This is a genomic window from Streptomyces sp. NPDC034043 (genome assembly GCF_055575675.1).
Window position 1 is genome coordinate 1 of record NZ_JBVISF010000006.1, and the last position, 225,303, is coordinate 225,303.

Genomic DNA, 225,303 nt, shown 5'->3' on the forward strand with positions numbered 1-225,303 from the left:
CCGCTACGACAAACGCGCCTACGTTTTCCACGGCACCATCACCACAGCAGCCATCAAACTCTGGCTCCGCGAATGATCCGCCGGACACCACCTAGCCAGCCCCGTGCACCGGACGCCGCCGCCGGGGTGTCGCTCCATCACCGGGCTGGCTTCGCCCGTGTTCGGCACACCAGGACACTGGGACCACGCCCCCGCAGTCGTACCGGCGGCACGCGCACCCCTCCCCCGAGCCGGAGTGCGGCACCCCGTGCCCGAACCACTCCGCCCGGCCGACCCCTCCGCGGCGGCGCCCCGGGAGGCCCGCCGGCCGGGAGAGGGAACAGCGGCGAGCCGAGGGCCCGTGTTCCGGTAGCCGCGCCCGCTGCGGCGCGGGTCGGCCGTCGGCTGATGGCCGACCCGCGCCGCAGGGGTGTGATCAGCGAGCCAGGAAGGCGAGGATGCGCTCGTTGACTTCCTGCGGCTTCTCGGCGAGCAGATGGTGGCCGGCGCCTTCGATCATTGCGCCGTCCGATCCGGGGGGCAGCATGGCGATGATCTCGGCGAGTGTCGCCTCGTCGACCACGGGGTCCTCGGTTCCGTGGAGGTACAGGGTGGGCTGGGAGGGCAGCTTGTTCAGCACGCGGGCCATGTCCCATTGCGGGGTGCCGAATGTTGCGGCCGGGAAGTTCTGCCGGTAGAGGTCCAGGCCGAGGTGGAGCCTTTCCGGCGTGTTGAGTCCTTCCTTCATGGCCTTGCGGTCCTCGGTGGAGTCGTAGCCGGGGACGGTTCCCGTCCAGTGGTCCCAGAGCCAGTCGAGGTAAGCGAGGTCGTCCGCTGCGACGAGTTGATCGGCTATGGCCATCTGGAAGAAGTAGAAGTGGACGTACCGCTCGATCCTGCCGGGATCCGCGCTGTGGCGGTCGTAGAACTCCAGCGGCGGGACGTCGTTGACGACCACCTTGGCCCACCGCTCGGGTGCGGCCGCGGCGGCTCCCCAGGTGGTGAACCCGCCCCAGTCATGCCCGATGAGGACCGCATCGGAGCCGCCGCCGAGCGCCTCGTGCAGGCCGTTGGCGTCGGCGATCAGGTCGGGAAGGCGCATGCTGCCGTCCGGCGGCACCTGGGACGGGGCGAACCCCCGCATGGTGGGTACCACGGCGTGGTATCCCGCCTCGGCCAGCGCGGGCATGAGGTACCGGTACAGGTGAGGCGTGTCGAACCCGTGCAGCATCAGGGCGAGCGGCCCTTCTCCCGCCTCGACGTAGGCCAGGTCCAGGCCGTTGACGGTGATCCGCTTGTGCTCCATTTCCAGCTCCTTGGCATCCAAGAGTCGCTAAAACGAACGTTCTAACTAGTCGGAAGTTAGCACGGGGTCCGCGCGGCCCACAAGCTAGAACGAACGCTCTACCCAGTAGGCTTTGCCGCATGGCGAACACACCACAGCCGGGCACTCGGGAGCGCATCGTCCACGCGGCCTCCCTGCTGATGCAGCGTCAGGGGTACGAGGGGACCGGCATCAAACAGGTCGCACTGGAAGCCAAGGCCACGCTCGGCTCGGTCTACCACTTCTTCCCCGGCGGCAAGCAGGCTCTGGGCGTCGCCGCGGTCCAGCATGCCGACCAGGAGTTCGCGGAGCTGTTGTCGGCCGTGCTGTCCGCGGAGGCCGACCCGGCGAAGGCCATCGCCGCCTGCGCCCGCGAGCTGGCCCGCCTCCTGCGCGAATCCGGCTGGGTGGACGGCTGCCCGATCAGCGCGACAGCGCTGGAAACCACCGGGCGGGCCCCCGACATCGAGCAGGCGGTCGCCCAAGCCTTCCAGCACTGGCGCGACTTGGTGGCGGACACCCTTCGCGCAGCCGGATTCCCGGAGGGCGACGCGCACGACCTCGCCACCACCGTCATCAGCACCCTCGAAGGCGCCGAGCTCACCGCACAGGTCGCCAGGAGCGAGACGCCGCTGACCGTCGCGGGCGAGCACCTGGCCCGGCTCATCAATTCCTACAAGGGGTGAGAGCCGGCCGGCCTCCCGTGCCGGCCTCGCCGCCAGGACCGGGCGGGCGCAGGCCCCCTCGGCAACAACGGCTCCAGCACCGCTCCCACTGCTCGTCCGTGAGATCTCCCGCCCCTGAAAAGGCGGTCCGTGGACTGGTAGGCCTGAGCGGCCAGGCCACGTTGTTGCTTGAGGTTGTCGATGCACGGCTCGACGGTGTGCTGCTGCGCCGCTTCCTTGAAGGCCCCAAGGCCTACCTGCGGGACCTGGTCAGAGTGGATGTCGGAGGTCCCTGGGAAGATCACGGCCATGGAGCTCCTCACCGCCCTTGCCGGGCTCGACGCCCACCCCTGGTCCACTGTCAACCACGCCTATGGCCCCGCCGAGGACCTGGCCGGGTTGTTGCGTGCCTTCGCTGAGGGCGGTGAGGACGCCGAGGAGGCACTGGAGGAGCTGTACGGCTCGATCGTGCACCAGGGCACCGTGTACGCCGCCAGCGTCGATGCCGCCCCGTACCTTGCCCGGATCGCCGCCTGCGGCCGGCAGACCGTCGACGCGCTCCGGCTGCTCGGCTGCCTCGCCGAGAGCGAGGACGAGTACGACGTCGAGCCGGGTGCTGTCCGGGCCGCTGTGACCGCCCAGCTGCCGTTGCTCATACCGCTGCTGGCCGATGAGGAGGCCGCCGTCCGGCAGGCGGCCAGCTGGACGGTCGGCCACACCCGGGACACCGGCACCGCCCTGCCCGCCGTCCGGGCCCGCCTGGCCGCCGAGACCGAGCCCGCCGTCCGGGCCGAACTCCTCACCGCTTACGGCCGCTTGGACTGCGCGGGCGCCGCCGCCGAGGCCCGCGCCCTGCTCGGCACGGACACGCCCGCGCCGCTGCGCCTGGCCGCCGTGTTCGCCGCCCTGGACGCCGGGAAGCCGTGGCACGCCGCGCACCGCGACGCCGTCCTCGGCCTGTTGCCCGCGCGCGAGACGGCCAGGTCCGGCTACGCGGACGAGCACCGGGAGCCGCTGCGCGCCATCGTCGGAATCCTGCTGGGGCGGGACACCGACGCCGACCGCGAGAGTGCCCTCGCGCTGCTCGACGCCGCGCTGCGTGACGAGCGCCCCGAGGTGCGGGCCGAGGCCCTGTGGGCGGCCGACCGCGCCTGCACCCTGTCCCGCAGCGCTCCGCAGCGGCTGATCCCCGCGATCGCTCCGCTCGCCGCCGAATGGGCGGCCGCTCAGCTGCTGGGCAAGATCGGCCCGGCCGCCGCCAAGGCCGCTCCCCTCCTCGCCGAACTCGCCGCGCAGCCGGACGACGAGGCGGCCGACCAGGCCCTCGCCGCGCTCGTTCTGGTAGCGCCGCAGACCGCCGCCCCGCTGCTGGCCCACGCCCTCGGCCGGCGCCCGCGCGCCATGCAGTGCGCCGCCGGGTCCCACGCCCCTACCGATGCGCCCTTCCCGTTCGATGCGGAACTGTTCGCCGCGGTCCGCGCTCGCCTGGCCGCCAAGGCGCTGGAGCGTCCCGAGGGGGGCAAGGACTGCGGCTGCCCGGCGACCGAGGACCACAACGACACCGCCGGGCTCGTCCACCTGCTGCGGCAGTGGGGCCCACAGGCCGCCGCGGCGCTGCCCGAACTGTGCGCCATCCTGCCCCGGTTCCAGTACGCCGCCACCGCAATCACCGCCGTCGCCGCCGGCATCGGGCCGGAGCAGCGCAAGCAGGCCGCCACCGCCCTGCGGGCCGAGGCCCGGCAGCTGTTCGTGGCGCAGGCACTGCACGAGCTGACCGGCGAGACCGGGCCGCTGTTCGCCGCCGCCGAGGCGGCGCTCGCCACCGGTGTGCGCGGCGGCGTCGAGGGTGCACGCGCCTTGGCCGACCTCGGCCCGGCGGCCGCCCGCCTCGCCCCGGCCCTGCGGACGGCGCTCGGCCGCACTGTCGACCGCGACACCACGCCGGAGGTGGACACCGACCTCGCCCTGGCGCTCGCCCTGTGGCGGATCGCCGGTGAGGCGGCCGAGGTCGTCCCGGTGCTGGCATCGGTGTTCGACAGATGCCAGGGCCGGCAGTGGTTCCACTGGACGGCCGCCCGCGCCGCCCGCGAGATCGCCGTGCTCGGCCCGGCCGGGCGCCCGCTGACCGCCCGGCTCCAAGCTCTCCTCGACGACCCGGCCCAAGCACCCTCGGCCGTCCTCGGGCTGCTCGCCGTCGCCGACCCGGCCGGCCTCGACCGCGCTCGGCTCGCCGAGGCGGCGCTGCACTCGGCCGAGACCCGGGCCGACCTCAAGGGCGCCTGCGACGCCCTGCGGGTCCTCGGCGCCGCCGCCCTGACGCTCGAGCAGCACGACCGGCTGACCGTGCTCGCCACCGGAGACCGCCGCCTGGTCGTCTCCGGGTCCGACAACGCGATGATCCGCGAGGACGAACAACTGCGCGCCGCGCTGACATCTGTCCTCAACCAGGTCGGCTGACTAGGCGCCCGCCCTCTCCTTTGCCCGGCTCCGGCTCCGCCTGCGCCCACGCCCACAGCTCCCCGTACACACCATCCCGAATCAGGACACATCAGACCGCACCCAGACCAGCGAGGCTCCTGACAGCAGGCCCCCCTGCGGGCGATCCGCAGGGGGTCCTGCTGGAGAGGGTGGCGGCGTCAGCCGGTGAGGAAGAGCGCGGCCTCGGCCGCGTTGTCGGCGACTCCGACGGGCACCCATTCCCCGGACTCGACGTCGAGCTCCAGGAGGACGCGGGGAGCCTCGGGGGCAAGGTGCGCGGCGCGGCCTCGGGCGGCCGGGTCGAGGGGTTCGACGCGGCGGCGGCCGGTGATCTGCCGGTCGGATGCGCGCCGCTGGTCGCGGCGGGCCGCCCACTGCTCCAGCGGTTCCTCGAGCTCGCCCACGGCCGTCCTCCTCTATCGCCACTGCGCCCCCGGCAGCAGGTTGCCGGGTTCGTCCAGCCATGGTGTCTCACCGTGGGGTGTGACGGTAAGGCCGAATGAGTCGATGCCAGGGCGGCCTTGTTCCTCCCACCAGGTGCAGGCGGCTTCTACGGCGTCCCACAGGCGTCGGGGCCCGTGCTGGTAGACGATGCCGGGCCTGTCCTGCTCCGGCCAGCACACGGCCGCCCACGACCGGTCGCTGCGGGAGTAGAACCAGGCGGCGCGGGTGCCGTCCTCTGCGCGGAAGACGGTGTGAGTGGTGTGGGGGACGGCGAGGCCGATGACGAACTCGGCGTCGGAGTCGGCGAGCTGGTCGGGCTGCACTGCCGTGCCGGTCGAGCCGGGCCACGTGGTGACGTAGTCCTCGTGGGCCGGCCACACGGTCCGGTGCGCCCGGGCTCGCATGAACTCGATCCCCGCCCGGAAGCGGCCGGACGCGGTGCCGTCTCCGTACGCGGTGAGGCGCAGCAGGGCGTCCCGGTTGCTGTAGTGGGTGCCGTAGGGGACCGCGATGACCCCGCCGAGCCGGAGCTGATCCATCCAGGCTCGGGGGATGGAGCGGACGCCGAACGTGCACAGCACCCGGTCGTACAGCCCGCCCCCCGGGTGACCGACGAGGGCGTCACCGGTGAGGACCTCGGCGTACAGGCCGAGCCTGCACAGCCGTTCTCGTGCGGCGGCCGAGACGGCCTGGTCCACGTCGATGGTGACGACGTTCTCGGCGCCGCAGCGGTGGGCGAGGAGGCCGGCTGTTTCCCCCGTGCCGGTGCCCGCGTCCTGGACCCGCATTCCGGTATCGGCGTCCAGGGCGGCGAGGAGTTGGAACACGACGGTTGGCTGTGAGCTGGAAGACGTCGCGACGCGCCCCGGGTCGGTGCCGCGATGGTCGCCGTCGTCCCACTGCGTGACGATCGACAGGACGCTGTCCGCGTACTCGTACCAGGCCGCCGGATCCGTACGCCGGTCCACCGTGACGGCCTGGGCCACTGCCGCCTCGCCGCCGGGGAGAAAGGGCCACATCAAGGGCGGCAGGAACGCGGCCCGGTCCACGGCGGCGAACGTGGGCGCCCAGTCGGAGGTGAGGGCGCCGGATTCCATGAGGCAGCGCCCCAGCTCGGTACGGCTGGGGCGCTGCTGGTGTGCGGTGGTGGTCATCTACTTGCCGTGCTTCCCGCCGCCGGGGGGCGTACTGGTGTCCGGGTTGGACGGCGGCGGCGGGGGCGGGTGGAAATCGGCGCGGACCCGCCGCCGTGGCTCCCTCCACTCCCTCCACTTCCTCCGCTTCCGCTGTTGTTGGCCATCGCGCTTCTCCAATCTCGTCGGTGGTGCGGTGCCGGCCGGGCGGAGTGCCGGGCCGGCGGCCCTGCGCACGGGTGGACCCGTCGCAGGGCAGTCTCAGGGGTTCGCGATCCGTTCGGTACGGCGCTTGACCACGCCGGGGAGCTCGGGCTTCTCGGTCTCCCACCGGGTCGCGAAGTTGCCGGTTCAGACGGGGCGCAGCACCCACTCAGTCACGCCGGTGCGGACGTTTGTGACGATGGCGGCGTGCCTGTCGGCGTCGGTAGCCCGGTCCCGCCGGTCCAGCCGAGCACGGCCTGGCCAGGCGTTCGTGGGTGGCGCGTTCAAGGGAGAGTTCGCCCTCTACGGCACGCCCTCCCCGAACCTGCTGGCCCGCGCCGACCGCGGCTGGGTGGTTGCGCGCCGGGATGGGGCGTGGGGTGTCGCGGTGTGGGGGCATGAAGGGGGCCTCGTTCGCCTGGTGGCCGATGGCGGTTGTGCGGTGCCTTCGACGCTAGGGGCGCGCCCCGGTGGGTCTCAAGGAAGTTGCGTGAAGTTACGGCCGGTCACCCGAGCTCGTCGATCGCGGCCCGGATCAGGGCGCGGGCCGGCGCTCCGAAGACGGCCAACTCCTTGAGCTGACCGAACACCTTGGCGTACACGGCGATCTCGGAGGCGCTGGTGATGGCGATCTCGGCTGACAGCGTCTCGACGAGGACGCGCTCGGTGTCGAAGACCATGAATGTCTCCAGCGGCCAGATGGTGCGCTGTGCGGTGAGGGGGATGATCCCGAAGGCGACGGAGGGCAGGGACATCAGTTCCAGGAGTTTCCCGAGCTGGCCGGCCATGACGGCGGTGTCGCCGATGCGGTAGCGAAGGACGGCCTCTTCGGCCAGGAGTACGAAGCGGTGGTTGCCTTCGTAGATGACGCGGGAGCGGTCCAGTCGCGCGGTCGCGGCGTCGGCGGCGTCGTTGGGGGTGCCCTGGAAGGTGCTGATGGCCGAGAGCAGCACGGTGGCGTAGGGGTGGGTCTGCAGAAGGCCGGGGACGACGTTGGAGCAGTAGACGCGGAAGCAGCGCGTGCGCTGGTAGAGCGGGATGACCGACTCCTGGAACGGCTTGATGCCGCTGCGGTGCAGTCGTTTCCACTCCTGGTACATCTCGTCCGCGGTGCGGGAGGCGGCGATCAGGTCGGGCGCCGAGTCGTCGGCGTCGCAGGCGCGGCACCAGGCGCGGATGTCGTCGTCCGAGGGCAGGGAGCGGCAGTTCTCGATGCGGGAGGCTTTGGATTTGTGCCAGCCGCACCGGTCCGCCACCTCGAACGCCTTCAGCCCGGCGTCCTTGCGCAGCCCCACCAGGCGGCGGGCCAGGGCTGCGCGGGCGGCCTGCGCGGCCGGGGAGACGGGGAGGCGGTCGTCATGAGGTGGCGGCCCTTGGATGCGCGTCGGTCAGATGCGGTAGTCGGCGTGCGGGACGGCCAGCTCCCACACCGCCTGGAAGGCGTCGGCGCACAGCTTGATCGCGGCCGGATCCTCGGTGTGATCCGGTTCGAGGGCTTCGCCGTCGCCGGAGAAGACGTTCCACCGCACGACCCGGTCGTCGATGAGCCAGAAGTCGTTGCCGGGCAGAGCGAGGGCGGAGGCGTGGCGGCGGCCGAGCCACCGGACTTCCTCGCCGGCGCGGACGTTGGCGTCGGTGATGGCGTGCTCGAAGCGGATGTACTCGGTGACCGGCTCGGACACGATGCGGGCCCGGGCCACCTTCACGCCGCGGGCGACGGTCCGCTCCACCAGCGGCAGCCACCCGCTCCAGTACGCCGAGTCATCCGCGGGAACGCTGCCGTCCCTCAGGAACGCGCTGTAGACCTCGCGTTCCTCACCGACGGCATAGACATCGCGCAGTTCCAGGTGCAGAGCGTGCACTTGGGCGGAGTCGAGCAGGGTGTCAAAGCTGGGTGCCGGCGGCTTCTGCGGCATCGCACGCCCTCCTGATCTGCTCCGCCATCCGGGCAGGGATACGGATGACTGCCTCGTCGTAACACGGTCACCAGGCGGCTGCTCGGACTCGGCTGAGGCGCAGGGGACAACGCCGCCCGTACGGCCTCCGGGTCGGCGGCCTCCACCACCGCCCGCGACCACAACCCCGGCCCGCGTCGGCGGGCGGAACCAGCCCCGTACCCGCCGCCCACCGCCACGCCGCCACGCCGCCACCCTCAGCCGGCCCGCACCCGCGTACTCGTCATAGCCCTCACGCACCGCACGCACCAGAGCGCTTCAGTTGGCCCCTGAGCGTGCTGGTTGGCCCGGGCGCACTTGCGGGCCCTCGAACACTGCAGTCCGTGTGCGTGGTTCCCCGGAACGCGGGTGGCGAGGCGGTGGTGGTGTGGGAGGGCTCAGGGCGGTCAGCACGAGTCGTACCAGTGATCGAAGGGGCGCTCCGGGCAGGTACGGCACTCGAAGATGTACACCGAGCCCACACCGTTCACATCAAGCCCGGTGGGGTCCACGGGGACTGCCCGACCGCCATCCTCGTCCCGGTCCTCCAAGGGCAGCCAGATGCGCCACGAGGCTCCGTCGCATTCCCAGCTTGCCACGGTGAGCAGGTGGTCCATGCGGCGGCCGCACCCGTCGCAGTCCACCCACCCGGGCCCTGTGAACCAGGACGGATACCCGCCGATCTTGATGCCCGGTGCCTCGGCGAAGTCGGAGAAGGACAGCAGCGGAAGCGCCTCCTGCCGTGGTATCGCCTCCTGCAGGCGGCGGAAGTCGTCCTGCCACTGGTGGGCCAGGTCTTCCGGCAGATCCCAGCTCGGGTACTCCGTCACCCGCTCCGGGTGGACCACGCACGGCGCCGGAACATGCCGACGGGCCGCCGCCGGATCCGCTGGCGGCGCCGGGAGCACGGCCTGTACCGCGGCGGAGTCGCGCCAGAACACCACCGGCCACGGTGAGGCGGGAAACTCGTGGGTGAACGGGCACCAGAGCACCTGCAAGAGATCCGCGCCCTCAGGAAATGGCACCACGCCGGGCGGCAGGTCCGAGCGGAAGACCTGTACGACCGGCACCATCGGCACCCTTGAGCTGCTCGGCAGGCCGTCGCCGAAGCCGCTGTGCATTTGCGTACATACCGGCCACCCCTCGTGGGCGGGCCACAGCAACGGCCCGCCCACGGAACTCTCGCTATGCGCCGGCACACCCTGCCTCGGGTGCAGACGCGCCGTGTCCCGCGCCCACGCGGCGAGCCCTGGAACCAACCCCACCACGTCCACCGGGCGTGGCGGCGTCCGCCGTCTCGCCACGTCCGCACCGGGCACCGAGTCCTTCAGATGATCATTCATGGACGGAACCCTGCCAGACAGTGGCTGAGTGCTGCAGCTGGCCGGACGGGCCAGCTGCAGCACTCAGTCACACCCTTGACCACCCCCATACCCGCCCCCAGCCGGCCCGGGCCAGCAACCTGGGCACCGAGCCAGGCTGGCCCCTGTGCCCGATGCAACCGCGATATTGCGCCCCGGCCAATCCCTTGTGCGAGACCTGCCGCGAGCAGCGACGGGCGCAGTACGGAAGCTGATCATGAAACCGCCTACCCGCCGGCTGCACCCGCTGCGCTTCCTTGAGCGCGTCCAGGTCCAGGATCTCCAGCGGACCCGCGACTGGATAGCCACGGAGGAGCAGCTGATCGCTGCCGGTGCCGGGGCACGGCCTGCGGCGCCGCCCCCGGAGCGGCTGATCGAGCACGGGATCGGCACTGGCCGGCCGTGCGGGTGCACGTCGGTACCTGCTGGGACACCCGGACCCGCTGCAAGCCGGCGTCGGCCGACGCCGCGCGGCGGGCCCTGGCCGAGGGGATCCCCGCCTGTCTGCACTGTCGCCCGGACACCGCCCTCGGAGTGCTGGAATGACCGGCCACCGGCACGGTGGAAGGATGAGTCCTGGCCTGCGCGTCGTCGTCTGCCCGCCCGACCCCCAGGGCGGCCGCCGCGTACGCGTCGACGGCGAGATCCTCGGCCGCGCCCTCGGCCCCAACGACCTCCTCGAATTCCTGCGGCGGGCCGGCCTCGACTGCGAGGACGTCGACCTGAGGGACGCGCTGCTGATCGAGTGGCGCGGCGGCGGGCCGGCCGTCTGGACCCCGGATACCGCCGAATAGTGCAGGGCCGGAAAGCCACCCGGTCACGTCGAGCAGCATGCCGTCCAGGGATGTCCGGGGCCGGCCGCGGCGAGGTGCTCGCCGACCTGCCGCGCCTGATCCGGGCGCAGAGCGACCGTGCGGCCGACGGCGCGCGGCCGGCCCGTGGTGTCGCGGCGGCCCAGGACAAGGAGCTGCGGGCGCGTGAGGGAGCCGGTGACCGCGCCGATGATCGCCTCGGTGGTGTCGCGTCGTTGATCTTGGTCGACCCGCGGCACAAGCTCTGGATATGGCGGTTGGCCAGGTAGACGACGGACAGATGCCCGACGGACGCCTCCCTCCGCGTCGCTGCCCAAGTAGACCGGCAAGCCGGCCCTGACGAGACGGCCAACCTCCGAGGCGGTCACCACGGGGTGGCACCGCAACGACTCCCCCAAGGTCTCCGTCCATCGGTCAGCAGCCCACCCCGGCGCCGAACGGGCCCCCCAGGGCCGCACGCACCTGCTCCGGGTTGGCAGCCTCCACCATCGTCCGGTGAAGCCGCTGGCCGGGCGAGCTCGGCCAGCCGGCGGCTGCCCAGCGGTGTTCCCCCTACCCTGCCTGCGCCGCAGAGCAGGGCGTCAGGCGGCGAACGGGTTGGTGTGGCCCGGCAACTGCTGCCCCGGGCGCAGGAACCGCTGGCTGCCCTGTTCGTCGCGCACCGCCAGGAACCCGGCTTCCGTCAGCCGCTGTGCGATCTTCCGGCGGCGGATCGCGCCCACCTTGAACGCCAGCGTGAAGAGCAGCGCGACCGCCCCGCCGGAGGCGACCGCTTCGACCAGGGACCTGTCGATGAGCAGGAGGACGGTCAGGACCACGCAGGCGAGGTAGCCCTTAACCTTCTGGCTCCGGTCCGCGACGTACATGGCCATGACGTCGAAGGTGATGAGGTCCTTCAGCACGGCCACGGCACCGACCGCTTCGGGGAGCGGCTTCAGCGAGCCCTGTTCCAGCCCCGGCACGGTCCCGCCGTTGCCCGCCTGCGGATGGGCGGTGATGGTGGCAGCCTCGCGGACGCGCGCGTCGGGCCCCGGGTCCCGGTACATCCGGACCTGGACGAGCGAGTTCTTGAACCCGGTCCTGTACGCCATGCCGTACATGTAGCCGTACTGCTCCGCCACGTGCGCCAGAGCGGCTGCCTTCGGTGTGGAGCCCTGGGGGGCGATCTCGACGATGTCCTGCTGACGGGCGATCTGCTGGAGCACCCCCGCTATATGACCGTCTACGGACATGTTCCCCCCGCCCCTGGAGCCCCGCGCCCGGAGCCGACCGGCGCACAGCCTAGGGCATGCGTCGCCCCCGCGCGCCTCGTACACCGCACCTGCACCCCCTCTCACACCGCTAACGGCGCCGTTCCCGGCGCAGTCCGCCCGCCCCCCCAACGCCCTGACGGCCCCCGCCCCAGGGCGACCAGCTCGTCGGCGTCCGCATCGGCGTGTTGGCCTCGGCGGGCGGGACCCAGGCATGCGCCGAGCGGCCCGAAGGCCCAGCCGGCCGGGAGCGGGGCGCGGCCGGACCGGTACACCTGTAACGGGCCCGGTAGACGGCAGGCCACCGCCCGCGGTGCGCGCCACCCGACTGGTACGCGGCTTCGAGGCCGGGAGCGGGGTACCGGTCAGGGCAGCTGCTTCCCGCAACAGCACTGCGGCCTCGGCAGCGTCCTTCGCCTGCGCACGGAGATCCTGCGCACGGTGCCACGAGGCGGTGGCCTCCACCAACCTCTACCAGCGGGAGCAGCAGCGTGAGGACAACCGCGGCGCCGCCCCCGCGCGCGGCGCGAGGGGCCCGCTCCCAAGCGCGGGCCGATGCGCGCCATCCGGCCCGGGCGCGGCCTTCCAGAGAGCGGGCCGGAGCTGGCTCATCTGAATCGGCGCAAACAACGTGCGCTCGCTGGGAGACGGCGCGGGCGCGACCCTTCCCGGCGTCGCACAGCGGGTCCCGCGCGGGGCGATGGCCACCGCGCACTCGCCCCAGCCGTCTCGGGTCTGCTCCGGCCAGGGAAGCCCAGCACGAGCCATCCGTGCGACGCCAGCAGCTCGTTGCTCACCGTGTACTTCCCCCTCGGTCATGACGTCCGTGTCTCGTGCCGATCCTTCCGTCCGGCGGTGAGGGTGGGCAAGGGGCGCTCTCCGGCCGCCCCGACCACCGCCCCAGCTCTTCCCCCTGGGCCACCACCGAGCGGACCCCGGACTCGTCGGCCGTGTCGCCGGCGAGGGACACCGTTCGAGGTCGGAAGACACAGAGCAAGCTATGGCTGGGCCAGCTTGTGGAAGAGCGCGCCGATCTCCACCCGGTTGGCGACCAGCGGGAGGGTGTCGAAGTACAACTCCCACTCACCGCCCGAGCCGAAGCGCTCCACGATCCCGAACGGGATGTCCTGGCCCTTCGGTCCGGAGACCGTGCCGTGCCACTCCACGTAGGTCGTGGTCCTGCCGAAGGCGACCTGGCCGGCCTTGAAGCGGACGTCCGCCGTGCCGAAGAAACGCTGGAGGTAGGCCCGCTTGCCGGCCTCCGTCGTCAGCGGAGCGTCCAGCCCCGGCCCCGACAGCCGTGCGTTCCCCGTCCGGGCCAGTAGGGCGTCGACGTCCTCCCCGTTCCATGCCGCCAGGCGGTCCGGGATCTCCTCAGCCCGCAAGCGCTCAGGCGCCGGCCCCCGGGAGGGAGCCGGGCCGGGGTCCGCGATCCCGTCGAACAGCCCCTCGGGCGCCAGCTCCGGGACCGTGTCCCGGAACAGGGCGTAGCGGTCGTAGTAGCGGCGGGCCTGGAGGGTCTTGCCGTCGTCTCCCAGGACATTTCGCGCGATCTGCGGGTAGGCCACCTTGTGGCCCTTCAGCCTGACCTCGTTCCACTGGCCGAACATCATGACAGCGCCGTCGGCCACCACGTCCGTGCCCCGGTAGCGCAGGTCGGGTGCCAGCCGCAGGGATCCGGTGATGGAGGTGCCGATCACGGTGTGGCCGCGCTGGGGGGCGCTGCCCGCCTCCCAGAGGGAGGCCTCCTCGTCGAAGATGTCGAGATAGGCCTTCACCCGGGGGTGGCTCAGGTCCCCGATGGCCGGCGGGGCGCCGGTCGGCAGCTCACCGAAGGCGATCTGGCGCCGCATGAACTCGCAGGCGTTCGGGGTGATCCGGCCCTCCAGTCGCTCGACCTTGGCGCGCACCTCCGGGCAGTCGCCCTGGTCGGCGGCCTCCCCACCACCCGGCAGCGCCGCCGCTGAGGTCGCCACCCCCGCGACGACCGCCGCCACCACGACTCCCACCACACCACGCCGACCCGCGAACATTGCGTACCCCGTCTCGTTCCCGCCCGATGCGGCCCGTTACCGCTCGTGTGGGACCAACATGCCCGTCCGCCGGGGCAGGGGTCGATTACTCCTGAGGTAATGGCCAAGGTCAGAGGGGGTGCGAGCCTTCTCCGCAGGCGGGTCAGGCGCAGAGAGCCGCAGCCGGGTACCAGCCGCCCGACACCGGCTGCTACGACGGCCGTGCGCACCAGGAGCAGCGGGATTCCGAGGGGGAGAAAGCAACCGTGCCGTGTACGCGCCGATCCTGGACGCCGGTGTCCCGCTCCTCGTCACCGACCCGCAGACCGCCGAACTCGCCAAGGGCACCGCGAACACCTTCCTCGGCCTGAAGATCAGCTAAGGCCATCGCCGACATGTGCCAGGCTACTGGCGGCGACGTAGCCCAGATCGTGGAGATCCTCGGCATCGACCCGCGGGTCGGGTCCGGCGACATGAGGCCCGGCATGGGCTACGGCGGCGGCTGCCCCGTCCGGGTCAGGGCTCCGCAGGAGCGGGATCAGCCATGGGTGGTGGACGACGGTCTTGCCGGGTTCGTGTACCGGGGCGGTGGGGGTTCCAGGAGGAGCCGCTCGAGCGGTTCGTGCGATGGGCGTTGGAGGAGCAGCTTGCTCCCGCCGAGGTGCTGCCCCGGTATCGGTGGGTGTACCGGGTGGTCGACGGTGAGAAGCGGCGGTTCCGCCGGGATCGGTGGTGGACGTCGCGGAAGTCGATCGCTGACCAGGGCAAGCACGCGGTGATGCGGCGGCGTCAGGACGCCGCGCGGGCGCAGCGTCAGGCCCGGCAGAAGGAGCAGGAGGAGGCTGCGGAGCGGAGCCGCCAGGAGGTGGAGGAGCAGGAGCGGGCACGGAAGGCCGGGGAGGCTGAGCGTCGACGACTGGAGCGAGAAACGGTGGCCGGGCGCGCAGCGCCGTGCGCAGGCGCTCCGCGACTGGTGGTCGGCGCCGCTGCCGGGCCGGCGCGGTACGGCGCCGGATCTTCAGGAGCAGCTGCTGTGCAACGTGCACGGCTGCTCCGGCCGGGCATGGGGAACATCCTGTTTGCAGTCCGCCGACGCATGGGGGTTGGGCTGTGAGGTCCTGGCACCTTCGCCTCAGACGCTCCCAGCCATGGGCTGAGGCTGGCTTGGGCCTGTGCGTGGCCGTGCACCACCACGATATCGGCGACCACCCCGCGCTGGAGGAACACGGCGACACCGAGCCGGTCACGGCGTTCTTGCGCCGACTGGCGGGCCGGGGGTCGGGGGCGCACCGCCAGCGCGCCGCGTCCCGTCTGCCGGGCGGCCTGGCCGCGGTGGTGGACGACCTGACCGGCGCGCCCCCGCAACCGCCGCCGGGAACGGATGCCAACCGGGCCGCGAAACCGTACGTCACCTGACCGGCGGGTGTGCGACGGCGCCGGGCCCCTGCCCGTGTCAGCCTGGGATCCCCACGACACGCCGCCACTGGTGTCCGCACAACCGGCCGGGGCCGAGCTGTGCCCCGTGGCTCAGGAGGACCCCGTGAAGCAAGCCCCGACCCTGCACGACCGCCCGCACACCAACGACGCTGTCACCGACGCCCTGCGCCAGGATGGCTACGCCCGCTACCGCGCCGCGGACCTGGAACCGGACACGGACGCGCGCCGTACGGACCTGGCCGAGATCGAGAGCGCCTTCGCCACTCTTCCGCCCGACCCCTACGCCCCGCACACCAACCGGTTCCGCCGCTACTCCCACGCCGTGTACCTGCCGTGGACCGGGCAGCTGTCCTTCACACCCGGCGCCCCCGACCCCACGTACGGCACGGTGACCGAATACTGGCAGGACGACCACAACCCGGAATTCCCGGACGTACGGCGCCGCCTGCCCGACCTCCCCACCACACTGCACGGCAACGCGCTCCTGCAGCGCCTCATCCACAGCGACCTCCACCACGCCCTGTGGCTGGAAGACCTCCAGCGCACCCCCGTCTACGTCGGCGTCCACCTGCTCAAACTGGCCGTCCACGCCAGCGCCGAAACCGCCGTTTCCTCACCCAACAGCCTCCACCAGGACGGCGGGTCACCGGCCACGTTCACCTTCGCCCACTTCATCGGCTCCACCAACATCCGCGGCGGCGAAAACGTCATCGCCACGCCCGAGTCCGCCGGCCGCCAGCCCGATGACCTCCCTGAGACCGCGGTGCACGCACGCTTCACCCTCAACGAACCCCTCGACGGGTACGCCGTCCACGACCACAGGGTGAGCCACTACGTCGGACCGGTGAGCCTGGGCGACGGCACCGGCCCGGGCGAGCGCCGCATCCTCATCATCGGCCTCGCCCCGTACGGGCCCCGTCTGTAGGGCGGCCAATGCACCCGGCGAGCTGCTACTGCGGGAGACGGACGAACCGCAGGAGAACGCGTCCTCCAGTTGCGTCAGCTCTTCCGCGCTCAGCTCGACGGCATGCTCGTGAGTGGCGAGGGGTTGGGCATTGCGACGGATCGCCGCGCGTATGTGAACCATGGCCTCGATGGCGCTCATGTGAGTCTTGCCCTCGGTGTACCGAACATGGTTCTTGCAGAACCAGACGGCGTTCTCGTCGAGCAGCATTCCGTCCAGGGGCCCGACCAGCTCCATGTAGTCGTGACCCGGCCTGGGGCCGGGTTCCGGGTCATCCGGCTCCGACCCGTACACACGCCGGTCCCACCCCGTAGCATCCATGCACGCAGCCTCCCATCAGAGGCCGGTGACGGGGCGGTGGCTTTTCATGAGAACGGGTTCTGGCTCACTTTCCGTGGAGCTGTCACGGAGCGTCAGATCTTCGGAGCCATGCGATGACGGTTTGGATGGGCACGAAGCCGCGGTGAGGTGAGTTCCAGGGCCCGGTTGTCGCGTCCGGCACTCATGTGGTTGAGCCAGCGTTCGTACCAGTCGAGGAAGTCGGTGGCGGAGGAGACGTTGGGGCCCCGGTAGCCGTCGCTGTTACCGATGAGGACGCGGCCGGTGAGGGGACCGGTCACCGCGATGACGCATACGTCGGTGCAGCCCATCTCGATGATGTGGAGGAAGAGGTCGAGTTCGTGTGCCCCGGAACCTATGCCGTCGAAGCCGCGGGGTGCCCCCGGTTCTCCGCGCGGATTCATGACAAGCAGGGAACAGCGCTCCAGCGGTATGAGGCCGTAGAACGGTGCCGCGCCTGAGCCGCCGATGTGCGTGAGGAACTGCCGATAGGCGTCGGGCAGGACGATGTCGTGCTCGGCCTCGAACGCAGCGACGCGCGCTTCGGCCAGCTTCGGACCGAGGCAGAACTTGTGCTGCTCTTCCCCGAAGGAGTGGCTGCGCAGTGGTTGGAACGGGATCGCGGCCAGCTTGCGACGCAGGCGGGGTATGCGGGGATCCATGGCGCATCTTCTCTCGTCCCCGTCACCCTATGGGTAGCGCTGGTCAGCTGGCCAGGAGAACCCTCTTTCGCAGGAGAGCGAAGCCGGCACGGCCGAACATCTGGCGTTTGAGCATCTTGATCGGGTTGACGTGTCCTTCGACGACTCCGGAGTTCCAGGGCAGGGTGAGCCCAGCGATGACGGCATCGCGGTCACGTTCGATGCCTGCGGCGAGGGTGTGGAGGGCGGGGAGATCGTCACGCCGGACGGCGCCCAGCCACTGCGGCAGCCGTTCGCCCTGGCGCTCGGTGAGCATCTGGGCAAAGGACCGGACGTGAGTGGTGAGGGCGTCGAGTTCGGGGCAGTGGACCAGGACGGCCTTGAGTCGAAGGTGGTCGACCTCTGGGAGGGTCTCGGGGCGCCGGAGAATCCAGCCGGCGACGACGCGGGGTGACGGTGACCGAGCTGTGATCGGGTTGGGAGAGGTCCGCTTCTCCCGGAAGTAGGCGCGAACGCGCTGGTAGCTGCCCTGATAGCCGAGTGGCACGATCTCCTCCCATACCGTCCAGGCGTTGGTGCAGCCCTGGTTCCAGCGGTCATCCAGGTAGGGCTTGAACGCATCCAGCTTGGACGGCCGACCCTGCCACTGCCAGCGGAACAGGTCCTCCGGGGTGGCTGCGTCGGCGAAGAGTTTGACGGTGCGCGAGGTCATGCGGAGCTGGCGGCCGATCGCCCTCCGACCGAGTCCGGCGGTCAGCAGTTCGTGGACGGTCGCGTGGTTGGCTCGAGTTCGGTCGGCGAAGCGATGTCCCCTTGGCCAGGGCGAGCCGGACGGGTCTTCGATTGTCTCCGGCTCGCGGGCAGGCTGGGCTGGATCTGGCGCCAGGACCTGGAGGCATCCGCGATGGTCTGCGACACAACGCTCTGCGGCTTCGCTCAGGTTGTGCCAGAGGTGCCACCTGTCCGCCACCTGCACCGCCTGGGGCGCCCCGGCGGTGGCGCCTTCGGCGAAGAACGGTGCCCGGTCACGGCATACGACCTCTACCCCGGGACGCTTCGCGAGCCACGCGGCCAAGCTGGAGGTTTCCCGGTCGGGCAGCAGGTCCACCGGGCGTCGGCGTTCGACGTCGACCAAAACGGTCCCGTAGTGGCGGCCTTTGCGGGTCGCGTACTCATCGACGCCGACTACGCGCGGGGCGGGAAATCCCGGGTCGGGCAAGGCTTCGACCAGCCGCAGTACCGTGCTGCGGCTGACGGACACGCCGAAGACTCTCGCCATGCGGGCACCGGCCCGACCGGCGAGAGCGAGGCCGACTGCGGCCAGCGTCGATCGCAGGCGCTCGGTCCGCCGGCCGTATCGACGAGTCAGCCCCGTCATCTTCTCGGCGAAGGTCCGGCGCCCGCACGAGGTGACCGGGCAGAGAAACCTGCGGACGCGTAAACAGAGGATGACTCGTCTGCCCCCACTGGGAACATCAGCGGGAAACCGCAGGTAGGAGCTGTGAACGCGCCGAGACCAGCTCCCGCAGCCAGGACAATCGGACCCGACCACCGTGCTTCGGGCCTCAATGCGTACCGCCTCATCGTTCACGTCGACCGACAGCACAGCCACGTTCGAGAGCGACGGGAACAGCAACTTCTCCAGTCGGAGTACCACTTCTTCCACGGGCCGAACCGTCAGCCACACCGCGCTGGGGACGGATCATTTTCAGGCAGCTTCCCAAGGTCCTGCCCGCCAGACGAACGTCACTGAGCGTGGTGGTCACGGAAAGTGAGCCAGAACCCGGGTTTGGGAGGCGCCCGGATCACGGGGTCGGGAGATGTCCACGACCGAAGCCGACGTGGATTCCATGCCCTTCCGGGCAGCTGCCAGTGCAAGGGCCGCGAGAAGGCCGCGCCAGTTGCAGGCGGCATCGACGCGGACAACCGTCGGGTGCACCATGCCTTACGGGCGTCCGCGCCCTCCGCGGGGAAAGCGTCAACACCCTGTGGGGACGGCTACAGGTCAAAAAGGAAGCTCCAGACCGGCTCGCTGGTGGCGGCCTGAATCACGATGTCCTCCAAGGCCATTTCACGGGGTGTCAACTCCCCAGGGCGCACCGGCACATCGACCTTGTCCATCCAGGTCAGCGAACCCACGATGTCGGCAGGTCGCGCAACCCAGCCACCGACGCGCAGGTCGCCGCAGAACCAGAGCAGCCCGCGTCCGTCCGCCATGGCAAGCCAGTGCGACCGCGGCATGAAGCCCCGCAGCGCAGCAGCCACGGTCCGGTCCGGCGCCAGCAGTAGGACCTCGGCAGCAATCATCAGCGAGGACGCGTCACCGCCCACTGCCTCCAGCCGGCACGGCCACACCTGCCACGGGCGACTGCGGACCATCTCCACGGCCTCGCGGCGGCGGGCCGGCAGCCCGGAGGGCCACACCGCGACGCCAACGCAGATCCCCACCGCCACGGCCGCGAACACAGCGATCCCCGGCACTGCACTGAAGAGCGCCCCGCAGACGCCTGCCGACACGAGGCTGGCACACACGGCGTTGGTGCGGCGGAGTTTACGCCAATGCCTGTCTCCCCCAGCGACCTTCTCCATCACACCGGGCATCTGGCCTGCCGGGCCCGGCGAAACCGCATATCCGAACTCCTCGGCCAACACCCGTGCCCCCCACCCGCCAGCCGCCAGCCGCCAGCCGCCAGCCGCCAGAAACCGTCACCCTTATCGTCCCCGCCGCCTTCACGCTCGACAAGGCCGCGATACCCCCACCCACACCGGATGGACAAGAACCGTCACCGCGTCTCAGGCACGGCGCCTGCCCGCCCGTGTGTTGCCCGTGGAGCCGGTCGGGCTCCGGCACAGAGTGTGAGAGCCAACCGGCGCTCGGAGCGGCCAAGTCCTGTGGTGCCGGGACAGCTACTGGACCTGCCGCTCATAGACCGCCGGTCAAGATCACCTTCGAGGACAACGGTGACGTCCACGTGCACACCATCGCACGACCGGAGCCATGGCAGCGGCACTCTCGCCCAAGATGCGCACCAGGACGCTGGGTGGTTTCGCGGCCGCCGATGCCAGCGCTCCCAGAGCCTCGCGCGGCATGGTCAGCCGTTGCGCGAGGGACAGCGCCTCCCCAGCCCGCGGAGACCTGGCGAGCCACTCCAGCGACCCCAGCAGTTCCGCCGCCACAACTCGGCCCGTTGGGTCACCTGGCCATCGCCCTGCTCGCAACGGGCCACGCTATCGAACGACCGGGCCCAGGCGGCGTTCCGCTCCGCCTGCGGCCTCCCCCGGTCGCCGGTCCCGGTCGGTACGGGCAACGTCGACCACCTGCGCGAGCTGGTCGACGCCCTGGTGTACGAGGTCGATGACCAGGTGGCCGGGAGTACCCGGCAGTTCCTCCAGACGCAGGTCGGCTCTTTCGGCGAGGCATCCCTGAAGGAGCACGACGAGGCCTGGCTCCGGGTCCTCGCCCACCTCGGCGAGGTGCTCGCGGCTCAGCGGTGATTGCCGCACCCTTGTCTCCGCGGCGGAGGTGGGCGGACGATGGGTCCGTGGAGCGGCGATTGACGGTTCATCAAATCGGCGTACTGGTGGAGCGGGCTCTGCGGCCCGGGGGCGGGTTCCGGGCCCGCCGCGCCGCGGCCCGACTGTGCACGCCGGAGGCCGTCCGCGAGTCGGGCTCCGACCTCGTCGAGCAGTTGGTCCGGATCCTGCGGTCCGCGCCCGACCCGGACATCGCGGCCCAGGCCGCTGGGACCCTGGCTGACCCCCGGGTCAGCGGCGATCCGGAGCTTCTCGCGTCGACCGTCATGGCCATGAGCAACCGGTCAGGCTCTTGGAGCGGCGCGAACGCCGAACTGGGTATCCGAGTCCTGGACTTCCTCCTCGGCCCACAGGCGGGTACGAGCCGCCTCGAGTCGTTCCTGGGCGCCGCTCAACCCCGTTCCGACTGGAGGACGAGTCCGGAGAGGGTGAGCTTCTGGTTCGTCGAGAAGGCTCTCGAGACCCGGGACGACACGGTGCGAGCGCGCGCCGGAGCTTTCCTGAGCGGGACTGCCGAACCGCACTTGCTGCGTGCGATGGAAAGGGTCGTGCTCTTCGACATCTGCCAGACGTTCCACCTGCCGGCCCTGTACACCCTGCCTTCCGGCTGGGAGTGGCAGCCCCTGTGGAGCGGCGGCGACCTCTCACTCCGGCTCCGCCTGCTCCTGGCCAACCCCCGCCTGCCCCTGCGCCCGCCCCACGGCCCGTCACGATTCGGTCCATTGGAGGCGTGCGCCGGCCCTCTGCTGGCCGTCCTCTCACAGCGTGAGGACCTGATCTCGGACTATCTGGCCGTCCACGGCCCGGAGCCGACGGTGAGCGCCCTGCTGAAGGGGGTCGCGGAGTCCAGCGGCCGGGCCGGCTTCGCAGCCGACTGCCGCAGCGCCCTGTGCGGGCTGCCCGCCGGCCCCGCCCGCGAGGAGCTGTGCCAGCTTGCGGCACGCTGGGGCTCGGACGTGGGGCGGAGCATCGTACGCGAGACCGGCTGGGCCTGGGACGGCGACGAAGCCGCGTTCTGCTGGTTCACCGAGCAGTGGGAGCGATACGACGCGCTCGACCCGGACGGTGCCCGCCTGCGCGCTTTCGCTCTGACCCGGAAGGACGACCACCAGCTGTTTCGCCGCGCCGAGCGGATCGCCGAGGAGAACGGCCGCCCGAACCCGCTTCCGCCACCGCCCCCGTTCCCGAAACCGACTCCGCCGAGCCCCTCCCCATGGCAGGGAGGCTCGTGGCCCACCTCCCCGGGGGCGTCGTATGGCGGCAGCTTCTGACGGTTCGAGGAGGTGATGGCGTCCGCCGCACCCCAGGCTACGCAAACCGGACGTAACCGCCTTGCCAACGGGCGGCGCCTCCACACCCGTGCCCTCTCCCACCCGCGGTTCCGCCACCCCGGTCTCACTTGGCACAGCACGGCGACCGGACACAGCACCCTCCGCCTGCGGTACCGCCTGAACCGCTCCGCGCCACCGCCCAGCAGTAGGTGCATGCATGCGGCTCGACAGCCGATGGCCTTGGGGTCGGCGTCGATGCCCAGGTCGTCGGTGACGCGGGTGCGGCGCCGGCCTTCCATGGAGAGTGCGATGAGCTGGTCGTGGATGTCGGCGATGTCGCGGCAGTAGGTGAGCCCGGGCAGCCCGGACGCCCACGGGTGGGAAATCCGCTTGGTGTCGAGGACGAACACGAGCGAGCCGTGATGGAGCATCTGGCAGGAGATGCACCGCAGGGTCACCGACTTGCAGCCGCCCGTGGAGGCGTTGACCAGGATGTGCGGGGATTCGGCGTCCAGGTCGACGGTGACGATCCGCCCGGCGGAACCGAACCCGATGACGGGCGCGGACGCCTTGGCGGCGGCCACGATCTCGCGGACCTTAGGGTCCTTGAAGGCCGCCTTGGCCGGGGGCTTGCGGGTCTTCTTCACCGTCACGTACGTCTCGCTGCCCTCCAGGTGCCAGGAGAAGGTGACGCCCTCCAGGGCGAGCTTGGTAGTGATGATGTCGACGACCAGGTCCTTCGAGAAGTCGAGGCGGCCCGGCACGTCCACGCGGATCACCGCGTCGTCCTCGGAGAAGTCGCGCGGGATGTGGAGGTAGCGGAGCGGGTCGGTCTGCTCCGGCAGGCGCAGCGGAAGCGCGAGGGCTTCGTGCGGCGGGAGCACCCACTCCCGCATCAGCTCCCGGCGCTTGCGGGTCAGCGCGGGGCAGGCGGCGGTCCCCACGGCCGCGCTCGACGCCGCGGCGATCCCGGTCTGCTCCAGCGCGGTGATCGCGGGATCCGGGTCGGCCCATATCTGCTGGGCGGTGGCGTCCTTGTCGACCCACCCTGCCTGGTAGCCGCCCGCGCCGAGGGCGGCCAGCGTGCTGATGCGGAAGGTCAGGAGCTTCCACCCAGCGCGGTAAGACGAGCGCGAGACGCGGCCTTCGACCTTCGGCAGGACGCGGGTGCCCGATCGCCAGAACGTCGCGTCGGTCCGCTTCACCCCGTCCATCGGTCGGCCGGCCAGGAACCTGCCGATGCCGAACGCTACGGATTCGGCGGTCTCCTCCACCTGCTTGTCGAACTTGGTTCGTGCCATGGCGGTGCCTATTCGGTGTGCGTCCAGGCACCTCACCCCCGGAAGCGGACACCCCTTTCTAGAAGCCCGGGCGTGGATACGGGAGGGTGAGGAGCGGCCCTGAGCTGCAAATCTGTGGATAACTTCTTCGCCCTGGGGGCTCCTGGACGGCTCAGCTGCGCTGCACGTGTGACTGAGCGTCGCAGTTGGCCCGTCCGCCAACTACGACGCTCACGGTCCGGGACGAATGGTGCGGGGCGCGGCCTGGTTCAGGTGTCAAGGCAGCCGACGATGCCCGGCAGGTCAGGGTGCCGCGGTGTCCGGGCAGGCGGTGAGAAGTGTCCGGGCCCGGTTTCGGAGGGCTTCGTCCTGGCGGATGACGCGATCTTCGACTCCCGAGCGGACCACCCGGGCATCGCCGTCGGCGAGAGCGGCAAGTCGGCGCGCTTGGTCGTCGGTCAATGCGTCGAGGCCGAGTGCTTCCAGGGCATCGCAGGCACCTGTCGGATCGGCGTCCGATTCGGCCGACCGCAAGGCGGCCTCGGCGAGCGAGGTACGGTCCAGCGAGGCGGGCTCGGCCACGGCCGTGAGGGCCAGCACCGCGGCCGGTGCCTGTGCCGGATCGTCGAGGGCGGCTTCCAGGCGGGCGCCGAGCGACCGACCCGCGGGGCCGAGGAGGCCCGTCGTACGGGCGGCCAGCGCCACCGACCACCAGGACCAGGGGTTCTGTTCGGCGCGCGCCAACACCGAGTCCAGAACGGCAACTACCCCGTCCGCGTCCCCCGTGACACGCCACAAGGCCTCAGCGAGGGCCGTGTCCGTATCCAACGCGGGCGTGGTGTCGCCGTCCGTGCCGCTGAGCGCCTCGCGCAGGGCAGGCGCAAGCGCCGCTGCCCGGGGACCGAGCGCACCAGCCATCCTGGCGGCCTCCGTGAGCTGGCCGGCGCCACTCCGGAGGTCCTGTTCGAGGCAGTGCAGCAGGGGCGCGATCTCGCCGTCGAGGTCGTGCAGGGCCTTCGCCACGGGGAGGACTCCCTGCTCGGCCGCCACCGCCCGCAACGACGTGACGGCCCGGGCGCGGTCCGCCGGGGCGCAAACGGCGGCGACGGAAGCGATGGCCCGGGCGGCCTGACCGGGAAAACGCTGGAGCGCCGCGCACAGCTCGGGCAACGCCGGCGCTGCCTCGGCGCCCCACCCCGCCAGCAGGTTCGTCAACTGCCAGGGTTCGTTGCCGCTCAGGGCGTTGGGCCGGGCAAGGCGGTCCCGGACCGCGTCGAGGAGTTCGCCGCTGTATGGGAAGGCGAAGTCCTCCGGTCTCTGGAACCCGGCGGCGGCAGCGAGGGCCCGCGGGCGCCGCCCGAGGCCAGCGGCCAGGAGCGGGGCCGCCTGCGCGGGGGCAACCAGTACGAGCGCGGCCAGGGCCCGGTCCGCATGGTCGTCATCGTGGTCCGGATTCCGTCCGGCGAGGGGGGCGAGGATGTCCGCGGCCGGTGCGGCGACGCTGCCCAGCCGGCCCAGGAGGGACGACATGGCGACCACCGACTCCTCGTCGACGGCCGCCGCTCGCAGGTTCCACACCAGTCGCCGCGAGGCACTGCGGGAGAGCATGCAGGCGCGGTCGGCCGCCCAGAGGCCTTCGGCCCGCACCTCCGCCCGACCGTCGTGCAGGGCTGCGTCGACCAGTGCGAACGCCACCTTGCGCTCCATGCGGCCGCCCCGGCCCAGGAGTGCCTCCACGACGGCGGCCAGCGGCTCGCCGCGTTCGAGATCGAGATCAGAGCGCAGAGGGTCGGCTGGCAGAAGGGACAGCATCGTCGTGTGCATGGGTTCGGTCCACGGAACGCCTGCGTCGAGGGAGGCGAAGACAGCGGCCATGCGCACCTCGGCCGGCTGGGACGGGTCCAAGACGGCGGCAGCGGCCGCGGCTCCGCCCTGCGGGTCGAGCCGTGCGATCCCGGCCAGGACCTCCGCGCGCGCGGAGGGTTCGTGTTCCTCGTCCCAGCGCGCGCGGAGGGCGGGGAGCGCAATCGCGGTCGCGCGGGTGTGGGACACCGCCCAGGCCGCGGTCCGGCGGACCTCCGGCTCCGGGGAGGCCAAAAGGGGCAGTAGCAACGGGAGCCGGTCCGCCACGGCCGCCCGGACCGCGCCCGGTGCCACGCCGTACTCGTCCTCGCTCTCTGCCATGCCGCCGAGCAGCGCCAAGACGTCTGCCGTGCGGTGGCCGGCCGCCGCGATCCCGGCCATGAACGGCACCGTCTCCGCGCTGGCGGCGTAGACCGTCCCCTGGTGGAGAACGCGTTCGTACAGCTCGGACAGCGCCTCATCCGCCGCATCCACATCGGCGCCGGTCAGAGCCCGCAGTAGATCGGGAATGTCCTCCGCGCCGCCGTACGCGTGAGAGAGGGAAGACCAGGGCCGGGCATCCAGGCCGTCGAGCAGGTGTACGAGATCCATACGGAGCATCGTGCCAGCCACTTCTGACATGCCTCGGCCACCCAGGGCTGTCTGCTCCTGGACGGCCGTACCCGCAACCGGGCCGCCACGGTCCACGCTAGGGCCGCCGGCTGGCCACCGAGCGGGCGGTGCCGGTGCAGACGACGGCGGCGCTCGATGCGCTCGCGCGGCCCGGCACGGCGGCGTGCACCGGGTGCGACACCGCCGAGACCCTGCTGCCAATCCTGCGCCACGGCCAGGACGACGTCCCCGACGCCGGCGACTAGCCAAGACCGCAGGTCAGACGGTCGGGGCCCGGTGTAGTCATACGCCCGTAGCCGCGGCCGTCACCATGCCAGTCAGGAACAGAACCGAGTCGGCCAGGGCGCCGGGGCCGGCCCGGTGCTTGATCGTCGGCGTTCGGTAGTGGCCGTTGCAGTGGGCGCTCGGGGTGCCGGCCTCCAACCGGCCCTCGTCGCGGTGAAGTCCCTCTCGATCACGGGGTCGGCGCCGTCGCCCGTCATAGCTGCTGTCGTCGATGTCCTGCGTGCTGCTCGCGCACTTGTGGGCCGGCGCGGCCGTGGCGGTGGGCACAACCGGTGCCGCTACCGCCGCCACAGCCAGCGCGGCCGCCGCCGCCGTCTTCTCGTCGAGCCCGAAGACCTCCGCGAGGGGGAGTGGGTCAGGCCCCGGCGTTAAGGCGGACGGGGTTCAGAATTGCCCTGAGCCCCTTGGGGGTGGGTCAGCCGAGGCGGAAGTGCTGGTTGGTTCCTTCCACGCATTCCCACTGGACGAGTGCCGCGCTGTTGTCGTTACTCGCGCCGGCCACGGACAGGCACTTGCCGCTGTGCCGGGCCTCGATCGAGAAGTAGCCGCTGTCCTTCTGGACGAGCCGCCACTCCTGGTTGAGGCCGCCCACGCAGCTCCACTGGACGACCGTGGCGTTGTTCTGGATGCTGACGCCGCTGACCGAGAGGCACTTGCCGCTGTTCACGGCGGCCAGCGTGTAGTACCCGGCGCTGGTGGGCACGAGCTTCCACTGCTGGTTCGGGGCGTCCTGGCAGCCCCACTGGACCGCGGCCGCACCGTTGTCATTGCTTACGCCCGCGACCGACACACACTTCTGGCTGTGGCGGGCCACCAGCTGGGCGGTGAACGTGGCGGCAGACGCAGACGGAGCCTGCACGCAGGTGATCAGGCCCGCGGTCGCCAGGGCGGCCGCGGTCGTAAGCAGGCGGGTGGACTTCATGGTGCCTCCAGGAACAGAACGAACGGACACCACCATTGACGGGCAAATCGCCACGCAGCGTAGATGGTTGCGGATCAAGACACCCAAAGGAATGAGAGATACGTAAAAGTGATAAATCGTTCCGATCTTGGCATGCCGCACGCAGGACCGATCCTCCACGGCACCACGACGGCAACAGCACCACGCGCCCGGGACGGTAGCCCTCGGCCTGCGGCAGGGTCCGGCCATGGCCTCCGAGACGCGCCCCGAACGTACGGAACCGCCGCGACCCTCCGGGTCCTCGTACTCGTGGTACTCGTAGGCGTCCCGGGGTCCCTCCCGCGCCCGCCCCCCGCGCCGCGCGTCCCGGGGCCCGGGCCGTCACCGGCCTCGTCCCACGTTCTTGGCCGGAGCGGCCTGCTGCCGGTGGGCGGGGACGGCGGCCTCGGCCGGGGCTGGCTGGCCAGAGGTCGCGGTGGCGGGCGCGGTGGTGGACCGCGAGCGGGCAGCTGTCGGGGAGACCCGGCCCGGGACACGGGCGCGGCCGGGGCGGAGGGCGGTGTCGTCAGGGAGTTCAAGCTCGCGTGCACGAGCCGCCCGACCGTGGTGGAGCCCAAGGCCTCCTTCCAGGTGGTGTCGGCCTGGAGGCGGGCCAGGTGCGCACCAAGGAGTGCGGGGCCGCCCTGGGCGCGGATTTGCTCCATGCGGGCCGCGAGCAGGGGCCAGGGGCGGGAGCCGGCCAGGAGGCCGACCTGCGTCTCGGGTGGCACGTCCTGACGAGTCCGATGATCGTGGCGTGTGCGAGCGGCTTGACGCTGAGCTGTTCCAGCACCTTCGCGCGGTCGCCGAGGCCGGTCATGACGGTGTTACCGAGGGCGGGTTTATGGGAGTGTCGCGGCGTCCAGTACGCGCTGCCGTGCCACCCGCTGGGCCCGGGTTACTGGTTGTGGGGACGACGGCCAGGCTGGGCGCGTTGTCGGGGCCGGGGAGTTCGACGATCCGGTGGTCGAGGCTGCCTGTGATCATCACCGCGAGCAGTGCCAGGTACTCGCGCTGCAGGTCCGGGCTGAAACCTTCCTCCCCCGGCATCGCCACCAGCGCCTGGTGGCCTTGGGCGAGAAGCCCGCAGGTGTCCTGCACCGCCCGGACCACCGCCTCGAACCGCGCCGGGGAGAGCCGGGCGCGCGCCATCTCCAGGTATAAGTCCAGTACATCGGCTCCGCCGGCCTCTTCGGGGCCGCCCGCATCACGTTCGATCACGAGCACCAGCCTTCCCGACCCCCCGCCACCCACACCCCGCTCTTCCGCACAGCGAGAAGGCCCGGGGGTGCATGACGGTCCCGAGCGGACAGCACATACCAAAGCTCGGTACCCGGTTCGAAGAGCGGTACAACGCCGGCATCTTGGGGAGAGGACCCCGAGGTCGTGACCGTCGGGGATGCCGTTGATCTGGTGACGGCGGGGGTTGCCAAGCGGAACTGAGTACCGAAGCGCTGAAGGGGTCGTTCGCCCGCAGGGTGGACGACCCCTTCGCTGTGCCCCAGTACGTGCGTGCGGTGACCGACGGCGGACGCCCTCGTAGCGGACGGCATCAACGTGGCACAGCAGTTGCTGACTGATCCGTTTTACTTGTGGAACTCGCGACGGGCGGATAGTAATCGATCCACCGTAACCACCATGTTCGACGCCCGATGCCGAGTCGGACCGACCGGTGTCGTGGGTGGCGGAGTGCTCCATCTGTCGCCGCGCCCAGTGCTGTGGTCGCACGGCATCGACGTTGAGCAGGTCGGTGGTCATGTGGCTTGCTGAACCGCAGTTGCCGGCCAGGCCGTCCCGTCCCTCATTGCCGCTGTTGTGGTTGCCTTCGAACTCTTGCATCGCCGCAGGGGCTGGGAGTCAGGGCGGCGAGGGCGGCCAACGTGGCGGCACGACATACGGCAAGGGCGGGAACGGTGGCATCAAGGCCGGTGGCGAGAACAGGTACAGCGGAAGCAGGTGGACCGCGGGCGCCGGACAGCGGCACGCGAGGGAACCCTGACGGCGACAGCACGGCCGTGATCTCCTGTTGAGTACACCAGCGGACAGATGCATCCCGGCGGTGGTCGGCATGATGGCCGCCACTGGTCAGAGCATGCGGTTGGAACGAGGCCTCGGTTGCAGGCAGAGGGTTGCGTGTCGTCGGCGGCCCGCCGGCCCGCACGAACGGCGAGCAGTAGCCGGTGGCCCCAGCCTGCTCGGCGGCGGCTCGCCCCGGCCGGGAACGCAGCGGTTGACGGCCGCCTGGGCAAGCAGGCGATCCCCTGCCCAGGCGACGTCTCTGCCTCGATTGCCTCGGCCTGGCCCAGGACTGCGGCAGGCTCCTGGACAACTGCTCAATACGCTTCGGCGCGAGCACCTTGTAGGCGTCCGCGAAGGCAGGGCGGCCCGCCACGTCGGCGGCCGAAGCGGGCGGGCGGCCCGAACGCGAGGGAGGTGAGGGAGGCGAGATAGGGGCCGGCATCATGAGCGCGCCTCCGGCAGAAAGGGGCAGAGCGCACAGGCTCGACACGGTGGTGACGGTGCCTGCCGCGCTCCAGCGCGGACAGGTGCGGCCTCGAGGACGGCGACGATGACCGGGGGCGCGGCGGGGACCATCGCGGTGACCCACTGCCCGGTGTCGAGCTGGACCAAGGCGCGGCGGGGGGCGGCGGCGGGGCGAGGACGACAGGGTGCGCCTTGTGCTCGGCGAGGGCCTGCGGCCGGTAGATGACGGGGGCGGTGGGGGCCAGGGCGCAGGGCGGGGTCTGGTGCATGCTCGTGCGCTCCTCATGAGGCGGGGCGGCGGGGGCTGGCGGGAGGTCAGCCCCCGCCTGGTCGGGTTCAGATCCAGGGGGCGGCGTCGTAGGCGCCGCGGGTGTAGCGGCGGGCCTCGTCGGCCGTGGCGGAGTCCTCGAGGACGGTGGCCCCGGCCGGGGCCAGGTGCGGGTGCGCCCGGCCGGAAGCAGGCACCGGCTGCCGGACAGCGTGATGGGCTGGCAGCAGCGGGGACCGGGGCGGCGGGTGCTTTGGCGGCGACCTTGGTGGTGGTGGCGGCGACGGCCTGGTCGACGCCCGCTCCGGCCGTGTGCGCCTCGAGGTATCCGGCTCCCCACCCTGCGGGCCCGCTCGTGGACGACAACCTCCCTCGTAGTCGGCGCCGCGCGGTGTGGGGCCGGGCGAAGACGAACTCGTCGGCCCACCGCCGTCAGCTCCCCGCGCCGACCGGCTCGTGGCCGTGGAGCCCGCCCCGGCGGCCTCCACCTGCACTTCACCGGCATGCGCGAACCCCTCCGCCTCGCTCTGCCCGCCCCGGCCCGGAGAGTGTCAGGCGTCCGGTCACGCTGACCAGCTGCTGTCCGCCATGCGTACGCCGCCGACCACCCCGCCGCCGCCCTCATCACCTATCAGGACGGCGACGAGACCTTCGCGGGCGCCTTCACCGCCCGCACCCTCACCGGCCAGAAGACCGTCGTGGGGCGCCCGCGGCGGAAGCCAGCGCCCACCCCGGCCGAACTCAGCGCCCGACCCCCTCGCCCCTGAAGTGTTCGACAGCGGAGTTCAGATGCCGGGCTATGCGAAGTCGGAGTAGGCAAGGTGGACCGCACAGACCCGGCACTGGAAGAGGTACGCGGTCGGCTGACCGTCCTTGTCCAGATCGGTGAGGTACTGCTCGACCTGCTCCGGCCGCCAGCCCAGGCCACTGACCTCCGAACGGAGGGACTCGACCGCATCCGGGCGGGTCTGAAGTTCTCGGGCCCCTGCGCGGCCGACGAAGGCGGCACCGTCGCCGCAGTGCAGGAGCCACCGCTCGTCCTGCCACCCGGTGAAGCCCGGCGTGCATTCCGCGATGACCCGCAGCACCTCCATCGGCGCGTCGTCCCCTGCGGCGCCTGCGCTGAAGTGAGCCTCGTACCTCGCTGCCGCATCTCCGCCCGCGATGCACCACGGGCAGATGCGACCAGCAGGTGCCTCGACCGCGTAGACAGGTCCCACGTACAGGTAGCCGCGGTCCTGCCCGCAGCACGCGCACGCCGCATCGGCGGCCACCACCGACCCGGTGGCCAAAGGATCGGGATGGTGCGGGAACCTTGGAAGCGGCTCAGTCACAAGCACCGACCGTAACAACCATCCCGAGCCCAACACCGGTCAGGTCGCCAGGACAAGAGGTTGCTGAGCTGCCCCGCCCGGAGTGAGACCGGCTGCATCTAGGGGGCGCCCCGCACACGCACCGGCCCACGTCACCGGACCGGCCGGGTTCGGCCGGGACGTACTCCGAGCGCCCCGCCGGCCCGAACCACCCGTGCTCCGACATCAGCAGCGCCCCGTCTACAACCTCCTGCGGGGGCCAGCCGGTTACGTCGAGCCGAAGCCTGACCCCAGGCCGGGTCATGGCTACGTGAGCACGGAGCCAGCGGGGTCAGGCGGTGCGCAGCAGGGCCTTGCGGGTGCTGCGGGTGTCGCGCAGGTAGAGCAGGGCCACGCAGGCGGTGATCCACGCGGTCAGCACGGCGAGGCCGGACCACAGGCCGTCAGCGTGGAAGTAGGACATCCCCTGGAGAGCGCGAACCCCCGCGCCGACGGGCAGCACGCCGGACAGCGGATGCAGCCAGTCGGGCAGGTAGAAGGGGGGCATGACGCCGCCGCTGGTGGCGTTGCCGAAGATCAGCAGGATCACCGAGGCGATGGCGGCGCCCGCGGATCCGGTCCATTTCACGATCGCCATGGTCGCGCCTCCCGCTGCCATGGCCATCAGGGCGGTCACCGCGGCCGTGCCCGCGAAGGAGGCGGGGAGGGCTCCGAAACCGGTGTCGCCGGCGAGGAGGGCGACGATGATGCCGCCGAGGGCGCCGAAGAGGGTCAGGCTGGCGATGCGCTGGCGAAAGCGCAGGGCGGGCGCGGCCTGGTAGGTCATCATGCCGAAGAGGTAGCCGGCCAGGACGAGGCCGAAGGCGGCGTAGAAGACCGACAGGCCTCGGGTGTCGCCGGCGGACACCGGCAGGATGTCCTCGCCGGCCGGGGGCGGGCCGTGCTGCGCCGCGGCTTGGGCGAAGGCGGCGGTCAGGGTGCCGGTCACGGAGGGGCCGTTGGCGCCGGCGTAGAGCAGCTTGCCGCTGCCCTGTCCGTGGGCGGGGAGGTGGGCGGCGTAGACCTCGCGGTGCTCGACCGCCTCGCGGGCCGCGGCTTCGTCGCCGTAGGGCCGGATCTCGAAGCCGCCGGGCAGGACCCGTTCCAGGTCGGCTTCCAGGCGGTGCGCCTCGGCGGCGGTGCCGACGGCTGCGACGGGGAGGTCATGCGGGCGGGGAGCGTGGAAGGCGGCGAGGTAGACGCTCACGAAGATCGTCCCGATGGCGAGCACCACGGCGACGGGCAGCAGGACGCCCTTCAGGCCGGAGTTGGGGTGAGGTTCGGGGGCGGGGTCGGGTATGTCCCCGTGGGTGGCCGACAGGGCGTCGGCGAGATGGAGGGAGGTGGGGGCTGGCATGAAGAGAACCGTCCACAAGTTGTAAGGTGCCTGATAACCGAAGCAGTAAAACATAAGTTGCCTTACAAGTGGGGTCCCTGTGAGCGAGCAGCCCATCCACACCGGCTATCTGGCCTGGCACTTCGCCCAGGCCATGGCCACCCGTCTGGAGAGAGAACTGCGCGCTCTCGACCTGAACCTCGCGCAGTACAACGCCCTCCAGCGGGCCGAGCGCCAGCCGGGGATCTCCAGCGCCGACGCCGCCCGTCACGCCGGCATCACCGCCCAGTCGATGGGCTCTGCCGTGGCCAGCCTCACCGACCGCGGGCTGCTCACGCGCTCGCCCCACCCCACCAACCGCCGCATCCTGTGCCTGCACAGCACTCCCGACGGCTCCCGCCTCCTGGAGCAGGCACGAGACGTGGTCCGCCGGGTCAATGAAGAGGCACTGGCGGTTTTGGAGCCCCAGGAGCGGGCCTCGGTGCATCACCTCCTGCACCGTCTGGTCACCCATCTCAACCCCGGCGCCCTGCCCCCCACCGCTGGTCCCACGGCAACCCCCGACCCGTGAGACCAGCCGCCGTACCTGCCGGCGGCATCGGCGCGGGGCGACTGATGGGCAGCCCCGGCGCACGCGCGGGGGGGCGGCCCTGTTCTCGTCATACCTCAGAGCTACGCAACCGAGCAGCTCTGCAGGGTGACGCCGACCACGGCCCCCCATCCCTAACGTCGGTTGAGACTCCCTCCCGACCGCTCAGACCATGGACGCCACTCCCGGCCTGTCCGCCACGGAGCTCATGGCCGCCTACTACGGTCAGCGCGCCAGTGCGGGCCTGATCGTCACCGAGGGCACCCAGCCGTCGGCGGTCGGTCAGTGCTACCCGGACACCCCCGGCATCCACTCCAACGAGCTGATCGAGGCGCGGAAGAAGGTCACCGGCGCGGTCCACGAGCGCGGCGGGGTGATCTTCCTACAGCCGATGCACACCGGGCGGGTCGGCCACCCGAGCCTGATGGGCCTGACACCGGTCGGACCCTCTGCGGTCAAGGCCGCCGGCCAGGTCTACACCCACCAGGGCCCGCAGAATTCGTCACTCCTCGCGAGCTGACCGAGGCGGAGATCGCCCGGACCATCGCCGACTACGCCACCGCCGCGCGCAACGCGGTCGCGGCCGGCTTCGACGGCGTGGAACTGCACGGCGCCAACGGCTCACTGACCTCACTCGCCGGCCTGGGCCGGGAGCAGGAGGCCGCCACGCTTGCCGCAGCCGGCCGCCAACTCGAAGCCTACCGCGTGGGGTTCGTCCCGGGCCGGTTCGGCTTCGACGCCGACGAGTACACCCTCCACCAGGCCGAGTCCGCCATCGCCCTCGGCCACCACAACCGCGCCCGCTCTGCTGCCGAAACGTCCATCGCCTCCGCTGCCGTGGCCACCCCCGGCTGGGCCGCGGCCACCCTGGTGCTCGCACAGGCCGAGGCACCCACCCAGCCCCGCCGATGCCGCTCAGCGGGCCCTGGACGTCCTCGCCCGTATCCCCGCAGCTCGGCTGCGTTCGACATCGCGCGCCCGCCTCGCCCGCCTCGACCAGGTCCTGGCCGGCGTTTCGGCAACAGGAGTCGGCGACCTCCACGAACGTGTCCGCGTCCTGGTTCCCTTAATCGACGACCATGGCCACGCCAGCACCTGATGGCCAAGCCCTCACTACCGCTCCGGTGTCACCGGGACGACCTGCGGCCCGCCGAGGACGGGAAAGTCCCCCCAGAACTGCGTTTCGTCCCGAAGCACACCTGCGTCACGCCTGATGGCGGCCCCAACGGCCCAGCGGGCGAGCTCGCTGGGGGCGGCCGCCTCCGTTAGGCCGAGCGCGGCCGCGGCCTGTGGGGGGAGGGCGTCCTCCTTGGCACAGCGGGCCGCCCAGTACCCGACTTCGCTGGCGGTGGTCTCCAACCGGCGGGCCGCCCGTACCGCGGCAAGCGGCGCGGTTTCGGCGAGCTTGCCCATCTCGGCTTCCACCTGCTCCAGGAGGCGGGTGAGCGTCTCCGGCAGTGGGATGGTGGCCTTCTCGACGGCCGCTGTGGTAGGCCCGCAAGGTGTAGCGGCGGCCATCACGGAGAGTGCAAGTGCCGGTTTTCGCTCCGATGTAAACGAGCTCTGATCTCGCATAGCTGCAACCCCGCCAGGCGGGGGCAGCGTGACCACTACTCTGACGGCAGATCTGGACCGGAAGGGGGGCTGCCGTGCCCGAGCAGAGCGTCCACGGTGACCAGGACGGCGAGAGGATCTCCTTCGCCGAGAAGGCCAAGGGCCTTCTGCTGGGTGCCGGCACTGTGGCTGTCGCTGTCGGCCTGCTCATCGTGCGTGCCAGGAAGCAGTACGCCGCCGAGGTTGGAGAGCCCGACGAGTCACTCGGCGCCAGGGTTCCGACATCTGCGGAGCTTGAGTTCGACGCCATCGTGCGCGCCGTCGCAGCAGACGCCTGGAGGGTCAGGAGCGTCGTCACGAACGGCTTTCGCGTGTACGCACGGTTCGAATCGGGCGGGGGAGGGACGTGGAAGGCCTCCTTCCATTTTGATCCTGCGACAGGCGACTACCGCTACTCCGCCCCCTATCCGGACGCGAAGGCTCCTCTGTTCTTCGGTGACGAGGTCCGTCGCCGAATGAGAGAAGCAGGGGCCGGATGACAGCCGGCCCCGGCCGAATGCGTCACTGCCTCTGGAGTAAAGCGGGCAGCAGGTACTCGTGACCGGGCCGACTCTCCACAGACATCAAGGGCTTGCGCCTGATGGTCAGCCCGTTCAGCTCGCTGCCCAGCCGAGGCAGCCGGCGGTGCAGGGCCCGCTGCGCGGCGTGGAAGCGGGCCCCTCCTGTGCGGTGTAGGGACGGCGGCGCGCTGTTGCCAGGGCCCAGGAGGCCCAGTGGTCCTACTCAGCGCGGCGGTGGTCGCCGTCGATCACCCGAGCAGTCGCGACGGCCGGGTCGGCCACGATGTCGGCCCCGACGGCCATGGTCGATAGACAACCGGTCGCTCGGCCCGGGCCCGAGTACGGCAGCCGGACGCTCCGGTTCGACGCCTGATCATCGTCACGCCCCGATATGAGCCGCCGCGCGCGGCGGGCGACTGGTCCGGAGCGGGGCACCCGGACCGTTCAGGTGCGTGCCGGCCTGCGTACTGACAGGAGCAGGCCATTCTCCCCGTTGCGGGTGATGAAGACGCCCGCTCCGTCGTCGGTGTGCAGGAGGGGAACCTCCGTTCCCGCTTCCAGGGCCTTCGCGTCGCCGGTGGGGGCGTTCAGGTCCAACTGGGTGAGCACGGTTGAGCCGGCCGCCGCGGTGTCTTGTACTGCCCCGTACGCGGTGCTGTTGTCTCGGATCGACGCCACCGCGATGGTCTTGCGGTTGCCGTCGCCCTGCAGGCAGATGCTGCGCTTGTTCTTGAGGTCGAAGACGACGGCACCGGCTGCGAGGTACTGGCCGCTGGGAGAGGAGACCATCGGGTATTCGCGGTCGGGGTCGTCGACGGAGGCGCCCTTCTGCCCGCAGACCATGTGGGCCTGGGGCTTTCCGGTGTTCAGGTCATGGACGGACCATAGAGGGGTGTCGCCGGCGGACTTGGCGTACCAGTTGATGAGAGCGTGTCCGGCTGCTGCGCCGTAGACGCTGCCGTTCCACTGCCCGAGGAAGCCGATCTGTGCCTCGACGCCCTCGGGTGTGAGGGTCTCGCTGAAGTAGCGGCCGGGGATGCCGAATCCTCCTCCCCCCATGGCGACCAGCGGGCCGTTCTCGGTGGCGGCGGCGACGCGGCTTCTGTCGCACGAGAACACGCGCGCACATTGCTGCATCAGCCGGTCGGCGTCCTGGTGGACGGCTACCTCGCCGTTGGTTACGTTGACCGTCGCGGCCCGCTTCGGCAGGGCCCCATCCTCTCCCCAGGCAACCAGCAGGCGACTGCCTGTTGCGTGGACCCGAATCTTTCCAGGATCGGCGGACACGGGAACGTCGATTTCCCGCAGGGGCTTGACCGACTCCCCCTTCGCGTCTGCGGGGAAGATCGCGAGGCGGACGATCTCAGCGCCGTCGTGCAGCTGGTCCTTGCCGCGCAGGCCGTGGGCGTACGCCACCACGTATCCGCGGCCGTCGACTTCCGCGCCCGTCATGTCCGGGATCTCGGCCGGGCCACTCGAGGTCTTCTGGGCTCCGGCTACCGGGGTCGGTGCCGCCCAGGGGGCTGACCGCCAGGCCAGCTTGCCGCTGCTTGCACGCGCGGAGATCGTGTAGCCGTTGGAGGCTGCTTGCATGAACGCGACAGTCTGAGACCGTGGCACGACCGTCACCGGCAGCGTCCTTACGGACTGCGGCACCCATGAGAGAACTTCGTCCCATCCGCTCGCGGCGTCGTACGGCGACGGCACACTCAGCTTGGTGAGCGGAGTGGCGGTCGCGGCGCGGCCGGGCCATCCGAGAGGCTTGTTTTCCGCGTTGTCGGTACCACTGGAGCATCCTGTGGCTACTCACGCCAGCAGGGTCACTGCGGTCATTGTGTGCCGTGCGCATCTTCTTGTCCTTCGCGGGGCGCCTAGTGATGTTCGACTGGACGGTAGCAAGCCGTTACGCAGCGTCATCCGAGTGTCAGAGAGGATCAGCCGACGATGCGCCGGACTACCAGGATCGGGCCGAGTTCCTCTTGCTTGGTGACGCTGACGGGGCGTCCGGTGCGGGGTGCGTGCACGACGTATCCGTAGCCGATCGCCATGGCCACGTGCTCGGGTGCTGATCCGCGTGCGAACAGAAGGTCGCCGGGGGCGATCCCGGCGGACGGTACTGCGTGTCCGTCGTAGATCTGGGTGTAGGTGGTGCACGTGATTTCCACGCCCGCGACTCCGTAGGAGCGCTGGGTCAGGGAGGAGCAGTCGCACCGCTCGGAGGGGTTGGGGCCGTGGGGGTTGGGGCAGCTGCCGCCCCACTGGTACATGGTGCCGAGCTGGCCAGGGCGCGGGGAGCAGGGTAACCGGCACTTGGACTGCAGCCACTGACAGTCCGGGCAGGCAAGAGCGCATTCAGAAGCCAGTCAGGGACTGAAGGGACCGAGTTTCGACATGCAGTAGCTCGCTTCGCGCGGCTGGGACCGTCTTGGTCAGGCGACGGTACGCGTGGCGGCGCCCGCCGCTCCGCGCTGGGAACGCTCGGTCTTCATCCCAATGTGCCCGGGCTCCACCGTGCGCGGGTCTACCGCCTCGCCCGGGGCGCCGACCCGAGGCGCAGGCCGTTGAGACTTTCCCGCCTCCTGGGGTTCTGCGGGATCCGGCCTACGAGCAGAAATCCGACGGGCACCGCATGCTGGTGTTCACCCCCACCGGACCTGGCGGGCGTGTGCTGCTGCAGACCCGCCGCGGCGCCTTGGTACAGGATCGCTTCCCCGACCTTGTCGCAGCCGCCGAGCAGCTCCCGCATGGACTGGTCCTCGACGGTGAAGCCCTCGTGCGGAACCCGGAGGCCGGCGCCCTGTCCTTCGAGGGGCTGCAACGCCGAGCCGCCGTCCGCGCCCGCTCCGCCCCCGCTCTGGCCGCCCGCAAGCCGTCGTCCGGCCGGGCATCGAATTTGGTCACGAGGCTGTCGTCTGGCTGACACCGGTGCAATGTTGCCATCAGCGGTGATCGTCGATCTGACGGCCACCGCCCTGGCTCCCCCAGGTCTCCTGGGCGCGGGCCGCGCCGTCCCTCCCGGCCTCCCCGCGCGTATCTTCCTCCACGGTGTTCCGCCGGTGTGAGACGACGGGGCCCAGGCAGAACCCGGGCAGGCGTCGGCCCTCCGGTGGGGGTGCGCCAAACGGGCGACACAACGGGGACCGACCGCGCATCACGGTGTTGAACCTGTATGCCGTCCTCGCGTTCTCGCCGCTGGCAGCCGCGGCCGCCCGCCGTCACTCGCGCCCATGCCCCGCTGACTGGCGAGTTCGCCGCCGACCCGGCGTTGTGCCATCAGGCGTTACAGACCGCCGTCGACTTCGGCATCTTGGCCATCGACGCAATCGCCGACCTACTCCCCCACGAGGAATCCCTCGCCTTGGTCAAGCGCTTGGGCTTCTGCGATGGCGGCCGCCTCGCCCTGGACGACGACCTCACCCGCAGCGCACTGAGCACCGTTGCGGCCGCCAACGTGGCCGCCTGCCAGGGCCTGGTGCTCGTCGCGGTCGCCTACGCCCACCGCACCTTCGGGTGCGCCGGCCTCAGCACCTTGGTCCACGAGCTCACCGAAGGCCGCCGGGCCACGTTCGAGCCTCCAGCGCTGACCGCTCTCCTGGACCGCGTCCGAGCGGCCCACCAGGCGGAGCACGGCCACGCCGGCCACAGCCGGATTCCTGACGCGGTGATGTGGCCGAAGACTGCGGCCTGCTCCATGCCCGAGCTCATCCCCCACCCTTGAACCAGCCGCACGGCAAAGGCAAGCGCGGCCGTTCCCGCTGGAAACGGGCCCGGCGATCACCGAGCCACGTCCGGCCAGGCGGGTTTCCCACCGCAGAGACGTCCGCGCCGTGAGCGAGGAGTTGTGTAGGCATGAGCAGCTGTACGTGCGACTTCGGCGTCATGGTGGGACCGGCGGTGATGGCCGCCGGCTTCCTTCGCCTCATTCAGGCCCGGGCCGACGGGAAAAGGCGCCGTGGCGACAACGGGACCATCCGCGAGGTGCTGGACACCCTGGCCAGCCAGCCGGCCGGAGGGCGGCCGGCCGGTCCTGTTCGAGTTCGCTCACTGGGCCGACGAACTGAATGTTCGTGTCACGCGACTGAGGGAGGTGGCGGGGTGGCTCGTCGAGCACGAGTTTCTGGCAATGGAGGGAGACGTGGACGGCATCGCCCGCTTGTGGGTGAACCCCTCCGTAGCCCTCGCACCCTGGGCGGACCTCCGTCCCCTCGCGTCCCGATACCGCTTTCCCTACATCACAACGGCGGAAGGGGGGATGACCGCCGAACAGCCAGTGATCGTCCGCCCGTACGACGCGGCCGGGTGGGACGAGTTCTACCAGTCGCACCTGCACATGATCGAGGACCCCTGCTGCTTCTCCTCCGCAGGCTGCCCGACCCACGACCGGTAGCCCTTCGGCAGGGAGCCGTCCAGGACCGGCGGCCGCGCTCTGTCAGGACACAGTGTCCGCTGCCTTGGCTCACATGGGGGTCAGCTGTGCCGTGGGCGGCGTGGGCCAGACCAGCTTGCCTTGGCCGCGTTCCGTTCCATGCGGAACTGCGCGGGCAGTACGGCGCTCTCGATAATGTCGAGTGCCAGTGCGTTGACGGACACGTAGGTGTCGTCCACCCGCTCCACGAAACCGCGGGTGATGAGCCGGTCGACCGCCTCACACCATTCGTCGGCGGGGATGAAGTCCAGAGGCAACAGACAGAGCGCCACCGCGAAGTCGTCGACCGTCCGGGCCTCAGCCTGAGAAGGGCCAATCGCAGCAGGGCCGCGGTCTCGTACGGGTACGGCGCCAAGTCGGCCATGACGTCCTCGTGCCAGGCCGCCACGAGCGTGTCGGACCGCCCAGGCTGCAGCTCCATGTAGACACCGTTGGCTTTGTACACGTCGAAGAGCAGCGTTTCGACAGCAGTTCGGGAACCACCCTCGCCATCAGCACTGGGCCGTTGTTCATGACGACGGGAGGCACCGCCCACCGCCGGCAAGTCGTACCGACGGTCTGGGCGTCCCCGAGGCCGGGGCCGGGCTTCGGGGAGCATTGGTACAGCGGTGCTCCGGGACAACGGCGGCCTCGGCGGTGGGCGGGTCTTCTGGGCCGCCGACCTGTGACCCGCACGCCGTCGGTCGAGGTGTCCGGGCGACACGGCGGCTTCGGACATATATCCCCGTATCCGGTACCGCCGCATGCTAGAGATAGGGAGCAAATTGTCACGAAGTAGGAGGTATAGGACTATGCGGACAACTCTTCTCCGTGTGACCGCCGCGCTGGGTGCCGCGGCAGTGCTGGCCATCTGCGGCGCCGGCGCGGCCAGCGCCGACGGCGTGGGCAACGCAGGCATCGGCAACGCAGGCGTCGGCAATGCAGGCGCTTTCAACGACGGCATCGGCAACGCGGGCCTCGCCAACGGGGGTCTGGGCAACGCGGGCATCGCCAACACGGGCATCGGCAGCCACGGCATCGGCAATTCAGGCATCGGCAGCTCCGGCATCGGCAACTGAGACGGGTCCACGGCCCCCGCACGTCCGGGTCGCCCGACGCGCCCGGCTGACGCTGGGCCGGTCCACCACCCGGGCTGCCTGCTCCACCAGCGGCCAGCCCGGGTGCGTGCGTCCAGTAGCTGGCTGTGAGGATGGCGAAACACACGCAGGATCGGCTTCACCTCGTTGCACGAGAACCTGGATGCCATCACCTGCGGCGGGACGGATCGGCGGCCGCCCAAGGGCTGCCACCGAGGAAGAAACGGACAGCGATGTTCCCCGCTTCGGGAGGCGTCAGAGCCCCCGTGGATCCGAACGGTGCTGCTCAACGTCGTGGCTGTGCTTCGGCCCCGCCAGGGATTCATAACACGTTGGACTGTCTGCCACGGAGTTGCGACGATGCCCTCGGTTTCTCCAGCGGAGGGCATTTGTTCGTTTTCGTGTGTGCGGGATGCGGCGCCGAGCTGACCAACCCGCTGTCCGGGGTCGCCCTGCCGGCCCACCCTCATCAGAAGTACGGGAACGTTCGCCGTGGACCCGGAGCCCTGGGGGCCGCCGTGGCGGAGATGGGAGGAGATCCATCCGGACGAGGCGGTGGCCCGCGGCATCTACTCGCCGGTCTACGCCCTCTCCGACGGCGCCCGCGGCTCGATCGTCATCACCCCCGGCGACGCCCGCGGCACCCTGCTGGTCCCGGAGCGGGTCGGCGGCTATTGTTGCGGCCTCGACAGAGCAGACGGTCCCAACATGGCATGCGAGGAGTGCGGCCTGCCCGTGGCGAGCCGGGGCGACGAGTGCGCGCTCCGCGACGACCCGCCCGCCCCCCGGTACTTGTTCCGCGCCGATCCGGGCGTGTTTCAGCACACTCTGGTCCGGCTGCCAGCCGTCCGCAGTCCGTGGTGGCGTGAGATCCCCGAGAACCTCACCAGCACATGCGCGCCGGCCTCTTCTAGCGGACTGACCAAAGGTGCCGAGACCGCCTCAGGCTGTGATGCGGCACGACTTCGCCACCACAAGGTAGACAGAATCGGAACCGGCCACAGTGGCACACCAGGTGCATCACACCGGTCTTCAGCCTGTCGGGCTCAGCTCTTCGCGGCCTTCGCGGAGTTCCGCCATCAAACGCGCGGCGTCGGTCAGGAGCGTGCCCTGCAAGGTCACGACAGCCGGCTGGGATTCTGGGGTGGTGGTCAGAGTCTGTTGCTGGGCGCGGTCGAGCTCAGCGGCTGCGTCATCGAGCGCCGCATCGAGCTTGTCCGGTTCGGTGCGCCCCGTATGGCCGATGTGCTCCATGGCGGTGGCCATCGTGCGGAGCAGGGACGCGTAGCTGGAGCGGAAGGGGGTGGGTACGGCATCCAATTGCCCGCTGTCGACAGCGTGGCCGAGGGTGCGGGTGACGGAGCGGAGGTGGCCCAGGCACCTTTGGGCCGCTGTGACGGCTTCGCGGGCCCGGGGAAGGGCTTGTGCGGCGCCGTCAAAACTCCGGCGGGGATTGAGGCGGCTGTTCTCCTTCTCCGTGTCAATGGAGCGCTCGATGCGGTCCGCGTCCGCGGATGACTGCCGCAGCTCCCACCGCCACTGCTTCACCTGATCGGCGTCCGGGCCACGCGCCCCGAAGGCGTCGGCCAGGTCAGCGATGCGGCGCTGGATTCCGGTGTAGAGCTCGGCGACCGCTTCCTGCCGGTGACGGACATGCCGCGCCGGGGCGAGCAGGACATGGGTGAAGAGGCCGCACAGCGCGCCGATGGCGACGGAGACGGCCAGATAGCCGATGTAGTCAATCCTGCCGTGCCCGGAGGAGAAGGCGAAGATGCCGACGATCGCAATCTGAATCCCGTGCTCACCCAGACGCCTGACCCGCCCGAGCGCCAGGGCAACGAGAGTAAGCAGTCCGAAACTCCAGCTGTGAAGCCCTGCGGTGGCTGCCAGCGTGGCCGCGAGTACAGCTCCGGCCGTCATCGCCAGCAGGTATTGGACGCAGTCGCGCAGGGAGCGGTACAGCGTCGTCTGGAGTACAACCAGAGCGGCGAACGGGGCGAAGGTCACCACCGCTGGCGTAAGGAAGTGGTGGGCCAGCATCCATGCCGCCATGGCCGCGACCCCGCTCTTTGCGATCAACAGCAGGTCATCACGTTCGTTTCCCGCAGACCGCCCTGCACGCCGCAGATACCTGAGTGTCTCCAGAGCCTGCACCCCCACGTCTCTCAACGTCTTGCGCCACCGTGGCACATGAACCACCTCCAAGGAGCCGCATGCCCCCGTCGGCAGGTTGTATATCTGGTGTGCGGTACGCCGCCGCGTCGCCGGAGACCAGCTGATTGAGGCAAACCGGAGCTGGACCGAGGGGGTGCGTGACGCTTGGGGTACGTGATCCACGGTCCTGCGGATCCCTCCCGGCTTCGAGGCAGCTTTGCGTGATCGCTGCCGTGGTCCTGGTCAGCGCCATCCGCCATGGCGGCAGCGTGCCCCACGCCGGGAGGCGCGCCAGCCAGCAGTGCTCCTGCGGGGAGCCCTCCTCGCTCCGTCGAGCTCGCTTCGTTGCTCTCGGTCCTTCTTCGTCTGCTGAACCATGGCCCTCCGCCCGATGCAATACGACGTAACGGAAAAGTCGTGCTGTCCGAGAACGCCTCCGCCACCGGGCACGAGAGTCGGGTCGAAGCGAACGCCCCACACAGAATCGGCACGCCGCACCGGCCTGCCCGGGTAGGGGTAAGGCGGGGCGCGCTCCAGTGCGTTATCGCTCCGACAGAAGCAGACTTCCTCGGGTTTCGGGGGAGACGGCGTGGGGCGGGAAGGCGCGGCTTCATGCGCACCGGCCGCTTTCCGCCTCGACGTGAGCAGAGACCCCCGCGGTGCCCGTCGCGCCACCGCCGGCGGCTGCCGGCCCGTCGATCGGAGACCTCATCGGCGAGATCGGCCAGGGGCTGTCCCAGCTGGTCCGCGATGAGATCGAGCTGGCGAAGGCCGAGATCAAGCAGGATTCAGCGAAGGCCGGCAAGGCGGTCGGCATGCTGGGCGGAGCGGGTTGCGCCGGGCATGTGCTGCTGCTGTTCGCCAGCCTCACCGTCGTCTTCGCCCTGGCCAACGTCATGGACCCTGCGTGGGCCGCCCTGATCGTCACAGCCCTGTGGGCGGTGGTCGGGGCTGTGCTGTACGTGACGGGACGCAAGCGCCTGCGGGCCGTCAACCTCAAGCCGGAGCGGCCCTGAGCAGCGGCCCCCGCACAGTCGGCGGTCCGAGGCTTCGGGCCGCGGTTGCGTGGGGTGGAGCAGGGGAGTCAGGCCCGGAGCAGACGGCCGATTTCCTGAGGGTCCAGTCCGGTGAGCTGCGCGATGCGGGGCGCGGGGATTCCGGCGGTCAGGGCGCGGTGTACCAACGCCTCCCAGTCCTGCGTGGTGTCGCGGAACTCCAGGAGTTCGGTCTCCATGTCCCTGATGGACTGGGGCGCGCACTCCTGCTGGACGCGCAGCGACTCCTCCTCGCTGAGCGGTACGGGCAGCCGCTCGGCCCCCTCGGGGATGAACGCCTCCGCGTCGGCGGGCACGATCCTCACCTTCTCCGACGAGGCGGAGGCTTCGTGGGCCTGTAGCCAGCCGTGGACCGCGGGGGTTTGGGCGCACTCCAGGTCGCCGACGGCGGCCAGGGCCGCGCCGAGGCGGGGGTGGCGATCGGGGAGCAGGAACAGGTAAGCGTCGTCGGCCATCGTGTCGTTCACCTTCTTCGGTCGGTCATGAACGGGGCATTGATGCTAGTGCCCCGAAGTTGCCTGGGCTTGCCGTTGGCGCCGGGTGTTCATATGACCTCGATACCGATCAGGCAGGTGTCGTCGTCGGTGTCGGATTTGCTGTGTGTGAGCAGCGCGTCAAGCCGCTGGTCCAGTGTGCTGCGGTGGACCCGGGCATGGTTCAGCAGCTGGGTCAGCGAGGCCTGTACCGACTCGTCCCTGCGTTCGACTAGCCCGTCGGTGTACATCAGCAGAGTGTCGCCGGTTTCCATCTGCACCTCGGCCTCTTCGTAGGAAGCCTCGGAAAGGGCACCGAGAAGGATCCCTCCGACGGGAGGCAGAACCACAGCTTTCCGTCCTCGAACCAGCACCGGCGGGAGGTGTCCCGCCCGTGCCCAGAGCAGTGTCTGCTTCTCGGGGTCATACAGCCCGCAGACCGCGGTAGCGGTGACGTCCTCGGTCAGGTGGTGGGCCACGATGTTCAGCCACGACAGCAACTGCGCGGGCCCGGCGCCGGTGACGGCCAGACCGCGCATGGCGTTGCGGAGCACCACCATGCTGGTGGCGGCCCCGATGCCGTGGCCCGCCACGTCGCCGACGCATAGCATGACCTGTTTGGACGGCAGGACGACCGCGTCGTACCAGTCGCCGCCGACCATCGATCCGGCCTCGGCCGGCCGGTACCGCACGGCGACGCGCAGGCCCGGACTGTCCAGGGGGGCCTGTGTCGGCGGCATGATGGCGTGTTGCAGCTGCAGGGTCAGCCGGTCGCGTTCGACCGCCTGCCTCTCGGTGTGCGCCAGTTGGTCGCGGGTCGCGGCCAGTGCGACCTCGGTCCAGTGCTGGGCCGAGATGTCCTGATAGGCGCCGCGGACGGCCAGCAGCCGGTGCTGGGCGTCGAGGACGGGTTCGGCGATCACGCGCATGTGCCGGGTCACGCCGTCGGAGCGCTGGAGCCGGAAGGCGGCGGAGGACGGCCGGTGGTGATGCAGGACCGTCCGCAGAAATCGGCCGATGGCCACGATGTCGTCGGGGTGGGCGAAGTCGGGCAGGGCTTCCAGCGCCACCGGTCCGGCGACCTGGGGGCGGCCGTACAGGTCGAACAGCTGGTCGTTCCAGGTGATCTCGCCGGTGGCGATCTGTTCCTCGAACCCGCCGATCCGCCCGAGCCGCTGTGCGTGCTGGAGGAGGTGGGCCAGGCGTGCGGTCTCGTCCTCGATCCGCCAGATCATCAGGACGCTGCTGCCGTGGCGGCTGACGCTGATGTCGGCGACGGCGGCCAGCTGCACCTGGCCGACCAGGGCGGTCAGTGCCATGCGCTCGGCACGGAACGGCTGGCCGGTGGCGTAGACCTGGGCGATGTCCTCGAACAGCTCGCTCCCGCCGACCGCCATGGGGTAGGCCTCCAGAAGCAGCGCTCCGGCGACGGCGCTGCGGGGCCGGCCAGCGGGGTCGACGAAACGGCCGTTGACGTGGTGGACACGGAAGTCGGCGAGGCGGCCATCGGCTTCGATGTGCGGGGTGAGAACGAGCGCGGGATCGTGCAGGCCCTCGACGAGGTCCACCAGTTCCGAGAGGTCCGGCCCGGCGGTCCACGGCGGAGTCGGCGGCCCGGGGGCCGGAGCGGGGCGCCCGTCGAGGGTGTGCGCGCACAGCTCGGCCAGGGCCTCTACCTGGCGTATCACCCGCGGGGGTTGCGGTTCCATGGTGTCCGGCCAGCAGACTTCCAGGATCACCTGGATGAGGCCGCCCGTACCGGCGGGGACGGCCAGCCGGCCGCCGCGCAGGTGACCGGTCTGGCCGATGGACGGCAGGCCGGCCGTGGCGAGGGAGGGGATCCAGACGGGTTGCCGTTCGCTCAGGGCTTGCCGGGCGAGGGTGGACACACCTGGCGGTACGTAACGCCAGCGGGCGGCTTCGTCGTCGGTGAACCCGGCGTGCCCGGCCAGCGTCAGCGAGGCGTCGAATCCTGCCGTCCACACGGCCACACCACCGGCACCCAGCGGGGCCAGCGCGTGCTCCAGGAGGGACTCGGCGACCGCCTGGGTGTCCCGGGCGGCCAAGGCGCCGCTCTCGGCCGTACGCAGGCGCACCCCGACCGACGCCTCGCCGCCCGGCGCGCCGATCTCGGGGCCGCCGCCGGTGCGCCGGATGAACTCCTCGGCGGCGACGGCGAGGTGGTCACGCGCCGCCTGGTTGATGACGTCGGCCGCCAGCTCCAGCGGGGACAGGCCCGCTTCCTCGGCCAGCCGGACCAGCTGCTGCGCGGCGGCAGCAGGGCCGCACTTGAGCCGCTCGACCAGGATTCCCTTGGCGAGTTCGACCAGCGCCCGCCCGTCGGCCTGCTCCTGGGCGGTGAGGATCTCGGCCCGCAACCGCTCCACCGTCGCGGCCAGCCGGCCCAGGCTTGAGGACTTTGGCGTCGACGCCTGCGGAACACCGTGCTCGCCCTGCCGGGGGACGGCGGGGAACACGGTGTGAACAGGGCCGTCGGCCTTGGGGGGCTCCGGGGCCACGACCGGGTCCAAGGGCATTTCCGGAGCGCTCATGGGGCGTCGTGCCCCGCGCCGGCGCTGTCGAGCCATCGGCCGATGCAGGCGATGAGGTCGTTGGCGTCCACGGGCTTGGTGACGTAGTCGCTCGCCCCCGAGGCCAGGCACTTCTCCCGGTCCCCGGGCATGGCCTTGGCCGTGACCGCGATGATGGGCAGGCCCTCGTGGGCGGGATCCTCCCGGATGGCGGCGGTCGCGGCGTAGCCGTCCATCTCGGGCATCATCACGTCCATCAGGATCAGGTCGGTCTCCGGGTGCTCCGCCAGGGCGTCGATGCCCTTGCGACCGTCTTCCGCGTGCAGGACGTTGATGCCGTGCAGCTCCAGGATGCCGCTGATGGCATACAGGTTGCGGGGGTCGTCGTCGACCACCAGCACGGTGCGGCCGGCCAGTCCCGGATCGAGGGCCTGCTCGACGGCCTGCTGGCGTCCCTCCTCCGGCCGCACCAGGGGGAGGACGTGTCCGGGCTCCTCGGCGGACAGGTGCAGGGCGATCCGCTCGCGCAACTCGTCCAGGCTGGAGAGCCGTTCCAGCGGCAGCCGGGTGGCCAGTGCCGCCAGGCGGTCCTCCTGGGCCGGGTTCAGGGGGCGGCTGTTGTGCGCGAGGATGGGCAAGGTCATCCCGGCCGCGTCACCGTGCATCGCCGTCAGGAAGCGCAGCGCTTCGTTCCTCGGCATGTCCAGTTCGAGGACCACGCAGTGGAAGGGGCCGTCTGCCAGGCTCTCGGCGGCCTCCCGCGCTCCCAGGGCGGTGACGACCTCGGTCGGCGCCGACCGCTCGCCGCGGTCCTGGGCGCCGGAGAGATCGGCCACGGCGCTCTCGGCCACCGCGGACAGCAGGCTGCGGGCCCGCTCCTCGACCACGAGCAGGCGACGGCTGCGCCGGGGCTCGGGTGCGACGCGGATCACCGGCGGCCCGTGGTCCGCCCGGTCCTCGCCGCTGCCGACCAGCGCCGGTACGGCCCCCGCGAGCTGAGCGGCGGGTTCAGCGCCGGCACCCCGGGCCGGCAGGTAGAGGGTGAACGTACTTCCCTGCCCCAGGGTGCTCTCGGCGGTCACCGAGCCGCCCAGCAGCTGCGCGATCTCCCGGCTGATGGAAAGTCCCAGGCCAGTGCCGCCGTACTTGCGGCTGGTGGTGCCATCCGCCTGCTGGAAGGCCCCGAAGATCGCCTCCAGCTGCTGCTCTGCGATACCGATACCGGTGTCGATGACCCGGAAGGCCACCATCACGTCACCGCGGTGCACCGAGTCGGGAACCTCGCTTCCTGTGGCTCTCTCGATGCGCAGCTCGACGCTGCCCCGCTCGGTGAACTTGACGGCGTTGGACAGCAGGTTGCGCAGCACCTGCCGCAGCCGGGAGTCGTCCGTCAACAGGTGCGCCGGCACCCCCGACGCGGCACTGATCGTGAACGCGAGGTTCTTCTGGCTGGTCATGGGCCGGAAGGTGGCCTCCACGTAATCCAGCAGCTGCCGCAGCGGGACCCGCTCGGGATTGACGTCCATCTTCCCCGCCTCGACCTTGGACAGGTCGAGGATGTCGTCGATCAGCTGCAGCAGGTCCGATCCCGCCGAATGGATGATGCCCGCGTACTCGACCTGCTTGGGAGTCAGGTTCCGCGTCGGGTTCTGGGCCAGCAACTGGGCCAGGATGAGCAGACTGTTGAGGGGCGTGCGCAGTTCGTGGCTCATGTTGGCCAGGAACTCGGACTTGTATTTGGACGCCAGGGCGAGCTGCCGCGCCCGGTCCTCCAGTTCTTGCCGGGCCTGCTCGATCTCCAGGTTCTTCGTCTCGATGTCGCGGTTCTGTGCGGCCAGCAGCGCCGCCTTCTCCTCCAGTTCGGCGTTGGAACGCTGCAGCTCGTCCTGCTGGACCTGCAGTTCCTCGGACCGCTCCTGGAGTTCGATCGTCAGCCGCTGCGACTCGTCCAGCAGCTCGTCGGTGCGGGCGTTGGCGACGATGGTGCTGACGTTGACGCCCAGCGTCTCCATCAGCTGCTCCAGGAAGTCCCGGTGCACGGCCGTGAACGTGGTGAAGGAAGCCAGTTCGATCACGCCCAGCACCTGGTCCTCGACGACGATCGGCATCACGACCAGGCTGCCCGGAATCGACTGGCCGAGCCCGGAGGCGATGCGGACGTGGCTGTGGGGCATCCCCTCGGCGGCGATCGTGCGCCGGCTGCGCGCCGCCTGGCCCACCAAGGACTCGCCCAGCCTGAAGCGGGCGCCCTCGGCGAAGTCCGCCGGGCGGCCGTAGGAACCGATCAGTCGCAGACCGGTCCCCGCTGCGTCTTCCTCGGCGAGGTAGAAGGCTCCGAACTGGGCGGAGACCAGCGGGGTCAGCTCGTCCATGACGAGTTCGGCCACGACCGCGAGGTCCCGGTGGCCCTGCATGAGGCCCGAGATGCGGGCGAGGTTGGACTTGAGCCAGTCCTGTTCCTGGTTCGCCATGGTCGTCTCGCGCAACGACTCGACCATGGAGTTGATGTTGTCCTTGAGTTCGGAGACCTCACCGGAGGCGTCCACGGTGATGGAGCGGGTCAGGTCCCCCTCGGCGACGGCGCTCGCCACCTCGGCGATGGCGCGGACCTGGCGCGTGAGGTTGCCGGCCAGTTCGTTGACGTTCTCCGTCAGCCGCTTCCAGGTGCCCGAGACGCCCTCCACCTCGGCCTGGCCGCCCAGCCGTCCCTCGCTGCCCACTTCCCGCGCGACCCGGGTGACCTCGGCGGCGAAGGAGGACAGCTGGTCGACCATCGTGTTGATGGTCGTCTTCAGTTCCAGGATCTCGCCGCGGGCGTCGACGTCGATCTTCTTCGACAGGTCTCCGTTGGCGACGGCGGTGGTGACCAGCGCGATGTTGCGGACCTGACCGGTCAGGTTGTTCGCCATCGAGTTGACGTTGTCGGTCAGGTCCTTCCAGGTGCCCGCGACGTTGGGCACCTGGGCCTGACCTCCCAGGATGCCCTCGGTGCCGACCTCACGGGCGACCCGGGTCACCTCGTCGGCGAACGCCGAGAGCGTGTCGACCATGGTGTTGATCACTCCCGCCAGCGCGGCGACCTCGCCCTTCGCCTCCACCATGATCTTCTGCGAGAGGTCGCCGCGGGCCACTGCCGTCGCCACCTGGGCGATGGAGCGCACCTGCCCGGTCAGGTTGGACGCCATCACGTTGACGTTGTCGGTCAGATCCTTCCAGGTGCCCGAGACGCCCCGGACCGTCGCCTGGCCGCCCAAATTCCCCTCTGTGCCGACCTCGCGCGCCACGCGAGTCACCTCGTCGGCGAACGCGGAGAGTTGGTCGACCATCGTGTTGATGGTGTCCTTCAGCTCCAGGATCTCGCCGCGCGCGTCGACACGGATCTTCTGCGACAGGTCGCCCTGGGCCACCGCGGTGGTCACCTCGGCGATCGAGCGCACCTGCGCGGTGAGGTTGTCGCCCATCACGTTGACCGACTCGGTGAGGTCCTTCCAGGTGCCGGAGACGCCCTTGACGTCGGCCTGCCCGCCGAGCCTCCCCTCGGTGCCCACTTCGCGGGCGACCCGGGTCACCTCGTCGGCGAACGCGGACAGCTGGTCGACCATCGTGTTGATGGTGTTCTTCAGCTCCAGGATCTCCCCGCGCGCCGTCACGTTGATCTTCTGGGAGAGGTCGCCCTTGGCCACGGCCGTCGCGACCTGGGCGATGGAGCGGACCTGAGCGGTGAGGTTGCCCGCCATGAAGTTCACCGAGTCGGTGAGGTCGCGCCAGGTGCCCGAGACGCCCTTGACGTCGGCCTGCCCGCCGAGGATTCCCTCGGTGCCCACCTCACGTGCCATGCGGGTCACTTCGTCGGCGAAGGAGGACAGCTGGTCGACCATCGTGTTGATGGTGTTCTTCAGCTCCAGGATCTCCCCGCGCGCGTCGACGGTGATCTTCTGCGACAGGTCGCCCTTGGCCACCGCCGTGGTCACCTGAGCGATGTTGCGGACCTGGTCGGTGAGGTTGCCGGCCATGAAGTTCACCGAGGCGGTCAGGTCCCGCCAGACCCCGCCCACGCCCGGCACCTCCGCCTGTCCGCCCAGCCGTCCTTCGCTGCCCACTTCGCGGGCGACGCGGGTGACCTCGTCGGCGAACGCGGAGAGCTGGTCGACCATCGTGTTGACGGTGTCCTTCAGCTCCAGGATCTCCCCGCGCGCGTCCACGTCGATCTTCTGCGACAGGTCGCCCTTGGCCACCGCGGTCGCCACCTGGGCGATGTCGCGCACCTGCGTGGTCAGGTTGCCCGCCATGGCGTTGACGGAATCGGTCAGGTCCGCCCATGTACCAGAGACCCCCGGGACCACCGCCTGGCCGCCCAGGGTGCCCTCGGTGCCCACCTCCCGTGCCACCCGGGTCACCTCCGAGGTGAACAGGGACAGCTGGTCCACCATTCCGTTGAAAACGGTGGCGATCTCGGCGATCAGCCCGTCGCCCTCACCGGGCAGGCGGGTACCGAAGTCGCCGTCGCGAACCGCTGTGAGACCTGCCAGCAGCTGCCGTAGCTCCGACTCGCCCACCGCGCCACCGCCCCTGGGGCGACGCGCGCGCGGCGCCGTGCGTGCTTCCTCGGCCACCGTCTCGGCCATGACCAACCTCGTTCCGCTCAGATGCCACGACGAGAAGGTGAGCGGCACACGCCGCGATCTGGCGGCCGACACTCATTTCTTTTCGTTGCCTAAAAATTTCCATACGGCAATCTTTCGCAGGCTACCCCGATCGGGTGCGGCGCGGCAATCGCGCCCGCTCTAACGCGGGCCCGGACGCCAACCGCACCGCCAGGGTGATCGTCTCGTCCGCGTGCAGGACGCCGACCGCAACTCGGTGGCGAGCACGGCCGGGACGCTCCGGGTCGGCGAACCACGGTGACGTCGAGCGGCCGCCATCAGGCGCCGCTCGCCCTCGCAGAGGACACGGCGGTTCTCGGTGAGCTCGGCGGTGCAGCGGAGGAGCAGGCCGCCCCGGTCCAGGCGGGTGCGGGTCAGGCGTTCGCTCCCCGGGGCGGGAAACCGATGCCGTGCCCGGGGGTTCCGAGATAGCCGCCCGTCCCGTCGGGCCGCGTCAGCAGCGCGCAAGGGCGGCTGCCGTTGGCCAGGCTCAGGTTCCGCGGTGGCGCGTCCCAGAAGGGGCAGCGTCCGGGGATTGACGGTGGTGGCCATTCTCCGGTGTGGAGAGTTCAGCGCGACCACCAGCTCGTCGGGGGTGCCGTCCCCTCAGGCAGGCGGCGGTCACAGGGAGCACGAACGGAGGTCCGTGGCGCAGGGCGCCTGCGGCGACCTCGCTCACGGCCAGCGCCAGCCGCGCCCGCTGCTCGGCCCACAACCGGTGGGCGAGCACGAGGCGCCGGGTGGTGCGCTGGACGGCGGTCAGGGTGCGCAAGGTGTCGCGGAACATGTCACCCCTGGTGGGAGCAAAGGCGAGGACGGTCGCGTCGTCCCGGCGGCGGGGTGGGCGAGCGAGGTGGCCAGCCGGGCCGGCGGGAGCCGCAGGAACGCCAGGGGGCTGTGCCGGGTCCAGGAGGGGTCGATCCCGTCGGGTGTGACAGCACCGTGTGGGCGGGCCCGGTCGGCTCCACGGTCACACTCGGTGAGGGCATGGTGTACCCGCCGATCCCCGGCGGTCCGACGAGCTGCCGGTCGATGCCGTGCGAGGAACAGGTGACCGCCCCGATGTTGCCCACGTCGCAGAACTCGGTGCGGTCGTGATGGACCGGATCACGGCCGCGGCAGCGCCCCGGGTACGGCGCAGCGCCCGGTGGAGCGCGGCGAGGGTGTCGTGCGGGCGGTGGTGGGCGATGGGCAGGAAGGTGCGGACGGCGCGCCGGCCGTGGCGGCGGCCTTGGGGCCGTGCCCCAGGCCGTCGATGACGAGTCCGGTCCGTGTTGGGTCGCGCGCCGCGACGGCGAACCCGTCGGCGCACTGGACCTCCCCGGACGCGGCCAGGCAGAGCGCCCCTACCTGCGGGGCTCGCGCTGTCGATCGGGGCCTCGGGCCTCGGACTCACTGTGTCCATCAACGGCGACAGCCGACATCCCGAAAGCCTCAGGCGCCGCCGCAAGCCCCGCCCCCGCCGCAGCGGCGGGGCCCCCTGGCCCCTGCGGACACACCGCGACCTCGGACGCGAGGCGGTCTCCGTCCTCGCCTTGCCGACCCGAAGACCATCGAGGACCTGGCCGCCATGGGCCTCAGCCAAGGGGCGTCGCGTACTCGGACGCCGAAGGAGACCTCCCGGAGCCCGCGGCCCTCTGAGCGGGGATGATGCGGGCGGCACCTCGGGAAGCCGCATACTTGCTACGCGGCAAAAATTGCCGTTTGACAACTGTGCGTACAGCAAACACCCTAGCGTCGCGCGATTACGACTGCGCGGCCCCACCCCCGGGTGAGCGCGCGCTCACGAGACATGGCAGGTGCAGTGAAGCGGACGACGTACCTCCGGTGCGCGACCGTCAGGCGGTGCCCGCGGCCTCACCCGGGGCATCACCGTCCGCATCACGGGCTTCGACGGCTTGGCGGAAGCTGTCCAGGCCGGCTGTGAGGGCGGTCTGCCGGGCGGGCGGCATCGCGGAGATGACGTCGAGCAGGGCGGCCTCGCGCCGGGCGCGGAGGTCCTTGAGGTAGCTTGCGCCGCGGGGGGAGAGTCGCAGTTCCAGCTCGCGTCGGTCGGCAGTGCTGGCGGAGCGGACGATGAAGCCGAGGGCGTCGAGGCGGTCGCACATCCGGCTCACCGAAGGCGGGGCCGAGCCCAGCACCTCACCCAGGGTCCGCAGGTTGATCGGCTGGTCCTGGCTCAGTGCGTACAGCACGCGCAGCTGGGAGGAGGAGACCGGAGTCGTCGAGGTCAGATCCCGGCCCTTGCTCCACAAGACCTCCAGCAGTTCGATGACCTCCCTGGCGGCCCGGGCAGCCGCATCCCGGTCCGCGCCATGCGAAGTCTCGGCATGCATGCCTTCAACTGTGACACTCCGCAACGGCCTTGTCAGTCGCTGAGACATGAGGCCATTCGCTCCTTTTGATCATTCCCGAACAGGTGCGTTCGACCGGTGAACAGATTCTTGGGTGTGGAGCGCGCTACGCGGGGCACCATCCCACGCCTTCTCGAAGCAGTGCAGACCGCGCTCTCCGCCTCCTGCGCGGCCGTGTCCGTCGACCTGCTCATGGCCGATTTACGCGATGACCATACTGCAACCGGTCCACCGCCTTCCCCACACCGGGTCAGCGTGCGCGGCGACCGCCTGGGCGTCCTCACGGTCCGCTTCCCCGACTACACCCCGCACCTGGAGCGGGAACTTTAGGGCATCGCCGAAATTCTCGGTCACAAAAAAGTCGTCGCCGAGCGCGACACCGACCTCTACGTCCAGGCCCGCCGGGCCAGCCGGCTCACCCTCGCCGCCGAGATGCAGTGGCAGCTGCTGCACGGCCGCTCCCGCGCCCGCGCCGAGTTCGAGATCGGCGCCCAGTCCAACCCGTACGCCATCTACGGCGATGACTTCGACTGTCCACTTCGGAGGACCATCTGGCCCTCGCCGTCACCAACGGCATGGGCGAGGGCATCGAGGTCGCGCTCCTGACGAACCCCGCCGTCAACGCCCTCCGCAACGCCCGCCGGGCAGGACTGTCCCTCGCCGATCAGGCCGTCTACGGCCAGTACCAGGGCCGTTCCCACCTCTCAGCCCTCCTGCTGCGCTTCGATCTGGCGACCGGAACCGTGGAGGTCGTGGACGCGGGCTCGCCCGGGATGTGGCGCGTGCGGCAAGGCAAGACCGAGCCCATCGAGCTCGAAGCACAACTCCCCCTCGGCATGTTCGAGCACCCCCACTACACCACTCAGCCCTCCACCGTGCTCCCCGGCGACCGGCTGTTCTTCCCCGTCTCCTCCTTCCCCCAGGTATCCCGCGCGGTGCTGCAGGAGATCGCCGGACACCGTGGGCCCAGCGAGGCCCAGGACGACGCCATGGTCGTCTGCCTCGACTGGCACGGTCGCAGCTGACCACCGCCGTCCCGGCCGCGCGATCTACAATGGGTGAAGACGAGACGCCAAAGAGCGCGTCGCACACTTCGCTCACCGTCGAGCGGTGACGAGAGCGGGACGTACCGACCGGTGCCTCCCGTGACCCTCCACTGAAAGCGCTGCCGTGGACAGAATCACCGGCGTGGACCGGGCACTGCGCGCCGGTGCACCCCACGCCCTCCTCGACATCGTGACCTCCGCCCTGACCGAGCAGTACGGTGCCGAGCGGGTGGAACTGCGTCTCGCCGACTACGGCCTGCACTCCCTGCAGTCAGTGGAACGGGTGCCCTACGCCACCGCCCCCGTTCCCATCCACGCAAGCCCCCAGGGCCGCGCCTTCGGAGCCCAGGAACCTGTACTTGAACCCCACGCGCCCACGGGGGGCGTCGACATCCACCTCCCGATCACCATCCGGGGCGATCGGATGGGTGTCCTGTCGGTCCTGCTGCCCGAAAGCCGACTCAACGGCTCCGTGCTCCCCGAGCTGCAGCACATCTGCGAAGCGCTCGGCCACGAGATCCTCGTCGCCGAGCGCGACACGGACCTCTACGTCCTGGCCCGCCGCGCTGCCCGGCTCACCCTCGCGGCCGAGATGCAGTGGCAGCTCCTTCCCGGCCGGGCCTGCTCCCGCCCGGAATTCTCCCTAGGCGGCCACCTGGAACCCGCGTACGCGATCCTGGGCGACAACTACGACTGGTCGGTCTCCGCCGACGACCTGACCGTGACGGTCACCAACGGCATGGACGAGGGCATGGAAGCCGCCCTCCTGACGAACCTCGCCGTCAACGCGCTCCGCAACGCCCGCCGCGCCGGCCTGGACCTCGCCGGCCAGGCCAGCCTGGCCGACCAGGCCGTGTACGCCCAGTACCAGGGTCGCGCCTACGTATCCGTCCTCCTGCTCCGCATCAGCCTGTCGACCGGTGAGGGCGAGGTCGTCGACGCCGGCTCCCCCCGGGCCTGGCGCCTGCGGGCGGGAAACGTCGAACCCCTCCGCTTCGAACCCCAGCTGCCCTTGGGCATGGGCGAGGACACCTACTACACACCGGAGCGGTTCTCCGTACTCCCCGGGGACCGCCTGCTGCTCGCCAGCGACGGTGTGTACGCCGCCACCGCGAAGGGCGAAGAGTACGGAAACCGCGCCCTGGCCCGGGCACTGACCTCCACCCGTCTGCTGCCGGCCCCCCAGGTCCCCGGCGCTGTACTAATCGACCTCCTCGGCTTCCACGAAGAAGTGCCGTTGGACGACGACACCCTGGTGGTCTGCCTTGACTGGATGGGCGCCCCGGACGAACAGCGGTCCGAGCAGCCCAACTGACCGGCAGCGCGGGCACGCGCGCCGGGCAGTCGTTTCCCAGATGGCCCAGCGCCAGGTCCGGCAGCCGTTCAGCGGCACCAGACAGCCACAAGGGCGAGCAAGACGAGGGCGAGACCGTCGCAGGAGGCACCCCGTACGGAGGCGTCGTCCTCACCGTGGGACTCAATGAAGGGGCGAGAACGGGCAGGCCGCGGCCGGAGGGCAGGTGCCCGAGCCCGCCCAGTCACCACCTGAACCTCTCGGACCTGCAGCGAGCCAGCCGACCGTCCGTGGCGGGCAGGTCCGCCTGCGGTACACCGAGCAGCTCCAGCAGCGCGATGACGGTCTCCTCGGACCCCCCGCCCCCACCGCCGGGGGCGTACCCGCGCAGGGAGACGTACAGCGCCCGGCCACGACCACGGTGCGGGCCCCGCCGGGGGCCACCAGGCCGAGCAGCTCGGCGGCTTCCCCCTCCCGGCCGACCAGGACACGCGGGGTTCGGGAACCCGCGCGCCGGACCCCTGAGTGCGGGGGCCGCCCGGCGGCGAAGCAGTCGCCCGCCACCTGAATCTGGGTAACCGCGCCTGGCCCGCCGCCCGGGCCCCGCTGGCGAGTCGGTAGGAGTCGCTGCCGGTCTGAATGATGTTGCCGACGATGCCCCGGGCAGGCTGAGCGGGCCCCCAAGATGGGCTCGCCTCGACCAGCAAAGCGTCGCCGTCGCCTCCAGCGAGTCCTTCTCCTCCTCACACGGCTGGACCGAGACCTTCACCGATCCCCGCCTCTGCGTGGCAATCGTCGACGGGCTCACCTTCGGCGGCAGCATCATCGAGACCGGCACCGGCTCCTACCGACTGGCAACCACCCGAGCACGCGCAGAACAGCAAGCAGTCAGCTGACGTCTGGGACTTGCTTCTGCCGACGACACCACGGAACAGCCTGCTTCCGTTACGACGGCAAGGCGGGCCTATCCCTGGCGGAGGAAGCTCCGCACGTCGGCGGCAAGCCTCGACAGCTGCTCTCCTGCTTCGAGGGTCGTGGTCACAGAGCACTCCCACTCATCCTCAGCGAACACCCCAGGGCGCAGCCGCCAGCTCAGCTGCGCGTGGCCACCGGCTTGGAACATCGCCGTCAGGACGAGCTGATTGGTCACCCACGACCTTTCCCCTTCCCAGCCCCGGAAATCCCCCGCCAGACCGTCCAGGAACTCGGTCAGGTCTCCAGCCCTGTCCCACACCGAGATGCTCACCGAGTCGAGCCGCGCGCGCAGTCCATCCGCCACGGCCTCCACCGCGAAGGCGACCTCGTGTTCGTCCAACCGGGCCCAGTCGAAGAGCCGGACATACGTCGATGGTGTCCTCGGGCTACGCACAACGAGCTCGGACCACTCTGCGGGCACATCGAACACACTCACGCGCCAAACAATACGAGGCCCGCAGAGCAGTCGTCACCGCGGTTCCCACGCGGCAGCACGTTGCTACTTCTCATCAACATTCCATACCCCCACCAGCCGGCCGTTCTCAGAAGACGCCGAGGAGTGTTCCCCCGTCGCTACCTACGCAGCCAGGGTGGTGCACCAGGTCTTCCCCGTCCCGCTGCAAAACGTCGAAGGCGACGAAGCAGACCGGCCACCCGGCAGCCAGAGAAGGGGCGCTGCGGCCTCGGGCGGCGGCCTCGCGCTGCAACGTCTCGGACGAGATCCGGCCCGCCTCCACGTCCCAGACGAGCAGCCCGCCGTCCAGGACCAGGCCGCCGGGAAGCTGCTCGGCGGCCGCCACCAGATCCGGAAACCGGTCCTGCGCAAGAGACCCGCGCCTGGTCTGGAGCACCACCCCGCCCGCCAGCTCAAGGATCCTGGCACTCTGTCGCTTATGCAGCATGTAGACCCCATCGACCAGGCGCGACGTCTCGTCCGCAGCCGTTTCCCCGAAGCGCTCTCCGTCGTCCTCGCCGGCTCCACGGCTACCGGAAGAGCCACTGCCAGCAGCGACCTGGACATCGCGGTGCTCATCGAGGACGGCGGCGCGACCTGCCGGGAGACGATCCGGTTCGAGGACCGTGTCGTGGAACTCTTCGTCCACACCCGTACCGGTCTCCTGGAGCTCCTCGCCGCAGACGTCGCCGCACGGCGGGCGGTGCTTCAGAACATGTACGCCTCCGGTCTCGTCCTGATCGACACCGACGGCGAAGCCGAGCGCGCTCGCGCTCTGGCCGAAGCGGACCTTCGTCAAGGTCCGCCTGCATTGGAACCCGAGACGGCCGATACCAAACGCTACGGTCTGACGGATGCGCTGGACGACCTCGCTGATGCGAGCGACCCCGTCGAGCGTCTGGCCGTGGCCGGGTACGTGGTCAGCACCGCCGCCGATCTGCTCTGCGACCACCATCACGCTTGGATCGGCGGCGGGAAGTGGTTTCCCCGCCGCCTGTTGGAAGCCGACCCACAGCTCGGAGCCGCCCTTCTCGAAGGACACCTCCACTTGTGCGGCTCAGGCGAGCCCACAGCACTGATCAGCGCAGCATCGACGGTGCTCGGCCTCGTCGGCGGCCCCCTCCGCGAGGGCTACCGCAGGACCTGGAACGGCCCCGTCGACCCGGTTGCCGCGACGCGCTGACGCAGACCGCCGACACCGCAGCGGACACCGGACAGCCGGCAACCCTGTCCATAACTCCTGCTCAAACGCCACCCCTGCGCGCAGCACCGGGCCCGGCACCGACTCTGCGGCCTGCGTCAGCATCAGCTCCACGTGCGGATACACCGTCACCCCAGGACCTCCCTCACCCCCCGCCTCTCCCTTCCAAGGGGCCAGGTGGCTCGGGCCCGGCCTGTGCGTCATCCGTCCAGGGCACCACGGTGGCGTCAGGGGTCATCGCGCACCGGCCTGCATGCCGTCCCGTATGACACTGAGACCGAGGTCGGCGTCACGAAGGCGTTTCCGCCGGGGCGGTGGGTGCACCAGCAGCGCAAGGCCCTGCGCACCGGGGAGCTCGAGGAGCGTCGCAAGGTGCTGCTGGACGCGCCGGAGGCCGGGATGGTGTGGGAGCCCGGTGAGGAGGCGTGGGAGGCCAAGCTCGCCGTGCTCCGGTCCTATCGGCGGGCCACCGGCCACCCGGCACCCCGGCAGGACGCGATGTGGGGCGAGGACGACGCCATGGTGCCCATCGGCCAGTAGATGGCCACCTCCGCCGCTAGGGCGCCAAGGACGGGCTCGGGAAGGACGAGGACACCGCGGCGACCCGGGCCGCGCAGCTCGCCGCGATCGGCAAGGACTGGAACTGCCCCTGGCCGCTGGACTGGCAGCGGCACCAGCGCGTCCTCGCGGACCTGCTCGTCGCCGACGGCCAGCTGCCCGACATAGCCCCCGGCGTGCTGATGGACGGCGACGACATCGAACACTGGCTCCAGCAGCAGACTCCCACGCCTGATCCCGGATCTACCGCTCGGCTTCCTCGGCCAGTCCCCCGATGATCTCCCCCATGCCCATGCGTGCATCCTAGGCATGACTCTCAGCAGCAGAGGGCCGCCGGAGGTGGTCCTGGGGTGCGCGTATGCGCGGCCTGGTGGGCAGACCGAGAGGGCGCGACGGCGGTCGCCCTGGCTGGACCAACGCGCTCTGTCTGGGAGAGCCCGTTGTACGGCGGAGGGGTCCGCAGGCGTACGGCGGGGCCTCGCGGCGCTCGCGCGTAATGGTGACCGCGAACCGGGGCGGTCGGGCCCGCAGCTGATCTCACATGCGGATCCACGAAGGCGCGTTCTACGGTGGAGGCAGGCGGCCGCGGCTTTGAGCGGCTCCCCGGCCGCCGCACCGGTGGGCACCTGCCCTCCCTCCCCCTTTTGTCAGCAGGTGCCCACCCCACCAGCAGGGCATCACCCGAGACCCGGGTGGAAACCGCATGCCCGGCCCCTTCGCGAACCGGGACCGCTTCCGACAGGCCTGCCTTCTGCTCCCTGGTCACGCCCAGCGACACCTGCCGGGAACTGGTGGTCACTCTGGCCGAAGGTCGTTCCCGTGGACGATCAGCGCTCTCGGCGAGGAGTCAACCGAAACCGCCGGGCCCGCGGCCTGACCCGGCCCCGCGCGCCTGAGCAATCAGGACATCACCGCCGTGCCGGCAGTCACCGGCGCGGCGCCGCCCGGGCGGAGGACACCGCTCCGGTGACGGCACCGTACCGCCCCCGCCCCACCAGCCTGTGGGTGTCAGTCGGTGGAGAGGGCCTGGAGGAGGTCGCCGACCTGGGGGTCGGGCAGGGCGCGGGCGACATCGGCCTGGGCGACGATGCCGACGAGGCGGTGGCCGTCGATGACCGGCAGGCGCCGTACCTGGTGCTCGCTCATGGTGCGCAGGATCTCGGCGGCGTCGTCGTCGGCGCCGATGGTGACCGCTTCGCCCTGGGCCAGTTCGCCGGCCTTGACCTGGGCCGGGTCCTTGCCGGCTCCGAGGACCTTCACCACGATGTCGCGGTCGGTGAGCATGCCCTTGAGCTTGTCGTCCGTCCCGCAGATCGGCAGCGCGCCCACTCCCATCTGCGTCATCTTCTTCGCGGCCTCAAGGACCGTCTCCTCGGCGCCGATGCACTCCGCGCCGCCCGTCATGATCTCGCGTGCCTTCGTCATCAACTGGTTCCTTCCATGCAATGTCGTCGGTGCCCGCCCGCCACGGTTGCCGGCCGGGCGCAGGGACATGGAGCCGGGTGCCCGCTGCGGGGTATCCGAATCAGGTGCGCAGGCGGCTGTTGGTTGCGTCGTGACCGTCGGCGTGGTCCTTCCTCGTCATACCCTCTGGTGGTCCCCCATTCTTCGGTCAGCGCCTCGACCCGGTGCCCGGACATGACCTGGGCAGGCACACCTTCACCCGCCCGGCTCTGGTCCGGGGCGGAGAAGGAAAACGGCCTCCAGCCCGACAGCGCCGCAGGTCAGCGACGCGCAATTTGCTTGAATCACAGGTGCGTGCCATGCGGGCGGTGGCCGGCTAGCGGCGGAGGTACGTTGTAGATGGCCATTGCCGGTATCCGCGCTGCCGTGTCCCCCTACCTGGGAACACTTCGGTGCGGCCTCCTTCAATCGTGCGGCCCGGCGCAGCACACTTCTTTCCCTCGGTCGGGCGCGGTAAGGAAAGGCCTTCGAACCCTTGAGAGCGGCAGCCATGCCCGTCGGCCACCACACCCCTTCCCCCGGGCCCGGCCCCGACAGCCGAAGCCGTGACCAGAGCGAACCGCTGTCCGCGGCCATCTGCGAGAAGCAGCCCCACGACACACTCATCCGCGCACGGGCCGAGTCCGACAGCGACACCACCGACGTCCTGCGAGAGACCCTCAGCCACGTTTCCTTCGCCGACTCCGCGCTCGTGCACGCTCTCCTGGACGCACGCAACAGACACGACCTCATCCTCACCGGCCCCCTCCCCCACCACCTCCACCTCCTGCTCGACAGCACCGGCACCCTGCCGGCCACCGCCAGCGGCCTGGACCGCGCGACGCCGGGCAGTGCGCCCTGCGGCAGCCCGGGCCGCTGGCATACCGCGTTGGTCACCAGCAACAGGGCCGTCTCCTCCCACGTCGCCGGCACGACATGCCCCAGCACGCTCCACCCCGACCAGCTCGCCGCACTCGCCGCACTCGCCGCACTCGGACAGGAATGGGCCGGCTCGTGACCGGGCCGGGCGCGGGCTGTGTCCACCTGGCTTTATTCACGGGTTGTGAAGTCAGTTGTTCACGACTTCGGCAGGCACCCAACCCGACGGAATGTCGCTGTTCACGAGAACGGGAGGCGGTACGCCACAGGGGTTGAAACCGGCGCTTGTACTCTCCGCGCCGGTCAATCGGGCGCCTACCCAAACGCGTCGTCTACGTCCTGGGTCCGCCCCTTGACTACCGTGAAGCTGCCTGACCGCGCTCGCCTGCATACGGAAAGACTCAGGCCATTTGACACGCTGAGTCGGATCTGGACGGCCCTCGGGAGCGTCGGACGCGTAGTGGTCGGGCTGCCCGCCGTGGTGGGCGCGTAGGCCGCCGTATTCGCTCCCCCTCGCGTCTGGCCATTCGAGGAAACGAAACCGGCACCCACAGTGCTCGGCCCGCTCAACCTCTACGCCTACTGCCGGTACAAAGGGTTCGCCGCCTCGCGGTTGCAGCAGGAAGTCCGAACCGTCAAGGACTGGCAGTGCGTACGCGCGGACGGAAGCACGACGCCCATCAGGAGCAGCGGCTTCCTCTCCTGGGACGAGGCCTGCCAGTACCAGTACGGCCCTGACGCCGTTGCGTCGGCCAGACGTCGCGCGTCAGATGTCGGCCGTCCACACCTCGGGCCCCCACCTTCCCAGCGGATCGGCCCGTCCTCGGGCAGGTCGACGTCCTACCGGTACGTCGATTAGGGCGCTCGCTGACCAACAGCGGCAGGATGGCCCGTCCCGCATGGGCGACCCGTCGGCCCCCGGCCCGGGCGCTGGGGTGGAGTTGCGCCCTCATGCCCAGCTCGGGTGGGGCACTCCTGGAGTTCCAGGAGAGGAGATCGTGGCAGCCGTCAGATCATGATGAGCGCTGCGATGCGGCAGCCCGCCGAGGCAGTATGGCGGATCTCCACGGACGTCAGGGAGGCCGGCCACCCAACGGTGCCCGGCCTCTTGGCTACGTTCTCAGTCTTTCGCCGTGGAAGAAGTCGCTCGTGGCATGGCGGCAGTCGGATCCGCCTACGCGGGGGCGGGCGCCCCGGCGGCCGCCGTGAGTGACCGGTCGGGGCTGGTGCCGACACACGCCTCCGGGGAGGGTCGGACGGCCGCACGGGGCGTCTGGGCTACGTACGAGGCGCCGACGTGCTTCCCGGGAAGTGCCTGGTGGAGCATGTCACCGGGAGGCGTGCCCTGAGCGAGGTGCGAGCCCGGTACGGCCGGCGGTCTCGTGGGTCAGATGGGTGAACAGTCCGGCTTGTCGGTCCACCCTGCTGCGCACTGGTAGAGGGTGAAGGGGGCGTTGTAGCCGTGGGCGACGCCGAGCTTGTTGTACTCGTCCACCGTGACGCGCCGTGCCACGTAGTGGTCGGTCGCCGTGCCGTAGGCCGTGTCGGAGTAGGGCGGGAGGGTGCTGGTCGGCGTGGGCGTCGGCGTGCTCGTGCCGGTCGGGGTCGGGGCGGGGAAGGAGCTGCCGTCGATGTTCCAGAACTGGACGAGGTGGTACGCGGAGCAGATGTTGACGTCCAGGATGTAGGCGGCGGCGGTGCCGCACTGGGTGGGTCCGGTGCCCGGGTCGACGGGGTGTCCGTGCCCCATCCCGGTGATCTGGTAGGTCTCCACCGTGCCGCCGTAGACCCGGTGGGGATGGCCGGTGACCGTGTCCGTGGTGTCGGGTGTCTGATCGGTGCCGTTCACGTTGGTGAACTGCTCCATGAGTTCGGTTGCGTTCATGGGTGCCACGGTGGTGTCCGCGGTGCCTTGCCAGATGGAGACCTTCGGGCGCGGTCCGGAGTAGGAGTACGTGGCCCTGACCTTGTCCCCCCACTCCTTGGGGCTCTTGCTGACGCCGGGGCTCATGCAGGTGAAAGCGGGGGATACCGAGTTCGCGCAGCCGTGGGGCAGGCCGGCGATGATGCCCCCGCCCGAGAAGACGTCGGGGTAGGCCGCCAGCATGACGGCGGCCATGGCCCCGCCCGCCGAGAGGCCGCTGACGTAGGCGCCTGCCGAGCTGTTGTCCTGCTTCGTGCGGTCGACCATCTGCTTGATCGAAAGCGCCTCCCCGGCGTCCCGCCGGGTGTCACCGGACTCGAACCAGTTGAAGCAGGAGCTCGGGTTGTTCGCCGACTGCTGCTGCGGCAGGACCACGGAGAACTGGTACGTGTCGGCCAGCTCCAGCCAGCCCGTGCCGGCCGCGTAACCCGAGGCGTTCTGGCTGCAGCCGTGGAGGGCGACCACGACGGGGCGTCCTGCGGACACTCCCGGGGGCACGTAGCGGAACATGCGGAGGTTGCCCGGGTTGGATCCGAAGCCCGTCACTTCCTGGGGAGTGCCTGCCGCGCGGGCCGGGCCGGAAGACGACACGACGGACAGTACGGCGAGCAGCAGGACGGCCAGTGCCGCGGCGAACGCTGCTGCTGGTCGGCGGGTTGCGGGCAGGGGGTGGGGATATGGCATGGGGGGAGACCTCCATGTGCGGCTCTGTGAGGACGACCCTCACGGGTTGCCTGAAAACTAGGGGTGGCCGTGGCGTCCGCGCCTTGGCAAGGGCCGCCACAATCCCGATCGCCTCGGTGGTGCCGAGCCCCATGCGTGGACTTTCGTCGGCCCGCGGCCTGCCTTCACGGCCCTGCCTCCTTACGGAATTCGACCGCGCAGCTCGAGCCCTGATCGGTGGCGGCGTTGTCGGCCCGTCCCCTTGCGGAGGCACAACGCGGCGTGGCCGAACTGACGGGACTCCTGGGACGGACCATGCCGAGCACTTCCACCCGACCCGCATCGCCTTCCTCGGAGCGACGCACGGGCCCAGCGGATCCGGGCGGACGCGCGCGTCAGTTTTAGGCGTCCGGGGTCGCCGGCAGGCAGCGCAAAGGGGATCTTGCGCTGCTGGGCGGCTCCGGCCTCGGGCGTGGGGCTTGCGGCTGCTCAAGGACTCGGGGGGTGGGGCTCGTGGCCGCTCAGGCGGTGCAGTCTCAGAGCCAGCTGCAGTTCCAGGGCCCTGGTGGGGGTGTTCCAGTCGTCGCCGAGGAGTTGGGCGACCCGGTCCAGCCGCTGCACCACGGTGTTGACGTGCACGTGCAGGGCGTCCTTGGCCTTGGAGAGACTGGCGCCGTTCGCGTAGTAGGCGTCGAGCGTTCGGACCAGCTCGGTGCCACGCTGCTCGTCGTAGGCGAGGACAGGACCGAGGTAGCGCTGCAGGAAGCCGCTGAGGTCCGACCGGTCGCCGAGCAGGACTCCGAGGAAGCCCAGTCCGGCGATGTCGCTCCCGTCTCCTGTACGGCCCAGGGAGTGCAGGGCATTCAGGCAGCGGCCGGCTTCCATGTACGCGCCGGGGAGTTGTTCTGGGCCGGTCGCCGGTCCTGCGGAGCCCACGGTCACGGGCATGCCGGAGGTCTTCCCGAGGTCTTTGGCCAGTTCGGCGGCGAGTGCGCCCGGCTCCGACGAGGGAACGAGCAGGACGATGTGGCCGTCGTGGATTCCCGCCAGCCCGCCCAGCGAGCGGGCGCTGCGTACGGCGTCTGCGAACAGGTGCGAGCGGGGTTTGTCGTCGGTGTCCAGGGTGAGCACGGCGTGGGGCTGGGCGAGGTTGATGCCGAGTTTGCGGGCGCGGAGCGTCAGGCTTCCGGTGTCGTGGCCTCCGCCGGGCCGGTGGCAGGTGAGCAGGTCGTCGAGGAGTTCGCCGCGGACGCGGTCTTCCGCCTCGGCGACGGTGCGGCGCAGCAGCAGGAGGAGGGCGGCGACCAGGGCAGCGCGTTCGAACAGGCGGCGGTCGGCGTCGGCCAGGTCGGCGCGGCCGGTCAGGATGATGCTGCCGAGGAGTTCGGAGCCGGCCAGTACGGCGCAGACCCAGGTGCCGTCCACCGGGACGGCACGGCCGCCGGTGCGGGAGGCGGTGATGCCCTGGGGGGACGGGGTGAGGGGGTCGGTGCCGGCTCGGGCCGTTTCCGCGCCGTCCGGGTCGTGGAGGGCGATGCCGCCGCCGAGCAGCGCGGCGATCTCGCGGACCAGGTCGTTGACGGTGGCGCCGCGCAGGACGAGGTCGGTGAGCCGGTCGTGGGCGTCGGCGGCGCGGCGCAGCGCTGTGCTGTGGGCCCGGGTGGTCTCGTTGGCGGTGTTGAGGTCGACCAGAGCGGTGCGGGTCTCCTCCAGCATGCGCGCGCTGTCGATGGCGACGGCGGCGTGGTCGGCAAGCGACGTGAGCAGGGCGATGGCTTCCGGCGGGAAGTCGCGGGTGGTGCGGTCGGCGGCGAAGAGCACGCCGATGACGCGTTTCCCGACGCGCAGGGGCACGCCGAGGATGCCGCGCAGCCCTTCTTCCAGCACCGCTTCGTCGATGGCCCGGGTGTGCTTGAAGCGGGGGTCGGTCTGGTAGTCGGCACTGGTGTAGGGGCGGGCGGTCTGGGCCACCAGTCCGCCCAGGCCCTCGCCCATGCCGAGGCGCAGTTGCTGGAAGCGCGCGGAGACCGATCCGTCGGTGACGCGCATGTAAGTGTCTTTGGCGACGGGGTCGTTGAGGGAGAGGTAGGCGGCGTCGGTGCCGAGCAGGGTTCTGGCCCGGTGGACGATGGCGCGCAGGACGGCGTCCAGGTCGCACAGGGCCGCGAGGTCGCTTGCGGTGTCGAAGAGCGCGGCCAGCTCGGCCTCGCGTCTGCGGTGCTGATCGAGGGTGCGGCGGATCTCGAGGGCGATCCGTGTGGCGTCCGCGAGGAGGGACCGCTCCTCTGGCGGAAGCTGCGTGGTGGAGACGTCACCCGAGAGGCGCGTGAACTGCTCGACGGGTGCTCCGGAGGTCAGCAGGGTCAGCAGCTCTTTGAGTGCCACCATCGCACTGTGTGCCGCTGCGCGGTACGTGCGGTCGTCCACGGTGGCCATGATGGCACTCCTTTCGTCCCGGTGTGTCCGGCCTGGCCGCCTGTGAGGTGCGGATTTCGTGTCAGGTGCGGTGCAGCCGAACGTGCTTCGGCCGCTGCCCGCCGCGTTCCTTCCAGGTGCGGCGGGCGGCGGTTCGTCAGCTCACACCGTGTCCGTGCCGGCCGCCGCCCGCTCCGGCCGACGCGCCTCGCGTGGGGACCCGGCCGCCATGTCACGGGCGAGGTCCCGCCCGCGGGTCTCCCTGGCGAGGGCGACGGTCACTGTGGTGATCACCGCTGCCAGGCAGAGGTACAGGGCCACGGGGGTGGCGGAGTCGTACTCCCTGAGGAGTTCGACCGCGATGATCGGCGCCAGTGCGCCGGCCACGATGGAGGCGAGCTGGGAGCCCATCGAGGCACCGGAGTAGCGGACCTTGGTGTCGAACATCTCGGAGATGAAGGCGGCCTGCGGACCGTACATGGCACCGTGCAGCAGCAGGCCCACGGTCACCGCCAGGGTGATCACCGTGAACGACTTCGAATCGATCAGGGCGAAGAAGGCGAAGGCCCACAATGCCATGCCGGCCGAGCCGATCAGGGTGACCGGCCTGCGGCCGATGCGGTCGGAGAGCGCGCCCCACAGCGGGATGGTGACGAAGTGGACGGCCGACGCGATCAGTACGGCATTCAGCGCGGTGCTCTTGGGCAGCCCGAGGTGGGTGGTGACGTAGACGAGGAGGAAGGCGGTCAGCACGTAGTAGGAGATGTTCTCGCCGAATCGGGTGCCGATGGCGGTGAGGACCTCCTTCCAGCTGCGGCGGAACACCTCGACCACCGGCGCCTTCTCCTTGATCCCCCGGGCGGCGTCGGCCTGGGCCTTGGCCTTGGCGGCGAGGAAGACAGGGGATTCGGAGACGGAGACGCGGATCCACAGGCCGATCAGGACCAGGACGCCGGAGAGCAGGAACGGGATGCGCCAGCCCCAGGAGGTGAAAGCTTCCTCCGACTGGACAGCGGCGAGCAGCGCGAGGACGCCGGTGGCCAGCAGGTTGCCGCCCGGGGCACCCGCTTGCGGCCACGAGGCCCAGAAGCCGCGCTGCTTGTCGCCTCCGTGCTCGGACACGATGAGCACCGCGCCGCCCCATTCGCCGCCCAGGGCGAAGCCCTGGATCAGGCGGAGCACGGTGAGCAGGATCGGCGCGCCGATGCCGATCGTCTCGTAGGTGGGCAGCAGACCCATCGCGAAGGTGGCCCCGCCCATCATGAGCAGGCTGATGACGAGCAGCTTCTTACGGCCGATCTTGTCGCCGAAGTGGCCGAAGACCACTCCGCCCAGGGGCCTGGCGGCGAACCCGATCGCGTAGGTGATGAAGGCGATCAGAGTGCCCACGAGCGGATCGGCGGTGGGGAAGAAGAGCGTGTTGAACACCAGCGCGGCGGCGGAGCCGTAGAGGAAGAAGTCGTACCACTCGATGGTGGTGCCGATCAGGCTCGCGCTGACGATGCGGGCGATCCCGGGCGAGCGGCCGGGAGCGGCGGTGGCCGGGGCGTCGGACATGTGTCACCAGTTTCGTGTGCGGGAAAAGGCGGGGGGCGGAGTGGGGGGCAGCGGGTCAGTTCGCTCCCCAGCCGCCGTCGAGTGACAGCGAGGTTCCGGTGATGTAGCTGGTGTGCGGTCCGCACAGCCACAGTGCGGCGGCGGCGACCTCCTCGGCCTCCAGGAGCCGCTTGACCGGGGCGCGGGAGAGCAGGACGTCGGAAAGGACATCGCCGGCGCTGATGCCGTGCGCCGCCGCCTGGTCCTGGATCTGGCTCTCGACCAGAGGGGTACGTACGTAGCCGGGATTCACGCAGTTGCTGGTCACGCCGTGCGGAGCGCCCTCGATGGCGGTGACCTTGCTCAGGCCCTCCAAGGCGTGCTTGGCCGTGACGTAGGCGGACTTGTACGCGCTGGCGCGCAGTCCGTGAACACTGGAGATGTTGATCACGCGGCCCCACCCGGCGGCGTACATGTGCGGCAGCACCCGGCGGATCAGCAGGAACGGAGCGGTGACCATCACCTGCTGCATGAGCGCGAAGCGCTCCGGCGGAAACTCTGTGAGGGGAGCGACGTGCTGCAGCCCGGCGTTGTTGACGAGGATGTCGATCTGAGCGGGCAGCGTGTCGATGACGGCCGGGTCGGCCAGGTCCGCGGTATGCGCCATCCCTCCGATGGCGGCGGCGACGGTCTTGGCCTTCTCGGCGTCCAGATCGACCACGTGGACGTCCGCGCCGGCGGCGGCGAGGGCGGCGGCGCACGCCATGCCGATGCCGCTGCCGCCGCCGGTCACCAGTGCCGCACGGCCGGACAGGTCCACGCCGCCTGCGGCCGAGAGGGTCGAGGCCACCGGCGCCGACGAGTGCGAGGATGCGAATTCCCTGGTCATGGCCGGAAACAGTAGAGTCACCTTCACCGGCTCTCCTATGGGAACCACCACCACAATGGCCGGCCGGAAGGTGGCGCTCACTCCCACACCCACGCTTGAAGTGGGGGTTTTGTCCACACCGATTGGTATACGTGGCCCCTCCAGGGCCCGCTGGAGGCGTCGCTCGCGGCGGGCGTGGTGTCTCAGCGATCGAGGGGGCAGGTCGTCAGGAGCGTCGCCGCGTCGGCCGTGGGAGGACGGGCCACGGTTCGGCTGGCCGGTGGCAGCGGGGAGTGGGCCAGCCAGCCCTCCAAGGCGGTGAACGCCGAGCGGTGACACGGGACGAGCGGCCGGAGCCGGTCCGGGAAGGCGTCCACCAGGGAGTCGGTGTGGGTGCCGCCCTCGATGCGGTAGTAGCGGTGCAGTTCGCCGCGGCCGGTCTGGCGCACCATGCGGGCGTACACGTCGGAGTCCCGGGCGATGGGCAGCAGCACGTCCAGGGTGCCGTGGACGGTGATCAGGGGTTTGCCGATACGGCCGGTCAGGGCGATCCGCGCGACGGCGCGGTGCACGTCGGCGGGTCGGGAGGCGTAGTCGTAGTCCGCGTCGCAGGCCGGGCTTCCCGGTGCGCAGTACGGGGTGCCGGCTTCCGTCGGGCCGTCGAAGCCGGGGTCGATCTCCTCGCGGTAGATGCGCTGGGTGAGATCCCAGTACACCTTGTGGTGATAGGGCCACAGGAACTCCGACCCGGCCGGATACCCGGCGGCGTGCATGGCCCTTCGCGCCGCTTCGGCGCCGGGCCCGCCGGCCGCGTACGCGGGGTGGTGGCGCAGGGCGGGCGGCAGGAACGTGAGCAGGTTCGGCCCGCCGGCACGCCAGAGCGTGCCCTCCCAGTCCACGCCGCCGTCGTACAGCTCGGGATGGTTCTCCAGCTGCCAGCGCACGAGGTAGCCGGCGTTGGACATCCCGGTGGCCAGGGTCCGGGCGGGCGGGCGATGGTAGCGCTTGGCGACCACGGCGCGCGCCGCGCGGGTGAGCTGGGTCAGGCGCGTGTTCCACTCGGCGATGGCGTCGCCCGGGCGGTCGCCGTCGCGGTGGAAGGCGAGCCCGGTGTTGCCCTTGTCGGTGGCGGCGTAGGCGTAGCCGCGGGACAGTACCCAGTCGGCGATGGCCCGGTCGTTGGCGTACTGCTCACGGTTGCCCGGGGTGCCCGCCACGACCAGACCGCCGTTCCAGCGGTCGGGCAGGCGGATCACGAACTGCGCGTCGTGGTTCCAGCCGTGGTTGGTGTTGGTGGTGGAGGTGTCGGGGAAGTAGCCGTCGATCTGGATTCCGGGCACGCCGCTCGGGGTCGCGAGGTCCTTCGGGGTCAGTCCCGCCCAGTCGGCGGGATCGGTGTGACCGGATTCCACGGTGCCCGCCGTGGTCAGCTCCTTCAGGCAGCTCGCCCGCTGGTACGCGGCCCCGGGGACCGTGACTCGCGCCGGACCGGTGCAGTGATGGTCCCCTACGGGTGCCGGGCTGGACGGCATGGCCGTCGCCGTCGGCGCGAAGGACAGCGAGGCCAGGAACAGGGTGGCAATGGTGGTGCGCAGACGTGGGCGCGCACTCGTGGTGAGGGGCGGGGCCATGGAGTACCTCCGTTTGCGGACAGGCGACGGGCGGAGGCTAGGCGGCAGCGACACCGAGCGGATACGGGTGCGCCCACCATGATCAGGCGCGGGGGGAAGGTCCTCACCGCCATACCGCGCCCGCACGGCCGAGGCTGCCGCCGGAGGAGTGGAGGACGCAGAGCCACACCGAACTGGCCGCCGCGCTCGAGACCGAGGGAAACCCTGCATGGGTGAGCACACCACCTGAGGCGTTCCCTCATGTGGGTGACGGACAACTGGGTCGGCGGTGGTGTGGCCATCGCCTCGAGGAGGCTCCGGGGCGGCAGGCGCAGGGTTTGCCATAGCCGGGGCTCTGGCTGTGTGAGTGGGAGCCATGGTGAGGGGCGGTCGGGGGTTCCTAGGCTCAGCGGCAATCCGGTCGAGCAGCATCGGTGACGAAGAGAGGTCGCATGGGTCTGGACAAGACGGTCACGGACATCGCCCAGGCGGTGAGAGGCATCCCGGACGGGGCTTCACTCGCCGTCGGCGGATTCGGTCTGTGCGGCATACCGAGCGCTTTGATCGACGCGCTGCTGCGCCAGGGCACCACCGGGCTGAGCATCGTTTCCAACAACTGCGGCGTGGACGACTGGGGCCTCGGCTTGCTCCTGCGGGCGGGCCGGATCGCCCGGATGACCAGTTCCTACGTCGGAGAGAACAAGGAATTCGCCCGCCAGTACCTCAGCGGGGAACTGGAAGTGGAGCTGGTGCCCCAGGGCACCCTCGCCGAGCGACTGCGCGCCGGGGGCGCGGGCATCCCCGCCTTCTACACCCCAGCCGGCGCCGGAACCCAGATGGCCGAGGGCGGGCTGCCCTGGCGCTACGGGCCGGACGGCTGCATCGCGGTGGCCTCACCGCCCAAGGAGAGCCGCGTCTTCGGCGGCACCGAGTACCTGCTGGAACAGAGCATCACCACCGACTACGCACTGGTGCGGGCCACCATCGGCGACCGCCACGGCAACCTGGTCTTCCGCTCCTCCGCCCGTAACTTCAACCCGCTGGCGGCGATGGCCGGCAAGATCACCATCGCTGAGGTCGAGCACCTGGTCGAACCCGGCGAACTGGACCCCGACGAGATCCACCTGCCCGGCGTGTTCGTCCGAAGCGTGGTCCGCGTCCATCCCGGTGACCCCGCAGCCGAGCGGCGCATCGAACGCCGCACCGTCCGTATCCAGCAGGAAGTCGGTGCCTGACATGGCGCTCACCCGCGAGCAGATGGCCGCCCGGGCCGCCCGGGAACTGACCGATGGCACGTATGTCAATCTCGGCATCGGCCTGCCACCTTGATCCCCAATTGCCTGCCGCCCGGAGCCGAAGTGGTGCTCCAGTCGGAGAACGGCATCCTCGGTGTCGGCCCCTACCCGACCGAGGACGAGATCGACACCGATCTGATCAACGCGGGGAAGGAGACGGTGACCACCCTGCCCGGAGCGTCCTTCTTCGACTCCGCGCTGTCGTTCGGCATGATCCGCGGCGGTCACATCGACGCCGCCGTCCTCGGCGCCATGCAAGTGTCCGTCACCGGTGACCTCGCGAACTGGATGATTCCCGGCAAGATGGTCAAAGGCATGGGTGGCGCCATGGACCTGGTCCACGGAGCACGGCGGGTCATCGTCCTCATGGAGCACACGGCCAAGGACGGCAGGCCCAAGCTGGTGGAGGCGTGCACGCTGCCGCTCACCGGACGCGACGTCGTCCAGCGGGTCATCACCGACCTCGCCGTCCTCGACGTCACGCCCCGCGGGTTCGAGCTGGCGGAGCTCGCACCCGACGTGACGGTCGAGGACGTCAGGGCGGCGACGGCCGCCAAGCTGGTCGTGCCCGGTCGGCTCCTGTCGGCCACCGCCTGATCGAACAGCAAGCACCGCACCGGCGACCGGGTCCCTCGACCCACGTGATGGAATCCCGAGCCGCCAAGAAGGAGCTGCAACGGATTCCCCGTGCCCTTCCGGCACATGCCTGCTCGTTGAGCGAGAAGCGCTGACCAGAAGTCAGACGGCTTCAGCGAGCCAGAAGTCGGTGTTCACGGTGCTTCCCGCGTGCGTAGGCCGACGAGTCGGCACCCCTGCGGTCCCCCATGCCGCAGGGGCGCGCCACTTCCAGACCGACCGGGCGCTGCCACACGCGTGGTCCGAAAGCCCACCGCCCACAAGTCGGCCCGAGGTCGCACGGTTCGCACGGGCCTCATCGGTGCGAGGGGGAGTTTTCCATGGTGGCCGGGCGCGGAGCGGCCCGGCCGATCTGCAAGGAGGAGTCGAGCAGACCTCTTGGAGGTGAGCGGGCCGCTGGTCCGGCGTCCCGACCCCTGCGGTCGCGGTCAGCCTGATCGGTGCGGGACTTCGGCGCATATCCTGGGCCGATGTACGAGACCTCCGCGGCTCTGGCGACCGCCCGCTGGCCGCTCGCCGCGTCCGCTGAGACCGACTGGCTGCGGGAACTGGCCGACGACGACGGGCTCACCGGGTTCATGCCGCCGGCACTGCCTGATGCGGCCTGGGTGCTCCACTCCATGTACGAACACGAACTCGGGCCCTTCGACATGTCGTACGTCGCATACCAGCGGGCCTTCTTGAACAGCACCAGCGCCTGCCCCGAGATCATCCCGGGCCTCGGCCCCGGGGAGGTGTTCGCCGATCCCTCGGACACTTTCGCCCCGTCCAGAGGCGAGCACCCCGGACCACGCTGGCGCCGCCTGCGCTGGGCAGAGCTCACCCGGCGGACAGGGGATCCCGTGGCGGCCGAGGGCTGCCTGCCCGGCCGCTCGTCGTTCCCTTCGCTCCGCAAGCCGGGCAGCTGGCCGGTCGGTATCACCAGTCCGTCCGAGGGCAGCCTGGACCGTGCCGACTGGAACCGGCTGGTCGAGATCCTCACCCAGCACAGCCCTCAAGGGCCGGACACCCGCTGCCTCGCCTACTACACCCCGCTGTGCCAAAGGGCAGAGGACTTCGACGACCTCCACGTCCGGGCCGGCCGGCTCACGGACGCCAAGGCCTTGTACGACCACCCCGAGGAAGAGTTCTGGACCCCGTCCAACCTCTGGGCCCACGACCGGTCCTGGGTCCTGTGCACGGACTACGACTTGTGGGCCACCAAGGTCGCCGGCCCGGCCCCGCTCATCGAGGCCCTCCTCGACGACTCGGAAATCGAGGCCGTCCGACTGCCCTGGTCCCACTGATTCGACCGCCCGACGTAGGACACGAACACCGCGTAACGAACGGCGCCCATAGGGGGCGCATCTGACTTGAGTCGGCCAATCGCCCTCATGGCTGGTCCGCAAGCCAGAGTGAGTTCGGCCTTCCGTCATCGCCCATGTGCGCCCGCTGCCAGATCTCGTTCCAGTTGAACGGGGTCTCCCGCACGAACCGGTGGCGCTGCCCGCACGGACATGGCGCCACCACCCATGCGCACCCCCGGCACAGCTCGATCCAACCGTGCCCGGTGGAGCACAGCACTCGCGGTCCCTCATCTCCGCAAGCCGGGCAGCCGGGCAACTCGGCTCCATCCAGAAGCGCGTTCTGCCGCCGGACGTACTCGGACAGGCGCAGCGACGGGTGACGAAACGGGTCTTCGTACCAGGCGCGGTCGGGGCTTTCCCACCAGCTCCGCAGCCACCACGGCCGAGGATTCGGTACAGCCCGCCACCCAGCCTGCTTCTGCGCCCGGCGTTGCGCGACGTACTCGTCCGCGCGCACGAGCCACAGCACGCGCGCTTCGTGCAGTTCCTCCACCGCCCGCACCAGCGCGTCCGGGTCCGCCTCCAGCCGGCGGGGGATCGCGGCGCTGAGCGTGAGGTGGTGGTACGTCGCCCGCAGGCCATACGGAGCGAAAACGGTGAGGCAGGTGCGCAGCGCGCTGTGCCGCCGGTGGACGGGGAGCCCGGCGTCGTGCACATGCGCTCGGTGGGTCAGGAAGCTGGTCATGGTGTGGGCACCAGGTCCAGTGCCCGTGCCAGGGCGGCAGTGGCGGCAGCAGCGTGGGCCGGCAGGTGTTGTTCAGCCCAGGTCCCGGCAAGGCTGAGGAAGTCCTGCAAATCCTGCTGGGCGCCGGCCACGAGCCTGCGTACCTGGTCTGCCGACAGCTCGATCACCGGACTGCCGTCCGTCCCATGGGCGTCGAGCGTCAGCCGGACGGTGTCGCCGACGCGTTCGGCCACCGAAGATGGATCGTGGCCGAAGTAGGCGCAGCCGGTGCCGTCGAGCACCTCCAGCCAGTCCCGCCAGGTCTCCAGGCCGTTGCAGCAGCCCGGCTCGACGAAGACGGTGCCGGTGGCGCTGTCGGTCACCCGGAAGCCGCCGGCGGCGAACAGGTCAGGCAGGGTGAGCAGCCCGTGCAGAAAGGTGCCGAGTGGGTCGGTCGGGCGCGGGCCATGCTCCCGCTCCGGCTCGAAGTCGTTGCAGTCGGCGATCCGCTTGACGGCCGTGCCGACCTCCGCCGCATCCAGTTCCCCGTTCAACACGAGGTAGCCGTTTGGCTCGTGCTCGCCAATCGGCCAGAGCGCGAAGTCATCGGCAGGGGAGATCTCCAGAACGGCCTGCATCACAATCACACGGGGATGATGCCGGACCTGCTGCTTCGTCGCCACGGGCTTTCGGCTGCGCCCTCGGGGCGGGCCACCACCTGGGCAGTTTCGCTGTGCGTTCCGGGCAGGCGGTGCTGACGTAGCGCATGGCGGTCTTCTCGGTGACGCCGAACGGGCGCATCGGCCGGAGCGGGTCGGCACCTCTCGCGCATCGCCCGACGGAGCCGCTCGATGCGCGCACTCCGCTCGCACATCAGACGGCCTGACCATCCCGCAGGAAGGAGCCGGACCCCGGGCACGAGCCGCCCGGGGCTCGACCCGCCTCTACCTCTTCGTCAGCTGCGCGATCGAGGGCGGTGCTGTGGGGTTCGGCGACGTGGTCGGCGTGACGCCAGGGGTCGGTACGGCCGTGGGGGCCAGTGTGACGGTGGGGCTCGGTGCCGGGCCCGGGGTACAGGTGGGGCTCGGCCTGATGGCGGAGCTGGGGGCCGGATCGGGTACGGAGGCCGGAGCCAGAGCCCGTACCGGTGTGGAGGTCGCAACCCGCGAGGGGGCAGCGCTCGCCGCGCGCGTCGGAGCGGCCGATGGGGCGGCGCTCGGCGCACGCGTCGGGGCAACCGAGGGGGCGGCGCTCGGTGTCGTGGACGGCGTGCAGGTCGGCTCCGGTGCGCAGGTGGGCATCGAGGTCGGGTCCGGCGTGATGGCAGGGGCCAAGGCCGCGCCGGGGGCGGCCGCGAGCGGTGCGCGGGCCGGGGCCGGTGAGGATCCGGGCTCGATGGTCGGGCTCGGAGAGCGGGTGGGAATCGGAGTCGGTGTGGGGTCCGGTCCACGGCTCGGGGCCGTCGTGCAGGTGGGACTTCCGGTCGGACTCGGCGTCACGGAGTCGGCTTGGGCCGAACCGGTCGTGAGCGTCAGGCCCGCGCCTAAGCCGGATACCGCGAGAACGGCCGCCAATCCATGAACTCGCTGGACACGCATATAAGTTCCCCCCGTCCGTCTGCCCGGCACTCGCGCCGGACAAGATCGGAAGAGAGCCAACACGATTCGTCCACAACCCGCAAGATCGTCCGGTTCACGTCCCCGGAACCCCCGTACGGGTGATCACGTTCAGGGGCGTCGTTCGAGGCCGGACCGTACTCACGGGCGGCAGCATACGGAGCGCGTCCGACAGCGGCATCCGGGCCACGACGCCGGGCTGGCAGACCAAGGCTCTTGTTCGATCCGGGAGCAGCCCCTACCTGAGTGTGCGGCTGTCGGACGGTTCCTGGACCGGATACACCGACGTCCAGACCAAGGCCAGCAACTGGGTGTCGCCGTTGATGCTGCCCCAAACGCACAACCTGGCCGAAGCCGGCTCGGCGGACACCGAGCCGACGTGCGGCCTGGTCCGGGCCGAGCGGGACGTACCGGTCGAGGAGGACCGGCAAGTCCCGGCGGCACGCAAAGGCCGCGACCTGGTCCGGATGGACGTCGGGGAGCTCGGGGTCACCGCCGAAGTAGACGAGCTGACCGGCCTTCACGAGACGGCCCACCGCCGAGGCGGTCACCCGCGGCCGGCACCGCAGCGGCTCCCCCAACGCCTTCGTCAGCCGGCCCGCCCGCACCCCGCACCCACCGGCCCCCGCTACGCCGCCCGCACCGCCCCCCTGGTAGGCGGGGGGGAGCTCCTGCGGCAGTGGTAGCAGGTCACCGTGCGGCCGTGCGCAGAGCCCGGGCAGGGGCCAAAACGCCGCGCACGGCCAGGGCGTACGTACGGAGTTGGGCGGCGCGGCAAATGGCGTCGGAGATGGTCAGCACCAGCCGTATAGCCGCCGCGGGCGGAGGCCTGGGCGGCCTCCGCCATCTCTTCGACGACCGGGTCGGCAGCAGCGGCATCGGGGGCGGGGTGGTAACGGCGGGCTCCTCGCGGGCACAGCCCAACCCCGCGACATCGACACCGCGCTGGTCGCGGAGGGCCATTCTGGCGGCCATGTCCGGGTCGGCTGCCGCCTCCTCACCGAGAAGGCGGTACAGGTCGCCCAGCGGGTGAGCGAGCGGCCGCGTGGCCTAGGCCGCGCCCGCCGCGCCGCCGAACTGGTCGTGGAGCGATCGAGGCGGGGACATCGGCGCTCAGGATGGACTCGAGCCGGGTGTCGAGCAGGCGGCGGCGCAGGAAGGGGTGCCAGCCGAGGCCGGGGTCGGCGACGGGCATGCCGGGGCCGGCCAGCAGCATGCCTGGGACGACCACCCGTCATCTGACCCATCCCGGCGCGAACGACGGGATCCGCGCGGGGCGAAAACCCGCAAGCGTACTCGACGCCGTGATCATCACCGGCTTCCACGCCAGCCGCACCCACAAGCTCATTGCCGGTGAGGAATCCGCCAACCGCGTCCTCGCCCCGGTCGAGCACGGCTTCGCCCGGCACAAGAGCTGGCGGTCCTTGCGGAGCTCCGTACCGACCCCGCCCGCGCTGCCCACCCCCTGCGCGCTCTGCTCGTCCTGACGGACCTCGAAATAGACCGCTGACAGTCGTGCTCCCCCGCAGGGCGCCGCCCTCAACTTGATAGGCAAGTCCGCACTTGCCTATTCTGTGGTTGTGGCCGACGACCTTTTCAAAGCCCTGGCCGACCCCACCCGCCGCACCATCCTCGACGAGCTCGCGGAGAAGTCCGGGCAGACACTGTTCGAGATCTGCTCGCGGCTGAGCATGAAACACCAGCTCGGCAACTCGCGCCAGGCGGTCTCCCAGCACCTCGCCGTACTGGAGGCGGCCGGGCTCGTCGAGACCAGGCGGGAGGGCCGCTACAAGTTCCACGACCTGAACACGGCTCCGCTGCGGCAGATCACCGAGCGATGGCCCGTGCCCGACACTTCCGGACCAGAGGAGAGCACCTCATGAAGATCCATCTGACCAGTGTCTTCGTCGACGACCAGGCCAAGGCCCTGGACTTCTACACCGGGATCCTCGGCTTCGTGAAGAAGCACGACGTCCCGCTGGGCGGCGAGGCCCGGTGGCTGACCGTCGTCTCGCCCGCCGAGCCCGACGGCACCGAGCTCCTCCTGGAGCCCGCCGGGCACCCGGCCGTCAAGCCATACCGCGACGCGCTCGTCAAGGACGGCATCCCGCTCGCCCAGTTCGCCGTCGACGACGTGGAAGCGGAGTACGAGCGCCTGCGCGGCCTCGGTGTCCGCTTCACCCAGGAGCCCCTGGAAGCGGGCCCCGTCACCATCGCCGTCTTCGACGACACCTGCGGCAACCTGATCCAGATCGCGACACAGCCTCAGTAGGCGGGCAGCCTCGTGCGGGGCGCGGCCGCCGCCGCGACCGGACCCTGGCTCCGGAACCCGTCAGCAGCCTGGCGTCACAACCGAGGGCGACACCATCTGGTGAGCACTACAGTCACTCATCTTTGCGGCCGCGTGTACCCGGCACCCGGCCAGCGGAGCCCGCAATCCTTCCCTCGGTCCGGGAGCGGGTAGATACTGTCTCGTGGGGAGGGCGGTATGAGCTGGGTGGGACCCGATACGGCTGATGAGGTGACCGTTCCTGACCTCGTCGGGTTGATCGTGACGGACGCACGGAAGGCAGCGTGGGAGGCAGGCCTGGTCATCGCGGCCGCTGATCCAGACGGACCGCCGGTTGGAGCTCTTACCTGGCCCGGCGTCTGGAGGGTCACCGCCCAGACCCCCGCCCCCGGATCCCGGATGCGCCGTATGGGCTCGTTGGTGATCGAGTTCTGCAAGGCGCCTGGCACCGATGCCCCGGAGCCACCCTCCCTGGCCTGACCCGAGGTCAGCGTACAGAGCTGCACGGGCCAATGCCGCCGCGCCGCCTTCACCGCAGCAACCACCCCCTGAGATAAGCAGCCGTTGCCGTACCAAAAGGTTCGCTTGACGGTCGAACGAATGTTCCCGGAGCGCGCCCACCCCCATCTGCGTCATCTTCTTCGCGGTCTCAAGGACCGTCTGCTCGGCCTCCTGGCACTGGACGGCGGTGCAACACGGAGCTGCAACGCGGGCCCCAGACCAGCCTTTGGCACCATCAGGAGCCGCTGACCCGTCAGCCGTCCTGCTGCGCTTCGCCCCACCCGCGCAAGCCACCGCCTGGGATTGCTGCTCGCCCGCCGCGCCCCATCGGCCGGTGAAGTCCTCCAGGGCGCGGCACTGCTGTTCCTCGCGGGCGATCTGCTGGCGAGGACGTCGCGGTCGATGTAGGGGTCGACGGCGGTAAGGCCGGCCCCGTACGTGCCCGGGCGGTGCACGCCGGCCCCCTCCCCTCTTTCGCCGGCCTTTTCTTTGCCCTCCTACCGGAACCGGGGCATCCGGTGTGGGCGTCCTCATCTGTGTCGTAAGTCCCCGTCTCAGGAGAATCGAGGGGACGTCATGATCCACCGACGTTTCCGCCGGATCGTGGCCCTGGCCTCCGGCGCCCTGCTCACCGCAACACTCGCCTTCGCCGCTCCGGCCTCGGCCGCCCCGGCCGGCCTCCTCCGCATCCAGGCCCAGACCCAGACGCCGCTCGTGGTCAATGCCCGCTGGGGCGGGCACCCCACGTACGACCGGATCGTCATCGACCTCCAGGGGTACGTCCCCACGGCGACGGTCACCCCCGTTCCGAAACTGATCCACGACGGGTCCGGCACGCCGGTGCCGCTGCCCGGGAGGTACTTCCTGGAGATCCGCCTCAACCCCGCCGCCGCCCACGACGACACGGGCGGGAACGTCTACCTCGGGCCCAAGCTGCAGCAGATCAACCTGCCCAAGCTCAAGGGCATCGCCCTGACCGGCGACTACGAGGGGTACGTGACCTTCGGCGCCGCCTTCGACACGCTGCCCTACTACCGGGCCTTCACCCTGCACTCGCCGGAGCGGTTCGTCGTGGACATCGCCCGCTGAACCCCCTCACGGGCCGGGGCCCGGAGGCGTCGCCCCCCGTGCCCCGGCCGGTCCGCTCGCCCGGGCAGCTCACCGGGTCAGCTCGCCGGGCGGATCCGCATCATGCTCGGGTCGCCGTTGCCGAACCAGTCCTGCACGCATTCGTAGCGGCCCGGAGCGGCCGCGCCCACCAGACCGAGACAGGCCGCGAGGGCCCGCTGGCCGTGGGCGTTGGGGTGCATGGACTCCTCCAGCGTGCCCTGCGTGTTGACGTGGCCCAGGAAGCGGAACCACTCGTTCTTCCTCGGGTCCGTGCGCCAGGACCCCTTACGGCTTCGACGCAGCCGCTTCCGCGCCGCCCGGACCGCCGCCGACGCCTCGGTGCCCCACATCGCGCGTACGGCCCAGGTGACCGAGCGTGGGCTATCTCGCCGATTGACTGTTCCAGAAACAGGGCCGAAACTCCCACGGCGATGCCTGTGAGGAGTCCGCCACCGATGCCGGCAAGCACCTCTATGCGGGGTTCGGTTTCCGGCTCTCTGACAGCCATCTTCCATGCCAGGATCGCACCGACGGCACCACGACGGCCAGGGCAGGCGCGTCGTTGGGGCCGGGGAGTTCGACGACTCGATGGTCGAGGCTGCCTGTGATCATCACCGCGAGCAGGGCGAGGAAAAGGAGTCCGTCCTCAACTCCCTCCTGACGGCGCAGACCACCACCGGCCTCCACGGCCGCACCCTGCACGCCCTCCCCGCCGACTTCCTGCACCGCCTGCCGCCCGGCCCCCGCCCTCCCGGGTGAGGGGGGCCGGGGGCGGCGGCGTGAGCGGATCGGCCTCCCGGCCGGGGGCCTGGGCGGATCGGATCCGGCGGCGTCCGGTGATGACCGCCGTGGGTCTGCTGCGTCCGGTGCTCCTGCTCTCCGTGTCGGCCTCCTGGCTGCTCGACGCCCTGAGCATCGAGCAGTTTGTCGCCCAGCTGCCGGTGGAGGCCGAGGTCCGCGAGGGCTACAACGGGCAGCGGCAGTTCGGGGACTGGATCGATGCGGACAAGGACGGCTGCAACACGAGGGCCGAGGTCCTCATCGAGGAGGCCGTGGAAGCCCCGCATCCCGGCGAACGGCTCGGCTTCCGCACCGCCCCAGGAGTCCGCGTGACCACCCCGGCGGATCCGCCGGAGGCGATCCAGGTGTCCGCGACCGGGCTGGGGCGGGCCTGCGGGAGCTGGCCGGCCTGGCGGTCGAGCTGGAGGCCCCGGACGTGGACGGGGAGCTGCGGCTGGCCAAGAGCCTCCTTGTCCAGCTGGACTCCGACTCGGTCATGGACCACCTCAGCCGGTATCCCTCGGTCCCGCTCACCGACCGCACCATCACCAGCCGACGCGCTCTGATCGAAGCTCTCGACGAGCCGGGGCCGCGTGCGGCGCAGTTCGATCTCCTCGAGTACTCCCAGGAAGAGGTCTGTGTCGCGTTCTCCCTCGGGCTGCCCCGCAGGGCAGCCAGCATCGCCCTTTCTCTGCCAGCTCACCTGCCGCCCCGACCAGCACCTCCAAGGAGCAGCCACGGCGCGCACTCCCCTGACCGGCACCCAGTCGTCGGTACTCGGAGTGCCAACGCAGTTAGCACCCCGGCCACACCTGAGCCCGCGCAGGTTCTTGCGGCGCGGGCTCAGGCTGGTTCCGTACAGCGACTCCGGTGACCGCCGACCGTGTCTGCAACCGGCCGGTGCGCGGATCGTGGTGCGGGGTTGCGAAAGCGGCTCGGCATCGGCCCCGACGCCGGCAGGAGCTACGAGTTCGCAACCTGGAGCCGGCCTCGCGCCGCGAGCTCGTCGACATCCTGCACTCCCTGGACGTCACCGTCCTGACGGTCACCCGCGGCCAGCCGTACGCCCTGGAGCTCTGCCCGCGCTCGGTCATCCTCAGCGAGGGCGCCATCGCCGCCGACGGGCCGACGGGCCGAGCTCCGCCGCCTGACTTTGGTCCGACCGGCTGGATGTGCCGGTGGTTCGTGCCGGGGTGCTCCGCGGCGCGGCGGAGTCGAGGGTATGAAGGAAATCGAACGCAATCGGATGAAAGTTCGCCATCCGGTCATTCCCGAACATCAACCTCAGGAGTCGCATGATGCGCCCCATCAGAGCGGCCTGCCTCGGCACGGCCACGCTGGTCACCCTCCTCGCCTGCACCCCCGTCGCGGCCGCCGCGACGGACACCGGTTCCGCCCAGGCCAGGGATAAGGCCCGGATCATCACACTCCTGGCCGAGGTGCAGCAGCTGACCCGCTTCCCGGTCACCCCCGGCAGCGTCTCGCAGGGCGATCAGGTCGTCGTCCGCTCGGACCTCTTCGACGAGGAGCACAACAAGGTCGGCGAGACCCACGGCACCTGCACCACCACCCGGGGCGGCGCCGATGAAGCGGAGCAGTGCGTCGTGACGTACATCCTCCCGGGCGGCCAGCTCACCGTGCAGGGGATGTACTTCAACTACGTCGACCAGGGTCCCTTCGACAACGCGATCACTGGCGGCACCGGGGAGTACAAGAAGGCTCGCGGCTGGGTCCACTCCGACACGATCGCCACGGACCCCAGGGTCGTGAGGCGCTTCACGATCCACCTCGTCTGACGGACCCCGACGTCCCCCTGACCCCGGAACCCGACCTTCTCCCCTTGCATTGCACGATTGGAGACGGTCGTGCGAAAGGAAGCGCGGGTCAAGGGGACGTCCAGGGCGGCTTACCCTTCAGGTCGTCAAACGCACCCACGACATGAGCGGGTTCGTGGTGCTTCCACGCAGGTGGGTGGTGGAGAGGACGCTGAGCTGGCTGATGCGCTCGCGGCGCCTTGCCCGGGACTACGAGACCCGGCCCAAAAGCAGCGAAGCCGCCGTCCTGTGGTCGATGACCATGCTCACGGGACGCTGCCTCGCCCGCCACCGGAGCCGAAACGTCACCCGGCAGCCCGCCTCGGCGTGAACACCCCGGGACGCTGCTCGGCCAGCCAGCCCCGCTCCACCAGCCGCTTCACCTTCGACCGCACCCCCTCGGCCTTCGCCGACACCGCTTCCAGGGCCCAGCCGTGCGGCCAACTCCCCGCCCGCAGCCCGGACCCACACGCCTCCGCCTCCAGCACGCCCACCAGCCGCTGGTAGTCCGGCGCGAGCACCTCCAGGCCCACCCGCCAGTGCGGCACCACCGACCCCGCCACCGGGGCTACTCCTCCGTCGTCCACGTCTCCCTGTCGTCCATGGCATCTCCGTTCCCGACGGGCACGCCACAACAGCGGGCCCAGAGTCGACCATGGCGTATCGGAGCTGCACGTGCGGAGAAACGGACAGCTTCACGGACTCCCGGAATCCCTTTCCCTCCCGGCCGAGGGCCGCCCCCTCCGCGAGGACGGCGCTCGCCGTCACCGCCGGATCACGGGGAAGCTACTGCCCCGGGCCTGGGGAGTCGGGGCCGACGACCGCCTGGCTGCCGGCGGTCAGCTCGGTGAAGGCGGCCGCCGCACCGGTCAGCGGGACGCGGGAGAACACCGCCAGGGGGCGGTGCCACGGCGGGTCGAGGGAGAGCAGCAGACAGTCCTCGCCGACGGCGCCCCGGACCATGTGAGCGGGGGCCATGACGGTGCCCACCCCGGCGGCCGCCATCCGCACGGCCGTGGAGGTGTGTTCCGTACGCAGCACCGTGCGCGGGGTGAAACCCACCGCCCCGCAGGCCCAGTCCAGGACGGGCTGCCCCTCCACCAGTGGTTCCATCGCGCAGCGGATCCAGTCGCGGTCGGCGAGCTCGGCGAGGCGGACGGCCCCGCGCCCGGCGAGGGGGTCGTCGAACGGGACGACGATGACCAGTTCCTCGCGGCCCACCCGCACCAGGGGGCCCGTCCAGTCCTTGGGTTCGGGGCCCACGGCGATGTCGGCGGCCCCGCGCTCCAGCTGCTCCTCCAGGGCGTCCGTGGAACCGTACTCGCGCAGCACCAGGGAGACTCCGGGGTGCAGGGCCCGCCAGCGGGCGGTGATGCCCGGGAGCATCCCGACCGCGATGGCGTGCACGGTGGCGATGTGCAGTTCGCCGCCGGCCACCCCGGCCGCCGCCCGGGCGGCCCGCTCCGCCTGGCGGGCGCTGCGGACGGCGAGCTGCGCGTGCGGCAGGAAGGCGCGGCCCATGGCGGTGAGCCGGACCCCCCGCGGCATGCGCTCCAGCAGCGCGCCGCCCACGGCCGTCTCCAACGCCTTGACCTGGTGGGAGAGGGCGGGCTGCGTGACGTGCAGGGCGTCGGCGGCCCGGGTGAAGGAGGACTCCTCCACGACGGCGAGGAAGTACTCCATCTGACGCAGGCTCATGATCGGCAAGCATAAAGAACCTGCATGGAGTCCAGAACATCTTTGCCTTGGACTGCGGGGAACGGCCGGTACAGGCTCGGTACATGAGCAACGACAGCAACAACTTCGGCGACGGCACCGCGGACGTGATCGTGATCGGCGGCGGCACCGGCGGCTACAGCACCGCCCTGCGCGCCTCGGCCCTCGGACTGACCGTGCTGCTCGCCGAGCGCGACAAGGTGGGCGGGACCTGCCTGCACCGGGGCTGCATCCCCAGCAAGGCCATGTTGCACGCGGCCGAACTCGTCGACGGCATAGCCGAGGCGCGCGAGCGCTGGGGCGTACGGGCGAGCGTGGAGTCGGTGGACTGGGCGGCGCTCAGCGCGACCCGGGACGACATCGTCGGCCGCAACCACAAGGGCGTGGAAGGCCACTTGGAGCACGCCGGGGTGCGGGTGCTGCGCAGCGGCGCCCGGTTGACCGGCCCTCGGTCCATCCGGACCGAGGACGGGCGGGAGTACACCGCCACCCGGGGGCTCGTGCTGGCCACCGGGTCCCGGCCGCGCACGCTGCCCGGGCTGGAGCCCGACGGGCAGACGGTGGTCACCAGCGACGACGCGCTGTTCGCGCCCGGGCTGCCGGCTTCGGTACTCGTGCTGGGCGGCGGGGCCATCGGCGTGGAGTACGCCTCCTTCCACCGTTCCATGGGGGTCGAGGTCACCTTGGTCGAGGCGGCGGACCGGCTGGTGCCGCTGGAGGACGCGGACGTGTCCCGGCACCTGGCGCGGGGCCTGAAGAAGCGCGGCGTCGACGTGCAGACGGGCGCCCGGCTGGAGGGCGCGGCGGTGGCGGACGGGATCGTCCGGGCCACCGTGCGGACCGCGCGCGGGGAGCTGCGCGAGCTGAAGGCGGAGCGGCTGCTCGTGGCGGTCGGCCGGGTCCCGGTCACCGACGGGCTCGACCTCGCGGCGGCCGGGCTGGCCACCGACGAACGGGGGTTCGTGGCGCCGGCCGACTGGTCCCGGCTGGAGACCGCCGTCCCCGGCGTCCACGTGGTCGGCGACCTCCTGCCGCCGCCCTCGCCGGGGCTGGCCCACGCGTCCTTCGCGGAGGGGCTGCTCGTCGCCGAGACACTGGCCGGGGTGGCGAGCACGCCGGTGGACTACGCGGCGGTGCCGCGGGTCACCTACTCGGCGCCGCAGACCGCCGCCGTGGGGCTGACGGAGGCGCAGGCGCGCGAGGCGGCGTACGACGTGGTGGTGAACACGATGCCGCTGACCGCGGTGGCGAAGGGGATGGTGCACGGGCAGGGCGGCACGGTGAAGGTCGTCGCGGAGCGGGGCGGAAGGGTGCTGGGGGTGCACATGGTCGGGCCGCACGTGTCGGAGATGATCGCGGAGAGCCAGCTGATCGTGGGGTGGGACGCCGAGCCGTCCGACGTGGCCCGCCACATCCATCCTCACCCGACGCTGTCGGAGGCGGTGGGCGAAGCCTTCCTCACGCTCGCCGGCCGAGGGCTCCACCAGCAGTAGCTTCAGAGGGCGACGCCGGCGAAGACCTCGGAGGCCGAGTCGGTTGCTCTCACGAAGTACAGGGTGAGCTTTTTGATGTCCTTACCCGTCTCGTACACCAGAGGGCGACGCCCGCCGCCGCATCGTCCACTACTGGCACCAGTACGGCTTCGTGGACACCACCGCGGCGCCGGCGCTGGCCATGACGCAGATGTACCCGTACCACTCGGTGGCGGCGCCGCGGGCCGGGATCGAGCAGGCGTGGGCCGGGATCGAGCAGGCGTGGGCGGAGAACCACGCCATGCTGGCCGAGGGCGGCTGGAAGAAGGCCGGGCCGGGCCGGTTCGAGCGGGGTGACCTTCGCGTCCACGTGGTCCGCATGAAGGAGCACCCGGAGGATCTGCGGACTGCCCGCAGGCTGCCGGCGGACTACCCCTGCCGACTCGCCACCACCCGCGTCCGCGCCGAACAGCCGACCGCCGGCTGCCCTCCCTCCATCGCATGCAGGGCCCCGATCCGTCTCGTCACAGGCGTGGGGCAGGATGGCCCCATGGCACAGCGAATCCTGCCCCCGTCAGAATCCTGGCGCCGGATCGACGCCTGGCTGGCGACCCATGCGGCGTCCGATTTCGCCGTGCTCAATCCGCCTGCCACACCGAACGACATCCAGCAGGCAGAGCGGCTTCTCGGCACCCCGCTGCCCAGTGACCTCGCTGAGTCTCTGCACTGCCACAACGGGGTCAGGGCCTGGTCGACCTTCCTGCCGGAGCAGTCACCGCTCACGGTGAGCGGCATCGTGGACCATTGGCAGACCCGCATGGATGTCGCGGCGGAGAACGACGGCCTGACCCGTCGCCCCTGGGACGACGAGCCCTGGTGGCACCCTCTCTGGGTCCCCTGGGCCGAGAGCGCCGATGGCGGGGCACAGGTGATCGACCAACGTCCCGGCCCGGACGCGGGCCGCATCGGCTGGGCAGGCCACAGCGGTGGCGGCGACTTCACCGATGCCTGGCCTGATCTTGCGAGCCTTCTCCACGCAGTCGCGCACGCGATTCACGAAGGCGGTGACGTGCGCGGGCTGCATCCCTACCTCACCACCCAAGGTGAGCTTTGGTGGGACGAAGACGGCTGCGAGGAGCTCAACGGTCAGCCGCTGAGGGCAGCACCCATCGGGCTGCCCTGACTATCAGCGTCATGGAGTGCCGTTCACGCCGCGCGGCCGCCATGCCCGGCGCGAAGGTCGTCCTCACAGGCCCGGCTGCCACCGGCCCGGCCACTACCGAACGCCCGGCGACGGTGACGCCGCCGTGGCGCTTGCAGTCGATCTCCACCGAGCCGACCGGAGCGACCCCAGCCGAGGCGCACGACCTGGCCGAAGCCGACCCTCGGACGCCGAGCCGGCGGGCGGCCTGATCCGGGCCAGGGGCACGTGCCCGTCGCGGATGACCGGCACGTCCCGGCGGCGCGCGAGGGCCGCGCCCCGGTCCGGGAGGACGTCGGGGAACTCCATGCCCTCGCCGAGGTAGACCAACAGGCCGGCCTTCACGAGACGGCCGACCGCCGAGGCGGTCACCCCCCCCGGGAGAAGGCGGCCGGCGTCAGCGCCGCCAGGACATCACCGTGGGCTGGACGGAGGTCCGCAGCGATGCCGACGACGAGCTGATCGGCTGGGAGTTCGGGCTTCTCCCCCTCCACGGGGGTGCGGTGCCGAGCCCAGGATGGATCATCCGCCACGCCCTGCTCAGCACCGCCGTCTGCTACCCCCGTCTTCACACCCAGCGGCTGCGCGAACCGACCGCGCAGACACCAGCGCAGCGCGCGCTCATCGAGGTGGCCTACGCCCACGGCGTCGCGAAGGCGTAGACCATCCCGGCCTGACGGGCGGGCGCCCGGCCACCGCAGTCAGCCGGCGGCGGCCGTCGGTGTGTCGGTGTGTCGGTGACCGGCCTACGCCACCGCACCGGCGCGGGGAGGCGGCACACGGAGGGGTCACTCGGCCGCACCGTGTTCGCGGGCGACTTCGAGGAGCGCGGTCGTCACCATGTCCGCGAGGGCGGCGACGAAGGGGACGAACTCGCGGGCGTCCGCGTGCTCGGCGAGGCGGAAGGTGTAGTCGGTGTCGTGCCCCCCGGGGCCGGGGTGGCGGATCTCGTCTGTCAGCAGCGTCCGCGCGAACCACGCGGGTGTGTGGGAGACCCATTTCCTTCGCTTGTGGGTGTAGTAGATGGTCTCGGTCCACTCTTCGGCGAATCCGACCGAACCCGGTGGTGAGGAGCCGAGCGTGAGGGTCAGCGTCTTGTAGTCGTGGGGACGGCCGTCGTAGTTTCGGTTCCACCAGCGGTCACCGGCGGGGGCCCAGGGCAGGACCGGCAGTTCGACGCTCGGCGGCGTGACGTGCCGCGGCCAGTCGAGGGTGAGGCGCCAACCGCTCACGGAGTTGTAGCCGTTCACGGTGAAGGTCCGGATCCCGGGGCTCCCGGCCGTGTGGAGGGCCGTTCCTACCTGCTCGGTGGTGGAGACGATCTCCTGCTCCGCCGCCTGGAGCGTCCGGGCGTTCACCGTCGCGCTCAGGACGTCACGCCACCACGCGGAGAACTCCCCGGGGCCGACCACCTCCTCCGCCGGACGGCGCGCGTCCCGCCCCCATTCCGCCCCGGTGCATCCGCGACCGGCCAGCACGACCACGAGCTTCGCCAGCTCTCGGGCTGTCAATGCCGGCTGCCGATGGAGGCGGGCGTCATGGCGAAGGACGAGAAGCGTGTGCCCCGCGTACTCCCAGGTCCAGACCCGGAGTTCCGCGGCCCGGGCGACGTTGGCCCACCGCGCCTCCCAGCGGTCCCGCGCGGCGACGCGGGCCAGCCGTTCGCTCTCCTCCCGGGCCCACTCTTGTTCACGGGCCGCCCGTTCCTCCTCCTTCGCCACCGCGACGAGAACCTCGACCTCCTGGCGCACCGGACGGTAGGTTCGTTCGGCGGCAGCCACCCGGGCCCGGTACGACTCCTCGGCGAGCTCCAAGCGATCCGCCAACCGCCGGCGTGTCACCGCCAGCCGCCCGGTCAGCCGCCGACGCCGACGCCTGACCTCCGCCCGAACGTCCTCAAGCCCGTCGCCGGCCGACTCGACCTCGTGGACGTAGGCGGCGACAGCGTCCCGCCAGCGGCTCACCTCGCCGGCGGTCGCCGGCACGCGCAGCCGGTCGGCGGTGCGCCCGCCGAAGGAGTCCCACGGGGGGACACCGGGAAAGCCGGGGAGGGACTCGCCCTCGATCCAGTACACGACGTGCTCGGGTACAGACCGTGCATCCCCAGGCCAGGTGCACCGCATGACGACCCGTCGCTGCTGCTCGGACATACCCCGCGCCGCCCCTCGCCGCTCGGACACGCACCGCTCCCCCATACCTACCCGTGCCGAGGCCTGGTAGCCGCTTCGGGCCATGGTCGGGCAACGGTCCGGGGAGGCGGTTGCGGCGCGGCACGCCGACTCCGAAGTGCTGAGCGGCTACCCCCTCGCCGATCGTCCTCCCGCGGGCTTGAACGCTCCCGCTGGCCGCCCGGCGGGCCGACTGTCAGTGCCGTGACGCAGGATGAAGGCATGATCCGGACTCTTCCCCTGGCCCTGCCGGGCACGCTGGTGGACCACCACGGCCTCGATCTGACCGCGCTCTACTCAACGGGCTGGGGCCTGACCCACTTCGACCTCGCCGGAGCCCCGAACGGCGAGGTGTACGCCCTGTACGGCGTTCACCGCTACACCTACGGCGTCGCCGACGAGGAACAGGACCCGCAGGTCGCGAACTTCGGGTACCGGATCATCACCCGGTACTCCGCTGAGGGCGAGGTCCTGGCGAGCGCTCAGTTCCGGACCGGCGGCGCGCGCGAGGGGGACTCGGACGTCGCTGACGGAGGCGACATCAGCCTGTGCGTACTGCCCGACGGGGTTCTCGCCATCACCGGGACGCCGGACATGACCACGCTCGTCGCGCCTGATCTGAGCCGCGTCCTGGCCGTCTACGACTCGAAGGACGGGCGTCCCTACCGGGAGTTCACGCCGGCTGAGGGCAACCCCTTCGCCGGCTCCATCAGCGTCACCCCCTCGGGCCGGCTGCTGTGCACTCTCGCCGAGTACGGCGTGTGGCGGTACGGCAACGTCATCACCAACCTCGTAGGCATCGCCGAGGGGGCCCTGACCGTCGACTCCAAGCCGGCCATCCGCGCACTCGCCTCGCTCGACCCCGCGCCGGCACACCAGAGTGACGTCGACCTCCGCGCGCACGCCACGTACCGGGGCGCTCCCGTCGGTCTGGCGAACCGCCCCCGCCCAGCCCTGACCGAACTCGTCGCCGCCGAGGACAGCCTCTCTGGCTGGGAGCGGTCCCTCCTCGGCCGACCGGTTCCGCTCTCCGACGACCTCTTCGTCGTCCCCTTCTACGCCAGGACCTTCCGAGGCGGCAGCCGCGGTCAGCCCTTCGTCTTCGCCCTCGTCGACGACCAGGGCGAAATGACCGGACGACTTCACGGCCTGCATGAGTGGCGCGACTCGCCCTTCACCGGCTTCTGCTTCAACCTCGCCGCCGACCCGCACCGAGGCCATGCCTTCCACCTCAACCGCCATGGCCTCTACGCCTGGAACAGGCAAGGAGTACTCCGCGCCAAACTGGACACCGACAGCAAGACGTTCAAGCCACTGACCCACTTCACCCTCGGATCCTGCGCCCCCAACGGCGACCTGCTGCTGGCCCACACCAAGCAGCACCTGATCCTGCGCGTTCCGGCCCCCGATGACCTCACCGACCTCGCAGCTACCGTCGAGGAGGCACTGCGGGCGTACGCCCGACAGCGCACGACCCTGAAGAAGCAGTGGAGCCCGGTCAACTGGCACTGGACGCACTCCGCACCACTCCACCGCATCTGACCACCCCCGGCCGCCTCCGCGGCCGGGGGTGCGAGTCTGCCGCGCGGGCAGAGCGAGTCATCGAGAGTGCAAGGCGACGTCATCGTCGGAGTACAGCGGGACGACGGTGACGCCGCCCTGGCGCTTGTAGTCGACCTCCACCGAGCCCCCCCTCCCCGGGCGAGACGAACCCGAGCCGCCTGCGGCGTCGAAGTGGGGGGACGTCGGGAAACTCGACGTCCCCGCCGAGGTAAACCAGCAGACCAGCCTTCCCTGGGCGGCCGACCGCCGAGGCGGTCACCCGCGGTGGACACCGCAACGGCATCCCCAGGGCCTCCGTCAGCCGGTCCGCCACCCACCCCGCGGGCCTGATCACCACCAGCCCCCTCGGGTCCGGCCCCACAAGGCAATGGCGGGCGCGACAGCCGCTGATCGACCCGGCCGGCGGCTCGCCGCTTCCAGCACACCACCCGCGGACCCTTCGTCCTGGAACGCCGCGCTGACCAGGACTCAGAGACGCCGCCGTTGCGCCTCGTGCATCGACCCCCCGCCTAAAGCCGGCGAATGATCAACGAGAATGAGTGCGGAGCAGATCGGGGCTGGAACTCGATGCCCACTCGCATTCGTAGCGAGCCCTGCTCAGGGCCGTACCCAAAGAGACACCATGCGCTTGTCCCGAACTCTGACCGCCGGAACCGCTCTCATAGCGCTCGCTTCCCTGACGGGCTGCGGAAGCGAGGAGGCCGAAGCTGGAAGCGGCGGCAAGGCCCTACCGAAGGCGAAGGACGTGGCGGCGATGGAACGGTTCGTCAACCAGTACACGACCTGCAGGGACCTGCAGACGAACCCCCCGGAGGGCCGGCACGGGGAAACGTTGCTCGAGGACGTTCCCAAGGGCGCCGGAGCGGGCGTGAAGGAGCAGATGTACTGCAAGTCCGAGGGGGGTCCGATTGCTCTGGTGGCCGTCTCCGACATGAAGAAGTTCCAGCAGGCGCTCAAGGCGAACGACGCAGCCGGAAAGGAAGGTGACGCGGTCGCGCTGGTCGGGGCGGACTTCGCCATCGTTCCGACAGGCGGCGACACCACGCTCGCGCTGAAGCCCTCCGGACTGCTCGTCGCGTCGTGCAGCGCGCGGTTCAACAGCAAGATCCCGAGTGGCTACACGAAGAACGAAGGCAAGATCGAGGGCTGCGTCACGACGGACTACTTCCCCGCGTAACCCTTACCGCCTGCTCCCCACTCTCCGGGACCGACCGGCTGACCGAAGTGCCGGGCACCGGGGCACCGGGGAATAACGAATCGCCGACGAACTGGCCGCGCTGACGGCGGGTGGACGTCGGGGAACTCGACGTCCCCGCCGAGGTAGACCAGCAGACCGGCCTTCACGAGACGGCCCCACCACCGAGGCGGTCACCCGCGGCCGGCACCCGCAGCGGCTCCCCCAACGGTACGGCGTAGCGTGGCGGGGTTGTGGAAACCAAGGACCCGAAGGCTCCGCCAAGTTAACAGCACCGTACCCGCCTGTCAGGATGCCTGCGGGCCGCCGGTACGGCCCGCAGGCCGGGCAAAGGGATGCCCCCGTGGACCGCTCGCTACGTGGCGTCGGAGATGCCGGCGTACGCCGGAGCTCGGCGCAATCCTGCTCCCGGCATGCTGGTCAGGCCCGCCCCCGGGTCGGGCGGCCGCTCGGAAGGAAGAACCGCCGTCCCGCACCCCGTTACGACGTCGGCGACACCGTCAAACGCCCGGGGACCTCGGGGACATCCGCAGACCCCGGTCGATCCTGGCAGATGCCGGCTCCGCGTCACCCGAGGATGGAGATCAAGCTCACCAGACGATGACACCGCCGCTCTCGGCTTTGGCTCGCACGGAGGCGGCAACGATGTTGTTGAAACACCGGGTGACGTACTCCGCGCCGTAGCCGCTGACTTCACCAAGGTGAGCGAGGTGCGGGCGTATCGCTTCGCACTCGGCCAGGAAGTCGTCGATCTCTCCCGGCTCGACCTGAAGGTCACCGCCGTCGAGCCGGGGAAAGAAGCGAGCCCCCAGCGTCCGAACCGCTTCAGATCCCCACAGCTTGCTGCGCGATCTCTCGAATCCGGCCATGGTCTTGCTGTAGTCGTCGTCGGGATCTCCCAGGAGGGCCCACTTTCCGTTGGCTTCGTACACGTAGGTATCCACATTGAGGCTCACGCGCTGATTCTCCGGAGCACGACCGTGCCGCGTCGACTGGATTGCAACTGTCGCGACGGCGCCACGGCAGCCCTACCAGGACTCCGACACGGTCCGCACACGCCGGAGGTGAAACAGGCGGCGAGCGTGCCTGGCCGTTGGTGGGTGCAGCGACGGCCGGTCCTGGTGTCGACCCCTTGTGACGCCGTCCTGCCGCTTGTAGTTGGTCTCCGCCGGCCGACCGGGGAAACGAACCCGAGCCGCACACAGGCGTCGAAGTCACGGCGCGGCTGGCCGGGGGGCGTCAGTGGAGGAATGGGAGGCGAAGCTTGCCTCGTACGGCACGCACTACATGTCGGTGGGCGCCGCCGACATCCAGCGCCGCGTCGCGGGCGAGGTCTCGTGGCGCAGCAGCAGCTCGACACTCCCCGGCTGTGGTCGGTGGCTGCCCGGCTGATGACCCTGTACGCCAAGACCTTCCCGGCAGCGACGGCAGCGCTGCGGTGCGCTGGTACTGGATGGCCGCGACCGCCGCCGACCAGTCGGGGGAGCGGATGTGCGGGTGTGGGTGCGGGCGGCCATCGCCCCGGGGTACGAGGGTGCGTCGCTGGGGGTGGCGGATGTTCTCGCGGACCAGGCGCTGGCGCTGTCGAGCGGCCGCCGCTGGGCCTGCTGAACGCCGTCTACGGCAAAGCCCACCCCGCCGCCCTCCGAGGTGACCGCGCCACCGCCCTCGCCCTCGACGCGCGGGGCCGGCGCATCCTCGACACCGCCGGCTCGCATGAGCAGACCTCCGACTACGCGGTGCCGTGATGGCGGCTGAACGTCTTCCGCTCCCTGCTCCTGGCTCGCCTCGGCGAAGAACGCGCCTCGACCGAATCACAGGGCCCGGTGCTCGCCGAACGACCGTCGGCCCTTCCCCGCTTCGCCACCCACCTGGAACTCCACCGCGCGCTGATACTCGCCCGCTCCAGCGACCGTACCGGCGGCATCGCCCACGCCACCGCCGCCATGGACGCCCTCCCGGTAGCGACCGCGCTCAGCACGCGGGCCGGCCGGTCCCGGGGACCTACGGCGAGGAGATCGCGGTCGAGGGCGTAGCGGAGCCGGTGGTCGTGAAGCGGGGGGTGGGGGTCTCCAACACCAAGAGCCGACGCGGCAAACTCGCCGCCGACCAGCTCGCCGCCTTCGGGGTGGAGTGGGTGCGGTAACAGGCCAGCGGTGGTGTGCTCTTGGCGGGAAATTGGTGAAGGCGACCCGATCGGAGATGATCAGGTAAGGGGTGGTGCCCGTATACCCTGACAAGTCCTCACCCATCCCTTCCTCGATCAGGATCAAGGCGGTCGGCTCCAACGGCTACCGCCTCGACCGCACGGTCTACAACGCGGCACAAGGCGGATATGACTGCACCCAAAGCAGCTCCGGCCGACCGCTCACGCGTCGTTGAGCTGCTCGGTGAACCCCGGTTCAACAGCTTCTCCGACCCGGCGTGGGAAGGGCTGGAGAGCGAACTGGGGGTTGCCCTGCCCGACGACTACAAGTGGTTCGTGTCGGCGTTCGGTCCGTGCGTACTCCACGGCACGTTCTACGTACCTCATCCCCGGGGGGTGTCGCTGAACCTGCCGGACTACATCGCGTACGTCTCCGAGGAGGCGCGTGACGCCCGGGAACACTTCCCCGAGGAGTTCCCGTATCCCGTGGTGCCGGAAGCGGGAGGACTCGTCCCGGTGGTCGAGACCTTCCAGGGGGACCGCGTGTTCCTCAGGCCGCCGGGAGACGATGACGGCTGGACCGTCATGGTCGGGTGGGACACGATGAGGTGGGACTGGCACCGCATGGGGGTCCTCGCGTTCCTCGAACGCGTACTGGGCGAACCGCCGGAGATCCCGCTCATCAGCCGGGACTCCTTGGAATGGTCGCAGGTCCCGTACCGGCTGAGCGAGTACCAGGACGCAGACTCCGCGCCCTGACCAGCTCCGCCCGATGAACGTCACCATGCTGCGGCCCGGCGACGACATCACCCTCTACCTGCGACTCCTCACCGCACGGTGTCGGACGATGGGTGCACCAGCAGCGCAAGCCCTCCGCGCCGGGGAGCCCGAGGACCGGCGCAAGGTCCGCCTGGACGCGCCCGAGGCCGGAATGGTCTGGGAACCCGGCGAGGAAGCCTGGGAGAGCAAACTCGCCGCGCTCCGGTCCTACCTGCGGGCCACGGGACACCTCGCACCCCGACAGGACGCCGTCTGGGGCGAGGACGGCGAGATGGTGCCCATCGGGCAGCACATGGCCAACCTCCGGCGCAAGGGCGCCAAGAACGGCCGGGACAAAGACCCGGACCGGGGGCGGCGGAGCGCACGGCGCAGCTCACCGCGATCGACGGGGACCGGGACTGCGCCTGGCCGCTCGACTGGCAGCGGCACCACCGGATCCTGGCGGACCTGGTCGACGCCGACGGCCATCTGCCCCACATCGCGCCGGGTATCGTCTTCGACGGCGACAACACCGGACGCTGGCTCCAGCTGCAGAGGCAGCCAGCCACCTGGGCGCGGCTGCTGCCCCACCAGCGGAAACGGCTCACCGCGATCGGCGTCGAACCCGTCCAGGAGCCGCCTCCCGCCCCCGCTACCGCTCGGGGAGCGAAGGGGCCGAGCAAGGCACAGCAGGCATTCAGCGCGGCCTGACAGCCCTCAGCAGTGGGTCGCACGGCAAGGCGCCCACCGGCCGGTCCCGAGGGGCCCACGGGGAGGAAATCGCAGTCGATGACAAGGCGGAACCGGTGATCGTGAAGCTCGGCGTGTGGATCTCCAACACCAAGACGCGCCGCGACGAACTCAGCGCCGACCAGGGTGCCACGCCCAACAGCAGGTCCTCGAGGTCGTCATCGACCCAGACACGCTGGAGGGCTCTGGACGGCCAGGTGCGGGACGAGGGTGTCATCCGAAGTTCCGCGATGGCGGATCGCTGCGGAACCTATGCGGGACGGTGAACATCGGCATGTCGTATCAGAGCAAGACAGCCGGCCCAGGGGTTTGATGCCGAGGTCCTCGAGGAACCCCAGCCGCCCCCGGGTGACGCCCGGGGCGCAGCGTCGTTGAACGATGCAATCCCGATCCGGACCCGGAATGTCATGGCTGACCCCTGGGACGGTCGGGACAGGTGCGTGGTGCCGATGGTCCCTCCGGGCCGGGTTCACCCGTCGGGGCAGGACTCCGCCGTGTGCTGAAGCGTAACGAGCAGGCCGGACCGCTGCGTACTGCTGAGGCGTCGCCTCCTGCGGACATGGACGAACAGGAGAATCCGTGGTCGAGGTGATGGCGATGACCCCCGTCAGGGAGGACGGCAGACTGGGAAGCGCCGAGGCTCATCCCGCCTTCGCCGACCCTGTGTACGTGCGCCGTCGTGATGCCATTGTCGCCAGCGCCGCAGGACATCGGGTGGGCGCGCCGTCGCCCATCGTCGAGTACACGGCTGCCGAACACGGGGTCTGGAGGCGGGTGCACGCAGCTCTGGCGGGCGCACGCGAGGGGCGCGTGTGCCGTGTGGTGGAAGCGGCTTGCCGGCAGGCGCCGATTCCCTCGGATCGTGTGCCGCAGCATGCCGAAGTCGGAGACCGGCTGCGTGAGCTGTCGGGGTTCACCTTCACACTGGCCGGAGGCATCGTGCCCAACAAGCGGTTCCTGGGCGCGATGGCCGACGGCTACTTCCACGCCGTGCAGTACATGCGGCACCCGGCTGTGCCTCTGTACGCGCCGGAGCCCGACATCATCCACGACGTCTTCGGGCACGGCATCCATCTGAGCAGCCCCTGGTTCGCCGACCTGTACCGCACCGTCGGTAGGGCGGCGCGCCGCGTGGACAGCGACGACGCCCTCGATCTGATCAGCCGCGTGTACTGGTACAGCCTCGAATACGGCGTCGCCCGCGAGAACGGCACGGTCAAGGCCTACGGAGCGGCGTTGTTGTCCTCCTACGGAGAGCTGCACCGCTTCCACCGGGCCCGCGTCCGCCGATGGAACATCCTCGACCTCGTCCGCCAGCCCTACCAGGTCACCGGCTACCAGCCCCTCCTGTTTGCGGTGGACTGCCTGGACCACCTCGCCGAGGAACTGCACGCCTTCCTCGACGACTTCGACGAAACCGCCCGCGAACGACACGGCCTTCCGCCCCTGAGCCAGCGGGGCTCCATGGGCCGCCGCCCTGCCAGACCCTGAACCGCCCGCCGGCCGTCATCGCCGCCCATGTCCAACGGCGCCCGACGCCGGAACCCATCAGCATGTGCTCTCGTTCAAGACTTACGTGGCCGGTCACCCGTTCCGCGATGCAGGCACGGCGCCGCGAGGAAAGTCCGTCGGTGATGTTCGCCGCCAGGCGGAGCAGCACGGGCAGCACGAAGGAGTCACAAGTCAGCGTCCGGTCGGTCCGGTGGCACCACGCCTGGCGGAAGACCGGCCAGGACGGGGCCGTTGCCGCGGCCCCACGTCACGGCCGAAGCCGAGCAAAGCCCTGTTCACCGTCCCAAAGAGATGCCCCGGACTGCCCTGGCCCACATCGCCTTCGCCGACCCCGGCCACCTCAACCGCCGGCTACGACACGGCCTCCGACCGACCCGATACTGCAGCCACCTCACCAACGGATGCCTCACCGGACCGGACGCAGAGCCACAACGCACTGCCATGGAAGCGGCACGTCGCAGCCGGGAAAAACAAGTGCCGACCCCGGCCCAGGGTGCAGCAGAATCACCCCATGGCAGACATGGAGGCGTTCCGGAACGCGGTAATGGACTGGGCGGCGGGCGGCCCCGGCGGGCCTGCCGGGAAGCTGGCCGCGGAACTGGGCGTCGCGGCGGTGGTGCTGGTCGAGGGACCCAGCGACCTGGCCGCCGTCGAGACCCTGGCGGCACGCCTGAACCGGGACCTGGCCGCCGAGGGCGTCTGCGTCATCTCCATGGGCGGAGCGATGAACGTCGGCCGTTACGTCCGGCTCCTGGGCCCACCCGGGCTGGGACTGCGCCTCACCGGGCTGTGCGACGAACAGGAACAGCCGTTCTACGACCGCGCCCTCCACCAGGCCGGCGCCGCCGGCCACGAGGTATTCGTCTGCGTGAAGGACCTCGAGGAAGAGCTCATCCGCGCGCTGGGCATGCCCGGGGTGGAAGAGATCATCGAGGCCGAGGGCGACCTCGTCCCGTGGCAGACCTTCATCCGCCAGCCCGCGCAACGGGACCGCGACCCGCACCACCGGATGCGGCGCTTCCTCGGCACCAAGAAGGGCCGGAAGATCCGCTACGGCCACCTCCTCACCCAGGCCCTCGACCTCGACCTCCTCCCCGCGCCCCTCGACGCCCTGTTCACCACCCTGCGCGACGCCGAAGGCGCCGACCACGGGAAGCGTTGACGCGGCGCGGTCATGGACGGGCTGCGAGCGCGCCACCAGCAACGACGGCCGCAGATCACCGGCAGTCCCCGCCACGCTCATACAGGCCCGGTTGCTCCCACCACCTGACAGACAGTCTCGGCGACCAGCCCGAGCCGGAGCAGAACACAACCAGCTCGGCACCCGCCCCCTGCAACAAGAACGGCCGCCCGGCACCATCAACCGCCTACCCGGCACAGGTCAGTGCTCGGGGTCGGGTCCGTCGGGAGGGGCGGGGTTTCCGAGGGCGAGGCACCATGGACAGCCGTGGGCGTCGCTCGTGTCGCGTGCTTGCCGGGGCAGGGGCAGGGGGAAGCCCGCCCGGTATTCGTCGCGGAGTGGACGGATCGATCCCGTTACCGGCGGGGACGGAGTGGCTGCTGTCGCTGCGCCCGCTTCAGCGAGGCGACGTGTCACCCGCATCAGTGCCGCTCGTACTGTGCTCGCCATCCGTGCTGTCGCCAGCCGGATGCGGCGGCCGGCGGCCCGCCACGGGCCGCCGTCGGGCAGGTCACCAAAGGGGGTGTGCTCGCGTCCCTTCACGAATTGGATTGCTCCTTGCGTGAAAAAAGAATAGACGGATGATACTTTTTTTACTTTAGGCACTTCTCACCATTTCGCCAACACTTAGTACGGAGGTGCGTCGAACGTGAATTACACGGGCGGCCGCCATTCAAGACCGACGCTTTGGGGAGCTAACAATGTACGGATTGCCGGGGTTTTTGCGTCGCCGAGTTGTGCGGATTGCCGGGGTTTCCTAGGGATCCGTGATATCGGCCATGTTTGCGTGCACGACCTGCCGGAATGAGAATTTCGTGGCATTCCGGCCGAGAGCAGCGGTGCACCGCTACAGCGCGATAGCGGCGCTCGGTCACGGATGGAAGGGCGGCACCCACGGCTCGTGGACGCCCTCGAGCGGCTCCGCAGGCATGCAGGCGGATGCGCCGGGAGGCTTGTCCAGTGGTGCCGCGGCTTGTCGGCGGGCCAGTTGGAGGTCGTCAACATGGCAGGACAGGACGTGCTCGAAGCGTCGCTGGCGCCTCAGTTCGACGGTGTCCACGTGCCACAGCCGGCCGGTCCCTGATGAGGTCAAAGCGGTGTAACTGGCGCCCAGGGCGGCGGAGATCAGCACGATCCACGGGAGGAGGTGTGCCACAGCTGGTCCTTTCGAAGGCAGATGCTCGAGGCGGCGCACACGATCAGCCCCCTCGATTGCCTGGCATAACGCAGTGGCATATGCAGGGTTGTGCCCGCCCCTCGGATTGCAGCCATGCGCAGCAATCCGCCCACGTTGGCCTATCAGCCTTTTTACTGATGATTAATCGACGTTCAGCACCCGCGTCGGGGATCGACGTGCTGCTGTGGGATGTGGGGCCGCTTGGCGCCGGGGAAGCCCCATGGGGCGATGGAAATATGAAGAGTCGGCGACGTATAGGGATGAAACCGACCATCTAGGGGGACGCCCGCGGACAGGCGCGCGTGGCAGCAGTACGGCGAGAACCTGCGTCGGCCGGCGCTCACCGTCTCACTGAGCTGCGGATTTGCGGTACGGGAGGACGTAACTGGTGAGTTCTTGTCGCGTTTGCAGAAACGACAAGGGAAGGGGTCAACCCCTTCTTCATCCGCCACCCTCACCTGAATGGCGCATACCCAGACCAACATCGACAGCGTTTATGGAATATGACAACAGCAAAGCCCCGCATCTTCTTCCGCAGCCCTCCAGAAGAAGCCGGACGGGGAGATGACGTCCGAACCGGGCCCGCCCGGATCGGAAAGTGGACTTTCACTCCCGGATCAGCTGACGACGGCGAGGTCAGGAACGCAACGCTGGAGGACGAGGGCCTCGAAATCGACCTGCGTTACTCGGCATCGGTCCTCGAGGACTTCCTCCATGCGATGAGAACGATCCAAGACGAATTCGACCGGAGGTCGGGGGGCACCCCGCCGTCGGGGACGGCCGTCAGCGAGCACTCGGGCGGCAGCTCCCGTGTATGAGCCGTACGGATACCCGGACCTGCACGGCTCCCACCCCCCGCCGGACACCACCCTGTTCTGGCGCCAGCCGGACCCGGGGGAACCACCCGGCGGTCCCGGTGAGGAGAACCGGCCGTGGGATCCGGGGGAAGAGCTCGCGATCCTGCTCCAGGAAGGCGCCGCACCCGGCCCGCCGGAGCCCTTCACCCGCGTCGGCTACGACGACAACGGTGAACCGGTCAGCGCCATCGGCCTCGTCGCGGGACTGAAGCAGACCCCTGCCGAGCAGCCGCCCAGACGAGCCGGCAGTGCGCACCGCCGGAACGCGTCGCGGACGGCGGCGGCAACCCTGCTGCAGACCGGCAGTCTCTTCACCGCCGTGCTGGTCGCCGTCATCGCGGCCGTGGTGAGCATCCTCAGTGGCCTGGTCATCTGCGACGCCCTGCGCCACAGCGCTGAACTCGACACGGCCAGCGAAGTCGTGAGCTGGTGGCCCCTGCTGATCTACGGACCTTGGATGGCCGCCTCCCTGTCCATCCTCAGGTCCGCGCTGCACCAGCGCCGCGCGCTTCACTCCTGGTCGATCGTGCTGCTGTTCTCCACGCTGGCGACGCTCCTCTGTGTGGCCCAGGCACCCAGAACGCTCGCCGCCGGGACGTCGTGCGCGCTTCCCGCGGTCGCGACGCTGGCCTGCTTCCAGCAGCTGGTCCGCCAGATCACGCTCACGCGGCCGCCCCGCCAGGCCGCTCCACGGCACCGGACCCGGTCCCCTTCCGTCGCGCTCCGGGTGGGACGGACGGCCGCGGCCCGGCGCGGCCCGGAGGGTGCCCGGCCCGGCTACTCCGTGGCAGACAGAGGGGCGGATCGTTCTCCGTCCGGCGGTCACAGATTCGGGTACGGCGCATGACGGCCGCACGCGGGCGGCGGTGCCCTTCGCGCAGGGCGGGGCTGCGGATCCACGCTTGGGCACGGGCAACCGTGTCGTGCAGGCGGCACGGGGGCAGCCGCGGCGTTCTTCAGTTGTCTGCTCGGCACGAGTCAGTGAGCTCCCGCCGGAGGGCCGGGCCCTCAAATCCGTACCGTCGGCGGACGCCGGCCGGCCGACAATCCACGTTCCGACGAGATGAGGTGCTGACGCTGATGCTGACTACAGGGGGGACGCGGCGGGGCTCCCGCGCCCGTCTGAGGGCGCCCACGGCGCTGTCGGACCATGACGTCGGAAGGCCGAACGTCCCGGGCGGGGCGACCGCGAAGAGCGGAGGCGGTGACAGCCGCTGACTTCTTGGACAACCCGGTCCTTCCCACTCGTTCAAAGGGGTGCTCGCTTTCACCTTTGAAACGAAGATCGAAAGCGATGGTCACGGGCCGTGCGCAGACTCTGCCGGACAGTTTGTCCAGGCCGGGACCCGTTCAACGGCTGTGGCCCGTGTCGTCCTCGGACCCCAGGCATCCGGCTGCCGCGGCCCTCGTGGGTCACGCCCGTTCGGCACGGCGGTCCCCGTTCGGCAACTGCGGCGGGGGTGCCCGTTGCCCGCCAAGTGAGCGGCGCCGCCCAGGGAACCGGTGTGTCCCGGGGCGACGTCCCGGCGCGGGGGCCGCACCCCGATGGCCCGAGCGGAGCGAAACCACGACGCGCTCCCGCCCTTACTCCAACCGCCCACGCCTACGACGAAAGGCACGAAGCATCGTGTGCGAAATGACCTACGCCGAGCGGATCCAGTACAAGCGGCGTCAGGACGCCGCCTACCAGGCCGGCGAAGACGCCGTCGCCAACCTCCAGGCGGCGCTCGCTCTCGCCGGGATGACCCTCCCGTCCCTGTACAACGACGGACCGGTGGCCGGCCACGGATTCGTCCGGCTCGGAGGATGCAACGCAGCTGTCGCCAACCGGCTCGCCGAAGTCATCACCGCGGGTGCCGACGCTCTGCAGTGTCAGCGGTGAGGAGGCGGACGGCCGCTTGAACCGGGGGACCTGGCGGCACCTGCGCGCAGAGTGCCGCCACGACACTCTTCCCCGCAGTGAGCGTTCATGGGCGGCGAGCTCTTCGACGGTCCACGCCGGCCCAGGTTCGGGCGCCGATACGGGCTGGACACCGCGCCGGCACCGCGCAGCGCCGCAGCCCGAGCCGCCACACCGTCGGGTGACGTGACTCAGCCAGGCGAGTGACCGGGGCCACCGCCGGCCGCTACCGGGCGGACCGGTGTTCCAGGATCGGTGCGCCGCCGTCCCCGGCGGACTGTATGCCGACCGTGTCAGTGCCGTGCGATCGGTTCGACCACGGCTGTTCGAGGAGTCCCGTCCCATGCGTTCACGAGTCATCGCCCTCATGGCCGCCGTCGCGGCCACTGCGGCGCTCGCGCAGCCCGCCCATGCCGCCCCGCTCATCGACGGGGTCTACCGGTTCGCAGCGCTCGCGGACGGCAAGTGCCTGGTCTGGCCCAAGCTGCACGGACCTGTCGGCACGGTGTCACTGGGCGACTGCACGGACAGCACCTACACCTCGCCGAACTGGCAGGTACAACAACAGCCCAACGGAACGATGACCGTCTCCGTGCCGAACTCGGCCCCCCGCGGCTGCCTGAGGTTGACGGACGACCACAAGGTGGGGATCAGCGACAAGTGCGACAGGTACGCCGAGTGGACCGTCTTCTACGGTTCCGCCGGGCCCGGCAGCACGGTGTGGGCCGACATCGAGCACACCCCCGGCGACCGGTCCCCCTCATGGGGAAGGCTCGTCGACGATCCCGGCGTGGTCGCCCGGCTCGTGGTGAGGCCGGCCCCCATCGAACCGCACCACTGGGCCTTGCAGCCGGCCGGCTAGGACCTGCCCGCCTCGCAGGCGGAGCGGGCGCGGAAGCGGAAACCACACCCCACTGTGCGCCCCCGCCGCCGAGGTAGGCGGTGGGGGGCAGTAGCCACGCCCGCCAGCAGCTCGGCAAACTGCTCCGGGCGGCTGAAGTGGCCGACGTGCCCGCCGGCCGCCGCCATCGCGGGCGCGTACGGCTGGCCGTCCAGGGTTAGGTCCGCCATCGCTTCCCATACGGCGCAGCGGCGGACGTAGGCTGGCCGCAGCCCGGCGCGCATCCCGAAAGGCAACTCCCGCTCCCGCATCTCCACGCCCTGCCGCCAGCCGCGATCGCGCCCGCCCCGGCCTGGCTCTTGCGAACACCGGGCAGCGGCCACACCGCCGGCCAGGCCCTCCGCCGCCTGTGTCCGCTCCGGCGCACACGCCGAAGGGATAGGTACCTACACCGCGGGACACCTGAGCATCGGTGAGCTCCTGCTGCTGACGCCGGCCACGACCCTGCTGGCGTTCCTCGGGCACCCTCTGCAGCTCGCTCTGGTACGCGTCCGGGAGGGCGGCTGGCCTTCGCGGCACGCGGCCGACCTGTCGCGGCGGCGGCAGGGGTCGCCGCGCCCGGCTGGCCTCCGGTGAAGAGCTGCCGAACGGTCAGCTCACCGAGGCCCAGGTCCAGGCGGCCGGGGAGGCCGGCACACCGATGCGGCGCCTGTTCCCACCAGCGGCCGTACTTCGGCCCACCGCACTCGGCAATGTGCCGGCGGCCACCGAGATCAGCGCGGGCGAGCCCTACGGCCTCGACGCGGTCGTCGCCTGGCCTCATCTGTAGCCGCTCCTCCCCCTGGACACCAGGCGTATGGCATACAGGTTCACAGCCCGTGCGGTGGTTGCCGAGGTCGACGTTGCCGGCGAGATGCAGGCTGGTGGCGGAGGAGGACGAAGGCTTCTTCCTGCTGTTCACCAGCGCTATCGGTGAGCCGTCCGCACAGGACATCTCGCTCGGCTCGACACCCATCGCGTAGTGTCCCCGGACCGATGCACCCCCAGACGCTACGAGGATTGCTTTCCTCGGGGGCAATGCGGGGCCCGCTGCCTCGTTTACTGACCCATCGGTGCAAGTGGCCGACGCACTTCCAACGGCCCCAACAGCCGACACGGTCTGGGCCTGTCCGTTGGACGTGCAGTACGCAGGGTGCTGCGTACCGGGTCGATATCCTGTGTCGGCGTCGGCGGCATGATGCGAAGCTTCCGACCATGACCACCTCACCTGAGCTCAGTGACCTGGACTATCTCCGGGAGATCGAGCGCCTCGCCAACCGCGTCAGTGTGGAGGCGTCCAACGAAGGATGGCTCTCGTTCCAGGCAGACCCGGAAGGGGCGACACCGCTCCAGCGCAGGGTGAACGAGCTTGCGCGGGCGCTGCGTCATTACCACTTCGACGGTGACGGCTGCCTGGACGAGGACCGACCTCTGGTCCGCCTCGTCGGGGCCTCGGTGTTGAAGCCCAGGGCGATGCCGGCTGGGGTGGAGGAGGCGTACGAGGAGGTGTGCGCCCGGATCGGTGTCGACCCCAGGCCGGAGGGGTGGGCACTGTGGAACACCTGGAGCAACGGGGACGTGCAGGTGACCATGGTGGTGTCCGCGGTAGAGACGACCGAGGGGCTGCTCGAGAACTGGGCGCGCGGGAGGGCACTCGACCCGGTGTCACCGCTGCCCTCCCAGATCGCCCTCGTCCGCCAGGGATGGATAGGACCGGTGACGTTCTCACCTCGTGGCGTCGGGCGGACTGGTCTTGGCGGTCGGCCACTGTCCTAGGCCCTGGCTCTGGTCCTCGTCCGAGCCGTGTCCACATGAGAATCGCGAAGAGGTCCGGTGCGGCCTGGTAGGCGAGGGCTCGAGCAACCGCGCGGGCACCCCGGTCACCGCGGACACGGTACTGCACCGGCCCGTCAGAACTCCGCCGGTGCGGCCCGCGCTCCGGGGTAGCGGGCGAGCGCGCGGGCCATCTCGGTGCCGGAGCGCAGGCGCGGTGCGGGCACGGGCATCAGGTGGCCGGCCTCGACAGTGAGAGTTCGGGCGGCGAGGGCCTGGGCGAGCCGTGTTTGGCTGGGGTGACGTAGTGGGCGGCCGCGCTGGTGGCTCCCCGGGTTCCCATGGCGGGCTTGCCAGGGGGGCAGGCGTGGACTGCCGGGGAGGCTGGTCCAGTGGCGCAGGCCTGCGGAAACGCTGAGGGAACCGACAGACGCAGGGACCGAGTGACCGAACGGCAGACCCTGCGGTGCACGGCGCCCAGGCGCTGGGAGGTGTCGGGGCCCGGCCTAGAAGGCATTGCGGCGGCGGAGACGGAAGGGGCGGCCGTCCGGGTCCACCAGCGCGTGGTGGAGGGGCGTGGCGAGGACGCGCATCGGGAGCGAGAGGTCTGGTGGGCGGTAGCGGCGAAGGCGGCCCGGCGGGCGGGGGCCCCGGCGGCCGCCCGCATGCCAGTCGTCGAGAGCGGCGGCCGACGAGGCGAAGGCCTCGAAGGCGGTCTCCGCGTCGCACAGCGCGTCGTCCGCGGTCGGACTGTCCGCGGGATCGAGGTCGAGGTGTTCCCGGGAGAGTTCCAGGCGCAGCTCGCGGGCGAACCGTCGGGCCCCGTCGCCCAGGCCGCCCGGGTCGCGAGGCGGGCGGCCGTCCTCCCTGTCGTCGAGTACCACGCAGCTGAGCTCCGAATCGTGCGTCCAGGAGCGGAGGTTGATGTTGTCCGACCCGATCGACGCCCAGACGTCGTCGAGGACGCACACCTTGGCGTGTACGTAGACGGGTGTCCCCGCGTGGTTCTCCAGCCCGTAGACCGCGACCCGCGGGCCGCCTGCCGCGCGCAGGGCGTTCAGGGCGGTGATGCGTCCGATGAGGTTCATGGGCAGGCTCAGCCGGCCGTCCTGTTCGGGCACGGACGGGATCACGGCGATCAGCCGCAGCCGGGGGTTGTCGCGCAGGGCCCGCGCGAAGGAGTCGATCACCCGGGGGGACCACAGGTACTGGTCCTCCAGGTAGATCAGGGAACGGACCCGCCGCAGGGCCTTGAGGTAGCCCCGGGCGATGCTCCGCTCGCCGTCCGGGGCGAACGCGTAGCCGCGCAGCAGCCGGTTCGGGTACGTACGCAGGACCTGGACGGTGTGCGGTCCGCAGGGGGCCGGGTCGGGCAGCTGCGGGGGAAGGCTGTCGGCGTGCGTGTCCTCGTGGTGCCAGAGCTCCCGCAGGCGGGTGAGCGGGCTGCGGGAGAGCGGGGCGGGGTCCTCCCAGCGCTCGCGGAAGACGGCCTCCACGTCGCCGACGACCGGGCCGCGCAGGGCCAGCTGCAAGTCGTGCCAGGGCGGGTGCGGTCCGTAGGCCTTGGCCATCGGGATGGACTGGGGGTCACCGCCGTGAGCGGCATCGTCGTTGCGGTTGTGGCACAGGTCGATGCCGCCGATGTACGCGATGTCGTCTGCGGGGCGGCCGGGGTGGCGGAGTACCAGCATCTTCTGGTGGTGCGAGCCGCCGGGGCGGACCCGCATGTCGAGGAGGCACTCGCCGCCGGCGGCCTCGATCTCCTCGCCGAGGTGCCTGTTCTCGCGCTCGCTGAACTGCAGTCGGTCGAGGTGGGAACGCCAGACCAGCCCTTTGACGATCACTCCGCGTTCGGCGGCGCGGCCGAGGACCGTCCCGATCTCCGTGCCGCGGCGGTCCTCGTCGGACCTGGCACCGCGGGGCCGGTCGTGCGGGGCGAGGCGTTCGCCGGGGTCGCCCCGCCAGTCGGTGAACAGCAGCAGGTCCCCCGCCCGCTGGGCGTCGATCCGTTCGAGCAGCTCCGCGAAGTATGCGGCGCCGTGCACCACCGGGCGGGCCTCGTTCCCCACCGACCAGGCGTTTCCGTCGGGGCGGCGATGGTCGAGGCGGGTGGCGGGGTTGCCCCGCTCACCCGGTGTCAGCAGCCAGTCACTTCGCTCCATGGAAACCATCCCTCCTCCGAGGCGCCTACCCGCCGCCTCTGTGATCATCCGTGGACGCCGGGAGGGCTCCGCGGGTGCGGAGCCGCTCGTCGGCCCCCTGCCCTACGGGATCGGGGGACGCCTGTCACGGCGAAGGGCGTGGGCCGAGGAGCCCTGGGCCGCGAAGATCGCGTGTGCTGCGGCAGGGACGGCCTCCGGCTCCTTCAGCAAGCCGCAGTGCTCAACCCAACGCCCCGAAGCCGGGACGGACGCCCGGCCGTGGGCGTGCCCTCGTAGCCGGAGGAGACGGCGAGGGAGGTGGCCTGCCGTCAACGTACGCAGCGCCGCCAACGCGCGCGAGACCGTCACCGGGTAGTTGAGCGCCAGGCTGCCGGGCACCACCAGCGCTCGTGACGTCGTCACAGTCGGCCGACGGCTACCCCCATGGTGTCGCCGGCGCCGACGGTGATGGGGGTCACCGCGCTGGTCTCGGTGTTGATCGCGAACACCGTTCCCTGGGGCGTCAAGTGGCCGTAGGAGCCGACCACGTAGGCGCTCTTCCCGTCGGGGGTGAGGGCCACTTCCGCGGGGAGGAAGTACCTGCCCGACCCGGTGCTCGGCGGGATGTCGCCGATGGGGACGGTCTTGGTGATCTTGTCGGTGTTCAGGTTGATCACGGACACCTTGCCCTGCCTGATCTTGGTGTTGACGCCGACCACGTAAGCGCGGTTGCCGTTGGGGCTGATCGCCAGCCCGCCCGTGCCGGCATCGGGGATGGTGCGGACGATCTTCCGCTTCGTGAGGTTGACCACCGAGAGGGCGCCGCTGTCCCCGGTCACGTAGAGGCGCTTGCCGTCGGGGGTGACCGCCATGCCGTTGGCCGGTTCGTTGAGGCGCATGGTGGCGATGACCTGGTTGTCGACGGTGTTGATCACGGACAGGCCGCCCTTGCTGTCGGACACGTAGAGGCGCTTGCCCTTGGGATTGATCACCACCTGATCGGGCCTGTTGACCTTGATGCTGGCGGAGGCCTCGTTGGTGGCGGTGTCGATCACCGACACCTTGTCCCCGTGGAAGGGATTCTGGACGGCCACGTAGGCGTGCTTGCCGTCGGGGGCGATCGCTTCTCCGTAGAGGATGTCGGGAGAGAGCTCGCTCTTGTCGTAGGGGATGTTCGTGACGCTCTTCTTGGCGATGTTGACCGCCGACACGTACTTGAAGGCGTTGGTCACGTAGAGACGGGCGCCGTCAGGGGTGACCACCACCTTCTCGGGGCCGCCGCCGACCGCGGTGGTACCGATCTCCAGGACGCGGTTGCTCCTCGTGTCGATCACGTACACGTGGCCGTCGAGGCTGGTGACGTAGGCATAGACCTGCCGGTGCGGCTTCGGCGGGTGCGGGGCGGCTGTGACCGGCGCCGGTGCCAGCAGCGCCAGCCCTGCCGCGATGGCCACCGCTGCGATGGTCCGCCGTAAAACGGATCGCTGAACGTACACGTGGACCTCCGGATGGTCGTGATGATCTCTCGTGCACCCGGTGTACCGCCGTGACTGACCGGCCGTCAGCGGATCTGTACGTCAGTCACCCGGAGGAGTGCCGGCCCGAGCAGCACGCGACGGGGGACGCACCGGTGCCTCGGCCATCACCTTGATCACACTCACCGCCCCTCCCCCAAGCGGACAGCGACGGTCAGGTGGGAAGGAGCTCAGCGACGAGAGCGGCGAATTCCTCGGGGTCGAGGACGCGGATTCCCAGCTCCTCGGCCTTGGTGCGCTTGGAGCCGGCCTTCTCGCCCGCCACCAGGAGGGTGGTGCGCTTGGACACCGACGACGACGCCTTTCCGCCGGCCCGTTCGATCAGCTCGTTCATCTCGTTCCGGGACAACGCCGCGAGGAGGCCGGTCATGGAGCCGGTCACCACGACCGCCTGCCCGGCCAGCGGACCGCCCACCGGGCTCTGGGCGTCGTTCGCCCCGGGCGCGGGCTCGTGCTGCGGTTCGGTGACCTGCGTGCCGACCCGCTGGGCCTGGAGCTTGTCGAGGAGCGGGGCGAGTTCGGCGAGTTCGGCCGCGATGACGCGGGCCTTCTCCGTGCCGATGCCGTCCACTCCGGCCAGCGTGTCCGCGTCGGCGGCCCGGATCGCTGCCATCGAGCCGAAGTGCGCGGCGATCCGGCGGGACATCGTGCGCCCGGTTCCGCGGACTCCGAGGGCGCAGAACACGCGGCTCAGTGCGGCCCCGCGGGCGGTCTCGATCGCGGCCAGGAGGTTGGTGGCGCTGGTCTCGCCCGTCCGCTCCAGGCCGAGGAGCTGCTCACGGTTCAGCGTGAAGAGGTCGGCGATGTCCTTGACCAGGCCGGCCTCCACCAGCTGGACCGCCCGCGTGCCGCCGAGACCTTCGATGTCGAGCTGGTCGCGTCCGGCCGCGTAGATCACCGAGGCCACGGCCTGGCAGCTCCTGCCGCGCACGCACCGCCACCTCTGCTCGGAGGTGTCGACCGCGTCGCCGCAGCGGGGGCACGCCTCGGGGAAGACGATCGGGCTCTCGGCACCGGTGCGCTGGTCGGCCAGAGGGGCCTCGACCCGGGGGATCACGTCCCCGGCCCGGTACACGAACACCTGGTCACCGATCATGAGCCCGCGGCGGGTGATGTCGGACGGGTTGTGGAGCGTGGCGTAGGTGACCGTCACCCCGTCGATGACCACGGGTTCCAGAACGGCACGCGGGGCGATGATCCCGGTCCGGCCGACGTTCCACTCCACCGCCAGCAGACGCGTCACCTTGTGCTCGGCCGCCAGTTTCCTGGCCACCGCCCATCTGGGGGCGCGCGAGCCGTTGCCCGCCTGCCGCTGGTCCTCGGCCGCGTCGGCCTTGACGACGACACCGTCGATCCCGAACGGCAGCTCTGCGCGCAGGCCGGCGATCATGTCGATACGTTCCTGCACCTGCTGCACGGTCTCGCAGCGCATCGGGGCGGCGACCGTGCTGGCGGCCGTGTTCGCCCCGAACGCGGCAAGTGTCTCGAGCAGGGCGAGGTGGCCGAGGTCGCCCAGGCCGATCGCGCTGTAGGCGAAGAAGGTCAGCTCGATCCGGTAGGGGCGGTCCTTGGCCCGCAGGGTGCCGGCCGCTCCGCTGCGCGGGTGCGCGAAGGGCGTGGCCTCGTGGGCGAGCCGGGTCCGGTTGGCCTCCGCGAACTGGGCGGTCGTCAGCAGGACCTCACCGCGCAGTTCGACGTCGACCGGTTCGGTGAGCACGGGCGGCAGACCGAGGACCGCGTCGGCGGCGTGGGTGATGTCCTCGCCGGCCAGTCCGTCACCGCGCGTGAGGACCTGGACGAGCCGGCCGCCCCGGTAACGGGCGGCCACGGCGAGGCCGTCGAGCTTGGGCTCCACGCACCACCCGGCCACCGGGTGCCCGAGACGCCGTTCCAGTCCGGCGGCCCATTCGGCGAGCTCGTCGGCGTCGAAGACGTTGTCGAGGGAGAGCATCGGCACCGAGTGCGGCACGTCCCCCTGCACGGCCCCGCCCGCCACCTTGCCGGTTGGCGACTCGGCGAGCACCTCGTCCGGGTGGGCCTCCTCGTAGGCCGCGATGGCGCGCAGGAGGCCGTCGTACTCGTCGTCGCCGAGCGGGGTGGTCCCGTCGCCGTAGTACGCGGCCGACGCCGCCACGGCGGTGGTGACGGCCTCCGTGTAGGCGGCAGGGGAGAGCAGGGCACTGTTTTCGGTCATGGAGGTCATCATGCTGCCCGGCACTGACAACGGCTCCGCCCGGCCTGCCTCGTGGCAAGGGCGCGTGACCAGTCGTGGCGTCGCCACGCTCTCCCCGCTCGAAGACGAGTCGTTCCGCGGTGCGCTGAAGCCCGAGGCGGTTGGGGCAGGACTCGGCCCAGTCGGCTGCTCCCCAGGCGTCTACTCCCCCAGGCGACCGTGACGGGCCTCGGCGCCATGCCCAGAGGGTCCCGGGGTCCCGGGGTCCCGGGGTCTCAGGGGAGGAACGTCACGGCGGGGAAGGCCGGGGACGGTCCGTCGAGCAGGTGTCCCGGGCGGTGGCGCAGGTGTTCGTCGAAGAACGCGAGCGGGTACGCCTGCTGGATCTTCACCGCCTGGTCGGGGTCGAGGGTGCCGATCACGTCCTGGAGCTGCTGCCCGCTCCATCCGAACAGCTTCGCCACCTGGGGGAACAGCGCCTCGTTGTCGCCGTACGAGATATGGGAGGCGCCCTGGGCCTGGATGTCCAGCCGCCAGCCCCGCAGATGCGACCAGAACGCGGCGGCCGCGGGATCCGTGGCCCGGGTGAACTCGGCGGACATCATCATGAACGGCCGGTCCAGGTCACCGGAGAGCGGCGGGTTCATCTGCATCGGACCGTCGAGGCTCAGACCGGCCCGGATGCGGTCGTCCGCGAGCGCGGCGCAGGCGGTGGCCGTTCCGCCCTTCGACCAGCCGAACGCGCCTATGCGCCGCGGGTCGAGGGAGCCGAGCAGCCCCGCCGGCAGGTGGCGCTGGTCGACGTCCGGATTGCACCCGGCGGCAAGCTGCTCGACGCAGTCGAGGACGAAGTGCAGGTCGGCCGCGAAGTCCCCGGGCAGCGTCGGTGCTTTCCGGTCGTAGAGCGGGACGGCGACCCGGCCGTCGGGGAATTCGGTGTACGTGTCGTACTGGTGGGCTATCGTCACGGCCGCGTATCCGTGGCTGGCGAGCTCCTGCACCATGACGGTGTGGTCGCCCTGGTGGCTGTGCGCGCCGTGCGAGAAGATGACGACGGGCAGCCGTCGGCCCGACCGCCGCACCGGAGCGCCCACGCGGCCGGCAGTGAGCGGTGCCAGGGGGATGAGACCGCTTAACCCGGCGTCGGTCAGGAACGCCTGAAGGGCGCCGGCCGGCATCCAGGGCGCCACCGGGTAGTCCTCGACGGCCCGGGCGGGGTACCAGACGGTGGCCATCAGCTCCCTGAAACGCCCGGGGCCCGCTATGTCGTCCGGGCGTGACCGGTCGACGAGGTGCAGCGGGACCGTGCCTACCGGGTGCGGGCCGGTGGGCGCGGGCAGCGTGAGCCGCTCCGCGGCGGGGCCGGGCCCGTCCGGGTCGGCCCACGCGGGGCTTGCGATGGCGACGAGGGGTACGGCGGCCAGCGCGGCTCCCAGCACGCGGCGGCGTGTCGGGCTCCTGTGGGCGGTGAAGGGCGAGACGGTCATGGGACCTCCGTGTCACGGATCGTCAATCGTGCCGTCACGGAAGGTCCGTGGGCACAACCGAACCCTGTCATATGCCCCTCCCGTACGGCATCGGCCCACAGGTTTAAATCCCAGGGTTGATGCGGTCCACGGTGCCGCCCTCCCAGGCCCAGGCCAGCAGCCGCACCACAACAAATGCAGCAGCACCGGCAGGGGCCGGTAGCGGCCCCGGGCGGGGCACTCGGTTCGAGCCATCCGACCCGTTGTGGACTGGCCCTGAACCTCACTCGCCGCCTCCTCCACCCCCGCAACTGCCGCTGCCGCTGCAGGCCGGGCGTCGCGCCGTCCCGTCCAGGAGCCCGGTGGCCCCGCCCAGCACGTACTCCGGCACGCGCGCGTCGCGCCCGGCCGCCTCCAGGCATCGCCTGCCCCTACGGGTCACCCGACGGTCCGCGCCCTACACCAGGCCCCATGCGGCCGGCCGACGGCCGATCTCCTGAATCTCCTGAATCTCCTGAATCTCCGGGAAGCGTTGCACGGCGGCGGTGCCGACGCTCTTGGTTCGCCCGCAGAACGCGAACACAGCACGCTCGACCGCATGCCCGGGCAGCTCCCCGTCCACCGTACGCACCTGCGAGGCGTGCACCACGAGCAGGCCGCGCCTGTTCAGCGCGACGATCGCACTGTCCGCCACCCGCCGGGCCCCGCCCGCCAGGAACGCGATCTCGTACACGTCCAGAGCCCGTATCTCCCCCAACCCCCTTGCGAACCGCCGGAACACCCACCGCACATCAGCCCCCCATCCGGCCCCCTTCATCCGCCGGCAGTGTCTCCAGACAGCACAGCGCCCCACCCTCTCGGCCGCAGCAACCGGTCCGTCCCGGCAGCGCCGGGCGCGACTCGGGCCGCGCCCGTTCTCGGGACGGCCGGCCCCTCGACCGCCGCGCCGGACCTATTCGCCTCTACCAGGCGTGCCAGAGCACACCATGACGGTGGCGGACCGGCGGCATGTCCGCGTCGTCAAGTTCGTGGCCGGCGCGGTGCAGTCCGCGGATCCGCTGGGCGTCGAGTCGGCTCTGGAGCCGGCCGCGGCCCTCAGCCGTAGCGATCTCGGTGGAAAACGAGCCCTTCCGGCAGTAGAGCGTCATCCATTGCCAAGAGGTGAGTCGGCGCAGCGTTTTCGCCGGGACGGGGCGGCGGCCTTCGCGGGCGGCTCGGGCCAGTTCGGCATTCGCATAGCGCAGGTCGTAGAGCGTCATGGACTCCGATGCGCCCTCTTGGAGTCGGAGCCGGCTGGGAGTCGTACGGACAGTGCGGGACATTGAAAGCCTCCGTGGGCCCTCTGGGCTTTCCAGAGGCACCTACGGTGGGTGCGTAGTCGTCAGCACAACGCAGCGCCCTTCGTTCGTCACGGCGATCCGGCAACGGAACAGTAGTCACGCGGAGACGTGGAGGACGAGACTTCCTGTAGCCAGGGCAAGGTGCTCCAAGGTCTCTCACGAACTGCGGTCACATCCAGTTCTGTCGATTCTCATCGCCGATGGGCGATGTCAGTGGGCCGTTGACAGGACGGTGCAGCCGTACCGCAGGGGCGGGACGGGAGCCGTCGCAGCCCACGGCCGGCCCTCAACACACAGCGCTCCATCCCGAAAGAGTATTTCGGGTGCCGACCGGACTCGGCTCGACCGAGGCGGCGGTCGCCTGCTGCGGCGGGTACGGGGCGCGGGTCGACCGCGATGACACTTTGTGGTTCTTCGGTGACGCGCGGTAGCTTGGCCGGGTGGTGTTCTCCCTCACCGGGTTCGCGGCGGCGGCCGCCGCGACCGTCCTGCTGTCACTTCCGCACCCCGCCCCGGCCCTCGGGCAGGCGCCGCAGACCTGCGTGCCTTCCGGGCAGGACTCCCGGGGGAGATCGTCCGTCGACCAGGGAGTGATCGCCTGGGAGGACGACACGGTCTTTGACGACGCCCGCGCGCATGCGGTCCGCCAGTGGACCAGCGGCAACCTCAAGCGGGTCACCTTCCACCCGGACACCGCCTCCGAAGTCGCCGACCTGGAGTGGAACGACACCCGGTCCAGCGGAGGCGACTGGAAGAACGTCCTCGCCCGCTGGACCGGACTTCCGGGCACCGACAGCGTCACCATGAACCGCTTCTACCTGGACGACGGAGCCGCCCGCGGGACGGCCACGCACCGGCGTCGTGTCGCCACCCACGAACTCGGCCACGCCCTCGGCTTCTGCCACAAGAGCACGCGAGTCGCCTCCATCATGTGGATCGACAACGCCGAGGCCGCGCGCGCCGGCATCAACGAAATCACCAGCACCGACCGAACCGCCTACCACCAGTTGTGGGGATGACCGTGAAGAAGCTCCTCGTCGTTGTCGTCTCGGCTGGTGCCGCCGCCGTCCTGGCCGGCGGGGCCTGGCTCGGCTGGGACCAGTACCGCACCGCGCACACCACGCACAGCGAGGCCGTCCACGCCTTCGACACCACCGACCCGAACCTGGTGGCGCCCGAGGCCACCGCGGTCTTCACCGGCACGGTCTTGGAAGACCTCGGCCGACGGACCGTCGAGGGCCTGCCCTCCGACGCCTACCGCGTCCGCGTCGACCGTGTCCTCAAGGGCACCGCATCCGGGGAGATGCTGGTCAGCCAGAGCGACGAGACCGAGCACAAGTACGTCGTGGGCCAGACCTACATCTGGGCCACCAATCCCGCCACCCGCCCCGAGGAAGGGGTGGCCCAGCTCTACGACGCCGACCCGCGCCCGGCCCGCGAGGCGGACATCGCCACCTGGACTGCCGCCTTGAAGCCCGCGCAATAGGCCGCCCTCGGGCTCCGCCGGGACCTGACGGCCGTAGAACCTGTCGCGGACGAGGGTGTGCATCACGCTCGGGGTCGTGGCGCAGTCGCCCTCGACCTCGACCTCGGCCTCGACGCTCTCGGCGAGGTAGTGGTGCACGTGGCGGACAGACCGTCGGTCCGGTCCGGCGCCGTGAACCGCATGGCGTGGACGGGGTCGAACGCGACCAACTACGAGGTGGTCCGCCGGGTCTTGTCCGTGCGCCAGATCTTGTCCGCGAAAACCAGCTCGCCGCCGTCCGAGCTGAAGGCCTGGGTCTCGCGGACGGTGCCGGGGAGGGGGGCGGTCTCGGTCACGCGGCTGACGGCCTACGTACGGAACCGGCGGGCGAGGGCCGAGGGGGCTTCTTGTCGTCCGGGTTCCAGTAAACGGGACGGCAGCGAATGGTGTCGGCGCCCCTGGGCCGTGCGCAGCGTTGTCCCCGGGCCGCGGTCGGGGTCGGCGTACCCGATGTCGGTGACCATGCCGGTCTCGGTGGTGATGCCGACGCAGGGCGCAGCCGGTGGAGGGCGGGCTCGTTGTCGCCGGTCGGGTCGGCCCGGTCGTTCAGCGGACGGCCGGTGAAGGTGACCGGCGGGCTGGGCAGGGATGCCACGACGTCGTGTCCGGTGTGCGTGAGGGCGGCGCGCCCCGGGGGCCCGCGCGGGCTGCGACCGGCAAAGGCAGAGGCCCTCCGCCGTCCGACGGCGCCGCGGGGCGTCCCGTCGAGCGGCTCGGTGGACGAGGTGGGGGCCTGGCCGTCCGGCTGTACGCCGTGACCCGAAGGGGCCAGCGGCATGGAGCCCGCCACGCCACGGGATCAAGGAGGATCGATTCGCCTGTCGGTGCCCCCCTAGGGTCGTGCCCGCAATGACCGACCCGCCTTCCTGGAAAGGGCCCCCTCCCCCATGAAGCTCCGCACCACCGCCGCCGCTGCCCTGGCGGCCTTCGCCCTGGTTCTGTCACTGCCCGGTTCGGCCCTCGCAGCCGAAGGCTACTTCCACTACAAGTACGTCGACGGATACGGGCAGGAGCAGCACGTCACCCTGCACGACCCGCACAGCGGCAAGTGCATCAACCTCCACGCCGTCAGCGACGACGACGAGCAGCCCGGCTACGGCCCGCACAACGACACGGACTCCGCGGTGGTCGTCTACGCCGGCGCCAACTGCGAGGGCCCGGAGTGGAAGCTGCGCGCGCACGGCAGCCCGGCCCGCGACGACCTCCTGGTCCGGTCCGTGCGCTTCGAGGTCAAGCCCGCTTAGCGGCACAGCATGCGAGCCCGGCGAGGCCCGGGGCGGCCAATCACCCCGGGCCTCAGGCCAGCCACCCACAGCGCCTCGGCCATCGGAGTGAGTGGCGGTGCCTCGATCCCGCGCGGCTCCTCTTCCCTGCGTCGTGAGGCGGCCGGGCCGGTGGAGCATCGACGAGCGGATAGCCGCTGGTGGACACCGTACGGATGCGTCCCGGGCGGTAGGTGGAGAGAACGGGCACTGCTCGGGTGCGGGGCGAGCCCGGCTGGTCGATCTTTGATGCGTCCGGGTGCGGGCGGGCGGTGCGTACGTCGTCCTCGGCCCGTCCCTGCCGCCTCCGCGTCTGGCCGGCCCGCGGGACGAGGCCGACTGCGTGGTCACTCTGGTTCACGCCCGGGACCACGGTCCTGGTCGGTGACGGCGTGGCGGTGCTCGACGTGTCCGCCCCTGCCGAGCCGGCCGACAGCGGGGACCGCATCGGCCGTCCCCGCGGATCCGATGCCGGTACCGCACCGGCCGTTGTCACCGCGGGGCCACCCGGCGTGCGTCTTCTGCACCTCCGGCAACACCGGGCACCCCAAGCGCGTGGTCGTGACCCACGCGAACCTCGCCGCCTTCACAAGACAGGCCCGGAGCAGACCACCTCGTGCCGGGCGGTGATCGCGTCGTCGGGGTCATCCCCGCGGGTGCGGGGAGCAGGCGTCGTGAGCTGCAACGTCAGAAACGTATTTCTGTGGGTACCGGCATTCCAGGCGACGATCGTCAGCCGCATCGGCTTTCCATGCGGATCCTCCCCCAGCCCCTCCAGGAGCCGAGTCCCGCGGAGGTGAGGGATGTGCCGTCGACGGCCTCGGTGGGCGGCGGGTTCTCCATGGGCTCGGCGTTCGCAGTGGCAGCGGAGCTGCGGTCCGTCCGGGTGCCCGGCGCACTTGCGCGCGATCCGCGGGGGACGGAACGATCGGCTTGTACGCGCAGCCTGAGCCGCCTCTGCCTAGGAGACCAGTGACCAGTACCGCATCCGCCGCCTACTGGGAGCCCCTGTGGGCCGATGGGCGCGGCTACCGGCCGCTGGAGGGGCGCGAAGCCGACTTGCTCCAGCGTGCGCTCGGCTCCGGGCGTGGGCGGGGCGCGCTCGACATCGGGTGCGGGGACGGTGGGCTCGCCCGTTTCCTCCACCACCGGCTCGGCTACCGCGTCACCGGCATCGACTGCGCCCCCAGCGCCCTCGCCGCCGCCCGGCGCTCCGAATCAGGCCCGGGCCCGGTCTGGCGGCTTATGGACTTCACCGCCGACGACCTCGGTGAACTGCCGGCGCCCGCCTACTCGGCCGTGACCTGCCGGCTGGTCTACCGGTGGGTGGACGACAAGCCCGCCTTCCTCGACCGCGTACGACGCGTCCTCGCGCCCGGCGGTGTCTTCTGGGTGGTCGCCGAGGTCGCCGGCCGCCGTGAAGAGGGTGATCCTCTCAAGGACCTCGCCATCACCGCCGGCGAGGCGGAGGCGCTCACGGCCGGATGGTCCTCCGTTCGGGTCGCCGACATCGACGTGCTGCGCTGCTACGCCCTGCGTCCCTGATCGCCGGCCCCGCTGAGAGTCGGAAAACGTCCCGGTGAGCACTCACGCCGCTTTCACCTCCGACATACGGGGAGGCGGACGCGGACGCAGATCCACCGGTCGCTGCGTGGTCGGGCTCCTTGCCAAGGAGCGTGCCGCAGCCTTTAGAAGGGATGCAGATGACCAGCGATGACGCTGCCGCGTTTCACCAGATCAAGATCCGTGTCGCGGGCCTGGTCCTGGACGGTCAGGATGTGGCGCTGATCCAGCGGACGAACGGCCAAGGGGTGGTCCACTACGCCCTGCCGGGCGGCAACGTGGAACCCGCCGAGCCGCTGCCCGCCGCTTTGCGGCGTGAGCTTCAGGAGGAGCTCGGTGTGGTTGCGGAGGACCTCGCGGAACCACCGCGCTTCATGTGGCTCCTGGATGCCATGGTGAGTCGGCCCGGCTCCACACCGCCTCGCAAGCTCCACCTCGTCTACCGGGTCCGTCTCCGGACGGGAGTCCGTCCGAGGCTGAAGGCGTTCGAGGACGATGACGCGGTCGGCCGAGGGGAGGTCGTCTGGGTGCCGTTCGACCAGACGGGTGACCTCGCCCTCTTCCCGCCCGTGCCCATCGCTGGTCTCGGGTCGTCCGACGCGTGCGTCGACGCCGGATCGGCCATGCTTCCCGCCCTGGACGACTCCAGCTACCGGTGGCTGTGACGGGGCGGCGGGCTCTCCCGCACATCAGCGGATGATGCCGGGTGGGGGCGCTGGGTGCGGCCCGCCGTTTCGGGGGCGGGGTGCGGGGCACACGACGTGGCATCAGAGGCTACATCGGGAGGGTTCATGTCCGGACTGTTCGCGAAGATCAAGCGGTTCAGCCGCAGCCCGCAGGGGCAGCGGACGATCGCCTCGGTGCGGCGCGCGGCTTCCGACCCGCGCAAGCGGGAGCAGGCCCGCGGGATGTTCAGGCGCCTTCGGGGCAGCCGCTGACCCGCCGTCCTCGGCCGGGCCCCGGCGGTCGTGTCCCCCTCGCGACGGTCCCGGGGCCGGTACGGCGCCGGCCGCGCTGGGGGCGCATCACCCGGCGGCCCGGCGCCGTACCGGCCCCCGGGCCAGGCACCGGCGGGCGCCGGGGCCGCGCCGACAGTAGCGTGACCGCATGCGTACATGGACGGGCAAACCGTACCCCCTGGGAGCGACGTACGACGGCTCCGGAACCAACTTCGCACTGTTCTCCGAGGTCGCCACAGGCGTGGAGCTGGTCCTGCTCGACGACGCCGGGCGCGAGACCCGCGTACCGATGACCGAGATCGACCGGTCCGCCTGGCACATCTACCTCCCCGACGTGGGTCCCGGCCAGCGGTACGGCTACCGCGTCAGCGGCCCCTTCGACCCGGCCGCCGGGCACCGCTGCAATCCCGCCAAGCTGCTGCTGGACCCGTACGCGACCGCGATCGACGGCCGGCTCGACCACCACGAGTCGCTCTACGGCCACCGCTTCGCGGGCGGCGCCGAGCCCAACGAGCTGGACAGCGCGGGCCACACCATGCTGTCGGTGGTCACCGACCCCAGCTTCGACTGGGGCGACGACAAGCCGCCCGGTCACGCGTACGCGGACAGCGTCATCTACGAGGGCCACGTGCGCGGCCTCACGCGCACCCATCCCGCCCTGCCCGATGAGCTGCGCGGCACCTACGCGGGCATCGCCCACCCCGCCGTCCTCGAGCACCTCACCGGCCTCGGCGTGACCGCGCTGGAACTGATGCCGGTGCACCAGTTCGTCCAGGACGGCCACCTGGTGGAAAAGGGACTGTCGAACTACTGGGGTTACAACACCATCGGTTTCTTCGCCCCGCACAACGCCTACGCGGCCACCGGGGGCCGCGGCGCGCAGGTCACCGAGTTCAAGCGGATGGTGAAGGCGCTGCACGCGGCGGGCATCGAGGTGATCCTCGACGTCGTCTACAACCACACCGCCGAGGGAAACCACAACGGGCCCGTGCTGGCGTTCAAGGGGATCGACAACGCCGCCTACTACCGCCTGGCCGAGGAGGACCGCTCCCGGTACTACGACACCACGGGCACCGGCAACAGCCTGCTGATGCGCCACCCCAACGTACTGCAGCTGATCATGGACTCCCTGCGCTACTGGGTCCAGGAGATGCACGTCGACGGCTTCCGTTTCGACCTGGCCGCCACCCTCGCCCGCCAGTTCCACGAGGTCGACCGGCTCTCCGCCTTCTTCGACGTCATCCAGCAGGACCCGGTGATCAGCCGTCGCGTGAAGCTCATCGCCGAGCCCTGGGACCTGGGCGAAGGCGGCTACCAGGTCGGCAACTTCCCACCCCTGTGGTCGGAGTGGAACGGACGCTACCGGGACACCGTCCGGGACTACTGGCGCGGCGCCGACGGCACCCTCGGCGAGTTCGCCTCGCGCATCACCGGCTCCGCCGACCTGTACGAACACGACCGGCGCCGTCCCCTCGCCAGCGTCAACTTCGTCACGGCCCACGACGGGTTCACCCTGCGCGACCTGGTGTCGTACGACCACAAGCACAACGAGGCGAACGGCGAGGACGGCCGGGACGGCGAGGACCACAACCGGTCCTGGAACTGCGGGGTGGAGGGAGAGACCGACGACCCCGGTGTGCTGGCGCTGCGGGAGAGGCAGCAGCGCAACCTGATGACCACGCTGATCCTCTCCCAGGGCATTCCGATGATCAGCCACGGGGACGAGCTGGGCCGTACCCAGGGCGGCAACAACAACGCGTATTGCCAGGACAATCCGACCACCTGGATCGACTGGGACCTCGACGAACGCGGGCGTCGGCTCCTCGACTTCACCTCTGGTCTCATCCGGCTCCGCCGCCGGCACCCCGTGCTGCGGCGCAGGCGCTTCTTCTCGGGGCGGGCGGTCGGACACACGGGCCGCCTGCCCGCGGACGTCGAGTGGCTGCGTCCCGATGCCACGCCGATGCAGGACGAGGACTGGACGGCGCCACGGGCCCGCGCGCTGACCGTGTTCCTGAACGGTGAGGCGATCACCGAGCCGGACCCCTACGGGAACCGGGTCACCGACGACTCCTTCCTGCTGATGTTCAACAGCTCGGACAGGGCCGTCGACTTCCGCCTTCCCGGCGACCGGTTCGCGGTCCGCTGGGCGCTGCTGGTGGACACCGCGAGCACGGACGCCCCGGACGAGCGGGAGCTGAAGGCGGGCAGCGTTCTGCGGCTGGAGTCGTACAGCACCGTGGTTCTGCGCAGTGCCCGGGAGGACGCGGCGCCGGAGGAGATCTGACGCGGGGTGTGTGCGGGCGCGTCCGGCGCAGGGCCAGGCGGCAGGCGGCAGGCGGGGCGCGCACGGCAAGGCCGGCCGGGCAGCAGCCCGGCCGGCCGGCCTTGGGACTTCGTTTCGCCCCTTCCGCCACGGGGGCGTCAGGCGGGGCGGCCACCGAAGGGAGCGCCGGTGCCGTAGTACGTTCCCAGTTCCTCGCGGTAGCCCGCGTCACCGAGGTGCTTGTCGCGGTGGAACTCCGGCGCGTTCTTGATCTGTTCCTTCGTCCGTTCGACGAAGATCTTCCGCTCGTCCGGGTCGATCCGGGTCACGGTGCCCGCCGGCAGCAGGACTTCCTTGCCGAAGATCCACACACCCGTGTCCACGACCAGGTAGGCGTCACCGACCTCGTCGGAGTGCTTGTCGACCTTGCCGATGGCACCGTCCGTCGCCTCGACCTTGTATCCGGTCAGATCGGTGCCCGCCAGGTGTCCTGCGGTCGACTGGTAAGCCCACACATGCTCAGTCACGCGAAAACAACTCCTCATATCTCAGAGACGAAGCGGCCTCAGCCGCGACTCTTTCGTGCGCCGTACGCGCATTCGCCCGCAAGGCTCTTTTTTTCGGTGTCGCTACCAGCGGTACCAGCGGCCACTGCTGCCCTTCGGGCGGGCGACGAATCCGATCAGCCAAATCACCAATACGATGACGGCGATCCACCACAGTGCCTTCAGGGCGAAACCCGCGCCGAAAAGGACGAGGGCCAGAAGAAGTACGAGAAGCAGGGGAACCATTGTTATCAACCTCCGCAGCACCGCATGCCCGGCATTGTCGAACTCACACACCCGTCGTGCGACTTCGCGGATCAGCGGACCTGAAGTGTGTGGGGCGCCTGTTTGAAGTCCGCCGGAGCGTCCACAAGAGGCTGGGTAAGGCTTTCGACTAGCACACAGGGAGTGATCAGCTGTGTCGGGTGAGCAGAAGAGCGAAGCCAAGGCCGAGCAGGCCAAGGGCAAGCTCAAGGAGACCGCCGGCCGTTTGACGGGCAATGAGCGGATGACCGCCGAAGGCCGCGCGGAACAGGCCAAGGGCGATGCCCGCGAGGCCAAGGAGAAGGCCAAGGACGCCTTCAAGCACTGACGCGCAGAGGGCACGAGTCGGGGCCGGCACCGCAGTCGCGGTGCCGGCCCCGGCTCACGGAACGCGGGTCAGCCTGCCGACCGGGCACGGGAACGGGCGGCCCGCCGCTTCGCGGCCCGGCGTTCGTCCTCGCTCATGCCGCCGCACACACCGACGTCCTGGCCTGCTTCGAGGGCCCACTGGAGGCACTCCTCCATGACGGGGCAACGGCGGCACACCGCTTTGGCCTCCTCGATCTGGAGCAGGGCCGGACCGCTGGACCCCACGGGGAAGAACAGCTCGGGGTCTTCCCAACGGCAGGCAGCCTCGTCGCGCCAGTTCATCCTCTCTCCTCCATCCTCTTGACCGAATCCCTATCCCCACGCTCCTGGCCGGTATCGGCCCGTCCATGCAGGGCCGGGGCGAGTACTTGCCGCTTCGGCATCGGCCGCCTGATGCGCCGGGACCGAGGGGTTCGAAACCCGATACCGGGGCATTCCCCACAAGACCCGCCTTTTCCAGCCGATGGGAGCAGCAGTGACCACTTACGTCATCACCGTGCCCGGCACGTTCCTGAAGGACGTCGACGATGCGGCCCGCTCGGCGCTGGCGAGGAGTCTGGCCTCCCACCACACCGACTTGAGCGAGACCGAAGACGTGGAGCTGCTGACGGTCCACGAGGACGGGACCTTCTCCGTCCGCCTCGAAATCGAGGCCCCGGACCGGGCGGCGGCCGAGGAAGGGGCCGTCCGCCTGGCCGGCGGCGCCCTCCGGGAACTGGGTTACTCGGAGAAGGACGCCCCCCTGGGGCCGCCGGCCGTGACCGGCATCGAGGGTGAGCTCTGAGACGACCCGGTCATTCAGCTCCGGTCGTTCCGCTCTTGGGCCGGGCCGGCGCTACCGCTCGTCGGGGGCGCCGCCCGGCTCTTCCGGCTCTTCCAGCTCTTCCGGCTCGACGACGTGGACGGCGGCTTCCTCGGCGCTCGCCGCGCCACCGTCGATGCCCACGTCCTCGGCGGTGAGCTCCGCGACGGTGTCGGGGTGTGCGCCTTCGTCCGGCGCCACCATTCGGCCGGCGCGCCCGGTGCCGACCTCGCGGTCGAGCGCTTCGCCCTCACCGCCCGGCAGGTCGCCGATCCCGTCGCCTTCGGCCTCCCCCACGTCGGGCACCTCCTGGGCCAGCCTCTGGTCGAGGCTTTCACCTTCCCGCTGCTCCGCGGCGGTGGTGCCCGGCTTGGTGACCCCCAGCGGCCGTTCCGGGGGCGAGTAGCCCTCGTCCAGCATCGCGTCGTACGTGCGCTCGTCCACGGCGTTCTGGAGGTCCAGCGGCGCCGCGTCCTCCTGCTCCTCATTGGTGCCGGTCGGCTGGTAGGCGTCGTCGGCCTGCGGTGTTTCACTCATCGGGATCTCCTCGCGTCGGCATGGCCTCTCTACGCGCTGCTGTCCCTCCTACCCCACCCAAAACATGCCATGCCGGTACGGATCCGACCGCCAGGACCAGCGCCACGGGCCTGGCCGCCGGGGGCGCCGCGGGCGCCGCTAGGCTCGCCCCGTGGGTGACATCGTGGTGGTGCGCGACGGCTCCGGGCCGGAGGTCCTGACGGTGCACGGCGGAGCCGGCCCGCGGACGACCTGGGGCGCTCTGGCCGCGCTGGCGGACCGGTGGACGCTGGCGCATGTCCACCGCCGCGGATATCCGCCGAGTCCGCCACCGCGGGGGCGTCAGGACTTCGAGACGGACGCGCTGGACCTGGCGCCGCTGCTCGCCGGCCGCCCGCACGTCATCGCCCACTCCTACGGCGTCCTCGGGACGTTGCTCGCGGCCGCTGCCGCGCCGGGCGGCGTGCGCTCGCTCACCCTGATCGAGCCGCCGCTGACCTACCTCGTCGCCGACGACCCCGACGTGGCGCGGCTCGGGCGCATCGGCGACGCGGTCCTCGACCGCGGCATGGACGCGGACCCGGCCGAGCTGCGGGAGTTCCTGCGTCTCGCGGGCGCGTCCGTCGGCGACGGCCCGCTCCCCGCGGGCGTGGTCGCCGGCGTCCGGCGGGCGCACGGCAGCCGGCCGACGAGCGAGGCGCGGCCACGGCTCGACGTGGTCCGGGACGCGGGTATCCCGGTGCTCGTCGCGTCCGGAGCGCACGCGGCCGCGCACGAGCGGATCTGCGACGCCCTCGCGGACGCGCTGGGCGGCGAGCGCAGCGTCCATCCGGGCGCCGGTCACTTCGTAGCCGCGGCGCCGGGCTTCACCGAACGGCTCGAGGCCTTCCTGCGCGAGAACGGCACGTGACGAGCTCACCCCTCGCCGGCACCGGCACTTCCGCGTGGGCGGTCCCGCTCGCTTACGGCGCCCTGGCGGTCGCGCCGGCCCGCGCGGTACCGCGTTGGCTGGATGCCGAACCCGTTCCCAGCGGTGTGGGCGATCCCGACGGAGAGACCTCCCTGGCGCCGCTCGCCGGCCTGTCGGGAGGCTTCGCCGTCCTGCTGGGCCTTTCGCTCCTGGTACGCCACCTGATGACCCGGGCCGGGCGGCGCGGCGCGGAGGCGGGAACGGGCCGGAGCTCACCGGGTGCGTGACAGGCCGATCGCGAGGAGGCCCACGGCGGTGGCGGTGCCGAGGAGGGCGGTGGCGAGCATGCGGCGGAGCAGGGCGTGGTAGCGGCGGGCGTATTCGTCCCTCAGTTCCTGGCTGCGGCTGGTGACCTCGTGCAGGACCTGGCGCGTGCGGGCGAGGTGGCGGGCGGCGTAGAGGCGGATGACGTCCTCCCGTTCCGCGCCTCCGAGCCAGGGCAGGCAGTCGGCGAAGGCTTCCGCTTCGCGGGCGGCACGGTGGTGGGCCGCGCGGCTCATCAGGTACCCCTCCAGCTCGGCCAGGCCGGCGCTCACGTCGTCCCCGTGCATGTCGCTCACCCCTTCAGCCCGTGGAAGGGCCTTGGCCCGTTCCCGGGGACTCGCGGTTCCGGGGGTCGTCGAGGACGTCGCGCTGGGCGCGGTCGTTGGCCTCGTCGAGGGCGGCGATCTCGGGATGGTTCAGGTCGAAGGCGGGGGATTCCGACCGGATGCGGGGCAGGGTCACGAAGTTGTGGCGCGGGGGCGGGCAGGAGGTGGCCCATTCCAGGGAGCGGGCGAAACCCCAGGGGTCGTCGACGGTGACGCGGGGGGCGTAGTGGGCGGTCTTCCACACGTTGTAGAGGAACGGCAGGGTGGAGAGGCCGAGGAGGAAGGCGCCGATGGAGGAGAGGGTGTTGAGCCCGGTGAAGCCGTCGGCGGCGAGGTAGTCGGCGTACCGGCGGGGCATGCCCTCGGCGCCCAGCCAGTGCTGGACGAGGAAGGTGGTGTGGAAGCCGATGAACAACGTCCAGAAGTGGATCTTGCCGAGGCGTTCGTCGAGCATCGTGCCGGTCATCTTCGGCCACCAGAAGTAGAAGCCGGCGAACATGGCGAAGACGACCGTGCCGAAGACCACGTAGTGGAAGTGGGCGACGACGAAGTAGGTGTCGGTGACGTGGAAATCCATCGGAGGCGAGGCCAGGATGACGCCGGTGAGCCCTCCGAACACGAAGGTGACGAGGAAGCCGATCGACCACAGCATCGGCGTCTCGAAGGAAAGGGAACCCTTCCACATGGTGCCGATCCAGTTGAAGAACTTCACCCCGGTCGGCACCGCGATCAGGAACGTCAGGAAGGAGAAGAACGGCAGCAGGACGGCTCCGGTGGCGAACATGTGGTGGGCCCACACCGTCAGGGAGAGTCCTGAGATCGCGATCGTCGCGCCGATCAGGCCCAGGTAGCCGAAGAGGGGCTTGCGGGAGAAGACCGGGACGATCTCGGTGACGATCCCGAAGAACGGCAGCGCGATGATGTAGACCTCGGGGTGCCCGAAGAACCAGAACAGGTGCTGCCACAGCAACGCACCGCCGTTGGCCGGGTCGAAGACGTGCGCGTTGAAGCGCCGGTCCGCCTCCAGCGCCAGCAGCGCGGCCGCCAGCACGGGGAACGCGAACAGTACGAGGACCGATGTGAGGAGGATGTTCCAGGTGAAGACCGGCATCCGGAACATCGTCATCCCCGGCGCGCGCAGGCAGATGATCGTGGTCGCGAAGTTGACGGACCCCAGGATGGTGCCGAAACCGGACAGGGCCAGCCCCATGATCCACATGTCGCCCCCGATGTAGGGGGTGCGCTCGCCGCCGCTGAGCGGCGTGTAGGCGGTCCAGCCGAAGTCCGCGGTCCCCTGGGGGGTGAACAGGCCGGCCACGACGATGATGCCGCCGAACAGGAACAGCCAGAAGGACAGCATGTTCAGCCGCGGGAACGCGACGTCCGGGGCGCCGATCTGCAGGGGCATGATGGCGTTGGCGAACCCGGCGAAGGTCGGCGTCGCGAAGAACAGCAGCATGATCGTGCCGTGCAGGGTGAAGGTCTGGTTGTACTGCTCGCTCGAGATGATCTGCATCCCGGGCCGGGCCAGCTCGGCGCGCAGGAGCAGGGCCAGGAGGCCGCCGATCAGGAAGAACCCGAAGGACGCGATCAGGTAGAGGTGCCCGATCTTCTTGTGATCGGTCGTCGTCAGCCACGACACGATCACCTGGCCCGGTGTCCGGCCGGGCGTGGGAACGGGAGCGATCGGCTCGGTCATCGTCACCATGACAAGCCCTTACGGCAGAGGGGTTCGGCGAGCGCGCCGGGGCCCTTCCGGCGTCCAGCACCCCACGCGCTCCCGATCTGTCTACCGTGAACCGTGGATCCCGCGGCACTGCCACGCGGGCGCGTCCAGGTGACGGGAAGGGCCCTTCCCCTCGCCGGCACCGCATGGGCAGGTCAGTGACCTCGACGGCCGCCGCCCCCCACGGCTCGGCCGGCCCTGCGCAGCAGGCCGCGCAAGCGCCGGAGTGGATGCGGCGACGGGCTTCGCCAGGCCGGGGGCTCCTCCGGGAGCAGCGGTACGCGCGGCATGAGGTAGCGCACCCCGTCGAGCTCCATCTCGCACAGGTACGCGCCGCCCGTCTCCGCCAGCGTGACGCTCAGCGGGCGCGGCGGGGATCCGGGGAGTTCGGCGCGCCACACGGTGCGGTCCTCCCGGGGTGCGGGGCCCTGGGCGACGACCTTCCCGTCGACCAGCACCTCGACCGGGCGGGAAGCTCCGGCCATCTGCACGGTGACCGAGTGGCCGCCCCGGTCCAGGTGGAAGCGGGGGTGATCAGCCATACCTCCAGCGTACGGCCGCGCCGTCGGCGCCCACGGGCCCACGCCGTACGCCGGGGCCCCCGCGGGGTCGTCGCGTCGGCGCGGTATTCGACTGCGCCGGTGAGAACCGGGAAGGATGTGCCCATGCCGTCGTTCCCCTCGACTCCGCCGAGACCCGCAGGGGCATATCCGCCGCATGGATGTTCGGTTAGGCTTGCCTTGCCTGGTGTGCGTACCCGGGCGGACAGTTCGGGTTCCGGGCCGCAGGTGGTACCGCGGGACGGAACGGGCAGAAGCGGGGTGCAGGTGAGAGACGGTGATCGGGTGCGTGTGCGTCCGGCGCCCGCTCGGGCGGGACGCCGATGCGGGTGACCGCCGGCGCGGCCGCCGGCCCGGTGCCGGGGACGGGGCGTCGTGAATAAGATCGCGCTGACGGCCGGAGTCCTGTACCTCATCGTGCTGCTCCGCGCCGGAGGGACGTTCGCCCTCGGGTGGCTCGCCGGCGCCGGTGCCCGGCGCAGCAGGTTCGGCGAGCGGATCACCTCGGCGAAGTTCCAGCGCGCCGAGCGGGCGATCCAGCGGTGGGGGGCGCCGGTGGTGGCCGTGTCGTTCCTGACCGTCGGTTTCCAGACCGCCGTCAACTTCCTCGCGGGCAGCATGCGCATGCCGCTCACCCGCTATCTCCCCGCCCTGTTCGTGGGCGGAGCGGTCTGGGCGCTGATCTACGCGACCGCAGGGCTCGGCGTGCTCGAAGTGCTGGGGAGGCTCTTCGCCGAGCAGACGGCCCTCGGCGTGTCCGCCGTGGCCGTCCTCCTCCTCGCGGTGTGCGCGGTGGTGGTGTACCGCAGGAGGAGGCAGGCCCCGTCCGGCCGTGACGCCATGACCGACGGATCGTGAGCCCGTCACGGCGGCGTGGTCACGCGGCGCCCGCCGCCGCCAGGAGCGCGACCGGCAGGAGCAGGATCCACTGCGGCAGGCGGAGCAGTGGTCTGGGCCAGCCGACGGACAGCGTGACGACCAGGAAGGCTGCCGCGTACGCGACGAAGTGCGCGGCCACGAACCACGCCACCAGGCCGGTACCGGGCGTACCGTTCGCCACGGCGAGGTAGAGCAGGCCGAGGCCTGACAGCACCAGGTCGGCGCTCACCATGTGCCACACGGCGTGCAGCACACGCTTGGGTTCGTCCGCGAGACCGCAGGACAGCAGCGGGCGCACCACGTCGCGGTGCCCGGCGAGGACGTGCACCGCGGCCACGGCGAGAGCGGTGATCCCCGCCCCGAGGAGCCAGCCGTTCACCGGACCTCGATTCCCTCGGCCACGACAGCGGCCAGTCGTGCGGGCAGTTGGGGATCGGGGTGTTCCCCGACCAGCCCGATGTGGAAGAACACGGCTCCTGCCAGCGTGTCCAGCACCAGGTCCACGGGCGTCTCGCGGGCGATCTCGCCGCGCAGCGCGGCGCGTTCGAAGACGACCAGCAGCCGCTGCTTCGCCGGGGCCAGGAAGTCGCCGCGGATGCGCGCCTTCAGCTCCGGGTCTGCGGCGAAGTCGGCCAGCAGTCCCGGGAGGGCAGCCGCGGCCGCGGGTGCGCGGAACTCGTCGACCAGGCCCTGCACCAGCAGGGTCAGATCCCCGGCCAGCGTTCCGGTGTCCGGGGGCGGAGCATCGTCCGTGGTCGCGAAGACGGCTTCGAAGACCAACTCCGGTTTGCCGGGCCACCGCCGGTAGATCGTGTCCTTGCCCACGCCGGCCCGCGCGGCCACCGCGCCGATCGACGTCGCGGCGTAGCCGGCCTCGGCCACCAGCTCCGCCGTCGCGCCGATGATCGCCGTGTGCGATCGGGGATCCCTGGGACGCCCCCGGGAGGGCGGAGAGGAGTTCATGATGTTTACCTTACGGGTCGACCCGTAAGGTAAACAAGGGGTCGGCCGACCGGTACGTGGTTCCACACCGGCTCGCGCCGGGGCTCGCCGCGCAGACCGAAGACGTGCGGGCCCCACAGTTCCCCGCCGCGCACGGCCGGGTCGAGCACCGCCCGGACGGCAGGCCAGGCGCCGTCGTGCTTGCCCTGGACGTGGAGCGCCGTGGGTGCCGCGCTCAGCCGTGCGGCGGCGGTCCGCACGTGGACCGGTGGCCGTGACGGCGTGAGGGAGTCCAGCGCCCCGCCGGGATGGACCACCACGCTCGTCACCGTGCTGCCGGCGGCGCGCAGCCGACGGTCGAGTTCGACGCCGAAGTACATCTGTGCCGGCTTGGAGCGGCCGTAGGCGCGCTTGGGCCGGTAGTCCTTCCGGGACTGCAGGTCGTAACCGTGGCCCCGGTCGCCGACAACTGCTCCGCGACGAAGTACCCGATCCCGGCGTTGCCGCCGGTGGCCAGGAGGACGCGGGCATCGGCACGGGGCAGCCGCAGGACGTTCCAGGGCGGGGCGGAGGGCGTGGACGGCATGGCGGCGGGCCCTTGCTGACGGCGGCTGCGGCTGTTCCCGGGGGAACGCGGACCCACGGTCGCGGCGCCCACCGGCACACCCCCGGCGGATCACCGGTGGTCCCGCCGGGCGGCCGGTATCCCGCCGACGCGCGGGGACACCCGGTGGGCTAGGGGCGTTCGAGGAGCATCTCCGCCAGGTGCTCGGCGAACTCCGTGAGCCGGTCCAGCCGTGGACCGCCGCGGGCGATACGAAAACCGTGGCGGCGGCCCCAGAACGCCGCCTGCACGGCGTGCAACTGGGCCCACCGCCGGACGCGTTCACCGTCGAGCTCCGCAGCCTCGGTGAAGACGTCCAGCACTCGGTGGACCGCCTTGCGCGGGTCATCCGCTTCGAGGAGGGCCAGCGCGCGGGACTTCAGCAGCGTCCCGCCGTCGTAGGCGGGATCCCCCGCGTACCCCTTGGGGTCGACGGCCAGCCATGGCTCCCGGGCGGCGCGCAGGATGTTCCGGGCATGGAGGTCGCCGTGGACGAGGACGTCCGGGCCGGCGCCCGTCAGCTCGCGGACGGTCGCCACTGCGGCGTCCCGCACCCGCCCCGGCAGTGCGTGCGTCAGTTCCTCGGCGTCCTTGCGCAGTTGCTCCTCCCATGCGGCGGCCCGCTCCCGCAGCCGGGGCAGGCCGGGCGGGGCGGGGACGGCCAGGCGGCGATTGAGCCGCCCGGCGACCGCCACCACCTCGTCACCGTCCTCGACCTCCGCCAGGGTCGACGGCTGGACCCGCTCCAGCAGCATCGCGAACCGTTCGTCGTCGCGCTCGTGCAGCAGGACTGCGCCGCGCCCGCCCCACGCGACGAACGCGTCCGGCTCATGGACGTTGCCCGGGTGCGGAAAGGACACCTTCAGCACGGCGCTCTCCTCGCCCCGCCGCCGTACCGGAACGATGACGCCGACGCCACCGTGCATGACCTCGCCGTCCGGCACGCACTCCCAGCGCCCGAGCAACTCCTCCACGAAGCCCGGCAGATCGGCGAGCCAGGCCGTCCCGGCCTCCCCCTCGCGGTCGACGGTGCTCTGGGCGAACTCTTCGGGCAGCAGGATCATCCAGGCACCCTACGCGCCGGCCCGGCCCGGGGCCGTGTGATGATGCGCCCGCTCAGCGGCACCAGGACGAGGGCCGCGGCCGCGAGGGCTCCGTACCCCGTGGGGATCTGGTCCTGAGCCACCGTGAGGACCCGTAGCAGATAGGTTTTGGCCCCCCGGTCACCCGCGTCCGCTGACGCCGAGAAGGTGAGTGCCACGTCGGTGGGGTGGATCACGTAGGACAGGCCCAGCCCGAAGCTGAGCGGTACGAGGGCGCAGCACATCGCGGTGGCCACGAGGAGTTCCCGGACTCTGCCCGCCGAGGTGAGGGGAGCCCAGGCCCGCGCCGTGTACCCGAGCCAGTGGACGAAGGCGTAGCTGCCGACGGCGAGGAGGAGGAGCCAGGCGGCCAGTTCGCCCGGGTGGGCGGAGGGTCCCATCCGCGGCGTGCCGAGGCTGGTCGGCCTGAGGGCCGTGCCGGTCAGGAAGCCCAGTCCTGTGGCGACGGCCGCACGGTGGACGCTGCTCACCGCCCGCCCGAAGTGGAGGGCCGCCAGCTCCGTACGCCAGAGTGCGTACGCCGTCCCGCCGGCCAGGGGCAGGGCAGCGGGCAGCGCTGCCAGCGGGTGACTCGGAGGGAGTCCGAACAGTCCACTGGTGAAGGCGGTGACCGGCCCCTGGGCGAGCGCGCAGACCAGGCCCAGGGCGAAGCCTTCCCAGGCGACGAAGGTGAAGAGCGGAGCGGGATCACGCAGTGCGTCCAGCCGGCGGGCCGCCAGAGGGTGCGGACGCAGGAACTCCACGGGCGGGACCTCTGCTTCGGCGTCGATCCGGCGTTGCGCGGCGAGTACGGCCGCCAGTCCGGTACCGCCGTTCTCCCAGGCGGCGGCGCGGGCATCCGCGTGGAACTCGCGGCTGCGCAGTACCGCGTTACGGGTCAGCGACACCGCCAGCCCGACGAGGAGCGTTCCCGCGGCGGTACCGAGGTAGAAGGACGCCGGACCCGCGGACGGATCGAGGGCGCCGAGCGGAAAGGCGATGGTGACGGGGATCGCCACCAGGCGGGTGAAGAGCCGGGAGGAGATCAGGGTGAGGTACGCGATGTCGACGTCGCGGTTGCGCAGGTGTGCCAGCTCGTGCAGCACGATCGCCCGGAACCGTCCGGGATCGGTGTCGTGCAGGGCGATCAGGCCGCGGCTGAGCAGGACGTACCGTGTGCCGGCCCTTCCGAAGGCGAGGGCGTTCACCCTGCCGTCGAGGAGGTCCACCAGCGGGTTGATCCGCCGCCGGTCCGCGCCGACCGACCGCATCAGCCCGTCGAGCTCTTCGTGGACGGCCGGAAAGGAACGTGCGGCGAGGGGGACGTAGCCCCTCCGGCGTATGCGCCGGCCGGGGAGGAACCAGTACACGGTGGCGACCAGCACCCAGAAGCAGCCCAGGACGGCGAGCTGGATCCACAGGAGGTGGCGGTCGGCCAGGCCACCGCACAGGGCGAGTTGACGTACGGCGTCCGCGGCGCCCGAGGCGGCGCCCGGGGCGTACTTCTCGACGCACGCGCGGGTCGCCTCCAGGCCGGGCGCGCGGTCCCCGAGGAACGGCCGGACCCAGAAGAGGCCGACGGAGAAGACCGTTCCAGAGACGGCGACGATGAGCAGAGCGAAACGGAACGTCGTGCCGGAGGGGAGCGAGAACGCGGAGAGGGGAGCCGGCTCCGGCCGTGCGCCGGCCGCCGCGGGACTCATTCTCCCGTACCGGGATCCGCGGCCCCTCCGGGCAGGGCGCCGCGCCCGTCAGCGCGTTCCGCAGCAGTGTCCTGGGCGTTTCGCGCCAGTCCGCCGACCAGGGCGTCCGCGAGCAGTTCCGCGCGGTCCGGCGTGAGCCCGAGCTCGACGCCCCGTTTCCGGGCGAGCTCGCGCAGCCGGCCCACGTGGGCGTCGGACAGCGGTTCCGGGTCCGGAGAGGACGGGGCCGCTTGCCGCCTCCTGCCGAACCGGAACCTGTTCCTGGTCCGGTCCGCCGCTTGTACGGCGACGTGCTGGAGAACGGAGGTGGTCACTGCCAGCGCTACGCCCGACAACACGCCGACCACCGTTTCCAGCCCCATGCCGATGGGGTCCCGAGCCGTCACCGCACGGTGGGGAACCGGCTGGGCGAAGAAGGCCCGGGCCGTCTGTTCGAAGAGCTCCAGTTCCTCCGGCGCGATCTCGGCCACCGCCGAACGGGCGAGCCGGGCGGTTTCCTCACGGTCGTGATGATGGCGCAACACCGACACCTCCGCTCCGGGCGGGGCGCCGTCCCCGCCGGTTGCCCTGGGACTCCATCTGGCCGCCTGACAGCGGTAGTTGTCAATGCACGAGGTGTGACGTGGTCTCCCTGCGTTCCCGCGCCGTATCCGTCGTCGCGCGCCGCGCGGCGGGTCAGGAGGGGGCGAGGACGGAGTCGTCGAAGGTGTCGGCGCCCGGCAGATGGTGACGGGCGGCTATCAGGGCGGCGTGGATGTCGGTCGTCCCCGTCGCCACGCACAGTGCCTGCGCGACGTCCTCCATCTCGGTCCGTACGTGCGACGCCGCGCCGTCACCTTCCGCCAGAACGGCCAAGGCCCAATAGCGGTCGACGAGACCGGGAAGCACCGCCGGGTGAGCCATCAGCATGGACGCGTCCTCTCCTCAATGATCATTTCCTGGCTGCCCTCACGTACCCGGTCACCGGCCGTCCATGCGCTCCGCTCGCCGGCAGGGCGGGAGGCGGCAGCGCGGGCCTGGCTTGATCCGGTGCCTGCGGCCGCGGGCGGCGGAGCGGGGCTGACAACATCTGCGGATGCCCGGAAAACGAGGTGTCGTCCTCACCGTGGTGGCGGCCGCGTACGGCATGTCCTCCATGGGGGACCAGATGACGATCGTCTCCCTGACCCTGCGCCTGCACGACCAGGGCCGGTCGGGGGTCGCCATCTCGGCCCTGGTGATCGCGAGCGTGCTGCCGCTGGTCGTGATCGGGCCGCTGGCCGCCCCGCTGGTCGACCGGGTCGAGAACAGCCGGCTGATCGTCGTGGTGACGGTGCTGCAGGCACTGGTCAGCGTGGGTTTGGTCTTCGTGACCGGCCTGGCCGGCACGCTGCGGTACGACGAGGAGTTCTTCCAGGAGAAGAAGGACACCTTCCTCGCTCCCGAACACCTCGCGATGTACGCGCACATCGGCGCCGGGGAGGGAGCGGTGCGGGTCACCCACTGGCAGAAGGTCGACTGACGCGACGCCCGGCACCCGGGAGGGCCGTCCGCCGCCACCGGCGGGCGGCCGGACCTTCGACTCGGGGGAAGCCGCTCTTTCCGCAGGAGATCGTCGTTGAGCAGGGCATGATCCTCTGGCTCTTGAATCACCTGAGTACGTTCTTCCTCGGCGTCGTCATCGTCGGCGGCTTCGTCGCCCTGGCCCTCGGGGGGAGCCTGGCCGCCCGCCGCCGGTTCCCGCACCTCGCGAGCGGCGAGCACAACGAGATGGTCGGTGTCGCCCTCGGGATGTTCGGCGCGATCTACGGCATCATCCTCGCCTTCGTCGTCGTCACCCTCTGGACGCAGCTGGAGAACACGCAGAACATCGTCGCCAACGAAGCCACCGGCCTGGCCCTCGTCGTCCGCAGTGCCGAAGCCTTTCCTCCCGCCGAGCGTGCCCGTGTGGAACGGGCGGTCGGGGACTACGTGCACGCCGTCGTCGCAGTGCAGTGGCCCCTGATGCGCGAGGGGAAGCCCAGCTTCGAGGCGACCGCCGCGCAGACGCACGCCATGTACACCGCGCTGCAAGCGTACGAGCCGGCCGGCACGCGCAGCGAGACCTTCTACGCGGAGGCCGCCGCCCGCCTCAACGACGTCGCCGGACAGCGCCGGGCGCGGGTCACGATGGCGGAGACCTCGCTGCCGGGGCTGCTGCAAGTGCTCGTGTACGGAGGCGCCCTGGTGATCCTCCCGCTCACGTTCCTGTTCGGTCTGCGCAGTCTGAGGATGCAGCTGCTGTTCGTGTCGGCGGTGGCCGGGCTGATCGGCTTCAGCCTGCTGCTGGTGGTGGTGCTGGACCGCCCCTTCGCCGGGGAGCTGAGCGTGAGCCCCGCGCCCTACAAGGAGGCGGCCCTGGCCCAGTTCTGGCCGGACCGGTAGCCGGCCCCTAGACGGCGAACGGTGACTGGAAGAGGAACTCCTGCGTGGCCTTGCCCGTCCGGAACATGTTGGGCGTCTGATAGAAGGGCATCGCCTCGACGACCTGGCGGTGGAGGGTCGCGTACGTTCCCTGGAACGCTCCGTTCTTCCAGGTCTTGAGCAGTGTTTCGGTGAACAGGCCGTTGCTTCCCACGCCGTCGCTGGAGGTCTGGTTGTCCTGGCAGCCGGAGATCAGCAGGACGTCGGCCCCGATGTCCTGCTGGTCCAGCGCGGGCACGGAGCGCTGGATCGCGTCGTACCGCTCCTGGTCGCGCTGGTAGTCGCGGAACTGGACGTCCTGCGGCAGGACACGGATGCGGGCACGGACCGCGGACGGTTCGCTGGTGTCGAAGGTGCGCACCAGTTCCGCGTCGTCGAGGAACAGCGAGACGTCCCGCGCGACGGTGCCGCTGTGACAGCTGTCGGAGAGCAGGAGGACGCGTACGTCTTCGGCGAAGGAGCCGAGGAGGGCGTACAGCTCGTCGTCGATGAACTGCCGGTCGTAGAGCACCCACGTCTCGTCGCGGCGGTCGGGCTCGTCCCCGTTCTTGTCGGGGACCTGGGCTCCATGGCCGGCGTAGGTGAGCAGCAGGAGGTCGCCGGCGGTGAGCCGGGCGGCGGCCTCCTGCAGTACGGAGGTGACCTTCTCGCTCGTGGCGTCCTTGGTGAGCAGGGTCGCGAGGGGGGTGAAGCCGGTGGCTTCGGCAACGTTCCTCATGGCCAGGGCGTCGTTCTCGCAGTTCTTCAGCTCGCCCTTGGTTCCGTAGCGGGTCTCGTCGATCTCGTTGAGGCCGATGTGGATGGACAGTCCTTTGGGCATGGCCCTTCCTCCGTGACTCTTCGATAGCCCGCTCAGATCAGGGCGTACAGGTGGTCGTGGATCTCATGCGGGCGTGGCCGCGCGGGACCGGCAGAAGGTACCCGAGCTCCTCGAGGTTACGGAAAGTGACGGGTCGTTGCCATGTCGCCGCGCGAGGGCCACCCGAACAGGCGAGCGCGTTCCGGTACGGCGGGAGCGCGCGGTCTGCCCTGCAGCCGTGGCCCCCGGGTCACTCCTGGTGGGGGCCTGACGCTCTTGCGACACATCTGCGGGGCGCGTAGGGGACGCGTCGCGGAGCGTTAGGGAACTGTTAGCGCGGCTCGTGACCATGGGTCCGCCGGGGCCTTCGGCCCGTGCCGGCGACGCCGGGAACCGGCCGGGTCCACGTCGTGGAACGCGGCATTCGAAAGAGAGAGCGCGATGAAAGCAAGAACCGCCGAAACCGCGATAGCCGTACTGCTCGCCGTCGGTTCCGCTGCTGTGGTCGCCACCGCCTCCGCTTCGGAGCACACCGGCATCGCCGTCTCGGCCGCGAGCGATTCGGAGCAACCGGGCGAGCCCGCCCCCGGGGAAACCGAGACGTCCCCTTCCGCCCCTCCCCCGGCGCCGGGCGGACCGACGGAACGCCCGGCGGAACGCCACGAAGGGACGGCCACGTACTACCGCCCCGCCGACGGCATGGACGGAGCATGCGGCGGGGCGGTGGGCGACGGCGACTTCGCCGTCGCGCTCGACCCCGGCACGTTCGGTTCGGTGCCCGCCGCCGCGCACTGCGGGAGGAAGGTCGTCGTCGCGTACGGGGGAAAGTCCGTGACCGTGACGGTCCTTGACACGGCTGCCCCCGGCGCGGGCAGGTACGGCCTCGCTCTCACGCGGGCCGCGTTCGCCGCGCTCGCGCCCGTCGGCCAGGGGAGCGTCCACGTCACCTGGTACTTCGCGGAGTAGCCGAGCGGCGGCAGCGCCGCACGGCACGCGCTCCCACCGGGGAGACGGGAACGCCGGACGTCGCGCCGTCGGTGCTGAACAGCACGGTCCGGCCGGCCACTCCCCCTTACGGCGTCTGCTCGGCGCCGCGTACGAGGGCCAGTTCCCGCGCCGTCAGGGGCGGCCCGGTCAGGGGTGGGCGCAGGGGGCCCCGCAGGGCACCGAGCAGCACTCGCGGTTTGACCAGGCTGGTCAGCGGGGCTTGGAGGGAGGTGACGTCGAAGAAGTCCTTCGTCATCGTGAAGTTGCCGCAGCAGGTGTGCAGCAGGCGGTACGTGTAGCCGGCCACGATCCTGTCCTTGCGGCTCGGGCCGCCTCCCTGGACTCCCGGGTAGAGCACGTCATGGCCCAGTGCCAGGTCCCAGGCCGCCGCGACGGGTTTGGCCACGGCCCGCTGGACGCGCTTCGCCAGCTGTGGGGCGTCGACGCCGTGGCACGCCACCAGGCGGCGGAGCGTGAGGGCGGCCTGGGCGGCCACCGACATGGCGTGCCCGTAGATGGGGTTGAAGGCCGCGAGGGCGTCTCCCAGCACGACGAACCGCTCCGGCCAGTTCCTGACGTCCTCGAAGTACCTGCGCGTATTGCGCGTGCTGCGGTTGACCGTCACCCCGGTCAGCGGCTCCAGGCCAGAGATGATCTCGCCGATGACGGGGTGGCGCAGGCTGCGGGCGAAGGCCTCGAAGTCCTCGGTCCTGCCTGTGGGCTCGCCCCCTCGGGTGCCGGCCGTGGTGACGATCCACTGGCCGTTCTCGATGGGCAGGATGCTGCCGCTCTTACCGGGGCGCGCCGTCCGCGGGTCGGACTGCACCACGACGAGGGGGAAGCCGGTGGCGCCTTCGGGCGCGCGGAAGACGCGGCTCGCGTACGTCAGGCCGAGGTCCAGAGACCGTTCGGGGGCGGGGACGACCCCCAGCTGCGCCAGGTGGTGGGGAGCCCGGGACCCCCGTCCGCTCGCGTCGACGACGAAGTCGGCCCCGAGGACTTCTTCCCGGCCGTCGGCCCGGCGTACGCGTACGCCGGTGACGCGGGCGGCGCTGCCCGTGAGTGATTCGACCCGGGTACGCGGCAGGACCCGCACGCTGGTGTCGGAGAGGACGAGGTCCCGGACCACGAAGTCCAGGAGGTCGCGGCTGCACGCGATGAGGAACGACGTCTCCTGGTTCCAGCGCCTGAGCCATCCCTCGGGGGTGAATCCGACCATGCCGGTGGGGATCGGGATGCGGTTGGCCCCGGCCGCCATCCACCGGGCGGTGGCTCCGGGCAGGAGGGCTTCGGCGGCGTTCACCCCGCGTCCCCAGAACATGTGGGCGTGGCTCGCCTGGGGAAGCCCCCGCCGGGGCACCGGGCCGTCCGGCAGTTCGTCGCTGTCGACCACGAGGACCTCCCGCACCAGGCCGCGCAGCGCGGCCGCCGCGAGCATGCCGGCCAGGCCTCCGCCGATGACGATGGCACGCCTGGGTGCCGCTGTGGTCCGGGGGGCGCGGGGCTGGGTCATGTGGATGCTCTTTCGTGGACCGTGGCAAGTGCGGGGATCGTCAGCGGGACGGAAGCCGGGTGACCGGAGGACCGGCGTGACCGGGCCTCAGCGCTCGGCGTGACCGGCGTGCGCCGGGGGGCTGTCGGGGTGCGGTCCGCCGATCGCGGCGGTCTGTGGGACGGCCGGCGAACCGGGTGTGTGATCGGACCCGGGGCGGGGAACGGCCAGGACGCGCAGCGCCTCGGAGAGGCGGACGAGCTGGTGGTCGTCACCGGCGAGCATGCTCTCCAGGTGCCCGTCGGCGTCGTCGGGGTGGGTGCCGCTCATGGTCCTCAACGCGGTGGTCACCATCGAGACGTGGCGCGCGGCCTCCGGCCTCACGGCACCCGGACGGGTCGTGTGCCCCTGACCGCCCTGGCGCCCATCACGGTCGGTGCAGGGCGAGAGCAACCGGAGTCCGTCACGGATGTCGCAGGTCCGCCGGAGGTGACGCCTGCCGAGTGAGGACCACCAGGGGATGCGCACCAGTTCGTACGGGGTCACCTCGCGCATCGTCAGCCACAGCGGCCGGAGCCGCCGGTACTGAGACCACCGGCGCCACCAGCCCGTCAGCCCCTGGCCCACGGAGGGCAGGACGAACCCGACGCACTGGCAGAGCGAGGCCACGAAGGACACGTTGGGCGCGAGCGCCGTACTGACGCCGTCCCAGTCGTGGCCGGCCCAGCGGGCGCCGATCGCCAGGAGTTTGCAGGCCACGTATCCCAGACCCAGCACGGCACCGGTCACGATGAGGACCAGGCCGGTGCGCAGCAGCCCGGTGACCTCGCGCGACCAGCGCCAGCACAGGCGGCCCAGCACACCGATCGCCGCCCCGTAGGCCAGGAGGCTGAGGACGATCATCTCGCGGAGGTAGGGGGTGGTGGCGTAGTAGGTGTCGAAGTCCCTGAGGCGTTCGTCCGGTGCGTCACCCAGGGCGAACAGGGTGAGCTGTCCGGCGCAGACCACCGCGTACGCGCCGACGCACCAGCGCGTGGCGGCCTGGCGGCGGTCTTCCGGTCCCCCGCGCCAGGTGATGGTCAGGTGGATGAGGGCGGCGCTCGCGACGGTGACGATGCAGTAGACCAGCGGTGCCGAGAAGTTGGCGATGCCGGTCAGTGTGTTGACCTGGGCGATGGTCGGCGGAGCGGCGAAGAAGAACACGGCTGCGCCGAGTGGCAGGAGCAAGGACACCGAACGGACGAGAGGGTCACGCCAGTGCCTGAGGAGTCGGGGCACCCTCAGCGCGAAGGCGACGGACAGGACGCCGACGACGAGGTAGAAGAACACGTTGGTCATGGGGTCTCCCCTTCGGTCCGGACACCGCGCGGGGGCGTCATGCCGGCTTCCTCACGGCTGCGGCACCCGGCAGGCCCTGGATCCCGGCGGGGACGCGGTGCAGCGAGTGGGAGATCCGGCGAGGCCGCGCCGCTCCCCGGGCCCGTCCTGCAGGACTCGTGAGGAGGCGATCACCCTGTGCGCGGGGTCGGGGCGAAGCGCCTCCACCGCAGAGGCCTCGGCGGACTCGGCACCCCTGGCGCTCGCTCGGTGAGGGCGCGGCCCCACAGGGCCGGGTCGGTCGAAGCAGGGGTTGAGCGTCGATGCCGGAGGCCGAGCACGCCATCAGCAGCGAGTAGGCGAGGTGGAAGCTCGGATCGGTCACGTCAGCCCCGTACCCCGCCGTGGCTGGGGGCGGCCTCGATCCGGCCGGAGGTCGTGCTCCGGTCCAGTGGGGGCGCAGGCGCGTCGTCCAGGAGGTGCTGGACGGAGTAGCGTTCGGCGGCCCGCTCCTGCCTGGCGTGCTTCTTGGCGGCGGCGCCGTTGTGCTCCGCCGCCCATGTGCTCTGGCGTCCGGCGACCGCGAGGCCTCCGGCCGACTGCCGTTTCTCCCGCTGCTTGAACACGAATCTCTCCTCTGCCCTGCTCTGCCCAGGGGCAAGAACGCGTGCGGCCCCGGCAGGATCCACTCCATCGGCGCGCCCGCACGGCCGGCGCTCGACGGCACGGCAGTTCCGCGGGACGCCGCCCCTTCGGATTCCTCGACTCGTGCCGGGGATCAACCCCGGGCAGGCACTCTCAGGGCGGGTTCCCGGCCGCGTCCGGCTTCTGCTCGGAGGCGTACTCGTCCATGTAGTTGTCCAGCCACTGGAGCAGCTTCGTGCGCCCCTGGTCGGGCAGCAGGGCCGCGCGCAGGGCGATGCCGTCGACGCCGTGCCGGGCGTAGAGGCTCGGGCCGCCGGCGCCGGCGGCGGCTGCCGCGGGAACGTTCCGTTCGCTGTACTCGTGGAGCAGCGTCTTCTCGACGGCGGTCAGGGCGCAGTGGAGGGCGTCGGCGTCCTCGGACTGGAGGAAGCCGGCCGGCCTCTGGAAGAACCTCTCCAGCCGGGCGCAGTGGTCCATGGTCGGCCGGCGGTCGCCGCCGAGCAGCGCCTGCACCTGCTGGCGGGAGATCCCGCTCGCCCGGGCGATCTCGCCGTGCGAGTACTTGCGGCCGTTCTCCTTGAGGTACGTCGAGTGCAGCAGGTCCAGCCGCTGGCGGAAGCGCTCGTGGATGTCCGGCTCCCCCGCTTCCCTCCCGGCGAGGAGGTCCCGGACCACGTCGAGGGGCACCCCGGAGGCGTGGCTCAGCGGCCCGGGGTCCAGGACCTCGTCACGGCCGCGGCCGAGCTTGGCTCCCAGTTCCGCGACCCGCTCGATGACGGAGGCCAGTCGTGCGGCGGCCGTGGGTGGCAGGGCAGTGGGTTCTGTCACCGGTTGGTCTCCCCGAAGTCACGCAGGACGAGTCATCCCGGCGCCACCGGGAGGCAGGGCCACGGCGGTGGCGGCTACGACCCCGAGCCTGCCACAACCGTGGCTGTACGGCCACGAGTCTCCGGCCAACCTGCCACAGCCGTGGCAGGAAAGCGACGATGACGGGCGGGCTTCAGCGCAGGCCCTGCCCCGCCACCGGCGAGGGGACCGGTTCCTTCGCCACCCCGGAGAGCACGCCCATGACCCGGACCGCGTCGGAGAGGCGTACGAGCCCGTCGTCGCTGTCGATCATGGTTTCGACGCTGCCGCCGCCGTCGCCGGGCTCGGTCCGCAGGGAGTCGAACGCCGCGATGACCAGCGCCGCGTGCCGGGCCGCCTCCGGCTTCAGCGCGCCGGGGCTCGCCGTGAGGGCCCGCTCGGCGGCCGGACCCGTGCCGTGCTCGAGGTAGGGGGCCAGCAGCCGCAGGCCGTCGCGGATGTCACAGGTCCGCCGCAGGTGACGCCTGCTCAGCGACGACCACCGGGGCAGGGGCACCAGTTCGTACGGGATCACCGCGCGCATGGTCTCCCACAGCGGACCGAGCCGCCTGTACCGCGACCGCCGGTGCCACCACTCCAGCAGGCCCTGGCCGGCTGCGGGCAGGGCGAAGCCGACGCACTGGAGCAGCGAGGCGAGGGCGGCCAGGGAGGGAGCCGCCGTCGTACTGGCGGCGTCCCAGTCGTGGCCCGTCCACCGGGCGCCGACGGCGAGGAGCTTGAACGCGGCGTAGCCGAGGTTCAGCACCCCTCCGGCGACGATGAGGAGGAGCCCGGCGCGCAGCAGGCCGGCCACCTCGCGCGCCCAGCGCAGGCACAGGGCCGACAGGACGACGGTCGCCACCGCGTGCCCCAGCACGTAGAGGAGGATCATCTCCCGGAGGTAGGGGCTGGTGGCGTAGTACGTGTCGAAGTCCCGCGGGCGTTCGTCGGGCGCGTCCCCGAGCGCGAACAGCGTGAGCAGCAGCACGATGACCACGGCGTAGGCCCCGGCGCACCAGCGGGTCGCCGTCAGGCGCCGGTCCTCCGGCCCTCCCCGCCAGGTCAGCATCAGGTTGATGATGCTGGCGCTCCCGGCGGTGACGACGGCGTGGACGAGCGGGGCCGAGAAGTTGGCGACGCCGGTGAGCCGGTTCACCTCGGAGACCGTCGGCGGAGCGGCTAACAGGAAGACGACGGCGCCCAGGGCGAGTACCGCGGCCACGGAGCGGACCAGGGGCTCGCGCCAGTTCCGAACGAGTCCCGGCACCCTCATCGCGAAGGAGACGAGGAAGAGGAGGGCGGGTATGTAGTAGTACATGCTGCTCATCGGGTGTCCCCGTGGGCGTCGAGCGGCCGGAGCGGGTCGGCGCGCCCATGATCGGGCAGCGGGGCCGCGCGGAACGCGATGCCGTCGACGCCGTGGCGCTCGTACGGACCGGGCCGGGCGGCACTCCCGGCCGAGGCCGCCGGCGGTACGGAGGATGTTTCTGTCACGGGTCGGTCTCCCGAGATCACACAGGACGGATGATCCCGGCGCCACCGGGATGCAGGCCACAGCAGCGGCAGCTGCGACCGTCATCCTGCCACAGTCGTGGCAGCGCATCCACGCCCTCCGGCTCAACTGCCACAGCCGTGGCAGCGAGTTGGCGGCGCTCCAGCGGTCACCGGACGCGTACGGATCACGGGACGGGGCCGGATGCCGCCCCGGCGATGACCTTCCGCTCGTCGTGCGTGAGGGGCGGGCCCTGTATGTGCGGCTTCTTGGGGCCGAGGAACATCGGTACCAGCATGTCGCGGGAGAACAGGCGCGTCGCGGGCCTCTCGAGGCTGATGACGTCCAGGAGCGCGCCGAGGGCCCGGGGGCTGCGGGCGCCGGTTTCGACGGCCCGGTCGACGAAACGCGCGAGGAACTTCTCGACGGCCTTGGGCGGCGTGTCGGTGGCGCCGGGGTAGAAGGCGTCCTGGCCGACGGCCAGGTCCCAGGCACCGGAAACGGGCCGGGCCGCGGCGCGTTGGATCCGGCGGGCCGTACCGGAGGCGGTGAGCCCGGCGGAGCGCAGGACGTCCCTCAGGGCGAGGGCGCACTGGGCGGCCACCGTGAGGCCGTGCCCGTACACGGGGTTGTAGCCGGCGATGGCGTCGCCGAGGACGGCGAATCCGTCGGGCCAGTGCTTCATCTTCTCGTAGTAGCGGCGCTGGTTGGCGGTGCTGCGGCTGGTCACGACCTCCCCCAGGGGCTCGGCCGCTTCGAGGAGCCGCCCGATGACCGGGTCGCCCAGCCCCAGGGCGAAGCCGGCGAAGGCACTGGGGTCCTTCGTCGGCTCGCCGCCCCGCGTCCCGCAGAGGGTGACGATCCACCGGCCGTCCTCGACGGGCAGGATGATTCCGCCCTGGCCGGGCGCCCTGGCCGGGTTGGCCTGGACGTTGACGAGGGGAAAGCCGTCGGCGGCCGCGTCCGGGGCCCGGTAGGAGCGGGTGGCGTAGGCGACGCCGGCGTCGACCTGCCGCTCGGCGACGCGCGGCAGGCCGAGGGCCTCCAGCCACGCGGGGGCGCGCGACCCGCGCCCCGAGGCGTCGATGACGAGGGCGGCGTGGAGGGTCCGGGTGCCGGTGCCGGTCCGCACGCGGATACCGGTGACCCGGCCGGGTCCGCCTTCGAGGCACTCGACGGTGGAGTCCTCGTGGAGGGTGACGCGCGGGTCGCGCAGGACGCGCTCGCGCAGGACGTGGTCGAGGAGGTCGCGCGAGCACACCAGGTTGCGGTGGCGCCCGCCCTCGAAGCGGCGGAACCAGACCTCGTTCGGGGCCCGGGAGACCATGTCGCCCATGATGCGGACCAGTCGGCCGCCCCGGGCGACGACGCTGTCGGTGAACCCCGGGAGGAGTTCGTCGAAGGCCTGCACTCCGCCGCTCCAGACGAGATGGGCGTGGCGGGCCTGCGGCACTCCCTTGCGGCTCTCCGGACCGTCGGGAAGCCTGTCGCGTTCGACGACCACCACATCGGCGAACTCGGCGAGGACGGAGGCGGCGAAGAGTCCGGTGGCACTGGCGCCGATCACCAGTGCGGTGGGCCGGCCCGAGTCGGCTGTCTGCGGCATGTGGCGGCTTTCCGTTCTGGTCATGCGGTGGCGGATCCGCGCGGCGGACCGGGTGCGGCGGACCGCTCGCGCGATCGCGTCGCTGCGGTCGCGTCGGTGCGGACGATGACGTCGGTGCCGATCGGGGCGGGCCCGGCGCTCGACCGGCCGCCCTCGACCGCAAGTTACGTGTAAGTAGCATATTGTCGACCGGTCAATGCCCCGTGGTCAACGGGTGTTGATGCGCGAAACGATCACCAGACAACGGGGCACCGCGGCGAGCGGGGGCCGGCGCCATCGCGTCACCGCGGTGTCAGTTGCTCGTCGTGGCCAGCTTCGCCGCGAAGCCGAGGAACACCGCGCCCGCCCCCGTCGTTACGCCCGCCGAGAGCCTCCGGCGGCGGCGGAACTGGGCGGCGAGATACGTACCGCCCCGGATCAGCGCCGTCACGTACACGATGCTGATGGCCTGATAGACGAGCGCGAGCAGGGTGAAGGACAGCTCGGGGTGGGCGTACTCCGGGCTGACGAACTGCACGAAGAAGGAGATGAAGAAGAGGATCGCCTTAGGGTTCAGGACGGTGATCACCAGCGAGCGCCGGAACGGCCGACCGCCGCCCGTCAGGGGGTCGGGGCGCGTCGCGTCCCCTCCGGCCGTCTCGTCGCGGCGTCGCCACATCGACCACGCCGCCCGGACCATGCCGATGGCGATCCAGGTCAGATAGCCGGCCCCCGCGTACTTCACGAGGGCGAACAGCAGCTCGTTGGTCCGGAGCAGCGAAGCGAGCCCCGCCGCTGTCGCCGCCATCAGCAGCGTCTCCCCCAGGAACACCCCCGCTGCGGCCCGGTACCCGGCCCTGACGCCGAGCCGTGCGGCGACCGACAGAGTGAAGAGGGAGCTCGGCCCCGGCAGCAGAATGATCAGCAGAGCGCCGAGGGCATAGGTCGGCAGGTCGTCCACTCCCAGCATGCTTCGGCACCTTCCTCACTCGGGCGGCTCGCACCGAAGCCCATCCTCACCCAGCGCGCCGTGGAGGTCCCGGCAATTTCGGCTCGCGGACTCCAGCCGGCCGGTGCCCGGGGGCCGGCGTCCGCGCGACGGCGGCCTCGGGCGGCTCGGACACACCCGCGTCGGCCGCCACCGCGGACCGTGCTCGCCCGGCAGCCGCCGGTCAGCCGGTGTACTTCGTGCCCTCGAAGGAGTACGGCAGGTTGGACTCCGCCGCTACGGACACCTCGCCCGCGGCGCCCGCCGACACCTTCAGCACGGTCAGGGCCATGATCCGCTGGGTGAACGAGGCCCAGGGGATGCCCGTGGTGCCGGCCCAGCCGCTGCTGCTGAAGGTCGTCGACCGCCCCGGGCCCAGCTCCGTGTAGACCTTGCTGACGGCGGTGCAGGCCACGAGCGCCCCGCCGTCCGTCGTGCGCCAGACGGGGCCGTGCGGGGTGCGGTTGACGTCGATGCCGAAGTCGGCCTTGGCGCCCTTCCCGAGCGACTTGCGCATGCCCTCCAGCCCTTCGGCGGAAGCCGTCTTCCGCTCGGTGACGTCCTGGCTCCACTTCACGCCACCCGTACCGGCGTCGGTGTGCAGGTAGTCGCCGTACTGCCCGCAGACCTTCGAGGGGTCGGCGCCGAGCCCCGTCGTGTCCCCGCCGGTGACCGCCCGGCCATCGGGCCCGACGGCTATCTGGGGAAGGGCCGTCGGCTCGGGAGCGCGGGCGACGAACGCCGCGAGCCAGGGCGCGCCGGCCCGTTGCTGGTGGAACAGCGACCAGCGCAGCACGGCCTTCTTCCCGGCGTCGCCGACGGTGCGGCCCTGGACCTCGTGGGCGCCCAGGATCCACCGGTCGCCGCCGTCGTCCTTGCCGGTGGTCCACGTGTGCACCGCCGGGTCCGTCTTCGGCACGTCGGCGGGTCCCGGCTCCCGGTCGGTGCCGTACTTCTTGCCGGTCTCCACGACGGCGAGCTGCTGCTCCAGCAGCGGGCCCTCGGTGACGCCCTTCCAGTACTCGGCGTCGAAGTTGTCGGCCTCGACCTTCAGGGTGAGGTCCTTGACGACGCCCCGTGCCTCCTCCGCCGAGAGCGGGGGCGTCTTGACGGGGGCCGGCGGGCTGCTCGTCGCGGGGCCGGCGGCGGGCTTCGCCGGCTCTTCGGCGCTCGCCTTCGCGGTCTGCGCGCCGCAGCCGGCCGTGGCGGCGAGTGCGAGCAAGGCGGCCAGGGCGGCGGGTACGGGTGCGGAGCGTCTCATCGGAATCCCCCTCGGGAGCGGTGCAAAGGCCCCTGATCATGCACGATGCCTCCGACAGCCGCCGCACCGCCCACCCGTGAGGTCATCGCCGGGCCCCCCGGGGGGCGCGGCGGCGGTCTGCCTGGACCGCCGCCGGCCCGCACGGCTCACCGCCGACGGTGCTCCGGCGTCGAGGTCATCCGGTAGCGGGCCGGCTCGCTGCCGTCCTCGGCGCGCCCTGTCTCGTACCGTTCGAAGCCGGCCTTCTCCAGGACGCGGACGGAGGCCGGGTTCGACGGCTCCACGGCGGCAGCCACCGTGTGGACGCCGGGCGCGGCCAGGGCGTGTACGGCGAGCGCCCTGGTGGCCTCGGTGGCGTAGCCCCGGCTCCGGCGGGAGGGGACCACGCCGTACCCGAGCTCCAGGACACCCTCGTCCGGCGGCCAGAACAGGCCGATCGAGCCCACCACGAGGCCGCTGTCCCGTTCGGCGATCAGCCGGTGGCCGTACGTCCCGAGCCAGTCGGGGCGGTCGCCCAGGAGTCCCGCGATGACGCGGTCGCCGTCGGCGGGGAAGTCCTCGGCCCAGTCGGCCGGCCGGGAGCCGGCTTGAGCCTCCGCGCCGGCGCCAGCGGCGGCGGCGAGGACGGCGGTGACGGTCTCGGGCGTCCAGCGGCGGAGCACCAGCCGCTCGGTGGTCAGATCGGTGAGGTCGTTCGAAGGTGCGTGACGCACGGTTGTCTCCAGGTCGTTCGGAACGACCGGACCGCGTCGCGTCAGCGCACGGTCCGGAAGAGGGCGTGCCGAGAAAGGCCGTCGACGGCCATATTCATCAACCTCCCTGTGCCCGGTCCGTGGTGGCGGCGTCCCGCGTGCCGGGGAGAGCGTAGCGGTTCTCCCGTGCCGGCGCTCCGTGCGGGGCGCTCACGAGCCCGTGTGCGGGCGGGCTCCCGCGGCGAGGAGTGCGTCGGCCGTCTCCTGGTACGGCCCCGTCAGCGCCCAGCCGAGTGGGGTACGGCCCGTGCCGTGGTCCTCCCGGAGGTTGGGGTCCGCGCCCTGGGCGAGCAGTTCGCGCACCGTGTCGGTGTGGCCCCAGCACGCGGCCGCGCACAAGGGAGTCCCCTCAGCGCCGCGTCCGCTTTCGGTGTTCGGGGAGGCGCCGGCCGCCAGGAGGTGGCGGACCGTGTCAAGAGACCCGTGAACGGACGCCGCGTACAAAGGAGTAGTGCCCTCCGCGTTGGCCGTCTCCGGGTCGGCGCCGGCCCGCAGGAGTGCTCTTACACGGTCGGTCCGCCCGAACATCGAAGCTTCGACGAGTCGCCCTGACAGTTTCTTCTGCCGTCTTCGGTTCACAGTGGCCCAGGTTAGTCCGCCCTGCCGGGCGCCGGAGTGGCGCTGCCCGGGTCGGGGCGGGCCGCCCCGGTGCCGGCCGTGCGGTGGGCGGGCGCGGTGCTGCCGAGGGCCCGGCGCGGCAGACGTGTCGGGGCGGCGCCGGCGGTGAGGGCGGAGGGGCCGGTGGAGGGGAGGAGCCCGTCGGCGAGGTCGAGGAGGAGGCGGGGCTGTTGCTGCCAGTCGTAGGCGAAGAACGCGATTCCGTGGTCGTGGAGACGGCGGGCGAGCTCGAGGAGGCCGTGCAGGCCCGTGATGTCGAGGAAGTCGAGGCCGCGCATGTCGCAGGCGACGACGGCCGGGGTGTCGTCCTCCAGTCCGGCGACCGTCTCCTGGAGGGCGGGCCAGGTGTCCATGTCGAGCTCGCCCGCCAGGGTCAGGTGCACGGTGGGTCCGTGGCGTCGCACGGTGACCCGGAAGCTGCGGTCCATGGCGCTCACCTCGTCGCCTTCGTGCAGTCGGTGCCGTGTCCGGGAGTACGTGTCCGTCCGCCGCCACCGGGACCGTACCGGCCGGCCGTTCGTCAGGCCGCCTGGCTGCGGCGGAGTTCGGCTTGGCCGAAGAGGAGGGCCCAGCCCTCCGGCAGGCGGTCGGTGAGGCGGTTCAGGAGGGCGGGGCCGGCGAGGCGGGCCACGACGGTCAGGACGGCGCCGGTCTCCCAGCGGGCGACGGCGGGAGTACGGCCGGTGCGCGTGGCGAGGTCCTTGACGAAGTTCCAGCCCGTGAGCGGGGCGGCCTGCGGGACGTGCGCGCGGAGAGCCAGCGCGGCCTCGAGCGGGAGACACCGCGCGAGGTCGTCGCGTTCTTCCTCGGTGAGCTGCCGGCCGAGGGCGGTCATGACCCGCTGTACGGCTTCCGCGGCGCGTTCCGTGGTGGGGTAGGCGCCGTCGTATCGGACCTGCTCCAGCATCTGCTCGTAGGTCGTGCCGAGCGTCTGCGAGGAGAGTACGGGCTGGTCGAGCACGGCTGTCACGCCTTTCTCGTGTGAGGGTCGGGGTGGGCTGGTGGCCGCGCGGGCCGCGCTCAGGCGGGCTGCGGGCGGCCGAAGAGGGTGTCGTACCCGGCCGGGAGCTGGAACAGGATGCGTCGGGTGAGTTCCTCGCCCGCGGCGTCGGCGACGACGCTGAGGACGGCGGAGACGTCCCAGGTCGCGGTGGCCTGGGACGCGCCCTCGATCCATGCCGCGGTGGCACGGACGAAGCGTTCCGGGCTGAGGGGTTCCGCCGCGGGGAGCGGGTTGAGCAGGATCAGGGCGTAGGACTCGGGCAGGCGCGCCGCGAGTTCGCTCCGTTCCGCTCCGAGGAGGTGGGCGCCGAGCAGGGCCAGTACGACGCGGGCCGCTCGGTCCGCCTCCTGGCGGGTGTTGTATTCACCGCGTTCCTGGACGTGGTCGAGGAACGCGTCCCATCGCAGGGTCATCGCCTGAGACCTCCACGGAAACGGTCTGCGGGTCCGGGGGTGGGGGGGCGAAGGACGGGCGTCGAGGGGGAGGGAAGGGCGGTCCCGTCCTTCGCCGGCTCCGCGGGGCGGCCGGTTGCCTGCCGGGGGCAGCGAGCGTCCCGGGGCGTCAGCCGCTGATCTGCTTGCGGCCGCCGTCCGCCTTGATGCTGATCTTGCGGGGCTTGGCGCGCTCGGCGATCGGGATGCGCAGGGTCAGGACACCCGCGTCGTAGTCGGCGGCGATGTGCTCGGTGTCGAGGGTGTCGGCGAGCACGATCTGCCGGGAGAAGACGCCCAGGGGCCGCTCGGACAGCTCCATCTGCACGTCGTCCGACTTCACGGCGGGCCGGCGCTCGGCCTTCACGGTCAGCATGTTCCGCTCGACGTCGATGTCGATCGCGTCGGGGCTCACGCCGGGGAGGTCGAAGGCGATGACGTACTCCTCGCCTTCGCGGTAGGCGTCCATCGGCATCACGGACGGCTTCGACCACGTCCCGGACGTACCCGACAGCTGCTGGATGATCCGGTCCATCTCGCGGAACGGGTCAGTGCGCATCAACATCGCGAAACACCTCCAGTCGGTTCAGGCAGGAACTGCCAATGCGCTTCCATCTCCCTCTGTTGTAGCATGTCATCGGAACGATGACAACAACGGTGTCATCTGATGGACGACAACAGGCTGGAGTGCTCCATGTCCCCCTCTGGTGAAGACGCCCAGGCCAGCCCGCCCGCCCCCCGAAGGCCGGCTCCGGCCTCCTTCTGGGCCGCCGCGAGCGCTCTGGAAGCCATCCGGACGGCGATCCACGAGGTGCACACCGCCGAGGCCGACGGCGCCCTCGATCCGGCGGACGGCCCGGGGCGCGCCCTGGACTCCCTCCGGCTCCTGCGCGAGACGCGCGAGGAGCTCGCCGGATGGGAAAGCGTGCTGATCGAGACCGCCCGGGCGGCCGGTGCCAGCTGGGCCGACCTCGCCGGCCCGCTCGGCGTGGCCAGCAGGCAGGCGGCCGAACGCCGCTACCTGCGGCTTCGCCCCGGGGCCGCCGACACCACCGGGGACCAGCGCGTCCAGGCCGTCCGCGACCGGCGCGCCGCCGACCGCACCGTCACCACCTGGGCGCGGGAGAACGCGAGCACGCTGCGGCAGCTGGCCGGACAGATCATCGGGCTGACCGACCTTCCCGCCGGCTCGCACGGCAGGATCGACGAGCTCAACAAGGCCCTCGCCCACCATGACGCGGCCCGCCTGGTGGAACCGCTGTCCGCCACCCAGGACGATCTGCACGGCACCCACGGCGATCTCGCCCGGCGCGTCGAAGCGGTCAAGGACCACACCCGCCGGCTGCGCAGCCACAGCGACAGGCAGCGCGGCGCCTGAGCCCCTGACGGCCGGCAGGGCCGGTCGGCCCGTCGGGAAGGGCCGCGCACACGGCCGCCCACGGAGGACGCCAGGCCGCCCGCGCCGTGACGGCCGGGCGCCGGGGCGGCGCCGCACCGGCAGGCGACTGCCCGGGTGACGTCGATGCCGTCGGCGGCCCTGTCCGCGCACTCCCGGTGGGCGTCGGGGCGAGGATGCACGGGCGCATTCCCCCTCACTTCGCCGCTGGAGACTCCTGTGCTCGAACGCAAGCAGGTCAAGGGCCGCACCCAGGTCACCTTCGTCCTCCCCGCCCACACTCCCGACGGGCCGGTCAGCGTGGTCGGCGACTTCAACCACTGGAACCCCGCCGCCCACCCCCTCCAGCCCCGTGGCGACGGCACCCGCGCCGCCACCGTCGCACTCCCCCGCCACAGCACCCATTCCTTCCGCTACCTCGCCGCCGGCGACTACTGGTTCAACGACGAGACGGCCGACAGCCACGACGGCCCGAACAGCCGCCTCCACACCTGAATCCCCGGCACACCGACGGCCGCGCCGCCCGCGGTGGCCGTGCCCGCGACGGCCGCGCGTGATGTACCGAACGGCCGTGCGGAGCTCCGGGCGGGCCGCACGGTCCGGAAGGCCCATGGGCAAGGCCCCGTACGCAAGGGCCCCGACCAGCCGGGGGGGGTGGGCTGGCCGGGGCGGGCCCCGGCCGGCGGGGGGGGATGCCGACCGGGGGCACAGGGGGCAGAGGCCACAGGAGCGGCCGCTTCGCAGCGGCCACGTGACCCCAGCTCCTCGATCCTCGCAGGAAACCACCCGCCAGGCCCGCCGGACACGCACGGCCGCCGGCACCGCACCGGAGAACCGCGGCGCTCGGCGGGCCTCCCCGGCCGAGTCCCCCGCCGCGAACGGTTGGGCGGCGGCGGGCGGGGCAGGCGTCGGCCATGAGCCGTGACCTGCGAGGGCCGGGGCCAGTACCGGGGCCGGAGGCCCTCGCGGCACTGGCGGAGTGGGTCGCCGTGGAGTCGGTCTCCTCGGACCCCGACCGCGCGGCCCAGGTAGGCCGTTCCGCCCGCTGGCTGGTGGACGCGCTGCACGGGGCGGGCTGGCCCCGGGCGGAGGTGTGGGAGACCGACGGGTTGCCGGCGGTGTACGGCTGCCGGCCGGCGGCGGATCCCGGCGCCCCGGTGCTGCTGGTGTACAGCCACCATGACGTTCACCCCGCGGATCCGTCCGAGTGGCGGGTGACCGCGCCGTTCACCCCCCTGCTCCGTGAGGGCCGGCTGTACGGGCGGGGCGCCTCCGACGCCAAGGGCCAGATCATGTGCCACCTGTGGGCCCTGCGCGCCCACCTGGCGCAACGGGAGGCGCCTGCCGTGACCGTGAAATACCTGGTCGAAGGGGAGGAGGAGATCGGCTCCGGGCACCTGGCCCAACTGCTGTCCGAGCACGCCGGCGAGCTCGCCGCCGACGTGGTCATGGTCTCCGACACCATGCTCTGGTCGCTCGACGAGCCGGCCGTCTGCACCCTGGTCCGCGGCTCCGTCACCGCCACCCTCACCGTCAGGGGCGCCCGGCGGGACCTCCACAGCGGTGCCTTCTCCGGCGCGGCCGCGAACCCGGTCTTCGAACTGTGCAGGCTGCTGGGCCTGCTCCGCGACGGCAGCGGCCGCGTCGGGCTGCCCCGGTTCTACGACGCCGTGTCGGATCCCGGACCGGCCCTGCGCGCCTCCCTGGACACGCTGCCCTTCCGCCTGTCCGACTGGCTCGCCGAGACGGGCACGTTCCGGGCCGACGGCGAAGCCGGGTTCGGGGTGCCGCAGCGCCTGTGGACGCGGCCCTCGGTGGAGGTCGCCCGCCTCACGACCGGCGGGGGCGGCGTCCCCTCGCTGGGGCTGATCCCGGCGGAGGCCGCTGCCGACGTCCTGCTCCGGCTGGTCCCCGGCCAGCGGGCCGACGAGGTGGCGGGGCAGCTGCGTACATGGCTGGACGGGAACCGGCAGCCGGACTTCCACTACGGTCTCGACATCTCCCCGACCATTTCCGACCCCTACGCGACACCTGAGGACCATCCCGCGCTCGGGGCGCTCCTGCGGGCGGTGGGCGGGGCGTACGGCGCTCCGGCGCGGCGGATCGGCAACGGCGGTGCCGCCCCCGCCGCGCAGTTGTCGCGGGCCTGTGGCGCTCCGGTGCTCTTCTTCGGGACGGGGCTGCCCGGGGACCACTGGCACGGCCCGGACGAGCGGGCCGAGGTACGGGCGCTGGAGCTGGGGGTCCGGGCGCTGGCCGGGTTCTTCGACGGGCTCGCGTCCTTGCCCCGGCCGTGGTGACGGGCTCCCGGGCACTGTGGTGACGGGCTCCCCGGCGGGATGTCACCATGCCGCGTGCAGGTCCTCCTCGTACCGGGCCAGCCGGCCGTGGCCGTCGGCGATCACCGCGTACCGCCAGCGGAGGCCGTCCTTCGGCGTGCCCGCGTAGAGCACGACTCCCCCGGCGTGCTCCGGGTCGTAGGCGAGACGGCGGGATCGGAGCCGGTCCAGGGCCTCGGTGAAGCCGTACGGGCGGCTCGCGCGGACGGTGCCCGTCGCCCAGGCCGGTGCTCCGGTCCCGGCCAGGCGGGCGAGGCGGGTCACCATGACGTGCGGGGTGGTGGTGGCGGTACGGCGGACGTTGCTCTCCCCGGCGAAGAGTTCACCGTCGGCGGACACCATGGCGTCCAGGCTGAAGGGGCCCGCGTATCCGTGCCGCGCGAGACGGTCGCCGAGCGCCCGGCCCCATGCCTCCAGCGCGGGCCGCACCGCGGCGGGGACGGAGGCGGGCAGCGGTGAGACGTAGCCCGTGAACGAACCGGCCGCCGTGCGCATCTCGCCGCTGAACACCGGGCGTGCCCCGTGCGGGCCCGTCTCCATCTGGATGCTCACCGACCGCGCGACGTCGATCCGCTCCTCGACCACCCACAGCCCCCGCTCGCCGCCGACCGCGGCGAGGTCGGCGGCCGTCCAGGTCCCGGCGGGGGGCGGGAGGAAGAGCAGGCCGTGGCCTCCGGCGGACCGGTCCGGTTTGACGACGACCCGCCCGTGCGTGCGCAGCAGCGCGGCCACGGCTGCGGCCACGCCGTCCCGGCGGCACACCCGGCCGTCCGGCAGCCGCATGCCGAGGTCCTGGGCCGCCCGGCGGAAACCGGCCTTGGTGTTGAGCAGGGCCGTCACCTCCAGCGCGGCCTCGGCCTCCTCGATGCCGGCGTACGGGGCGACGGGCACCCCCAGGGCACGCGCGAGGGTCACCGCCGAGCCGTCCAGCGCGGTGGGAACGACCGCCTCCACCGGCCGCCGCGCGCCGGCCGCCGCGCGCACCGCGGCGGCGTCCTCCGTCCGCGTCCGGGCCTCGGTGAGCACCGTCACCGACCGGCGGGGCACGCCCGTCAGGTCGCAGGCGTACCGGAGGAACTCCTCCGCGACCGGTACGGGGGACAGCAGTACGTCGCCCTCGCGCAGGGTCCACACCTCGCGCGGCGCCTGCTCCGCCCAGGCGCGCAGCACGTCCCGTTCGGCCGGGTCGACGGCCAGGTCCGACACGAGGTTCGCGTACACGACCAGCGGGCCGGATCCGGTCGTGGCCGCGCCGGCACCGGCGACGTGCGCGCGTTCGGTCATCGTCCCTCCCGGGGCGGTTCGACGGGGACGGCGACGGGACGCCCCCTTACGCCGGCTGCGCCCCGCCTACCCCCTGTGCGGGGACGCATCCTCGGCGCGGATGCCGGGACCGCCGGGGCGGGCCGTCCCGGGGCGGTCCCGGCCGGTCGAACATACGATGGGCTGGAACCGGCGCGTACGGCGGCTCGCCGTGCCGCCTCCCGGAGCACTCGGGGTGGAGACCGTATGGCGCAGCCCGTCGGGACCGCGCGGACCGTCATCCTGACCGTGGACGACGACCCGGGGGTCTCCCGTGCCATCGCGCGTGACCTGCGCCGCCGGTACGGCTCCGGGTACCGGATCGTGCGCGCGGAGTCCGGCGAGTCGGCTCTGGAGGCGCTGCGCGAGCTCAAGCTGCGGGGCGATCCGATGGCGGTGATCCTCGCCGACTACCGCATGCCCCGTATGAACGGCATCGAGTTCCTCGAACAGGCGCTGCACGTGTACCCGGGCGCGCGGCGCGTGCTGCTGACCGCGTACGCCGACACGAACGCCGCCATCGACGCGATCAACGTGGTCGACCTCGACCACTACCTCCTCAAGCCCTGGGACCCGCCGGAGGAGAAGCTGTACCCGGTCCTTGACGATCTGCTCACGGCCTGGCGCTCCAGCGACTACCGCCCGGTCCCCGCCACCAAGGTGGTCGGGCACCGCTGGTCGGCGCGCTCCTCGCGGGTGCGGGAGTTCCTGGCCCGCAACCAGGTGCCGTACCGCTGGTACGCGTCCGACGAGCCGGAGGGGCTGCGGCTGCTGGCGGCGGCGGGCGCCGACGGGCGGCGGCTCCCCCTGGTGGTCACCCCGGACGGCACCGCGCTGATCGAACCGGAGGCCGCCGAGCTGGCCGCCCACGTGGGGCTGGCGACGACACCGGCCGCCGAGTTCTACGACCTCGTGGTCATCGGCGGCGGCCCGGCCGGGCTGGGCGCGGCGGTGTACGGGGCTTCCGAGGGGCTGCGCACCGTGCTGGTCGAGCGGTCGGCGACCGGTGGGCAGGCCGGGCAGAGTTCCCGCATCGAGAACTACCTGGGCTTCCCGGACGGTGTGTCGGGGGCGCAGCTCACGGAACGCGCCCGCCGCCAGGCCGCCCGCTTCGGCGCCGAGCTCCTCACGGCGCGCGAGGTCACGGGCCTGGAGGTCAGCGGTCCGGCGCGGGTGGTCCGCTTCTCCGACGGCTCGGCGGTCGCCGCGCACAGCGTCATCCTGGCGACCGGTGTCACCTACCGGCAGCTGGGCGCACCGGGCTGCGAGGGCCTGACCGGCTGCGGGGTGTACTACGGGTCCTCGCTGACGGAGGCGTCCTCCTGCCTGGGGCAGGACGTGTACGTGGTCGGCGGTGCCAACTCGGCGGGGCAGGCGGCGGTGTACCTGGCGCGCGGCGCGAAGTCGGTGACCCTGCTGGTACGCGGGGAGTCGCTGACGGCGTCCATGTCGTACTACCTCGTCCAGCAGATCGAGGAGACGCCGAACATCACGGTGCGGACCCGGACCGTCGTCGAGGAGGCGCACGGCGACGGGCACCTGGAGCAGCTGACGCTGCGGGACGTGGACAGCGGAGCGAGCGAACGCGTGGACTGCCCGTGGCTGTTCGTCTTCATCGGCGCGGCCCCGCTGACCGACTGGCTGGAGGGGACGGTGCTGCGTGACGAGCACGGCTTCATCCTGGCCGGGCCTGACCTCACACCGGACGGCCGGCCGCCGGCCGAGTGGGGGCTGGACCGCCCGCCCTACCACCTGGAGACCAACGTTCCCGGTGTGTTCGTGGCCGGTGACGCGCGCGCCCGGTCGGCGAAGCGCGTCGCGTCCGCCGTCGGAGAGGGTGCCATGGCCGTGATGCTGGTGCACCGGTATCTGGAGCAGTCGTGAACGGGCAGGGCGGCGGGCTGGTGATGCCCTGCGCGCCGCACGAGATTGCGTCCCTGTTCCTGTTCGAGGAGCTGTCCCCGGAGCAGCTCGGCCGTCTGTGCCGCGAGGGGCGGGTGGAACGGTTCGAAGCCGGCCCGGTGTAGACCGAGGGCGAGCCCGCCGCCTGCTTCTACGTGATGATCGAGGGCACCGTCGTCCTGTCGCGGCGGGTCGGCGGTGACGACGTCGAGGTGAGCCGCACCTCGCAGCGCGGGGTGTACGCGGGCGCGATGCAGGCCTATCTGGGTGACCGGGTGCCCCAGACGTACGTCAACTCCATGCGGGTGACGGAGCCGACGCGGTTCTTCGTACTGCCGGCCCAGTCGTTCGCGGACATCATGCGGGAGTGGTTCCCGATGGCGGCGCACCTGCTGGAGGGGCTGTTCTTCGGTTCGAGGAACACCCAGCGGGCCATCGGGCAGCGTGAACGGCTGCTGGCGCTCGGTTCGTTGTCCGCCGGGCTCACCCACGAGCTGAACAACCCCGCCGCGGCGGCCGTGCGGGCCACCGCGGCGCTGCGGGAGCGGGTCGGCAAGATGCGGCACAAGCTGGCCCGCATCTCCCAGGGGCAGTACGCGCGTGAGGCGATCGCCGACCTCATCGAGATCCAGGAGCGGACCGTCGAACGCGTCGCGAAGGCACCGGCGCTGAGCCCGATGGAAGCCTCCGACCGGGAGGAGGAGCTGGCCGACTGGCTGGAGGACCACGGCTTCCCGGACGGGTGGCGGGTGGCACCGGCCTTCGTACAGGCCGGGCTGGACACCGACTGGCTGGAGCAGGTCGCGGCGGCCGTGGCCGGGGAGCTGCTGCCGGCGGCGATCGGCTGGCTCAACTACACGGTCGAGACCGAGCTGCTGATGGACGAGATCGACGACTCCGTGACCCGCATCTCCCACCTCGTGGACGCGGCCAAGCAGTACGCGCAGCTCGACCGGGCCCCGCACCGGGTGGTCGACGTCCACGAACTCCTCGACAGCACCCTGCTGATGCTGTCCGGCAAGATCGGGCCCGGGGTGCGGGTGGTCAAGGACTACGACCGCTCCGTGCCGGACGTGCCCGCCTATCCGGCGGAGCTCAACCAGGTGTGGACCAACCTCATCGACAACGCCGTGTCCGCGATCGCGGACACCGGCGGCGACGGCACCCTGACGGTCCGTACCGCGCGGGAGGGCGACCGGCTGCTGGTGGAGTTCCGCGATACCGGCCCGGGAATCCCCCCTGAGATCCGCAGCCGCATCTACGACCCCTTCTTCACCACCAAACCGGTCGGCGAGGGCACCGGGCTCGGCCTGGACATCTCCTGGCGGATCGTGGTCAACAAGCACCACGGCAGCCTCCAGGTGGAATCCGTCCCCGGCGACACCCGTTTCCAGGTGCTGCTGCCGCTGACCGCACCCGACACCCCCGAGGAGACCGTATGACCGGGATCGACGGAATCGACCCTGCCGTCCCGCCCTCCGGCACCGGCTGCGTCGAATGCCAGGCGGTGGACGGCTGGTGGTTCCATCTGCGCCGCTGTGCCCAGTGCGGGCACATCGGCTGCTGCGACTCCTCACCGGCGCAGCACGCCACCGCCCACTGGAAGGCCACCGGCCATCCCCTGGTGCAGAGCTTCGAACCGGGCGAGGACTGGTTCTGGAACTTCGACACGAACTCCCTGTACGAGGGCGGGCCCCCGCTGGCCCCGCCGACGGAACACCCGCCGACCCAGCCGGTCCCCGGTCCGGCCGACCGTCTCCCCCAGGACTGGACGACACGGCTCCACCGCTGACGGGCCCCGGGGGGGGAGGCGGGGTGAGGGACGGTCGTCGTCCCGCCGACGGGCCCGGGGACCGCTGGGGGGGCCAGTGGGCGCCGGGGGCTTGGGCCGGGCCGGGTCCGCGGGGAGGCATGGACGCGGCCGCGGGCCGTGCCTGCGGCGGGACGACGGAGCGGTGCCGTCTCGGCGGCCCGCAGGCCGCGGCCCCGGGAAGGGGGGCCGCCTGCGGTCGCCAGCCGCGGTGGTCGCCGGTCTGGCGAGACGTGCCGCCGTCATGGACGCGTGTGTCCCCGATTCCCGGGCCCAAACCCCTCTCCCTGGCGCGGAGTTCGGCCAGGCGCCGGGGAACGGCCCGGGCGGCTCCCTCGTCACCCCGCGGGTGTTCCGGCCGGCCGGTCGTGCCGGGCGGCGGCGAAGTGCACGTCGTACTGGTCCTGCGCGTCCAGCAGCACCTCGAAGGGCTCCTCACCCCGCCGCACCCGCCCCAGCGCCCGGAAGTAGCCGAAGCGGTCGGTGCCCGGCGTCAGGAGCACCAGCAGCTCCGCCCCTGCCCCGGGGCGGCGCCGAACGCGTGCACGGTGCCCGGCGGGACCACCACCAGGCCGTCTTCCGGCACCGTCTCGGCGCGTGCTCGGCCTCCTCGGGCCGTACGCCGAACGGCTCGAACGGCCCGCGCTGGGGCCCCGCTTCACCACCCTGCCCGAGACCCTTGCTTCCTTCGCCTCGGCCGCCGAGCCCTCGTGGACGGTGTTCTACGAGGTGACCGGCCTGCCCGACTTCCCCGGGGTCACGGTGCGGCCCCTCGCCGGGCCCGGGCCGACCACCTGGCCGGCGGTCCCGGACGGCCCGCGCCGGCCGGGCAGGCCCCCCCCGGGGCAGGGCCGGCGTCAACCGCGGTCGTCACGCCGGCCGGGGTGCGGCGCGGGGCCGGGGGCCGGGGCGGGGGCGGCCCGGCGGCGGGTCAGGCGGTGCCACCAGTGGTGGCGGCGCGGGTGCACCGCCCGGCCCATCCGGCGGCCCAGGAGGAGATAGCCCAGCAGCGCGCCGGCGGTGTTGAGGAGGAGGTCGTCCACGTCGAAGGCGCGGCCGGTGACCAGGGCGCCCTGGATGAGTTCCACGAGGGTCATCACGACGGCCGTCACCGCAGCCACCCTCAGCAGCCCGCGCGCCTGGGGAAGCAGGACCGGGAGCAGCACCCCGAAGGGAACGCCCAGCAGGACGTTCCCGCCGAGCTGTTCGGCGGCCTCCCTGAAGGACGCGCCGTCGAGGTACGGGCCGATCGAGGCGCCCGGGCGGGTGTTGCTGTGCGCGATCCCGGCCGAGGCGGCCGAGGGCTCCAGGGTGATGCGCGCCAGGGCCAGGCTGAACAGGACGGTCCCGGCGAAGGCGGCCAGCATCGCGAGGGCCCGTAACACCGGGCGGGCGGGGGGCCGGAGCGGGGGAACGGGCTCCCGCGCGCCCGCCGCCCGCTCGGCACGCTCGGCCCGCTCGGCCCGCTCCGCCCGTTCTGCCCGTTCTGCCCGTTCTGCCCGCTTCTCCCCGCGCTCCGCCCGTTCCGGCCGCTGCCTCCGCTTCGGCCGGCGCAACGCGGCTAGCCTTCCGCGTACGTCCATGGACCGCTCCCTCCTTAGTGACCCGCTCCTGCCGTGCAGGCCCGTGTACCCCGGGGCGGGGTGCCGACGCGTTCCGCGCCGGCGGGCGGCGGTCCGTACGCGCGGCCGGCCGCTTCAGCCGGCGCGTGCGACTCCACGGCCGGGTGCGCTCATGTCCCCGGTGGCGGGCACGCCGTCGGCGAGGCCGTAACGGAGGTACACGATGCCGTTCGGGCCTGCCGCCGGGGGTTCGAGGAGCCTGAGGCTGGCGGCCACCGTGCCGTTGTCGAAGACCTTCTTCCCGACGCCGAGGACGATCGGGTGCAGCCAGAGGTCGAGACGGTCGAAGAGCTTCTCGCGCAGGAGGCTCTGTACGAGGTTCAGGCTGCCGACGACCTTCACGTTCCGGTGCCGGTCACGGATCTCGCGTACCGCGTGGGCGAGGTCCGGGCCGAGCCGGGTGGACCCGGCCCACGACAGGTCGGGCCTGCCGCGGGAGGCCACGTACTTCGGAACGCCGTTGAAGAGCCTGGCGATCTCGTCGGCCTCGCCACCCTCCTGGTGGGGCCAGTGGGCGGCGAAGATGTCGTAGGTCCGCCGGCCGAGCAGGAGGGCGTCCGTCCCTTCGTAGGCGGCCGCGATCTGCGCCCCGGCGACCTCGTCCAGCAGGGGCGCCTGCCAGCCTCCGAACGGGAACCCCACCGGGTCCTCGTCGGGGGCGCCGGGCGCCTGCCCGACGAGGTCGAGGCTCGCGAACAGCTCGATGCGGATGAGGCCCATGGCGTACCCCCCTGTGAATCGGTCGTCTCCGTCAGGAGATGGACCGCCGGGAGGCCGCGGACTCATCGCCCCACCGGGACCCGGCCCACCCGGCCGGGCGTCAGCCGCGGGGCCGGAGCGCCGGTCCGGCCGGGCGGCGTACCCGTGGTCATGGAACCGGACGGACATCCGCCCGCCGGGGGTGGCGTTCACGCCCTTGATCTCGTACATGATGATCACTCGGGTGCCGGTGTCCGCCTCCCGAGGGACCGGCCCCCCTGGTTCGCCGTTCCGCTCATGTTGGCCGAAACCCGGGCTCCCTGGCGCCTGCCGCCCTGACCTAGCCTGCGGACCGGACCGGGACGATGTCGGGGGGACGCACGTGACGCAGGAGCCGCAGGCGCACGGGCAGGACGGGGCGGACGCCGGCCTCGACACGGTGGTCTGGGGTCGTTGCCGCGCGGGGACCGGCTGGTTCTGGATGGCCCGCCACACCGCGTGGGACGGCTCCGTACGGCGCACCGCGCACGGGTGGAGCGGGAATCAGGACGACGCGATGCGCGCGGGGGCGGCCGCCGCCCGGGACCTGGCGGCCGGCACCCGCGCGCAGGTGTTCCTGCGGCACCGGGCCGCCGAGTGCGCGTTGCAGGTGCTGCTGGAGGACGGCAGCGCCCCGGCCGGCCGGGAACCGGCGTGCGCACGGCTCGCCGCGTCGCCCGCCGCCGCCCGGTGTCCCGTCAGGTGCCGGCCGGGGCCGCCGCCCGGGAGATGACCACGTCGAGCAGGGCCAGCAGCGAGTCGCGGGCCTCCCTGCGGGACCGGGCGTCCAGCAGGAGGACGGGGGTGGCGGGGTCCCTCAGGTGGAGTGCGGCGGCGATCTCCGCGGGGGTGTACGGCTGTTCGCCGTGGAAGCAGTTCGCGCCGACGACGAACGGCAGCCCCCGGCTCTCGAAGAAGTCGATCGCCGGGAAGCCCCGGTCCAGGCGCCGGGTGTCGACGAGCACGAGTGCCCCCAGGGCCCCGTGGAGCAGGTCGTCCCACATGAACCAGAACCGCTCCTGGCCGGGGGTGCCGAACAGGTAGAGGACGACTCCGGCGTCGGCGAGGGTGATCCGGCCGAAGTCCATCGCGACGGTGGTCAATGTCTTGGACTCGATGCCGTCGAGGTCGTCCACGCCGATTCCCGCGCTCGTGAGGCGCTCCTCCGTACGCAGCGGCTCGATCTCGGAGACCGATTCGACCAGGGTCGTCTTGCCGACTCCGAATCCGCCGGCGATGAGGATCTTGACGGGGGACGCTCCTGGGGTGGCGAAAGCGTCGGGAGTGTCATATCCGGGCAAGGTTGTCCCTGATTTTCATGAGCAGGTGGACGTTGGTGGTCTCGGCGCCCTCCAGGGGCGGCCGGTGGTGGACCAGCCCGCGGTCCACGAGCTCGCCCAGGAGGAGCGTCATCGGTGTGAGGCGCATGTGCATGCGAGCGGCGATCTCGGCGACCGCCAGTCCGCCCGGCCGCGCGCACATGGTGAGGACGGCCCGCCATTCGGTGGCCAGTCCGGTGTGGGCGTCGTCCGCGGCGACCGCCGCCACGATGGTGGTGTCCATGGTGAGGGCGGTCTGCGGGGCGGCGGCCGTGCGGCCGTCGGTCAGCGCGTACAGCCGTGTCCGGCGGGGGCTTCGGCGCTGCGGCTCCTCGGGCATTACGCGGTCGGCGGGGACGTGCGCTCGGGGGTTCCCAGCCACTCGCCGAGCGCCTGCGCGGTCCGTACGGCCTCGCCGCCCAGTTCTCCGAGCCGTGCCTTGCGGGAGGTCACCACGATGAGCGTGCTGCCTTCTCCGCATCCGACGACGCAGAGGTACCGGTCGTCCATCTCCACCAGCTGCCGGATGACCCGCCCGCCGTCGATCTCCCTGGATATCGCCTTCATGGTGGCGGCTATGCCGGAGGACGCGGCCGCGATGCGCTCGGCCCGGTCCCGGTCGAGCAGGTAGGCGCTGAGCTTGATCCCGTCGTTGGAGAGGAGCACGGCCCCTTCGATGCCGGCGATCCTGCTCAGGTTGTTGTCCAGGATGCCGTAGATCATCTCACTGGCTGTCGTCGTCATGGCTGATCCGCTCCGAGCTCTGCTTCCACTTTCCTGGTCCCCTCTTCGTAGTCCGCCCAGGCGTCGGCCACCTCTTCGGGTGTCGCCGTGTCCCGGCCGGTGTCGGGCTCCGGGGCGCGGGGCCCTCGGAGCTGCCGGGTGAGATGGGTCTGCGGGACGCGCTCGGGCAGGGCGGGCCGGGCGTCGGCCGGCCCTGCCGGGCCGGCGGGCCGCGGCCGTCCGGGCCGCGGGGGTACGGGCACCGGGGCCGACGGGGCGCCGGCGTCCGGCGCGGGCTCGCGTACCGGCAGGCGTACGGGGGCGGGCACGGCGGCCGGCGCGGGATGCCGCTCGGGCGGCGGTGCGGGCTCCCCCGGCGCGGGGGCGTGCCCGTGCCGCTCGTCCCCCGGGGTGGCGGGCGCCAGCAGAGCGCTCGGCAGGATCACCACGGCCGCGGTCCCCCCGTACACGGAGCGCCGCAGCGTGACCCGGGCCTCGAGCTGGTCGGCGAGGTGGCCCACGACGAAGAGGCCGAGCCGGTGCGCGTTCTCGGCGAGGACGGAGTACGGCGGTGCCGAGTGCAGGCGCTCGTTCATGGCCTCGTAGCCGGCCGGCGAGACGCGCGGTCCGCGGTCCTCGATCTCGACGGAGAGTCCGTCGGCCACGAGTTCGGCGCGGACCACCACCTTCGACCGCGGCGGCGAGAACCTGGTCGCGTTGTCCAGGAGCTCCGCCAGCAGGTGGCTGATCTGGCTGATCGCGTGCGGCCGCACGCTCGCCTCGTCCAGTGCCTGGCGTTCGATCCGGCGGAAGTCCTCGACCTCCGCGGCGGCCTCGCGCAGCAGGTCGGCGACGCGCATGGGCTCGGTGTGCGGGTCGGGGACCTCGCCGCCGGCGAGGATGAGCAGGTTCTCGATCTGGCGCCGCATCCCCACCGTCAGCTGGTCGGATCGCATCAACTGGGCCAGGAGCGCCTCGTCGTGGCCGAAGGTGTCCTGGATGTCCTCGGTCAGGCTCAGCTGCCTGCTGACCAGGTTCCCGGCGCGCGCGGCGATGCCGGAGGCGAACAGGCCGAAGCCGTGGCGTTCGGCGGCGAGCTGCCGGTGCCCGTCGACGGACACGGCGACCACCCGGGCGAAGGCGTCGGCGATCTGCCCGACCTCGTCCTCGCGCCCGCGCACCGCCGGCAGCGCCTGCGTGCCGACTGCTTCTCCGCGCTGGAGCCGGGCCACCACATCGGGCAGCGTCTCCTCGGCGATGGCGACGGTACGGGTGTGCAGGCGGCTGAGCCGCCGCAGGACGGACCGGGTGGTGAGGACGACGACCGCGGTGACCAGCAGCAGGGTGGCGCCGCTGGCGCCGACCAGCCAGTAGACCTCGGTCTCCAGCGCGGTGGCCTTGGCGTCGGCGCGGGCGAGTACGCTCCGGGCCCGGTCGGTGTTGAGTTCGGCCAGCCGCGGTGCGAACGCGTGGTGTGCGGCGGGCCAGTCGGCGACGTCGGCGGGGAGCTTGGCGCCGGTCGCGGTGTCCTTGTGGTTGGCGACGACCGCGTTCTCGACGCGGAGCTTGGTCTGCCAGGCCTCGGAGGCGGTGAGCTTGTTGAACGAGTCGAGTTCGGCGGGCGGGAGGTACGGCACGATCCAGGTGTCGTACAGGTACCGGTGGGTGCCGACGGCGTTGAGGAAGTCGGAGAAGCCGGTGGCCGCCAGCTCACGGGAGGGGCCGGCCAGCGCGAGGGCGGTGTCCTCGCGCGCGACCATCTCGGTGGCGGAGAACAGGGCGACGGCGGGCCTGCTCTCCTGGGCGAGTTCGGCGTCCTCGGCGTGGCTGAATTCCTCCTGGTAGGCGCGGATGATGTCGTCGATCACACCGGTGTAGTAGCCGACCGCCTGTTCGACACTGCCGTTGTGGGCGTCGACGCGTTTGCGGTACGAGGCCAGGAGGTCGAGCCGCCCGGTCACGGTGGCGAGGTGTCCCCCGCCCGGCCCGGACCGATGCGTCGCGTCCTCACCGGCGCCGCCCGAGAGCCGTCGGAGCTCCGCCGCGGCGCGGTCCGTCGCGGCCCGCCTCTCGCGCAGGGCGTCATCGGCCACGGACGAGCCCGACCAGCGCGCGGCCGTCACCGCGCGCTCGGCCTGCAGCTCGGTCATCAGCCTGACCAGCGGCATTCCGGTCCGCTGGCCGGCCTTCACATCGGCTCGCAGGTGCTCCGACTGGGCCAGCAGCCGCTGGGCGGTCACCGTGACCTGGGCACCCATCGCCACGGTCGGTACGACGGCCATGCAGACCAGCAGCGTGCGCAGGCGTACGGTGCGGCGGCGCCGGACGGGCGGCGGGCTCGGTGGTCCTTCGGGTGCCATCGCAGACATCGGTCCTCGGGAGCGGCGGAGAGGGGGACGGGCCTGAACGAGGGCGTGCCGGAACTGCCTGCACGGCCCTGCGGGGTGAGGATGCCGATCATATCCAGCCAGTCCGAATAAACGGAGACCTTACTTCCAAGCCTTTGCGTGGTAGGAGCGCCGGCAGCGGCGTTCGTGGCGTCCGCGGTCGTGGCATCGGGGGGCGGCCCCGGGGGAAGGCTGGTCGCGATCGGTACGGGTCGTCTCCGGAGGAGCGTGGTGGCATGCGCGGTCTGACGTTTGTCGTGGGTACGGGCCGCAGTGGGTCGACCGCACTGTCGGGAATCGTCAACACGCATCCGGATGTGCTCAGCCTGAACGAGCTGCTGTCTTCCGTGCAGAGCCGCGGCTTCCCCGAAGGCGTCCTCACCGGTGGCGAGTTCTGGCGGCTGCTGGCCGACCCGAATCCGGTCTTCGAGCGGATGATCCGCAGCGGGGTGCCGATGCCGGAATTCCTCTACACGCGCCGTCCCGGACGCTTCGCGACCTCGACCACCGGTATCCCCGCCCTGTCGCTGATGGTGCTCCCGCACCTGACCGACGACCCGGACGGCCTGTTCGACGAGCTGGAGAAGGAGGTGCGCGGCTGGCCGGCCCGCACCGCCGCCGGTCATTACGAGGCACTGTTCGGCCTGCTGTGCGCCCGGACCGGGGCCACGGCGGTGGTGGAGCGGTCGGGCTATTCGTCGGACCGGGTTCCGCTGTTGCGCCGGGTCTTCCCGCGGGCCCGCTTCGTCCACCTGTTCAGGGACGGGCCCGACTGCGCGCTGTCCATGAGCAGGCACACGGGCTACCGGCTGATCTTCCTGCTGCGGGACATCCTCGCCCGGACGGGAGCCGCGCGCGTGGAGGACCTGACGGAGGACCAGGTCCGCTCCCTGCCGCCCGAGTTGTCGCAGCTGCTGGCCGAGCGTTTCGACTCCGCGTTGGTGCTGGGCCGCGAGCTGCCGTCGTCGGGGTTCGCGGCGCTGTGGTCCGAGATCGTCGTACGGGGCGTGGCGCACCTCGGCGAGGTGCCCGCGCCCCTACGGACCACGCTCTCCTACGAGGACCTCCTCGACCGGCCCCTCGAGGAGCTCACGCGGCTGGCCCGCTTCATCGGCGTCGAGCCGCTCCCCCAGTGGCTCGACGCGGGCGCGGCCCGGCTGGACGCCGGCCGGCGGGGCGCCTCGCTGCGCCTGCCTCCGGCTGAACTCGCGGCCCTGCGGGAGGGTTGCGCTCCGGGCACGCGCGCGCTGGAGGGCAGCCGGGGGTAGCGGGTACGGGCGCGGCCGGCCGCCGTGTCACGGCCGGGCGGGCAGGCGGTGGAGGACGACGTCGCGCAGCGTCCCGTACTCGGCGGTGAGGGTCAGGAAGGTGTGGTGCGGCTGGCGCCGGCGGTCGGTCGGCGAGCCGGGATTGAGCAGGCGGAGCCCGCCCGGGGCCGTGGAGTCCCACGGGATGTGGCTGTGTCCGAACACCAGGACGTCGGCGTCGGGGAAGCGGGCGGCGCAGCGCCGCTCGCGTCCGGCCGCCGGACCGGTCTCGTGGACGACCGCGAAGCGCAGGCCGCCGAGCTCCGCCCGGGCGATCTCGGGGAGCCTGGCGCGCAGCGCGGGGCCGTCGTTGTTGCCGTGGACGGCGATCAGGCGGCGCGACCTCGACTCCAGCAGGTCGAGGGTGGCTTCGTCGGTCCAGTCCCCGGCGTGGATCACCGCGTCGGCGTCGTCGACGGCTGTCAGCAGGGCTTCGGGCAGGCGTCTGGCCCGCGCCGGTACGTGCGTGTCCGAGGTCAGCAGGAGCCTCACGGGCCCACGGTACGCGCCGCACCTCCGGGCGCCCGCGTCGTCGGCGCGGCCGTGCGGGTGGTTCCGGCCGGTCCGGTGCCGCACCGCGACGCCCTGACCGCCGTGCCGTGGGCGCGTACGGGAACCCCCTGGCGCCGGCCGGTGGCACCCGGGGGCCTGCGTGCCCGCGGGGCGGTCAGGGCCGCGGCGCCGGCGGTGTCCAGCCCGGGTCGCGTCCGCTCAGGCCGACCGTCCGGTCCAGCAGCGGCGCGTCGTCCGGTACGGCGACGACCGGGCCGAAGATGCCGTCGCCGCGGTCGTCCTCCTGGGCGGCCTCGAGCAGGAAGGCGTGCGAGGCCCGCAGCGCGGACGGGTCGGGGGCGTACTCCTGGCCGGTGGCCCGGGCCAGGTCCCAGCCGTGGACGACCAGTTCGTCGACCGTCACGGCGGCCGCGACGGCGCCGGGCAGGTCCACGCCGCCCGCGCGGGTCATCCCGGTCCACGCGGCGGGATCCCGCCAGGCCCGCGCCAGTTCGTCCAGATCCCCCGGCAGCCGGTCGCGCCAGTCGGCGGGCAGCCCGGGCGCGGAGGCGTCCGGGGGCGTGTCGGTCGTGGGACCGAGGTCCTTGCGGGCGGCGTCGCGGAAGGCCGCGGTCAGGCCCGCGAGGTGGCCCAGCAGGTCCCTGACCGCGTACCCGGGGCACGGGGTGGGGCCGGTGAGCCGGGCCTCGGGGACGCCGGTGACGAGACGGGCCACGACGGCCGCCTGCGGTCCGAGATCGAGCATCTCCGTGCCGGTCATCCTGCGCTCCCTCCGGGACGATCACCTGTGAAGGGTAGACCCGCGCCCGGGCCGCGGCTCATCGGACATGCCCGCGGACGGCCGGCTTCCGTGCGGCCGGGCGGTGGCGCGGGGTGGCCGCGTCCACGCGGATCACGGTCCGCCCGGTACGTCACCCGGGACGCCGGCGTCCGGGGCGGGGGCCGGGCCCGTACGGCGGAAGGCGGCCCGGTAGGTGCTCGGGCGGTGGCCGGTGTGGCGGGCGAAGAGGGCGGCGAAGGTACCGGCGTCCCGGTAGCCGACGGCGGCGGCCACGGCGGCGACGGTGCGGTCGGTGGTCTCCAGCAGGCGGCGGGCGCGGCGGACGCGGGAGGCCTGCAGATGGGCCAGCGGGGTGCGTCCGGTTTCGGCGGCGAAGCGGCGCAGCAGGGTGCGGGTGCTGACGCGGAAGGCGTCCGCGAGCGCGGTGAGGTCGTAGGGCCGGGCCAGGTTCTGGTCGAGCCGGCGCATGACCCGCTGGGAGAACTCCCGGCCCGGTTGCGGCAGGAGGGCCGGGTCGACGTACGGGGTCTGGGAGGTCCGCGTGTCGCCGAGGAGCGCCACCCGGGCGGTGGTGCGGGCCACCCGGGGGCCGTCGTGCCGGCGGATCAGGTCCAGCGCGAAGTCGTACATGGCGCTGAAGGCGGCCGTGGTCGTCACGCCCGCGTCGGTGACGACCAGCAGCTCGGGCCGCACGTCGGCGGCCGGGCAGCGCCTGGCCAGTTCGCCGGCGTGCAGCCAGGAGGTGGTGGCCCGGCGCCGGTCGAGGAGCCCGGCCTCGGCGAGCAGGAACGCGCCGACGCAGAGGGAGACGACGGCGGTGCCGGCGGCGGCCCGCGTCCGGATCGCCGCGACCTCGGGGGCGAGCCCGGCGAGCCGCGCGTCGAGGTCCGCGTCCGGGGGCAGTTCGAAGCCGGGCACCACGAGGACGTCGACCTCGCGCAGGGGGTGCACGTCCAGGTTCGCGCCGCCCGAGGCGGTGACCCGGCGGCGGGGCGAGACGACCGACACCCGGTAGCCGGGTGCGTCCGGTCCGGCGACGTGCCCGGCCATCGTCAGCAGGTCGGGGACGCCGAACACCTCGGACGCGAAGCAGCCCGGGTACGCCAGGACCCCGACCCGCAGCGCGACGCCCGGTCCCCCGCCGTCCCGCTGCTGCCGCGGCGCGTCCGGTGCCGCTCGGTCCTGCGGCTGCCGCACCGTCTGCGCCATCGTTCCCGTCCCTCCCGGTGTACGCGGCCCCGCGCCGGCGGCCGCGTACCGGTCGCCTCCCCCACGCGTGGCGAGATTACCCGCGGTCCCGGCGATCCCGCCCCTCCCCCGGCGGCCGGTCCGGGGGCGAGCCTGGCCTCATGAGCGACGACGATCCGATCACCGACTTCACCCGCCTGAACGTGGCCGTGGAGGGGGTGGAGAAGACGGTGTACGTCGCCGGGGCGGGGCCCGGCGTCGTGGTGCTGCCCGAGATGCCGGGGATCAGTCCCGATGTCCTGCGGCTGGCGCGCTGGGTGCGGGACGCGGGCTTCACCGTCCACGTGCCGTCCCTGTTCGGCAAGGACGGTGCCTTCCCCACCGTCGAGGGCGGCCGGGAGGTCGTCCGCCGCGCCTGTGTCAGTGCGGAGTTCCGTGCCTTCGCCGGCGGCGGCACCAGCCCGGTGACGCTCTGGCTGCGCGGCCTGGCGCGCCGGGTCCACGGCGCGTGCGGCGGGCCGGGGGTGGGCGCCATCGGGCTGTGCTTCACCGGCAACTTCGCCCTCACCATGGCCCTGGAGCCGGCGGTGATCGCCCCGGTGGTCAACCACCCGTCGCTGCCGCTCGACGACCCCGGCGGCCTCGAACTCGACGCGGCGGACGCGCTCGCGGTGCGCGACCGGCTCGAACGCGACGGGCTCACGGTCCTCGCGTACCGCTTCGCGGGCGACCGCTGGTGCACGGGGCAGCGCTTCGCCGCCTACCGAGCACTGCTCGGCGACTCCTTCGACGGGCGCGTCCTCCCGGACACCGCCGCCAACCCCTCCCCGCCGCCCTTCTTCGCCGACCTGGTCGGCACCCCGCACAGCGTCGTCACCGCCCATCTCGTCGACGAGGCCGGCCACCCCACGGTCCGGGCCCGCGACGAGATCCTGGCGTTCCTCACCGACCGCCTCTACCGGCAGGACGGCACGCTCCCGCCGCCCTCCGGCCGGCCCGGGCCGGAAAACCGGTAGGAGGGTCGCCGCCCGTTGACTAGGGTGGGGCGCACCGTGACAGGACGTGAGGAGGTGACACCCATGAAGGCTGTATCGACGTGGGTGCTCCCACCTTCCGTCACGGTGGACGACTGACTCAGGTGTCGTCGGGAGCGCCTCTGCAACCAGGCACTCCTGAAAGGCGACACCTATGAACTCAGTGATGGTCGACCGGGTGACCGGGTCCCAGTGGCGGGCGGTGGCCGACGGCCGGACCGTGGGCCACGGCGATGTCTCGCGGCGGCCCGACGGGCGGCTCTTCGTCAGCATCGACGTATGGCAGGACGCCGCCTTCGGCCGGCTCGCCGCCGCGATGCTGGAGGACCTGCCGGCCCCTCTCCACACGCTGGTCGGCGAGGCCGACCCCGGCCTGCGTTCCCGGTGGGAGCGGGCGGGCTTCACCGCCGCACGCCGCGAGGGGGAGTACGTCCTGTCCACCGATCCGCGCGAAACGGGGCTCGACAGCCTGCGGGCACCTGACGGCGTGACGATCCTGCCGGGTGAGGAAGCGGACGAAGGCCTGCTGGTGGCGCTGGACCTCGCGATCCGCGAGGAGGTCGAGGCCGGCGCCGGATGGCGGACCATGCCGGCCGAGGTACTGCCACTCTCGGCCGGGCCGGTACCGCTGGACCCGTCGCGGTACACGGTGGCGGTCCGCGACGGCGCGTACGTGGGGCTGGTACGGGTCGCCCCGGTTCCCCGCCGGGCGCGGATCGGACTGGTCGCGGTGCGGGCCGGTCAGCGCCGCCGGGGCGTCGGCCGGGCCCTGCTGGCGCACGCGCTGGGCTCGTTGCACCGCGCCGGAACCGGTTCGGCCTGGGCGGAGGCCGACGAATCCAACACCGCCGCGCTCGCGCTGCTCGAGCACATCGGCGCCCGGCGGACCAGCGGCATCGTGGAGCTGGTGCGCACCTGACGTCATGCCGGAGCCCACCGGCCCCCCATCCACATCCAGATTCACATCCCGATCCGAGGAAAGAGGGACATGGCTCGAACGTCCAAAGGCCTGGAAGTCGAGGGCACCGTCATGGAATGCCTGCGCAACGCCACCTTCAAGGTGGAGCTGCAGAACGGGCACCAGGTGCTCGCGCACATCAGCGGGAAGATCCGCAAAAATTACATCAGAATCCTCCCCTTCGACCGGGTGCTCGTCGAAGTCAGCACGTATGACCTGACCCGCGGCAGGATCCTGTACCGGTACCGGACCTGAGCGGCGTGAGGCGTGCGCCCGGGCCCGCCCCGGGCGCACGCCTCGGCCGGCGCCGCTCGAGCCGGATCCGACCCAACCCGCCCTGGATTGAAACTTGTTGCGATGCGGTGCCACCGTGAAGAGCCGGGGCCGCGGCTCTTGTCGTGCCGTCCGCGTTCCCCAATGATGCTTCCGGCGCACCCGCCGGCCCGGCCGGGATCCGCGCTCCGTCGACCCCCGACCCGCCGGAGGCCCGCTGTGCGGACGAGTCATCAGGTCCGGAGATCGTTCGTCACCGTCGGCGCCGCTCTCGCGCTGGTGGTCGCCGTACCTCAGGTGGCCTTCGCGGCTCCGCCCCCGGCGCTGCCCGCCAACGCCGAGGCCATGGAGGTGGCCTTCCAGCCGGCGTACGACTACGACACGGACGGCTGCTACCCGACGCCCGCCATCGGGCCGACCGGGGTGCTGAACGGCGGCCTCAGCCCCACGGGCGCGCTCAACGGCAACTGTCACGACGCCTCGGACCTCGCCAACACCAACGGCTACTCCCGCTCGGCGTGCAACAACGGCTGGTGCGTCGTGGTGTACGCGCTGTACTTCGAGAAGGACCAGGCCATCCCCGGCATCAGCCTCGGCGGCCACCGCCACGACTGGGAACACGTCGCGGTGTGGATCCAGGACGGCGAGGCGAAGTACGTCGCCACCTCCGCCCACGGGGACTTCAACATCCACACGCGCGACCAGATCCGCTGGGACGGCACCCACCCCAAGATCGTGTACCACAAGGACGGCGCCGGTACGCACTGCTTCCGCCCGGCGAACTCCAACGACGAGCCGCCCGAGAACCACTCGCGCGCCTGGCAGTTCCCCGCCCTGGTCGGGTGGTCGGGCTACCCCGCGACGCTCCGCGACAAGCTCAGCCAGGCGGACTTCGGCAGTGCCCACTTCGGTCTGAAGGACGGTTCCTTCTCCGCCCACCTCGCGGAGGCCAAACCGGCGGGCATACCCTTCGACCCCAACCAGTGGGCGGGGAGCCGGGGATGACGGCGCCGCCGTGCGTTCAGCGGGGAGGGAAGTCGTCCCGGGCGAGGGCGTAGACGGTGCAGGGCCGGCCGAGGACCGTGTCCTCGCGGAGACGGGTGAATCCGAGGCGCCGGGCGACGGTGGTGGAGGCGGTGTTGCCGTGATGGATCATGGCGGTGATCTGCTGGAGGCGCAGGGTCCCGAAGCCCCATTCCAGAACCGCCCGGGCCGCTTCCGTGGCGTAGCCGTGCCCCCAGTGCGCCCGGGCGAGGGTCCAGCCGACCTCGGTCTCGTCGAACTCCTCCCACCAGTTCAGGCCGCATCGTCCGATCGCCTCGCCGGTGCCGCGCAGTTCGACCGCGCACAGTCCATGGCCGCGCTGGTCCCACTGCCGCTGTATCGCGGCCAGGCGCGCCGCGGCTTGCTCCGGGGTGTAGCTGCCGACGAACCGGTTGACCTCCTCGTCGGCGTGGAGGTTCACCCACCATGCGGTGTCGGCGTCGGTGAGGGGGCGCAGCCGGAGGCGTTCCGTGGTGATCACTGTCGTTCGGTCCTCAAGATCGTTGGGGTCGCCTTGACGTAACAGAGTGAGTTACGACTAGGGGGAGAGGGAGGCCGGTCCCACGGGACCGGCCCGGACGGGTCGTACGGCCGCTCAGGTTCGGGCGATCGTCGCCCTCGCCACGTCGGCGACGGTGACGGCGGCCAGTTCGGCCCTCATCGACTCCTCCGCGCGGTCGTACACCTCTCGCAGCACGGACGGGACGGCCCGCCCGACGGGGCACTCCTGGTTGGGCGGCGAGGAGTGCAGGGCGATGAGGGGCTCCGGCTCGACGGCGAGGTAGACGTCCCTCAGGGTGATCGATTCCGGAGCGCGGGCCAGCCGCCAGCCCGCGCCCTGCCCGCGCTGCGACTCCACCAGTCCTGCGTCACGCAGGCTCCCGAGGGCGCGGCGGATGACGACGGGATTGGTGTTGACGCTGATGGCGATCTGCTCGGACGTCACGATGCCTCCGGAGCGCCCGGGGCAGAACCGCGCCATCCAGGCCAGCGCGTGCGTGGCCACGGTCATGCGGCTGCTCGTACCCATGAGACCTCCCGTGCCCGGAGCCGTCGGCGCTTGTGTCGCAACCAATTCTGTTACGACACAGGTTCCGTGTCCAGCCCCACCGGAGGCGCCACGACCGGCTCGCAGCGGCCGGCAGGGGCGGTGGGGGTCAGCCGGCGCCCTGCTCGTCGACGATGTCGCAGTCGGTGTAGGCGGTCGGCCGGGTCATCAGCGCCGAGAGCGCCTGGGCCAGCTCGCTGGTCTCGGGGGCGTTGCTGTTCGCCGTGGCCGCCTCGTGGGATTCGAAGTGGACCACCGCGAGGTAGCGGTTGGGGTTGGCGTGGTCCTTGAGCAGGGTACGGGCGACGGGCGCGTTACCGCGCCCCTGCGTGCGGGCCCGCTCCTCGTAGGCGCGCAGCAGGTCGCGCACCTCGTCGATGCGTTCCGTCTCGAAGTCGATGATCTGCGCGAACTTCATGTCTGCGCTTCCTCCCGGGGCAGGGGGGCCTCTCAGGTGGCCTCCTGCCCCCAGCAAACACCGTCCCGCGCGGGGCACCCGGTTCACACGCTCGACGCCGCGGGCGAATGCACGAGATCGGCGGGGTGCGGGGGCACTCCCGGGATGCCGGATGATCGGGTGAGAGTGCGGATGCGGGGGCGGATGCGGGGGCGGATGCGGGGGCGGATGCCGAAACGACGCGGAACCGCTGCGTTTTGCGCCCCGGCGGCGCCCGGGCCACTCTCGGAAGGGTGTGGCGCCGCCGCGCGCCGCCGCCCGAGGGAGGAGCCACCCCATGGCAGGTGACGAGCGGGAACGCGGGACGCGCCGGGCGGCCCGCCGCGTCGGGAGGGTGACGAGCCATGACGGGTGACCTGTGCCTGGTCACCGGTGTGACCGGCTACATCGGCGGCCGCCTGGTGCCCGAGCTCCTCGACGCCGGATACCGGGTCCGGGCGCTGGCCCGCTCACCCGAACGGCTGCGCGACCACCCCTGGGCCGACCGCGCCCAGGTGGTGCGCGGCGATGTCACCGATCCGGACTCGCTGGACGCCGCCCTGCGCGGGGTGGACGTCGCCTACTACCTGGTGCACGCCCTCAGCGCCGGCCCCGGTTTCGAGGAGCGCGACCGGGCCGCGGCCCGTCTCTTCGCCGAGCGGGCCCGGCTGGCCGGCGTACGGCGCATCGTCTACCTCGGCGGCCTCACCCCCGGCGGGGCGTCCCCCGAACGGCTCTCGCCGCACCTGCGCTCCCGCGCCGAGGTGGGCCGGATCCTGCTGGACTCCGGCGTCCCGTGCACCGTGCTGCGGGCCGCCGTGGTCATCGGCTCGGGGTCGGCCTCCTTCGAGATGCTGCGGTACCTGACGGAACGGCTGCCGGTCATGGTCACGCCGAGCTGGGTGGGCACCCGGGTGCAGCCCATCGCCATCCGTGACGTGCTCCGCTACCTCGTCGGGAGCGCCGGCATGCCGCCCGAGGTCAGCCGGATCTTCGACATCGGCGGCCCGGACGTCCTCACGTACGAGGAGATGATGCAGCGCTACGCCGCCGTCGCCGAGCTCCCGCGGCGGCGGATCCTGCGCGTGCCCATGCTCAGCCCGGGGCTCTCCAGCCTCTGGATCGGCCTGGTGACGCCGGTCCCCCGGGCTCTGGCCCGTCCGCTGGCGGAGTCCCTGCGCCACGAGGTGGTGTGCGGGGAGCACGACATCGCCCGCTGGGTACCGGACCCGCCCGGCGCCCCGCTCGCCTTCGACCGGGCGTTGGCCTTCGCCCTCCAACGGGTCCGGGAGGCGCAAGTGAGCACCCGGTGGTCCTCCGCCTCCCTGCCCGGCGCCCCCAGCGATCCGCTGCCCACCGACCCCGGCTGGGCCGGCGGCAGCCTGTACACCGACCACCGCGGGGCCGAGGTGGCGGCCCCGCCCGCCGCGCTGTGGCAGGTGGTGGAGGGCATCGGCGGTGAGCACGGCTGGTACTCCTTCCCACTGGCCTGGGCCGTCCGCGGCTGGCTGGACCGGCTGGCCGGCGGTGCCGGGATCCGCCGCGGCCGCCGCGACGCCGCCCGGCTGCGGGTGGGCGACGCGCTCGACTTCTGGCGGGTCGAGGAGATCGAGCCGGGCCGGCTGCTGCGGCTGCGCGCCGAGATGCGGGTGCCCGGCCTGGCCTGGCTGGAGATGTACGCGGAACCCGACCCGGTGCACGAGGGCCGGTCCCGCTACCGGCAGCGCGCCCTCTTCCACCCGCACGGCCTGCTGGGCCACCTGTACTGGTGGGCCGTGAGTCCCTTCCACGCGGCGGTGTTCGGCGGCATGGCCCGCAACATCGCCCGCGCGGCCGAACAGTCCGGCGCCCTTCCCGGGACGCCCGCCCGGCCGCTCCGCGGGTAGCCGGGTCCGGCCGGCCGGCCGCGGCAGGGTGGTGCCGTCGGGGACGACCGCCGTCACCTGCCGCCCAGGAAGGAGCGGGCCGGGACGAAGACCTCGTGCCCGGTCGGGAAGCGGACCCGTACCCCGGACTCCGTCCAGGTCGTGGATTCGACGCCCTTGGCGCCCAGGGCGGTGTCGACGTCCAGCCAGTGCCCGTAGGACACGCCGGGTGACCTGCCGATCACCATCCTGTAGGACTCCCGTCCGGACAGGCTGTGCTGGTGCACCAGCGTCAGGAAGTGGGGCGACCCGTCGGAGTAGGCGATGGCCGAGGGGGCGGTACTGCGGTACGTCACCTCGGTCCGGGGCCACCACAGGACCGTCAGGACGGTGGCGGTCAGCAGGACGCCCGCCACTCCGCCCAGGAGCAGCCTGCCGAGGGCGGGCGTGCGGCGGGCCGGAGTGGTCGGGCCGGGTCGGTCGGGGATGGACGTGGTGATGGCGCTCTCCAGGTTCGACGATGCTCCGCACCGGTCGGCCGGAGATGGTTCCGCCAGGAGGACGCAGAACCGGGGGCGGTCGGTTGTGGGCGGGCCGGGCGGGGATGCCGGGGGCGGTGGCCATCGGGCGGATCGGGGTGCCGCTCCGGCCGGCGGGGCGGCGGGCCGGGCCCCGCCGGCGGCCTGCCGCCGCCGACGGCCACCTCGCCCCCGCCCACCTCGCGGCCGCTTCACCGCCCGGGTTGCGCCGCCCGGAGCCGGGACAGGAGCGCTTCCTGGCCGGCCGTGCCTTCCCGGATGGCCGCCGCCCGGTCCATCCGCCCCCAGCCCGCGCCGCTCTCGGCGTTCACCTCTTCCCGGGCGTCCCGGATCCCGTAATGCGCGAACAGCTGCTGCTCCTCCGCCACCGAGAGGACGCTGCCGCAGTCCAGCGCCGCGCAGGGGGCCCGTTCGATCAGGGAGACGGCGTACGGGAGCACCAGCCGCTGGTCCTCCAGTTCCGCGTGGCGCAACGGGACGAAGACGCCTCCCAGCCCGGAGGCCCGGTCGGTGATCCGGACCCATTCGGGCCTGCCGGTGGTGTCGTCCACCAGGACGTAGTCCACCCCGCCCACCCGCTGGCCCTGGTCCGTGTACGCCGTACACCCGACCATGGCCGTCACCTGCTCCTGCGTGATCATCGTTTCCCCTTGTCTTCGCGCCGTGCGCTGCTGTCACCGCCCGGCTACCCGTACTCGGCCCGGCGAAGCGGACGAGCCCGCTCCGTCCGGTGTACGGAAAACGGCAGACCGCGTCACGCGCTGTCCTGCGGAGGGGTGGGGTGCAGGCCGCGGCCCGCCGCCGGGCCGGCCAGGGAGGTGGGGGAAAGGGTGGCGGGCTCCTCTCCCGGCTCCAGCAGGGTGTCGGCGGCGCCGACGATCAGGGGGTCGGGGCGGCCGACGGCCCGGTCGTCCTTGTTGTCGTAGTCGACGCGCCACAGCAGGTAGCGCATCGCCGCCAGCCGGGCCCGCCGTTTGTCGTTGCTCTTGACCACCGTCCACGGCGCCTCGGCGGTGTCGGTCGCGCGGAACATCTCCACCTTGGCGACGGTGTACGCGTCCCACCGGTCCAGCGAGGCGAGGTCGGTCGGGGACAGTTTCCACTGGCGCACCGGATCGACCTGCCTGATCGCGAAACGGGTGCGCTGCTCCGCGCGGGAAACCGAGAACCAGAACTTGACCAGCAGCATGCCGTCCTCGACCAGCATGGCTTCGAAATCCGGGCACTGCCGCAGGAAGAGGGCGTGCTCCTCCTCCGTGCAGAAGCCCATGACCTTCTCGACGCCCGAGCGGTTGTACCAGGAACGGTCGAAGAAGACGATCTCTCCCTTGGCCGGGAGGTGGGAGATGTACCGCTGGAAGTACCACTGCCCCGCCTCCCGCTCGGTCGGCTTGTCGAGGGCGACGATCCGAGCGCCCCGGGGGTTGAGCCGTTCGGTGAACCGCTGGATGGTTCCGCCCTTGCCCGCGGCGTCCCTGCCTTCGCAGATCACCACCAGCCGGGCCCCTGAGGCCTTCACCCAGCGCTGCAGCTTCAGCAGCTCGATCTGCAGGACCCGCTTCGTCCTTTCGTACTCCTTCCGGCCGATCTTGCGCTCGTAGGGGTAGTTCTCGCGCCATGTGCGGATGGGAGCGCCGTCCGCCTCCAGCAGCACGGGCTGTTCCGGCTGGCTCGTGTCCACGCGCAAGCCCGCGAGCAAATCATCGGCCTTCGGTTCGTTCCGCATACCGTCCATGTCCCGTACCTACCCGGCAACGGCGCCCTCACGTGCACCAACGGCAATACCTCCGAGGGGGTGCGGGGAGTCCCTGCCGGGCGGTGCGGGGGCGGGGGACGCGCGGTACTCCGTACGAGGGTCCGGCCGGCCCGCACGGCGTGCCCGGCAGGCGCGGGACGCGCCCGCGCGGCGCGCACCGCGGAAGACCGTCGAGGCCCGGGCGTTGTCAGTGGCTCCGCCCCGGCGGGTGGTCTGACCCCTGCCGGGGCGGCGGCCCATCCGTGTTTCTTCGCCGGGTTCCTGAGCGCGCCTCAGGCGGCGGCGGGCGCTGCTCGCGGTCGCGGACGTGGCCGCGGCCCGCTACCACCGGCGCACCCTGCGCGCCTCCCTCGACCCGGTGGTCACGGGCAACCGACACGGAGCACGGCACCACCAACGTCGACGCCAACAACCCGCTGCGCGAGGCGTTGTTTGTCCCGGCTCACGGGTGACGATCCGCCGCCCCCGCGGGTCGGTCCCGAGGAGATGGCGGTGGCCACGCTGGACGCCCCGGTCGTCGCGAAGAAGGTTCCGCTGCCCGAGGCGCTGGCTGCGCGGCTTCGCCGAATCGCAGGTCGTCACCACCGGGTTCGACCTGCGGGCCGAACTGAGCGCCGCCGAGGCGACCCGATTCCCGCGCTCCCTCCCCCGCACCCCGGCGGGCGGTGGAGCCGCGGGCGGCGCGCTGTGGGTGGTTCCCTCGGGCCGTACGCTACGCCCCACCACCCGCCCGGTGCCCGGCGCGGTCTGTCTGCCCGGCCCCGAGCGCCTCTCCGCCCTCCAGCGGGTGCTGCGGCACGCCACCGGCCTGCGGTTGTACGGCTCCCTGACCGCCTGGTGGCTCCCGGCGGTCACGGGCCGCGCCCTCCATGACGGGCGCGGCGGGACCGCCGTGCTGACCTCGCTCGCCGCGGCCGGCGGGGAGGCCGGCCCGGCGCTGCACCTCGTGGTCGCCACGGGCCTGGGCGCCCGGCATCCGGAGGACCGGCTGAGGGCCGTGGACGCGCTGCTCACACTCGCCGCCGCCGGTGAGCTGAATGCCGCGCGCCTCGGCGGGGACCTGGGCGAGCTGCTCGCTCTGGGGACGGCCAGGCCCAGCCGGCGCGCGGATGCGCTGCGCACCGCCGCCGCGGCTCGCCGGGGTCGCCGCCCGGGGCGGCCGGTCCCGCCTCGTCACGGAAGCCGGCCGGCTGCGGGAGGCACTGCGCCGCACTCGGGAGGGGTGATCGGCTTCAGGGGGCGCCGTGGGCGCGGACGGGTCCCTCCGTCCTCCGGTCGGCCCGTGCGACGGCCCCGCGGCTCATCGCCGTGTGGAGGAGCCAGCCGGCCGCCGCGCCGACGGCGTACCAGAGGAGATCGGGTGCGTTGAAGGTGGAGCCGAGTACCAGCCGGGCGACGGTGCTGCGCTGCGAGAGCTCCGCGGGCAGGCTGCTGAGCTGGAGGAGTTCGACGGCCCAGCTCGCGGCCAGCGCGGACGCGGCGGCCTTCGCGGGCGGCATCCGTGGCGCGGCCAGGACGATGAGGGTGAGCAGCAGGACGGTGTACAGCGCGTCTCCGCCGTACTTGGCCACGCTGCCCGCCGCCACGGCCCTCAGCCCCAGCCCCGCGCCGACGGTCAGCACCGCGGCCGCGGCGGCGGTCCGACGGATCCGTACGGCCCCGGGGGCGGGCCCGGGGGCGCGGTCACGGGTTCGGGTCAGGGGGTCCACGGGGTCATCCTGCCGCAGCGGTGCGGGCCACTCCGGCCCCGGGCCCCCGGTGGTACCCCTGGAGCGGGCGGCAGCCGGGCAGACCGCCGGCCGGGAGCGGCGCCCGTGTGTTCGCGGCAACCCGTACGTGATCATCGCGGTGGACGGGGAACAGGCGAGGGTATGCCCCGATTCGCACGTCCCTTCCCTCCCTTCCCTCCCGCCCGTCACCTCCTGCGCCGGCTGCTGTCCCGGCGGCGGGACCCCGTGGTGGTGCAGAGCGTCCGGTCGACCGGGGCCGCGGTGGTGTCGTACGTCGTCGCGCTCCGCCTCAGCCACGAGCCCGCGCCGCTGACGGCCCCGCTCACGGCCCTGCTCGTGGTCCAGGTGACCCTCTTCTCCACCCTCACCACGGGGGTGCGCCGCGTGAACTCGGTCGTGGCCGGTGTCCTGATCGCGATCGGCTTCAGCGCGCTCGTGGGCCTGACCTGGTGGAGCCTCGGCCTGGTCATCCTGGCCTCGCTGGTGGTCGGACACCTGGTCAGGGTGGACGAGTTCGTCCCCGAGGTGGCGATCAGCGCGATGCTGGTCCTCGGCGTCACACGGGTGGCCGACACCGCCTGGGACAGGGTGCTGGAGACGCTGATCGGCGCGGTGGTCGGGCTGGGCTTCAACCTGCTGTTCGCCCCGCCGGTCTGGGTGGAGCCCGCCAGCCGGGCCATCGACGACCTCGCCTCCCGCATGGCGGCGCTCATGACCGGTATGTCGGACGAGCTCACCGGGCGCACCACCGTCGCCGGGGCCTCGCTGCGGCTGCACGAGGCACGCCGGCTCGACAACGACATCGCCGAGGTGGACGCCGCCCTGCGGCAGGCGGAGGACAGCCTGCGCATGAACCCGCGCGTACGGGAAGGGCTGATGTTCCGGCTGGTCCTGCGTACGGGCCTGGACACGCTGGAGATCTGCGCGGTGGTCCTGCGCGTCTCGGCGCGGGCGCTCACCGACCTGGCGAAGGCCCGCGCCGACGAGCCGCTGTTCACGCCGGCGGTGACCGCGGCCCTGCAGGACCTCTTCGGGCACATGGCACTCGCCGTGCACAGCTTCTCCCGGCTGATCACCGCCCAGGTCACCACGAACGCCGAGGAGCAGGAGGAGCGGCTGACGCGCGAGCTGGGGATGGCACGGGAGAGCCGGGACCTGCTGGCGCGCCTGCTGCTTGAGCAGGTGCACACCTCACCGGCGCAGTGGCAGCTGCACGGCGCCCTGCTCGCCGACGTCGACCGGGTGCTGGACGAACTCGACGTGGACAAGCGGTCCCAGCGGCTCATGGAGGAACTGGACCGGCACTCCCGGCTGCGCCACGAGCGCGGCAGCCGGGTCCACCGCGCGGTACGCCGGGTGGGCCGGCGCCGGCCCGGCTAGTGTGCCCGCAGCGCGGCCAGTCGCTGTTCGAAGGGCACCACCGTGAAGCCGTCGGCCGGGCCCACCGAGGTGACCGCCCCCGTCGCGGAACGGGGTGCGACCGCGGCCGCGGTGTCGGCGTCCGGGGCGTTCCTCCCGGCGGCGGAGTTCATGGAGCGCGCCAGCTCCGCGCCCGCACGGGTGATCCGCTGCGCCAGCCCCTCCTCGCCCCAGTCCTCCGAGGCCGCGTACACGGCGGTCGGTACGACGGGCGCGCGCAGGTGGGCGAAGAGCGGGCGCAGGGCGTGTTCGGTGACCAGGGAGTGGCGGGCGGTGCCGCCCGTCGCTCCGAGGAGCGCCGGCTTCCCCGTCAGGGCGTCCTGGTGGATGAGGTCGAAGAACGATTTGAACAGGCCGCTGTACGAGGCCGCGAACACCGGTGTCACGGCGATCAGGCCGTCCGCGGCGGCCACCGCGTCGAGAGCGGCGGCCAGCCGGGCGGGCGGGAACCCGGTGACGAAGTGCTGGGCGATCTCCGTCGCCAGGTCCCTCAGCTCGATCACCTCCGAGTCGGCCTGCACCCGGTCGAGCGTCGCGGCCGCGAGGCGGTCGGCGAGCAGACGGGTCGAGGAGGGGGAGCTCAGCCCCGCCGATACGACGACGAGCTTCATGACCGTCCCTCCCCCGTCGTGGTGGTGTTCCGGGCCGCCGCCACGCGGGCCGCGTGCGTCGGGGCGTCCGGCACACCGGCCGGGCGCAGGTTCGCGAACTCCTCGCGGAGCACCGGGACGACCTCCTCGCCCAGCAGGTCGAGCTGCTCCAGGACGGTCTTCAGGGGCAGGCCCGCGTGGTCGAGCAGGAACAGCTGGCGCTGGTAGTCCCCGGCGTAGTCCCTGAAGGAGAGGGTCCGCTCGATGACCTGCTGCGGCGAGCCGACGGTCAGCGGGGTCTGGGAGGTGAACTCCTCCAGGGAGGGGCCGTGGCCGTACACCGGCGCGTTGTCGAAGTAGGGGCGGAACTCGCGGACCGCGTCCTGCGAGTTCTTGCGCATGAACACCTGGCCGCCGAGTCCGACGATGGCCTGCTCGGGGGTGCCGTGCCCGTAGTGGGCGTACCGCTGGCGGTAGAGGTTCACCATCTGCCGGGTGTGGGAGGCCGGCCAGAAGATGTTGTTGTGGAAGAACCCGTCGCCGTAGTACGCGGCCTGCTCGGCGATCTCCGGCGAGCGGATGGAGCCGTGCCACACGAAGGGGGCGACGCCGTCGAGCGGGCGCGGGGTCGCGGTGAAGGACTGGAGCGGCGTACGGAACTTGCCGTTCCAGGTGACCACGTCCTCGTCCCACAGGCGGCGCAGCAGCGCGTAGTTCTCGACGGCGAGGTCGATGCCGTCGCGGATGTCCTTGCCGAACCAGGGATAGACCGGACCGGTGTTGCCGCGTCCCGTCATGAGGTCGACGCGTCCGTCCGCGATGTGCTGGAGCATCGCGAAGTCCTCGGCGATCTTCACCGGGTCGTTCGTGGTGATCAGCGTCGTGGAGGTGGACAGGATCAGCTTCTCGGTGCGCGCGGCGATGTAGCCGAGCATCGTCGTCGGCGAGGAGGGGACGAACGGCGGGTTGTGGTGCTCACCTGTTGCGAAGACGTCGAGGCCGACCTCCTCGGCCTTCTCCGCGATCGCGAGCATCGCCTTGATCCGCTCGTGCTCGGCGGGCGCACGTCCGGTCGTCGGATCGGGCGTGACGTCACCGACGGTGAAGATCCCGAACTGCATGGCTCCCCTTCCCAAGATTGTTTACGCTTCAACCATACTCGGGAACGGAAGGGGGTACCGCGGTATTCCCGGCTCCCATGGGTCCACCGCAGCGGGGCCGCACGTCGCAGGCCTGGATGACGGCACGGCGGGTAGACGCGGCGCATGACCGACGAGAAGACCTCCTGGCACCCGGGCGAGATCGTGCCGGCCAGCGGGATCTACGAGTGCGACTGCGGCGGCGAGCACCACTGGAGCACCGACGTGAAGGGGCACCGCTTCCCGCCGCTGCAGGACGTGTGCCTGGGCGAGTACTGGACGCTGAAGACGCAGGCGCATCCGGAGAGCGAGCCCGGCTGACCGCCGGGTCCGGACTGCCGACGTGACCGCCGCGCCCGGACCGCCGGAGCGCCCTGTGCCCGTACGGAGTCGCCCGTGGCCGCGCGTGCGCCCGGCCGGCTGCCGTGACCGAGCGGCGGTCACGGCGGCCGGCCCTTTCCGTCAGAAGCCGCAGGCCGCTCGCGCGTCCGGGAAGCGGTCGGGGTGCCGCCGCCGGTACTCGACCAGGGACTGGGCGACCGCGGCGCCCTCGCCGACCGCGGCACCGACCCGCTTGACGGATCCCGACCGTACGTCGCCCACCGCGAACACCCCGGGCACGCTGGTCTCCATCTGCAGGGCGTCGGGGCCGGCTCCGCCGCTTCCGGTCAGGACGTAGCCGCGCTCGTCGAGCTTCAGCGCGCCGCCGAGCCACTCGGTCGAGGGGCGGCCGCCGATCAGGACGTACAGGCAGTGCGCGGTGACGGTCCGCTCGCCGCCGTCGCGCTCCCGCAGCCTGAGCCCGGTGAGGCATGCCCCGCCGAGGCATTCGGCCACCTCGGTGCCCAGCAGGACCCGCAGCCCCGGGGTCCGCTCGATGCGCTGCACGAGGTAGCTCGACATGGACGCGCCGAGGTCGGTGCCCCGTACCAGCAGGGTGACGGAGCGGGCGTAGCGCGCGAAGTAGAGGGCGGCCTGTCCGGCGGAGTTGCCCGCGCCCACCATGTACACGTCCTCCCCGACGGTGGAGGGGGCGTCGGACAGGCACGAGCCGTAGTACACCCCCGAGTGGAGGAGGCGGTCGACGCCGGGAGCGGTCAGGCGGTTCCATTCCACTCCGGTGGCGACCACCACCGCGGCGGCGGTGACCGAGGCCGCCTCCTCCGTGCCGGCCTTGACGAACTCGACGCGGAGGTCACCGGTACCCGTGGGGGTGACCCGGCTGGCCACCCGGGTCGGCTGCCACTCGACGCGTGCCCTGCGGGCCTGTTGCAGGGCGCGCTGGGCCAGGTCGCCGCCGGTGAGGCCCACGGGGAAGCCGAGGTAGTTCTCGATCCGCGAGGTCGATCCCGCCTGCCCGCCGGGCGCGTCGTCCTCGATCACGACGACGCTCATGCCCTCGGCGGCGGCGTACACGGCCGCGGACAGGCCTCCGGGGCCGCCGCCGATCACGGCGACGTCGTAGTGGTCCCGCTCGGCCGGCCGGATGAGGCCCAGCCGCTCGGCCAGCTCGCTGATCGAGGGGTCGGTCATCCGGGTGCCGTCGCCGAGCCGGACGGTCACCGGGGCCTCCCGCCCGTCCTCCTCGGGCAGCCAGCGGAAGATCACGCCGCTGCGGCCGAGGAAGTCGCGCACCGCGTAGGCGGCGGGCGAGAAGCGGCTTCCGCGCACCTCGGCGGTCGGCAGATCACCGTGGAAGTCGGCGTTCCAGGTGCACAGGGAGTCGTCGAGCGCGCCGCGGAGGTGCTCGGCCCGGTCCTCGTCGCTCCCGGACCCGCCGCGGGCGCCGGGCACGGCACCGGAGTGCCCGGCCAGGGGCAGCCAGCGCACACCGGGGTGGGCGGCGCCGGGCGCGGGGGCCTCGTCGGCGAGCACGGCCGCGACGGGCACGTTCCGGTCGGCGAGCGAGTGCAGCGCGCGGACCACTTCCGCCGGTCCGCCGACCTGGAGCACGCGGAACGACGTCCGGTACCAGCTTTGCACCAGCTCGGCCGTCTCGTGCCGGCGGAGCGGATCGGAGTCGGAGAGAACGATCACCGGCAGTGCCGCATCGGCCATCAAGGGGTCCTCCAGGGTTGTGCGAAGATCGGCTTCCCTCCGGTCAACGAGCGGGGACGCGATACGAATCGGCCGCGGAGCGGCCGTGCGGGCAGGCGGGAACGTCCCCCGGACGTGGGGCGGGGAGACGCGGTGCCGCTCCCCGCCCCCGTGCACGTCTCAGAGACGGCCGAAGAACTGGTTGCCGCGGGCCGCGTGGTTCTCGCTCGTGTAGTACTCCTTCATCGCGGAGCTGATCTCCTCACGGCTCAGCTGCCCGTCGCCGTCGACGTCGAGCCGGTCGAAGGCCTCGTCGCAGGTCTGGTGGGGCAGGCGGAACATGCCGTGCAGCAGGGAGGTGTACTCGTCGCGGCTCAGCATGCCGTCGCCGTCACGGTCGCCGAGTTCGGTCCAGGCGTTGCTCATGTTCCTGATCCGCTCCCAGATCCGGTTCTGGTCCGTGACGATCCGGGCCCGGAACGCCGCCCGGAACTCCTGCCGGTCGACTCCGTTGTCGTCGTTCCGGTCCATCCGCTGGAAGACGGTGTCCCAGAGTTCCGCCAGCGAGTCGCGGAGCCCGGCCACGGCGTCCGGGGCCAGACCGAGCGACTCGGCGAGCCTGTCCGAGAGGCCGATGACGTCCGACTTGTCGAGCCGCCCGTCGCGGTCCGCGTCGAAGACGTCGAACGACCGGTCCAGCTTCATGTCCAGAACGCTCATGACACCATCCCCTTCACTGCACGTAGCCGCACCGCCACGGTGCGAAGCGGGCCCAGGTAACCACAGGCCGTGGCCCGCCCGCATGGAAGGAACGGGAGGAATGGGCATTCCGGGTGACGGCACCCGCCCGGGGCCGGAGCCGGCTCACCGCGCGCCGGCCCCCGTGCCGGGGCGCCGCTGGTGGCGCAGCCATGCCGTCAGAGCGGCCTGGAGCTCGGCGACTTCGCGGTGGGTGAGGTCCTCGCCGACGGCACCGGCGTGCAGGCGCACGCCCGCGCCCGTGACGGTCCATCCGGCGCCGCGCCTCGGACGGGAGGCGAGGGTGCGGCCGTCGGCGAGGGTGGTCAGGGCCTGGCGGACCGCCGGGGGGATGCCGGCCGGGCCGGGCGGGAGGGCGGTTCGGGGCCGGGGGACGAGGCCGATCGCGGCGTAGAAGGTGCTCAGCGCGTCGTCGAGCGTTCCCGGGCCGGCGGGGGCGGCGCCGGTGAACTCGGCGATCAGCTCCGGATTCGCGCGGGGTGCGTGCTCGCCCCACGGGCGGGGGTGGAGCGGGTGTTCGTCGGTGTCGAGGCGGACACAGACCGGCGGGATCAGCTCCCGGCCGTACCCCTGGTGGACCAGCCCCGCGTACACCCGGCGCAACGTCGCGGCCTGGCGCGGCACCGGATGGTCCGGGCCTGCCGGAGCCTGCGGCCGTGAAGGGCGCGGCGGCAGCCCGAGGAGGCCACTGCTGTGGTGCAGGACGCCCGCCCGTGTGAGCACCACCGTGGCCTGCCGGCCCTTCCTGTCCCAGCCGAGCCGGAACCCCACCGCTACGGTCCCCATCCACCCGCTCCTCCCCGGCCGCCGCCGGGGCCGGCCGTCCCGCAGCACGGTAGCCACGGCCGCGTACCCCCCGGACGGGCATCCCCGAGGTCCTCCCCCGGCCGGCCCGAGTGTGCTACGGAGCACGACCCGGCGACGGCTGCGCCTGGGGGGGCGGGTGGGCTACGTGCGGAGGGGGGTGGGTTCCGGGTCGTTCAGCTCGGCGATCAGGGCGTTGCGGCCGGCCAGCATCTCCGTGAGGATCCTGCGGGCCGCGCGCAGGAGTTCGGCGACGTCACCGCCGGCGAGGGCGTAGGTGACCGTCGACCCCTCACGGGTGGAGACGACGATGCCCGAGCGTCGCAGGACGCCCAGTTGCTGCGAGAGGTTGGAGGCCTCGATGTCGATCTCGGCCAGCAGGTCCCGTACGGGCATCGGGCCGTCCTGGAGGAGCTCCAGGACGCGGATGCGGACCGGGTGGCCGAGCATCCGGAAGAAATCGGCCTTGGCCTGGTACAGCGGGACCTGCATGCCCACGACGCTCCTGTTCCCCTGCGGACGGGCTCCGGCTCGGGTGGGGATCACCACCTCACCCATCGTCGCGTCCTGCCGGCCCACGCCGAACCGATGTTGACCGATTTCACATGTGCCGAGTTGAAGAGTTCTTCAATTCATGGGCATGCGTGGGCCCGACGGACACGACGGTCAGACCTCCAGATCCGCTTCGATGCGGCTCAGCTGGTGGCGGGCCATCGCCAGGTTCGACCTGCCCCGGTCGAGCACCAGGTAGAGGAAGAGACCGCCGCCCGAGCGGCTGCGCCGGATCCGGATCAGGTGGTACTGACTGCCGAGGGTGATCAGTACGTCCTCGATCTCGTCCTGCATGCCCAGCATTTCCATCGTGCGGATCTTGGCCCGGATGACGTCGGTGTTCCCGGCGGCCGCCACCGTCAGGTCCAGGTCCTTGCCCCCGCCGAGCGTGCCCAGGGCCATCCCGCTGGCGTAGTCCACCAGCGCCACTCCCAGGGCCCCCTCGATCGAGGTCATCGCTTCCTTCAGTGACACTTCCACGTTCGCCACGGCTGTCCTCCGGGTGTCATGTGCCGGGACCGGCACGGGTGTTCCGTACGGGGACGCTACCGAGCCCGCGGCTCCGTACCGCCGGATCAACGGAAATGGCGTGATTGCGCCCCTCGTTACTCAGCGGGCGCGGCCGGCTCGCGCAGACGCGCGGCCGCCGTGCGCCAGGCGTCGGTGACGGCGGCGTGCGCCTGGAGGGTGCGGGCGGCGGTGTCCCCGGTGAGTCGCAGCGGGGGTCCGACGTGGACGTGCAGCCTCGGCCGCCGCAGCGGGGCGGTGACGAGCCCGGCGACCTGTTTGGCGGCGCCGCCCGAGGTGACGCGTCTGGCCCCGGCCTGGCCCACCGGGACGACGGGCACTCCGGTGCGCGCGACGAGCCGGGCGAGCCCGCTGCGGAAGGCCAGCGGCGCGGCTTCGGCGGCGTCGCGGCGGGTGGCCAGGCCGCCCTCGGCGTACATGAGGACCGAGCGGCCCGCCGCCAGCGCCGACGCGGCGTGGTCGAGGGCTTCGGCGGCCCGCCGGTCCCCCCGGTGGACGGGGATGTGGCCCTCCCGGACGAGCAGCCGGCCCAGGACCGGGGTGCGCCACAGCCCGGCGGCGGCCATGACGACGGGCTCGACGCCGCAACGGCGCAGGGCGGCGAGGACCACGGCCGGATCGGCGAGGGAGGTGTGGTTGGCGACGATGACGCTGCCGGGCGGCAGGTGGGCGCCCGGCGCCGTGGTGACGCGGACGCGTCCGAAGGCGGGGACCAGGAGCTGGGCGAGGCGGCTGAGCATGGCGTTCTGTCCCGTTCGTGACGGCGGCTGTCAGGGCTGCCCCCAGCGTCGTCGGCGACGTGCCGGGGGCGCCTGAGTCGTCGTACTCAAACCCGCCGGTCGCCCTACTCGGAGGACGCATGGGCTCCGGGGGCCGGCGGGGTGGCGTCAGCTCCGGTGGAGGACGTCCCTGGCCCGTCCCTTCGGCGTGCTCGGGCAGGGTGGTGAGCACCTTCGCGGTCTGCGGGGAGAGCCGGACCGCGTACGGCCGGCCGGTCATCGGCGCCTGCTCCGGAGCTCTTCCACCTCGACGAACGCGGTCTCGTCCCGGCCGGCGGCGAGGAAGGCGTCCACCGCCGGGGCGGAGGCGAGGCGGGGCCAGGTGTTGACGACGCCGCCCCGCCGGGCCCGCTCGCGGTCACGCGCGCGCCCGCGGTCGGGCGGAACCGGTCATCCTGCGGTCGCGGAGCGCCGGTCCCAGGACGACAAGTGGTCACGGGCGTCCGCCCTCAGGTAGTCGCGGCTGTCGGGCCAAGGGCGTTGAGGTCGCCGTACGCCCTGGACCGGGCGCCGGGGCGGGTGGCTCTCGGTCAGGTCCGCGGCGGGCCGGTTTGACGGGCAACCCTCCGTGCCCGTCTCGCCCCGCCCCCGGCGGTGCTGATAGATCCCTCTCCGTACGGAGTCAGCCCCGGGCGACCACCCATCGGAAGAACGGGAACAACCATGCTCACACGCGCGAAGGCCGCTGCCGGTATCACGGCCGCCGGTCTGGTCCTCGGTCTGACCGGCGCCCTCACCGGTGCGACCGCCGCCACCGCGGCGCCGGTACCGCAGGCGGCCGTCCGGACCGTCACCGTCCAGGCCGTCAACAACCTCGGCCTCAACACCGGCGAAGCCAAGAGCGTGCAGTGCTACGTCCGCATCGCCGGATTCAGCCCCGGCCCCATCGACGGCCGGCTCGGCCCCGACAGCTGGAAGGCCTGGCAGCGCTTCCTCAACGACCGCGGGTACCCGGCCGGGGCCGTCGACGGCGAGGTCGGGCCCAACACCATCCGCGGCCTGCAGAGGTTCCTCAACTACGTGGGCTACGACACCGGCGGCGTCGACGGCATCGCCGGTACGAAGACCAGGGCCGCCTGGAAGGCGTTCTCGCACATCGGCGACAACGGAACCTGGTGCTGACACCTCGCGCACCCGGCCGTCCCGGGCACGTGCCCGGGACGGCCCTCGCCGGACGGCCGCTACTACGGTCGCCCCGTCGGCAGCGGCCGGAGGCCGGGCCAGCGTGCGAGCACGCGTCGGCGCATACCGGTGCTGAGGCGGCTCACGCTGCCGAGCGCCGCGTGACCGCCCGTCATGTCCGCTACGAAGCCGAGCCGGTGGACGAGCCGTTGCCTGGCCGTGGCGGTGCCCCACCTCCAGTCCTTGTGCGGGATCCGGGCCAGGTGATCGGTGCTCTGGCGGCGGGCCCGTTCCACCAGTCCGTCGCCGCCGAGCAGCCAGCCGGCGCACGCGTCGGTGAGGCCGGCCGGGGTTTCCGAGCCGGTCGCGGTGCGCCACGCGTCGCGGTAGGCGCCCTCCGCCCGTTCCAGCAGCCGCGCCTCCCCGAGTTCGCCGGATGCGCCGGGCGGCACGGGAACCTCCAGGCCCCGGCCGGCCGCCGGAAGGCTTCGACGTCGGCCTGGTCCGGGCCCTGCCACCGGGGCAGCGAACCGGCGTCCTCCGGGCGGCCGGTGGCATGCAGCCGTGCCAGCGCCTCCGCATGGCCGACGATCCAGTCACCGGCCGGGCGCCGGTGATCCAGATGCTCCAGCACCAGGACCCGCTCGCCGGGATCGGTGGCCAGCAACGCGGGCACCACGGGAGCTTCCCCCCGGGCGGCGAGCCGCAGGGCCGTCACCTCGCGGACGCACCGCTCGTCGGCGTCAGGACCGCCGACGATCTGCTTCATCACCACCGTCGCCCCCGGCAGCACGACCCGCCACACCCGCGAGCGAGGGCTGCTGCCCAGCCTGCGCCACCGTACCGGCGGTCCCAGCTCGGCCCGTAACGCGTGCCCGAAGGGCGGCAGTCGCAACCACATGCGCCCAGCCTCCCCCGGGGACCGCCGGCCTGCCCCGGGTGGCCGGCGCCCTCAGGCCGTCGGCCGGCCGTCCACGGGGATGTCCAGCCGCTCGGCGACGGCGGTGAGGGCGGCCCCCAGGGGGAGGGCGATCCGCGTGGCGGCATGCCGGTCGCCGCGGGTCGGTTCCTGGTTGACGATCAGTACGGGCTTTCCGGCCCGGGCCGCCTCGCGGACGAACCGGAGTCCGGACATCACCGTCAGGGAGGAGCCGAGGACCAGCAGCGCGGTGGCCTCGCCGACCAGTTCGCGGCAGCGTTCGACCCGCCGCGCGGGGACGGACTCCCCGAAGAAGACCACGTCCGGTTTGAGGATGCCGCCGCATCGTGCGCAGGGCACCACGCGGAAATCGCGGACCTGCCGGTCCGTGAGGTCGGCGTCACCGTCCGGGTTCATCGCGGCCGCCACCGGCTCGAAGCCCCGGTTGGCCTCCTCCAGCCGGCGTGCGAGTCCGTCTCGCGAGCCGGTGTCCCCGCAGTCGAGGCAGACGACCCGCGCCAGGCTTCCGTGGAGCTCCACCACACCGTCGCTGCCGGCCGCCTGGTGCAGGCCGTCGACGTTCTGGGTGATCACCCCGGTGAGCAGGCCGTGCCGCCCGAAGGCCGCCACCGCCCGGTGGCCGGCGTTGGGCCGGGCCCGGCCGAAGGTGCGCCAGCCGAGGTGGCTGCGCGCCCAGTACCGGCGGCGGGCCTGAGCACTGGCGGTGAAGTCCTGGTAGGTCATCGGGGTGTGCCTGGTGAGGCTGCCGCCCTCGCCGCGGTAGGCGGGGATCCCGGACTCGGTGGAGATGCCCGCGCCGGTGAGCACCAGCACCCCTCCGGTGCCGAGCGCGTCGGCGACCGGGCCGGGATCCGTGGCGGCCGGCGGCGGGTCCTCGCTCGGGGTCCAGCTCAGAGTGGGGCGCGTGCGCATGCTGCCAGCGTACGGAAGCGGCAGGGGTGCGGGCACCCGGCCGGCTCCCCCGCCGGGCCGTCGGGCGGGCGGCCGCTCCAGGGCGCCCGGCCGTGCGGGCCGGATCCGCCGCGCCCCGCTCCGCCGCGCCCGCCCGCCGCGCGCGGCGGCCGTACCCGGCGGAGCCTGCAATCCCCCGTGCGGGCGACCCGGCCCTGTTCGAGCGAGTTTCAACGCCGCCCGCCCAGACCCCGCACGCCCGGCGGCCCCGTCCAGAACATGTGTCCACCGACTGCCCCCGGATACGCCGTTACGGACCCGATCGGGAGCCGTTTCTAGAGCACCAGTACCAGTCGTGAGCCCATCCGGAGGATGCCGTGCACACTGCGCCCACCCGTCCCGCACACCCCACCGAATTCGAACATCCCCGCCCTCGGGTCCGCCTCCGCGCACGCCACGGGCACCGGGTTGACGGCCCCGGCGGCTTCGGGGGCCACCGCTCACGACCGGGTACGAGGAGGGCGGCGTGAGCGGGGCATCCACGTCCGGGCCGGCCGCCGCCGGGGTGTCGGAGTCGGAGCGGCTGCTGTTCGGCGGGCCCCTGGCGTACGACATCGGCTGGGACCAGCACGAGGGGGCCTGGCTGAAGCTCGGCCTGTGGACGATGGCCCGTGACCTTCCCGCCATGGTGGGCACCGCGTTACGGCTGGCCCGCCTGGCCGACGCGCCGGCGCTGCGGACGGTCCTGGGCGCCGAGCTGGGACGGGGCATCGGCCAGGCCGCCGGGCTGGTCGCGGTGAACTCGGTCCTCGGCCACCTCATGACCCCCGGCCCGACCACGGCCCGGCTCACGGCAGCGGTCCCCGCGCTGGTCCTCGTAGCGGTGACGGGGGTGCTCGGATCGCTGCTGCGGTCGGCCTCCACCGCGGCGACGGGTGCGCTGGAGCCGAAGGTGCAGCGGCTGGCCACCGAGCAGTACCTGGCCCTGGGTCACCGGGTGGAGCTGACGGCGATCGAGGACGACGAGTTCCACCGGCTGATGGACGCCGCCCGGTACGGCGCCGACTCGGCCCGCCGCATGATCCGTTACTGCACCGACGTGCTCAACTCGGCGGTCTCCCTGATCGCCGCGGCCGGCGTGCTGACCGTGCTGCATCCGCTGCTGCTGCCCCTGCTGGTCCTGATGACGTTCCCCAGCGCGTGGGGGGCCCTCGTCATCAGCCGTCAGCGCTACGTCTCCTTCCACGCCTTCCTCCAGCACGCCCGTGCCGGGCACCTCCTCGGCCAGCTGCTCACCCAGCAGCAGGCCGCCGCCGAGGTACGGGTCCACGACGTGGGACCGTTCCTGCTCACCCACTTCCGCGGCATGGCCGAGACCAACGAACGCGAGCAGACCCGGCTGGCCCGCCGGGCCGCCCGGACGGGTCTGATCGCCGACGCCGCCGGGGGGCTCGCCGCCCTGGCCACGTACGGGGCGCTGGGCGTCCTGCTGTGGGCCGGCCGGATGGACCTCGCGGTGGCGGGGACGGCGGTGCTGGCCATCCGCACCGGGGCCGCCAGCCTGGACAGCCTGGTCCTCCAGGTCACGGAGCTGTACCAGGAGAGCCTCTTCGTCGCCGACTTCAAGCGCCTGTGCACGGAGGCGGAGGGGCGCACCATCCCGTCCGGCGGGACGGCGCTGCCGGAGCGGGTGCGCGAAGTACGGTTCGAGAAGGTGACGTTCACCTACCCTGGCAGCGGCTCCGGGGACTCCCCCCGGCCCGCCCTGCGGGACGTCAGCCTCACCTTCCCCATGGGGAAGGTCGTGGCGCTCGTCGGGGAGAACGGCTCCGGCAAGTCCACCCTGATCAAGCTGCTGTCGGGGCTGTACCTGCCCGACGAGGGCGGCGGGACGATCTGGTGGGACGAGGTCGACGCCCGCGGCGCGGACCGCGGTCAGGTCTTCGGACGGGTCGCCCTGATGTCGCAGAACTTCTACAACTGGCCCTTCACGGCCCGGGTGAACATCGGGATCGGCCGGCCCGGCGCGCCGATCGACGACGGCGCGGTGCGGACGGCGGCCGCCTTCTCCGGCGCCGACGAGGTCCTCGCCGGTCTCCCCCGGGGCCTGAACACGCTGCTGGGCCGCGGCTACCGCGGCGGGCACCAGATCTCCGGCGGTCAGTGGCAGCGCATCGGCATCGCCCGCGCCCACTACCGCGACGCGGCGATCCTCATCGTGGACGAACCCACCAGCGCCCTCGACCCGATGGCGGAGCAGAAGGTCTTCGACCAGATCCGCGAACAGGCCGCCACCGGCCAGACGATCGTGCTGATCACCCACCGCTTGCACGCGGTACGGCACGCCGATCTGATCCACGTGCTCAAGGACGGCCGCGTCGCCGAATCCGGCACCTTCGACGAGCTCATGGACGAGCGCACCGGCACCGGTGACTTCCGCGAGGCCTACCTCGTCCAGGCCGGCGCCTTCGCCGACCCGCTGCCCGCGCCGCGGACCGGCGGCCATGAGCACCTGCCCGCCGGGGAGCACTCGTGACCGCCCGGGCGCCGGCGCCCGGGCGGATCGGGGCGGGCGGTACCGGTCAGGCGGTGCGGGTGGCGGTCAGGAGCCAGCCGGTGCCGCGCAGCCGGACGGCGCCTTCGGCTTCGTACGCGCGGAAGGTGTCGGCCAGGCGTTCGCGGGCGCGGGCCTGCCCGGCGGGGCCGACCGCGCTCAGCAGGTGGCGGCCGGGTCCGGAGCCGAGGAGGAAGTCCGCCGCGTCGCGGGCGGTGCGGCCCCAGGTCCCCGTGGCCCGGACGTGTTCGGCGCGGACGTCGCGCAGGCCCGCCGTACGCAGCAGGCCGGTCGCGGCGTCGGGGTCGGCGAGGGAGAACATTCCCGGTCCGCCGGGGGTGCCGAAGCCGCCGACCGGCAGGACGTCCCGCAGCGCGGTGAGCGCCGTCAGCCATTCGTTGCCCTCGGGTTCGGCCGCGCACAGGAGGGCGACGCGGCCGCCCGGCTTCAGGGCGGAGGCGATGTTGGCGAACGCCGCCGCGGGGTCGGAGAAGAACATGATGCCGAAGCGGCTGATCGCGACGTCGTAGGCGGCTTCGGGCAGCGGGTGGGTCTGGGCGTCGCCGTGGGTGAAGGAGATGTTGGCGATGCCCTCCCGGGCGGCGGCCGTACGGGCCTGCTCCAGCATGGGGCCGGAGAGGTCGAGGCCGTGCGCGTGGCCGCGGCCGGCCGCCCGGGCCGCCAGCCGGGTGGTGGCGCCGGCCCCGCAGCCGATGTCGAGGACGTGCTCGTCGGGCCGGATGGAGGCGGCGGCGAGCAGGGGCCGGTCGAAGCCGGCGTTGACGGCGTTCCAGCGGTCGTGGTGGGCGGCCCAGTGGGCTCCCTCGTAGCCGTTCCATGCCCGTGCCTGGGCGGTGTTGGTGGTGGAGTGCATGCCGAAGGGCCTCCGGTGACGTCGGATACGCCTAGAATGGGCGCATGCCCAAACAGTATGGGCGGACGCCCATACTGGCAATCCCCTTACACCGGGAGAATGTTGATGTCACCGCGAGGAGTGGCCATCGAAGGCCTGCGGGAGCGGCTGTTCGAGGCGGCGGACCGCGTCCTGGCCCGGGACGGCGCCGCCGCCCTGACGAGCCGGGCCGTGACCGAGGAGGCGGGCTGCGCCAAAGGCGTCCTGCACACCCACTTCTCGGGTCTCGACGAGTTCGTCGCCGAACTCGTCCTGCACCGTTTCGGCGCCGCCGCCGCGCTCTCGGAAGGCCTCCCGTCCCGGGCGGGCACGGGCGGTGTGGCGGACAACCTCGCGGACGTGACCTCCGCCGTACTGTCCCTGGACCCGGGGCTGGTGGGGCTGGCCGTGACCCGGCCTGCGGCGGCGCGGCGGGTCCGCGAGGCCTGGGCCGGGGGCGCCCCCGGCTTCGCAGCCGTCGAACGGGCCGTCGGCGCGTACCTGCGGGCGGAGCAGGAGCTGGGGCGGGTGGCGGCCGCCGTGGACGTGGAGTCGGCCGCGCTGGCCCTGGTCGGCACGCTGCACCACCTGCTGATGACCGGCCCGGCGGATGCGGAGGCCTCGTCCCGGGCCCGGGTCGGTCGCCTGGTCCGGGCACTGACCGGCACGGCCTGAACCCCCGGCCGGGCGGGGAGCGGGAGGCGGCTGCCGCGGTGTCCCACTGCCGTCAACCCCGACCATCGTCGGGGGTGGGGGCAGCCCTTCGGCCGGGGCGGCCGCAGAGCGGCGCTCCTACCGTCGGCCGCATGGAATCGATCGAACGATGGAACGGAGGGCGTCGCCTGACCGCGGCGCTCGCCTCGGCGGGTGCGGGAGGGGCGGCGGTGCTCTGGCTGACGCCCGCCGGCTCACTCGCGACGGACGCGCCGGTACACGTCACCGCGGGCTGGTCGGCCGGCGTCTACCGCGCGCTGACCCGGGGCGTGGCGCAGGGCCCGCCGTGGGCCACGGCCGTCCTGGAGGCGGCGAGCGAGGCCACCTTGCTGCTGCTGGGGCTGTTGCTGGCCTGGGCCGGCTGGAGCGCCCTGCGCCGCCGGGACGCGCCGCGCCTGGCCGGGGCGGTGGCGGCCGCCGCGGGGACCGTCGCCGCCTACGGGACCAGCGAGGCGCTCAAGCTGCTGGCCGGCGAGGAACGGCCGTGCCGCGCCCTGACGGGGGTACCGGTCCTCGCACCGTGTCCCGTGCCGGGCGACTGGTCGTTCCCCAGCAACCACTCCACCCTGGCGGTCGCGCTGGGCGTGGGGGTGGTCCTCGTACGGCCCCGGCTGGCCGCCCTGGCCCTGCCGGTCGGCGCGGCGGCCGCCCTGCTGCGGGTGCTGGTCGGGGTGCACTACCCGCACGACGTGCTGGCCGGCGCGGCACTCGGCACGGCGGCCGCGGTGACGGTACGGCTGCTCGTACTGCCGTTCGCCGTACGGACGGTGTCAGCCCTCCTCGCGCGGCGGCCTGCCGGACGGCACGGGGACCACGCCGGCCTCGTGCGCGACCACGGCCGCCGCGGCCCGGTTGTCGACGCCGAGGCGGGCGAGGATGGAGCTGACGTGGGCCTTCACCGTGCCCTCCGCCAGGCCGAGCCGGCGCGCGATCTGGCCGTTGGAGAACCCGCCGCCGAGGTGGCCGAGCACCTCCCGCTCCCGGCCGGTCAGGGCCTCGACCCGGGCGCGCGCCCCGGAGCGGCGGCCGGCTCCGGCACCCGCGCCGCCGGCCGCCAGATGGGCGACGACCCGGGCCGCCACCTTGGGTGAGAGATAGGCGGCCCCGTCGGCGACCGCCCGGATGCCGGCGATCAGTTCCTCGGGTTCGCCGGACTTGATCAGGAAGCCGGCGGCGCCGTCGCCGAGGGCCCGCAGGATGTACTCGTCCTCACCGAAGGTCGTCAGCATCACGACTCCCGTTCCGGGGACGGTCCTGCGGATCTCGGCAGCGGCTTCCAGGCCGCCGGTTCCGGGCATCCGGATGTCGAGGACGGCCACCTGCGGGCGGTGGGACCGGACGAGTTCCACCGCCCGGCGGCCGTCGCCCGCCTCCGCGACCACGGTGATGCCGGGGTCGCAGGCGAGGACGGCGCGGATGCCCGCGCGGATCATGGGTTCGTCGTCGGCGATCAGGATCCGGATCATCGGACGGCCTTCCCTGTGTAGTCGTCGGTGGAGACCAGGCGCCCGGCCCGGAAGCAGAGGCGGTAGACGTCGCCCGAGCGGTCGTCGAACGGGTCGCCGGTCTGTACGTAGAACTCGCAGACCGCGTCCTGCGGCGCGGGCCCCGGTGCGGCCGGGCGGCGGGTCGTCTGGCGTTCGGGCAGGTACGGCGCCACCTCGGCGCGCGGCTGGCCGATGCGCAGGCGGGCGTAGTCCCCCGGTGCGAGGACCGACTGCCGGGCCGTCACGGTGTCCCACGCGCGCACGCCGCCCACCAGCAGGGCGGCGGTGCACAGCGGTACGAGCACGGCCGCGGCGGCGGTACGGCCCAGCCGGCGACGGGCCCTGCGGTGCTCGGGCGGCAGTACGTCGCCCGGCCGGCGCGGCGGCGGCACGGTACCGGGGCGGTGCGGGAGCGTGGCCCGTACGGCGAAACCGCCGTCCTCGGGGCCGGAGGTGAAGGATCCGCCGGCCAGCCGGACGCGTTCGTCGAGGCCGATGAGCCCGAAGTGGTGGTCCTCCGCGGGCACCGCGTGCCGGTCGGCGTCGTCCCGGGGCGCGGACACGCCGGGCACCGGCTCGTCGGTCACACTGACCCGGGTCCGGTCCCCGGCGTGGCGCACGAGGACGGTCACGCGGTGCCCGGGCGCGTGCTTGGCGACGTTCGTGAGGGCCTCCTGGACGACCCGGTGCACGGCCCGCCCGACGGCGGGCGGCCCGTCTTCCGGCCCCGGTTCGCCCTGGACGTCCAGTCGTACGTCGAGGCCCGCGGCGGCCGCCCGGTCCACCAGGTCCCGGATCTCGGCGAGCCCGGCCCCCGGCCCGGAGCCCGGAGCCGGCTCGGACGGTTCGCGCAGGACTCCGATCACCTCGCCGAGCCGGTCCACGGCGGCCCCCGCCCTGGCTCGGATGTCCTGGGCGGCGGCCCGGTGTTCGTCCGGCAATCCGGGTGCGAGCTTCAGCGCGCCCGCCGACAGGGCGATGAGGCTGAGGTCGTGGCCGAGGAGGTCGTGCATGTCCCGCGCGATCCGGGTCCGTTCGCGCAGCCGGGCCTGTTCGGCGACCAGCCGCTGTTCCCGCTCCAGCCGCGCGGCCCGCTCCCAGCCCGCTTGTACGAGTTCGCGGTACTGGCGCAGGAACCGGCCCGCGAACCACGGCAGCATCGCCGCCACGAGGAGCAGCCCGACGAACCGGCTCGCCCACCCCAGCCACGCCGGCACCAGCAGTACGGCCACCACGGCCGCCGCGAGGACTCCGGCCAGGGCCGCCACCGTGCTCCGGTTCCGTCCGGGCCGCCGGCCGCCGAGGAAGGCGCAGACGGCGGCCGGCAGGCCCCACCACAGGGTGGACACGCCGGTGCCCACGCCGGCCACCGCCCCGGCGAACAGGACGGCGGACAGGACCGGAACGGGTACCGGCACCCGTCGCGGTACCCGGATCCGGCACTTGTCGGTCATCTTTCTCACGGACGCGACCCTACGGAACCGGGCCGGGCCCGCGGCACTGCCGAAAGTCCACTACCGCCGGCCGGCTCCGGTGAGGACGACGAGCTGCCGGGTCGCCCGGGTCATGGCGACGTAGCGGTCGACCGCCCCTTCCACGCCCGTGCCGAAGTCCTCCGGGTCGACGAGGACGACCAGGTCGAACTCGAGCCCCTTGGACAGCGAGGGGGTCAGCGACCGGACGCGGGAGGTCGTACGGAACGTGGGGTCGCCGATGACGCAGGCGACGCCCTCCGCGTTCGCGGAGAGCCAGGCGTCGAGCACCGAGTCCCGGTCCGCGGCGGATCCGTGGACCACGGGGATGCCGCTGCCGCGGATGGAGGCCGGCACGTTGGCGTCCGGGAGGACGGCCCGGATGACCGGCTCGGCCTCCTCCATGACCTCACGCGGAGTGCGGTAGTTGACGCTCAGGGAGGCCATGGTGATCCGGTCGAGCCCGATCCGCTCCAGCCGCTCCTGCCAGGACTCCGCGAAGCCGTGCCTGGCCTGGGCCCGGTCGCCGACGATGGTGAAGCTGCGGGAGGGGCAGCGCCGCAGCAGCATCTGCCATTCGGCGTCGGTCAGTTCCTGGGCCTCGTCCACGACGATGTGGGCGAACGGGCCCGCCAGGAGGTCCCGGTCGGCCGCGGGCAGGGCGGTCTCGTCGATCAGGCTGTCCTGGAGGTCCTTGCCGTGCAGCATCGTCACCGCCCCTTCGCCGTCGGCGTCGGCCGCGATGACGCTGTCGATGACGCCGGCCATCCGCTCGCGCTCGGCGGCGACGGAGGCCTCGTGACGGCGCTTGCGCAAGGACGCCTGCGAGTCGCCGAGCCGCTGCCGGGCCGCGTCCAGCAGGGGCAGGTCGGACACCGTCCAGCGCCCGGCGTCCTCGCGCTGGAGCGTGCGCACCTCGTCACGGCTGAGCCAGGGGGCGCACTTGCGCAGGTAGGCGGGCACCGACCACAGGTCGGCGACCAGCTCGGTCGCCTCGAGCATCGGCCACGCCCGGTCCAGGGCGGTGACCAGCTCCCGGTTCTGCCGCAGCGACCTGCGGAACAGCTCGGGCGAGAGGTCGTCGTCGTCCCCGTCCCCCTCGTCCTGGTGCTTGTCGAAGAGGATCGTGACCAGTTCCTCCCAGATCTGCTCGCGCGCCTCGTTGTGCGGGGTGCCCGGTTCGACCGCGTCGAACGCCGCGGCCCAGTCGTCGGCGGTCAGCCGGACCTCGCCCCAGTGGGTCGTGACGGTCATCCCCTGGGCGGGCGGCTCCTCGTAGAACCTGACGGCCGTCTCGATCGCCCGCACCAGGTCCGCGGACGACTTCAGGCGGGCCGCCTCCGGGTCGCTCTCGCCGGCCGCCGTGGCGCCCTCGGCGACCAGGTCCCGGACGGTGCAGGTCTGGACGCCCTCCTCGCCGAGGCTGGGCAGGACGTCGGCGACGTAGGACAGGTAGGGGCGGTGCGGGCCGACGAAGAGCACGCCGCCCCGGCGGTGGCCCAGGCGGGGGTCGGAGTACAGGAGGTGGGCGGTGCGGTGCAGGGCGACGACCGTCTTCCCGGTGCCCGGCCCGCCGTCGACGACGAGGGCGCCGCGGGATCCCGCACGGATGATGGCGTCCTGGTCCGCCTGGATGGTGCCGAGGACGTCCCGCATGCGGGACGACCGGTTGCCGGCGAGGCTCGCGATGAACGCCGACTGGTCGTCGAGCGCGGCGTGCCCCTCCAGCCCGTCGACGGTGAACACCTCGTCCCAGTAGTCGCCGATCCGGCCCGCGGTCCAGCGGTACCTGCGGCGGCTCGCCAGGCCCATCGGGCTGGCGTGGGTGGCCGCGAAGAACGGCTCGGCCGCCGGGGAACGCCAGTCGATCAGCAGCCTGCGGCCCGTACTGTCGGTGAGGCCGAACCGTCCGACGTACAGGGGCTCGGGGTCGTCGGCGAGGACGATGCGGCCGAGGCACAGGTCCAGGCCGAAGCGGCGCAGCACGCGAAGGCGCGCGGTCAGCCGGTGGATCTCCGCGTCCCGGTCCATGGCCTCCCGGCCGATGCCGCCGGGCGCCCTGCGCGCGGCGTCGAGTCGCTCGGACACCTCGGCGATCGTCTGCGCGAGGCACTCCTCGATGGCGGCGAAGTGCTGCTCGTCGCCGGCGACCAGCTTCGGGTCGGCCTTGGCGGACAGGTGCTCGGGGAGGTTGAAGACGCTGGTGGTCAGCGGGTTCACGGATGCGGCTCCGATCTGAGGTCGCTCGCGACCTGTGGGGTGCGGTGAGTGCGTGGGGCGGTGGGGTGGGTCTTCCGGGCGGGCGGCCCGGTTCGAGCAGGGGTGGTGGCGGCCGGTTCACGCCGAGGCGGCGGCCCGGTTCACGCCGAGGCGGGCACCGGGGACCCTTACCGGCCGAGCTCGTCGAGCAGGCGCCGGGCGGCGACGGTCGTTCCGTCCGTACGGACGGTGGCGGCCACGGCGGTGGCGCGTTCGCGGACCGCGGGCGTCAGGACGGCCCCGAGTACGGCCGACAGGGAGTCGGCGGTAGGAACCGGCCCGTCGTGTTCCGCGCCGATGCCCAGCTCGCGGACCCGGCCGGCCCAGTACGGCTGGTCCCCGCCCCCGGGTACGACCACCTGGGGAGCCCCGGCCAGGGCGGCGGTCGTCGTGGTGCCCGCGCTGCCGTGGTGGACCACGGCGGCGACCCGGCGGAACAGCGCCTGCTGGTTGACCTCGCCGACGAGGAAGCAGTCGTCGTGGCCGTCGGGCAGGGTCAGGCCGGCCCAGCCCCGGGACAGGAGCACGCGGCGGCCCCGCGCCCGGACGGCTTCGACGGCCGTCCGGGCGAGGCCCTCCGGATCGGGGACGGGCGTGCTGCCGAAGCCCACGTACACCGGGGCCTCGCCGGCGTCGAGGAACTCCACCAGGCCGGCGGGGAGCGGCCGTTCGTCCGGCAGGACCCACGCGCCGGTCTGTACGACGCCCAGCTCCGTCGGCTGCCACGGGGACAGGGCCGGATCCGTGGCCAGCCACGGCCGGCCGGAGAAGGCGTAGTCGCGCACGCTGTCGACCGGCGCCAGGCCCGCCGAGGCGCGGTGGGTGTTGAGCATCTCCCCGAACATCGTGTGCGCGATCCGGGCGTCCTCGTCCCACAGGGTCCGGCTGGCGACGGTCTCCGGCGGCACCGGCTGGCCCCGCCGCACGGGCGGCCTGCGGTGCGGCGACGGGAGGCTGACCGGCTGGTGGCTCGCGTGGACGTAGCGGATGCCGAGCTTGTCGGCGACCGAGCGGGCGGCGGCCGCGACCGGCAGCGGGCCGGTCACCACCAGCGCGTCGCAGCCCTCGGCCGCCGCCGCGACCGTGCCGAACTGGGCGGCCATCAGCTCCGAGGCGCGCTCCGCCAGACCGGCCGCCGACCCGGGCGTCACCGTGGTCACCACGGGCCGCACCGGCCGGCCGGCGGGCACCGTCTCCACCCCGAGCCCGGCCAGCCGCTCCACGAACTCCTCGTCCGGCGGGGCGCACACGCGCACCTCGGCGCCCAGCTCCCGCAACCGCACGGCGAGTGCCACGATCGGCTCGACGCTCCCGCGCGATCCGTAGACCGAGAACAACACACGCATGACCGGCTCCCCCGCTTCGATGATCTTGGCTTAGGCCGGTGATTCTGCTGCACGACCAGGGCCTTGCGGCAAGCCCCCCGGTGCGTTATAACTTGAGAGTGGCAAGGAGTGGTCATCCCTCCTTGCCTTCGTCGTTTCCGCCCTCCTCGTGTGGAGCGTGCCGAGGGATCGACGGACGACACTCCCCCTCACCAGGGCCCGCAGCGGCCCAACACCCGCCTGCGCGCGTACGCGTGCGCGGCGGTTCCGGCGGACCCGCCCCCGGGCATCCTTCCCCCGCCACCCGGGGCCCCCCGGGGTGTTCACGGAGGCCGTTCGCGGCCAGCCCGGCCGGAAACCGGCGGTGACGGCGGGGCCCTCCGGCCAACGGCGGCCGCCCCGCCGCCCGCCGCACTGCCTTTCGGCCAACCTCCGCCGTTTCACATGGAGTTACCGCGCATTGTCGAAAAGCGTCCGCTGCGCCCGGATCACCCCGGGAGCTACCGTTGCGCTCGTTCGTCCGCAACACGGATCCAGCCATCACACGTCGTCCCACACCCTTGGGAGTTCTCATGGCAGATTTCGACGCGGCCACGTCGTTCGAGGCCCACGACCTGGACCTCGGTGGCATCACCGTCACCGCGATGCGCGACACCGCGGGGGTTTCGGCCTTCGCCGCGGGATCGTCCACCTCCACCTGTGGCATCCCGACCGCCACCGCCTGTCAGTGCATCACGCAGCAGCCGCAGACCGTTCCCGGCGTCATCTGACAGTGATCCGGCCGACGCCCGTTCCGGCGCCCGTACCCGGGCCCGGAGCGGGCGATCCGCTTCCCGCCCCCGATCAGGCCGAGCCGGAAGGACCCCGGGACGCCATGACTGTCTCCGCCGTGCGCATCTCCTCGTACGCGCTGGTGCGCGCGACCACCCTCGCTCACCCCGCGCAGTCGCCGGACGCGGCCGCGTTCCGCAACGCGCTCGGGGAACTGACACGGCTGGAGGGCGCGCTGGCCCGGCTCGTGCCCCGGCTGACCGACGCCTTGTACGCGAGCCGGGGCGGCCATCCCGACCGCTTCCACCGGGACGTGGTGCTGCCGCTGCGTCGGGCCCTGCACAACGGGCGCGAACCCCGGCCCGCCCTCCTCGACGCGCTCGGCGACCTGCCCGGCCGGGTGCCGCCGCTGCGGGAGTGGCTGGAGCTGCGCGGCCGGCTCGCCCCGCTGCGGGCCCGGCTGCACGGCCCGGCGGCCGCCGCCCTGGCGGCGGAGCGGCACGCCCTCGCCGCCCAGTGCCGCGAACCGGCCCTCGCCCTCGCCGCTTCGGCGACCAGCGCCGACCTGCTGGCCGCCGTGGAGCGGGCCGCAGCCGGAACGACCGGGCGCCGCGCCCGCAAGGAGGAGCCCGGGGTGCTGCGGCACGCCGTACGCGCCGCCACCCGCAGCAGCCCGGTGTCCTGGTACACCGCGGTGGGCTGGGGTCCGCTGCCGGCCGGGCCCGGCTCCCCGGACCCGGCCGGCTCCGACTGGGGGGAGGGCGACCCGCTGGACCCGGTCGGCAACCCGGTGCGCACCGGCCGGAGCCTGGTGGCGGCGCTGTGCGAGGCGCTCCTCGCCGACCCCGCGCGGCGGGCCCGCCTCCCGCACCGGATGGCGAGTGCGGCCCGTACGGCCGGAGGGCGCGCCACCTTCGCCCGTAGCCGCGGCCTTTCCGCCGTCGGCCGGTTCGTCGTCCCCGGGCAGGACGAGGTCGAGGTCGCGGCGAGCGCGCCGCTGGAGCGGCTGGCCGAGCTGTGCCGCACTCCCGCGACGCCCGCGCGGCTGGCGGCGGCGCTCGCCGCGCCGCAGGACCGGGCGGCCGCCCTGGCGTACCTGGAGCAGCTCGTGAACGCCGGGCTGCTGGTGCCCGTACCGCCCGTCGGGCCGCAGGAGGCCGACCCGCTGGGGCGGATCGCCGCCTGGCTGCGCGACGGCGGCGAGCAGGCGCTCGCGGCCCGTGTCGACGAAGCCGGCGACCTGACGCGGAAGTTCGCGGTGGCCGGCCCCCGCGAGCGCACCGCGCTGCTCGGACTCCTGCGCGAGCGCTGGACGGCGCTGCTCGCCTCGGCGGGGCGGGCGCTGCCCGCGGGGGGCCCGGTGCCCCAGGTGCTGGCGGAGGACGTGGTGGCCCGGCGCCCGCTGGACACCGGCGGCCTGCTCACCGGCGAGGACCGCGAGGCGCTGCGCGAGGTCGCCGCCCTGGCCGAGCTGTACGACCTCGGGCACCTGGTGCGCCGGGCCCTGCGCGACCGCTTCGTGGCGCGCTACGGCCGCGGCGGTGTCTGCCACCCGGTCTGGGACTTCGGGCCCTCGACGGTCGCGGCCTGGGAGGACACCGTCCGGGACGCGCTCCTCACCCCGGACGACGGCCTCGGCTCCCTGCCGACCCGCGCCGCCGAACTCGTACGCCTGCGGGCCTCCTTCGAGGCGGCGGTGCGGGAGCGGGCCGCCCTGCGGGAGGATCCGGACTCCGATGTGGTGCTGCCCGCGGAGCTGGTCGGGGCGTACGCGGCGCGGCTGCCCGGCTGGGCGGCGGCGCGCCCGCTGTCGTACGCCCACTTCCTCCAGCGGGACGCCCGGCGCGGGCTGCTGGTCCTGAACCACGTCTACGGCGGCTGGGGACGGACCGGGAGCCGCTTCTTCGGCCTGCTCGGCCCGGAGGCCGTCGAGGCGGTCGCGCGGGAGGTCGCCCGCGGAGCGGGACCCGGCGCGCGGCCGGTGCAGTTCCGCCCCGTCCAGGGCTTCAACGCCAACCTGCAGCCCCGGTTCATGCCGGAGGAGATCGTCTCGCAGGAGTACCCGCCGGAGGGGGCGGCAGGTACCGGGAACCGGACGCCCCTGCGCGACTCCGACGTGGAACTGGTCCACGACGAGACCACCGACCAGGTGCGCCTGCGCGTACGGGACACCGGCGAGCCGCTGGACGTCTTCTACCCGGGCCTGCTGGTGAGCGGTCTGCTCCCGACGCGCGACGCCCCCCTGGTCCACGACCATCCGGAGGGCGTCGTCTCCTTCGCCTCGCTGGTCCCCCGGATCGTCACCGACGTGCCCGGCGGACCCCTGGTGCGCACCCCCCGGCTGCGCCACCGGCACGTCGTGCTGCGCCGCCGCCGCTGGAAGCTCGCACCCGGCACGGTCGGGGCCCTGCGGACCGCGCTGGCCGCCGACGCGGCCGACGGCGAGGTGCCCTTCACCGCCGTCGCCCGCTGGCGGGCCCTGCTGGGCGTTCCCGACCAGCTGTTCCTGCACCCGCCGCTCGTGACGGCCGCGGAGGCCGCCGCGACGGCGGAGGAGTCCTCCCGCCGGCAGGCGCTGCCCAAGCCGCAGTTCGTCGACCTCGGAAACGCCCTGCACCTGCGCTGCCTCGACAAGTGGCTCGCCCGCCATCCCGACGGGCTGGTGCTGGAGGAGGCGCTGCCCGCGCCCGGCGGGCGGGACGTCCCCGCGCGCGCCGTCGAGGCCGTGGTGGAGACCTACCGTGCGGGGAGCCCCTCATGACCGCCGCGCCGCCCGCGGTGTCCGCCGCTCAGGACGGGGCCGCCGGGTCACGCGCGCCGGACGCCCCGGACGCCCCGGACGCCCTGGACGCCCTGGACGCCCTGCGGCACTGGCGGCTGCGGCCCGGGGTCAGCGCGAGCACCCTCGCCGAGGGCCTGCACCTGCGGGGCTGGAGCAGCAGCGTCACCCTGGAGGGCAGCCCCGCGCTGCCGGCGCTGTGGCGGATGGTGGAGGAGGCGCTGCGGCAGGGCGGGGCGGCGGAGCTCGCCGCCCGCGCCGGGGCCGGCACGCCGCTGCGTGCCGCGCTGTGCACGCTGATCGGGCAGCTCCACGCGCACGGCATGCTGGTCGAGGACGCGGCTCCGGCCGAGGGCGCCCCCGCGGGCGAGTGGCTGCTCACGGTCGCCGACCACCCCGCCCGGGCGGCCGCTGCCCTCGCCGGGTCCCGGGTGGAGGTACGGGCCGACGATCCGGACGCGCCCCTGGCCTCCGCGGCCGTACGGGCCCTGGCGCGCGCCGGGATCACGGCGGCGCGGGCCGGTTCCCGCACCGGCGGTGCCGGGCGGGTGCTGGTCCGCGCCACCCGCGCCGACGGCACCGAGTGGGCGGTGGGCGCGGCCGTCGGCCCGGGCGGGGCGTTCGTCACCCCGGCCGTGTCCGCCCCGGACCGGGCCGGGGCGGACACGGCCGCGCTGGCCGAACGGCTCGGGCTGGGCGGGGAACCCGGGCCGGCGGCGCCGCCGGGCCCGGAGCTGACCGCGCTGGTGGCGGGAGCTGCCGTGCAGCGGCTGCTGTGCGCGGTGGCGGGACTTCCCGATCCGGGCTCCGGGGACGCCGACGGCCCGCGGTCGGGGCCACCGCGGCTCCCCTCGGTGCTGGTCGCCGGTGAGCGCCCGCTGCGGTCGGCGTACCACCCCTGGCCGCAGGGTGCCGCGGAGCCGACCGCGCCGCCGCCCGGCACGCTCGCCGAGGCGCTGGCCGGGGTGGCCGCGCTGGGCGACGAGCGGCTCGGGGTGGTGGCGCCTCCCCTCACCGGCACCCTGCCGCAGCTTCCGGTGGCGCTGGCCGGCTGCGCGGCGCCGGGCGGCGGGCGGATGACGGCCGGGGCCGCGCGGGCCGACCTCGCCCGCCTCGACGCCGTGTGCCGTGCCGCCGAACTGCGGTGCGGGGGCCGGGGGGTGGTGGTCGGGGCGGGGCCCGGGCACGCGCTGGGGCGGGCGCTGCGGCGTGCCGCGCTGCGGCTGCCCGCGCCGGGGGCGGGAGCCGCGCCCTGGGACCCGTACGGCAGCGGGCATCCGCAGGCCCGCCACTGGTGGCGGGTCCTGACCCGCCGGCTGGGGGTGCGGGCGCGGCTGAGCGTGACCCCGCTGGACGCGCACGGTACGGCCTACCGGGCCGAGGTACGCGCGAGCGGTCCGCCGGGGCGGCTGCTCGGACGGGCGGTGGAGGCCACCGCCGGGGACGCGGCCGCCTTCGCGGCGCTGGCCGCGCTGGTCCGCGTACAGGCCTCGGCACTCGACCCGGCCCCGCGTCACACCACCGTGCCCGGCGGGGAGTTGTGTCCGCTCGCGGCGGCCGGGGCGGATCCGGCGCCCTGGGAGGACGAGAGCTGGGCCGCGGGCTGGTGGGCCGCGACCGCCGCGCGGGAAGCCGGCCTGCACGCCGGCCTGCGTGCGCTGACCGGCCTGCGGGCCCGTCCTTGGGAGCCCGCAGGGCCCGAGGCGCGGGCCGTCGTCACGGCGCTGCGCGGATGCGGGTTCGCCGTACTGGCGGGCCACGACGAGCCCGGCACGGACCCGGAAGGGGGATCGCGGTGAACCCGTCGGCACCACCCGTCGCCGGCACTCCGCTCGGGGCGGCCCTCGCCGCGCTCGGGCTGACCGTCCTCGACGCGCGGGGCGCGCTGGAGGCCACGGCCGGCCGGGCCGTGGTCGTCCTGGACGACTGGTCCCTGGACACCGCCTCCGAGCTGTCGCGGCACGCGCTCCGCCATCCGGTCACACTGGTCCCGGTGCGCGGTGACGGCGCACTGACGGTGGTCGGCCCGGTGCTGCGGCCCGGCGCCGTGGGCTGCCTCTCCTGTACGGAGTACCGCCGGCTCGCCACCATCGGCGGCCGCGTCCCGTGGCACAGTCCCGGCCTGCGGCTCGGCGGCCGCCCCTCCCCCGCCCTGGCGGACGCCGTGGCGGCACTGGCCGCCGGCCTGCTGGCCGAACCCGTCCCGGGGCCGGGTGCCGCGGCCTCGGTGCGGGTCGTGCACGGCGGCCGGGCCGACTGGTCGAGCCACGGCTTCCGGCCGGCCGGCGGCTGCCCGGTGTGCCTGCCCCTGCCCGACGACGACCCCGCGACGGCCCGGCCCCGCTGGAGCGGGGCGAGGCTGCCGGATCCGGCGGTGCTGCGCGGCGCCAACGACCGTACGGGCAGGGAGGGTCTGCGCGCGGAGCTGTACGACGAACGGTTCGGGCCGGTCCACCGGGTGGTGGCCACCGAGGACTCCGCGCACAGCCTGACGAGCGCCTACGTCACCCTCGGACGGGACCTTCCCGACGGCGGCTACGGCCGGTCCGGCGACTACGCCGGCAGCGAGCGGGTGGCGCTCTTCGAGGGCGTCGAGCGGCTCACCGGGATGCGCCCGCACGGGAAGCGGACCGTCCTGCGGGCCTCCTACGCCGCGCTGGGGCCCCGGCGGGCGCTGGACCCGGAGCGGCTGGGACTGCCCGATCCCGCCCACCACGGGCATCCGGCGTCACCGACCGTCCCCTACACCCCCGACCTGGAGCTGGACTGGGTGCACGGCTGGTCCCTGACCCGTGGGCGCACGGTCGCCGTGCCCGAGCACGTCGCGTACTGGGACCCCGGTCCGGGCCGGCCGCGCGTCGTCTACGAGTGCTCCAGCGGCTGCGGTCTGGGCAACAGCCCCGAAGAGGCCGCTCTGTACGGGCTGTTCGAGGTCGCGGAACGCGACGCGTTCCTGATGGCCTGGTACGCGAGGACCCCGCTGCGCCGGATCGCGCCGCCGGACGACGACCTCGAGGTGCTGCACCTCGCCGACCGGGCGGAGCTGGCGGGCTACGAACTCGCGCTGCTGGACGCGACCAACGACTTCGGGGTCCCGGCGGTCGTCGCGGTCGCCCGGCACACCGATCCGCGGTCGGCGGCGCCGCAGGTGTTCCTGGCGGCCGGTGCGCACCACGACCCGCGTGCCGCGATCCGCTCCGCCGTGGTGGAGGCGGTGACGAACGTCTTCAACGCCGCCCAGCGGCTGCGGGCGGAGCCCGGCAGCTGTGATCCGCGCCGGCTGCGTCCGATGCTGGAGCGGCCGGAGCTGGTGGTCACCCTATCCGACCACACCGCGCTGTACGGGCTGCCCGAGGCCCGGCCGAGGCTGGACTTCCTCTACGAGGGCGATGACCGCCCGACGCCCTGGCGGGAGGCCTGGCCGGGCGCGCCCGAGCCGGTCGCGGAGCCGGCCCGGCTGCTGGACGCCACGGTGCGGCGGCTGGCGGGGGCGGGGCTGGAGGTGATCGTGGTCGGGCAGGACGAGGCGGGGGTGCGCGAGCGCCTCGGCCTCCACACGGCCAAGGCGGTGGTGCCGGGCGCCCTGCCGATGACCTTCGGGCACGTCAACCGGCGCACCCGGGGGCTGCCCCGGCTGCTGGAGGTCCCGCACCGGCTGGGCCGGGCCGCGGGGCCGCTGCGCCATGAAGAACTGCCGCTGCATCCGCACCCGTTCCCGTGAGGAGCCGTACGTGAACACCGCCCCCGAAGGCCCCTGGCCCGCCCTGCGCTGCTTCCCTCGGGAGGGGCCCGGGGGCGCCGACGCCTTCCTCGTGGAGGACCTCGCGCCGCTGCTGGACGGGCTCGTCGCCCGGGGCGGGGCCGCCGGGTGGGACTTCGTACGCCAGGCGGAGGGCGAACCGCACCTGCGGGTACGGGTGCACGGCGTCCGGGCGGGGGGCGAAGCCGGACTCTCCGCCCTGGTGGAGGCGTTGACGGAGGCGGCGGAGGTCCGTCGGGCGGCCGGGCCGACGCCCGCGGCCGAGGGGCTCGCGGCGCTGTCCACCCGGATCGCGGTGGACTGCGTCGCCGGGACCCCGCACGGGAGCCGGCGCCTGGCCGTCGCCGGGGACCTGGCGCACGCCACGGCCTGGGCCCTGGGGATGGACCGCTTCGCGGCGGCGCGCTGGCTGCGCGGGCTGGCGGTGGCCGTACGGCCCGGCTCGGCGGAAGCGGGCCGGCTGCCCGCCCGGCTGGTGCACGCCCAGGTGAACGCCGTGTACGCGGCCCAGCGCGCCGGACTCGCCGGCCGGGCGGCGGCCTTGCGGGAGGCGCTGGAGCGGGGCACCGCGACGGGACCGGCCGCGGCCTGGGCCCGGGGTGTACGGGCGGCGGAGGGGGCCGGGGAGCGGGACGGCGGGCTGCACCTGCTGCTGAACCGGCTCGGGGTGGCCCCGGACGAGGAGCGGGCCGTGTACCGGCTGGCCGCGCACGCCCTGCTGGACACCGGCGAGGCGGCCGCGTACTTCCCCGAGGGGCACCTGGCGCCGGACTGGCGGTACCTGGAGCGGAGCAAGGTCCGGGCGGGCTGGGACGCCCAGGGGGCACTGCGCCCGGCTCCGGCCGAGACGGTGCCGCGGGGGGAAGAGGTGGCGCTGCCCGGCGGGCCGGTGCCCGAGGTCTCGCTGTGGGCCGCCGTCACCGGGCGGACCAGCGTCCGCAAGGGGCTCAGCGGTCCGCTGAGCGCGCGGACGCTGGGCACGCTGCTGTGGGGCGCTCACGCCACCAGTCACACGACCGGCTCCGACGCGCCCTTCGCGCACCGCCCCTACCCGAGTCCGGGCGGTCTCTACGCGGTGGGGATCCGGCTGATCGCGTTCGGGGTGGAGGGGCTGGAGCCGGGGACGTACCAGAGCCTGCCCGGCCGGCGCACGCTGCTGCGGGTCGGTGGGGCGCCCGCGCTCGGCGAGTTCAAGGCGCTGTCCGCGTACCTGGACGCGCCGCCGGAGGATCCTATGGCGCTGGTCGTGGACGAGGCACCGGTGGTGCTGGGGCTGTACGTGGACCTGGGCCGGATGCGGCGGCGCTACGGCCTGCGGGCGCTGCGGCTGGGCCTGCTGGAGACCGGTCACCTGGCCCAGTCCCTGCTGCTGACGGCGTCGGCGCTGGGGCTCGGCGCGATGCCGCTGGGCGGCTTCCAGGACGACCTGGCGCACGAACTGTTCGGCCTGGACGACCTGGACCGACCCCTCCAGTACGTGCTGCCCGTGGGCCGGGCCACATAATGGCACCGCCCGCACCGGCCCGGGCCGGACTGGCCGGGCCCGCACCGACCCGCACGACCCGAGGGACGAAGCATCCATGACGCTGAAGGAAGGCCGGCGGGTGAGGCTCGCGGCGGACATCAGGCTGGCCGACGCGCTGGCCGCCGCGGACGGCTCCGCCGGCTCCCCCGCGCCCGTGCCCGGGTTCCTGGCCCTGGCGGCGGGCACCGAGGGGACGGTCGAGCGGGTGGACGACGAGGAGCGGCGCGAGAGCCACGAGGTGCGCGAGTACCAGCGCCTCACCTCGCTCTTCGAGTCCTTCGGGCACGCCGTGCCCCCGGAGAGCAAGCGGCAGCTGGAGGAGCGGATCGCCGCCCTGGAACCGGAGTGGACCGCCTTCCAGGAGCAGCGGCCCGGGGTGCGGCTCCGCGTCCGCTTCGACAACGGGTTCGTCCTCGACGGCACGCCCGGGGAGCTGTTCACCGAGGCGGCCGGCGAGGCCGGCTGAGCGGGTGCGCCCCGGGGCGGCGGACCGCCCCGTGCGCAGGGGCCCGGCAGGGCGGCCCGCGGCCTCACCACCGCGCCGTGGGGCCTTTGCCGGATTTGTGAGAACGGTTACCTTCTCACCCGAATGGCGCGCTTCCAGGTTCATCATGGTTGACCGGAACTGTCGTCTACGCGCCCCCCGCCCCGGCCCACGAGGCCGCCCGGCGACCGGGTCGGCGCCACAAGGGAGAGCCGTGCGACCTGCGGGCAGCTGGACGGGGAAGAACTGGCGGATCGCGCTGCCGGTGGCGGGAGGCGCCTTCGTGCTCGGGTTCGGCGGCCTGTACGCCGCCGGACTCGCCGTCGGCGACGACATAGCCGACGGCACCCGCGTGCGGGGCGTCGACATCGGCGGCATGAGCAGCGCGGCGGCGCGGAGCACGCTCCTGCGGGAGCTCGGGCCGCGGGCCGGCGCCCCGATCCCGGCGGGGATCGGGGACCGCGTCGAGCAGGTCGTACCGGCGTCCGTCGGACTCTCCCTCGACGCCGCCGCGACCGCCGCCCGCGCCTCGCACACCGGATACGGGCCGGTCGGGGTCATCGGCCGGCTCTTCGCCTCCGGCGACCCGGACGTCGAGCCCGTGATCCGTACCGACGAGCTGGCCGCCCGCGCCGGGGTCGACCGGCTCGCCGCGAGCACCGAGCAGCCGGTCCGCGACGGGTCCATCACCTTCGACGACGGCCGGCCGGAGGTCGTCACCGCCCGGACCGGCGTCTCCCTGGTCCGGGACCGGGCCCTCGACACGCTGCGGGAGGCCTACCTGCGGCCGCGCCCGGCCGGCACCCCCGTCGCCCTCCCGGTCACCCGTACCGAGCCCCGGGTCGGCGCGGACGAGACCGGACGCGCCCTGCGCGAGTTCGCCGAACCGGCCGTCTCCGGGCCGGTCACCCTCACCGTGGCCGGTGCCCGCATACCCGTCAGCCCCGTGGTCCTGGGCGAGCACCTGAAGATGACCCCCGACGGCGGCGGGCGCCTGGTCCCGGCCCTGGACTCCGGGGGCCTGCTCAGCGAACCCGCGGTGGCCGGCCCCGTCACGGACGCGGCCGGAGCGCCGCGCGACGCCGCGCTCGCAGTGGACGCGGACGGCCGTGTACAGGTCACGGAACGCAGCCGCGACGGGCGGCAGGTCACCGCAGAGGCCCTCGGCCGTGCCGTGATGCCCGCGCTGACCCGCTCGGGCGCGGACCGCAGCGCGGAGGTGGCCACCACGGCCGTCGAACCGGAGCTCACCGACGCCGAGGTGCGCGCCCTCGGGATCAAGGAGGAGATGTCCTCCTTCACCGTCGAGTTCCCGGCCGCCCCGTACCGGACCAAGAACATCGGCCGGGCCGTGGAGCTGATCAACGGTTCCCTGGTCATGCCCGGCAAGGAGTGGAGCTTCAACCGCACGGTCGGTGAGCGCACCGCGGAGAACGGCTTCGTCGACGGAATCATGATCAACGACGGCCGGTACGTGAAGTCGCCCGGCGGCGGTGTCTCGGCGGTCGCCACCACGATGTTCAACGCCATGTTCTTCGCCGGCCTCAAGCCGGTCGAGTACGGGGCGCACTCGTTCTACATCGAGCGGTACCCGGAGGGCCGGGAGGCCACCGTCGCCTGGGGCAGCCTCGACCTGCGCTGGCTCAACGACTCGGGCCACGCGGTCTACGTCAAGGCGTCCTCGACCGACACCTCGCTGACGATCAGCCTCCTCGGCACGAAGAAGTACGACGAGGTACGCGCCACCAAGGGCCCGCGCACCAACGTCAAGCCGCCCGCCAGGCACCGGGGCACCGGACCGGCCTGCGAGGTCCAGACGCCCCTGGAGGGCTTCGACGTCACCGTCGGCCGGATCTTCGTCAAGGACGGCCGGGAGGTCAGGCGCGAGGAGCACACGACGCACTACACCCCGCGCGACGAGGTGACGTGCGAGCCGGAGGCCGCCCCCGGCACGGTCCCGAGCGGAGCCCCGGCCGCCGCCGCACCGGCGGGCGACGCTCCGGCCGCGGCCGCCGCCGCGGCCCCGGCACGGGGCCGTTAAGGGGGCCGGCAGGGGGAACGGGTCCTCACCCGCGGTGACCGGCGGCGCGCGCGGCGCGCACGTCGGGGCCGTGGGGCGCCGGAGGTGCTACAACTGGGGACGTGACCCTTCCTCGCCAGCCGTACCGGGCAATGCGGTGCGGTCACCCCTGAGCAAGGGATTCAAGAGCGTCGCCGGACAGGTGTTCGTCCTCCAGGTGGCGATCGTGGTGTTGCTCGCCGCCGGTGCCCTCCTGGCGCTGCTCCTGCAGTCCCGCCACGACGTCGACCGTGAGGCCCGCAACCGGTCGATCGCCGTCGCCCAGACCTTCGCGCACTCTCCCGACCTGCGGGAAGCGCTGCGCACGGCCGATCCGTCCGCCATCCTGCAACCCCTCGCGGAGGCCACGCGCAAGGCCGCCGGGGTCGACTTCATCGTCGTCATGGACACCCGGGGGATCCGCTACAGCCATCCGAAGCCGGACCGCATCGGCAAGCGCTTCGTGGGCACCATCGAGCCCTCGCTCGCCGGCCGGGTCCACACCGAGAGCGTGCGGGGGCCGCTCGGCAAGGAGATCCAGGCGGTGGTGCCGGTCACCGCGCCGGACGGCAGGGTCGTCGCTCTGGTGTCGGCGGGCCTGACGGTGGAAAACGTCAGCGGCGCCTTCGAGCGCCAGCTCCCCGTCATCCTCCTGGTCATGGCCACCGGCCTGGCCCTGGCCACCGCCGGCACGGCGCTGACCAGCCGCCGCCTGCGCCGCCAGACGCACGGGCTCGGCCCCCAGGAGATGACCCGGATGTACGAGCACCACGACGCGGTGCTCCACTCCGTCCGCGAGGGGGTCCTGATCACGGACGGCGACGGGCGGCTGGTCCTGGCGAACGACGAGGCCAAGCGGCTGCTCGGGCTGCCCGAAGGGGCCGAGGGCCTGCACATCGGCGAGGTACCGGGCCTGGACAGCCGGATGGCCGACCTGCTGCTGTCGGGCCGGGTGGCCACCGACGAGGTGCTGGAGACCGGGGACCGGCTGCTCGTCGTCAACCAGCGGCCCACCCACCCGCACGGCCGGCCCGAGGGCGCCGCCGTCACCATCCGCGACTCCACCGACATGCGGGTCCTCTCCGGCCGCGCGGAGGCCGCCCGCAAGCGCCTCAAGCTGCTGTACGACGCCACCGGTGACATCGGCACCACCCTCGACGTGGAACGCACCGCCCAGGAGCTCGCCGACGTCGCCGTGCCCCGCTTCGCGGACTTCGTCACCGTCGACCTGGCCGACCCGGTGCTCGACGGCGAGGAGCCCGGCCCCGGCTCCGACATGCTGCGCACCGCGGTCAGCGGGATCCGCGCCGACCACCCGCTGTACCCGCTCGGCCGGCTGATCGAGTTCAAGCCCACCACCCCGCAGGCGCGCGGCTACGACACCGGGAAGACGGAGCTGGTGCCGGACCTGGCCGACGCGCCGGGGTGGCACGTGCAGGACCCCCGGCGGGCCGCCGCCATCGTCGAGTACGGCATCCACTCGCTGATCGCGGCGCCGCTCAAGGCCAGGGGCGTGGTCCTCGGCGTGGTCAACTTCTGGCGGGCCGAGAAGCCCGAACCCTTCGACGAGGACGACGTGTCGCTGGCCGAGGAGCTGGTCGCCCGCGCCGCCGTCGCCATGGACAACGCCCGCCGCTACACGCGCGAGCACACGCTGGCCGTCACCCTCCAGCGCAGCCTGCTGCCCCGCGGCCTGCCGGACCAGAGCGCCGTGGACGCGGCGCACTGCTACCTGCCCGCGCAGTCCGGGGTCGGCGGTGACTGGTTCGACGTGATCCCGCTGCCGGGCGGCCGGGTCGCCCTGGTCGTCGGGGACGTGGTCGGGCACGGGCTGCACGCCGCGGCCACGATGGGCCGGCTGCGCACGGCGGTGCACAACTTCACCTCCCTCGACCTGCCGCCCGACGAACTCCTCGCCCGCCTGGACGACCTAGTGCAGCGCATCGACGAGGACGACACCGACGGCGCCGCCGGCGTGCTCGGCGCGACCTGCCTGTACGCCGTCTACGACCCGGTCTCCCGGTACTGCACCCTGTCCCGGGCCGGGCACCTGCCACCGATGGTGGTCGCCCCGGACGGCACCACGGAGATCGTCGACGTGCCGGCCGGTCCCCCGCTCGGGCTGGGCGGCATGCCGTTCGAGACGAGCGAGCTGCGCCTGGCGGAGGGCAGCCAGCTCGTGCTGTACACGGACGGCCTGGTGGAGCAGCGGACCCGGGACATCGAGGAGGGGCTGGAGCTGCTGCGCGCGGCGCTCAGCCACCCGGACCGGGACCCGCAGGAGAGCTGTCTCGCCGTCCTCGACGCCATGCTGCCGTCCCGGCCCACCGACGACGTGGCCCTGCTCATCGCCAGGACCCGGACCCTGGGCCCCGACCGGGTCGCGCAGTGGGACGTACCGCCGCGGGCGAGCGGAGTCGGTGTCGTACGGAACCTGGCGTCCGCGAAGCTCGCGGAGTGGGGGATGGAGGAGCTCGCCTTCACCACCGAGCTCATCCTCAGCGAGCTGATCACCAACGCGCTGCGGCACGGAAGCCCGCCGGTCCGGGTCCGGCTGATCCACGACCACGCCCTGACCTGCGAGGTGTGGGACGGCAGCAGCACCGCCCCGCACCTGCGGTACGCGGCCACCACGGACGAGGGCGGGCGCGGGCTGTTCCTGGTGGCGCAGCTCAGCGAGCACTGGGGCACCCGGTACACGGCCGAGGGGAAGGTCATCTGGTCGGAGCAGGGGCTGACGGGCCACCCGGACGGCGTACCGCTGGAGGCCTTCGGGGATCTCGGGCCGTAGCGTGGAGGGGTGCGCCCCAAGCGCTCCGTGTCCGCCTGCCTGACCGCGGTCGCCGTGCTGTACGCGAGCGCGACGCCCGGTTGCGCGCCCGCGGCCCGCGAGCGCTCCGGGGCGCCGGTACGGGCCGCCGCGCCGGTGCTCGCGGCGCAGGTGACGGAGGTGCCCGCGGGGAAGCTGGGGGCGAGCATGCGGGCCGGGTGCCCGGTGACGGCGGACCGGCTGCGGCTGGTCCGGATGAACCACTGGGGCTTCGACGGGAAGGTCCACCGGGGCGAACTGGTCGTCCACCGGGACGCGGTGCGGCCCCTGCTGTACGTGTTCGGCCGGGCCCTGGACGCCCGCTTCCCGATCCGGAGGATGCGGGTGACGGCCGAGTACGGCGGCGACGACCGCGCGGCGATGGCCGACGACAACACCTCGGCGTTCAACTGCCGGCCGGTGACCGGGGACTCCGGGAGGCTTTCGCGGCACTCGTGGGGTCTCGCGGTCGACGTCAACCCGGTCGAGAACCCGTACGTGGACCGGCAGGGGGTGGTGCATCCCCCGGCGGGCCGGGCCTACCTGCGCCGGGACCCGGTCCGTCCCGGGATGATCACGTCGGACGGGGCGGTGGCCAGGGCGTTCCGCCGGGTCGGCTGGCACTGGGGCGGCGAGTGGTGGTCCAGCCCGGACTACCAGCACTTCTCGTCCGACGGCGGATAGGCCCTGCCGCCGGGGCGGCGCGGCGAGGGCGGGGGGCAGGGCGCAGCGGCGGCCCACGCTCGGGGCGCCGGGGAGCGACGGCGTACGGTCACCGGCGTGCCGCGGCGCGCGTCCGGACCGCCGCGGGCACACGTCGCCGGGCGGGTATCGCACGGGTGATCCACTCCCGGACGGCCGTATCATCGAGGCCGGTCGGCCCCGTCCGGGGAGGACCGCACACGCCTGCCGCCGCCCGAGAACTCCACGATTACAGAGGCGAGGACCTGCACGTGCACAGGACCGTCACCGAACTCGCGGACGGCCGCGAGCTCATCTACTACGACAGCGCCCCCGGCCGGGACCGCGGGGCCGAGGACCTGCGGCCGCTCGACCCCGTGGAGAGCACGCCCGAGCTGCGCCGGGATCCGGCCACCGGCGACTGGGTCACCATCGCCGCCCACCGGCAGTCCCGTACCCATCACCCGCCCGCCGACGCCTGCCCGCTCTGTCCGTCCCGGGACGGCCGGCCGAGCGAAATCCCGGCCGGCGACTACGAGGTGGCCGTCTTCGAGAACCGTTTCCCCTCGCTCTCCGGCCCGGCCGGCCGCTGCGAGGTGGTCTGCTTCACCCCGGAGCACGACTCCGGTTTCGCCGCCCTCACCCCCGAGCGGGCCCGGCTGGTGCTGGACGCCTGGACCGACCGCACCGCCGAACTGTCGGCCCGCCCCGGCGTGCGGCAGGTCTACTGCTTCGAGAACCGGGGCGCCGAGATCGGCGTCACCCTCCCCCACCCGCACGGCCAGATCTACGCGTTCTCCGCCCCCACCCCGCGGACCGCCAAGCACCTCGCCGCGGCCGCCGCCCACCGGGCGGCCACCGGGCGCAACCTCTTCGAGGACCTGCTCGGCGAGGCCCGCGCGGCCACCGAGCGCGTGGTCCTCGCCGGGGAGCACTGGACGGCCTTCGTCCCGTACGCCGCCCGCTGGCCCTACGAGGTCCACCTGTACCCGCACCGCAGGGTGGCCGCCCTGACCGGCCTCGACGAGGCGGAGCGGGCCGAGTTCCCCGGGCTGTACCTGGACCTGCTGCGGCGCTTCGACCGGCTCTTCGGGCTGGCGGAGCCCACTCCGTACATCTCCGCCTGGCACCAGGCCCCGCTCGTGGGCGGTGAGGAACTCGCCCTGCACCTCGAGCTGTTCACGGTCCGGCGGACCGCGGACAAGCTGAAGTTCCTGGCCGGCACCGAATCCGGCATGGACGCCTTCATGAACGACGTGGCTCCCGAGACCGCGGCCCGGCGACTGCGGGAGGTCCGGTGAGCACGCGGGTGAGCCGGGACTTCGAGCGGATCCACGGCCGCGCCCCGGAAGGGGTCTGGGCCGCCCCGGGCAGGGTGAACCTGATCGGTGAACACACCGATTACAACGACGGTTTCGCCCTCCCCATGGCCCTGCCGCAGACCACGGTGCTCGCCGCCGGCCGCCGCGACGACGGTCGGCTGCGGGTGCACAGCGCCCAGGGCGACGGGCGGGTCACGGAGTTCGCGGTGACGGAGCTCGCCCCGGGCGGGGGCGGCGGCTGGGCCTGCTATCCCGCCGGGGTGGTCTGGGCGCTGCGCGAGCGGGGTCTGGCCGTCGGCGGCGCCGACCTGCACCTGGACAGCTCGGTGCCCACCGGTGCGGGGCTGTCCTCCTCGGCGGCCCTGGAGTGCGCGGTGGCCGTCGCGTACGACGAGCTGTACGGGCTGGGGCTGTCCCGGCCGGAGCTGGCGCGGGTGGCGCAGCACGCGGAGAACGCCTTCGCCGGTGTGCCATGCGGGGTCATGGACCAGATGGCCTCGCTGTGCTGTGCCGAGGGCGGGGCCCTGTACCTGGACAGCCGCGGTCTGGACGTCCGGCAGGTCCCCTTCGACCTCACCGGGCACGGCCTGACGCTGCTGGTGCTGGACACCCGGGTCAAGCACGACCTCGCCGACGGGGCGTACGCCGCCCTGCGGGCGGGGTGCGAGCGGGCGGCGCGGCTGCTGGGCCTGCCCGCCCTGCGGGACCTCGACGAGACGGAGCTGCCGGGGGCCCTGGCGGAGCTGCCCGGGGAACTCGTCCCGCTGGTGCGGCACGTGGTCACCGAGAACGGGCGGGTCGGCCGGGCCGTCGAGCGTCTGGCGGCGGGCGAGCCGGAGGCCCTGGGCCCGCTGCTGACCGCCGGGCACGCCTCCCTCCGGGACGACTACCGGGTGTCCTGCCCGGAGACCGACCTCGCGGTGGAGGCCGCCGTCGCCGCGGGTGCGCTGGGGGCCCGGATGACCGGGGGTGGATTCGGGGGCTCGGTGATCGCCCTGGTTCCGGCGGAGCGGGCCGCGTCCGTGGGCGGGGCCGTGACGGATGCCTTCGCGGCGGCCGGGTTCGCTCCCCCGGCGGTGCTGGAGGCCGTGCCCTCGGCGGGAGCCCGCAGGATCACCTGACCCGGCCGGAGCGGATGGCGGCGTTCCTACTCGGGTGGGGATGAGTATGCGCGCTCTGCCGGGACGGCCGGGCGGGCCGAACACTGGAGGCATGAACAAGCGAACGCACGGACCGGCTCACGAACTGTCGACGGGCCTGGTGCTGGCCGGGGTGGCGACGGCGGCCTGGGCCGCCTGGCTGGGGTGGGACCAGCAGCGGGACGTCCAGCCCGACGGTTCGACGACCGGCCCCTACGAGGCGTGGCAGGTGATCGGGCTCGTGCTCACCCTGCTGGTGCCGGTGTACTGGGCGGCCGCCCGGCAGTACGTCCCGGCCGCGGTGCTCGGCACCAGCGCCGGTCTGGGCGCCGCCGCCTTCGTCGACTGGTCGGACGACGGGAGCGGGCTGTTCGTGATCGGCGTGGGCATGGTCGTGATCGGGAGCCTGGTGGTGACCTGTGCCCTGGCGCTCGCGGTCGCCTCGCTGAAGCGGAGGCCTTGAGACCGCCTATACCGCCTATACCGCCCATACCGCCCGATGTTCGGCGCGCGGGTCCTGACCGCGCCGACGGGTCCCGGCCCGGCCGGCGCCCCCTGGAGGGCGGCACGGCCGGGCTTCTCTGCCTTTCGGCAGAGGAACGGATCCCCCGCGAGGCTCACGCCGCCGCGGGCGCCGGCATCAATACTGGTCAGCGTGGTCCGCATCCCCTCCTTCCGCCGTCCTGCCCGCAGCGTCCCGTCCGGGGCGCTGCCGTCCGGGTGCGCGCGTACGGCGGCCGGGACCGCCGGCGTGGCCCTGCTGGGGCTGGGGGTGTTCGCGGCCGTCGCGGGTCTCGGGCTCGTGCGTCACCCGTCCTTGCAGCTGCTGGTGATCCTTCTCGGCGTCGGCCTCTTTCCGCTGCGCGGCCGGTTCCCCGGGCCGGTGATGCTCGCGCTGGCCGCCCTGACCGGGCTGGCGAGCGGTGTCGGGCCCCTCGCCGCGGTGGCCGCGTACGCCCTGGCGCGGCGCACGGCCGTGGCCCGGCAGCGGGCCCGGCTGCTGGCCGCGGCGGGCTGCCTCCTCGTGGCGGTGGCGACGGCGGCCGCGCCGCTGGCCGGTCCGGGGCGGGTGCCGTACGGTCTGGCGCTGGGCCTGGTGCTGGCCCCGACCGCGGTGATCGTGCCGGGGCTGGTCGGTACGGCGCAGGGGCAGCAGCGGCGTCTGGTACGGGCCCTGCGCGAGCGCGGGGACGCGGCGGAACGGGCGCGCCGGGCGGCGGACAGCGAGGCCCGCACCCATGAGCGTTCGCGCATCGCCGCCGAGATGCACGACCTGCTCGGGCACCGGCTCAGCCTGATCTCGCTGCACGCGGGCGGGCTGGAGATGGCCCTCGGCCGGGCGGATCCCGAGCTGCGCGAGGAGGCCGTCCTGGTACGGCGGACCACCCGTGACGCGATGCGCGAGCTGCGGCAGGTCCTCGGGGTGCTCGGGCCGCTGGGCCGGGACGCCGGGCCGGACGTCCTGACGGACGCGACGGGCACCCGCGCCGACATCGCGGCGCTGGTGGCGGAGTCCCGCGACGGCGGGGTCGCCGTGCGGCTGGACTGGACGGGCCCGGACCTCGACGGCGGTCCGGCGGCGGTGCGCCGGGCGGCGCACCGGGTGGTGCGCGAGGCCCTGACCAACGTCCACCGGTACGCCCCGTCGGCGCACGTCACCGTCAGCGTGACCCACGACGGGGAAGCGGTACGGATCACCGTGCGCAACGGGGCGCCGCCCGGACCCGCCGTCGCCGGTGCCGGGGACGCGGGCGTGGGCACCGGCCGCGGACTCACCGGCCTCAGGGAGCGGGTGGAACTCCTCGGCGGAGCCTTCGACGCCGCCCCGCTGCCCTCCGGCGGGTTCCGGGTGGACGCGGCCCTGCCGGCGGAGCCCGGTGACGCCCTCGTCCCGGAGCCGTCCGCCGGGCCGGACCCCGCCGGGCCGGACGCCACCGCTCCCGGCCCGCGGGGCACCGGGTCCGAGGGCGGCGCCGCGAACACCCTGACGCTGGCCCTCGGTCTCGGGGCGCTGTGCGTGCTGATGGCCCTCGGGACCGCCTTCGTGTACGGCAGCGCGCCCCGGCGGGACGCGGGACCGCGCCCGCTGCCCCGGGTCGGCATGACGTACGCGGACGTGACGGGCCTCGGCGTCGTGGACAACGCGGCGGTCCGGGCCGCCGCCACCGGGCACGAGCCGCCGCGTCCTGCCGGCACGGCCGGCTGCGTCTACCCGTTCAACGGCGCGACCGAGGCCCGTCCCGGCGGGCTGCTGGTGGCCCGCTACTGCTTCGACGCCGGACAGCGTCTGACCGCCATCGACCGTTTCACCGTCCCGTCGGTCCGGGACGCCGCACCCTGGGAGACCCCGTGACCGAGACCGACCGGCCGATCCGTGTCCTGCTCGCCGACGACGAGACGATGATCCGGCACGGCGTGCGCCTGATCCTGCGTCATGCCGACGGCATCGAGGTCGTCGCCGAGGCGGCGGACGGGAGGCAGGCCGTCGAACTGGCCGCCGCCCACCACCCCGACGTGGCGCTGGTCGACATCCGGATGCCGGTGTGCGACGGGCTGGCGGCGATCGCGCCGTTGCTCGCGCTGGATCCGGCGCCGCGCGTGGTGATGCTGACGACCTTCGGTGACGACGACAACGTCGTCCGGGCGCTGCGGGAGGGTGCCGCCGGGTTCCTGCTGAAGGACGAAGGGCCGCAGGAGCTGATCAGCGCGGTACGGGCCGCCGCGGCGGGTGACGCCGTGCTCTCCCCCGGCGTGACCGGGGCGGTGATCTCCCGGATGCTGGGCGCCCCCGAGCCGGGGCCCGCCGACGGCGCGGACGGGGACGAGCGGCTCGCCCGGCTCACGGGCCGCGAGCGGGACGTGCTCGCGGCGCTCGGCGAGGGGCTGTCCAACCAGGAGATCGCGGTCCGGCTCGGCATCGGGACCGGCACGGTGAAGACGCACGTGGGAGCGATCCTGGACAAGACGGGTTCGGCGAGCCGGGTGCAGGCGGCGCTCCTGGCGCACCGGACCGGGCTGGCCTCCTGAGCCTCTGCCCCGGGGCGGGGGCGGCGGCCCGGACCTCTGCCCTCCGGCAGAGGAGCACGGGCCCGGGCCGCTCTTTCGGCAGAGGCCCACTCGGTCCTTGAGACCGATGTCCGCGCAGGTCAGAGCCGTGAGGATGGAAGTGTCCCCGGCGCGCGGCAGGTTCGCGCGGGCCGTCGTCCTCCAGGTGGAGCATCCATGTCGCACGCGTTTCCGTCCTCCCCCGTGCCGTCCTTTCCCGTGCCTCCCGCGGCCGTGCCCCCCGGGTCCGCGGAGGCCGTCGGGCCCGCCGCCCGCGCGACCGGCCTGACCAAGACGTACGGGAAGGGCGAGACCCGGGTCACGGCGCTGGACGCGGTGTCCGTGGAGTTCGCGCGGGGCCGGTTCACCGCGGTCATGGGACCGTCCGGTTCCGGCAAGTCCACGCTGATGCACTGCATGGCCGGCCTGGACACGGTGACCTCCGGTTCGGCGCGGATCGGCGGGGTGGAACTGTCCGGCCTGAACGACCGGCAGCTGACGCGGCTGCGCCGGGAGAAGGTGGGCTTCGTCTTCCAGGGCTTCAACCTGCTGCCCACGCTCACGGCGCTGGAGAACATCACCCTGCCGCTGCGGCTCTCCGGGCGGCAGCCCGACACCGCGTGGAGGGACACCGTCATCGCCACCGTCGGGCTCGCCGGCCGGCTCGCCCACCGTCCGGCCGAACTGTCGGGGGGTCAGCAGCAGCGCGTCGCCGTGGCCCGCGCGCTGGTCTCGCGTCCGGAGATCGTGTTCGCCGACGAGCCGACCGGCAACCTCGATTCCCGTTCCGGCGCGGAGGTACTCGGCTTCCTGCGGGACTCGGTACGGGAGCTGGGCCAGACCGTGGTGATGGTCACCCACGATCCCGTGGCCGCCGCCCATGCCGACCGCGTGGTGTTCCTGGCCGACGGCCGCCTCGTGGACGAGCTGCGGGAGCCGACCTCCGGCGCCGTCCTGGACCGGATGCTCGCCTTCGAAGCCGCGGGCCGGGCCCGCTGACCGGCACTCCTCCTTCGCCCGTCCCCCGCTGCCGACGCCTTCCGAAAGCCCACCCATGCTGCGAACAGCCCTGCGCAACGTCCTCGCCCACAAGACGCGCCTGATCATGACCGCCCTCGCGGTCTGTCTCGGAGTCGCGTTCATCTCCGGCTCGCTCGTCTTCGCCGACACCACCACCGCCGCCTACCGCGCCTCCATGTCCCGCAACTACTCCGGCATCGCCGTCACCGTGGACCCGAAGCACCCCGTGGGCGCCCCCGCCGACGAACGCGCCGGCGTCCTCGACGACGCGCTCGTGGCCGGGCTGGCCGCCGTGCCCGGTGTCGCCGCGGCCCGGCCGACCGTCGACGGATCGGTGACCCTGGCCACGAAGGACGGCTCGCCGATGCGCGCCGGCAACGCGATGGGCAAGCTGGCGGCCGCCTACGTCCCCGGCGCCGACGGAACGGACGCCCGCTACCCCCTGACGGCCGGCCGCGCGCCCCGCGACGGCGGCGAAGTGGCCCTGGACCGGGGCACCGCACGGGCCGGCTCGTACGCCCTCGGTGACACCGTCACCCTGGCCTCGGACGGCCCCGTGCTGCGGCTGCGGCTGGTCGGCATCGTCTCCACGGACGACACCCGGGTCACGTCCGGCGGCACCCTCGCGGTGTTCGACAGGGCCACCGCCCAGAAGCTCTTCGCCGCCCCGGGCCGTTACACCGGGATCGACCTGACCGCCTCGCCCGGCACCGACCCGTTCGACCTCGCACGGCGGGTGGGGGCGCTGCTGCCGGCCGACCGCGCCGAGGCCACCACCGCGGCCGCCAAGGCCCAGCAGCAGTCCGTCTTCATCGGTGCCAAAACGCGCGGCTACTCCCGGCTGCCCCTGGTCTTCGCCGTGGTGTCCCTCTTCATCGGCTCGTTCCTCATCATCAACACCTTCACCATGCTCATCACGCGACGGACCCGGGAGATCGCGCTGCTCCGAGCGATCGGCGCCACCCGGCGCCAGGTGGTCCGCTCCGTGCTCGCCGAGGCCGCCCTCGTGGGCCTGCTCGCCTCCGTGACCGGATTCGGCCTGGGCCTCGGTGTCGCCGCCGCGCTGCCCCACCTGCTCGGCACCGGGGAAGCCCCGCTGCCCGACGGCCCGTTGGTGATCGGCCCCACCCCGGTCATCGCCTCCCTCGCCGTGGGCGTCGGCGTCACGGTCCTCGCCGCGTGGCTGCCGTCGCGCCGCGCCGCGCGGATCGCTCCCGTCGAGGCGATGCGCACCGCCGGGCAGCCGCCTTCCGCGAAGCCGTCCCGGATCCGGGCGGCGGCCGGCGGGGCCGTCCTGCTGGCGGGCGCCGGCCTGCTGCTCTCCCTGGGCGGCGCGAAGGACGCCTCGGACGAGAACCTGCGGACCGCGATGTTCGGCTGCGGCGTCCTCGTGACCGGACTCATCGTGCTGGCGCCGCTGCTGGCGGGTCCGGTGATCCGGTCGATCGGCCGGATCACCCGCGGGACCGGCGTCGTGGGCGGCCTCGCGAAGGACAACGCCCTGCGCGATCCCCGGCGTACGGCCGCCACCGCCGTGGCCCTGATGATCAGCACGGCGCTGGTGACCGGGCTCGCCGTCATCGGGCACTCCTCCAGCCGGGCCCTGGACTCCCAGGCGGCCGCCGGTCTGAGCGCCGATTACGTCATCGGCACCCGCAACACCACCACCGCCGTGGACGATGCCGCCGTCCGGCGGATCGCCGCCGTCCCCGGTGTCGCGGCCGCCTCCGCCGTGTCGGACTCCGTCATCACCGTCGGGGGCGGCGCCGGGCAGGTCTCGGGCGTCGACCCGAAGAGCGTGGGGGCCGTCATGGAACTCCGGTTCACCAGCGGCTCCGCCGAGGGGATCGGGCCGGGCCGGATCGCGGTCTCCAGCGGCTTCGCCCGGGACCACCGGATCAGCACCGGTGACCGGATCACGGCGGCCATCGGTCCCGGCCTGGGTGATCGCGACCGGCCCTACACGGTCGTCGGGATCTACCGCGACAACCCGACCGTGCAGGACGTGCTCGCCGACCGCGGCGATGTCCAGCGGTACGGCTACCTGCGCGACTCCGTGCAGCGCGTCCTCGTGGCCGCCGCGCCGGGAGCCGCCACGGCCGACCTCGGGAAGCGGCTGCGCGCCGCCGTCGACAACAGTCCCCTGCTGAAGGTCCAGAGCCGTGCCGAGCTGGTCCGGGAGCAGGCGGGCGTCGCCGGTGACCTCCTCACCATGGTGTTCGGACTGCTCGTCATCGGGGTGGTCATCTCGGCCCTCGGCATGGTCAACACGCTCGCCATGTCGGTCGCCGAACGCACCCGGGAGATCGGCGTCCTGCGCGCCATCGGGATGGACCGCACCGGGATCCGCCGCATGATCCGCCTCGAGTCCCTCACGGTCGCCGCCTACGGCACCCTGCTCGGACTGGCCGG

210 protein-coding genes and 13 pseudogenes (1 of these 223 only partly in view) are annotated in these 225,303 nt (G+C 72.4%); 107 read left to right on the forward strand and 116 right to left on the reverse strand.

The features are described from left to right. Nucleotides 1-415: 415 nt before the first annotated feature. Nucleotides 416-1,285, reverse strand: coding sequence for an alpha/beta fold hydrolase (locus tag ACZ51S_RS16280; RefSeq protein ID WP_468804549.1), 870 nt, complete (start codon nt 1,283-1,285; stop codon nt 416-418). Nucleotides 1,286-1,404: 119 nt separating this feature from the next. On the opposite strand from ACZ51S_RS16280, the gene ACZ51S_RS16285 reads away from it, so the two are divergent. Both ACZ51S_RS16285 and ACZ51S_RS16290 read left to right on the forward strand, forming a co-directional pair. Then, nucleotides 1,405-1,989, forward strand: coding sequence for a TetR/AcrR family transcriptional regulator (locus ACZ51S_RS16285; RefSeq protein WP_468961162.1), 585 nt, complete (start codon nt 1,405-1,407; stop codon nt 1,987-1,989). Nucleotides 1,990-2,277: 288 nt separating this feature from the next. Beyond that, the gene (locus tag ACZ51S_RS16290) at nt 2,278-4,425 is read left to right on the forward strand and encodes a hypothetical protein (protein WP_468961165.1); all 2,148 of its coding nucleotides are present in this window, start codon (nt 2,278-2,280) and stop codon (nt 4,423-4,425) included. Between the two features lie 179 nt (nt 4,426-4,604). On the opposite strand, the gene ACZ51S_RS16295 is transcribed toward ACZ51S_RS16290, so the two are convergent. The 5 genes from ACZ51S_RS16295 to ACZ51S_RS16315 all read right to left on the reverse strand — a co-directional run bounded on the left by ACZ51S_RS16295 (nt 4,605) and on the right by ACZ51S_RS16315 (nt 9,504). Further along, nucleotides 4,605-4,850, reverse strand: coding sequence for a DUF6087 family protein (locus ACZ51S_RS16295; protein ID WP_468961168.1), 246 nt, complete (start codon nt 4,848-4,850; stop codon nt 4,605-4,607). A 12-nt stretch (nt 4,851-4,862) separates the two neighbouring features. Further along, on the reverse strand, nt 4,863-6,044 hold the full coding sequence (locus ACZ51S_RS16300) for a protein-L-isoaspartate O-methyltransferase family protein (protein WP_468961170.1): 1,182 nt from the start codon (nt 6,042-6,044) through the stop codon (nt 4,863-4,865). Between the two features lie 689 nt (nt 6,045-6,733). Next, nucleotides 6,734-7,522 carry a helix-turn-helix domain-containing protein gene (locus tag ACZ51S_RS16305; protein WP_468889224.1) on the reverse strand — a complete coding sequence of 263 codons (789 nt, stop codon included), beginning with the start codon at nt 7,520-7,522 and terminating at the stop codon, nt 6,734-6,736. 93 nt (nt 7,523-7,615) lie between these two features. After that, a complete protein-coding gene (locus ACZ51S_RS16310) occupies nt 7,616-8,143 on the reverse strand; it encodes a DUF6879 family protein (protein ID WP_468961172.1) in 528 nt (175 codons plus the stop codon). 425 nt (nt 8,144-8,568) lie between these two features. Then, entirely contained in the window at nt 8,569-9,504 is a 936-nt protein-coding gene (locus ACZ51S_RS16315; RefSeq protein ID WP_468804537.1) for a DUF1963 domain-containing protein, read from the reverse strand. 426 nt (nt 9,505-9,930) lie between these two features. Between ACZ51S_RS16315 and ACZ51S_RS16320 the strand changes: the two genes are divergently transcribed. From ACZ51S_RS16320 to ACZ51S_RS16330, 3 genes are read left to right on the forward strand one after another with little or no spacing between them, the layout of a single operon-like run. Next, nucleotides 9,931-10,068 carry a DUF6233 domain-containing protein gene (locus ACZ51S_RS16320; RefSeq protein ID WP_468479569.1) on the forward strand — a complete coding sequence of 46 codons (138 nt, stop codon included), beginning with the start codon at nt 9,931-9,933 and terminating at the stop codon, nt 10,066-10,068. Nucleotides 10,069-10,091: 23 nt separating this feature from the next. Continuing rightward, a complete protein-coding gene (locus ACZ51S_RS16325; protein WP_468479548.1) occupies nt 10,092-10,316 on the forward strand; it encodes a hypothetical protein in 225 nt (74 codons plus the stop codon). 50 nt (nt 10,317-10,366) lie between these two features. After that, nucleotides 10,367-10,603, forward strand: a complete 237-nt coding sequence (locus ACZ51S_RS16330) for a hypothetical protein (RefSeq protein ID WP_468479549.1) — start codon at nt 10,367-10,369, stop codon at nt 10,601-10,603. Between the two features lie 312 nt (nt 10,604-10,915). Here the strand turns inward: ACZ51S_RS16330 and ACZ51S_RS16335 are convergent, their stop codons facing one another. Together ACZ51S_RS16335 and ACZ51S_RS16340 are read right to left on the reverse strand one after the other, a co-directional pair. Further along, nucleotides 10,916-11,566 (reverse strand): hypothetical protein, encoded by a 651-nt coding sequence (locus tag ACZ51S_RS16335; RefSeq protein ID WP_468961174.1) that lies wholly within the window; start codon nt 11,564-11,566, stop codon nt 10,916-10,918. A gap of 1,016 nt (nt 11,567-12,582) precedes the next feature. Next, entirely contained in the window at nt 12,583-13,596 is a 1,014-nt protein-coding gene (locus ACZ51S_RS16340; RefSeq protein ID WP_468961176.1) for a hypothetical protein, read from the reverse strand. Between the two features lie 395 nt (nt 13,597-13,991). Between ACZ51S_RS16340 and ACZ51S_RS16345 the strand changes: the two genes are divergently transcribed. From ACZ51S_RS16345 to ACZ51S_RS16355, 3 genes are all read left to right on the forward strand, one after another. Beyond that, nucleotides 13,992-14,375 (forward strand): hypothetical protein, encoded by a 384-nt coding sequence (locus ACZ51S_RS16345; RefSeq protein ID WP_468889212.1) that lies wholly within the window; start codon nt 13,992-13,994, stop codon nt 14,373-14,375. 403 nt (nt 14,376-14,778) lie between these two features. Further along, nucleotides 14,779-15,012: a hypothetical protein gene (locus ACZ51S_RS16350; RefSeq protein ID WP_468479553.1), complete on the forward strand. Its 234-nt coding sequence runs from the start codon at nt 14,779-14,781 to the stop codon at nt 15,010-15,012. 124 nt (nt 15,013-15,136) lie between these two features. After that, nucleotides 15,137-15,958 carry a 2OG-Fe dioxygenase family protein gene (locus ACZ51S_RS16355; RefSeq protein WP_468961179.1) on the forward strand — a complete coding sequence of 274 codons (822 nt, stop codon included), beginning with the start codon at nt 15,137-15,139 and terminating at the stop codon, nt 15,956-15,958. Nucleotides 15,959-16,410: 452 nt separating this feature from the next. Here ACZ51S_RS16355 and ACZ51S_RS16360 read toward each other — a convergent pair whose 3' ends face one another. The 3 genes from ACZ51S_RS16360 to ACZ51S_RS16370 all read right to left on the reverse strand — a co-directional run bounded on the left by ACZ51S_RS16360 (nt 16,411) and on the right by ACZ51S_RS16370 (nt 19,626). Continuing rightward, nucleotides 16,411-16,998, reverse strand: coding sequence for an SMI1/KNR4 family protein (locus ACZ51S_RS16360; protein ID WP_468479555.1), 588 nt, complete (start codon nt 16,996-16,998; stop codon nt 16,411-16,413). A 43-nt stretch (nt 16,999-17,041) separates the two neighbouring features. Next, nucleotides 17,042-18,643 carry an ISL3 family transposase gene (locus ACZ51S_RS16365; protein WP_468479556.1) on the reverse strand — a complete coding sequence of 534 codons (1,602 nt, stop codon included), beginning with the start codon at nt 18,641-18,643 and terminating at the stop codon, nt 17,042-17,044. A 332-nt stretch (nt 18,644-18,975) separates the two neighbouring features. After that, on the reverse strand, nt 18,976-19,626 hold the full coding sequence (locus ACZ51S_RS16370) for a hypothetical protein (RefSeq protein WP_468961182.1): 651 nt from the start codon (nt 19,624-19,626) through the stop codon (nt 18,976-18,978). 693 nt (nt 19,627-20,319) lie between these two features. Between ACZ51S_RS16370 and ACZ51S_RS16375 the strand changes: the two genes are divergently transcribed. Continuing rightward, on the forward strand, nt 20,320-20,472 hold the full coding sequence (locus tag ACZ51S_RS16375) for a hypothetical protein (protein WP_468961184.1): 153 nt from the start codon (nt 20,320-20,322) through the stop codon (nt 20,470-20,472). Nucleotides 20,473-21,295: 823 nt separating this feature from the next. Here ACZ51S_RS16375 and ACZ51S_RS16380 read toward each other — a convergent pair. Both ACZ51S_RS16380 and ACZ51S_RS16385 read right to left on the reverse strand, forming a co-directional pair. Continuing rightward, entirely contained in the window at nt 21,296-23,083 is a 1,788-nt protein-coding gene (locus tag ACZ51S_RS16380) for a hypothetical protein (protein ID WP_468961186.1), read from the reverse strand. A gap of 282 nt (nt 23,084-23,365) precedes the next feature. Next, nucleotides 23,366-25,516 carry a hypothetical protein gene (locus ACZ51S_RS16385; protein ID WP_468961187.1) on the reverse strand — a complete coding sequence of 717 codons (2,151 nt, stop codon included), beginning with the start codon at nt 25,514-25,516 and terminating at the stop codon, nt 23,366-23,368. A gap of 128 nt (nt 25,517-25,644) precedes the next feature. On the opposite strand from ACZ51S_RS16385, the gene ACZ51S_RS16390 reads away from it, so the two are divergent. After that, the gene (locus ACZ51S_RS16390) at nt 25,645-25,782 is read left to right on the forward strand and encodes a hypothetical protein (protein WP_468479563.1); all 138 of its coding nucleotides are present in this window, start codon (nt 25,645-25,647) and stop codon (nt 25,780-25,782) included. A 455-nt stretch (nt 25,783-26,237) separates the two neighbouring features. Here ACZ51S_RS16390 and ACZ51S_RS16395 read toward each other — a convergent pair whose 3' ends face one another. The 5 genes from ACZ51S_RS16395 to ACZ51S_RS16415 form a co-directional block, all read right to left on the reverse strand. Further along, the gene (locus ACZ51S_RS16395; protein WP_468961189.1) at nt 26,238-26,744 is read right to left on the reverse strand and encodes an RICIN domain-containing protein; all 507 of its coding nucleotides are present in this window, start codon (nt 26,742-26,744) and stop codon (nt 26,238-26,240) included. Nucleotides 26,745-27,578: 834 nt separating this feature from the next. Beyond that, on the reverse strand, nt 27,579-27,989 hold the full coding sequence (locus ACZ51S_RS16400) for a hypothetical protein (protein WP_468889190.1): 411 nt from the start codon (nt 27,987-27,989) through the stop codon (nt 27,579-27,581). A 1,593-nt stretch (nt 27,990-29,582) separates the two neighbouring features. Then, nucleotides 29,583-29,711 carry a hypothetical protein gene (locus ACZ51S_RS16405; protein ID WP_468961191.1) on the reverse strand — a complete coding sequence of 43 codons (129 nt, stop codon included), beginning with the start codon at nt 29,709-29,711 and terminating at the stop codon, nt 29,583-29,585. Between the two features lie 600 nt (nt 29,712-30,311). Continuing rightward, nucleotides 30,312-30,884 (reverse strand): CbrC family protein, encoded by a 573-nt coding sequence (locus ACZ51S_RS16410; RefSeq protein ID WP_468961193.1) that lies wholly within the window; start codon nt 30,882-30,884, stop codon nt 30,312-30,314. Between the two features lie 274 nt (nt 30,885-31,158). After that, nucleotides 31,159-32,223: an ABC-2 transporter permease gene (locus ACZ51S_RS16415; RefSeq protein WP_468961195.1), complete on the reverse strand. Its 1,065-nt coding sequence runs from the start codon at nt 32,221-32,223 to the stop codon at nt 31,159-31,161. Nucleotides 32,224-32,302: 79 nt separating this feature from the next. Here ACZ51S_RS16415 and ACZ51S_RS16420 point away from each other — a divergent pair, with 79 nt between their 5' ends. Both ACZ51S_RS16420 and ACZ51S_RS16425 read left to right on the forward strand, forming a co-directional pair. Beyond that, nucleotides 32,303-32,773: a MarR family winged helix-turn-helix transcriptional regulator gene (locus ACZ51S_RS16420; RefSeq protein ID WP_468802316.1), complete on the forward strand. Its 471-nt coding sequence runs from the start codon at nt 32,303-32,305 to the stop codon at nt 32,771-32,773. A 202-nt stretch (nt 32,774-32,975) separates the two neighbouring features. Further along, nucleotides 32,976-33,418, forward strand: a pseudogene (locus ACZ51S_RS16425) (oxidoreductase); the annotation flags it as partial. A 3-nt stretch (nt 33,419-33,421) separates the two neighbouring features. Here ACZ51S_RS16425 and ACZ51S_RS16430 read toward each other — a convergent pair. After that, nucleotides 33,422-33,580, reverse strand: coding sequence for a hypothetical protein (locus tag ACZ51S_RS16430; protein ID WP_468961453.1), 159 nt, complete (start codon nt 33,578-33,580; stop codon nt 33,422-33,424). A gap of 324 nt (nt 33,581-33,904) precedes the next feature. Then, nucleotides 33,905-34,309 carry a hypothetical protein gene (locus ACZ51S_RS16435; RefSeq protein ID WP_468961455.1) on the reverse strand — a complete coding sequence of 135 codons (405 nt, stop codon included), beginning with the start codon at nt 34,307-34,309 and terminating at the stop codon, nt 33,905-33,907. Nucleotides 34,310-34,440: 131 nt separating this feature from the next. On the opposite strand from ACZ51S_RS16435, the gene ACZ51S_RS16440 reads away from it, so the two are divergent. After that, a complete protein-coding gene (locus ACZ51S_RS16440; RefSeq protein WP_468961197.1) occupies nt 34,441-34,884 on the forward strand; it encodes a hypothetical protein in 444 nt (147 codons plus the stop codon). A 465-nt stretch (nt 34,885-35,349) separates the two neighbouring features. Here the strand turns inward: ACZ51S_RS16440 and ACZ51S_RS16445 are convergent, their stop codons facing one another. The 3 genes and pseudogenes from ACZ51S_RS16445 to ACZ51S_RS16455 form a co-directional block, all read right to left on the reverse strand. Then, nucleotides 35,350-36,498, reverse strand: a complete 1,149-nt coding sequence (locus tag ACZ51S_RS16445; protein WP_468961199.1) for a hypothetical protein — start codon at nt 36,496-36,498, stop codon at nt 35,350-35,352. 341 nt (nt 36,499-36,839) lie between these two features. Next, entirely contained in the window at nt 36,840-37,172 is a 333-nt protein-coding gene (locus ACZ51S_RS16450) for a C40 family peptidase (protein WP_468961201.1), read from the reverse strand. A 162-nt stretch (nt 37,173-37,334) separates the two neighbouring features. Then, nucleotides 37,335-37,454, reverse strand: a pseudogene (locus ACZ51S_RS16455) (DUF6009 family protein); the annotation flags it as partial. 38 nt (nt 37,455-37,492) lie between these two features. Between ACZ51S_RS16455 and ACZ51S_RS16460 the strand changes: the two are divergent. The 3 genes from ACZ51S_RS16460 (at nt 37,493) to ACZ51S_RS16470 (ending at nt 39,292) form a co-directional block, all read left to right on the forward strand. Next, the gene (locus tag ACZ51S_RS16460; protein ID WP_468961437.1) at nt 37,493-37,825 is read left to right on the forward strand and encodes an ATP-dependent DNA ligase; all 333 of its coding nucleotides are present in this window, start codon (nt 37,493-37,495) and stop codon (nt 37,823-37,825) included. Between the two features lie 387 nt (nt 37,826-38,212). After that, the gene (locus ACZ51S_RS16465; RefSeq protein ID WP_468961203.1) at nt 38,213-38,623 is read left to right on the forward strand and encodes a hypothetical protein; all 411 of its coding nucleotides are present in this window, start codon (nt 38,213-38,215) and stop codon (nt 38,621-38,623) included. Nucleotides 38,624-39,157: 534 nt separating this feature from the next. Then, on the forward strand, nt 39,158-39,292 hold the full coding sequence (locus ACZ51S_RS16470; protein ID WP_468961205.1) for a hypothetical protein: 135 nt from the start codon (nt 39,158-39,160) through the stop codon (nt 39,290-39,292). A gap of 80 nt (nt 39,293-39,372) precedes the next feature. Here the strand turns inward: ACZ51S_RS16470 and ACZ51S_RS16475 are convergent, their stop codons facing one another. Continuing rightward, nucleotides 39,373-39,603 carry a hypothetical protein gene (locus ACZ51S_RS16475; protein ID WP_468961207.1) on the reverse strand — a complete coding sequence of 77 codons (231 nt, stop codon included), beginning with the start codon at nt 39,601-39,603 and terminating at the stop codon, nt 39,373-39,375. 540 nt (nt 39,604-40,143) lie between these two features. On the opposite strand from ACZ51S_RS16475, the gene ACZ51S_RS16480 reads away from it, so the two are divergent. Both ACZ51S_RS16480 and ACZ51S_RS16485 read left to right on the forward strand, forming a co-directional pair. Then, nucleotides 40,144-40,389, forward strand: coding sequence for a hypothetical protein (locus ACZ51S_RS16480; protein WP_468961209.1), 246 nt, complete (start codon nt 40,144-40,146; stop codon nt 40,387-40,389). Nucleotides 40,390-40,796: 407 nt separating this feature from the next. Beyond that, nucleotides 40,797-41,172, forward strand: a pseudogene (locus ACZ51S_RS16485) (hypothetical protein); the annotation flags it as partial. 267 nt (nt 41,173-41,439) lie between these two features. Here the strand turns inward: ACZ51S_RS16485 and ACZ51S_RS16490 are convergent. Then, entirely contained in the window at nt 41,440-42,567 is a 1,128-nt protein-coding gene (locus ACZ51S_RS16490) for an FUSC family protein (protein WP_468479861.1), read from the reverse strand. A gap of 653 nt (nt 42,568-43,220) precedes the next feature. Between ACZ51S_RS16490 and ACZ51S_RS16495 the strand changes: the two genes are divergently transcribed. After that, nucleotides 43,221-43,577 carry a phage holin family protein gene (locus ACZ51S_RS16495; protein WP_468479860.1) on the forward strand — a complete coding sequence of 119 codons (357 nt, stop codon included), beginning with the start codon at nt 43,221-43,223 and terminating at the stop codon, nt 43,575-43,577. A gap of 68 nt (nt 43,578-43,645) precedes the next feature. Here ACZ51S_RS16495 and ACZ51S_RS16500 read toward each other — a convergent pair whose 3' ends face one another. The 4 genes from ACZ51S_RS16500 to ACZ51S_RS16515 all read right to left on the reverse strand — a co-directional run bounded on the left by ACZ51S_RS16500 (nt 43,646) and on the right by ACZ51S_RS16515 (nt 53,599). Further along, nucleotides 43,646-44,071, reverse strand: coding sequence for a DUF6003 family protein (locus ACZ51S_RS16500; RefSeq protein WP_468803204.1), 426 nt, complete (start codon nt 44,069-44,071; stop codon nt 43,646-43,648). A gap of 89 nt (nt 44,072-44,160) precedes the next feature. After that, entirely contained in the window at nt 44,161-46,641 is a 2,481-nt protein-coding gene (locus ACZ51S_RS16505; protein WP_468803205.1) for a SpoIIE family protein phosphatase, read from the reverse strand. After that, entirely contained in the window at nt 46,638-51,245 is a 4,608-nt protein-coding gene (locus tag ACZ51S_RS16510) for a HAMP domain-containing protein (protein WP_468803206.1), read from the reverse strand. The genes ACZ51S_RS16505 and ACZ51S_RS16510 overlap by 4 nt, the downstream gene beginning before the upstream one ends. 1,856 nt (nt 51,246-53,101) lie before the next feature. Continuing rightward, nucleotides 53,102-53,599 (reverse strand): MarR family winged helix-turn-helix transcriptional regulator, encoded by a 498-nt coding sequence (locus ACZ51S_RS16515; RefSeq protein WP_468961211.1) that lies wholly within the window; start codon nt 53,597-53,599, stop codon nt 53,102-53,104. 96 nt (nt 53,600-53,695) lie between these two features. Between ACZ51S_RS16515 and ACZ51S_RS16520 the strand changes: the two are divergent. The 3 genes and pseudogenes from ACZ51S_RS16520 to ACZ51S_RS16530 form a co-directional block, all read left to right on the forward strand. Continuing rightward, nucleotides 53,696-54,642: pseudogene (locus ACZ51S_RS16520) on the forward strand (PP2C family protein-serine/threonine phosphatase). 145 nt (nt 54,643-54,787) lie between these two features. Further along, the gene (locus ACZ51S_RS16525) at nt 54,788-55,978 is read left to right on the forward strand and encodes a PP2C family protein-serine/threonine phosphatase (RefSeq protein WP_468803207.1); all 1,191 of its coding nucleotides are present in this window, start codon (nt 54,788-54,790) and stop codon (nt 55,976-55,978) included. A gap of 671 nt (nt 55,979-56,649) precedes the next feature. Next, nucleotides 56,650-56,853, forward strand: a pseudogene (locus ACZ51S_RS16530) (ATP-binding protein); the annotation flags it as partial. Nucleotides 56,854-56,921: 68 nt separating this feature from the next. Here ACZ51S_RS16530 and ACZ51S_RS16535 read toward each other — a convergent pair. Beyond that, entirely contained in the window at nt 56,922-57,368 is a 447-nt protein-coding gene (locus ACZ51S_RS16535) for a DUF6228 family protein (protein WP_468803209.1), read from the reverse strand. Between the two features lie 106 nt (nt 57,369-57,474). Continuing rightward, nucleotides 57,475-57,834 (reverse strand): ATP-dependent DNA ligase, encoded by a 360-nt coding sequence (locus ACZ51S_RS16540; protein WP_468803210.1) that lies wholly within the window; start codon nt 57,832-57,834, stop codon nt 57,475-57,477. Between ACZ51S_RS16540 and ACZ51S_RS16545 the strand changes: the two genes are divergently transcribed. Together ACZ51S_RS16545 and ACZ51S_RS16550 are read left to right on the forward strand one after the other, a co-directional pair. Beyond that, complete coding sequence (locus ACZ51S_RS16545) at nt 57,826-58,569, forward strand: nucleotidyltransferase domain-containing protein (protein WP_468961214.1); 744 nt, start codon at nt 57,826-57,828, stop codon at nt 58,567-58,569. The two genes, ACZ51S_RS16540 and ACZ51S_RS16545, sit on opposite strands and share 9 nt — an antisense overlap. A 237-nt stretch (nt 58,570-58,806) precedes the next feature. After that, a pseudogene (locus ACZ51S_RS16550) lies at nt 58,807-59,402 on the forward strand (helicase associated domain-containing protein); the annotation flags it as partial. 751 nt (nt 59,403-60,153) lie between these two features. On the opposite strand, the gene ACZ51S_RS16555 reads toward ACZ51S_RS16550, so the two are convergent. After that, a complete protein-coding gene (locus tag ACZ51S_RS16555; protein WP_468803211.1) occupies nt 60,154-60,570 on the reverse strand; it encodes a CBS domain-containing protein in 417 nt (138 codons plus the stop codon). Nucleotides 60,571-61,084: 514 nt separating this feature from the next. Between ACZ51S_RS16555 and ACZ51S_RS16560 the strand changes: the two genes are divergently transcribed. Then, nucleotides 61,085-61,606 carry a hypothetical protein gene (locus ACZ51S_RS16560; protein WP_468803212.1) on the forward strand — a complete coding sequence of 174 codons (522 nt, stop codon included), beginning with the start codon at nt 61,085-61,087 and terminating at the stop codon, nt 61,604-61,606. A gap of 1,248 nt (nt 61,607-62,854) precedes the next feature. Here ACZ51S_RS16560 and ACZ51S_RS16565 read toward each other — a convergent pair. The 5 genes from ACZ51S_RS16565 to ACZ51S_RS16585 all read right to left on the reverse strand — a co-directional run bounded on the left by ACZ51S_RS16565 (nt 62,855) and on the right by ACZ51S_RS16585 (nt 70,504). Beyond that, nucleotides 62,855-64,075 (reverse strand): extracellular catalytic domain type 1 short-chain-length polyhydroxyalkanoate depolymerase, encoded by a 1,221-nt coding sequence (locus ACZ51S_RS16565; protein ID WP_468961217.1) that lies wholly within the window; start codon nt 64,073-64,075, stop codon nt 62,855-62,857. Between the two features lie 468 nt (nt 64,076-64,543). After that, a complete protein-coding gene (locus ACZ51S_RS16570) occupies nt 64,544-66,490 on the reverse strand; it encodes a helix-turn-helix domain-containing protein (protein ID WP_468803214.1) in 1,947 nt (648 codons plus the stop codon). Between the two features lie 141 nt (nt 66,491-66,631). After that, entirely contained in the window at nt 66,632-68,026 is a 1,395-nt protein-coding gene (locus tag ACZ51S_RS16575; RefSeq protein WP_468474469.1) for an MFS transporter, read from the reverse strand. A 55-nt stretch (nt 68,027-68,081) separates the two neighbouring features. Next, nucleotides 68,082-68,825 carry a 3-hydroxybutyrate dehydrogenase gene (locus ACZ51S_RS16580; protein ID WP_468474671.1) on the reverse strand — a complete coding sequence of 248 codons (744 nt, stop codon included), beginning with the start codon at nt 68,823-68,825 and terminating at the stop codon, nt 68,082-68,084. A gap of 251 nt (nt 68,826-69,076) precedes the next feature. Then, entirely contained in the window at nt 69,077-70,504 is a 1,428-nt protein-coding gene (locus tag ACZ51S_RS16585) for a 3-hydroxybutyrate oligomer hydrolase family protein (protein WP_468961220.1), read from the reverse strand. A gap of 431 nt (nt 70,505-70,935) precedes the next feature. On the opposite strand from ACZ51S_RS16585, the gene ACZ51S_RS16590 reads away from it, so the two are divergent. The 3 genes and pseudogenes from ACZ51S_RS16590 (at nt 70,936) to ACZ51S_RS16600 (ending at nt 73,700) form a co-directional block, all read left to right on the forward strand. Then, a complete protein-coding gene (locus tag ACZ51S_RS16590) occupies nt 70,936-71,718 on the forward strand; it encodes a CoA transferase subunit A (protein ID WP_468961222.1) in 783 nt (260 codons plus the stop codon). 1 nt (nt 71,719) lies between these two features. Beyond that, nucleotides 71,720-72,375: pseudogene (locus tag ACZ51S_RS16595) on the forward strand (CoA transferase subunit B). A gap of 509 nt (nt 72,376-72,884) precedes the next feature. Beyond that, nucleotides 72,885-73,700: a hypothetical protein gene (locus ACZ51S_RS16600; protein ID WP_468961224.1), complete on the forward strand. Its 816-nt coding sequence runs from the start codon at nt 72,885-72,887 to the stop codon at nt 73,698-73,700. A gap of 85 nt (nt 73,701-73,785) precedes the next feature. Here ACZ51S_RS16600 and ACZ51S_RS16605 read toward each other — a convergent pair whose 3' ends face one another. Next, the gene (locus ACZ51S_RS16605) at nt 73,786-74,445 is read right to left on the reverse strand and encodes a hypothetical protein (RefSeq protein WP_468886087.1); all 660 of its coding nucleotides are present in this window, start codon (nt 74,443-74,445) and stop codon (nt 73,786-73,788) included. After that, nucleotides 74,442-75,107, reverse strand: a complete 666-nt coding sequence (locus ACZ51S_RS16610) for a hypothetical protein (RefSeq protein WP_468886086.1) — start codon at nt 75,105-75,107, stop codon at nt 74,442-74,444. The genes ACZ51S_RS16605 and ACZ51S_RS16610 overlap by 4 nt, the downstream gene beginning before the upstream one ends. Before the next feature lie 298 nt (nt 75,108-75,405). Between ACZ51S_RS16610 and ACZ51S_RS16615 the strand changes: the two genes are divergently transcribed. The 7 genes from ACZ51S_RS16615 (at nt 75,406) to ACZ51S_RS16645 (ending at nt 79,920) form a co-directional block, all read left to right on the forward strand. After that, complete coding sequence (locus ACZ51S_RS16615) at nt 75,406-76,005, forward strand: hypothetical protein (RefSeq protein ID WP_468474476.1); 600 nt, start codon at nt 75,406-75,408, stop codon at nt 76,003-76,005. A gap of 283 nt (nt 76,006-76,288) precedes the next feature. After that, nucleotides 76,289-76,726 carry a hypothetical protein gene (locus tag ACZ51S_RS16620; RefSeq protein ID WP_468961226.1) on the forward strand — a complete coding sequence of 146 codons (438 nt, stop codon included), beginning with the start codon at nt 76,289-76,291 and terminating at the stop codon, nt 76,724-76,726. Between the two features lie 618 nt (nt 76,727-77,344). Next, nucleotides 77,345-77,527 (forward strand): hypothetical protein, encoded by a 183-nt coding sequence (locus ACZ51S_RS16625; RefSeq protein ID WP_468886081.1) that lies wholly within the window; start codon nt 77,345-77,347, stop codon nt 77,525-77,527. Between the two features lie 93 nt (nt 77,528-77,620). Beyond that, nucleotides 77,621-77,923, forward strand: coding sequence for an ArsR/SmtB family transcription factor (locus tag ACZ51S_RS16630; RefSeq protein ID WP_468961228.1), 303 nt, complete (start codon nt 77,621-77,623; stop codon nt 77,921-77,923). Further along, nucleotides 77,920-78,312 (forward strand): VOC family protein, encoded by a 393-nt coding sequence (locus ACZ51S_RS16635; RefSeq protein ID WP_468803224.1) that lies wholly within the window; start codon nt 77,920-77,922, stop codon nt 78,310-78,312. The genes ACZ51S_RS16630 and ACZ51S_RS16635 overlap by 4 nt, the downstream gene beginning before the upstream one ends. Before the next feature lie 216 nt (nt 78,313-78,528). Next, complete coding sequence (locus ACZ51S_RS16640; protein WP_468474480.1) at nt 78,529-78,810, forward strand: PASTA domain-containing protein; 282 nt, start codon at nt 78,529-78,531, stop codon at nt 78,808-78,810. A gap of 600 nt (nt 78,811-79,410) precedes the next feature. Then, complete coding sequence (locus tag ACZ51S_RS16645) at nt 79,411-79,920, forward strand: AMIN-like domain-containing (lipo)protein (protein ID WP_468961439.1); 510 nt, start codon at nt 79,411-79,413, stop codon at nt 79,918-79,920. A 77-nt stretch (nt 79,921-79,997) separates the two neighbouring features. Here ACZ51S_RS16645 and ACZ51S_RS16650 read toward each other — a convergent pair whose 3' ends face one another. Next, nucleotides 79,998-80,291: a hypothetical protein gene (locus tag ACZ51S_RS16650; RefSeq protein WP_468474481.1), complete on the reverse strand. Its 294-nt coding sequence runs from the start codon at nt 80,289-80,291 to the stop codon at nt 79,998-80,000. 163 nt (nt 80,292-80,454) lie between these two features. Between ACZ51S_RS16650 and ACZ51S_RS16655 the strand changes: the two genes are divergently transcribed. The 5 genes and pseudogenes from ACZ51S_RS16655 (at nt 80,455) to ACZ51S_RS16675 (ending at nt 82,866) form a co-directional block, all read left to right on the forward strand. Then, a complete protein-coding gene (locus tag ACZ51S_RS16655; RefSeq protein ID WP_468886076.1) occupies nt 80,455-80,700 on the forward strand; it encodes a hypothetical protein in 246 nt (81 codons plus the stop codon). A gap of 80 nt (nt 80,701-80,780) precedes the next feature. Beyond that, complete coding sequence (locus tag ACZ51S_RS16660; protein ID WP_468961230.1) at nt 80,781-81,287, forward strand: hypothetical protein; 507 nt, start codon at nt 80,781-80,783, stop codon at nt 81,285-81,287. A gap of 409 nt (nt 81,288-81,696) precedes the next feature. Beyond that, nucleotides 81,697-81,855: pseudogene (locus ACZ51S_RS16665) on the forward strand (cobalt ABC transporter ATP-binding protein); the annotation flags it as partial. A 164-nt stretch (nt 81,856-82,019) separates the two neighbouring features. Continuing rightward, on the forward strand, nt 82,020-82,517 hold the full coding sequence (locus ACZ51S_RS16670; RefSeq protein WP_468474484.1) for an allene oxide cyclase barrel-like domain-containing protein: 498 nt from the start codon (nt 82,020-82,022) through the stop codon (nt 82,515-82,517). Between the two features lie 142 nt (nt 82,518-82,659). Beyond that, complete coding sequence (locus tag ACZ51S_RS16675; protein ID WP_468474485.1) at nt 82,660-82,866, forward strand: transposase; 207 nt, start codon at nt 82,660-82,662, stop codon at nt 82,864-82,866. Here ACZ51S_RS16675 and ACZ51S_RS16680 read toward each other — a convergent pair. Together ACZ51S_RS16680 and ACZ51S_RS16685 are read right to left on the reverse strand one after the other, a co-directional pair. Beyond that, a complete protein-coding gene (locus tag ACZ51S_RS16680; RefSeq protein ID WP_468803228.1) occupies nt 82,841-83,122 on the reverse strand; it encodes a hypothetical protein in 282 nt (93 codons plus the stop codon). The two genes, ACZ51S_RS16675 and ACZ51S_RS16680, sit on opposite strands and share 26 nt — an antisense overlap. Nucleotides 83,123-83,321: 199 nt before the next feature. Further along, nucleotides 83,322-84,233: a LysR family transcriptional regulator gene (locus ACZ51S_RS16685; RefSeq protein WP_388940454.1), complete on the reverse strand. Its 912-nt coding sequence runs from the start codon at nt 84,231-84,233 to the stop codon at nt 83,322-83,324. A gap of 83 nt (nt 84,234-84,316) precedes the next feature. Between ACZ51S_RS16685 and lpdA the strand changes: the two genes are divergently transcribed. The 3 genes from lpdA (at nt 84,317) to ACZ51S_RS16700 (ending at nt 87,586) form a co-directional block, all read left to right on the forward strand. Continuing rightward, a complete protein-coding gene (gene lpdA, locus ACZ51S_RS16690; protein WP_468474487.1) occupies nt 84,317-85,744 on the forward strand; it encodes a dihydrolipoyl dehydrogenase in 1,428 nt (475 codons plus the stop codon). A 151-nt stretch (nt 85,745-85,895) separates the two neighbouring features. After that, entirely contained in the window at nt 85,896-86,906 is a 1,011-nt protein-coding gene (locus tag ACZ51S_RS16695; protein ID WP_468961233.1) for an SMI1/KNR4 family protein, read from the forward strand. A 437-nt stretch (nt 86,907-87,343) separates the two neighbouring features. Beyond that, the gene (locus ACZ51S_RS16700) at nt 87,344-87,586 is read left to right on the forward strand and encodes a hypothetical protein (protein ID WP_468961235.1); all 243 of its coding nucleotides are present in this window, start codon (nt 87,344-87,346) and stop codon (nt 87,584-87,586) included. Nucleotides 87,587-87,712: 126 nt separating this feature from the next. On the opposite strand, the gene ACZ51S_RS16705 is transcribed toward ACZ51S_RS16700, so the two are convergent. After that, complete coding sequence (locus ACZ51S_RS16705) at nt 87,713-88,999, reverse strand: hypothetical protein (RefSeq protein ID WP_468803234.1); 1,287 nt, start codon at nt 88,997-88,999, stop codon at nt 87,713-87,715. Nucleotides 89,000-89,314: 315 nt separating this feature from the next. On the opposite strand from ACZ51S_RS16705, the gene ACZ51S_RS16710 reads away from it, so the two are divergent. Both ACZ51S_RS16710 and ACZ51S_RS16715 read left to right on the forward strand, forming a co-directional pair. Then, on the forward strand, nt 89,315-90,634 hold the full coding sequence (locus tag ACZ51S_RS16710; protein WP_468961237.1) for a hypothetical protein: 1,320 nt from the start codon (nt 89,315-89,317) through the stop codon (nt 90,632-90,634). Nucleotides 90,635-91,277: 643 nt separating this feature from the next. Beyond that, nucleotides 91,278-91,832: a hypothetical protein gene (locus tag ACZ51S_RS16715; RefSeq protein WP_468961238.1), complete on the forward strand. Its 555-nt coding sequence runs from the start codon at nt 91,278-91,280 to the stop codon at nt 91,830-91,832. 608 nt (nt 91,833-92,440) lie between these two features. Here ACZ51S_RS16715 and ACZ51S_RS16720 read toward each other — a convergent pair. Next, nucleotides 92,441-92,806: a hypothetical protein gene (locus tag ACZ51S_RS16720; RefSeq protein WP_468474493.1), complete on the reverse strand. Its 366-nt coding sequence runs from the start codon at nt 92,804-92,806 to the stop codon at nt 92,441-92,443. 286 nt (nt 92,807-93,092) lie between these two features. Between ACZ51S_RS16720 and ACZ51S_RS16725 the strand changes: the two genes are divergently transcribed. From ACZ51S_RS16725 to ACZ51S_RS16745, 5 genes and pseudogenes are all read left to right on the forward strand, one after another. Continuing rightward, complete coding sequence (locus ACZ51S_RS16725) at nt 93,093-93,242, forward strand: hypothetical protein (protein ID WP_468474494.1); 150 nt, start codon at nt 93,093-93,095, stop codon at nt 93,240-93,242. Between the two features lie 943 nt (nt 93,243-94,185). Continuing rightward, entirely contained in the window at nt 94,186-94,755 is a 570-nt protein-coding gene (locus ACZ51S_RS16730) for an SMI1/KNR4 family protein (protein WP_468803237.1), read from the forward strand. Between the two features lie 80 nt (nt 94,756-94,835). After that, nucleotides 94,836-95,771, forward strand: a pseudogene (locus ACZ51S_RS16735) (helicase associated domain-containing protein); the annotation flags it as partial. Nucleotides 95,772-96,084: 313 nt separating this feature from the next. Continuing rightward, a complete protein-coding gene (locus tag ACZ51S_RS16740) occupies nt 96,085-96,996 on the forward strand; it encodes a phenylalanine 4-monooxygenase (RefSeq protein WP_468474497.1) in 912 nt (303 codons plus the stop codon). A gap of 532 nt (nt 96,997-97,528) precedes the next feature. Then, entirely contained in the window at nt 97,529-98,179 is a 651-nt protein-coding gene (locus tag ACZ51S_RS16745) for a TOPRIM nucleotidyl transferase/hydrolase domain-containing protein (protein WP_468474498.1), read from the forward strand. Between the two features lie 889 nt (nt 98,180-99,068). Here ACZ51S_RS16745 and ACZ51S_RS16750 read toward each other — a convergent pair. After that, complete coding sequence (locus tag ACZ51S_RS16750) at nt 99,069-99,353, reverse strand: hypothetical protein (protein WP_468474499.1); 285 nt, start codon at nt 99,351-99,353, stop codon at nt 99,069-99,071. A gap of 831 nt (nt 99,354-100,184) precedes the next feature. Here ACZ51S_RS16750 and ACZ51S_RS16755 point away from each other — a divergent pair. From ACZ51S_RS16755 to ACZ51S_RS16775, 5 genes are all read left to right on the forward strand, one after another. Continuing rightward, a complete protein-coding gene (locus ACZ51S_RS16755) occupies nt 100,185-101,078 on the forward strand; it encodes a hypothetical protein (RefSeq protein WP_468474500.1) in 894 nt (297 codons plus the stop codon). 789 nt (nt 101,079-101,867) lie between these two features. Beyond that, nucleotides 101,868-102,113 carry a hypothetical protein gene (locus tag ACZ51S_RS16760; protein ID WP_468474501.1) on the forward strand — a complete coding sequence of 82 codons (246 nt, stop codon included), beginning with the start codon at nt 101,868-101,870 and terminating at the stop codon, nt 102,111-102,113. Between the two features lie 361 nt (nt 102,114-102,474). Then, nucleotides 102,475-102,993, forward strand: a complete 519-nt coding sequence (locus ACZ51S_RS16765) for a hypothetical protein (RefSeq protein WP_468803238.1) — start codon at nt 102,475-102,477, stop codon at nt 102,991-102,993. Nucleotides 102,994-103,672: 679 nt separating this feature from the next. Continuing rightward, on the forward strand, nt 103,673-103,801 hold the full coding sequence (locus ACZ51S_RS16770; RefSeq protein WP_468961240.1) for a hypothetical protein: 129 nt from the start codon (nt 103,673-103,675) through the stop codon (nt 103,799-103,801). Nucleotides 103,802-104,226: 425 nt separating this feature from the next. After that, a complete protein-coding gene (locus ACZ51S_RS16775) occupies nt 104,227-104,787 on the forward strand; it encodes a hypothetical protein (protein WP_468961242.1) in 561 nt (186 codons plus the stop codon). 503 nt (nt 104,788-105,290) lie between these two features. Here the strand turns inward: ACZ51S_RS16775 and ACZ51S_RS16780 are convergent. From ACZ51S_RS16780 to ACZ51S_RS16805, 6 genes are all read right to left on the reverse strand, one after another. Beyond that, nucleotides 105,291-106,946, reverse strand: a complete 1,656-nt coding sequence (locus ACZ51S_RS16780; protein WP_468474505.1) for a phospholipase D family protein — start codon at nt 106,944-106,946, stop codon at nt 105,291-105,293. A 398-nt stretch (nt 106,947-107,344) separates the two neighbouring features. Further along, entirely contained in the window at nt 107,345-108,379 is a 1,035-nt protein-coding gene (locus ACZ51S_RS16785; RefSeq protein WP_468803241.1) for a YncE family protein, read from the reverse strand. Nucleotides 108,380-108,614: 235 nt separating this feature from the next. Continuing rightward, nucleotides 108,615-110,663 (reverse strand): NAD-dependent DNA ligase LigA, encoded by a 2,049-nt coding sequence (gene ligA / locus ACZ51S_RS16790; RefSeq protein WP_468961441.1) that lies wholly within the window; start codon nt 110,661-110,663, stop codon nt 108,615-108,617. A gap of 245 nt (nt 110,664-110,908) precedes the next feature. After that, complete coding sequence (locus tag ACZ51S_RS16795; protein ID WP_468961245.1) at nt 110,909-112,120, reverse strand: alpha/beta hydrolase family protein; 1,212 nt, start codon at nt 112,118-112,120, stop codon at nt 110,909-110,911. 436 nt (nt 112,121-112,556) lie between these two features. Beyond that, the gene (locus ACZ51S_RS16800) at nt 112,557-112,916 is read right to left on the reverse strand and encodes a TIGR04222 domain-containing membrane protein (protein ID WP_468474508.1); all 360 of its coding nucleotides are present in this window, start codon (nt 112,914-112,916) and stop codon (nt 112,557-112,559) included. Nucleotides 112,917-113,061: 145 nt separating this feature from the next. Continuing rightward, nucleotides 113,062-113,358, reverse strand: a complete 297-nt coding sequence (locus ACZ51S_RS16805; protein WP_468474509.1) for a hypothetical protein — start codon at nt 113,356-113,358, stop codon at nt 113,062-113,064. A gap of 521 nt (nt 113,359-113,879) precedes the next feature. Between ACZ51S_RS16805 and ACZ51S_RS16810 the strand changes: the two genes are divergently transcribed. Beyond that, complete coding sequence (locus tag ACZ51S_RS16810) at nt 113,880-114,458, forward strand: matrixin family metalloprotease (protein WP_468474510.1); 579 nt, start codon at nt 113,880-113,882, stop codon at nt 114,456-114,458. Further along, on the forward strand, nt 114,455-114,925 hold the full coding sequence (locus tag ACZ51S_RS16815) for a hypothetical protein (protein ID WP_468474511.1): 471 nt from the start codon (nt 114,455-114,457) through the stop codon (nt 114,923-114,925). Before ACZ51S_RS16810 ends, ACZ51S_RS16815 begins: the two co-directional genes overlap by 4 nt. 209 nt (nt 114,926-115,134) lie before the next feature. On the opposite strand, the gene ACZ51S_RS16820 is transcribed toward ACZ51S_RS16815, so the two are convergent. Then, entirely contained in the window at nt 115,135-115,260 is a 126-nt protein-coding gene (locus ACZ51S_RS16820; RefSeq protein WP_468961247.1) for a hypothetical protein, read from the reverse strand. 591 nt (nt 115,261-115,851) lie between these two features. Between ACZ51S_RS16820 and ACZ51S_RS16825 the strand changes: the two genes are divergently transcribed. Together ACZ51S_RS16825 and ACZ51S_RS16830 are read left to right on the forward strand one after the other, a co-directional pair. Beyond that, on the forward strand, nt 115,852-116,208 hold the full coding sequence (locus ACZ51S_RS16825; RefSeq protein ID WP_388940497.1) for a hypothetical protein: 357 nt from the start codon (nt 115,852-115,854) through the stop codon (nt 116,206-116,208). 486 nt (nt 116,209-116,694) lie between these two features. Then, the gene (locus tag ACZ51S_RS16830) at nt 116,695-116,856 is read left to right on the forward strand and encodes an AMP-binding protein (RefSeq protein WP_468803247.1); all 162 of its coding nucleotides are present in this window, start codon (nt 116,695-116,697) and stop codon (nt 116,854-116,856) included. On the opposite strand, the gene ACZ51S_RS16835 is transcribed toward ACZ51S_RS16830, so the two are convergent. Further along, nucleotides 116,813-116,968, reverse strand: coding sequence for a hypothetical protein (locus ACZ51S_RS16835; protein ID WP_468474683.1), 156 nt, complete (start codon nt 116,966-116,968; stop codon nt 116,813-116,815). The genes ACZ51S_RS16830 and ACZ51S_RS16835 overlap by 44 nt on opposite strands. Nucleotides 116,969-117,198: 230 nt before the next feature. On the opposite strand from ACZ51S_RS16835, the gene ACZ51S_RS16840 reads away from it, so the two are divergent. From ACZ51S_RS16840 to glgX, 4 genes are all read left to right on the forward strand, one after another. Beyond that, nucleotides 117,199-117,771, forward strand: a complete 573-nt coding sequence (locus tag ACZ51S_RS16840; protein ID WP_468474514.1) for a class I SAM-dependent methyltransferase — start codon at nt 117,199-117,201, stop codon at nt 117,769-117,771. Between the two features lie 158 nt (nt 117,772-117,929). Then, a complete protein-coding gene (locus tag ACZ51S_RS16845) occupies nt 117,930-118,454 on the forward strand; it encodes an NUDIX hydrolase (protein WP_468886049.1) in 525 nt (174 codons plus the stop codon). A gap of 126 nt (nt 118,455-118,580) precedes the next feature. Then, entirely contained in the window at nt 118,581-118,727 is a 147-nt protein-coding gene (locus ACZ51S_RS16850) for a hypothetical protein (RefSeq protein ID WP_468474516.1), read from the forward strand. A 169-nt stretch (nt 118,728-118,896) separates the two neighbouring features. Next, nucleotides 118,897-121,035, forward strand: coding sequence for a glycogen debranching protein GlgX (gene glgX / locus ACZ51S_RS16855; RefSeq protein ID WP_468961250.1), 2,139 nt, complete (start codon nt 118,897-118,899; stop codon nt 121,033-121,035). Between the two features lie 137 nt (nt 121,036-121,172). On the opposite strand, the gene ACZ51S_RS16860 is transcribed toward glgX, so the two are convergent. Both ACZ51S_RS16860 and ACZ51S_RS16865 read right to left on the reverse strand, forming a co-directional pair. Continuing rightward, nucleotides 121,173-121,559 carry a PRC-barrel domain-containing protein gene (locus ACZ51S_RS16860; protein ID WP_388940507.1) on the reverse strand — a complete coding sequence of 129 codons (387 nt, stop codon included), beginning with the start codon at nt 121,557-121,559 and terminating at the stop codon, nt 121,173-121,175. Nucleotides 121,560-121,643: 84 nt separating this feature from the next. Then, nucleotides 121,644-121,805, reverse strand: a complete 162-nt coding sequence (locus tag ACZ51S_RS16865) for a DUF5670 family protein (protein WP_467893176.1) — start codon at nt 121,803-121,805, stop codon at nt 121,644-121,646. 172 nt (nt 121,806-121,977) lie between these two features. Between ACZ51S_RS16865 and ACZ51S_RS16870 the strand changes: the two genes are divergently transcribed. Continuing rightward, a complete protein-coding gene (locus ACZ51S_RS16870; RefSeq protein ID WP_388940509.1) occupies nt 121,978-122,151 on the forward strand; it encodes a CsbD family protein in 174 nt (57 codons plus the stop codon). Between the two features lie 68 nt (nt 122,152-122,219). On the opposite strand, the gene ACZ51S_RS16875 is transcribed toward ACZ51S_RS16870, so the two are convergent. Then, a complete protein-coding gene (locus tag ACZ51S_RS16875) occupies nt 122,220-122,474 on the reverse strand; it encodes a WhiB family transcriptional regulator (RefSeq protein ID WP_388940511.1) in 255 nt (84 codons plus the stop codon). Nucleotides 122,475-122,667: 193 nt separating this feature from the next. Between ACZ51S_RS16875 and ACZ51S_RS16880 the strand changes: the two genes are divergently transcribed. Continuing rightward, on the forward strand, nt 122,668-122,976 hold the full coding sequence (locus ACZ51S_RS16880; RefSeq protein ID WP_388940513.1) for a hypothetical protein: 309 nt from the start codon (nt 122,668-122,670) through the stop codon (nt 122,974-122,976). Between the two features lie 51 nt (nt 122,977-123,027). Here the strand turns inward: ACZ51S_RS16880 and ACZ51S_RS16885 are convergent, their stop codons facing one another. Next, nucleotides 123,028-123,531, reverse strand: a complete 504-nt coding sequence (locus ACZ51S_RS16885) for a DUF5709 domain-containing protein (RefSeq protein ID WP_468474518.1) — start codon at nt 123,529-123,531, stop codon at nt 123,028-123,030. Nucleotides 123,532-123,682: 151 nt separating this feature from the next. On the opposite strand from ACZ51S_RS16885, the gene ACZ51S_RS16890 reads away from it, so the two are divergent. Both ACZ51S_RS16890 and ACZ51S_RS16895 read left to right on the forward strand, forming a co-directional pair. Further along, entirely contained in the window at nt 123,683-124,420 is a 738-nt protein-coding gene (locus ACZ51S_RS16890; protein ID WP_468474519.1) for an alpha/beta fold hydrolase, read from the forward strand. Beyond that, nucleotides 124,417-124,707 (forward strand): hypothetical protein, encoded by a 291-nt coding sequence (locus tag ACZ51S_RS16895; RefSeq protein WP_468474520.1) that lies wholly within the window; start codon nt 124,417-124,419, stop codon nt 124,705-124,707. Before ACZ51S_RS16890 ends, ACZ51S_RS16895 begins: the two co-directional genes overlap by 4 nt. Here the strand turns inward: ACZ51S_RS16895 and ACZ51S_RS16900 are convergent. The 3 genes from ACZ51S_RS16900 to ACZ51S_RS16910 form a co-directional block, all read right to left on the reverse strand. Next, complete coding sequence (locus ACZ51S_RS16900; protein ID WP_468474521.1) at nt 124,693-125,031, reverse strand: hypothetical protein; 339 nt, start codon at nt 125,029-125,031, stop codon at nt 124,693-124,695. The genes ACZ51S_RS16895 and ACZ51S_RS16900 overlap by 15 nt on opposite strands. Nucleotides 125,032-125,044: 13 nt before the next feature. Then, nucleotides 125,045-126,778: an aa3-type cytochrome oxidase subunit I gene (ctaD, locus tag ACZ51S_RS16905; protein WP_388940521.1), complete on the reverse strand. Its 1,734-nt coding sequence runs from the start codon at nt 126,776-126,778 to the stop codon at nt 125,045-125,047. A gap of 173 nt (nt 126,779-126,951) precedes the next feature. Continuing rightward, a complete protein-coding gene (locus ACZ51S_RS16910; RefSeq protein WP_468474522.1) occupies nt 126,952-127,338 on the reverse strand; it encodes a hypothetical protein in 387 nt (128 codons plus the stop codon). Nucleotides 127,339-127,731: 393 nt separating this feature from the next. Between ACZ51S_RS16910 and ACZ51S_RS16915 the strand changes: the two genes are divergently transcribed. Then, the gene (locus ACZ51S_RS16915; protein WP_468474523.1) at nt 127,732-128,214 is read left to right on the forward strand and encodes a DedA family protein; all 483 of its coding nucleotides are present in this window, start codon (nt 127,732-127,734) and stop codon (nt 128,212-128,214) included. Nucleotides 128,215-128,233: 19 nt separating this feature from the next. Here ACZ51S_RS16915 and ACZ51S_RS16920 read toward each other — a convergent pair whose 3' ends face one another. The 7 genes and pseudogenes from ACZ51S_RS16920 to ACZ51S_RS16950 form a co-directional block, all read right to left on the reverse strand. Further along, on the reverse strand, nt 128,234-128,614 hold the full coding sequence (locus ACZ51S_RS16920) for a hypothetical protein (RefSeq protein ID WP_468961253.1): 381 nt from the start codon (nt 128,612-128,614) through the stop codon (nt 128,234-128,236). Next, nucleotides 128,611-129,198: a TetR/AcrR family transcriptional regulator gene (locus ACZ51S_RS16925; protein WP_468961255.1), complete on the reverse strand. Its 588-nt coding sequence runs from the start codon at nt 129,196-129,198 to the stop codon at nt 128,611-128,613. Before ACZ51S_RS16925 ends, ACZ51S_RS16920 begins: the two co-directional genes overlap by 4 nt. A 5-nt stretch (nt 129,199-129,203) precedes the next feature. Next, a pseudogene (locus ACZ51S_RS16930) lies at nt 129,204-129,763 on the reverse strand (SDR family NAD(P)-dependent oxidoreductase). A 149-nt stretch (nt 129,764-129,912) separates the two neighbouring features. Further along, nucleotides 129,913-130,845, reverse strand: coding sequence for an aminoglycoside phosphotransferase family protein (locus ACZ51S_RS16935; RefSeq protein ID WP_468961257.1), 933 nt, complete (start codon nt 130,843-130,845; stop codon nt 129,913-129,915). Next, entirely contained in the window at nt 130,842-132,566 is a 1,725-nt protein-coding gene (locus ACZ51S_RS16940) for a M48 family metalloprotease (protein WP_468961259.1), read from the reverse strand. Before ACZ51S_RS16940 ends, ACZ51S_RS16935 begins: the two co-directional genes overlap by 4 nt. Continuing rightward, on the reverse strand, nt 132,563-133,087 hold the full coding sequence (locus ACZ51S_RS16945; protein ID WP_468474527.1) for a hypothetical protein: 525 nt from the start codon (nt 133,085-133,087) through the stop codon (nt 132,563-132,565). The genes ACZ51S_RS16940 and ACZ51S_RS16945 overlap by 4 nt, the downstream gene beginning before the upstream one ends. Before the next feature lie 154 nt (nt 133,088-133,241). Continuing rightward, the gene (locus tag ACZ51S_RS16950) at nt 133,242-133,475 is read right to left on the reverse strand and encodes a DUF5133 domain-containing protein (RefSeq protein ID WP_388940535.1); all 234 of its coding nucleotides are present in this window, start codon (nt 133,473-133,475) and stop codon (nt 133,242-133,244) included. A gap of 166 nt (nt 133,476-133,641) precedes the next feature. Here ACZ51S_RS16950 and ACZ51S_RS16955 point away from each other — a divergent pair, with 166 nt between their 5' ends. Both ACZ51S_RS16955 and ACZ51S_RS16960 read left to right on the forward strand, forming a co-directional pair. Beyond that, nucleotides 133,642-134,067 carry a hypothetical protein gene (locus tag ACZ51S_RS16955; RefSeq protein WP_468474528.1) on the forward strand — a complete coding sequence of 142 codons (426 nt, stop codon included), beginning with the start codon at nt 133,642-133,644 and terminating at the stop codon, nt 134,065-134,067. 107 nt (nt 134,068-134,174) lie between these two features. Further along, a complete protein-coding gene (locus ACZ51S_RS16960) occupies nt 134,175-134,969 on the forward strand; it encodes a bestrophin-like domain (RefSeq protein WP_468961261.1) in 795 nt (264 codons plus the stop codon). 7 nt (nt 134,970-134,976) lie between these two features. Here ACZ51S_RS16960 and ACZ51S_RS16965 read toward each other — a convergent pair whose 3' ends face one another. Beyond that, the gene (locus ACZ51S_RS16965; protein WP_468474530.1) at nt 134,977-135,828 is read right to left on the reverse strand and encodes a caspase family protein; all 852 of its coding nucleotides are present in this window, start codon (nt 135,826-135,828) and stop codon (nt 134,977-134,979) included. 420 nt (nt 135,829-136,248) lie between these two features. On the opposite strand from ACZ51S_RS16965, the gene ACZ51S_RS16970 reads away from it, so the two are divergent. After that, nucleotides 136,249-136,773, forward strand: a complete 525-nt coding sequence (locus tag ACZ51S_RS16970; protein ID WP_468961263.1) for an RlpA-like double-psi beta-barrel domain-containing protein — start codon at nt 136,249-136,251, stop codon at nt 136,771-136,773. A gap of 106 nt (nt 136,774-136,879) precedes the next feature. Here the strand turns inward: ACZ51S_RS16970 and ACZ51S_RS16975 are convergent, their stop codons facing one another. From ACZ51S_RS16975 to ACZ51S_RS17045, 15 genes are all read right to left on the reverse strand, one after another. After that, nucleotides 136,880-138,307: an NAD(P)/FAD-dependent oxidoreductase gene (locus ACZ51S_RS16975; RefSeq protein WP_468474532.1), complete on the reverse strand. Its 1,428-nt coding sequence runs from the start codon at nt 138,305-138,307 to the stop codon at nt 136,880-136,882. An 87-nt stretch (nt 138,308-138,394) separates the two neighbouring features. Continuing rightward, nucleotides 138,395-139,624, reverse strand: a complete 1,230-nt coding sequence (locus ACZ51S_RS16980) for an MAB_1171c family putative transporter (protein ID WP_468474533.1) — start codon at nt 139,622-139,624, stop codon at nt 138,395-138,397. 365 nt (nt 139,625-139,989) lie between these two features. Continuing rightward, nucleotides 139,990-140,229 (reverse strand): hypothetical protein, encoded by a 240-nt coding sequence (locus ACZ51S_RS16985; RefSeq protein ID WP_468961266.1) that lies wholly within the window; start codon nt 140,227-140,229, stop codon nt 139,990-139,992. Nucleotides 140,230-140,401: 172 nt separating this feature from the next. Beyond that, nucleotides 140,402-141,076 carry a helix-turn-helix transcriptional regulator gene (locus ACZ51S_RS16990; protein ID WP_468474535.1) on the reverse strand — a complete coding sequence of 225 codons (675 nt, stop codon included), beginning with the start codon at nt 141,074-141,076 and terminating at the stop codon, nt 140,402-140,404. A gap of 172 nt (nt 141,077-141,248) precedes the next feature. Further along, nucleotides 141,249-142,421 carry an MAB_1171c family putative transporter gene (locus ACZ51S_RS16995; RefSeq protein WP_468961268.1) on the reverse strand — a complete coding sequence of 391 codons (1,173 nt, stop codon included), beginning with the start codon at nt 142,419-142,421 and terminating at the stop codon, nt 141,249-141,251. Beyond that, the gene (locus ACZ51S_RS17000; RefSeq protein WP_468474537.1) at nt 142,418-142,588 is read right to left on the reverse strand and encodes a hypothetical protein; all 171 of its coding nucleotides are present in this window, start codon (nt 142,586-142,588) and stop codon (nt 142,418-142,420) included. Before ACZ51S_RS17000 ends, ACZ51S_RS16995 begins: the two co-directional genes overlap by 4 nt. A 185-nt stretch (nt 142,589-142,773) precedes the next feature. Then, the gene (locus ACZ51S_RS17005; protein WP_468474538.1) at nt 142,774-144,192 is read right to left on the reverse strand and encodes an FAD-dependent oxidoreductase; all 1,419 of its coding nucleotides are present in this window, start codon (nt 144,190-144,192) and stop codon (nt 142,774-142,776) included. 292 nt (nt 144,193-144,484) lie between these two features. Continuing rightward, nucleotides 144,485-145,141, reverse strand: coding sequence for a leucine efflux protein LeuE (gene leuE, locus ACZ51S_RS17010; RefSeq protein WP_468474539.1), 657 nt, complete (start codon nt 145,139-145,141; stop codon nt 144,485-144,487). 202 nt (nt 145,142-145,343) lie between these two features. Beyond that, nucleotides 145,344-146,420 carry a DUF8094 domain-containing protein gene (locus tag ACZ51S_RS17015; protein ID WP_468803262.1) on the reverse strand — a complete coding sequence of 359 codons (1,077 nt, stop codon included), beginning with the start codon at nt 146,418-146,420 and terminating at the stop codon, nt 145,344-145,346. Between the two features lie 146 nt (nt 146,421-146,566). Continuing rightward, nucleotides 146,567-147,133: a GNAT family N-acetyltransferase gene (locus ACZ51S_RS17020; RefSeq protein ID WP_468474541.1), complete on the reverse strand. Its 567-nt coding sequence runs from the start codon at nt 147,131-147,133 to the stop codon at nt 146,567-146,569. Between the two features lie 189 nt (nt 147,134-147,322). Continuing rightward, nucleotides 147,323-147,751, reverse strand: a complete 429-nt coding sequence (locus ACZ51S_RS17025; protein ID WP_468961271.1) for an ankyrin repeat domain-containing protein — start codon at nt 147,749-147,751, stop codon at nt 147,323-147,325. An 11-nt stretch (nt 147,752-147,762) separates the two neighbouring features. Beyond that, a complete protein-coding gene (locus ACZ51S_RS17030; RefSeq protein ID WP_468474543.1) occupies nt 147,763-148,218 on the reverse strand; it encodes an STAS domain-containing protein in 456 nt (151 codons plus the stop codon). Between the two features lie 92 nt (nt 148,219-148,310). Continuing rightward, entirely contained in the window at nt 148,311-148,751 is a 441-nt protein-coding gene (locus tag ACZ51S_RS17035; RefSeq protein WP_388940732.1) for a DUF2267 domain-containing protein, read from the reverse strand. A gap of 59 nt (nt 148,752-148,810) precedes the next feature. Further along, the gene (locus tag ACZ51S_RS17040; protein WP_388940567.1) at nt 148,811-149,206 is read right to left on the reverse strand and encodes a DUF2267 domain-containing protein; all 396 of its coding nucleotides are present in this window, start codon (nt 149,204-149,206) and stop codon (nt 148,811-148,813) included. A 148-nt stretch (nt 149,207-149,354) separates the two neighbouring features. Then, on the reverse strand, nt 149,355-149,789 hold the full coding sequence (locus tag ACZ51S_RS17045; protein WP_388940568.1) for an Hsp20/alpha crystallin family protein: 435 nt from the start codon (nt 149,787-149,789) through the stop codon (nt 149,355-149,357). 102 nt (nt 149,790-149,891) lie between these two features. Here ACZ51S_RS17045 and ACZ51S_RS17050 point away from each other — a divergent pair, with 102 nt between their 5' ends. From ACZ51S_RS17050 to ACZ51S_RS17060, 3 genes are all read left to right on the forward strand, one after another. Then, on the forward strand, nt 149,892-150,602 hold the full coding sequence (locus ACZ51S_RS17050; RefSeq protein ID WP_468474544.1) for a type III effector protein: 711 nt from the start codon (nt 149,892-149,894) through the stop codon (nt 150,600-150,602). A gap of 237 nt (nt 150,603-150,839) precedes the next feature. Continuing rightward, complete coding sequence (locus ACZ51S_RS17055) at nt 150,840-151,115, forward strand: isoamylase early set domain-containing protein (protein ID WP_468474545.1); 276 nt, start codon at nt 150,840-150,842, stop codon at nt 151,113-151,115. A gap of 419 nt (nt 151,116-151,534) precedes the next feature. Continuing rightward, nucleotides 151,535-152,920 (forward strand): M20/M25/M40 family metallo-hydrolase, encoded by a 1,386-nt coding sequence (locus tag ACZ51S_RS17060; RefSeq protein ID WP_468474546.1) that lies wholly within the window; start codon nt 151,535-151,537, stop codon nt 152,918-152,920. Between the two features lie 42 nt (nt 152,921-152,962). On the opposite strand, the gene ACZ51S_RS17065 is transcribed toward ACZ51S_RS17060, so the two are convergent. Beyond that, on the reverse strand, nt 152,963-154,243 hold the full coding sequence (locus tag ACZ51S_RS17065; RefSeq protein ID WP_468803265.1) for a preATP grasp domain-containing protein: 1,281 nt from the start codon (nt 154,241-154,243) through the stop codon (nt 152,963-152,965). Nucleotides 154,244-154,468: 225 nt separating this feature from the next. On the opposite strand from ACZ51S_RS17065, the gene ACZ51S_RS17070 reads away from it, so the two are divergent. The 3 genes and pseudogenes from ACZ51S_RS17070 (at nt 154,469) to ACZ51S_RS17080 (ending at nt 157,955) form a co-directional block, all read left to right on the forward strand. After that, on the forward strand, nt 154,469-156,145 hold the full coding sequence (locus ACZ51S_RS17070; RefSeq protein WP_468961274.1) for an NAD(P)/FAD-dependent oxidoreductase: 1,677 nt from the start codon (nt 154,469-154,471) through the stop codon (nt 156,143-156,145). Between the two features lie 23 nt (nt 156,146-156,168). Next, nucleotides 156,169-157,605, forward strand: a pseudogene (locus ACZ51S_RS17075) (ATP-binding protein). Continuing rightward, complete coding sequence (locus ACZ51S_RS17080) at nt 157,602-157,955, forward strand: UBP-type zinc finger domain-containing protein (RefSeq protein WP_468961276.1); 354 nt, start codon at nt 157,602-157,604, stop codon at nt 157,953-157,955. Before ACZ51S_RS17075 ends, ACZ51S_RS17080 begins: the two are co-directional and overlap by 4 nt. 356 nt (nt 157,956-158,311) lie before the next feature. Here the strand turns inward: ACZ51S_RS17080 and ACZ51S_RS17085 are convergent, their stop codons facing one another. From ACZ51S_RS17085 to ACZ51S_RS17095, 3 genes are all read right to left on the reverse strand, one after another. After that, nucleotides 158,312-158,476, reverse strand: a complete 165-nt coding sequence (locus ACZ51S_RS17085) for a hypothetical protein (RefSeq protein WP_468886017.1) — start codon at nt 158,474-158,476, stop codon at nt 158,312-158,314. 354 nt (nt 158,477-158,830) lie between these two features. Beyond that, a complete protein-coding gene (locus tag ACZ51S_RS17090; protein WP_468961278.1) occupies nt 158,831-159,556 on the reverse strand; it encodes a VanZ family protein in 726 nt (241 codons plus the stop codon). 114 nt (nt 159,557-159,670) lie between these two features. Further along, nucleotides 159,671-160,315 carry a dihydrofolate reductase family protein gene (locus ACZ51S_RS17095; RefSeq protein WP_468961280.1) on the reverse strand — a complete coding sequence of 215 codons (645 nt, stop codon included), beginning with the start codon at nt 160,313-160,315 and terminating at the stop codon, nt 159,671-159,673. A 361-nt stretch (nt 160,316-160,676) separates the two neighbouring features. Here ACZ51S_RS17095 and ACZ51S_RS17100 point away from each other — a divergent pair, with 361 nt between their 5' ends. Further along, on the forward strand, nt 160,677-161,066 hold the full coding sequence (locus ACZ51S_RS17100) for a hypothetical protein (RefSeq protein WP_468474553.1): 390 nt from the start codon (nt 160,677-160,679) through the stop codon (nt 161,064-161,066). Here ACZ51S_RS17100 and ACZ51S_RS17105 read toward each other — a convergent pair. From ACZ51S_RS17105 to ACZ51S_RS17120, 4 genes are read right to left on the reverse strand one after another with little or no spacing between them, the layout of a single operon-like run. Further along, nucleotides 161,032-161,634 (reverse strand): GTP-binding protein, encoded by a 603-nt coding sequence (locus ACZ51S_RS17105; protein WP_388940584.1) that lies wholly within the window; start codon nt 161,632-161,634, stop codon nt 161,032-161,034. The genes ACZ51S_RS17100 and ACZ51S_RS17105 overlap by 35 nt on opposite strands. Continuing rightward, the gene (locus tag ACZ51S_RS17110; RefSeq protein ID WP_468474554.1) at nt 161,621-161,992 is read right to left on the reverse strand and encodes a DUF742 domain-containing protein; all 372 of its coding nucleotides are present in this window, start codon (nt 161,990-161,992) and stop codon (nt 161,621-161,623) included. Before ACZ51S_RS17110 ends, ACZ51S_RS17105 begins: the two co-directional genes overlap by 14 nt. Next, nucleotides 161,992-162,396, reverse strand: coding sequence for a roadblock/LC7 domain-containing protein (locus tag ACZ51S_RS17115; protein ID WP_388940587.1), 405 nt, complete (start codon nt 162,394-162,396; stop codon nt 161,992-161,994). Before ACZ51S_RS17115 ends, ACZ51S_RS17110 begins: the two co-directional genes overlap by 1 nt. Next, the gene (locus tag ACZ51S_RS17120; RefSeq protein WP_468961282.1) at nt 162,393-164,744 is read right to left on the reverse strand and encodes a sensor histidine kinase; all 2,352 of its coding nucleotides are present in this window, start codon (nt 164,742-164,744) and stop codon (nt 162,393-162,395) included. Before ACZ51S_RS17120 ends, ACZ51S_RS17115 begins: the two co-directional genes overlap by 4 nt. A gap of 254 nt (nt 164,745-164,998) precedes the next feature. On the opposite strand from ACZ51S_RS17120, the gene ACZ51S_RS17125 reads away from it, so the two are divergent. After that, nucleotides 164,999-166,030, forward strand: coding sequence for a sulfotransferase (locus ACZ51S_RS17125; RefSeq protein WP_468961284.1), 1,032 nt, complete (start codon nt 164,999-165,001; stop codon nt 166,028-166,030). A gap of 27 nt (nt 166,031-166,057) precedes the next feature. Here ACZ51S_RS17125 and ACZ51S_RS17130 read toward each other — a convergent pair whose 3' ends face one another. From ACZ51S_RS17130 to ACZ51S_RS17140, 3 genes are all read right to left on the reverse strand, one after another. After that, nucleotides 166,058-166,561, reverse strand: coding sequence for a metallophosphoesterase family protein (locus tag ACZ51S_RS17130; RefSeq protein ID WP_468474557.1), 504 nt, complete (start codon nt 166,559-166,561; stop codon nt 166,058-166,060). A 175-nt stretch (nt 166,562-166,736) separates the two neighbouring features. Beyond that, nucleotides 166,737-167,342, reverse strand: coding sequence for a TIGR03086 family metal-binding protein (locus tag ACZ51S_RS17135; protein WP_468474558.1), 606 nt, complete (start codon nt 167,340-167,342; stop codon nt 166,737-166,739). Between the two features lie 132 nt (nt 167,343-167,474). After that, nucleotides 167,475-168,572, reverse strand: a complete 1,098-nt coding sequence (locus tag ACZ51S_RS17140; protein WP_468803276.1) for a GlxA family transcriptional regulator — start codon at nt 168,570-168,572, stop codon at nt 167,475-167,477. Nucleotides 168,573-168,712: 140 nt separating this feature from the next. Between ACZ51S_RS17140 and ACZ51S_RS17145 the strand changes: the two genes are divergently transcribed. The 4 genes from ACZ51S_RS17145 (at nt 168,713) to ACZ51S_RS17160 (ending at nt 171,821) form a co-directional block, all read left to right on the forward strand. Continuing rightward, on the forward strand, nt 168,713-169,567 hold the full coding sequence (locus ACZ51S_RS17145; protein WP_468886003.1) for a dienelactone hydrolase family protein: 855 nt from the start codon (nt 168,713-168,715) through the stop codon (nt 169,565-169,567). Between the two features lie 172 nt (nt 169,568-169,739). Continuing rightward, nucleotides 169,740-170,504 carry a GNAT family N-acetyltransferase gene (locus ACZ51S_RS17150; protein WP_468474561.1) on the forward strand — a complete coding sequence of 255 codons (765 nt, stop codon included), beginning with the start codon at nt 169,740-169,742 and terminating at the stop codon, nt 170,502-170,504. Between the two features lie 69 nt (nt 170,505-170,573). Next, entirely contained in the window at nt 170,574-170,798 is a 225-nt protein-coding gene (gene infA, locus ACZ51S_RS17155; RefSeq protein WP_467893112.1) for a translation initiation factor IF-1, read from the forward strand. Between the two features lie 237 nt (nt 170,799-171,035). After that, the gene (locus ACZ51S_RS17160; RefSeq protein WP_468961287.1) at nt 171,036-171,821 is read left to right on the forward strand and encodes an NPP1 family protein; all 786 of its coding nucleotides are present in this window, start codon (nt 171,036-171,038) and stop codon (nt 171,819-171,821) included. Between the two features lie 16 nt (nt 171,822-171,837). Here the strand turns inward: ACZ51S_RS17160 and ACZ51S_RS17165 are convergent, their stop codons facing one another. The 3 genes from ACZ51S_RS17165 to ACZ51S_RS17175 all read right to left on the reverse strand — a co-directional run bounded on the left by ACZ51S_RS17165 (nt 171,838) and on the right by ACZ51S_RS17175 (nt 173,326). Then, nucleotides 171,838-172,341, reverse strand: coding sequence for a GNAT family N-acetyltransferase (locus ACZ51S_RS17165; protein ID WP_468474563.1), 504 nt, complete (start codon nt 172,339-172,341; stop codon nt 171,838-171,840). Between the two features lie 114 nt (nt 172,342-172,455). Beyond that, nucleotides 172,456-172,890: an Rrf2 family transcriptional regulator gene (locus ACZ51S_RS17170; RefSeq protein ID WP_468961289.1), complete on the reverse strand. Its 435-nt coding sequence runs from the start codon at nt 172,888-172,890 to the stop codon at nt 172,456-172,458. Between the two features lie 127 nt (nt 172,891-173,017). Then, nucleotides 173,018-173,326: a hypothetical protein gene (locus ACZ51S_RS17175; RefSeq protein WP_468474565.1), complete on the reverse strand. Its 309-nt coding sequence runs from the start codon at nt 173,324-173,326 to the stop codon at nt 173,018-173,020. Nucleotides 173,327-173,709: 383 nt separating this feature from the next. Between ACZ51S_RS17175 and ACZ51S_RS17180 the strand changes: the two genes are divergently transcribed. Then, the gene (locus ACZ51S_RS17180) at nt 173,710-175,230 is read left to right on the forward strand and encodes an SDR family oxidoreductase (protein ID WP_468961291.1); all 1,521 of its coding nucleotides are present in this window, start codon (nt 173,710-173,712) and stop codon (nt 175,228-175,230) included. A gap of 53 nt (nt 175,231-175,283) precedes the next feature. Here ACZ51S_RS17180 and ACZ51S_RS17185 read toward each other — a convergent pair whose 3' ends face one another. The 3 genes from ACZ51S_RS17185 to ppk2 form a co-directional block, all read right to left on the reverse strand. Then, nucleotides 175,284-175,625: a hypothetical protein gene (locus ACZ51S_RS17185; RefSeq protein ID WP_468474567.1), complete on the reverse strand. Its 342-nt coding sequence runs from the start codon at nt 175,623-175,625 to the stop codon at nt 175,284-175,286. A 314-nt stretch (nt 175,626-175,939) separates the two neighbouring features. Further along, nucleotides 175,940-176,389: a PRC-barrel domain-containing protein gene (locus tag ACZ51S_RS17190; protein WP_388940608.1), complete on the reverse strand. Its 450-nt coding sequence runs from the start codon at nt 176,387-176,389 to the stop codon at nt 175,940-175,942. Nucleotides 176,390-176,502: 113 nt separating this feature from the next. Next, nucleotides 176,503-177,483 (reverse strand): polyphosphate kinase 2, encoded by a 981-nt coding sequence (ppk2, locus tag ACZ51S_RS17195; RefSeq protein WP_468474568.1) that lies wholly within the window; start codon nt 177,481-177,483, stop codon nt 176,503-176,505. A 234-nt stretch (nt 177,484-177,717) separates the two neighbouring features. On the opposite strand from ppk2, the pseudogene ACZ51S_RS17200 reads away from it, so the two are divergent. Next, nucleotides 177,718-178,435 (forward strand): annotated as a pseudogene (locus tag ACZ51S_RS17200) (SWIM zinc finger family protein); the annotation flags it as partial. Between the two features lie 301 nt (nt 178,436-178,736). Here the strand turns inward: ACZ51S_RS17200 and ACZ51S_RS17205 are convergent. Continuing rightward, nucleotides 178,737-179,213: a ribosomal maturation YjgA family protein gene (locus tag ACZ51S_RS17205; RefSeq protein ID WP_468474569.1), complete on the reverse strand. Its 477-nt coding sequence runs from the start codon at nt 179,211-179,213 to the stop codon at nt 178,737-178,739. 162 nt (nt 179,214-179,375) lie between these two features. Here ACZ51S_RS17205 and ACZ51S_RS17210 point away from each other — a divergent pair, with 162 nt between their 5' ends. Next, the gene (locus tag ACZ51S_RS17210) at nt 179,376-180,614 is read left to right on the forward strand and encodes an FUSC family protein (protein ID WP_468961293.1); all 1,239 of its coding nucleotides are present in this window, start codon (nt 179,376-179,378) and stop codon (nt 180,612-180,614) included. Here ACZ51S_RS17210 and ACZ51S_RS17215 read toward each other — a convergent pair. Both ACZ51S_RS17215 and ACZ51S_RS17220 read right to left on the reverse strand, forming a co-directional pair. Beyond that, nucleotides 180,611-181,264: a CE1759 family FMN reductase gene (locus tag ACZ51S_RS17215; protein WP_468474571.1), complete on the reverse strand. Its 654-nt coding sequence runs from the start codon at nt 181,262-181,264 to the stop codon at nt 180,611-180,613. The two genes, ACZ51S_RS17210 and ACZ51S_RS17215, sit on opposite strands and share 4 nt — an antisense overlap. Next, nucleotides 181,261-182,364, reverse strand: coding sequence for an LLM class flavin-dependent oxidoreductase (locus ACZ51S_RS17220; protein ID WP_468474572.1), 1,104 nt, complete (start codon nt 182,362-182,364; stop codon nt 181,261-181,263). Before ACZ51S_RS17220 ends, ACZ51S_RS17215 begins: the two co-directional genes overlap by 4 nt. A gap of 144 nt (nt 182,365-182,508) precedes the next feature. Here ACZ51S_RS17220 and ACZ51S_RS17225 point away from each other — a divergent pair, with 144 nt between their 5' ends. After that, on the forward strand, nt 182,509-182,703 hold the full coding sequence (locus ACZ51S_RS17225; protein ID WP_468474573.1) for a hypothetical protein: 195 nt from the start codon (nt 182,509-182,511) through the stop codon (nt 182,701-182,703). 141 nt (nt 182,704-182,844) lie between these two features. Here the strand turns inward: ACZ51S_RS17225 and ACZ51S_RS17230 are convergent, their stop codons facing one another. From ACZ51S_RS17230 to ACZ51S_RS17255, 6 genes are all read right to left on the reverse strand, one after another. Beyond that, nucleotides 182,845-184,440, reverse strand: a complete 1,596-nt coding sequence (locus ACZ51S_RS17230; protein WP_468961296.1) for an NAD(P)/FAD-dependent oxidoreductase — start codon at nt 184,438-184,440, stop codon at nt 182,845-182,847. A 159-nt stretch (nt 184,441-184,599) separates the two neighbouring features. Then, nucleotides 184,600-185,139 (reverse strand): EF-hand domain-containing protein, encoded by a 540-nt coding sequence (locus tag ACZ51S_RS17235; RefSeq protein WP_468474575.1) that lies wholly within the window; start codon nt 185,137-185,139, stop codon nt 184,600-184,602. A 144-nt stretch (nt 185,140-185,283) separates the two neighbouring features. Then, nucleotides 185,284-185,964, reverse strand: a complete 681-nt coding sequence (locus ACZ51S_RS17240) for a hypothetical protein (RefSeq protein WP_468961298.1) — start codon at nt 185,962-185,964, stop codon at nt 185,284-185,286. 162 nt (nt 185,965-186,126) lie between these two features. Continuing rightward, nucleotides 186,127-186,474: an ArsR/SmtB family transcription factor gene (locus ACZ51S_RS17245; protein WP_468474577.1), complete on the reverse strand. Its 348-nt coding sequence runs from the start codon at nt 186,472-186,474 to the stop codon at nt 186,127-186,129. 174 nt (nt 186,475-186,648) lie between these two features. After that, nucleotides 186,649-187,023 (reverse strand): hypothetical protein, encoded by a 375-nt coding sequence (locus ACZ51S_RS17250; RefSeq protein WP_388940627.1) that lies wholly within the window; start codon nt 187,021-187,023, stop codon nt 186,649-186,651. 116 nt (nt 187,024-187,139) lie between these two features. After that, entirely contained in the window at nt 187,140-187,802 is a 663-nt protein-coding gene (locus ACZ51S_RS17255; RefSeq protein WP_468961300.1) for a lysophospholipid acyltransferase family protein, read from the reverse strand. 702 nt (nt 187,803-188,504) lie between these two features. Here ACZ51S_RS17255 and ACZ51S_RS17260 point away from each other — a divergent pair. Next, the gene (locus ACZ51S_RS17260) at nt 188,505-188,963 is read left to right on the forward strand and encodes a peptidoglycan-binding domain-containing protein (protein ID WP_468474579.1); all 459 of its coding nucleotides are present in this window, start codon (nt 188,505-188,507) and stop codon (nt 188,961-188,963) included. 62 nt (nt 188,964-189,025) lie between these two features. Here ACZ51S_RS17260 and ACZ51S_RS17265 read toward each other — a convergent pair whose 3' ends face one another. Both ACZ51S_RS17265 and ACZ51S_RS17270 read right to left on the reverse strand, forming a co-directional pair. Next, a complete protein-coding gene (locus tag ACZ51S_RS17265) occupies nt 189,026-189,415 on the reverse strand; it encodes a hypothetical protein (RefSeq protein ID WP_468885991.1) in 390 nt (129 codons plus the stop codon). Nucleotides 189,416-189,915: 500 nt separating this feature from the next. Then, nucleotides 189,916-190,815 (reverse strand): NAD-dependent protein deacetylase, encoded by a 900-nt coding sequence (locus ACZ51S_RS17270; RefSeq protein ID WP_468474581.1) that lies wholly within the window; start codon nt 190,813-190,815, stop codon nt 189,916-189,918. Nucleotides 190,816-191,458: 643 nt separating this feature from the next. On the opposite strand from ACZ51S_RS17270, the gene ACZ51S_RS17275 reads away from it, so the two are divergent. Beyond that, the gene (locus ACZ51S_RS17275; protein WP_468474675.1) at nt 191,459-193,330 is read left to right on the forward strand and encodes an ABC transporter ATP-binding protein; all 1,872 of its coding nucleotides are present in this window, start codon (nt 191,459-191,461) and stop codon (nt 193,328-193,330) included. A gap of 46 nt (nt 193,331-193,376) precedes the next feature. Here the strand turns inward: ACZ51S_RS17275 and ACZ51S_RS17280 are convergent, their stop codons facing one another. Then, nucleotides 193,377-194,222, reverse strand: coding sequence for a class I SAM-dependent methyltransferase (locus ACZ51S_RS17280; protein WP_468474582.1), 846 nt, complete (start codon nt 194,220-194,222; stop codon nt 193,377-193,379). 105 nt (nt 194,223-194,327) lie between these two features. On the opposite strand from ACZ51S_RS17280, the gene ACZ51S_RS17285 reads away from it, so the two are divergent. Together ACZ51S_RS17285 and ACZ51S_RS17290 are read left to right on the forward strand one after the other, a co-directional pair. Next, nucleotides 194,328-194,915: a TetR family transcriptional regulator gene (locus ACZ51S_RS17285; protein ID WP_468474583.1), complete on the forward strand. Its 588-nt coding sequence runs from the start codon at nt 194,328-194,330 to the stop codon at nt 194,913-194,915. Nucleotides 194,916-195,046: 131 nt separating this feature from the next. Then, nucleotides 195,047-195,682 (forward strand): annotated as a pseudogene (locus ACZ51S_RS17290) (phosphatase PAP2 family protein); the annotation flags it as partial. A gap of 42 nt (nt 195,683-195,724) precedes the next feature. Here ACZ51S_RS17290 and ACZ51S_RS17295 read toward each other — a convergent pair. The 4 genes from ACZ51S_RS17295 to ACZ51S_RS17310 form a co-directional block, all read right to left on the reverse strand. Next, on the reverse strand, nt 195,725-196,420 hold the full coding sequence (locus ACZ51S_RS17295) for a response regulator (protein WP_468474584.1): 696 nt from the start codon (nt 196,418-196,420) through the stop codon (nt 195,725-195,727). After that, nucleotides 196,417-197,895 carry a sensor histidine kinase gene (locus ACZ51S_RS17300; RefSeq protein ID WP_468474676.1) on the reverse strand — a complete coding sequence of 493 codons (1,479 nt, stop codon included), beginning with the start codon at nt 197,893-197,895 and terminating at the stop codon, nt 196,417-196,419. The genes ACZ51S_RS17295 and ACZ51S_RS17300 overlap by 4 nt, the downstream gene beginning before the upstream one ends. Nucleotides 197,896-197,955: 60 nt before the next feature. Then, entirely contained in the window at nt 197,956-200,133 is a 2,178-nt protein-coding gene (gene helR / locus ACZ51S_RS17305; protein ID WP_468474585.1) for an RNA polymerase recycling motor ATPase HelR, read from the reverse strand. Between the two features lie 167 nt (nt 200,134-200,300). Then, complete coding sequence (locus ACZ51S_RS17310) at nt 200,301-201,518, reverse strand: glycosyltransferase (protein WP_468961302.1); 1,218 nt, start codon at nt 201,516-201,518, stop codon at nt 200,301-200,303. A 551-nt stretch (nt 201,519-202,069) separates the two neighbouring features. Here ACZ51S_RS17310 and ACZ51S_RS17315 point away from each other — a divergent pair. The 16 genes from ACZ51S_RS17315 to ACZ51S_RS17390 form a co-directional block, all read left to right on the forward strand. Next, the gene (locus ACZ51S_RS17315; protein ID WP_388940661.1) at nt 202,070-202,267 is read left to right on the forward strand and encodes a thiazolylpeptide-type bacteriocin; all 198 of its coding nucleotides are present in this window, start codon (nt 202,070-202,072) and stop codon (nt 202,265-202,267) included. Nucleotides 202,268-202,371: 104 nt separating this feature from the next. Next, nucleotides 202,372-205,029 carry a lantibiotic dehydratase gene (locus ACZ51S_RS17320; protein ID WP_468961304.1) on the forward strand — a complete coding sequence of 886 codons (2,658 nt, stop codon included), beginning with the start codon at nt 202,372-202,374 and terminating at the stop codon, nt 205,027-205,029. Next, nucleotides 205,026-206,846: a hypothetical protein gene (locus ACZ51S_RS17325; protein WP_468961306.1), complete on the forward strand. Its 1,821-nt coding sequence runs from the start codon at nt 205,026-205,028 to the stop codon at nt 206,844-206,846. The genes ACZ51S_RS17320 and ACZ51S_RS17325 overlap by 4 nt, the downstream gene beginning before the upstream one ends. Further along, nucleotides 206,843-208,768 carry a TOMM precursor leader peptide-binding protein gene (locus ACZ51S_RS17330; protein ID WP_468961308.1) on the forward strand — a complete coding sequence of 642 codons (1,926 nt, stop codon included), beginning with the start codon at nt 206,843-206,845 and terminating at the stop codon, nt 208,766-208,768. The genes ACZ51S_RS17325 and ACZ51S_RS17330 overlap by 4 nt, the downstream gene beginning before the upstream one ends. A 10-nt stretch (nt 208,769-208,778) precedes the next feature. Further along, a complete protein-coding gene (locus ACZ51S_RS17335) occupies nt 208,779-210,311 on the forward strand; it encodes a lantibiotic dehydratase C-terminal domain-containing protein (protein WP_468474590.1) in 1,533 nt (510 codons plus the stop codon). Nucleotides 210,312-210,387: 76 nt separating this feature from the next. Continuing rightward, the gene (locus tag ACZ51S_RS17340) at nt 210,388-210,798 is read left to right on the forward strand and encodes a hypothetical protein (RefSeq protein ID WP_468474591.1); all 411 of its coding nucleotides are present in this window, start codon (nt 210,388-210,390) and stop codon (nt 210,796-210,798) included. A 232-nt stretch (nt 210,799-211,030) separates the two neighbouring features. After that, nucleotides 211,031-212,857, forward strand: a complete 1,827-nt coding sequence (locus ACZ51S_RS17345) for a VanW family protein (RefSeq protein ID WP_468474592.1) — start codon at nt 211,031-211,033, stop codon at nt 212,855-212,857. Nucleotides 212,858-212,993: 136 nt separating this feature from the next. Beyond that, nucleotides 212,994-215,666: a SpoIIE family protein phosphatase gene (locus ACZ51S_RS17350; protein ID WP_468474593.1), complete on the forward strand. Its 2,673-nt coding sequence runs from the start codon at nt 212,994-212,996 to the stop codon at nt 215,664-215,666. A gap of 9 nt (nt 215,667-215,675) precedes the next feature. After that, nucleotides 215,676-216,368: a M15 family metallopeptidase gene (locus ACZ51S_RS17355; protein WP_468474594.1), complete on the forward strand. Its 693-nt coding sequence runs from the start codon at nt 215,676-215,678 to the stop codon at nt 216,366-216,368. 269 nt (nt 216,369-216,637) lie between these two features. Next, the gene (galT, locus tag ACZ51S_RS17360; RefSeq protein WP_468474595.1) at nt 216,638-217,666 is read left to right on the forward strand and encodes a galactose-1-phosphate uridylyltransferase; all 1,029 of its coding nucleotides are present in this window, start codon (nt 216,638-216,640) and stop codon (nt 217,664-217,666) included. Beyond that, nucleotides 217,663-218,808, forward strand: a complete 1,146-nt coding sequence (gene galK / locus ACZ51S_RS17365) for a galactokinase (protein WP_468961311.1) — start codon at nt 217,663-217,665, stop codon at nt 218,806-218,808. Before galT ends, galK begins: the two co-directional genes overlap by 4 nt. Nucleotides 218,809-218,899: 91 nt before the next feature. Further along, entirely contained in the window at nt 218,900-219,289 is a 390-nt protein-coding gene (locus ACZ51S_RS17370) for a hypothetical protein (RefSeq protein ID WP_468803303.1), read from the forward strand. Between the two features lie 192 nt (nt 219,290-219,481). After that, entirely contained in the window at nt 219,482-221,179 is a 1,698-nt protein-coding gene (locus ACZ51S_RS17375; protein ID WP_468474598.1) for a sensor histidine kinase, read from the forward strand. Further along, on the forward strand, nt 221,176-221,853 hold the full coding sequence (locus ACZ51S_RS17380) for a response regulator (protein ID WP_388940682.1): 678 nt from the start codon (nt 221,176-221,178) through the stop codon (nt 221,851-221,853). The genes ACZ51S_RS17375 and ACZ51S_RS17380 overlap by 4 nt, the downstream gene beginning before the upstream one ends. A gap of 195 nt (nt 221,854-222,048) precedes the next feature. Then, the gene (locus tag ACZ51S_RS17385) at nt 222,049-222,870 is read left to right on the forward strand and encodes an ABC transporter ATP-binding protein (RefSeq protein ID WP_468803305.1); all 822 of its coding nucleotides are present in this window, start codon (nt 222,049-222,051) and stop codon (nt 222,868-222,870) included. A 55-nt stretch (nt 222,871-222,925) separates the two neighbouring features. After that, a protein-coding gene (locus tag ACZ51S_RS17390; RefSeq protein WP_468803307.1) for an ABC transporter permease crosses the window boundary here: on the forward strand, nt 222,926-225,303 show its 5' portion. 190 nt of this gene lie beyond the right edge of the window; 2,378 of the gene's 2,568 nt are visible here — the first part of the coding sequence; it begins with the start codon at nt 222,926-222,928; its stop codon lies beyond the right edge, outside the window.

Bases quoted from the DNA above. Each gene is read 5' to 3' on its own strand.
- ACZ51S_RS16280 (WP_468804549.1), bottom strand. From the start codon at position 1,285: ATGGAGCACAAGCGGATCACCGTCAACGGCCTGGACCTGGCCTACGTC.
- ACZ51S_RS16285 (WP_468961162.1), top strand. From the start codon at position 1,405: ATGGCGAACACACCACAGCCGGGCACTCGGGAGCGCATCGTCCACGCG.
- ACZ51S_RS16290 (WP_468961165.1), top strand. From the start codon at position 2,278: ATGGAGCTCCTCACCGCCCTTGCCGGGCTCGACGCCCACCCCTGGTCC.
- ACZ51S_RS16300 (WP_468961170.1), bottom strand. From the start codon at position 6,044: ATGACCACCACCGCACACCAGCAGCGCCCCAGCCGTACCGAGCTGGGG.
- ACZ51S_RS16310 (WP_468961172.1), bottom strand. From the start codon at position 8,143: ATGCCGCAGAAGCCGCCGGCACCCAGCTTTGACACCCTGCTCGACTCC.
- ACZ51S_RS16315 (WP_468804537.1), bottom strand. From the start codon at position 9,504: ATGAATGATCATCTGAAGGACTCGGTGCCCGGTGCGGACGTGGCGAGA.
- ACZ51S_RS16325 (WP_468479548.1), top strand. From the start codon at position 10,092: ATGAGTCCTGGCCTGCGCGTCGTCGTCTGCCCGCCCGACCCCCAGGGC.
- ACZ51S_RS16330 (WP_468479549.1), top strand. From the start codon at position 10,367: ATGTCCGGGGCCGGCCGCGGCGAGGTGCTCGCCGACCTGCCGCGCCTG.
- ACZ51S_RS16335 (WP_468961174.1), bottom strand. From the start codon at position 11,566: ATGTCCGTAGACGGTCATATAGCGGGGGTGCTCCAGCAGATCGCCCGT.
- ACZ51S_RS16345 (WP_468889212.1), top strand. From the start codon at position 13,992: ATGTGCCAGGCTACTGGCGGCGACGTAGCCCAGATCGTGGAGATCCTC.
- ACZ51S_RS16360 (WP_468479555.1), bottom strand. From the start codon at position 16,998: ATGGATCCCCGCATACCCCGCCTGCGTCGCAAGCTGGCCGCGATCCCG.
- ACZ51S_RS16380 (WP_468961186.1), bottom strand. From the start codon at position 23,083: ATGGCACGAACCAAGTTCGACAAGCAGGTGGAGGAGACCGCCGAATCC.
- ACZ51S_RS16385 (WP_468961187.1), bottom strand. From the start codon at position 25,516: ATGGATCTCGTACACCTGCTCGACGGCCTGGATGCCCGGCCCTGGTCT.
- ACZ51S_RS16395 (WP_468961189.1), bottom strand. From the start codon at position 26,744: ATGAAGTCCACCCGCCTGCTTACGACCGCGGCCGCCCTGGCGACCGCG.
- ACZ51S_RS16415 (WP_468961195.1), bottom strand. From the start codon at position 32,223: ATGCCAGCCCCCACCTCCCTCCATCTCGCCGACGCCCTGTCGGCCACC.
- ACZ51S_RS16435 (WP_468961455.1), bottom strand. From the start codon at position 34,309: ATGGCCGCCGCTACACCTTGCGGGCCTACCACAGCGGCCGTCGAGAAG.
- ACZ51S_RS16445 (WP_468961199.1), bottom strand. From the start codon at position 36,498: ATGCAAGCAGCCTCCAACGGCTACACGATCTCCGCGCGTGCAAGCAGC.
- ACZ51S_RS16450 (WP_468961201.1), bottom strand. From the start codon at position 37,172: ATGTACCAGTGGGGCGGCAGCTGCCCCAACCCCCACGGCCCCAACCCC.
- ACZ51S_RS16470 (WP_468961205.1), top strand. From the start codon at position 39,158: ATGACCGCCGAACAGCCAGTGATCGTCCGCCCGTACGACGCGGCCGGG.
- ACZ51S_RS16500 (WP_468803204.1), bottom strand. From the start codon at position 44,071: ATGGCCGACGACGCTTACCTGTTCCTGCTCCCCGATCGCCACCCCCGC.
- ACZ51S_RS16505 (WP_468803205.1), bottom strand. From the start codon at position 46,641: ATGAGCGCTCCGGAAATGCCCTTGGACCCGGTCGTGGCCCCGGAGCCC.
- ACZ51S_RS16510 (WP_468803206.1), bottom strand. From the start codon at position 51,245: ATGGCCGAGACGGTGGCCGAGGAAGCACGCACGGCGCCGCGCGCGCGT.
- ACZ51S_RS16515 (WP_468961211.1), bottom strand. From the start codon at position 53,599: ATGCATGCCGAGACTTCGCATGGCGCGGACCGGGATGCGGCTGCCCGG.
- ACZ51S_RS16545 (WP_468961214.1), top strand. From the start codon at position 57,826: ATGCAGCATGTAGACCCCATCGACCAGGCGCGACGTCTCGTCCGCAGC.
- ACZ51S_RS16540 (WP_468803210.1), bottom strand. From the start codon at position 57,834: ATGCTGCATAAGCGACAGAGTGCCAGGATCCTTGAGCTGGCGGGCGGG.
- ACZ51S_RS16555 (WP_468803211.1), bottom strand. From the start codon at position 60,570: ATGACGAAGGCACGCGAGATCATGACGGGCGGCGCGGAGTGCATCGGC.
- ACZ51S_RS16565 (WP_468961217.1), bottom strand. From the start codon at position 64,075: ATGCCATATCCCCACCCCCTGCCCGCAACCCGCCGACCAGCAGCAGCG.
- ACZ51S_RS16570 (WP_468803214.1), bottom strand. From the start codon at position 66,490: ATGGCCACCGTGGACGACCGCACGTACCGCGCAGCGGCACACAGTGCG.
- ACZ51S_RS16575 (WP_468474469.1), bottom strand. From the start codon at position 68,026: ATGTCCGACGCCCCGGCCACCGCCGCTCCCGGCCGCTCGCCCGGGATC.
- ACZ51S_RS16585 (WP_468961220.1), bottom strand. From the start codon at position 70,504: ATGGCCCCGCCCCTCACCACGAGTGCGCGCCCACGTCTGCGCACCACC.
- ACZ51S_RS16590 (WP_468961222.1), top strand. From the start codon at position 70,936: ATGGGTCTGGACAAGACGGTCACGGACATCGCCCAGGCGGTGAGAGGC.
- ACZ51S_RS16600 (WP_468961224.1), top strand. From the start codon at position 72,885: ATGTACGAGACCTCCGCGGCTCTGGCGACCGCCCGCTGGCCGCTCGCC.
- ACZ51S_RS16605 (WP_468886087.1), bottom strand. From the start codon at position 74,445: ATGACCAGCTTCCTGACCCACCGAGCGCATGTGCACGACGCCGGGCTC.
- ACZ51S_RS16635 (WP_468803224.1), top strand. From the start codon at position 77,920: ATGAAGATCCATCTGACCAGTGTCTTCGTCGACGACCAGGCCAAGGCC.
- ACZ51S_RS16640 (WP_468474480.1), top strand. From the start codon at position 78,529: ATGAGCTGGGTGGGACCCGATACGGCTGATGAGGTGACCGTTCCTGAC.
- ACZ51S_RS16650 (WP_468474481.1), bottom strand. From the start codon at position 80,291: ATGTGGGGCACCGAGGCGTCGGCGGCGGTCCGGGCGGCGCGGAAGCGG.
- ACZ51S_RS16655 (WP_468886076.1), top strand. From the start codon at position 80,455: ATGCCAGGATCGCACCGACGGCACCACGACGGCCAGGGCAGGCGCGTC.
- ACZ51S_RS16660 (WP_468961230.1), top strand. From the start codon at position 80,781: ATGACCGCCGTGGGTCTGCTGCGTCCGGTGCTCCTGCTCTCCGTGTCG.
- ACZ51S_RS16670 (WP_468474484.1), top strand. From the start codon at position 82,020: ATGCGCCCCATCAGAGCGGCCTGCCTCGGCACGGCCACGCTGGTCACC.
- ACZ51S_RS16675 (WP_468474485.1), top strand. From the start codon at position 82,660: ATGAGCGGGTTCGTGGTGCTTCCACGCAGGTGGGTGGTGGAGAGGACG.
- ACZ51S_RS16685 (WP_388940454.1), bottom strand. From the start codon at position 84,233: ATGAGCCTGCGTCAGATGGAGTACTTCCTCGCCGTCGTGGAGGAGTCC.
- lpdA (WP_468474487.1), top strand. From the start codon at position 84,317: ATGAGCAACGACAGCAACAACTTCGGCGACGGCACCGCGGACGTGATC.
- ACZ51S_RS16710 (WP_468961237.1), top strand. From the start codon at position 89,315: ATGATCCGGACTCTTCCCCTGGCCCTGCCGGGCACGCTGGTGGACCAC.
- ACZ51S_RS16715 (WP_468961238.1), top strand. From the start codon at position 91,278: ATGCGCTTGTCCCGAACTCTGACCGCCGGAACCGCTCTCATAGCGCTC.
- ACZ51S_RS16730 (WP_468803237.1), top strand. From the start codon at position 94,186: ATGACTGCACCCAAAGCAGCTCCGGCCGACCGCTCACGCGTCGTTGAG.
- ACZ51S_RS16745 (WP_468474498.1), top strand. From the start codon at position 97,529: ATGGCAGACATGGAGGCGTTCCGGAACGCGGTAATGGACTGGGCGGCG.
- ACZ51S_RS16760 (WP_468474501.1), top strand. From the start codon at position 101,868: ATGACCTACGCCGAGCGGATCCAGTACAAGCGGCGTCAGGACGCCGCC.
- ACZ51S_RS16765 (WP_468803238.1), top strand. From the start codon at position 102,475: ATGCGTTCACGAGTCATCGCCCTCATGGCCGCCGTCGCGGCCACTGCG.
- ACZ51S_RS16770 (WP_468961240.1), top strand. From the start codon at position 103,673: ATGCGGCGCCTGTTCCCACCAGCGGCCGTACTTCGGCCCACCGCACTC.
- ACZ51S_RS16775 (WP_468961242.1), top strand. From the start codon at position 104,227: ATGACCACCTCACCTGAGCTCAGTGACCTGGACTATCTCCGGGAGATC.
- ACZ51S_RS16780 (WP_468474505.1), bottom strand. From the start codon at position 106,946: ATGGAGCGAAGTGACTGGCTGCTGACACCGGGTGAGCGGGGCAACCCC.
- ligA (WP_468961441.1), bottom strand. From the start codon at position 110,663: ATGACCTCCATGACCGAAAACAGTGCCCTGCTCTCCCCTGCCGCCTAC.
- ACZ51S_RS16795 (WP_468961245.1), bottom strand. From the start codon at position 112,120: ATGACCGTCTCGCCCTTCACCGCCCACAGGAGCCCGACACGCCGCCGC.
- ACZ51S_RS16800 (WP_468474508.1), bottom strand. From the start codon at position 112,916: ATGAAGGGGGCCGGATGGGGGGCTGATGTGCGGTGGGTGTTCCGGCGG.
- ACZ51S_RS16805 (WP_468474509.1), bottom strand. From the start codon at position 113,358: ATGACGCTCTACGACCTGCGCTATGCGAATGCCGAACTGGCCCGAGCC.
- ACZ51S_RS16815 (WP_468474511.1), top strand. From the start codon at position 114,455: ATGACCGTGAAGAAGCTCCTCGTCGTTGTCGTCTCGGCTGGTGCCGCC.
- ACZ51S_RS16825 (WP_388940497.1), top strand. From the start codon at position 115,852: ATGAAGCTCCGCACCACCGCCGCCGCTGCCCTGGCGGCCTTCGCCCTG.
- ACZ51S_RS16830 (WP_468803247.1), top strand. From the start codon at position 116,695: ATGCCGGTACCGCACCGGCCGTTGTCACCGCGGGGCCACCCGGCGTGC.
- ACZ51S_RS16835 (WP_468474683.1), bottom strand. From the start codon at position 116,968: ATGCGGCTGACGATCGTCGCCTGGAATGCCGGTACCCACAGAAATACG.
- ACZ51S_RS16845 (WP_468886049.1), top strand. From the start codon at position 117,930: ATGACCAGCGATGACGCTGCCGCGTTTCACCAGATCAAGATCCGTGTC.
- ACZ51S_RS16850 (WP_468474516.1), top strand. From the start codon at position 118,581: ATGTCCGGACTGTTCGCGAAGATCAAGCGGTTCAGCCGCAGCCCGCAG.
- glgX (WP_468961250.1), top strand. From the start codon at position 118,897: ATGCGTACATGGACGGGCAAACCGTACCCCCTGGGAGCGACGTACGAC.
- ACZ51S_RS16860 (WP_388940507.1), bottom strand. From the start codon at position 121,559: ATGAGGAGTTGTTTTCGCGTGACTGAGCATGTGTGGGCTTACCAGTCG.
- ACZ51S_RS16865 (WP_467893176.1), bottom strand. From the start codon at position 121,805: ATGGTTCCCCTGCTTCTCGTACTTCTTCTGGCCCTCGTCCTTTTCGGC.
- ACZ51S_RS16875 (WP_388940511.1), bottom strand. From the start codon at position 122,474: ATGAACTGGCGCGACGAGGCTGCCTGCCGTTGGGAAGACCCCGAGCTG.
- ACZ51S_RS16885 (WP_468474518.1), bottom strand. From the start codon at position 123,531: ATGAGTGAAACACCGCAGGCCGACGACGCCTACCAGCCGACCGGCACC.
- ACZ51S_RS16900 (WP_468474521.1), bottom strand. From the start codon at position 125,031: ATGCACGGGGACGACGTGAGCGCCGGCCTGGCCGAGCTGGAGGGGTAC.
- ctaD (WP_388940521.1), bottom strand. From the start codon at position 126,778: ATGGTGACGATGACCGAGCCGATCGCTCCCGTTCCCACGCCCGGCCGG.
- ACZ51S_RS16910 (WP_468474522.1), bottom strand. From the start codon at position 127,338: ATGGCTGATCACCCCCGCTTCCACCTGGACCGGGGCGGCCACTCGGTC.
- ACZ51S_RS16925 (WP_468961255.1), bottom strand. From the start codon at position 129,198: ATGAACTCCTCTCCGCCCTCCCGGGGGCGTCCCAGGGATCCCCGATCG.
- ACZ51S_RS16935 (WP_468961257.1), bottom strand. From the start codon at position 130,845: ATGATCCTGCTGCCCGAAGAGTTCGCCCAGAGCACCGTCGACCGCGAG.
- ACZ51S_RS16940 (WP_468961259.1), bottom strand. From the start codon at position 132,566: ATGAGTCCCGCGGCGGCCGGCGCACGGCCGGAGCCGGCTCCCCTCTCC.
- ACZ51S_RS16950 (WP_388940535.1), bottom strand. From the start codon at position 133,475: ATGCTGATGGCTCACCCGGCGGTGCTTCCCGGTCTCGTCGACCGCTAT.
- ACZ51S_RS16955 (WP_468474528.1), top strand. From the start codon at position 133,642: ATGCCCGGAAAACGAGGTGTCGTCCTCACCGTGGTGGCGGCCGCGTAC.
- ACZ51S_RS16960 (WP_468961261.1), top strand. From the start codon at position 134,175: ATGATCCTCTGGCTCTTGAATCACCTGAGTACGTTCTTCCTCGGCGTC.
- ACZ51S_RS16965 (WP_468474530.1), bottom strand. From the start codon at position 135,828: ATGCCCAAAGGACTGTCCATCCACATCGGCCTCAACGAGATCGACGAG.
- ACZ51S_RS16970 (WP_468961263.1), top strand. From the start codon at position 136,249: ATGAAAGCAAGAACCGCCGAAACCGCGATAGCCGTACTGCTCGCCGTC.
- ACZ51S_RS16975 (WP_468474532.1), bottom strand. From the start codon at position 138,307: ATGACCCAGCCCCGCGCCCCCCGGACCACAGCGGCACCCAGGCGTGCC.
- ACZ51S_RS16980 (WP_468474533.1), bottom strand. From the start codon at position 139,624: ATGACCAACGTGTTCTTCTACCTCGTCGTCGGCGTCCTGTCCGTCGCC.
- ACZ51S_RS16995 (WP_468961268.1), bottom strand. From the start codon at position 142,421: ATGAGCAGCATGTACTACTACATACCCGCCCTCCTCTTCCTCGTCTCC.
- ACZ51S_RS17005 (WP_468474538.1), bottom strand. From the start codon at position 144,192: ATGCCGCAGACAGCCGACTCGGGCCGGCCCACCGCACTGGTGATCGGC.
- leuE (WP_468474539.1), bottom strand. From the start codon at position 145,141: ATGCTGGGAGTGGACGACCTGCCGACCTATGCCCTCGGCGCTCTGCTG.
- ACZ51S_RS17015 (WP_468803262.1), bottom strand. From the start codon at position 146,420: ATGAGACGCTCCGCACCCGTACCCGCCGCCCTGGCCGCCTTGCTCGCA.
- ACZ51S_RS17030 (WP_468474543.1), bottom strand. From the start codon at position 148,218: ATGGACCGCAGCTTCCGGGTCACCGTGCGACGCCACGGACCCACCGTG.
- ACZ51S_RS17040 (WP_388940567.1), bottom strand. From the start codon at position 149,206: ATGACCCTGCGATGGGACGCGTTCCTCGACCACGTCCAGGAACGCGGT.
- ACZ51S_RS17045 (WP_388940568.1), bottom strand. From the start codon at position 149,789: ATGTTGATGCGCACTGACCCGTTCCGCGAGATGGACCGGATCATCCAG.
- ACZ51S_RS17050 (WP_468474544.1), top strand. From the start codon at position 149,892: ATGGACGACAACAGGCTGGAGTGCTCCATGTCCCCCTCTGGTGAAGAC.
- ACZ51S_RS17060 (WP_468474546.1), top strand. From the start codon at position 151,535: ATGAGCCGTGACCTGCGAGGGCCGGGGCCAGTACCGGGGCCGGAGGCC.
- ACZ51S_RS17065 (WP_468803265.1), bottom strand. From the start codon at position 154,243: ATGACCGAACGCGCGCACGTCGCCGGTGCCGGCGCGGCCACGACCGGA.
- ACZ51S_RS17070 (WP_468961274.1), top strand. From the start codon at position 154,469: ATGGCGCAGCCCGTCGGGACCGCGCGGACCGTCATCCTGACCGTGGAC.
- ACZ51S_RS17080 (WP_468961276.1), top strand. From the start codon at position 157,602: ATGACCGGGATCGACGGAATCGACCCTGCCGTCCCGCCCTCCGGCACC.
- ACZ51S_RS17090 (WP_468961278.1), bottom strand. From the start codon at position 159,556: ATGGACGTACGCGGAAGGCTAGCCGCGTTGCGCCGGCCGAAGCGGAGG.
- ACZ51S_RS17095 (WP_468961280.1), bottom strand. From the start codon at position 160,315: ATGGGCCTCATCCGCATCGAGCTGTTCGCGAGCCTCGACCTCGTCGGG.
- ACZ51S_RS17110 (WP_468474554.1), bottom strand. From the start codon at position 161,992: ATGCCCGAGGAGCCGCAGCGCCGAAGCCCCCGCCGGACACGGCTGTAC.
- ACZ51S_RS17115 (WP_388940587.1), bottom strand. From the start codon at position 162,396: ATGACGACGACAGCCAGTGAGATGATCTACGGCATCCTGGACAACAAC.
- ACZ51S_RS17120 (WP_468961282.1), bottom strand. From the start codon at position 164,744: ATGTCTGCGATGGCACCCGAAGGACCACCGAGCCCGCCGCCCGTCCGG.
- ACZ51S_RS17125 (WP_468961284.1), top strand. From the start codon at position 164,999: ATGCGCGGTCTGACGTTTGTCGTGGGTACGGGCCGCAGTGGGTCGACC.
- ACZ51S_RS17135 (WP_468474558.1), bottom strand. From the start codon at position 167,342: ATGACCGGCACGGAGATGCTCGATCTCGGACCGCAGGCGGCCGTCGTG.
- ACZ51S_RS17140 (WP_468803276.1), bottom strand. From the start codon at position 168,572: ATGGCGCAGACGGTGCGGCAGCCGCAGGACCGAGCGGCACCGGACGCG.
- ACZ51S_RS17145 (WP_468886003.1), top strand. From the start codon at position 168,713: ATGAGCGACGACGATCCGATCACCGACTTCACCCGCCTGAACGTGGCC.
- ACZ51S_RS17150 (WP_468474561.1), top strand. From the start codon at position 169,740: ATGAACTCAGTGATGGTCGACCGGGTGACCGGGTCCCAGTGGCGGGCG.
- infA (WP_467893112.1), top strand. From the start codon at position 170,574: ATGGCTCGAACGTCCAAAGGCCTGGAAGTCGAGGGCACCGTCATGGAA.
- ACZ51S_RS17170 (WP_468961289.1), bottom strand. From the start codon at position 172,890: ATGGGTACGAGCAGCCGCATGACCGTGGCCACGCACGCGCTGGCCTGG.
- ACZ51S_RS17175 (WP_468474565.1), bottom strand. From the start codon at position 173,326: ATGAAGTTCGCGCAGATCATCGACTTCGAGACGGAACGCATCGACGAG.
- ACZ51S_RS17180 (WP_468961291.1), top strand. From the start codon at position 173,710: ATGACGGGTGACCTGTGCCTGGTCACCGGTGTGACCGGCTACATCGGC.
- ACZ51S_RS17190 (WP_388940608.1), bottom strand. From the start codon at position 176,389: ATGATCACGCAGGAGCAGGTGACGGCCATGGTCGGGTGTACGGCGTAC.
- ppk2 (WP_468474568.1), bottom strand. From the start codon at position 177,483: ATGGACGGTATGCGGAACGAACCGAAGGCCGATGATTTGCTCGCGGGC.
- ACZ51S_RS17210 (WP_468961293.1), top strand. From the start codon at position 179,376: ATGCCCCGATTCGCACGTCCCTTCCCTCCCTTCCCTCCCGCCCGTCAC.
- ACZ51S_RS17215 (WP_468474571.1), bottom strand. From the start codon at position 181,264: ATGAAGCTCGTCGTCGTATCGGCGGGGCTGAGCTCCCCCTCCTCGACC.
- ACZ51S_RS17220 (WP_468474572.1), bottom strand. From the start codon at position 182,364: ATGCAGTTCGGGATCTTCACCGTCGGTGACGTCACGCCCGATCCGACG.
- ACZ51S_RS17225 (WP_468474573.1), top strand. From the start codon at position 182,509: ATGACCGACGAGAAGACCTCCTGGCACCCGGGCGAGATCGTGCCGGCC.
- ACZ51S_RS17230 (WP_468961296.1), bottom strand. From the start codon at position 184,440: ATGGCCGATGCGGCACTGCCGGTGATCGTTCTCTCCGACTCCGATCCG.
- ACZ51S_RS17235 (WP_468474575.1), bottom strand. From the start codon at position 185,139: ATGAGCGTTCTGGACATGAAGCTGGACCGGTCGTTCGACGTCTTCGAC.
- ACZ51S_RS17240 (WP_468961298.1), bottom strand. From the start codon at position 185,964: ATGGGGACCGTAGCGGTGGGGTTCCGGCTCGGCTGGGACAGGAAGGGC.
- ACZ51S_RS17245 (WP_468474577.1), bottom strand. From the start codon at position 186,474: ATGCAGGTCCCGCTGTACCAGGCCAAGGCCGATTTCTTCCGGATGCTC.
- ACZ51S_RS17255 (WP_468961300.1), bottom strand. From the start codon at position 187,802: ATGCTCAGCCGCCTCGCCCAGCTCCTGGTCCCCGCCTTCGGACGCGTC.
- ACZ51S_RS17260 (WP_468474579.1), top strand. From the start codon at position 188,505: ATGCTCACACGCGCGAAGGCCGCTGCCGGTATCACGGCCGCCGGTCTG.
- ACZ51S_RS17270 (WP_468474581.1), bottom strand. From the start codon at position 190,815: ATGCGCACGCGCCCCACTCTGAGCTGGACCCCGAGCGAGGACCCGCCG.
- ACZ51S_RS17275 (WP_468474675.1), top strand. From the start codon at position 191,459: ATGGCCCGTGACCTTCCCGCCATGGTGGGCACCGCGTTACGGCTGGCC.
- ACZ51S_RS17280 (WP_468474582.1), bottom strand. From the start codon at position 194,222: ATGCACTCCACCACCAACACCGCCCAGGCACGGGCATGGAACGGCTAC.
- ACZ51S_RS17285 (WP_468474583.1), top strand. From the start codon at position 194,328: ATGTCACCGCGAGGAGTGGCCATCGAAGGCCTGCGGGAGCGGCTGTTC.
- ACZ51S_RS17295 (WP_468474584.1), bottom strand. From the start codon at position 196,420: ATGATCCGGATCCTGATCGCCGACGACGAACCCATGATCCGCGCGGGC.
- ACZ51S_RS17300 (WP_468474676.1), bottom strand. From the start codon at position 197,895: ATGACCGACAAGTGCCGGATCCGGGTACCGCGACGGGTGCCGGTACCC.
- ACZ51S_RS17310 (WP_468961302.1), bottom strand. From the start codon at position 201,518: ATGCGTGTGTTGTTCTCGGTCTACGGATCGCGCGGGAGCGTCGAGCCG.
- ACZ51S_RS17315 (WP_388940661.1), top strand. From the start codon at position 202,070: ATGGCAGATTTCGACGCGGCCACGTCGTTCGAGGCCCACGACCTGGAC.
- ACZ51S_RS17320 (WP_468961304.1), top strand. From the start codon at position 202,372: ATGACTGTCTCCGCCGTGCGCATCTCCTCGTACGCGCTGGTGCGCGCG.
- ACZ51S_RS17325 (WP_468961306.1), top strand. From the start codon at position 205,026: ATGACCGCCGCGCCGCCCGCGGTGTCCGCCGCTCAGGACGGGGCCGCC.
- ACZ51S_RS17340 (WP_468474591.1), top strand. From the start codon at position 210,388: ATGACGCTGAAGGAAGGCCGGCGGGTGAGGCTCGCGGCGGACATCAGG.
- ACZ51S_RS17370 (WP_468803303.1), top strand. From the start codon at position 218,900: ATGAACAAGCGAACGCACGGACCGGCTCACGAACTGTCGACGGGCCTG.
- ACZ51S_RS17385 (WP_468803305.1), top strand. From the start codon at position 222,049: ATGTCGCACGCGTTTCCGTCCTCCCCCGTGCCGTCCTTTCCCGTGCCT.